The sequence below is a fragment of the Kitasatospora sp. NPDC023176 genome, from assembly GCF_055560495.1.
In genome coordinates, this window is sequence record NZ_JBVHIP010000004.1 from 197358 (window position 1) to 385631 (window position 188274).

Genomic DNA, 188274 nt, shown 5'->3' on the forward strand with positions numbered 1-188274 from the left:
GCGGCGCCCGGCTCGCCATTCCACAAACTTCCCGCACACCACCGGCGCGTCGGGCGGGGCGGGACGGTCGGGCTTTGTCCGTCCCCCCCCGGCCGTGTCACGTACGCCGGTTCTCCTGCGCCGAGCTCCGGTGTACGCCCTCCCGACGGGAGGGTGAGCGGTCAGTCGTACCCGCGCGTGAGTAGGGGATGCCTACCCTCTCAGCGCGAGTCGCTGCCCGCCGTCTCGATGGCGGCGCGGCCTGCCTCCAGGCGCGCCACCGGGATCCGGAAGGGGGAGCAGGAGACGTAGTCCAGCCCCACCTCGTGGAAGAAGTGGACCGACTCCGGGTCGCCGCCGTGCTCGCCGCAGACGCCGAGCTTGAGGTCGGGGCGGGTGGCCCGGCCGGCCTCGACGGCGTGCTTGACGAGCGAGCCGACGCCGTCGCGGTCGATGGTCTCGAACGGGGAGACCCCGAAGATGCCCTTCTCCAGGTAGGCGGTGAAGAACGAGGCCTCCACGTCGTCCCGGGAGAAGCCCCAGACCGTCTGGGTCAGGTCGTTGGTGCCGAAGGAGAAGAACTCGGCGGCCTCGGCGATCTGACCGGCGGTCACGGCGGCGCGCGGCAGCTCGATCATGGTGCCGAGCTTGATGTCCAGCGTGACACCGGTGGACTGGGCGACCTCGGCGAGCACCCGCTCGCACTCGTCGCGGACCAGCTCCAGCTCCTGGACGGTACCGACCAGCGGGATCATCACCTCGGGGCGCGGGTCCCCGCCGGCCAGCCTGCGCTCGGCGGCGGCCTCGGCGATCGCCCGGACCTGCATGCCGAACAGGCCGGGGATGACCAGGCCGAGGCGTACGCCGCGCAGGCCGAGCATCGGGTTCTGCTCGTGCAGCTTGTGCACCGCCTGGAGCAGGCGCAGGTCGTTCTCGTTCGGGTCCTTGCGGGCCTCGGCGAGGGCGACGCGCACCGACAGCTCGGTGATGTCGGGCAGGAACTCGTGCAGCGGCGGGTCGAGCAGGCGGACGGTGACGGGCAGCCCGTCCATCGCCTGGAAGAGCTCCAGGAAGTCGCCCTTCTGCAGCGGCAGCAGGGTGGAGAGGGCGAGCTCGCGGTCCTTGTCGTTGTCCGCGAGGATCAGGTGCTCGACCTCCTTGCGGCGCTCCTCACCGAGGAACATGTGCTCGGTGCGGCACAGACCGATGCCCTGGGCGCCGTAGCGGCGGGCGCGCGAGCCGTCCTCGGCGTTGTCGGCGTTGGCGCGCACGGCGAGCCGGCGGCGGCCGTCGGCGTGCGACATCAGCCGGTGGACGGCCTGGACCAGCCCGCCCTGGACGTCGGCGCCGGCGTGCAGGGTGCCCTCGAAGTACTCGACCACGGGGGACGGCAGGACGGGCACCTCGCCGAGGTACACCTTGCCGGAGGCACCGTCGATGGAGACCAGGTCGCCCTCGTGGAGCACCAGGCCGTCGGCGGTGGTGAACTTGCGGGCCTTGGTGTCGACCTCCAGCTCCTCGGCGCCGCAGACACAGGTCTTGCCCATGCCGCGGGCGACGACGGCGGCGTGCGAGGTCTTGCCGCCGCGCGAGGTGAGGATGCCCTCGGCGGCGATCATGCCGTCCAGGTCGTCCGGGTTGGTCTCGCGGCGGACCAGGATGACCTTCTCGCCGGAGCGGGACCACTTGACGGCGGTGTAGGAGTCGAAGACGACCTTGCCGATCGCGGCGCCGGGCGAGGCGGCCAGGCCCCAGGCGATCTGCTTGGACTCGGCGGTCGGGGCGAAGCGCGGGAACATCAGCTGCGCCAGCTGGCCGCCGGTGACGCGCATCAGGGCCTCGTCCAGGTCGATCAGGCCCTGGTCGACCAGCTGGACGGCGATCCGGAAGGCGGCAGCGGCGGTGCGCTTGCCGACCCGGGTCTGCAGCATCCAGAGCTTGCCGCGCTCGATGGTGAACTCGATGTCGCAGAGGTCGCGGTAGTGGTTCTCGAGCTTCTGCATGATCGCCATCAGCTCGTCGTACGACTTCTTGTCGAGCTTCTCCAGCTCGGACAGCTGCAGCGTGTTGCGGATGCCGGCGACGACGTCCTCGCCCTGGGCGTTGGACAGGTAGTCGCCGTAGACGCCCTGGGCGCCGGTGGAGGGGTCGCGGGTGAAGGCGACGCCGGTGCCGGAGTCCTCGCCGAGGTTGCCGAAGACCATGGTGCAGACGTTGACCGCGGTGCCCAGGTCGTTCGGGATGCGCTCCTGGCGGCGGTACAGCCGGGCGCGGTCGCCGTTCCAGGAGTGGAAGACGGCGTGGACGGCGAGGTCCATCTGCTCGCGCGGGTCCTGCGGGAAGGCCCGGCCGGTCTCGCGCTCGACGATGCCCTTGAACACCTCGACGAGGTCCCGGAGGTCGGAGGCGTCCAGGTCCAGGTCGTTGGCGGTGCCCTTGGCGTGCTTGGCCTCGTCCAGGGCCTCCTCGAACAGCTCGCCGTCGACGCCCAGCACGGTCTTGCCGAACATCTGGACCAGGCGGCGGTAGGAGTCCCAGGCGAAGCGCTCGTTGCCGGACTGGGCGACGAGGCCGACCACCGAGGCGTCGGAGAGGCCGATGTTCAGGACGGTGTCCATCATGCCGGGCATGGAGAACTTGGCGCCGGAACGGACGGAGACCAGGAGCGGGTTGTCGGCCTGGCCGAGCTTCTTGCCCATCTCCTGCTCGAGCGCGTCCAGGTGGGCGCTGATCTCCTCGTGCAGCGAGGAGGGCTCGCTACCGGTCTCCAGAAAGACCTTGCAGGCCTCGGTGGTGATGGTGAACCCCGGAGGGACGGGAAGGCCCAGGTTGGTCATCTCGGCCAGGTTCGCGCCCTTGCCGCCGAGAAGGTCCTTGAGGTCCTTGTTTCCTTCGGTGAAGGAGTAAACAAACTTCTGCTGGGACGGCACGGGTCGGTCTCCTCGTACGCGGTTGCCCTGACGCCGGAGAACATACCCATTTCGAAGGCACTTCTCTGCCCTGAATAGGCCACACGAGGCCGGTACCGAGGGGTAACCCGCTAGATCGAATGCGCATAAAGGCGTTCACCTCTGTTGGCGAAATCGTCCCCCTGACGCGAGCTTGCATTCAACTCTTGAACACAGCGAAACCGGAAGATCGCTCGATTCGGACGCTGGGTAGCGGCCGTGCGTCGGTCGCGTTGCCCCGGCTTGATTTCCTGCACCCGGATCGGCCGATCGGCGTCGAACCGGCTTCGGGAAGCGATCCACGGTCGACCTGTCCATTTCGTCCACTGACCGGGCGTCAGTCGCCACCGCGTGTGGCAAGCGTCACCAGCCCGTCTCGCGGCTCGAACGTAGGACGCCTGCGCCAATCGTCGCACTCCGTCCAGGAACGCGCTCGTTCCGTGATGTTCGGACGCCGAAAAGGAGCCCTCCTGTCCAGAATGGACAAGAGGGCTGGGACCGGGCGGCCAGCGGGCCGGAGGGGCCGACTTCGACGGATCGGCTAGATCATCCGCCGGAGGTGTCCGATTCGGCGTCCTCGCCCGGTCGGGCGCAGTCATACGGATCGTCCAACCAGCCCTCCGGCAGGACCACCCGGCCGTTGCCGCTGGTGCGCCCGCGCGGGCCGTCCGCGCCGATCGGCCAGGTCTGGGTCTGCTCCACCTGGGCGAGGGTTTCGGCCAGCCCGGCCAGCGAGGAGGAGTTCGCGAGCCTCACCCGCAGCTCGGAGCCGACCGAGAAGCCCTTGGTGTACCAGGCGACGTGCTTGCGGAAGTCGACCACGCCGCGCGCCTCGTCCCCCAGCCACTCTCCGAGCAGCTGGGCGTGGCGCACCATCGCCCGGGCCACGTAGCCGAAGTCCGGGCGGGCGTAGTCGACCTCGCCCTCGAAGATCGAGACCAGGTCCCGGAACAGCCACGGCCGGCCCAGGCAGCCGCGGCCCACCACGACGCCGTCGCAGCCGGTCTCGCGCATCATCCGCAGCGCGTCGTCGGCCGACCAGATGTCCCCGTTGCCCAGCACCGGCACGTGCGCCGGGACGGACTCGCGCAGCCGGGCGATCGCCGACCAGTCGGCCGTCCCGCCGTAGTGCTGGGCGGCGGTGCGCCCGTGCAGGGCGATCGCGGCCACGCCCTCCTCGGCGCCGATCCGGCCGGCGTCCAGGAAGGTGAGGTGGTCGTCGTCGATGCCCTTGCGCATCTTCATGGTCACCGGCAGGTCCCCGGCGTTGGCCACGGCCTCGCGCAGGATCTCCCGCAGCAGGTTGCGCTTGTACGGCAGCGCCGAGCCGCCGCCCTTGCGGGTCACCTTGGGGACGGGGCAGCCGAAGTTGAGGTCGATGTGGTCGGCCAGGCCCTCGTCCGCGATCATCCGGGCCGCCTTGCCGACGGTCACCGGGTCCACCCCGTACAGCTGGATCGAGCGCGGCTTCTCGCTCGGGTCGAACTTGATCAGCTGCATGGTCTTGGCGTTGCGCTCGACCAGCGCCCGGGTGGTGATCATCTCCGAGACGTACAGGCCCTTGCCGCCGCTCTGCTCGCGGCACAGGGTGCGGAACGGGGCGTTGGTGATCCCGGCCATCGGCGCCAGCACGACGGGCGGCCAGACCCGGATCGGGCCGATGTCCAGCGCCGCGAACTCGGTCTCGGACGCGGTGGGTGCGGGCGTGGCTGTCATGCGCGGCTGACCTCGGATAGGGGGACGGGACTCTCCATTGTCCCCCACCCGGATCACCCGCCCGGCCTACCGCCCGTCGGAGCGGTAGCCGATGTCCAACGAACCGGAGCCGACGTCCGCCTCCAGGGTGCTGGAGCTGGCCGCGTCGCCCAGGGCCGGGTCGATGCTGCTGCTGCCCGAGCCCGTCCCGCCGTTGATCCGGTAGCGGCTCCCCTTCGGCATCGACATCGTCACCGAGCCGGACCCGGTGCTCACCCTGACGTCCTGCGGCGCCGACCGGAAGGTCAGGTCCACCGCCCCGGAGGTGCTGGCCACGTCCGCCCGGGCCGAGGAGAGGTCCGTCCCCTGCGTCATCCCGGACGTGGTGCGCGCGCGGACCGGGCCGGACAGCCGGCGCAGGGTGATCGCGCCGGAGGTGCCGTCCAGCTGGACCTCACCGCTGAGGTCCGTCACCTCGACCGAGCCCGAGGTCACCGAACCGGACACCGCGGTGCCGGGCGGCACCTCCAGCTCGATCGAGGCACCGCAGTTGTAGAAGGGCAGCGAGCGCCGGCACGCCACGCCGACGGTCATCGTGTCGCCGACCACGTCGGCGCTCACCCGCGGCTCGGAGACCGTCCAGTCGAGGCTCTTGCGCACCACGACCCGGTCCGCCACCCCCGGCTTGATCCGCACCGACGCGCTGCTCGTGGCGAGCTGCAGCCGGTGGACGGAGGCGACGTAGGTCTGCTGCTCGCTGCGCGACTGCCGGGCCGCCAGGGCCAGGGTCTGCGCCGCTCCCATGACCACCACGAACACCACGGTGAGGACCCCGGTGAGCCGCCACGCCCTGGTGGCCCGCGCGCTCACGTGATCTCCAGGAAGCGCAGCACCGCCATCACCCGGCGGTGGCTGTCGTCGGCCGGCGGGAGGTCCAGCTTGGTGAAGATCGAGTTGATGTGCTTGGCCACCGCGCTGTCGCTGACCACCAGCGAGGCCGCGATCGCCGCGTTGGACCGGCCCTCCGCCATCAGCGAGAGCACGTCCCGCTCGCGCGGGGTCAGCTTCTCCAGCGGATCCCGGTGACGGCGCACCAGCAGCTGGGCCACCACCTCCGGGTCCAGCGCGGTGCCGCCCTCGGCCACCCGCTGCAGCGCGTCCACGAAGTCGTCCACATTGGCCACCCGCTGCTTCAGCAGGTAGCCGACCCCGCTGGTGTTGGTCGACAGCAGGTCCGCGGCGTAGCGCTCCTCCACGAACTGGGAGAGCAGCAGCACCGCGGTGTCCGGCCACTGCTGCCGGATCACCATCGCGGCCTTCACCCCCTCGTCGTGGAAGCCCGGGGGCATCCGGACGTCGGCGACGACCACCCCCGGGCGGTGCTCCTCGACGGCGGCCAGCAGCTCGACGGCGTCCCCGACGGCCGCCGCCACCTCGAAGCCCACCGCCTCCAGGACCTTGACCAGGCCGACCCTCAGCAGGACCGAGTCCTCGGCGATCACAGCACGCACGGCAACTCCACGGTGATGGTGGTGGGCCCCCCGAGGGGGCTGAGAACGGACAGCGTGCCGTCGACCGAGGCCGCGCGCTTGCGCAGACCGGTGAGCCCGGTGCCGCGCGAAGGGTCCGCGCCGCCCACGCCGTCGTCGCTGATGACCAGGCGCAGCAGGCCGCCGGCCGTCCGCACCGAGACGTCGACCTGCTGGGCCCGGGCGTGCTTGGCCACGTTGGTGAGCGCCTCGGAGACGGTGAAGTAGGCGACCGCCTCGACGGTCGGGGCGATCCGGTCGGACAGGTCGACGTCCAGGCGCACCGGCAGCGGGGCCCGGGCCGCGATGCCGGACAGCGCCGCGTCCAGACCGCGGTCCTCCAGGACCGCCGGATGCAGCCCGCGGACCAGGTCGCGCAGCTCGTCGATGGCCGCCTGGGCCTCCTCGTGCGCGGCGACGATCACCTGCATGGCGTCGGGCGGGCAGTCCTTGAGGGTGCGCCGGGCCAGACCCAGGTTCATCGCCAGGGAGGTGAGCCGCTGCTGGGCGCCGTCGTGCAGGTCCCGCTCGATCCGACGGCGCTCGGCGTCCACCGCGTCCACCAGGCCGGCCCGGGACTCGGCGATCTCCTCGACCCGCTGCTCCAGCTGCTCCGCCCGGTTCGGACCGAGCAGCAGCCGCGCCGCCCGCACCTCCAGCCAGGCGGTCAGCGTCGTCAGCCAGGGCGTCACCGCCAGCACCAGCACGCCGATCACCGTCAGCAGCACGTCCAGGCCGGCCAGCTCGGTGCGCAGCCCCACCTCGCGCGGCAGCAGCCAGACCCAGGCGTACAGGGTGGTCAGCACCAGGGCGACGCCCCAGAGGTAGACGGCGGCCAGCGCGCCGACCGCCAGGACCGGGCCGACCAGCAGGTGGTAGGCGATCTGACGCCAGGCCAGACCGAACCGCAGCCGGCCCAGCCGCAGGGTCGCGGACCCGCCGGGAGGCGGCACCTCCACCCCGCACAGGGCGCGCAGCCGTCCGCGCTGGACGCCGGTGAGCCAGCGCGTGCAGAGCAGCAGGACCGCGAGGACCGGGAAGAGCAGGGTGGAATCGGTCACGGCCAGCCAGACCGGCGCGGCCAGGGGAATTCCGGCGGCTATGAAGCGGGTGTCCCGCCAGGCCCCGGCCGACCACGGTGGCCGCCGGAGGCTCCTGACGAGCGCTCGGCGCAACGTGGTGGAGGACATGCCGGACAGCGTAGGGCCCGGTGATCAACGACCACCATGAAGGGGGGTGCCCACTGGGGGTGTAGCTAGATACACCCCCGATTCGGTGTGCGGCACCACCGACAACAGCCCCCGGCGACGGAAGGCTAGGGGTCATGACGAGCACCGCATCGCACTCCGCCACCCCGCCGCACGGGCGGCCCGTCCCCGGGGACCACGGGGGTGCTCCCGGGGACGCGCTCCACCCGGCGCCGGGGCCGGAGGGGACGCTGCCCGCCGGGGCCGGGCCCTGGTCGGTCCGCAGCGTCGGCACCGGCCGCGGCCGGGCCGCGCTGGAGCTGTACCAGCACGGCGAGCTGGCCGACGTCCTGGTCGCCGCCCGGCTCGCGCCGCAGCTGGTGCGCGGCGCCCGGCGCAGCCCCGCCGCCGGGCGGGGCTCGCACGTGCTCGCCTGGGGGCGGCTGCCGGCCGACGGTAGGGCACCCTCGGTGGTGTTCACCGGCGGACGGCGGCTGTTCCGCACCGTCCGGGCGGCGGCCGTCGCCGAGGTGGTCACGGTCGCCGGGTCGTTCTGGCTCGCCCTCGCCCAGGGGCCGTACGACACCGTGCTGGTCGAGCACCCGGCGGGCGGGCCGGCCGAGCGGCTGACCCTGCAGCGGGTGCGGGAGGGGGTCGGCGCATGAGCATCGCCGTCGTCGCGGGCGCTCCCGGGTACGCCCTGCCGGAGCGGTTCCGGAAGCTGCCCCGGCTGGCCGCCCTCGGGCTGCTGCCCTGGCTGATGGTGCTGGCCGTCAACCACGAGACCCCGTGGGTGGTGCTGGACCTCGTGGAGTTCGCCACCCTGCTCTCGCTGGACACCCTGCTGCGCCGGCACAGTGCCGCCGCCCCCTGGCTGGGCGGGGCGGCGGCCCTGCTGCTGGCCGGCGACGCGCTGGCCGACATCGCCTGCGCCGGACCGGGGCACGCGGTGACGGCGGCGCTGATGATGGCGTGCTGCGTCGAACTGCCGCTGGCGGGCGTGTGCCTGCTGCTCGGGCGGGAGTCGATACGCGGCTGAGGCTGAGCGGGTCACTGCCGAGCCGCCACTGCCGGGCAGTCACCGCTGGGCGGTCACTGCCGGGCCGTCACTGAGTGGTCACTGCCGAGCCGTCACTGCCGGGCGGGTCACTGCCGGGCGGGTCACTGCCGGGCGGGCAGTTTGCCCATCAGGACGCGGGTCTCCTCGTCCAGCGGGGTGTAGCTGATCATCCGCGTCCCGAGCCTGGGGCTCAGCCAGAAGTTGGTGTACTCGCAGCGCAGCAGGCCCACGCCCGGCACCTGGAAGCGCTTGATCCCGTTGCCCGGCCGCATCACCTCGTGCCGCTGCCACTCCTCCTCGAAGTCCGGCGAGGCCTTGAGCAGCCGCGCCAGCAGCGCCTTCCAGGCCGGCTCGGCGGAGTGCTCGGCCATCGCGGCGCGGAACCGGGCCACCATGCCGAGGCGTTCCGTCCGGTAGTCGATCAGCACCTCGCGGAAGCGCGAGGGGGTGAACGCCAGCCACATCAGGTTCCGCTCCTCCAGCGGCAGTTCACCCAGGTCGCCGACGATGGCGGTGTACGGCACGTTGTGCGCCAGGATGTCGTAGCGGGAGTTGACCAGCGCAGCCGGGTACGGCGCCATCTGCTCCAGCACCAGGCGCACGCTCGGGGTCACCGAGGGGCACTCCGTCACCGGCGCCGGATCGTCCGCGCCGGCCAGGGTGAACAGGTGCGCCCGCTCGCTCGGGTCCAGCAGCAGCGCCCGGGCCACCGCGTCCAGCACCTGCACGGACACCTGGATGTCCCGCCCCTGCTCCAGCCACGTGTACCAGGTCACCCCGACGGCGGCCAGCTGCGCCACCTCCTCCCGGCGCAGCCCCGGGGTGCGGCGGCGCCCGGTCATCGGCAGGCCCATCTGCTCGGGCGCGATGCGCTCGCGACGGCTGCGCAGGAACGCCGCCAGGTCGTGCCGGCGGGCCTCGTCAGGAGTGCCGCGGTGCGGCCCGGCGGAACCGGGACGGGCTTGCGCGGCCGGGGTCATCAGGCTCATGCTCCCCAGCATGCGGCACGCCGGAGCCTGTTGCCAGGTACTTCTTATACCTGGATAACCACACTCTGGTACCAGGGTACGAGGCGGCGGATCGTATGACCCGTGACTCAACGACTCGCCGTCGCCCCGGCCCCGGTACGGACCGCCCCCGCTCCGCACTCCCCCTCCGCCTCCCCGTCCTCCTCCCCCTCGCTCGGCACCGCCGGGCTGGTCACCGTCCTGCTCGGGGCCTTCCTGCCGATGCTGGACTTCTTCATCGTCAACGTCGCCCTGCCCAGCATCGACGAGGACCTGGCCGCCGGACCGGCCGTCCTGGAACTCGTCGCGGCCGGCTACGGCATCGCCTTCGCCGTCCTGCTCGTCCTCGGCGGACGGCTCGGCGACATCTTTGGCCGCCGCCGGCTCTTCGTCGCCGGCGCCGCCGCCTTCGCCCTCACCTCGCTGGCCTGCGGACTCGCGCCCGACGCGTGGTCCCTGGTCGCCGCCCGGGCCGCCCAGGGCGCCTCGTCCGCCCTGCTCATCCCCCAGGTGCTCGGCACCATCACCGCCGCCACCGACGGCGCCCGGCGCGGCCGCGCCCTCAGCGTCTACGGCGCGGTCGGCGGCATCTCCGTGGTGATCGGTCAGGTGCTCGGCGGGATGCTGGTCGCCGCCGACCTGTTCGGCACCGGCTGGCGCTCGGTCTTCCTGCTGAACGTCCCGTTCGCGCTGCTCGCCGTGGTCCTCGCCGTCCGGTACGTGCCGGAGAGCCGGGCCACCCGGGCCGCCGCGGTCGACGTGCCCGGCACCGCCCTGCTCACCGCCACCCTGCTCTCGCTGCTCATCCCGCTGATGGAGGGCCGCGCGGCCGGCTGGCCGCTCTGGTCCTGGGTGCTGCTCGCCCTCTTCCCGGTGTTCGCCGTCACCTTCGCCCTGGTCGAGCGGCGCGCCGAGCAGCGCGGAGCCACCCCGCTGGTGCCGCCGTCCCTGCTGCGGATCCCCGAGATGCGGCGCGGCCTCGGCATCGCACTGCCCTACTTCGCCGGCTTCGGCGGGTTCATGTTCGTCATCGCCGTCGCCCTCCAGCAGGGCCTGCGGCTCGGCGTGGTCGCGGCCGGCTGGGCACTCGTCCCGATGGCCGTCGGCTTCTTCACCGCCTCGCTCTCCGGCCCGCGGCTGATCGGCCGCTGGGGCAGCCGGGTGCTCAGCGCCGGCGCCGTCATCCAGGCCCTCGGCCTCGCCACCATCGCGCTCACCGTCCTCGCCGACGCCGACCACTTCTCCCCGCTGCGGATGGCCCCCGGCGTCGCCCTCGCGGGCATCGGACAGGGCCTGATCGGCACCCCACTGTTCCGGGTCGTCCTCGCCAAGGTGCCCGCCGACCGGGCCGGCGTCGGCAGCGGCGTCCTCGCCACCGGCCAGCAGTCCAGCCTCGCCCTCGGCGTCGCCACCCTCGGCACCCTCTACCTGTCCCTCTCCCCCAGCCTCGGCATGGGCCGCGCGCTCGCCATCTGCCTCGGCATCCAGCTGCTGGGCTCCTTCACCGTGCTGTACCTGACCACCCGCCTGCCCCGCTCCATCGGCTGAGCCACCCGGGCCTGTGGGCCCAGGGCGACGACGCGACGGCCCCGCGACCGGTCCCTCCGGTCGCGGGGCCGTCGTCGTCCCCTCTTTTCGACTCTTCTCGACCCGACCGGCGAGTCAGGTCTTCTCGGCCCGACCGGTGCGTCAGGTCTTTCGGCCCGACCGCCGCGTCAGGCGAGCTGCTTGACCACGGCCAGGTACTCGACGATGGCGTCCCGGTTGCGGGTCAGGCACTGGATCCGGCGGGTCATCCGCTCCGTCTCGCCCTCCAGGGTGTCGAGCATCTCCGGGGTGGCGTCGGCGAAGTGGATCGTCCGCGGGGCGTCCAGGCAGGGCAGGATCTGCTTGATGATCCGGGTCGGCAGCCCCGCGTCCAGCAGCCCGCGGATCTGGAGCACCCGGTCCACCAGACGGTCGTCGTAGTCGCGGTAGCCGTTCGCCTCGCGGCGCGGGGAGATCAGGCCCTGCTGCTCGTAGTAGCGCAGCAGTCGCGGAGCCGTCTCCGTCCGCCGGGCCAGTTCGCCGATCCGCATGTGACCACCCTCACGTCCGGGCCGGGCCGCCCCGGCTGGACCTTGACATGGATGTCAACGATAGACGATCGGCCCATGCCGACGAATCAACTCCCGTCCCCCGCGTCCCCGATGACGGCCCCGACCGCCGCCCGGGGCGCGCCCCCGGCCCGGCTGCCCTGGTCCGCGCTGCTGGCCCTGAGCACCGGCGGGTTCGTCACCCTGATGACCGAGGCCCTGCCCGCCGGCGTCCTGCCCGCCATGAGCGCCGACCTCGGCGTCAGCCAGTCCGGCGCCGGGCAGTCCGTCACCCTCTACGCGGTCGGCTCCATCGTGGCCGCCATCCCGCTGACCGCCGCCACCGCCCGCCGGCCGCGCAAACAGCTGCTGCTCCTCGCCGTCGGCGGCTTCACCCTCGCCAACGCGGTGACCGCCGTCTCCGGGAACTACCCGCTCACCATGGCCGCGCGGTTCGCGGCCGGCCTGGTCGCCGGAATGCTCTGGGCGCTGCTGGCCGGGTACGCCCGCGGCATCGTCGCACCCGAACAGCGCGGACGGGCCATGGCGGTGGCGATGAGCGGCGCCACGGTCGCCCTGTCGGTGGGGGTGCCGGCCGGCACCCTGCTCGCCGGGGCCGCCGGGTGGCGGGTCGCCTTCGGGCTGATGAGCGTCATCGCGCTCGCCCTGGTCGGATGGATCGCCGCGGTTGTCCCGCCGGCCCCCGGCCAGGCCGGACAGGACCGGCTACCGCTCCGGCAGGTGCTGCGGATCCCGGGCGTCGGCGCCGTCCTGGCCGTCACCGCGGCCGTCGTCCTCGCCCACAACATCCTCTACACCTACGTCGCGGCGCTGCTCGAACCACTGCACCTGGGCGGACGGGCCGACACCGTCCTGCTCGTCCTCGGCCTGGCCTCACTGGTGAGCATCGCCGCCACCGGGGCCCTGATCGACCGGCACCTGCGCACCCTCACGCTCACCGCCTGCGTCCTCGTCGCCGCCGCGGCGCTGACCCTCGCCGCCGCCCTGCTCGGCACGGCGTCCTGGCCGGTCTACGCCGCGGCCACGATCTGGGGCCTCGGCTTCGGCGGCGTCGCCACCCTGCTGCAGACCGCCGTCGCCGACGCCGCCGACACCGCGGCCGACCTCGCCCAGTCCCTGCTGGTCACCTGCTGGAACCTCGGCATCGCCGCCGCCGCATCCGCCGGCGGGCTCCTCCTCGACCACGCCGGGCCGCAGGCCCTGCCCTGGTCGGCACTGGCTCTGCTGGGCATCGCCCTGGCGGTCACGGTGGCGGCCCGCCGGCACGGCTTCCCGGGGCGGCGGTGACGCTCGTCAGAGTGAAGTCGACGCACGCTGCTCACCACCACCGCCGCACGACCGGCCCTACCGTGAGTCGTATGACAGCCGGAGTTCCCATCCGGCAGCTCCAGCAGCACGCCAGCGAACTTATCGACCGGGTCGCGGTCGGCGAGCGCGTCGAGATCACCCGCAATGGGCGCCTGATCGCCGTACTGCCGCCACCCGACCCCGAGCAGCGGGTACTGGAGGACCTCGTACGCGACGGCACCATCGACCCGGAGAACGCCGCCACCGCGCGCGGGCTGGCCGACTGGGTCCCGCCCGTGGTCGATGTCCAGCTCCCGTCGGCCAGCGAGGCCCTGCACAGGATGCGCGAGGAAGAAGACCGTTGATCTACCTCGACTCCTGCGCGATCCTCAAGCTCCTGCTCCCGGAGACCGAATCCGCCGCGCTCCGTACGTATCTCTCCTCGCACGGCTCCGAGGGCCATGCGACAAGCGCGCTGGTGACCTGCCGATCACCTCGCCGGGCTCGGCCCTGGAGGCCGAGCCCGGCACCACCTCCGGGTAGCCACCGGTGGTGGCCGGGCCGGCGGCGTTCGACGCTCAGTCGTCCAGCGCGCCGAGGAAGGTGTCCAGGCGGGCGATGACCGTCCGCAGGAGGTCGACCGATCCGAGGGTGTCGTCCGGCAGTTCGAGGCTGTGGTCGGCGGCGGGCAGCTCCAGGACGTGGTGGCCGGTGGAGTCGGCGACGGCGCGGTCCCAGAGCTTGTCGGCGCCGCCGCCGACCAGGAGGGTCGGTGCCGAGGCCCGGTGGAGGGCGTGGGCCACGTGGTCGAGGGTCAGTACGGGGGTGAGCCAGGCGGCCGCGAGTCCGCGGTCGGCGGCGAGGCCCGCGGCGAAGGAGGCCAGTGACTTGCCGACCAGCAGTCGGCAGGCGCCGCCCTCGGCGTCGACGGCTTCGCCGACCTGCCGCTCCACCCAGGCGACCTGCTGCTCCTTCGTGAACTCAAGGAAGCAGTCCGGGAGTTGCCACCACAGCTCGCGAACCGTCCAGCCGTGCCGCAGCAGCACCGAGCAGGCGAAGTGCAGCAGCGGCCGGGCGGGCGAGTAGCCGCCGCCGGGGACGATCAGTGCGACCCGGTCCGGGTCGCCGTCGAAGCGGGTGGGGAGGGTCAGCGCGGAGGGAGTGGGCACGACCCGCAGGCTACCTCCCGAACCGCTCTACCCGGCGGGGCTGCTGTCGCGTCACGCCGGGCTCTCCCCGGACAGCGCCGGTCGGGGCCGGGCGGTGACCACGGCCAGGGTGCCCGCCAGGGCGATCGCGGCGAACACGGCCAGCGCCCCGGTGGTGCCGATCGCGCCGGCCAGCGTGCCGCCCAACAACGCGCCGACCGGCATGACGAGTTGGCCGATCGAGCGGGACAGGCCGAGCACCCGGCCCAACTGCTCGGGCGGGGAGAGCTGTTGCTGCAAGGTCACCCAACTGACGCTCCAGACCGTCGCACAGAAGCCGAACACCGCCTGGTAGGCGATCAGCACCGGGAGCGCGGCCCCCAGTGAGGCCAGCGGGATCAGGAACAGCGCGGTGGCGGCGAGCGGGCCGAAGACCGGGATCACCCTGGTCAGGCCGATCCGCCGGATCACCCGCCGGGCGGTGAGCACGGCGGTCACCGCGGCGATGCTGTAGACGGCCTGGGTCAGACCGAGTTCGCCGGGCCCCAAGTCCACGACCTGGTAGGCGAAGTAGGCGAACAGGCCGGCCAGCCCGGCCCCGCCCAGGTTGAGCGCGGCCGCGGCGACGGCGAGCCGGGCCAGCAGCGGCTGGTCGCGCAGCACGCCGATGCCCTCCCGCAGCGACTCGGCGATGCCGGGGCGTGCGGCGGGCCGCTCCGGCCCCTCGCCGCGCCGGAGCCGGAGCCGGCCCCGGGGCCGGAGCAGGCCCATGGCCAGTGCGGACAGTCCGTAGCTGATCGCGTCCGCGACCATCGCGGTCGCCGCCCCCACCGCCTGCACCAGGGCGGACGCCAGCCCGGGGCCGGCGATCTGGCCGACCGAACGGGCCCCGGCCAGCTTCGCGTTGACCGCCACCAGGCCGTCCTTGGGCACGAAGTCCGCCACCACGGTCGGCACCGCGATGGCGGACACCCCGCCCAACGCCCCGGAGACCGCCGCGACCGCGTAGAGGTGGACCAGGGTCAGCGCGCCGGCGGCGTGCGCCAGCGGGACGGTGGCGATGAGCAGCAGTTGCAGGACGTCCACCGCGACCAGCAGCCGCCGGCGAGAGGCGACCCGGTCCACCAGCACCCCCGCGAACGGCCCGGTCAGCCCCTGCGCCCCGTACTCCAGCGCGAAGAGCAGCGAGGCCGCCAACGGTCCGGCGCCCAGGAGCAGGATCGCCAGCGCGGGCAGGGCCAGCGCCGTGACCTGGGTGCCCGCCACGCTGACGCCCTGCGCGAACATCAGCGCGGGGACCGCGCTCCGCGCGGGTGGCGTAGCGGCCACCGCGGTGCGCCCTGCACCATCATCTGCCATGTGCTCCAAGCTACTTCACGTCACCGCCGGAGCGACCGGGCGGCCCGCCCCTGGGAGCCGTCACGGCTGCGCCGGGAGTTCCAGGAGCAGTGGACCGCGATCCGCGAACAGGCGCCGGACTCTCCCTCCTCCGCACCTTCGGCTCCCCCGAAGCACTCCCGGCCTGAGCCCCGGACGGCCTGGGGAGAAAACCGGTTGGCCCCGCGCCCTCGCCGCTCGACAATCGCCGGATGACCAATGACCAGCTCGACTGGGGACGTCTGCGCGCGGCCCGCCGGGCCTGCACCCGCTTCCTCTCCGGCAGCCGCCCCCTCACCATGCACGCGCGACTGACCGCCCTCGCCGAGGCGGTCGAGCCGGATGCCTACCCCGATCTCTACGGCAACGGCGGCCCGGTCGGGGAGCTGGAGGAGCGCACGGCCGCACTCCTCGGCACCGAGGACGCGGTCTTCTTCCCCAGCGGAACGATGGCCCAGCAGGTCGCCCTGCGCCACCACGCCGAGCGAACCGGCAACCGGGCCGTCGCCCTCCATCCGCAGAGCCATCTGGAACGGCACGAGCGCCACGCCTACACCCAGCTCACCGGCCTGCGCGGCCTCTGGCCCACCACCGAACTGCGCCACCCCACCGCCGACGAACTCCGCTCCCTCGGCGAGCCCTTCGGCACACTGGCGGTCGAACTCCCCCTGCGGGACCCGGGGTTCCTGCTCCCCAGCTGGGACGAACTCACCGAGCTCACCGCCGCCGCCCGCGAGGCCGGCGCCCGGGTGCACTTCGACGGCGCCCGGCTCTGGAACACCACGACCCACTTCGGCAGGCCGCTCGACGAGATCGCCGCCCTCGCCGACAGCGTCTACGTCTCCTTCTACAAGGACCTCGGCGGCATCAGCGGCGCCGCCCTCGCCGGCGACAAGGCGCTCACCGCCTACGCCCGCACCTGGCGCCACCGCTACGGCGGGCAGCTGTACCAGCAGTGGCCGGCCGCCCTCGCCGCGCTCACCGGCCTGGACACCGCGCTCCCCCGGATCCCCGACTACACCCGCCACGCCGCGACCCTGGCCCCCGCGCTGGCCGCCCTGCCCGGCGCCCGGCTCTTCCCGGCCGTCCCGCCGACCCACGAGTTCCAGCTCTGGCTCCCCCACTCGGCGAGCGCCCTGAACGCCGCCGTGCTCGCCCTCGCCGAGCGGGAGAAGATCTGGTTCGTCCCGGAGTGGACCGACGCGGCCCCCGGCCTCGCCATGGCCGAGGTGGGCCTCGACGGCCCGGCGCAGCACTGGACGGCCCAGGAGGTGACCGAACTCGGGCTGCACTTCCTGGAGCTGGTCGCGGACGCCGAGCAGCGAACCGGCGCGGGCGACCGCAGCTGACCAGGCGGCGCCCGGCTCTTCGACCGGAGGTCGGGAACCGGGCGCCGCCGCACCCGTCAGGCGAGCGCCTCGGCCGGCCGAAGTGCCGGGCGAAGAAGCGCACCGCGCTGTCCGCCTCGAACCTCGGCAGTTCCTTGTGCCGGCCCGCGTTGGCGTGCAGCGTCTTCTCCGTCGAGGCGAAGACGTCGGACAGCGCGAGGCCGTCCTGGCGGGAGATGTGCTCGTCGTCCCACTGCAGGTCGTACTCGATCGGGACGGTGATCCGCTTCGCCGGCTCGGCCAGGACGTGGGGCCAGTGCCGGCCGAAGACCGCGGCCTTGATCCTGGGTTCGACCGCGACCAGCGGGATGCCGATCGCGGTGCCCATAGCCGGTCTCCAGGCGCTGGGCCCATGAGCACGCCGTCGGCAAACAGTTGGCCGGCACCGAACCCTTCGTGTCAGAATGACGATTATGAGCGAGCAGCACGTACGGACCTTCGCCGACGTCCGCGACCGCGAGGAGCTGGCGGCCCTGATGGCCGCCGGGGGGCGGCCGAAGTGGGTGATGTTCTGGGGGCACACCGCGCGCAAGGGCGGTGTGACGCGACAGGAGTGCCTGAGCCAGTGGTGGCCCGGGCGGTTCACCGTCGACGGGGTGGCGTACGCCTCCGCCGAGCACTGGATGATGGCCGGGAAGGCCCGGATGTTCGGGGACGAGGCGATCGAGCGGCGGGTGCTGGAGGCCCGGACGCCCGCCGAGGCGAAGAAGCTGGGCCGACTGGTCGAGGGCTTCGACCAGGAGGTCTGGGCGGCGGGCCGGTTCGAGCTGGTGGTCGAGGGGAACGTCGCCAAGTTCGGTCAGGACGAGGCGCTGCGGGAGTACCTGCTGGGCACCGGCAGCCGCGTCCTGGTGGAGGCCAGCCCGGTGGACCGGATCTGGGGCATCGGGCTCGCCGCCGACGACATCCGGGCCGAACGCCCGCTGGAGTGGCGGGGGTTGAACCTGCTCGGGTTCGCACTGATGGAGGCGCGGGCCCGGCTGAGCGGATGAGGCCGGCCGCTCCACCTCCGGCGCCCCCGCGGCGGCGCGCGACCGGCGCACTCCTCGCAACGGCCGCCCTCTGTGCGCTCCTTGACACCACTCGGGCACGACTGGTCGCGCTCTCGTAACTCCATCGCCACATTCCGACGCCAGGATGTCCCGCAGTCAGGGTGCAGATGGACAGGTTGGGGCGATCATGCGCATGCGGTCGACGGAAGAATCCGCAGGCCAGCAGCCGGAGGGCGAGCAACGGGCCGCCGAACTCCGGGCAGAACTGGACGAGTTGCTCCGCGCGAGCCGCTACGCGGGCCAACGCGAACGACGACTGAACGAGGCGATACGGGCGAGCCCGGGCCGTCAGCGCCCGGACGGCGACCTGCTGCGGCAGCTCGCCCAGGCCCGCACCCTGCGCGCGGGCCTGGGCGCACGCTGCCTCCAACTGAGCGATCAGTTACAGGAGTTGGAGCTCAACCTCAGACAGCGGCCGCACCCCCAGCCGCACCTCCCGGAGCCACCACACCCCGAGCCGCCACACCTCCGGCCACGCCCCCAGTCACACCCCGAGCCACACCCCCACCAGGCTCCATTGCCACCATCGCCGCCGCCCACCCGGCCCGACCTCGGCGCCCTCACCGAGCGGATCACCGGACTCCACCGAAGCGGCGCCCTCCCCGAGTCCCAGGAGCTGCTGGACCAGGCCGCCGCCCGCCTCGCCCCCGCCGACGCCGCCCTGCTGGTCGGGATGCTCTCCCAGCGCGGCCCGACCGGCGCCTCGCTGCACCTCGCCCGGACCGCCGCCCGGGGCGCCCCGGACCACGCCGTCGCCGTACTGGCGGAGCTGCGCGAACTGGGCCTGGCCGAGGAGGCCGCCGAACTGTTCCACGCCTTCTGGGCCTACCCGGCGCCCGCCGTCCCCGCCCTGCTCGGCGCCCTGGAGCGGGCCGGGCAGCACGCCGACGGCGCCACCCTGCTCTGGGAGTGGGGCTCGGCCCCGACGACCGAGCTGACCTCCCTGGCCGCCTGCCTCCAGCAGCACGGCCGCCCCGCCGACGTACGGACCCTGCTGCGCCAGGCGGCCGGCCGCCCGACCGCCGACCTCGCCGACCTCGCGACCGAACTGCCGCCCGTACTCGCCACCCTGCTGCTGCACGAGCTGGTCGCACTGCGCCCGCCCGTCGAACTGGTGCGCCTGGCCGCCGTACTGGACGGCCACCCCGGCCTCTACGCGCAGCTGCTGGGCGCACTGCTCGCCGACGCCACCCGCCACCGCACCACCCTCGCCGCCCTCCGCACGGCGGGCCTGCCGACCACCCCGCCGGCCGCCCCGCGCCCCCGCTGGGGCAGGCGGTAGCGGGCCGGCGAAAACGGGAAGCCCCCGCCCGCCCCCACCAAGGAGGACGGTCGGGGGCTTCCCGAAGGACCGGACTCAGCAGCCGATCAGACGCGCCGCCAGGTAGCCCTTCACCTGGTCCAGCGAGACGCGCTCCTGCGACATGGTGTCGCGGTCGCGCACGGTCACGGCGTTGTCCTCGAGGGTGTCGAAGTCGACCGTCACGCAGAACGGCGTGCCGATCTCGTCCTGACGGCGGTAGCGCTTGCCGATCGCGCCGGCGTCGTCGAACTCGACGTTCCACGCGGTGCGCAGGTCGGCGGCCAGGCCGCGGGCCTTCGGCGAGAGGTCGGCGTTGCGCGACAGCGGCAGCACGGCGACCTTGACCGGGGCCAGGCGCGGGTCGAGCCGCATGCCGACGCGCTTCTCCATGACGCCCTTGGCGTTGGGCGCCTCGTCCTCGAAGTAGGCGTCGATCAGGAAGGCCAGCATGGCGCGGTTGAGGCCGGCCGCCGGCTCGATGACGTACGGGAAGTACCGCTCGCCGCTCTCCTGGTCGAAGTACCGGAGGTCCTTGCCGGAGGCCTCGCTGTGCACCCGCAGGTCGTAGTCGGTGCGGTTGGCCACGCCCTCCAGCTCGGAGAACTCGGAGCCGCCGAAGTTGAAGCGGTACTCGATGTCCACGGTGCGCTTGGCGTAGTGGGAGAGCTTCTCCTTCGGGTGCTCGAAGAAGCGCATGTTCTCGGTGCGCATGCCGAGGTCGACGTACCAGTCCCAGCGCTGCTGGAGCCAGTACTCGTGCCACTGCTCGTCCTCGCCCGGCTTGACGAAGAACTCCATCTCCATCTGCTCGAACTCGCGGGTGCGGAAGATGAAGTTGCCGGGGGTGATCTCGTTGCGGAAGCTCTTGCCGGTCTGGGCGATGCCGAACGGCGGCTTCTTGCGCGAAGTGGTCTGGACGGCGCTGAAGTTGGTGAAGATGCCCTGGGCGGTCTCGGGGCGCAGGAAGGCCAGGCCGCTGGCCTCCTCGGTGACGCCGAGGTGGGTCTTCAGCATGCCCGAGAAGTCCTTGGGCTCGGTGAACTGGCCCTTGGTGCCACAGTCGGGGCAGTTGACGTCCTTGAGGCCGTTCGGCGGCGGGAAGCCGTGCTTGGCCTCGTACTTCTCCTCCAGGTGGTCGGCCCGGTGGCGCTTGTGGCAGGAGAGGCACTCGGTCAGCGGGTCGTTGAAGGTGGCGACGTGGCCGGAGGCCTCCCAGACCTCACGGGCCAGGATGACCGACGAGTCGAGGCCGACGACGTCCTCGCGGGCCTGGACCATCGTGCGCCACCACTGGCGCTTGATGTTCTCCTTGAGTTCGACGCCCAGCGGCCCGTAGTCCCAGGCGGCACGCGTGCCGCCGTAGATCTCGCTGCAGGGGTAGACGAAGCCACGGCGCTTGCTCAGGCTGACGATCGTGTCGATCTTGTCGGCGGCCACAGTGCTCTCTTCAGTACGTACGGCACGGTCAGGGCACGGCTGGTTGCTCGTACCCGAATACCCAAGGTTACCGGCCAGACGGGTACGGGGTTCAAATCGATATGGTCCGGCTCCCCCCACCCATCGCCACCTGCCGTTCACCCGTCCGAGTGAGTTGACAATCATTTCCAGTTCAGATGAGAATGATTGTCATGATGATCGGACTGTTCAGCCGCCGGACCCGCAAGACCGCCGCCCTGGCCGTCACCGCCCTCGCCGCCTCCCTGGCCCTCACGGCCTGCGGCGGCAGCAGCAGCGCCAAGGGCTCGGACGGCAGGCTGAACGTCGTCGCCTCCTTCTACCCGATGGAGTTCCTGGCCCAGCAGATCGGCAAGGACCACGTCTCGGTCACCGACCTCACCGCGCCCGGCGTCGAACCGCACGACCTGGAGCTCACCGCCAAGCAGGTCGCCGGCGTCCAGAAGGCCGACGCGATCCTCTACCTCAAGGGCCTGCAGCCCACCGTCGACCAGGCCGTCGACCAGTCGTCCAGCAAGCACAAGATCGACGCCACCGCCGCCAGCCCGCTGGTCGACCACCACCTCGACGAGGGCACCTCCGAGACCGGCGGCCACCAGCACGAGGGCCCGGCCGGCGACCCGCACATCTGGCTCGACCCGGCCCGCTACGCGGCGATCGCCAAGAGCGTCGGCGCCGAGTTCGCCAAGGCCGACCCGACGCACGCCGACGACTACCGGAAGAACACCGACGAACTGGTCACCAGGCTCACCGCCCTGGACCAGGAGTTCCAGGCCGGGCTGAAGGACGTCAAGACCAAGACCTTCGTCACCAGCCACGCCGCCTTCGGCTACCTCGCCGACCACTACGGCCTCACCCAGGTCGCCATCAACGGCGTCGACCCGGAGTCCGAGCCCACCCCGGCCCGCCTCGCCGAGGTGCAGAAGGCCGCCAAGGACAACGGCGTCACCACGATCTTCTTCGAGACCCTGGTCAGCCCCAAGCTCGCCGACACCGTCGCCAAGGACCTCGGCCTCAAGACCGCCGTCCTGGACCCGCTGGAGGGCGTCAAGGACCCGTCGAAGGACGACTACCTGAGCGTCATGAAGCAGAACCTGGCCAACCTCCAGGCCGCCCTCGGCGCCCCCACGGCGTCGGCCACCCCCGCGAGCTGACGGGACGCACCGCCATGACCCACCCGATACCCCCGGCCGTCCGCCTCCGTGACGCCGTCGCCGCGCGCGGCGGCCGGCCGGTGCTGCGCGGCGTCGACCTCACCGTCCGGCCGGGCGAGGTCGTCGCCCTGCTCGGCGCCAACGGCTCCGGCAAGTCGACCACCGTCAAGGCCGTGATCGGCTCCGTGCCGCTGGAGCGGGGCGACCTGGAGCTGTTCGGCACCCCGTACGGCTCCTTCCGCGCCTGGCACCGGATCGGGTACGTCCCGCAGCGCACCACCGCCGCCTCCGGCGTCCCGGCCACCGTGCGCGAGGTGGTCTCCACCGGACGGCTGGCGCAGCACCGGCTGCTGCCCTTCCGCCGCAAGGACCGCGCCGCGGTGGACCGCGCGCTGGCCGCCGTCGGCATGCTGGACCGGGCCGGGGACGGCGTCGCCGACCTGTCCGGCGGCCAGCAGCAGCGGGTGCTGATCGCCCGCGCCCTGGTCGGCACCCCCGACCTGCTGATCATGGACGAGCCGATGGCCGGCGTGGACGCCGCCAGCCAGCAGGTGCTCGCCGACACCCTGCGCGCCGAGGTCGGCCGCGGCGCCTCCGTCCTCCTCGTGCTGCACGAACTCGGTCCGCTGGAGCCGCTGATCGACCGCGCCGTGGTGCTGCGGGACGGCTGCGTCGCGCACGACGGCCCGCCCGTGCCCAACACCGGCCTGCACGCGCTGCCCGGCCACGACCACGTCCACCCGCACGCCGACCTCACCCCGCCGAGGCTGCTCGCATGACCGAGATGCTCTCCTACGACTTCATGCAGCGCGCCCTGCTGGCCGCCGTGCTGGTCGGGATCACCGCCCCCGCCGTCGGCATCTACCTGGTGCAGCGCCGCCAGGCCCTGATGGGCGACGGCATGGGCCACGTCGCGATGACCGGCGTCGGCCTCGGCTTCATCTTCCAGACCAGCCCGGTCTGGATGGCCGTGCTGGTCTGCGTGCTCGGCGCGGTCACCATGGAGCTGGTCCGCTCGCGCGGCAACCAGCGCGGTGACATCGCCCTCGCGATGCTCTTCTACGGCGGCATGGCCTGCGGCAAGCTGCTGGTCTCGATGTCCGCCCAGGCCGGGGCCGGCTCGCTGGAGAGCTACCTGTGGGGCTCGATCCTCACCGTCGCCCCCGCCGACCTGGCCACCATCGCGGTGCTCGGCGCGGTGGTCATCGCGGTCACCGTCGGCCTGCGCCGCCAGCTGTTCGCGATCTGCCAGGACGAGGACTTCGCCCGGGTCACCGGGGTGCCGGTGCGCACCCTCAACCTGCTGCTCGCGGTGATGGCCGCGGTCACCGTCACGGTCGCCATGCGGGTGGTCGGGCTGCTGCTGGTGAGCGCCCTGATGGTGGTCCCGGTGGTCGCCGCCCAGCAGCTCACCCGCTCCTTCGCCGCCACCCAGGCCGCCTCGATCGCGCTCGGCGTGGTGGTCGCGCTGGCCGGTGTCACCGGCTCCTACGAGCTGAACGTGCCCTCCGGCCCGGCCATCGTGCTGCTCGCCATCGCGGTCTTCGCGGTGTTCAGCGTGATCGCCGCGCCGCTCGCCCGCCGCCGGCACCGGCGCCGCGGGGACGCCGAGCGGGGGCCGCAGGTCTGCGACGTCCGGATCCCGGGTCGGATCCCCGGCCAAAACCCCGGCCAAGACCCGGGAAAGACTTCCTCCGCCGCGACCACTCCGGAGGAGCGGGCCGGGCTGGCACAATGAGGTGCGTGACGCCCACGACCCCAGGAGGACCCACGGTGACCACCGCAGGCCCGTCGCCGCGCGCCCGCTCGACCCGACAGCGTGCCGCCGTCTCGTCGGCCCTGGACGAGATCGCGGACTTCCGCAGTGCGCAGGAGCTCCACGACCTGCTCAAGCACCGCGGGGACTCCGTCGGTCTGACCACGGTCTACCGCACCCTGCAGTCGCTCGCCGACGCCGGTGAGGTGGACGTGCTGCGCACCGCCGACGGCGAGGCCGTCTACCGCCGGTGCAGCAGCGGGCACCACCACCACCTGGTCTGCCGGCACTGCGGCGCCACCGTCGAGGTCGAGGGCCCCGCGGTCGAACGCTGGGCCAACTCGGTCGCCGCCGAGCACGGGTTCAGCGACATCGCGCACACCCTGGAGATCTTCGGCACCTGCGCGGACTGCGCGAAGAAGGGCTGACGCCCGTACCTGGGCAGCCCGTACGGACGACCACGAAGGGCCCGCGGGAATCCTCCCCGCGGGCCCTCGTCGTGCGCGTCAGCGCTGGGCCGGCAGCTCCAGCGGTGCGGGCAGCTCGTTCGGGATCGCCCCGCCGAAGCGGCGGTCGCGCATCGCGAACTGCTCGCAGGCGCGCCACAGGTCGCGGCGGTCGAAGTCCGGCCAGAGCACGTCCTGGAACACGAACTCGGCGTAAGCGGACTGCCAGAGCAGGAAGTTGGAGGTGCGCTGCTCGCCGCTGGGGCGCAGGAAGAGGTCCACGTCCGGCATGTCCGGGTGGTACATGTACTTGGCGAGGGTCTTCTCGTTGACCTTCTTCGGGTCCAGCCGGCCGGCCGCCACGTCGAGGGCGAGCGCCTGTGCCGCGTCGGCGAGTTCGGCCCGGCCGCCGTAGTTGACGCACATGTAGAGCGTCACCGCGTCGTTGCCCTTGGTCTGCTCCTCGGCGACCTGCAGCTCCTGGACGACGCTCTTCCACAGCTTGGGCATCCGGCCGGCCCAGCGGATCCGCACGCCCATCGCGTCCATCTCGTCGCGGCGGCGGCGGATGACGTCCCGGTTGAAGTTCATCAGGAACTTCACCTCGTCGGGGGAGCGCTTCCAGTTCTCGGTGGAGAACGCGTACAGCGAGATGTTCTTGACGCCGAGCTCGATCGCGCCCTTGAGGACGTCCAGTACGACGGACTCGCCGACCTTGTGGCCCTCGGTGCGGGGCAGCCCGCGCTCCTTGGCCCAGCGGCCGTTGCCGTCCATCACGATGGCGACGTGGTCGGGGACCAGCTCGCCGGGGATCTTCGGGGGCTTGACGCCGCTGGGGTGCGGGGTCGGAGGGACGTAGTCCCGCTGCTTGCCGCCGCCGAAGAGCCGTCGCGCTGCCATGTGCTCACTTCTCCACGTATCTCATCGAGCGGATGCCCCGCTCCAGGTGCCACTGCAGATAGGCCGCGACCAGGCCGCTGCCCTCCCGCCAGTACCGCGGCTCGCAGGCGTCGGCCGTCCGCCAGTCCCCTGACAGCAGCGCCCCGAGCAGTACCAGTGTCTCAGGGGAGGGTACGGCACATCCGGGCACGCGGCAGTCCGCGCAGAGCACCCCTCCCGCCTGCAACGAGAAGAAACGGTTCGGCCCGTCCAGGCCACACTTGGCGCAGTCGGTGAAGCTCGCGCCGTACCCGTTCACCGCGAGCGAGCGCAGCAGGAAGGCATCCAGCACCAGGTGCGACTCGTGCGTCCCGGCCGCCAGTGTGCGCAGTCCGCCCACCAGCAGCAGGTACTGCTGGACGGCCGGCTCGCCCTCGTTCTCGGCGAAGCGCTCGGCCGTCTCCAGCATCGCCGTGCCGGCGGTGTAGCGGCCGTAGTCGGTGACGATCGAACCGCCGAACGGGGCGATGGTCTCCACCTGGGTGCACAGCGGCAGCCCGCGCCCGATCAGCTCGCTCCCCCGGCTGAAGAACTGGACGTCCACGTGCGAGAACGGCTCCAGACGGGCGCCGAACTTGGACTTGGTCTTGCGCACCCCGCGCGCCACCGCCCGCACCTTGCCGTGCTGGCGGGTCAGCAGGGTGATGATCCGATCGGCCTCGCCGAGCTTCTGCGCCCGCAACACGACGCCGTCGTCCCGGAAAAGACTCATGCCGACCATTGTCCCCCACCGCCGGGCCCGGCCGCGGACAGCCGTGTTGCCCGCACCGGGGGCCGTGGGGGAGGACCACTGCGGTGCGGGTCACGGCGGGCCCGGAGGGGGGCGGGCCCGTTTTTGTGGGGGATACAGGAAGTCCGTCGCGGACGGTCCGTCGCGGCGAGCAGGCCCGGAGGCCTACAGGTTCTCGTACGGCGCCCGGGTCGCCGCCTCCAGCAGCGCCGGCACCTGGCCCTGCGGCAGGTCCAGGCAACTCCCCACCGCGGCCAGCGCCTCGCGCTCCTGCGGCAGGTAGCGCCCGTCGGCCAGGGCGATCGCGGCGCCCTGCAGCAGCAGCCGCTCCCGGCCCTGCTGGGCCAGGTGCGGGGCGAGCGGTTCGAGCACCGCGTGCAGTTCCACGGCCAGGCCGCCGGCCATCCCGTGGGCGTCGTGGAGTTCGCCGCCGAGCCCGGAGAGCGCGGCGAGCGCGGCCAGCACCTGGGCCTCGCCGCAGTCCTCGAACCCGGCCTCGCGCACCGCCGTGCAGGCCGCCTCGCGGGCCGCCCGGTGGGCGGTGCCGCCGGCCGCGAGCAGGGCCAGCGCGATCGTGTACTGGGCGTCCCGCAGCATCGCGCCGAGGCGCACGCTGGTGGGCTGCTCCAGGGCCTCGACGCCGTAGCGCCCGTGGCAGCTGGTGCACTGGACGCTGCCGATCACCGGCCCGAGCGGGACGACCGGGGTGCCCAGCAGCCGCAGCCACCGCCGGCCGTGCTGCCGACGGTAGTTGCGGTCCCCGCCGCAGCCCGGGCAGAAGAAGTCGCCGAGAACATCGGTCCGCCACCTCGGGCGAACACCCCACAACCTGGTCACGGCGCCACTCCCCAGACATGGCAGGCGGCCTGCACAACTATGGGCAGGTCACGCGACCGGACACCGAGGCCGTCCCACCGGCCCGGCTTTCCGGTGGATCGATGTTGCCACGGTTACCGGCACGTGTCAGTACCTCGAACGGCTTCCGATCCGAAAAGATGTGGCGCAGACCACAACGCCCCACCCGCACGGCGAAGGGCCGTCCCGCGGGACGGCCCTTCGCGTACCACCCGTACGAATTAGCCGCGCTGCGAGCGGTTGACGGCACTGATCATCGCCTTCAGCGAGGCCAGCACGGTGTTGCCGTCGATGCCCACGCCCCACAGCACCTTGCCGTCCACCGCGCACTCCACGTACGCGGCGGCCTGGGCGTCGCCGCCCTCGCTCAGCGCGTGCTCGGCGTAGTCCAGCACCCGTACGTCCACGCCGATCCGGGCCAGCGCGTCCGCGAAGGCCGAGACCGGGCCGTTGCCGGTGCCGGACAGGGTCATCGGGACACCGTCCACCACGGCCTCCGCGGTCAGCGCGTCCCGGCCGTCCTCGGTGGTCAGGGTGCGCGAACCGGCCAGCGACAGCCGGCCCCACGGGTTGCCGGTGGTCGGCAGGTACTCGTCCTCGAAGACCCGCCAGATCTCCGCCGGGCTGACCTCGCCGCCCTCGGCGTCGGTCTTGGCCTGGATGATCCGGGAGAACTCGATCTGCATCCGGCGCGGCAGGTCCAGCTTGTGGTCGTTCTTCAGGACGTACGCCACCCCGCCCTTGCCGGACTGGCTGTTGACCCGGATGACCGCCTCGTAGGTGCGGCCGACGTCCTTCGGGTCGATCGGCAGGTACGGCACGCCCCAGGTGTGCCGCTCCACCGGGATCCCGGCCGCCTCGGCGTCCGCCTCCAGGACCTCGAAGCCCTTCTTGATGGCGTCCTGGTGCGAGCCGGAGAAGGAGGTGTACACCAGGTCGCCGGCGTACGGGTGGCGCGGGTGCACCTCCATCTGGTTGCAGTACTCGGCGGTGCGGCGCACCTCGTCGATGTCGGAGAAGTCGATCTGCGGGTCGATGCCCTGGGAGAACAGGTTCATCCCCAGCGTCACCAGGTCGACGTTGCCGGTCCGCTCGCCCTGCCCGAACAGGCAGCCCTCGATGCGGTCCGCGCCCGCCATGTAGGCCAGTTCGGCGGAGGCCACCGCGGTGCCGCGGTCGTTGTGGGGGTGCACCGACAGGCAGACGAACTCCCGGCGGGACAGGTGGCGCGACATCCACTCGAACTGGTCGGCCTGGACGTTGGGGGTGGCCCGCTCGACGGTGGCCGGCAGGTTCAGGATGATCTCGCGGCCCTCGCCCGGCTGCCAGACGTCCATCACCGCCTCGCAGACCTCCAGCGCGAAGTCCAGCTCGGTGTCCACGAAGATCTCCGGCGAGTACTGGTAGCCGAAGGCGGTGTCGTCGCCCAGCAGCTTCTCCGCGTACTCCATCACCAGCCGGGTGCCGTCGACGGCGATCGCCTTGGTGGCGGCCCTGTCGTTGCGGAACACCACCCGGCGGAACAGCGGCGCGGTCGCGTTGTACAGGTGGACGGTCGCCCGCGGGGCGCCGACCAGCGACTCCACGGTCTTCTCGATCAGCTCCTCGCGGGCCTGGGTCAGCACCGAGATGGTGACGTCCTCCGGGATCGCCCCCTCCTCGATCAGCGACCGCACGAAGGCGTGGTCGGTGGCGCCGGAGGACGGGAAGCCGACCTCGATCTCCTTGTAGCCCATGGCCACCAGCAGGTCGAACATCTTCCGCTTGCGGGCCGGGGACATCGGGTCGATCAGCGCCTGGTTGCCGTCCCGCAGGTCGGTGGAGAGCCAGCGCGGCGCCTTGGTGATCACCTGGTCCGGCCAGGTGCGGTCCGGCAGGTCGACGGTGCCGAACGGCAGGTAGCGCCCGTAGCGCATGCCCGAGGGCCGCTGGCGCACGGAGGCGGCGGTGATCGGGGTCGGCCGGTCGACGAAGGCGCGAGCGGCGGGGATGGACGCGGCGGAGGTCTGCTCGGTCATGGAGGTGACTCTCGGCTTCCTGTGGATGCGTGGTGCGGGCGGGTCGGGAGGGATCAACACCGACTGGCCGGCCTCTGCTGCGCCTCGCGATACGCCGTTGGATCGCCGATTCCGCGCGCAGCTCGTTCCCCGCGGCGAGGGAGCCGGCCCCAGTGGACTACAGGCCCTCGACGCGGCAGCTAAGAAGAAGCAGCCCGTTGCGCATGATGTGGCCCAGCGTAACCCAGGCCCGCGCGCCCCCGAAGTGATCCGGGCTCCCGTTCCACTCCTTGAGACGTCGACCGGTACCGCCGAAGGTGGTGACAACCGGTCACCAAGGCCTCACTCTGGGCCACATGACTGCAGCAGTACCGATCTGCGCGATCGTCCCGCCGTACGTCCTGGACCGCCTCGCCGAGGCCGGTCACGAGCCCGCCGTCCACTCCCTCGCCCTCGACGCCGCCCACCGCGCGGCCCGCCTCACCGCTCCCCCGCCGGCCGCCGCCGACCCCGGCCTCAGCCGGGTGATCGCCGACGCCGGGCACGGCCGACACCTGCCCGGGCGCACCGTCCGCACCGAGGGCCGGGCCCCGGTCGCCGACCCCTCCGTCAACCACGCCTACGACGGCCTCGGCGCCACCTTCGCGCTCTACTCCGAGATCTTCGGACGCGACTCGATCGACGGCCGGGGGCTGCGGCTGGACGCCAGCGTCCACTACGGCCGCAACTACGACAACGCCTTCTGGAACGGCTCGCAGATGGTCTTCGGGGACGGCGACGGCCGGATCTTCGGCGACTTCACCACCTGCATCGACGTCATCGGCCACGAACTCACCCACGGCGTCACCCAGTTCACCGCCGGCCTGGACTACCAGGACCAGCCCGGCGCACTCAACGAGTCGGTCTCGGACGTCTTCGGCTCGCTGGTCAAGCAGTACGCGCTGCACCAGGACGCCGCCGGCGCCGACTGGCTGATCGGCGCCGGGCTGCTCGCCTCCGGCGTCCAGGGCGTGGCGCTGCGCTCGATGAAGGCCCCCGGCACCGCCTACGACGACCCCCAGCTCGGCAAGGACCCGCAGCCCGCGCACATGCGGGACTACGTGGACACCACCGAGGACAACGGCGGGGTGCACATCAACTCCGGCATCCCCAACCACGCGTTCTACCTGCTGGCCACCGCCCTCGGCGGCCGGTCCTGGGAGCGCGCCGGGCGGATCTGGTACGACACCCTGACCGGCGGCGGGCTGCCCGCCGACGCCGACTTCACCGCCTTCGCCCGCGCCACCGTGGCCGCCGCCAAGGCCCGCTACCCCGGCCAGTCCTCGGTCGCGGACACCGTGACGGCCTCCTGGGCGCAGGTCGGCGTCAGCCCCGGCTGACGGGGCGGACGGGCCGGCGGGCCGACCGGAGACGACCGGTTCGCCGCCGGTTGAGAGCGGGTTGAGACCGACTTAAGGTCACGGTCGGGGAAAAGCGCCGCAAAAGCCCTCCCTGGGTAGCACCATGGACACCATGCGTATCCAGGTGACCCGGACCGGCGGCCTCGCCGGAATCGTCCGCCACGCGGAACTCGACACCGTCGACCGCACGGACGCCCCGCACGTCCACGCGCTCGCCCGCGAAGCCGTCGCGGGCGGGCTGCGCGCCCCCTCGTACGGGGTGCCGGACGGCTTCCACTACGAGATCACCGTCGACGGGCGGACGGTGTACTGCGCCGACCCCAAGCTCACCGACTCCCAGCGGGAGCTGCTGTCCCTGGTGCTGCGCGAAGGCGCGTAGCCCACCCGAAACCGGCCGGCACGGAACCGGCCCACCCGCAACCGGCCCGCACGACGAGGGCCCGCCCGGACGCGAACGTCCGGACGGGCCCGGGGCTTTCCGTACTCCCCGTCAGAAGCCGAGCTTGCGCAGCTGCTTGGGGTCGCGCTGCCAGTCCTTGGCCACCTTGACGTGCAGGTCCAGGTAGACCGGCGTGCCGAGCAGCGCCTCGATGTGCTTGCGGGCGGTGGTGCCGACGTGCTTGAGCCGCGAGCCCTTGGCGCCGATCACGATCGCCTTCTGGCTCTGCCGCTCGATGTAGACGTTGGCGTGGATGTCCAGCAGCGGGCGGTCGGCCGGCCGGCCCTCGCGCGGCAGCATCTCCTCGACCACGACGGCCAGCGAGTGCGGCAGTTCGTCCCGCACGCCCTCCAGGGCGGCCTCGCGGATCAGCTCGGCGACCATGATCTGCTCGGGCTCGTCGGTGAGGTCGCCCTCCGGGTAGAGCTGGTCGCCCTCCGGCAGCAGCTTGGTGAGCAGGTCGGCGACCAGCTCGACCTGCTGGTCGCCGACCGCGGAGACCGGGATGATCTCGGCCCACTCGAAGCCCAGCTCGAGGCCGAGCTGGTGGACGGCGATGAGCTGTTCGGCCAGCCGCTTGGAGTCGACCAGGTCGGTCTTGGTGACGATGGCGACCTTGGGGGTCTTCTTGATCGCGGCGATCTCCTTGGCGATGAACTTGTCGCCAGGGCCGAGCTTCTGGTCGGCGGGCAGGCAGAAGCCGATCACGTCGACCTCGGCCCAGGTGGTGCGGACCAGGTCGTTGAGGCGCTCGCCGAGCAGGGTGCGGGGCTTGTGCAGGCCGGGGGTGTCGACCAGCACGAGCTGGGCGTCCGGGCGGTGCACGATGCCGCGCACGGTGTGCCGGGTGGTCTGCGGGCGGTCGGAGGTGATCGCGACCTTCGTCCCCACCAGGGCGTTGGTCAGGGTCGACTTGCCCGCGTTGGGACGGCCGACGAAGCACGCGAACCCGGAGCGGTACGAGGAGGAAGGGGCATTCATGGGCTCCATTCTCCCTGATCACCGGAGCCCCGCCGTCCGGGGTGGCCGGCCCGGCGCGATCAGCCCTTGTTACCGCCCCGGCCGACCAGGGAGAACACCACCAACAGCAGCAGAAAGGCGAGCGAACCCCAGAGCCAGTAGACCGTGCCGGTCTCCTGCCACTTGCCCATCCCCATCACGAACAGCACCAGCCCGGCGACGAACGCCAACGCCCCCATGCCCCAGCCCCTCACCGAGTCCACTCCCCCGGTGAGATTATCTGCTGAATGCAGGGGGGCGAGGCCCGCCGGGGGCTTGCTTGTCAGCGGGCCTGGGCGGTCACCCGCAGCGTCCCGTCCGGGCTGGCCAGCAGCACGGGCGTCCCGGCCCCGCCCAGGTCCCGTACGGCCGCCAGATCGGCCTCGGCCGGCTGCTCCGCCTCGCTCACCACGGCCGCCGCCTCCAGCGACTTCGCACCGCTGGCCACCGCCATCGCCACCGCCGTCCGCAGCGCGCTCAGCCGCAGCGACTCCAGCGCGACCGTCCCGGCCACGTAGGTGCGGCCGGTCTCGTCACGCACCGCGGCCCCCTCGGCCACGCCGTTGCGGGCGCGGGCCGAGCGGGCCAGGGTGATGATCTTCTTGTCTTCGGGGTCGAGCTCGACGATGTCACTCATGCCGCCGAGCATAGGCCGCCGCCTGAGCGGGCGAGTAGCAGCGGATCAGTGGCCGACCGGGCGGGTCGGGCCCGGGTTCGGGCGGAGGACCTTGACGAAGGTCTTCGGCCCGGACGGCATCGGCTCCTCGTGCTCGGCGCGATGGCGCCAGTACGGGTTGTCGTGCGGCAGGTGGCTGCTCACCCGGCCGTACATCCCGAATGTCGTCAGGACGACCCCGAAGAGGAACGCGAACAGCACGTTCGACATCCGGAAGTTGAGGATGTTGGCCTCCGGCCGTCCGAGCACCGTCAGGCCGTAGAAACCGGACAGGACGAACAGCACGCCCACCGCCATGTTCAGGTTGGCGGCGAAGTTCCCGCCGATCACCGCCCCGATCACCAGGATCGCGCCCGCCACGATGGACAGGACGGCCAGCGCGCCGTTGGTCGACAGCCCCACGACCTGATCGCCCTGGGTGTCGAGGAAGCCCGGGTGGTCGGCCAGCCCGAGGGCCCCGAACACGATCAGGAAGACTCCTCCGAGCCCCGCTCCGATCCGCCAGACCATGAGGAGCTTGTGGTCGACGGGCAGTTCGTCTTGCAGCTTCATGGCGACCTCCAGAGCACAGCCATGGCCTAGCTGTAGGGGTGGCTCCCCTGCAGGTGGGGCGTCTCGTGCAGGTAGAGCGAGCCGCACTGCTGGCAGCAACGCAGCCCGGTGCCCCAGTCCTGTTCGGGCCGCGTCTCGGCGTCGTCGGGCATGGTCCGGCCGCAGAGTGCGGTCGACGGGTCCTCGTCCCGCACCACGTGCCAGGACTTGACTCCGCCGACCGCCCCCTGCGGGCCGTACTCCGCGCGAAGTTTGTGCGTCATGCCCTCCATGGTCGCGCGGAGACCGCCCACCCGCTACTCGCCCACGGCCTGCGCCGTCCGCTCCGCCCCGCGCACCGGCGCGGCGACCATCGAGCCGATCCGGTTGCGGCGCCCCGCCGAGGACTCGGCGGTCAGCAGGATGCCGGTCAGACCGTCGGCGGCCGCGTCGGGCAGCGGGATCTCGCAGGCCGAACCGGGGATCGGCACCCGGCCGAGGTGCTTGGCCAGCAGCCCGCCGACGGTCTCCACGTCCTCGTCCTCCAGCTCGATGCCGAACAGGTCGCCCAGGTCCTCCACCAGGAGGCGGGCGGTGATCCGGTACGAGCCGTCGCCGAGGTCCTCGACCGGAGCGATCTCCCGGTCGTACTCGTCGGTGATCTCGCCGACGATCTCCTCCAGCACGTCCTCGATGGTGACCAGGCCGGCCGTGCCGCCGTACTCGTCGATCACGATCGCGACGTGCGAGCGGCGCTGCTGCATCTCGCGCAGCAGGTCGCCGGCCGGCTTGGAGTCCGGGACGAACACGGCCGGGCGCATCACCGCGCCGACCTCCTCGGCCTCCGCCTCGCGGTTGATGTGGGTGCGGCGCACCAGGTCCTTGAGGTAGACGATGCCGACCACGTCGTCCTCGTTGTCGCCGACCACCGGGATCCGCGAGAAGCCCGAGCGCAGCGCCAGGGTGAGCGCCTGCCGGACGGTCTTGTGCCGCTCGATCATCACCAGGTCGGTGCGCGGCACCATCACCTCGCGCACGATGGTGTCGCCCAGTTCGAAGACCGAGTGCACCATCCGGCGCTCCTCGTCCTCGATCAGGTCGTCCTTCTCGGCCAGGTCGACCAGCGCGCGCAGCTCCGCCTCGGAGGCGAACGGCCCCTCCCGGTAGCCCTTGCCCGGGGTCAGCGCGTTGCCGAGCAGGATCAGCAGCCGCGGGATCGGGCCGAGCACCGCGGCCAGCGGCAGCAGCACGAAGGAGGCCGCGGTCGCGGTGGAGATCGGGTGCTGGCGCCCGATCGTGCGCGGCGAGACGCCCACCGCCACGAAGGACACCAGCACCATCACGCCGAAGGCCAGCAGCACGGCCTGCCAGGTCGGGTGGATGTTGCGCACGCACACCGCGGTGACCAGCACCGCGGCCGCCATCTCACTGGCCACCCGGATCAGGGTGGCCAGGTTGAGGTAGCGGAACGGGTCGGAGGCGACGGCCAGCAGCCGCGCGGAGCCGCGCCGCCCGTTGCGCACGGCCTCCTCCGCCCGGAACCGGGAGACCCGGGAGACGCCCGCCTCGGCGCACGCGGCCAGCCAGCCGAGCACGACCAGGGCCACGGCGCCGAGGATGAAGCTCGTACTCTCACCACTCACAGGGGTTCGGGCTCCGCGCTCAGTGGGTGGTGGGGGCCGGGGAGATGCCGCCGAGGCCGCGGCCCGCCCGCCAGTCGTCCAGGATGCGCTTCTGGAGGGCGAACATCTCCTCCTCTTCCTCCGGCTCCTCGTGGTCGTAGCCGAGGACGTGCAGCACCCCGTGGACGGTGAGCAGCTGCAGCTCCTCGTCCATCGAGTGCTTGGAGGGGGCCGCCTTGCCCTGCTGCTCGGCGACCTCGGGGCAGAGCACGATGTCGCCGAGCAGGCCCTGCGGCAGCTCCTCGCCCTCCTTGCCGGGACGCAGCTCGTCCATCGGGAACGACATCACGTCGGTCGGTCCGGGCAGGTCCATCCACTGGATGTGCAGCTCCTCCATCGCCGCTCCGTCCACCAGGATCACGGACAGTTCGGACTGCGGGTGGATCCGCATCTTGTCCAGGGCGAAGCGGGCGACGTCGAGGATGGCTTCCTCATCGGCGTCCCAACCGGACTCGTTGGCGATGTCGATCGACATGACGGGCTGTGTGCTCAGCTTTCGGTGCGATGGGACTGTCGGGGTGCGCGCGCCGCGGCGGTCTTGCCGGGGCGCCGCTGGGCGGGCTTGCGGGGGGCCGGGGTGTTCTCCTCGGCCTCCTGCCGCGCGTCCCAGCGCTCGTAGGCGTCCACGATCCGGCCGACCAGCTTGTGGCGGACCACGTCGGTGCTGGTGAGGACGGAGAAGTGGATGTCCGGCACGCCGGCCAGGATCTCCTGGACGACCTTGAGGCCGCTGCGGGTACCGCCCGGGAGGTCGATCTGGCTGGTGTCGCCGGTGACCACCACCCGGGAGTTGAACCCGAGGCGGGTGAGGAACATCTTCATCTGCTCGGGCGAGGTGTTCTGGGCCTCGTCCAGGATGATGAAGGCGTCGTTGAGGGTGCGGCCGCGCATGTACGCGAGCGGGGCGACCTCGATGGTGCCGGCCGCCATCAGGCGCGGGATGGAGTCCGGGTCCATCATGTCGTGCAGCGCGTCGTACAGCGGGCGCAGGTACGGGTCGATCTTCTCGTAGAGGGTGCCGGGCAGGAAGCCCAGCCGCTCCCCCGCCTCGACCGCCGGGCGGGTCAGGATGATCCGGTTGACCTCCTTGGCCTGGAGGGCCTGGACGGCCTTGGCCATCGCCAGGTAGGTCTTGCCGGTGCCGGCCGGGCCGAGGCCGAAGACGATCGTGTGCTTGTCGATCGCGTCGACGTAGCGCTGCTGGTTGAGCGTCTTGGGGCGGATCGTGCGGCCCCGGTTGGACAGGATGTTCGCGGTGAACACCTGGGACGGCGCCGGGCTGTCCGGGCCCTCCTCGCGGAGCATGGCGATGGAGCGCTCCACGGAGTCCTCCGTCAGGGGCTGGCCGGTGCGCAGCACCAGCATCATCTCGTTGAAGAGCCGCTGCACGAGGGCGACCTCGGCGCGCTCCCCGGTGGCGGTCACCTCGTTGCCGCGGACGTGGATGTCGGCGGTGGGGAAGCCCTGCTCGATCACGCGCAGCAGCGAGTCCGCCGTGCCGAGCAGGGTGACCATCGGGTGCTTCTCGGGGATGACGATCCGGGCGCTCACACGGGCGTCGTCCGCCGGCTCGGGGCGCGACTGTCCGTCGGTACGGGTCTGCGATGTGTCACTCATGGGTCGGCGCTGGGGCCTGCCTCATCCCATCCGTGGTGTCGTGTGCCGCTCGGTCTCTCCGGGGCACCAGGGTACGCCGCGAGCGTGATCGCCGCGGCGGGCGGCGGGGCCGCACCCGACGATGCTGCGGCAGATCGCGGGACGGCGCGAGCCCTTTTCGGGGAGCGCCACCCGGCCTCCCCGCAGCGCTCCCCGTCCGCTCACGGGTGGCGGCGGGTGGGGACGGGCACCCTGACGAGGTCCTCGGCGAGCACCAGCTCCCCGTCGAAGTGCTTGCGGGCGTCGGCCAGGTGCTGGCCGAGGTCCGGGTAGCGCTGGGAGAAGTGGGTCAGCACCAGGGTGCGCGCCCCGGCCTCGGCGGCGACCTTGGCGGCCTGTCCGGCGGTGAGGTGGCCGTGGTCCTCGGCGAGCTGGGCGTCGGCGTCGGTGAAGGTCGCCTCGACCACCAACAGGTCGGCGCCCTCGGCGAGTTGGTGCACGCCCTCACAGAGCCGGGTGTCCATCACGAAGGCGAACCGCTGGCCCGGCCGCGGCTCGCTGACCTCGTCCAGGGTGACGGTGCGGCCGTCCACCTCGACCGCGCCCTCGTGCTGGAGCCGGCCCACGGCCGGTCCGTGCACGCCGGCCGCGGCGAGCCGCTCGGGCACCAGGCGGCGGCCGTCCGGCTCGGACAGCCGGTAGCCGAAGGACTCCACCGGGTGGTCCAGCCGGACGGCGTCCAGTGCGAACCGGGCGCCGGGCGCGGGCAGCGGGCCGGGCTCGTCGATCGGCCTGGGCCGCAGCACCGCGGTCTCGTGGTAGGCGGTGGCGTAGCGCAGCCGCTCGAAGTAGACCTCGCCGGACGCCGGGAAGTAGACGTCCACCGGGTGCGGGACCCGGTCAAGGTTGATCCGCTGGATCACCCCGGCGAGGCCCAGGCTGTGGTCGCCGTGGAAGTGGGTCACGGCGATCCGGTTGATCTGGGTGGCCGAGACCCCGGCCCGCAGCATCTGCCGCTGAGTGCCTTCGCCGGGGTCGAACAGCAGGCCCTCGCCGTCCCAGCGGAGCAGGTAGCCATTGTGGTTGCGGTGCCGGGTGGGCACCTGGCTGGCGGTGCCGAGGACGACGAGTTCGCGCTGGGACACCTGGGATCAGACCATGCTCTCGGTCATCCGCGTCCCGCCGAGCACGTGCACGTGGGCGTGGAAGACGGTCTGCCCGGCGCCCGCACCGGTGTTGAAGATCAGCCGGTAGTCCTCGATGCCCTCGTCCTTCGCCACCGCGCCCGCCTCGACGAGCAGTTCGGCGGCGATCTCCGGCTCGGCGGCGGCCAGCGCCGCGGCGTTCGGGTAGTGGACGTGCGGGATGACCAGGACGTGCACGGGGGCCTTGGGCGCGATGTCACGGAAGGCGAGGACGCGGTCGGTCTTGCGCACCACGGTCGCCGGGATCTCGCCCGCGACGATCTTGCAGAACACACAGTCGGGCTGCGGCTCGCCGGCCATCGGATTCTCCTCGGGTCACTGGGTCTTCGTTGACGTGGGGCCGTACGGGCGCAGCCTAGCCGAGCCGCGCGACCGCCTGCCGGTACTCCCGCAGGTGCTTCCAGCGGACCGAGCGCATGCCGACGACGTCCCCCTCGGAGATGTCGAAGTCATCGGAGATGACCACCACCGCCAGGAAGACGAAGCCCAGCAGCCAGCGCCGGGTCAGCCGCCACATGTTGGGGCGCATCACCCGCTTGCGGCGCACCACGCGCAGGGCCAGGATCCCCTTGCCCACGCTGAAACCGGTCAGCCGGGCGAGCACCACCTGGTTGAGGAACGAGGCGAGCAGGCCGACGCCCAGGAACGCCACCCAGAACGGCACCACCGGACCGCTGGCGTGCTGGACGGCGTGGCCGGCCGCGGCCGCGACGGGCTTGGTGCGGCCCGCGGCGGCGTCGGAGGCGAGGGCGGCGGCGAAACCGGCGACGAAGGCGAAGCCGAAGTCCAGCACGATCGCCAGGAACCGCCGCCCGCCGCCCGCCTCCCTGGGACACGGCGGCAGCCCGGGCCCCGCGTACGGCTGCTGCTGATAGGGCTGTTGCTGGTACGGCTGCTGCTGGGGCGGGTACGGCTGCGGCTGCCCCTGCGGCGGGTACGGCTGCTGCTGGGGCGGGTACGGCTGCGGCTGCCCCTGCGGCGGGTACGGGCTCTGGCCGTACGGCTGCGGCGGCTGCGCGTAGGGCTGGGGCTGAGGCTGGGCGTACGGCCCCTGGCCGTACGGGTTCGGCCCGTAGCCCTGCTGCGGGTACTGCGGTGGCGGATAGCCCTGTGCCATGTGATCCCCCGTGAGCTGTCGATCAAGAACAGCCCCGCATCCTACCCACGCCCGCGGAGCGGGAGGTCGGTCGGCACCGGCCGACCTCCCGCTCCGGACACCCCCGGCTACGCCCAGGGCAGCGGCGGCCCGGTGCGGGCCGGGGTGGCGGCCAGGGTCGCGAGGGCGATCCGCACGCCCTCGGCCAGCTGGGGGTCCTCGCCGGCCGCCCAGTGGTGCGGGGCGAACGGCACCTCGACGTCCGGGTCGACGCCGTGGTTCTCCAGGCCCCAGCCGTAGTTCTCCAGCCACATCGCGTACTTGGGCTGGGTGACCAGGGTGCCGTCGACCAGCTGGTACCTGCTGTCGATGCCGATCACCCCGCCCCAGGTGCGGGTACCGACCACCGGGCCGATCCCGAGCGCCTGGATGGCGGCGTTGACCACGTCGCCGTCCGAACCGGACAGCTCGTTGGCGAGCGCGACCACCGGCCCGCGCGGGGCGTCCATCGGGTAGGGCACCCGGTTGTCGGTGTCCCGGATGGCGTACCAGCCGATGATCCGCCGGGCCAGCTTCTCTATCACCAGCTGCGAGGTGTGGCCGCCGCGGTTCTCCCGGACGTCCACGATCAGGCCCTCCTTGGCCATCTCGGTGGTCAGGTCGCGGTGCAGCTGGGCCCAGCCGGCCGTCTGCATGTCGGGGATGTGCAGGTAGCCGAGCCGGCCGCCGGACAGCTCCCGCACCTCGGCCCGCCGGCCGGCCACCCAGTCGTGGTAGCGCAGCGCCGCCTCGTCGGCGAGCGGGACGACCACGGGGTGGCGCCGGTCGCCGTCCTTGCCGGCCACGGTCAGCTCGACCGGCTGCCCGGCGGTGCCGGCCAGCAGCGGGGCCGGGCCGGTGACCGGGTCCACCGGGCGGCCGTTGACGGCGAGCACGGCGTCGCCCGGGCGGATCGCGGCGCCGGGCGCGGCCAGCGGCGAGCGGGCCCTGGGGTCGGAGGACTCGCCGGGCAGGATCCGGCCGATCCGCCACTGCCCGCCGTCCCGGACCAGGTCGGCGCCGAGCAGGCCCTGGCGCCGGGCGGGCTCGGTGTAGCGGCCGTACGGGACGACGTAGGCGTGCGAGGTGCCGAGTTCGCCGTGCACCTCCCAGAGCAGGTCGACCAGTTCGTCGTGCGAGCCGACCCGCTCGACCAGCGGCCGGTAGCGGTCCAGGATCCCCGCCCAGTCGAGGCCGCCGAGGTCGGGGCGCCAGAAGTTGTCCCGCATCAGGCGGCCGTTCTCGGCGTACATCTGCCGCCACTCGGCGGCCGGGTCGACGGTCACCCGCAGCCGGGCGAGGTCGACGGCGATCTCGTCGTCCTCGCCGACGGCCTTGTGGCCGGCCGGGACGATCCGCAGCTCGCCCTCGTCCAGCACCGCCACCCGGGCGCCGTCCCCGCTGACCGCGAACCCGTCGAGCCCGTGCACCAGTTGCTCCACCCGGCGCTTCCTGAGGTCGAAGCGCTCCAGCACCGGCCGGGGCCGCTCGTCGTCCAGGGAGGCCGCCTCGTCGCCGAGTTCGCCGAGCAGCGGCGCCCTGGTCCACAGCACCCCGTCCTTGGCGGCGCGCAGCGCGTGGAACCGGCCGCCCTCGACCGGGAAGGGGATGATCCGGTCGGCGATGCCGTCCAGGTCCACCCTGGTGGCCGGCGCGGCCCCGTCCGCTGCCTCCTCGACGTCCGCCTTCCGGGCCCTGGGCTCGTCCTCCTCCCCGCCGAGCGGGCGCCCGGCCCGCTGCGGGCCGAACGGGGACGGCGTGTCGGCGGCGAGCGTGACCAGGTACGGGCGGCAGCCGTTCGGGAAGGACAGGTCGAAGGCGTGCGCGTCGTAGACCGGGTCGAAGTTGCGCACCGACAGGAAGGCCAGGTAGCGGCCGTCCGCGGTGAAGGCCGGCGAGGTGTCCAGGAAGCGCTGCGGGGTGAGCGCGCCGACGGTGCGGGTCGCCGTGTTCGCCAGCACGATCTGGCGCAGCGAGTACGGGCCCATCCGGTGCACCGGACGGGACCACGCCAGCCAGGCCGAGTCCGGGCTGAACGCCAGCCCGCTGACCTCGCCGTCGGTGCTGCGGTCCAGCTCGTGCACGGCGCCGTCGGCCAGCCCGACCAGCAGCACCCGGCCGTCGTGCACGCCCAGCGCGGCCTGCTTGCCGTCCGGGGAGACCACCAGCGAGTTGACCCGGCCCAGCCGCCCGCCGGCCAGCCGGCGCCGCTCCGGGTCGTGGACGGCGGGGGCGTACTCCAGGGCGTCCTCGCCCTCGGCGTCGGACACCCAGAGCACGCCCTGGGCGCCGTCCTCGCCCGGCACCACCCGGACCAGCCGGGCCCGCACGCCCGGGGTCTCGTCCAGCACCCGGGCCGGGCCCTCCCGGTGGGTCAGCCAGTGCACGCCGCCGCGCACCACCACGGCGCTGGCCCGGCCGGTGCGGTCCGGGGCTACGGACTCCAGCCAGTACGCGGCGGGCACCGGGTGGGGGCGCCGGCCGGTGCGCGGCCCGGCCAGCCGGACGTCCAGCCGGCGCGGGGCGGCGGTGTCCAGGTCGTCCAGCAGCCAGAGGTCGCCGGCCCGGTGGAAGACCACCCGGCTGCCGTCGGTGGTGGCGTTGCGGGCGTAGAAGCCGTCCGGGTCGGTGCTGTGGCGGCGCAGGTCCGAGCCGTCCGGGCGGCTGGACCACAGCTCGCCGACGCCCTCGTGGTCGGACAGGAAGGCGATCCGCCCGCCGACCCACAGCGGGGAGTCGAGCTGCCCGTCCAGCTCCTCGTGGATCCGGGTGAAGCGGTCCCGCCCGATCCACAACTTGCCCGCCCGGCCGCCCCGGTAGCGCTTCCACCAGGCCGGTTCACGGTTGTTGACGTTCACCAGCAGCACCTGGTCGCCGTCCGGCTCGAAGGCCAGCCCGCCGACCGGCCCGTACGGCAGCCGCACCGGCTCGCCGCCGTCCAGCGGCACCGCGTGCGCCCAGCAGCGCCGCACACCGGCCTCGCCCGCGCCGGTGGTGGCGATCGGCCGCCCGTCGGCGGTCCAGCCCTGCACCCGGGTCTCGGCGTTGCCCCAGTACGTCAGCCGCCGGGACGGCCCGCCGTCCACCGGCACCACGTGCACCTCGGGGGCGCCGTCCCGGGTCGAGGTGAAGGCGAGGTGCCGCCCGTCCGGCGAGAACCGGGGGTGGTGCACCGGCAGGTGATCGGCCGTCAGCCGCCAGGCCCGCCCGCCGTCCAGCGGGGCGAGCCACAGGTCGTCCTCGGCGACGAAGGCGGCCAGCTCACCGTGCAGATGGGGGTGGCGCAGATAGGCGCCCGCAGAGGTGCTCAGGGAGTCCGTCACGCGGTCAGCCTAGGCAGGTGCGGGTACGAGCCGCTCCGTTTTCCCCAGACTCCCGGCGGGCGCACGGGAGTTGCGGGTGGGGTTACGCCCAGCGGCCGGTGCGCCCCAGCAGCAGCGCCCCGGCGGCCACCCCGGCGGTCGAGGTGCGCAGCACCGACGGGCCCAGCCGGTACGGCTTCGCGCCCGCCTCGGCGAAGGCGGCCAGCTCCTCCGGGGAGACCCCGCCCTCCGGGCCGACCACCAGCACGATGTCCCCGCCGGCCGGCAGCGCGGTCTGCGCCAGCGGCTCGGCGCCCTCCTCGTGCAGCACGGCGGCCAGGGCGGCGCCGGCCAGCAGCGGCGCCAGCTGCCGGGTGGTCATCGGCTCGCGCACCTCGGGGAAGCGCAGCCGGCGGGACTGCTTGCCCGCCTCCCGGGCGGTGGCCCGCCACTTGGCGAGCGCCTTGGCGCCGCGCTCGCCCTTCCACTGGGTGATGCAGCGCGAGGCGGCCCAGGGGACCACCACGTCCACGCCGACCTCGGTCATGGTCTCCACGGCGAGTTCGCCGCGGTCGCCCTTGGGCAGCGCCTGGACGACGACGATCCGCGGCGCCGGCTCCGGCTCCCGCCGCACCGCGGCCACCGTGACCTCGATCGCGTCCTTGCCGAGCACCTGGGCGACCGTGCCGTCCACGCCGAGCCCCAGCCCGTCCGCCAGGGTCACCGCCTCGCCGGGCGCCAGCCGCTTCACCGCCGCCGCGTGCCGCCCCTCCGCGCCGTCGAGCCGCACCACGGCCCCGGGCGCGGCGGCGGCGATCCGCTCGGTCTCGACGACGAAGACGGGCGCGGTCATGACGGGGAACCTCCGGAGGGGTGGGGCTTGGGGGAACGCGAAGGGGGTGCCGGGCGAGCCCCGGCACCCCCTCCCGGACGGCTACCGGCCGTTGAAGGCGTCCTTCAGACGCGAGAACAGGCCCTGCTGGCCCGGCGCGAACTGGCCGGACGGCCGCTCCTCGCCGCGCAGCACCGCGAGCCGGCGAAGCAGCTCCTCCTGCTCGGGGTCGAGCTTGGTGGGCGTCTGCACCTCGACGTGCACTATCAGGTCGCCCCGGCCGCCGCCGCGCAGGTGGGTGATGCCCCGGCCGTGCAGCGGGATCGACTGGCCGGACTGGGTGCCGGGCCGGATGTCGACCTCCTCCAGCCCGTCCAGGGTCTGCAGCGGCACCTGGGTGCCGAGCGAGGCGGCCGTCATCGGGATGGTGACGGTGCAGTGCAGGTCGTCCCCGCGCCGCTGGAAGACCGTGTGGGTGGTCTCGGCGATCTCGACGTAGAGGTCGCCGGCCGGGCCGCCGCCGGGGCCGACCTCGCCCTCGCCGGCCAGCTGGATCCGGGTGCCGTTGTCCACACCGGCCGGGATCTTGACCGTCAGGGTGCGGCGGGCCCGCACCCGGCCGTCGCCGGCGCACTCGGGGCACGGGGTCGGCACGACGGTGCCGAAGCCCTGGCACTGCGGGCACGGGCGGGAGGTCATGACCTGGCCCAGGAAGGACCGGGTCACCTGGGAGACCTCGCCCTTGCCGCGGCACATGTCGCAGGTCTGCGCGGAGGTGCCGGGGGCCGCGCCCTCGCCGCTGCAGGTGGTGCAGGTGACGGCGGTGTCGACCTGGAGTTCCTTGGTGGTGCCGAAGGCGGCCTCCTCCAGGGTGATCTCCAGCCGGATCATGGCGTCCTGGCCGCGGCGGGTGCGCGAGCGCGGGCCGCGCTGGCCGGCCGCGGCGCCGAAGAAGGCGTCCATGATGTCGGAGAAGCCGAAGCCCGCCGCGCCGGCGCCGAAGCCGCCCGCGCCACCGCCGCCGGGCGACAGCGGGTCGCCGCCGAGGTCGTAGACCTGGCGCTTCTGCGGATCGGAGAGCACCTCGTAGGCGGCGTTGATCTCCTTGAACCGCTCCTGCGTCTTCGGGTCCGGGTTGACGTCCGGGTGCAGTTCGCGTGCGAGGCGCCGGAACGCCTTCTTGATCTCGTCCTGCCCCGCATCCCGTCGGACGCCGAGTACCGCGTAGTAGTCCGTGGCCACCAAATGCTCCGCTTGTTCCGCCTGTTAGTAGTGCGACTGGACACCGCCGCCGGGTTTGTCCGACGACGGTTGTGAGCTACGACTCGGCCAGGATCTGGCCCACGTACCGTGCCACCGCTCGCACCGCCCCCATTGTGCCCGGGTAGTCCATCCGGGTCGGACCGATCACACCCAGTTTGGCCACGCTCTCGTCGCCCGAACCGTAGCCGACCGAAACGACCGAGGTGGAATTCAGCCCTTCGTACGCGTTCTCCCGCCCGATCCGGACGGTCATCGCGGCGTCCGCGGTCTCACCCAGGAGGCGGAGCAGGACGACCTGCTCCTCCAGGGCCTCCAGCACCGGCTGGATGCTGAGTGGGAAGTCGTGCCCGAAGCGGGTCAGGTTGGCCGTGCCGGCCAGCATGATCCGCTCCTCGTTCTGTTCGGCGAGCGCCTCGAACAGCGTCGCCAGGACCGTACTGACGGTCGGCCGGTCGGCCTGTTCGAAGGCCCCCGGGAGTTCCTCCAGCAGCCCGGGCACGTCCGGCAGCCGCTGCCCGGCCGCCCGCGCGTTGATCCGCGAGCGCAGGTCCGCCAGGACCGTCTCGCCGACCGTGCCCGGGCAGTCGACCATCCGCTGCTCGACCCGGCCGGTGTTGGTGATCAGCACCAGCATCACCTTGGCCGGGGCCAGCGCCACCAGCTCGATGTGCCGGACGGTGGAGCGGGTGAGCGAGGGGTACTGCACCACCGCGACCTGCCGGGTCAGCTGGGCGAGCAGCCGCACCGTGCGCATGACCACGTCGTCCAGGTCGACGGCGCCGTCCAGGAAGTGCCGGATCGCCCGGCGCTCCGGGGAGCTCATCGGCTTGATCTCGGCGAGCTTGTCGACGAACAGCCGGTACCCCTTGTCGGTGGGGATCCGCCCGGCGCTGGTGTGCGGCTGGTGGATGTAGCCCTCCTCCTCCAGCGCCGCCATGTCGTTGCGCACCGTCGCCGGGGACACCCCGAGGTTGTGCCGCTCCACCAGGGCCTTGGAGCCGACCGGCTCCTCCGTCCCCACATAGTCCTGGACGATCGCGCGCAGCACGGCGAGCTTGCGGTCGTCCAGTTGGCGGACCTCACCGGCCATGGGGCACGCACCTCCGTCTTCGCACGTTGTCCGTCTGTGATGCTGCGAGCCGCTCCGACGAGGGCCCCGACCTTGGCACTCTGCACACACGAGTGCCAAAACCGTACCTGCCAGTGTACGGCCCGGGTCCTATCGCAGGAACGGCCCGGCCGGGGTGATCCTGCCCGCAGTTCCGGACGGCCGCCACGACACTCCGCACGCGCGGGTGGTGCCCCGGGGCCGTCCGGGTGGCAGCATCGAAAGCGACGGCGAACGGAGGAGCAAGCAATGTCGAGCTCGGGCCAGCACACCCGTTTCGCGCCCGACCGCGGCCTGACCGGCCGCATGGTCGCGACGATGTTCGTGATCGGGCTGCTGTACGTCGGTTTCACGGGCCTGCTGATCGCGCTGCTGCGCGGGGCCTGGCCGCTGATCGTGCTGATCTCCGGCGGGCTGTTCGTGGCCCAGTTCTGGTTCAGCGACAAGATCACCGAGCGGGCCATGGGCGCCCACCAGGTGACCGAGGAGCAGTACCCCCAGCTGCACGGCACCATCGACCGGCTCTGCGCGCTGGCCGACATGCCCAAGCCCCGCGTGGCGGTCGCCGACAACGACATGCCGAACGCCTTCGCCACCGGCCGCAACCCGCAGAACGCCGTGGTGTGCGTCACCACCGGCCTGCTGCGCCGGCTCGAACCCGAGGAGCTGGAGGGCGTCCTCGCCCACGAGCTCTCGCACGTCGCCCACCGGGACGTCGCGGTGATGACCATCGCCGGCTTCCTCGGCGTGCTCGCCGGCGCGATGACCCGGATCGCCATGTACGGCGGGTTCATGGGCGGCGGACGCAACAACAACGACCAGAACGCCGCCATCGCGGCGCTGATCATCCCGCTGGTGTCGATCGTCGTCTACGCGATCAGCTTCCTGCTCACCCGGCTGCTGTCCCGCTACCGCGAACTGGCCGCCGACCGGGCCGCCGCCCAGCTCACCGGCCGCCCCAGCGCCCTCGCCTCGGCCCTCACCAAGGTCACCGGGCAGATCGCCGCCATCCCCACCGAGGACCTGCGCAAGTCGCAGCCCTACAACGCCTTCTACTTCGCCCCCGCGCTGAGCGCCAGGGAGACCGCCTCCCAGCTGTTCTCCACCCACCCGACGCTGGAGAAGCGGCTGGCCCAGCTGGCGAAGATCTCCGAGCAGCTCGGCCGCTGACCCTCCTTCCCGTTCGCGAAAGGACCGCCGTGGGATTCCTGGACGCCCTGTTCGGCCGCACCAAGCCCGTCAAGCCCGACCTCGACCAGCTGTTCGGCGTGCCGTCCGCCGCGCTCACCCTGGAGGCCGCGGCCGGGTTCCTCCCCACCGGGCTCGGCTCGGTCTGCTTCGCGGCCGTCGAGGGCGCGGCCTTCGTCCAGGTCGAACAGCAGGTCCGGGCCCTGCTGGACGCCGACACCGAACGCGGCGGCGTCCCGGTGGAGGCCTCCAAGGACGGCTACGGCTACTCCTGGCTGCTCACCCGGCACACCCCCGAGGAACTCCCGGAACTGGTCAACGACCTGCACGCGGTCAACAGCGAGCTGGAGGCGAACGGCTTCGGCCCGCAGCTGCTCTGCTCCCTGGTCGGCTTCCGCAACGCGCAGGGCCAGTCGCTGGCCCTGGTCTACCTCTACAAGCGCGGAACCTTCTATCCCTTCGCCCCGATGCCCGGCGGCGGCGAACGGCGCAACAGCCCGCTGGAGCTCCAGGTCAACGCGACGCTGGGCAACGACCTGCGGTTGGAGAAGGACCTCAGCCGCTGGTTCCCGGTCTGGGGCGCGCCGGGCCTCTGACGCCCCGTCCGTAAAATCGCCCCCATGCGCAGCCACCAGTACGGACCCGACCTCACCCCGCCGTGGAAGAAGCAGGAGCCGGCACCCGAGGTGCCGGCCGAGCGGGACCTGGTGGTCGAGGAGGCCGCCACCGGCTACTGCGGGGCGGTGGTGCGGTGCGAGAAGACCGCGGAGGGGTTCACCGTCACCCTGGAGGACCGGTTCGGCAAGCAGCGGGTCTTCCCGCTGGTGCCGCGCGGCTTCCTGCTGGAGGGCAAGGCCGTCACCCTGGTGCGCCCGAGCGCCCCCGCCGCGCCCCGCACCCCCGCCCGCACCGCCTCGGGCTCCCTCGCCGTCCCCGGCGCCCGCGCCCGGGTCGCCCGCGAGTCCCGCATCTACGTCGAGGGCCGGCACGACGCCGAGCTGGTCGAGCGGGTCTGGGGCGACGACCTGCGCATCGAGGGCGTCGTCGTCGAGTACCTCCAGGGCATCGACGACCTCCCCGCGATCGTCGCCGACTTCGCCCCCGGCCCAGGCCGCCGCCTCGGCGTCCTGGTCGACCACCTGCTCCCGGGGACGAAGGAGCACCGCATCGCCGCGCAGGTCACCGGCGAGTCCGTGCTGGTCGTCGGCCACCCCTACATCGACATCTGGCAGGCCGTGAAGCCCTCCTCCGTCGGCATCCCCGGCTGGCCCGCCGTCCCCCGGGGCGAGGACTGGAAGGAGGGCACCTGCCGCCGCCTCGGCTGGCCGGTGGACACCCCGGCGGCTTGGAAGCGGATCCTGTCGAAGGTGAACAGCTACCGGGACCTGGAGCCCGAACTCCTGGCGAAGGTAGAGGAGTTGATCGACTTCACGGCCCTTCCGGGTCAGGAGTAGGTCTGGAACTCCGAGGTGTCGAGCGTGACGCCCAGCAGGATGTTGTGGACCATGTCCGGCCCGGCCGTCATCACGAGTTCCCCCCTGATGAGCTCAGCCTTGAAGCCTTCAGGAACCTCCAGGTTCTCGAAGATCCCAGTCATCCGGTCATCGATGGCGGTCATCGCGCGCTCCCTCCGACGGCTGACACCACGTCAACGACAATCAGTCCACCAGGTCACGAACGACGGCGTCGGCCAGCAGGCGGCCCTGGAGGGTCAGGGTGGCGCGACCCTGCTGGTAGGGCTCCTCGGCGAGCAGGCCGTCCGCGAGGGCCTTGGCGGCGGCCCTGCGGCCCGCCTCGGCGAGGAGGTCGAGGGAGATGCCGTCGGCCAGGCGCAGTTCCAGCAGGATGCGCTCGACCCGGCGGTCCTCGTCGGTGAGGACCTCGCGGCCCAGGGCCGGGGTGCGGCCCTCGGCGAGGGCCTGGGCGTAGGCGGCGGGGTGCTTGGCGTTCCACCAGCGGACGCCGCCGACGTGGCTGTGGGCGCCGGGGCCGGCGCCCCACCAGTCGGCGCCGGTCCAGTAGAGCTCGTTGTGGCGGCAGCGGCCCTCGGGGGTGGTGGCCCAGTTGGAGACCTCGTACCAGGCGTAGCCGGCCGCGCTGAGCGCCTGCTCGGCGATGAGGTAGCGGTCGGCGTGCACGTCGTCGTCGATCATCGGCAGTTCGCCGCGCTTGACCCGGGCGGCCAGCTTGGTGCCGTCCTCGACGATCAGCGAGTACGCGGAGACGTGGTCGGGCCCGGCGCCGATCGCGGCGTCCAGCGAGGCCCGCCAGTCGTCGTCGGACTCGCCGGGGGTGCCGTAGATCAGGTCGAGGTTGACGTGCTCGAAGCCGGCCTCGCGGGCCTCGGCCACGCAGGCCTCGGGGCGGCCGGGGGTGTGGTGGCGGTCGAGCAGCCGCAGGACGTGCGGGCGGGCGCTCTGCATGCCGAAGGAGATCCGGTTGTAGCCGCCCTCGCGCAGTTCGGCGAGGTACGCGGGGTCGACGGACTCCGGGTTGGCCTCGGTGGTGACCTCGGCGTCCGGGGCGAGCCCGAACTCCTCGCGCAGGGCGGCGAGCATCTTCACCAGGTCGCGGGCGGGCAGCAGGGTGGGGGTGCCGCCGCCGAGGAAGACGGTCCGCACGGGCAGGTCGGCCTCCCCGAGCACCTTCCGGGCGTGCCGGATCTCGGCGACCACGTTGTCCGCGTAGGTCTCCTGCGAGGCCACGGCCCCGGAGGAGCGCAGTTCGGTGGCGGTGTAGGTGTTGAAGTCGCAGTAGCCGCAGCGGCTGGCGCAGTAGGGCACGTGCAGGTAGAAGCCGAACGGGCGCCGGCCCAGCCCGGCGAGGGCGTGCGCGGGCAGGGAACCGTCGGACGGCACCGGTTCGCCGTCGGGGAGTGCGGAGGGCATGCCCCCATTGTCCCGTACGGCCCGCGCGACCGGGCGCGGGCCGTACGGGAGCCGGGCTCAGGCCTCGTTGGCGCCCGTGTACATGGCGGCCACCGCGTCCGCGTAGGTCCGCTCGACCACCGGGCGCTTGATCTTCAGGCTCGGGGTGAGCTCGCCGTGCTCGATGTCGAGGTCGCGCGGCAGCAGGTGGAACTTCTTGATCGTCTGCCAGCGCTGGAGGTCGGCATTGACCCGCTTGACGAAGCCCTCGATCAGCTGGTGCACGGCCGGGTCGGCGGCCAGCTCGGCGTAGCTCCTGCCGGCCAGGCCGCGCTCGGCGGCCCACGGCATCAGCACCGCCTCGTCCAGGCCGATCAGCGCGGTGCAGTAGTTGCGGCCGTTGCCGATCACCAGGATGTTGCTGACGAACGGGCAGACCGCCTTGAACTTGCCCTCGACCTCGCTGGGCGCCACGTACTTTCCGCCGGAGGTCTTGAACAGGTCCTTCTTGCGGTCGGTGATCCGCAGGAAGCCGTCGGGGCTGAGCTCGCCGATGTCCTCGGTGTGGAACCAGCCGTCCGGCTCCAGCACCTCGGCGGTCTTCTCCGGCAGGTTGTGGTAGCCGCGCATGACGCCGGGGCCGCGCAGCAGGATCTCGCCGTCCTCGGCGATCCGCACCTCGGTGCCGGGCAGCGGGCGGCCGACCGTGCCGATCCGCACGTCCTCCTTGCGGTTGACGCAGGAACCGGCGCTGGTCTCGCTCAGCCCGTAGCCCTCCAGGATCGGTACCCCGGCGCCGAGGAAGAAGTAGCCGATCTCGGGGGCGAGCGCGGCACTGCCGGAGACCGCGCCGCGCAGCCGGCCGCCGAAGGCCTCCCGGATCTTCGCGTACACCAGCTTGTCGGCCACCGCGTGCTGCAGCCGCAGGCCCAGCGGGGCGCTGTCGACGCCGGTGGCGATCCGGCTCTCCTGGACGGCCCGGGCGTACTCGCGGGCGACCTTGGCGGCCCACATGAAGATCTTGTACTTGGCGCCGCCCTCGGCCCGGGCCCGGCCGGCGATGCCGTTGTAGACCTTCTCGAAGATGCGCGGCGCCGAGGCCATGGTGGTCGGCCGGATGGCCGGCAGGTTGTGGATGATCCGGTCGACCCGGCCGTCCACCGCCATCACGTGGCCGGTGGCGATCTGGCCGGAGATCAGCGTCTTGCCGAAGACGTGCGACAGCGGCAGCCACATGAACTGGACGTCGTCGGGGCCGAGCAGGCCGCTGGCCTCCTGGGCCCGGCCCTCGTACGCCCAGCAGTCGTGCACCAGGCGCACGCCCTTGGGGCGGCCGGTGGTGCCGGAGGTGTAGATGAGGGTGGCCAGCTGCTCCTTGTCGAGCGCGGCCACGGCCTTCTCGACGGCGTCCGGGTGCTGCTCCAGGTACTCGGTGCCGCGCCGTTCCAGCTCGGCGAGGGTGATCAGGTCCAGCCCGGCCGTCTGGAGTGTCTCGGGCCGGGCGGCCTCGGCGGGGGCGTCGAAGAGGATCACGGTGCGCAGCTCGGGCAGCTGGTCGATGTGCTCGACGGCCTTGGCCAGCTGGGCGGCGTTCTCGGCGAACAGGGCCCGGGAACCGGAGTCGGAGAGGATGAAGGCCGTCTCGTCCCCGTTGGTGCTCGGGTAGACGGTGGTGATCGCGGCTCCGGCGCACATCGCGCCGAGGTCGGTGAGGATCCACTCGACCCGGGTGGAGGAGGCCAGCGCGACCCGGTCCTCCGGCTGGATGCCGAGCGCCATCAGGCCGGCGGCCACCGCCTTGACCCGGACGGCGGTCTGCGCCCAGGTCAGCGAGCGCCACTGCTCGGCGCCCGGGGCACCGTCCGCGGCGTGCTCGTCGACCGAGGCCGGGTAGCGGTAGGCCTCGACGTTCGGGGTCGCGGCGACGCGCTCCAGGAACAGGTGGGCGACGGAGGCGGGACGCCCGGCGACGATGTCGGCACTGCCGGAGTCGATCAGGGACTGCGCGGAACTCAACGAGGACCTCCGGGGGCGGGTGGCCGTCTGAGGGATGGTCGCGGCGTCCGTGGGGGCGGCCGCCGGGCCCCGGCCGCCTGAGCGGTGGGTGGTACCGGTCAGTAACAAGGGCGCTGTCAGCAGCCTAGGGGGAAACCGGTCATTCCGTAAGGGGGCGGATCCAGCTGGCACGCCCCCGCAGCCACGGACCCGGCCCAGGGCCCGGCCATGGCAAAGGCCCGGCAAACCTCCGCCGGACGGCCCCCGAATCGTCTGTACGACGCCGCGGAACGACGAGAATTGGGGTGCGAACCCGACCGGCGACGACAAGAGTGTGCCAGTGCTGATCAGACTGCTCCGGGCGTACCTGCGCCCATATTCCCGACCGATCACCCTGCTGGTGCTCCTCCAGCTGGTGTCCACCCTCGCGGCGCTGTACCTGCCCACGCTCAACGCCGACATCATCGACAAGGGCGTGGTCACGGGCGACACCGGCTACATCCTGCGCCTGGGCGCCGTGATGATCGGCGTCACCCTCGTGCAGGCGCTGTGCTCGATCGGCGCCGTCTATTACGGCGCCCGCACCGCGATGGCCTTCGGCCGCGACGTCCGCGCCGCCGTCTTCGACCGGGTGCAGGGCTTCTCCTCCCGGGAGGTCGGCCAGTTCGGCGCGCCCTCCCTGATCACCCGCACCACCAACGACGTCCAGCAGGTCCAGATGCTGGCCCTGATGAGCTTCACCCTGATGGTCGCCGCACCGATCATGTGCGTCGGCGGCATCATCATGGCGCTCAACCAGGACGTCCCGCTGTCCGGACTGCTGCTCGCCGTCATCCCCGCCCTCGGCGTGGTCGTCGTCCTGCTGGTCCGCGCCCTGCGGCCGAAGTTCCGCAGCATGCAGGTGAAGATCGACACCGTGAACCGGGTGCTGCGCGAGCAGATCACCGGCATCCGGGTCATCCGCGCCTTCGTCAAGGACGGCCACGAGCAGCACCGCTTCGCCGAGGCCAACGAGGACCTCACCCAGGTCGCCCGGCAGGTCGGCCGGCTGATGTCCGTGATGTTCCCCGCCGTGATGCTGGTCGTGAACATCTCCAGCGTCGCGGTGCTCTGGTTCGGCGCCCACCGCATCGACAGCGGCGACATGGAGATCGGCGGACTCACCGCCTTCCTCTCCTACCTGATGCAGATCCTGATGAGCGTCATGATGGCCACCTTCATGTTCATGATGGTGCCGCGCGCCGAGGTCTGCGCCGAGCGCGTCCAGGAGGTCCTCGGCACCTCCTCCAGCGTCGTCCCGCCCGCCGCCCCGGTCACCGAACTGCTGCGCCGCGGCCACCTGGAACTGCGCGACGTCGACTTCCGCTACCCCGGCGCCGAAGCCTCCGTGCTGCACGGCATCGACCTCACCGCCCGCCCCGGCGAGACCACCGCCATCATCGGCTCCACCGGCAGCGGCAAGTCCACCCTGCTCGGCCTCGTCCCCCGGCTCTTCGACGCCACCTCCGGCCAGGTCCTGCTCGACGGCGTGGACGTGCGCGAGCTCGCCGCCGACGCGATCGCCGACAGCGTCGGCATCGTCCCGCAGAAGCCCTACCTGTTCTCCGGCACCGTCGCCAGCAACCTCCGCTACGGCCGCCCCGACGCCACCGACGAGGAACTCTGGCACGCCCTGGAGATCGCCCAGGCCAAGGAGTTCGTCGAGAAGCTGGCCGAAGGCCTGGACGCCCCCATCGCCCAGGGCGGCGGCAACGTCTCCGGCGGCCAGCGCCAGCGCCTGGCCATCGCCCGCGCCCTCGTCCGCCGCCCCGACGTCTACCTCTTCGACGACTCCTTCTCCGCGCTCGACTACGCCACCGACGCCAAACTGCGCAAGGCCCTCGCCCGCGAGACCTCCGACGCCACCGTGCTGATCGTCGCCCAGCGGGTGTCCACCATCCGCGACGCCGACCGGATCATCGTCCTCGACGAGGGCGCCGTCGTCGGCAGCGGGACCCACCACGAACTGATGGCCGACAACCCGACGTACCGGGAGATCGTGCTCTCCCAGCTCACCGAGCAGGAGGCGGCGTGACCACCCCAGGAAAGCGTGCCGGAACACCGGCCGGAAGGCCCGCCGGGCCGGACGGCGGAAAGCCGGAGGACACGCTCCCCAGCGACTCCCAGGCCGCCGCCGCCCGCCGCGGCCCGGCCGGACCGGGCCGCTTCATGGGCGGCCAGGGCACCGAGAAGTCCATGGACTTCAAGGGCTCCGGCAAGCGCGTCCTCGGCCTGCTGCGCCCCGAACGCAAGCTGCTGCTCGGCGTGCTGGCGCTCGGCGTGCTCGGCATCGGCTGCGCCGTCACCGGCCCCAAGATCCTCGGCGACGCCACCGACCTGATCTTCGCCGGCGTCATCGGCGCCCGCTTCCAGCCCGGCACCTCCAAGGCCGAGGTCATCGCCGGCCTGCGCGCCCACGGCGAGGGCGGCATCGCCGACCTGCTCGGCGCCGTCGACTTCACCCCCGGCCACGGCATGGACTTCGATGCCATCGGCTCCATCCTGCTCTGGGTGCTCGGCATCTACGTCGCCTCCGCCGTCTTCGGCATCTTCCAGGGCCGCCTGGCCACCAAGGCGATCCAGTCGGCCAGCTACCGGCTGCGCCAGGACGTCGAGGCCAAACTCGCCCGGCTGCCGCTCAGTTACTTCGACAAGCAGCCGCGCGGCGAGGTGCTCAGCAGGGTCACCAACGACATCGACAACATCGGCCAGTCCATGCAGCAGACCATGGGCCAGGTCGTCAACTCGCTGCTCACCGTGGTCGGTGTGCTGGCGATGATGTTCTGGATCTCCCCGATCCTCGCCGTGATCGCCCTGGTCTCGGTGCCGCTGTCGGTGGTCGTCGCCGCCAGGGTCGGCAAGAAGGCCCAGCCGCAGTTCGTCCAGCAGTGGAAGTCCACCGGCCAACTCAACGCCCACATCGAGGAGATGTACACCGGCCACACCCTGGTCAAGGTGTTCGGCCGGCAGCGCGAGTCCGCCGAGACCTTCCGCGAGCACAACGACGCGCTGTACCACGCCAGCTTCCGCGCCCAGTTCATCTCCGGGATCATCCAGCCCGCGATGATGCTGATCGGCAACCTGCAGTACGTGCTGGTCGCGGTGGTCGGCGGACTGCGGGTGGCCAGCGGCTCGCTGTCCATCGGCGACGTCCAGGCCTTCATCCAGTACTCCCGGCAGTTCAGCCAGCCGCTCACCCAGGTCGCCAGCATGGCCAACCTGGTGCAGTCCGGGGTCGCCTCCGCCGAGCGCGTCTTCGAACTCCTCGACGCCGCCGAGCAGAGCCCCGAGCCGGCCATGCCCGAGAAGCCCGACACCGTCCACGGCCGGGTCGCCTTCCAGGACGTGTCGTTCCGCTACGACCCCGACAAGCCGCTCATCGAGGACCTCTCGCTCAAGGTCGAACCCGGCCAGACCGTCGCCATCGTCGGCCCCACCGGCGCCGGCAAGACCACCCTGGTCAACCTGCTGATGCGGTTCTACGAGGTCAGCTCCGGACGCATCACCCTCGACGGCACCGACATCTCCGCGATGTCCCGCGAGGACCTGCGCTCCGGCATCGGCATGGTCCTCCAGGACACCTGGCTCTTCGGCGGCACCATCGCCGACAACATCGCCTACGGAGCCGGCTCCGCCACCCGCGAGCAGGTCATCGAAGCCGCCAGGGCCGCCCACGTCGACCGCTTCGTGCGCACCCTCCCCGACGGCTACGACACCGTCATCGACGACGAGGGCACCGGCGTCAGCACCGGCGAGAAGCAGCTGATCACCATCGCCCGGGCCTTCCTCGCCCAGCCGTCGATCCTCGTCCTGGACGAGGCCACCAGCTCCGTCGACACCCGCACCGAGGTGCTCATCCAGCGGGCCATGGCCCGGCTGCGCACCGGCCGCACCAGCTTCGTCATCGCCCACCGCCTCTCCACCATCCGGGACGCCGACGTCATCCTGGTGATGGAGAACGGCTCCATCGTGGAGCAGGGCACCCACGACGAGCTGATCGCCGCCGACGGCGCCTACGCCCGGCTCTACCAGGCGCAGTTCGCGGAGGCCGTGGCCGAGGTGGACTGATCCGTCGTCACACGAAGAGCCGGGACGGGACCCTCCGTCCCGGCTCTTCGCGCGCCGGGGCCTCGCCGGAGCCGACGGGCTTCGCTACCGTGGCCCCCGCGGGCTGCGCACCACCGCCGGCCCGATCGACGCCGAACTCACCGTGTGGGCCGCCTCGGTGGAACCGCACCCGTCGGCCGCCCAGGCCGGACTGGCCGTCGACGAACGCGGCCGGGCCCTGGTGGACGACCACCTGCGCTCGCTCTCGCACCCGGACGTCCACGTGGTCGGCGACGCCGCCGCCGTCACCGTGCCCGGCATCGGCACCCTGCGGATGGGCTGCGCCACCGCGCTGCCGCAGGGCCGGTACGTCGGGCGGCTGCTCGACGGGCGCACCTCGGAGCCGTTCTCGTTCCGGTACACCGTGCAGTGCCGCAGCCTCGGCCGGCGGGACGGGCTGCTCCAGCTGGTCCACCCGGACGACGCCATGAAGCCCACCGTGTCCACCGGCGCCGCGGGGCGGCTGGCCAAGGCCGGGATCGTCACCGCCGTGCTGGCCGCGCTGAAGTAGCCCCCGTCCACGCGGAAGGGCCCGGGCGGATGCCCGGGCCCTTCCTGGTGCCGCTCGCGGCTACGCGCGTGCCGCGCCCGCGGTCACTTCTTGTCCTTCGGCGTCTCCGCGTCGGTGGACAGCGCGGCGATGAAGGCCTCCTGCGGGACCTCCACGCTGCCGACCATCTTCATCCGCTTCTTGCCTTCCTTCTGCTTCTCCAGCAGCTTCCGCTTACGGGAGATGTCACCGCCGTAGCACTTGGCGAGGACGTCCTTGCGGATCGCGCGGACCGTCTCACGGGCGATCACCCGGGAGCCGATGGCGGCCTGGATCGGCACCTCGAACTGCTGGCGCGGGATCAGCTTCTGCAGCTTGCCGGCCATCATCACGCCGTAGCCGTAGGCCTTGTCCTTGTGCACGATCGCGGAGAACGCGTCCACCGGGTCACCGTGCAGCAGGATGTCGACCTTGACCAGCTGGGCGGTCTGCTCGCCGATGGGCTCGTAGTCGAGCGAGGCGTAGCCGCGGGTCTTGGACTTCAGCTGGTCGAAGAAGTCGAAGACGATCTCGGCGAGCGGCAGGGTGTAGCGCAGCTCGACCCGGTCCTCGGACAGGTAGTCCATGCCCTGGAGGTTGCCGCGACGCGACTGGCAGAGCTCCATGATCGCGCCGACGAACTCGTTCGGCGCCAGGATGGTGCCGCGCACGACCGGCTCGTAGACCTCGGAGATCTTGCCGGTCGGGAACTCGCTCGGGTTGGTGACGGTGTGCTCGCTGCCGTCCTCCATCACCACCCGGTAGACCACGTTCGGGGCGGTGGAGATCAGGTCGAGGTTGAACTCGCGCTCCAGGCGCTCCCGGATGATCTCCAGGTGCAGCAGGCCGAGGAAGCCGCAGCGGTAGCCGAAGCCGAGCGCGACCGAGGTCTCCGGCTCGTACACCAGGGCGGCGTCGTTGAGGCGCAGCTTGTCCAGGGCGTCGCGCAGCAGCGGGTAGTCCGAGCCGTCCAGCGGGTACAGGCCGGAGAACACCATCGGACGCGGTTCCTTGTAGCCGCCCAGCGGCTCGGTGGCGCCCTTGTGCATCGAGGTGATCGTGTCACCGACCTTGGACTGCCGGACGTCCTTCACACCGGTGATGATGTAGCCCACCTCGCCGACGCCGAGGCCGTCGGCGACCTTCGGCTCGGGCGAGATGACGCCGATCTCCAGCAGCTCGTGGGTGGCGCCGGTGGACATCATCTGGATGCGCTCGCGCTTGGTGAGCTGGCCGTCCACGACACGGACGTAGGTGACCACGCCGCGGTAGGAGTCGTACACCGAGTCGAAGATCATCGCGCGGGCCGGGGCGTCCTTGACGCCGACCGGGGCCGGGATGGTGTTGACGATGTGGTCCAGCAGGTCCTCGACGCCCAGACCGGTCTTGGCGCTGACCTGGAGCACGTCGGAGGGGTCGCAGCCGATGATGTGGGCGATCTCGGCCGCGTACTTCTCCGGCTGGGCGGCCGGCAGGTCGATCTTGTTGAGGACCGGGACGATCGTGAGGTCGTTCTCCAGCGCCAGGTACAGGTTGGCGAGGGTCTGCGCCTCGATGCCCTGGGCCGCGTCGACCACCAGGATGGTGCCCTCGCAGGCCGCGAGGGAGCGGGACACCTCGTACGTGAAGTCCACGTGGCCGGGGGTGTCGATCATGTTGAGGATGTGCGTCGTCCCGGCGTCCGGCCCGGTCTTCGGGGCCCACGGGAGGCGGACCGCCTGCGACTTGATGGTGATGCCGCGCTCACGCTCGATGTCCATGCGGTCGAGGTACTGGGCGCGCATCTGCCGGGGGTCGACCACGCCGGTGATCTGCAGCATCCGGTCTGCGAGCGTCGACTTGCCGTGGTCGATGTGGGCGATGATGCAGAAGTTGCGGATCAGCGCCGGGTCGGTACGGCTGGGCTCTGGCACATTGCTGGGGGTCGCGGGCACCTTGGTCCGATTCTCCGTTGGTCCGGGGCCGGGGGTGTCCGGATCATCGCTGACCGGCTATCCCGGGGACCGGACAGTCTCGTCCGATCGAAATAGTTCCTCCCATCCTCCCACGACCACGACCCGGGGCGCCGTTCGGGCACCTCACAGCCTTCCGTCACCCCGCCGCACGGCTTCCGTCCCCCACTGCACAGCCTTCCGCCACCCCACCGCTCGGCGGCAGGATGGCCCGCCATGATCCTCGAAAGCGCCCTGCTCGACGTCCTGCCAGACCGGGAGGACGAGTTCCTCGCCGCCTTCGCCGAGGCCCGCCCGCTGATCGCCGTCCAGCACGGCTTCCGCTCCCTGGAACTGCGCCGCTGCCTGGACGAGGGGCGCGGCTCCCGGTTCCTGCTGCAGGTGGAGTGGGAGACCCTCGCCGACCACACCGAGGGCTTCCGCGGCTCCGCCGAGTACCTCCGGTGGCGCGAGCTGCTGCACCGGTTCTACCGGCCGTTCCCGGAGGTCGAGCACTACGGGGAGCCGGTACTGAGCGCCTAGCCCCGCGGGCGGGCCCGGCGGTCGGTTTGGGGCGGGCGGCGGGCCCCTGGTAGCGTGGGCTGCTGCACCTGGCCCCGGCATGCCCTCTCAGCTGACCCGACGGCCTGCGCGTGCAACGCTCCCCAGCCTCCGGCCGGGGGGACCCCAGAACCCGTTCAGACAAGACTGAGGCTCCTTCGTGGCGAACATCAAGTCCCAGATCAAGCGCAACAAGACCAACGAGAAGGCGCGCCTGCGCAACAAGGCCGTCAAGTCCTCGCTGAAGACCGCCCTGCGCAAGGCCCGCGAGGCCGCTGCCGCCGGTGAGACCGAGAAGGCCGCTGTGCTGGCCCGCGCCGCCTCCAAGGCGCTGGACAAGGCCGTGAGCAAGGGCGTCATCCACGCCAACCAGGCCGCCAACAAGAAGTCGGCCATCACCAAGCGCGTCAACACCGCCGTCCAGGCCTGACGCCCTCGGGGGCGCCTCGCCCCCACCGCCGCGGAGTGACCCGGCCCTCTACCCGGAACTCCGAGGCGCGCGAGACTCGCACCGTACGCGGCCTGCGTTCGCCACGCGGGTGCGGTGCACAGCAGTTGTACGACAGGCGCCGTGGTCGGCCTCCTCAGGGAGGCGGACCACGGCGCCTGTCGCGTTCCGCGCCCCGGCCGCTATGGTCGATCACGCGCGACCGGGGGTGCGGGGAGCACCCGCGGCGCCAGCCCAGAGGGGGAACTTCCATGACGACGCCACCACCGCCACTGCCGTCCTCGGCACCGAACGGGCCGGGGTACGGGTTCCCGCAGCAGTCGGGCACGCCAGGGGTACCGGCGGCTGGGGTACCGGGGGCTGGGGCGCCGGGGGTGGCGGCACCGGGGGTGGGGGCGCCCGCGCCGGGGATGGCGGCGCCGGCCGCCGGCGGGTTCGGGCCGCCGCCCGGGCTGCCGACCTCGCCGGGAGCGCCTGGCACACCCGGCGGCGGCACGACGCCGCGCAAGGGCGGGAACCTGCGCCGCAACGCCGTCTGGGCCTTCGTCGGGGCACTCCTCGCCTCGGCCGGCTGGACCACCGCCGTGCTGGTCGTCCCGGACCTGGTCAGCAGCGACTCCTCGCCGCGCAGCCTCGGCAGCTACCACCTCTCGGACGACTTCTGCGCCACCGCGAAGCCCTCCCGGCTGCTGGCGACGTACTCCGTCACCACCGATGCCAACTCGCCGTCCCACAACACCGACCGGACCGCCGCCCTGGACAGCATGAACTGCTCCATGTCGCTCAAGCGGACCGGCGGCGGCAGCGACAGCGAGTACGCCAGCGTGTACATCCGCGCCGACCTGCACAAGGCCGTCAACCCGGCGCCCGAGCAGGACGCCGGCAAGGAGTTCTACCGGACCCGGGGCTACCAGATCACCGACATCCCGGGGCTCGGCGAGGCGGCGTTCTTCATCTACAAGGACGACAGCGGGTCGGGCTCGTACCACAGCCTGTTCGCCGAAGTGCAGATCCGCGACGGCGCAATGACCTACTCCATCAGCTACAACGCCAGTTACACCCAGGGGAAGTCCACCCCGCCGTCCATGACCGAGCTCCGCAACGACCTGCAGACCGACGCGGACAACGCCGTACGGGCCATGCGCAAGTAGCGGCCCCGGGCCCGGGGCCGCGCGCGGGAGCCGGCCAGCAGGACGGGCGGGAGCGGGTCAGTAGGACGGGCGGGAGCCGGCCCGGGCGGCCTTGGCGACGGCGACCACCGCGCGCTCCAGGGCGAAGGCCGGGTCGGCCGAACCGCCCTTGACGTCGGCGTCGGCCCGGGCGATGGCGGTCAGCGCGGTGGCCACCGCGTCGCCCGTCCAGCCGCGCATCTGCTGGCGGACCCGGTCCACCTTCCACGGCGGCATGCCCAACTCGCGGGCCAGATCGGCCGGACGCATGTTCCGCCCGGTCGTCGCCAGCCGTCCGATGCTGCGCACCCCGGAGGCCAGCGCGTAGGTGATGCCGGTCGGCGGCTGGCCGACGGCCAGCGCCCAGCGCAGCCGCTCCAGCGCCTCCGCCGCCCGGCCGGTGACGGCCAGGTCGGCCACCTCGAACCCGGTCGCCTCGGCCCGGCCGCTGTAGTAGCGGGCCACCACCGTGTCATCGATCGCGCCCTCGACGTCCGAGGTCAACTGACTGCAGGCGGCCGCCAGTTCACGCAGGTCGCTACCGAGCGCGTCCAGCAGCGCCTGGCAGGCCTCCGGGGTCGCGGAGCGGCCCAGGGTGCGGAACTCACCCTTGACGAAGGCCAGTCGCTCGCTCGCCTTGGCCAGCTTGGCGCAGGCCACCTCGCGCCCGCCCGCCTTGCGACCGGCGTCCAGCAGGCCCTTGCCCTTGGCCCCGCCGGCGTGCACCAGCACCATGATCACTTCTTCGGCCGGGTCCTCGAGGTACGCCTTGACCTCCTTCACCGAGTCGGCGGAGAGGTCCTGCGCGGCCCGGACCACGATCACCTTGCGCTCGGCGAACAGCGAGGGCGTGGTCAGCTCGGCCAGACTGCCGGGCTGCAGCCCGCCGGGCGGCACGTCCCGCACGTCGGTGTCCGGATCCGCCGCCTTCGCCGCGGCCACCACCTGGGCGACCGCACGGTCCAGCAGCAGCTCCTCCTGGCCGACCGCGAGGGTCAGCGGGGCGAGCAGGTCGTCGGGTGCACTCTTCCTGGCCATCGCCTACCAGCATCCCACGCGCTGCGGACACTCCCGCCCGACGGCCGGAGCCGGACCGTCCGGGCCCCGACCGGCCGAACCCCGAACCCGAACCCCGAACCCCGGCTACCCGGGCCACCGCACCCGACCTGGAGAATGGCCCGGTGACCGAGAACCACACCACCGACCTCCCGGACGTCGTCGACCCCTTCGTCCGCCAGCTGCTCGTCCTGCCCGACCGCGACACCGCCGACGAGGCCGCCGAGGAACTCTCCGCCGCCCACCCCGACCTCGGCGAACTGGAGATCGTCCGCGACGCCCTGGCCGGCGAGGACGACGCCGAGGACGCCCAGTGGCTGGTCGTCCTCGACCCGCCGTCCGACGGCTGGACCCCGGCCCTGCTGCACGCCCTCGACACCGTGGCCACCTCGTACGAGGGCTGGCGCGAGGAGGCCTGACCGACACCGCGACGCCGCGACGCCGCCCGCGCGCGGCGTCGCGGCGTTGGGTGTCCGTTGCAACGTTGCGGCGTCCGTCGCGGCGTTCAGCGCGGGAGCACCCAGTCCGGCCGCCACGTCCCGGCGGCGTCGTGGGCGGGCGCGGCCGCGGCCAGGTAGGCGCGGAGGGTGGCCAGGGCCGGGTGGGGGTTGTCCCGGTGCCACAGGAGCGAGTGCGGGTAGACCAGCGTCGGGTCCGTCACCGGGATGCGGCGCAGGCCGTGGCCGGCCGGCCAGACCAGGCGGGTTCGCTCGCTCATGAAGGTCGCCAGGGCCGGGGTGTCGGCGACGGTGTCCAGGAGCGCGTCGGAGCCGAAGTTGGGACCGGTCGCCTCGATGGTGAGCCCGAACTCGGCGACGAGGTCGTCGTAGTAGGCGGCCCACTCGGTGCCCGGGGCGATGCCGGGCATCCAGATCCGGTGGCCGACGAGCTGGGCGACGGTCACCGAGCGGGCACCCGCCAGCGCGTGGGCGGGCCCGGTGAGGAGTTGCAGCGGCTCGTCGAGCACCCGGACGGACTCGACGTCCTCCGGGAAGGACCGGCCGGGCGCGGCCACCGCGCGGAAGGACGCGTCGATCGTCCCCGAGCGGATCGCGGTGACGGCCGCCCCGACGTCGAACAGCATCACCACGTCGAGCTCGACCTCGGGGTGCGCGCGGTGGAAGTCCCGCATCAGCCCCGAGCCCGCGCCGCGCGAGGCGATGATGTCGACCCGCAGCGGCCGACGGCCGGTGCGCACCGAGGCGACCGCCCGCTCGGCGGCGCGCAGCAGTTCACGGGCGTGCGGCAGGAACGCCTGCCCGTCGATGGTGAGTTCGGCGCCGCGCGGGGTGCGGGTGAACAGCCGCACCCCGAGATCGCGCTCCAGCGCGGCGATGCGCTTGGAGACGGCCTGCTGGGTGATCGACAGGTCGGCGGCGGCCTTCTGGAACTGGCCGGCTTCCGCGGCGGCGGCGAAGGTGCGTACGGCTTCGAGGTCCACGTCGGCCCACCTTAGTGAACAACGGACGGTTGTACCCAGGCCGTAGGATGGTTGTTTGACCTGCGGACACGCCGCTCGGTTAGCTCTCACCGGTCAACGTCGGATTGTGCGGATGAGATGCCGAGGGAGCGCGCCGGACATGCTGGGTTGGGTGGGCAGGAGACGGCTCGGGCCGGGGTTCGGCCGGCTGTGGGCGGCGTACGCCGTCAGCGCGTACGGTTCCGGGCTGGGCTTCGGGGCACTTCCGCTGCTGGCCGTCCTGGTGCTGCACGCCGGACCGGCCGAGGTGTCCGCGCTCTCCGCGGTGGGGCCCGCGGTGGGCGCGCTGATCGCGGTACCGCTCGCGCCCTGGGTGGAGTTCCGGCGCAAACGCCCGGTGATGATCGCCATGGACCTGGCCCGGTTCGCGGCCATGGCCACGATCCCCCTCGCCTACGCCCTCGGACGGCTCGGCTTCGTCCAACTGCTCGCCGTCTCGGCCGTGGTCGCCGCGGCCAAGATCGCCTTCAACGCCGCCAGCGGCGCCCACCTCAAGGCCCTCGTCCGGCCCGAGGACCTCCTGGTCGCCAACGCCCGCTTCGAATCCACCAACTGGAGCTCCATCGCGATCGGCCCCCCGCTGGGCGGCGCCGCGATCGGCCTCTTCGGGCCCGTCACCACCGTGATCGCCGACGCGCTCAGCTACCTGCTCTCCGCCGCTGGCATCACCGCCATCCGCGGCCGGGAGGAACCGCCCCAGCCCGCCGCCGGAAGCCCGGCAGGGGCGGGCAGCGGAAGCTCCGTACGGGCCGGCGGCCTGCGGGCGGGTGCACTGCTCGACGGCTGGCGGCACATCCTCGGCGACCCCGCACTGCGGGCGCTCTACCTCAATAACCTGCTCGTCGGCGGGCTGATCATGGCCACCGAGCCGCTGCTGGCCGTCCTCATGCTGCGCCAACTCCACTTCCCGCCCTGGCAGTACGGCCTCGCCTTCGCCGCCCCCTGCCTCGGCGGACTGATCGGCTCCCGGCTGGCCCGGCGCGTTGTGGCCCGCCACGGCCGGCACCGGGTCTTCCGGACCGTCGGCACCCTGCGCGCCGTCTGGCTGATCGGCCTGGTCCTCGTCCGCCCCGGCGTCGTCGGCCTACTCATCGTGATGGCCGTCGAGCTGGCGATCATCGTCAACATGAGCCTGTACAACCCGGTGCTCGCCACCTACCGGCTCGAACGCACCCCCAAGCACCTCCTCGCCCGCACCCTGTCCGCCTGGTCCATCGGCCAGCAGGCGTCCATCGCCATCTGCACCGCCCTCGGCGGTCTCCTCGCCGACACCACCGGCCCGCGCACCGCCCTCGCGGTCGCCGGACTGCTCATCCTGGCCACCCCGCTCCTCCTCCCCCGCCACGACCGGACGGCGGCGCCGCACCAGCCGGAACCGTCCCTCAGCCGCTCCTGACCCACCGGCGGCCGCCACCCTGCGACCGGCCGCCACCTCCTGTCCGACGGCGTCGCCGACCCGGCCCCCGGCCGCCACGACGTCCTGCTCCGCCAGGCCCTCCCCGGCCGGGCCCGCATCGTCGGCACCACCGAACGAGACGCCCTCCTCCAGGCCTGTGCCCCGGCACCGGGGCGGTGGCCTGTGCCCCGGCACCGGGGCGGTGGCCTGTGCCCCGGCGCCGGGCCGCCGGACCGGCGGCTCCCGCACGGTCTCACCAATTCGGGTGAAGGTTCGCCCACCGACCGACGGGCCGGCGGCCAGCCGCCGTAGCCTCGGTGGCGCCCCGTCGCCACCGAGGTGCGCGCCCCGGGCGAAGCCGTGGAATCCGTCGATTCGGAAGGCCCTCGACACCATGACCCGCTCATCGGACGAAAGCGACGAGACGACCGGCAGGCCCTCCCGCCGCCGGCTCCTCACGATCGGCATCGGCGCCGCCGTGGGGGTGGGGGTCATCGGCTCCGGCGCTCCCGCGGCGATCGCCAACGGCCCGTACGACCCGACCAGTCCGACGATCGCCACCAAGCTGAAGAACCTCAGCGGCCCCGTCGAGACCGGGCCGTTCGCCGCGCCGTGGACCGACCTCGGCATCCCCGTGCTGTGCCCGAACGGCACCATGCTCTTCGTCTGCGGCGACACCTTCGACGGCGGCCAGGTCGGCGCCACCGACTGGCGCGCCCCCGTCGGCCTGCGCTCCGGCAGCACGGACCTGAACAACCTCCGCATCGACGGCAGCGTCGGCGGCGGCCACGCCAACAGCCTCGTGGACGAGCCGCACAACCCGGTCGGCGACAAGTTCACCACCGCCATCCCGTCCGACGCGTTCGTCGTCGACGGCGTGATGTACATGCACCTCATGCGCGGCGTCATCTACGACACCCACCACACCGACTTCTGGCGCTCCACCGACAACGGAGAGACCTGGCAGTACCTGTGCCAGTGGCCCGGCGACCTGTACGGCGGCCAGTTCCAGCAGAAGACGTACGCCGTGGCCGACGACGGCTACTGCTACGTGCTCTCCACGGTCTTCAACCGCGAGGTGGAATCAGGGATGCTGCTCCACCGGGTGCGGAAGGAGAGCCTCGGCAACCCGGACGCCTACGAGCCCTGGGGCTACGCCGACGGCGGCTGGCGCTGGAACGCCCCCGCCCCGACGACCGTCTTCGGCACTCGCAAGTGGGGTGAGATGTGCTTCCGCGCCATGGACGGCAAGTACGTCCTCACCTGGCTGAACATGGACCCGCTGTCGATCAGGGCGATGGTCTTCCCGCTCCCCACCTCGGACCTCACCAGGACCCTGGAACAGACCATGATCCTCCCCGGCACCCCCGGCCAGGAGGCCGCGAACCTCGTCGCCAGCCCGTACGGCGGCTTCGTCATCCCCGGCTCGACGTTCGGCGACTTCCACATCGTCGTCAGCCAGTGGTACGACCCGACGAACTACCGGATCATGCAGTACCGGATCAACATGCTCTCCTGAGCGTCGGTGCCTGGTCCCTCGACGGCTCGGTCCGGGCGGGGGCCGTGCGCCTGCCCTCATGTTCCTGCCGGGGGCGTGGGGTTGGGCAACATGGGCTGGGGTCTGGGGCTGTTCTCTGCGGCGTGCTCCGGGCTGGCCCGGAGCACGCCGCAATCGCCTTTCCCCGGGCCCCCGCCCCCGCCCCCTCCCCTCCCTCCACCTCCCCCACCCCTACCCCCTGCCCACCCCACCTCGTGGAGGGAAGAGGAGAGCGGGGGTCATCGGGGCGGGGCGCGGGGCTTGCGGGTGGAGCGCCCGGAGGAGGAGTGCCCCGAGCGGGTCGCGTGGGCGGGCTGGGGGTGGACGGCGACGGCGAGGGTGGACGGGGAGTCGCCGGTCACGGCGATGTCCCCCGCGCGGTCGGTTCGCAGGACGGTGGCACCCAGTGCCCGCAGGCGGTCGACCGTACGGGGTGACGGATGTCCGTACGCATTGCCCTCGCCGCAGGAGATCAGGGCGAGCCGGGGCCGCAGGGCACCGGTTAGGTCCCAGTCCTGATGGGCCGAGCCGTGGTGGGCCACCTTCAGGACGTCGACCCGGCCCAGGCGGCCCACCAGGGCGGACTGGGCGGGCGGTTCCAGGTCGCCGAGCAGCGCCATCCGCAAGCCGCCGGCCAGCGACAGCACCATGGCCACGCTGGCGTTGTTCGCACCTGGCGCGTCGACGACCGCCCCGGGATCGGGCCACACCACGTCCCAGGCCAACTCCGCACCGACCGAACGCCGTTCACCACGGCCCGCACGCAGCAGCGGCACAGCGGCCCCCGCCACCCAGGCCGTCACCCTGGCCACCTCGCCCGGCGGGTCGTCCAGCACCGTGCCCTCGACCGCGCCCACCTGGCGCCCCCGCAACACCCCTGGTACGCCCTCGACGTGGTCCGCGTGGAAGTGGGTCAGCACCAGGAGCGGCACCCTGGTGACGCCGAGTTCGCGCAGGCACCGGTCGGCGGCCTCCGGATCCGGCCCCGTGTCGACCACCACCGCACTGTCCGGAACACCGGTCGAAAGGGCCAACATGTCTCCCTGTCCGACGTCGCACATCGCCAGCCGCCACCCCGGCGGCGGCCAGCCCGTGGCGATCCGGGCGAGCTGCGGCGGGCGCAGCAGGACCGCCAGCAGCACCACCAGCAGGGTGCCCGTCACCAAAGCCCGGGCCCAGCGCCGCCGACCGCGCACCCGCCGGCCGGATTCCGTCCGCCGGGGCAACAGCAGAGGAGCTGCCCAGCAGGCGGCCAGGGCCACCAAGGCGACCGTGATCACCCCGAACCAGCCGCCGGGCCAGGACAGTTGGCCGCCGGGCAGCTCGGCCCCGCGCCGTCCGACGAAGGCGAGCCAGCTGGCCGGCACCCCGGCCGGCTCGGCCAGCAGCCGGGCCAGGGACGGGAAGAACGGCTGCAGGGCGAGCACCCCGAAGCCGAGCAGTGTCGCCGGGGCCACCGCCAGCTCGGCCAGCAGGTTGCACGGGACGGCGACCAGGCTGATGTGTCCGGACAGCACCACCGTCACCGGCGCGCACAGCGCCTGCGCCGCCGCCGTGGCCGCCAGCGCACCCGCCAGGTGGTGCGGCCAGCGCCGGGCCCGCAGGGACTCGGCCCAGTGCGGACCGAGGACGAGCAGCCCGGCGGTGGCGAGCACCGAGAGCAGGAAGCCGTAGGAGCGGGCCAGAAACGGGTCCCACAGGACGAGGACCAGGACGGCCCCGGCGAGCGCGGGGACGGCCCTACGGGGGCGGCCGGTGGCCAGGGCCAGCATGCCGATGAGTCCTGTTCCCGCTGCCCGCAGCACGCTGGGCTCGGGCCGGCAGACGGTCACGAAGGCCAGCACCAACCCCGTGCCGAGCAGGGCGCTGGTGCGCAGCGACAGCCCCAGCAGCGCGGCCACCCCGCGCCGCTCCGGAGTACCGGCCTGGCCGGGGGCGCCCAGCAGTACGCCGAGGACGATCGCCAGGTTGGCCCCGCTGACCGCCACCAGGTGCACCAGGTCGGTGGCCCGGAAGGCGTCCACCAGGTCGTCGGGCAGCCGCGAGGTGTCGCCGACGACCAGCCCGGGGAGCAGTCCGCGCGCGTCCGGCGGGAGCCCGTCGCTGGCCGTGCGCAGCCCCTCGCGCAGCCGCCCGGCGATCCGCTGCGGCAGGTTGGGCGGTGCGAGCCGCCGGGGCGGGCCGTGGACGACCAGCAGCGCTGCGGACTCGGTGTCGTAGCCCTCCCCCGCCGGCCGCACCTCGGCCTCGACGGACAGCCGCTCGGACGGCAGCAGCCGCAGCCAGGGCTTGCTCTCCGGCCCGCGGACCATGACGGTCACCGGGGTGTGTGTCCGGGTCGCCCGCCCGTCCGGGAGGACGGTGGCACGGTCGGCCACGGCCTCGACGGTGAGCAGGGTCTGTCCCCCGGTGGTGCCGCCCCGGGAGGTGTGGACCTTCGGGTCGCCCTCGACGGTCAGCTCCACCTCCACCGCCGGGGCGGGCTCGCCCGGGGACCGCGGGGTCGCCTGCTCGGCCGCGCGGGCGAGTTCCGGCAGGGGCCCCCGGTGCAGGTCGGCGGTGTGCAGCGGGGTCGCGATCGCGGCCGCCGCGCCGGAGAGCAGGACGGCCGCCAGCGCCACCGCGGCCCCGCGCCGACGCAGCAGGCCCGGTCGGGCGAGCAGCAGGACGGCCACGAGCACGGCGCCGCCGGCCAGCGAGAAGAGCGGCAGCTCGGATCCCGGCCCGAGGGGCAGGAGCACCGCCGTGACCAGCCAGGCCGACACGGCGGGCAGCAGCAGCCGGAAGTCGGCACCCGAGGACCGGGCACGCGGGAGCGAAGCGGTGGTGGTGGCGGTGGTGGACAAGGCGGCTACCTCCCTTCGGGAGCCGGCGAGGCGGGAACGGAGCGACGCGGAAACGGAGCAACGCGGGAACAGGACGAGGCGGGAACGGCAGGGGCGGGAACGGCAGGGGCGTCAGAGGGTGAGGAGCGGACGGAGTTCCGCGAACGTTCGGGTGCCGATCCCGCTGACCTGCCGGAGCTGGTCGATCGAACGGAACGAGCCGTGCGAGGTGCGGTAGGCGAGGATGCGCTGGGCGAGGGTCGGGCCGACGCCGGGGAGGGAGTCGAGCTGTTCGAGGGTGGCGCGGTTGAGGCTGACGGGTGGTCGGGGCGCACCGGCGCCGGACAGTGCGCCCGCGCCGGCCGGGACCGGGACGGGAACCGGGGCCGGCACCTGCTCGCCGACCAGGATCTGCTCACCGTCCGTCAGGACGCGGGCCAGGTTGAGCCCCCGGGTGTCCGTCTCCGGCAGCGGGCCGCCGGCCGCCCGCAGGGCGTCGGCCACCCGTGATCCGCCGGGCAGGGTGTGCAGGCCCGGCAGGTGGACCCGACCGCCGATGTCGATGACCACGGCGGCCTCGGCCCCCGGGCCTGCGGCAGCCACCGGCGGACCGGCCCCGCTGCCGGGCGGGCCGTCGGTTGCCACCGGGCTCGATTCCGGCAGTGCCGAGGCCGCGGCCAGCGTCGGTACGGCCACCGCCTCCGGCCTGGCCAGCCAGAAGTGCTGCACCGCGTAGCCCACCGCGAAGAGCAGCAGGATCGTCAGCCCGGCCACCGCCCGCCGGTCGAGCGCCAGCACCGAGGCGAACCGCAGTCGCGCCCCGGCCGGTGACGGGTCGGGAAGCACCGCCGCGCCCGGAGGCGAAGCCGCCGTTGCGGGAGGCGCCGGAGCGGCACGGGAGGACGGCACGGCAGCGGCCTGAGCGGCACCCACCAGCTCGTCGCCCGTCGGCAGCAGCGCCGCCATCCGCAGCCGCACCGTCTCGTTGATCGCTTGGCGCTTCGCCGCGCCCAGGCCCAAGGTCGTCATGGCGAGGACGCTAGGAGCCCTCCGGCGGGCGCGCAGGAATTACCGAAACCCTGTGGATAACCCGGGGGTTGTGGATAAGAACGGTCACTCACACGAGTGACCACCCCATGCCGAAGTTGACCCACCTCACCCCCAGGACGCCCCACCCCAGGACGCCCCGGCCCCCGACGGCCACCCGTACCACCCCACCGCCCGCCTCAGCGCGGCGCGACCACCACCGCGAGCAGCCCCGGCCCGACGTGCGCGCCGATCACCGCCCCCACCTCGCCCACGTACAGCTCCCGCAGCCCCGGCACCCGCGCCCGCAGCCGCTCCGCGAGCGGCTCGGCCCGCTCCTCGGCCGCCAGGTGGTGCACGGTGATGTCCACCTCGCCCTCCCCCGATCGCTCGACCGCGATCTCCTCCAGCCGGGCGATCGCCCGCGACGCCGTCCGCACCTTCTCCAGCGGCTCGATCCGCCCGCCGTCCAGGTGCAGCAGCGGCTTGACCGCCAGCGCCGAGCCGAGCAGCGCCCGCGCCGCCCCGATCCGCCCGCCCCGGCGCAGGTGCTCCAGGGTGTCCACGTAGAAGAAGCCGCTGGTCCCGGCCGCCCGCCGGGTCGCCGCCTCGGCCGCCTCCACCAGTCCCCGGCCGTCCGCGATCGCCTCGGCGGCCGCCAGCACCCCGTACCCGAGGGCCATGCCGACCAGCCGGCTGTCCACCACCCGTACCGGTACGGGCGCCTCGGCGGCCGCCAGCCGGGCGGCCTCGACCGTGCCGGAGAGCTCGCCGGAGATGTGTACCGACACGATGCCCTTCGCCCCTGCCTCGGCGGCCGCCCGGTAGGTGGCGGCGAAGGACTCCGGGTTGGGCCGGGAGGTGGTCACCCGCTGTTTGGCGCGCAGCGCCTCGGCGACCTCCTTCGGGGAGATCTCGACGCCCTCGCAGCGGACCGAGTCACCGACCGCGACGCTCAGCGGAACCACCGTGATCCCGTGCCGGTCGAGGGCGTCCTGCGGCAGATAGGCCGTGGAATCGGTGACAACTGCGAGGTCGGAGGGCATGAGGCGGAGGTTACTCCCCGTTCGTCCGGGAGGACAGCGCCCGCACGCGCTCCCCCGTGGACCCGCACGCACACCGCCCGCTAGGCCCGCACGCGCTCCCCCAAAGGCCCGAAAGCGCACCGCCCGGCAGGCCCGAACGCGCGCGCCCCGGGAGGCCCGGACATGGGCCGACCCCGGCCCCGGCCCGGACTCAGCCCGCCGAGGTACCCGTCGACGGCTTCCGCAACCGCTGCGCCAGCTTCGCCAGCGGGTCGGCCAGCCCGAGCAGGTCCTCGGCGCTCGGCCGCCCCTTCCCGTCCGTAAGCCCGGCCGGAGCCGCCCCGGGAGCACCCGCTTCCCTGGAAGCACCGGAACCACCAGCAGCCCCGGCCCCACCCGAAGCCCCGGCACCGGAAGCACCAGTACCAGAGGCCCCGGACCCCGCCCCCGTGTCCCAGTGCCGCAGCGCCCCCGCCTCGCTCTCGCACTCCTGGCTCAGCCGGCTCAGCTCGTCGTCCGCGAACCGTTGCATCCGGTCCTGCGCCGCCCACCGCATGGTCTCCGCCGCGTGGGTGATCCGCTCCGCCCGTTCCCGCAGCTCAGGGAGCTTGGCGGCGATCCGGGCGGTGTCCGGCTCGCGTTCCAGCACCCGCAGCTCGCCGTCCAGTTCCGCCGCGTGCGCGTCGAGCCGGGTCAGCAGCGCGAGGGACTCGCCGAGCTGGCTGTCCCCGGCCAGACCGCCCTCCAGCACCTGCCGGGTGCCGTCCAGCGCGGTGCGCAGCTTGAGGCGGACGGTAGCGATCTGCGCGGGCGGGCCGATCTTGGTGTACGTCTTCGCCTTGAGGGTGGCGGTCTCGACGGCGCGCCGGGCGTTGGCCTCGTGTTTCCCGACCTTCGCGGCGACGGCCTTGGCCGCTTTGACCGTACCGACCACGGCCAGGACGAGCGTCGCGATCCCGAAGAGCAGGACCAAGCCGATCATCACGCCGAACACGTCCATCGCGCGCCACCTTCCGCCACCGATCCGGCCCCCATCGAGCCCAACGCGGGCCGCAATGCCGTGGGTTCCACGGTAGCCGCGATACCGGTCCGGAGGGCAGTGCGGAGGGGTCCGACGGACGGAGATCAGGGACAGATCCGGGATCTCCCCGAGGGCCTCACCCCCGCCCCTGCTCCCCACCTCACCCCACCCCACCCACGCACCAACTCAGCACTCAGCAACGCGGCAATGAGGCAATGAGGCCACACAAACCACCGGGCGGGCGCCCCGAAGGACACCCGCCCGGTCAGTCACCGCCCGAGGACCGGCCTCAGCCGGTCACGATGTTCACCAGCTTCGGCGCCCGGGCGATCACCTTCCGCACCGCCGCGTCGCCGATCGCCGCGACGACCGCCGGGTCCGCCAGCGCCAGCGCCTCCAGCTCGGCGTCCGTGATGCTCGGCGCGACCTCCAGCCGGGCCTTGACCTTGCCCTTGATCTGGACGACGCAGGTCACCGACTCGTCGACGACGTACGCCGGGTCCGCGACGGGGTAGTCCGTGTGCGCCAGCGACTCGCTGTGGCCCAGCCGACGCCACAGCTCCTCGGCGATGTGGGGGGCCAGCGGCGCGACCATCAGCACCAGCTGCTCGGCCACGGCCCGGGGCGTGGAGCCGCGCTTGACCAGGAAGTTGTTCAGCTCGATGGCCTTGGCGACGGCCGTGTTGAAGCGCAGCCCGGCCATGTCGCCGCGGATGCCGTCGATCGACTTGTGCAGGGCGCGCAGCGTCGCGTCGTCCGGCGCCTCGTCGGTGACGACCAGCTCGCCGGTGGTCTCGGAGACGACGTTGCGCCACAGCCGCTGCAGGAAGCGGTACGAGCCGACGACGGCCCGGGTGTCCCAGGGGCGGGAGACGTCCAGCGGGCCCATCGACATCTCGTACAGGCGCAGGGTGTCGGCGCCGTACTCGTCGGCGATGTCGTCCGGGGCGACGGCGTTCTTCAGGGACTTGCCCATCTTGCCGGCCTCGCGCTTGACCGCCTCGCCCTGCCAGAAGTACGTGCCGTCGCGCTCCTCGACCTCGGCGGCGGGCACCGGGAAGCCGCGCTCGTCGCGGTAGACGTCCGCGGTGATCATGCCCTGGTTGAACAGCTTGTGGAACGGCTCGACGGAGGAGACGTGGCCCAGGTCGTGCAGCACCTTGTGCCAGAAGCGCGCGTACAGCAGGTGCAGCACGGCGTGCTCGGCGCCGCCGACGTACAGGTCGGCGCCGCCGGCCGGCTTGGCCTCGGTGGGGCCCAGCCAGTAGCGCTCGTTGGCCGGGTCGACCACGGCGTCGGCGTTCGTCGGGTCGACGTAGCGCAGGTCGTACCAGCAGGAACCTGCCCAGTTGGGCATGGTGTTGGTCTCGCGGCGGTACGTCTTGACGCCGTCGCCCAGGTCCAGTTCGACGTTGACCCAGTCCTCGTTGCGGGACAGCGGGGTCTCCGGCGAGGAGGCGGCGTCGTAGGCGTCGTAGGTGCGCGGCGAGTAGTCGTCGACCTCGGGGACCTCGACCGGCAGCATCGACTCGGGCAGCGCGTGCATCACGCCGTCCTCGTCGTAGACGATCGGGAAGGGCTCGCCCCAGTACCGCTGACGGCTGAACAGCCAGTCGCGCAGACGGTAGTTGACGGTGCCCTCGCCGATGCCGCGCTCGGCCAGCCACGCGGTGACCCGCGCCTTGGCGTCCACGACGCTCAGCCCGTCCAGGGACAGGTCCCCTTCGGAGCGCGCCGAGTTGACGATGACCGAGTCGTAGGTGTCGAAGGCGTCGGCCCACTCCGCCGGGTCGGAACCCCGCCCGTCGGTGGGCTCGACGACGCAGCGCATCGGCAGCGCGAAGGCGCGGGCGAAGGCGAAGTCGCGGTGGTCGTGGGCGGGGACGGCCATGATGGCGCCGGTGCCGTAGCCCATCAGCACGTAGTCGGCGATGAACACCGGGACGGACTCGCCGCTGACCGGGTTGACGGCGTAGGCGCCGGTGAAGACACCGGTCTTGACCTTGGCCTCGACCTGGCGCTCGACGTCCGACTTGGCGGCGGCCGTGGCGCGGTAGGCGGCGACGGCCTCGGCGGGGGTGGCGGCGCCGCCGGTCCACTCGGCGGGGACGTCCTCGGGCCAGGCGGCGGGGACGATCGAGTCGACCAGGCCGTGCTCGGGCGCCAGCACCATGTAGGTGGCGCCGAACAGGGTGTCGGGCCGGGTGGTGAAGACGGTGATCTTCCCGCCGTCGACGGCGAAGTCGACCCGGGCGCCCTCGGAGCGCCCGATCCAGTTGCGCTGCTGCAGCTTGATGGCCTCGGGCCAGTCCAGCAGGTCCAGGTCGGCGATCAGGCGGTCGGAGTACGCGGTGATGCGCATCATCCACTGGCGCAGGTTGGACTTGAACACCGGGAAGTTGCCGCGCTCGGAGCGGCCGTCCGCGGTGACCTCCTCGTTGGCCAGCACGGTGCCCAGGCCGGGGCACCAGTTGACCGGCACCTCCTTGGCGTACGCCAGGCGGTACTCGCCCAGCAGCTCGTCGCGCTCGCCGGCGGACAGCGCGGCCCAGGCGCGGCCGCCCGGCACCTCACGGGCGCCGGACTCGAACGCGGCGACCAGCTCGGCGATCGGACGCGCCTTGCCCGCCTCCTGGTCGTACCAGGAGTTGAAGATCTGCAGGAAGATCCACTGCGTCCAGCGGTAGTAGTCCGGGTCGATCGTGGAGATCGAGCGGCGCGGGTCGTGGCCCAGGCCCAGCCGGCGCAGCTGGTGGCGCATGTTGGCGATGTTGGCCTCGGTGGAGACCCGCGGGTGGGTGCCGGTCTGCACGGCGTACTGCTCGGCGGGCAGGCCGAAGGCGTCGTAGCCCAGCGTGTGCAGCACGTTGTGGCCGGTCATCCGCTGGTAGCGGGCGAAGACGTCGGTGGCGATGTAGCCCAGCGGGTGGCCGACGTGCAGGCCCGCGCCCGAGGGGTACGGGAACATGTCCATGATGAAGCTGTGCGGCTTCGCGGCGACGTCACCGGCGGACGGGTCGGCCAGCTCACCGGCGGGGTTGGGGGCGTGGAAGGTGCCCTCCTTCTCCCAGATGTCCTGCCAGCGGGACTCGATCTCCGCCGCCAGCGCGGCGCTGTACCGGAACGGCTCGGTCGCGGTCTCGGCCGCGCCGGACGCAGGGGTCGTCTCGCTCATCGTCCTTCAAGCTCCATCGGTGTCAGTTGGCGAACCGCGCGACGCGGCCGACCGTGGACCCGTCCCACGACGCGGGCGGGGGGCGGAAAACAAAAAATCCCCTCGCAGGAGGGGACGCCACGCCGACTCCGGCACCGCCCTGGGGCGCAGCCGGTCCTGGTCAGCGCGGCCGGCTAAGGAGCAGGCGCACGGTTCGCATGGGCTCAGGGTACCGCAAGCAGGTCAGGGCACTCCTGGCCGTCCCACCCACGGAGCCCCGGGACGCCGCGGGCTCCCGAGGACGCCCCGCCCCCGCCACGGACCCCTCACCCCGGTCCCGCCGCGGACCCGTCACCGCACCCCCGCCACGGACTCCTCACCCCGGTCCTGCCACGGACCCGTCACCACACCCCCGCAACAGACCCCACACCCCGCCCCACCCCTAGCTAGACCCTTACCGCGCCGCGGCCCGCCCCGCCGCCTCGAAGTCCCGCAGCGCCCTGGCCAGCCGCTCCGACTGCATCCCCGCCGCCAGCGAGCGCGCGAGCCCCGCCGTCCGGGCGGCCTCCCGCTGGTCGCCGAGCCGCCGGTGGGTCTCGGCGAGACGGACCATCAGCAGCGCCTTGGAACGGGCCCGTCCCGGCCCGAGCCCGGCGACGGCCTCGGCCAGCAGCGCCTTGGCCATCCGGTACTGGCCGAGCGCCAGCCGCCCCTCCCCGACCATTCCGGCGAGGTCGGCCCGGGCCTCCTCGGCGCCGGGTACGCCGTCGAGTTCGGCGAAGGCCCGGGCGGCCACCGCCTCGGCCTGTTCGGCCTCGCCGCGGCGGCCGTGGGCGCGGGCGATCCGGCCGAGCTGGCGGGCCCGGGTGGTGGGGCTGAGCACGGGGCCGTGGGCCTCCAGGGCGGTGCGCAGCGCGGTGACGGCGTCCAGGCCTCGGCCGCCGCTGCCCTGGGTGGCGAGTACCACCAGCGCGCCGAGCCCGGCGACCCCGAGCCGGGGGTCGCCGCTGACGTGGGCGGCGCGCAGCGCGGCGACGAAGGCCCGTTGGGCGGCCGCGTCGTGGCCGAGGTCGTACGCGGCCCAGCCGGCCAGCCGGGCGAGCCGGCTGGCGGTGCCGTACAGCTCGCGGCCGAGTCGTTCGTCGTACGCGCCGAGTTCCAACAGCTTGGCCAGCATGGCGAGTTCGGCCCGGGTGGGGCCGAGGACGAGGCCGCCGCCACAGGAGCGTTCGAGGCGCAGCTTGCTGCGGTAGGACAGGCCGAGTTCGCCGGCCAGGGTGGGGTCGACGCGCAGCGCGCCCTCGCCGCCGCCGACGGGTGGCGGCGGGGAGGAGAGCCGTTCGGCGGCGTGGTCGAGGTCGGCGCCGCGGAACAGGTCGGTGAGGCGGACCGGCCCGGCGTCGGTGGCGGCCTCGCGCAGCGCGGTCTGGGCGGTGTCGGCGGTCCACGGGTCGGTGAGCAGCCGGGGCGAGAGGATCTTGGCGCCGCGGTGGCCGCCCATCCGGCCCCAGAGCTGCTCGTAGGTGACGGCCATGCCGAGGGTGCGGCTGAGCACCTCGCAGACGGTCTGGTCGTGCGGGCTGCGCGGGACCATGCCGCGGTCGCGCCACTTGTACGGGGCGGTGGAGCTGATCGCCAGTCCGGGCGGCAGGGCGAGGCTCACCTCACGGGCGAGCCGTTCCGGACTCCAGCCGAGCTGGTGCAGTATCCGGGCCAGCTCCTCGTTCCGCCTTCGCTGCAGATCGGCCATGGCACGACGGTAGCGGTCTTTCCGGTCCGCCCGCCGGTGGCATGCACACAACGGCGAAGAGCCGCCCCCCGTGACCGGGTGGCGGCTCTCGACGACTGTGGAGCTATGGGGAATTGAACCCCAGACCTCTTGCATGCCATGCAAGCGCTCTACCAACTGAGCTATAGCCCCTTGACCTGCGATGTCACCGGGTTTCCCGTCGTTTCCGTCCGGTTTCCCTCGGCGACATCGACTACTTTACACGGTCCGGGGGGTGCTCCTGAAATCCGTTTCCCGAGGCAGCCGCGGGTAGCGCGCCCGACGCTCACCCAGCAGCCGAAGCACCCGGCGAAGCGAAGCGACCAGCGAAGCGAGGCCCCCGGCAAGGTGAAGAGGTCAGCGAGGCGAAGAGGTCAGCGCACCACCCGCCGGCCGCGCTCCGCGAAGCCCACGCCGACGAGCACCACCACCGCGTTGGCCGCCAGCGTGACCAGCAGCGCGTGCCCCGAGTCGGCGGCGGGCGCCGGCAGGTCCACCTGCCCGAGGAACACCGAGCCGAGCACCGCGACCCCGACCACCTGTCCGAGCTGCAGGACGGTCACCGTCACCCCGCTGGCGTCGGCCGCGTCCTCGGGCGCCACCCCCGCGAGCGCCCGGGCGAACAGCGGCGCGTACGCGCAGCCGGCGGCCAGGCCGAGCGCGGCCGTCTCCGCCAGCACCACCGCCCCGATCCCGGCGCCGCCGCCGAGCAGCACCCCCAGCAGCAGGTACCCGCCACCGAGCAGCACCCCGGCGAGCACCGGCAGCACCGCGTGCAGCCGGCCGGGCAGCCGGTGCCAGCGCAGGCTGGCCAGGCCGAAGCCGACCGCGACGGGTGCCGAGCAGAGCCCGGCCCGCAGCGCGCTGTGGCCGAGGGCCGCCTGCTGGTGCAGGGCGAAGGCGAACATGAAGCCCGCGTAGGCCGCCATGATCGTGAACAGTCCGGCCGCCGCCGGGCGCAGCCCGGGGGCGCGCAGCACCCGCCCGGGGATCAGCGGGTGTCCGCCGCGCCGGGCGACCCCGCGCTCGACGACCACGAACAGGCCGAACATCAGCACGCCGCCCGCGAGCATCGCCCAGCCCCAGGCCGGCCAGCCGAGTTCGTTGCCGAGCACCAGCGGCACCACCAGCAGGCCGAGCGCCGTGCCCAGCACCACCAGTCCGGGGAGGTCGAAGCCGCGCGAGGGGTCGCCGGGCAGTCGCGGCAGCAGCCGGGCGCCGGCCGCCAGCAGCGCCAGCCCGATCGGCACGTTGACCAGGAACACCGGCCGCCAGCCGGTGCCGAACAGGTCGGCGCTGACCAGCACCCCGCCGAGCACCTGCCCGAGCGCGACGCCGACGGCCAGCACCGCCGAGTAGAGGCCGATCGCCCGGGTGCGGGCGGTGCCGGTGAAGGTGCGCTGCAGCAGGCTCATCACCTGCGGCACCATCAGCGCCGCGCCCGCGCCCTGGAGCAGCCGGAAGGCGATCAGCCAGCCGGTGGTCGGGGCGAGGCCGCAGGCCAGCGAGGTGGCGGTGAAGGCGGCCAGGCCCAGTTGGAACAGCCGGCTGAAGCCGTACCGGGCGCCGAGCCGGGCGCCGGTGATGAGCAGGACCGCGTAGGCGATGGAGTAGCCGGCGATCACGAGTTGCAGGGCGGCGCCGGAGGCGCCCAGGTCGGTGCGGATGGTGGGCACCGCGACGTTGACGATGGAGGCGTCGAGCACGGCCATGAACTGCCCGCACAGGATGAGCGCGAGGAGCAGCCCGGGCCGTACGGCCGGGCCCCCGGTGGTGCGTCCGGCCGCGCGGGGCCGGGTCTGAAGATCCGTCATGGCCACCAGCCTGGGGCGGGCCCGGTACTGGTGGTTAGAGCCTGCTGATCCTGGTACTGGCAGCACCTGTACCGCCCGCGCGCCCTGCGGCACGATGGACGCCATGACCGTGCTGGAGGAACCCCCCGTCGTGACGGGCGGCCGCGAGCGCCGCCGGACCGAGCTGGCCCGCTTCCTGAAGGCCTGCCGGGCACGGGTCGCCCCCGAGGACGTCGGCCTGCCGCCGGGGCTGCGCCGCCGCACGCCGGGGCTGCGGCGCGAGGAGGTCGCGCAGCTCGCCGGGGTCGGGGTCACCTGGTACACGTGGCTGGAGCAGGGGCGGCCGATCAACGCGAGCGAGCAGGTGCTGCTGGCGGTGGCCCGGGCGCTGCGGCTGGACGGCACCGAGCGCCAACACCTGTTCCGGCTGGCGGGGATGGCGTCGTCGGCGCTCGCCGCTCCGGCCCCGCCGGAGCTGAGCCCGGCGATCCAGGTGATCCTGGACTCCCTCGCCCCGCTGCCGGCGGCGGTCTCCAACACCCGTTTCGACGTGCTGAGTTTCAACCAGCCGTACCGCTCGCTGTTCGGCACCGAGCGGATGCGCCCGTCGCACGGGGTGTTCTTCAACACCCTCTGGTGCATGCTGACCGCGCCGGAGTGCTGCAACCCGTGCGAGAACCCGGAGGAGACCCTGTCGCGGATGGTGGCGGTGCTGCGCTCGGCGTACGGCCGGCACGTCGGTGAGCCGGCCTGGGAGGAGCACGTGCAGCGGCTGTCGGCCCGCAGCGAGCTGTTCCGGGAGCTGTGGGCCCGCCAGGAGGTGGCGCCGCCGAAGACGCTGCTGCGGATCTTCCGTCACCCGGAGCTGGGCGTGCTGCGGTTGAACGCCACCTACCTGACGATGCCGGGCGTGCCGGAGTGCTACATCGTCGTGTACGTCCCGGAGGATCCGGCCGACCGGGAGCTGGTCGAGCGGCTCGGCTCGCTGCCCCCGGGCAGTTGGCCGCACACCTGCGCGCGGTGAGCACCCCGGGCCCCGATGCCCGAGAAGGCCGAGAGGACCGAGAAGGCCGAGAAGGCCGAGAGGACCGGAAACGCCGAGAGGCCGCCACCCGGTGGGTGACGGCCTCTCGAACCACTGTGGAGCTATGGGGAATTGAACCCCAGACCTCTTGCATGCCATGCAAGCGCTCTACCAACTGAGCTATAGCCCCGCGACACTGGCGACCTGGCTCCGGAACTCCGATATCCACGACCGCCGATGCGGAGTGGAGCTATGGGGAATTGAACCCCAGACCTCTTGCATGCCATGCAAGCGCTCTACCAACTGAGCTATAGCCCCGCACTCACCGGATCTCCCGCTTCCCTTCCGGGCTGCGTTCCTTCCCTGCGAACGAGGAAGACTCTAGCTGGTCAGGCCCGGAACTGCGAAATCCGCCCCCTCCGGGCCCCCGCGAAGCCCCCGCCGCCTAGTGCCGACGCGTGGGGATCAGGTGTCGTCGCCGATGACCGGCTGCGGGAGCGTGCCCGCGTTGTGCTCCAGCAGCCGCCAGCCGCGCGCCCCCTTGCCGAGGACCGACCAGCAGCAGTTGGACAGCCCGCCGAAGCACTCCCACAGGGGCGGCTCCAGGCCGAGCAGCTGCCCGAGCATGGTCCGGATGGTGCCGCCGTGGCTGACCACCACCAGCGTGCCGTTCTCCGGCAGCTTGGCGACGGCCTCCAGCACCACGGGCACCGAGCGCTCGGCGACCTCCACGGACAGCTCGCCGCCGCCACGGCGCACCGGCTCCCCGGCCGCCCAGGCCGCGTACTCCTCCGGGTGGCGCTCACGGATCTCGGCGTTGGTCAGCCCCTGCCAGGAGCCCGCGTACGTCTCCCGCAGGCCCTCGTGGTGCTGCACGTCCAGCCCGGTGACCTTGGCCAGCTCCTCGGCGGTGCGCCGGGCGCGCTTGAGGTCCGAGGAGATCAGCAGGTCGGGGTGCAGGCCCGAGAGCAGCCGGGCCGCCCGCTGGGCCTGCAGGACGCCCTGGCCGGTCAGTTCGATGTCCGTGGTGCCCTGGAAGCGCGATTCGAGGTTCCAGGAGGTCTGGCCGTGCCGCCAGAAGACGATGCGCGGGCCCCGCCCCTCGCGGCTCAGTGCAGGTCCTCGGGCTTGCCGAAGTCGTCGGCCGGGGCGACGGCGTTGCCGGCGTCGTCGGTGACGGCGTCGGGGCGGTTGCGGGACTCCATTGCGTCCGCGGGCAGCGGCAGCTCGGGGCAGTCCTTCCAGAGGCGGTCGAGCGAGTAGAAGGAGCGCTCCTCGGAGTGCTGGACGTGCACGACGATGTCCAGGTAGTCGAGCAGGATCCAGCGGCCGTCGCGCTCGCCCTCGCGGCGCACCGGCTTGATGTCCAGCTGCTCGCGCAGCTGGTCCTCGATCTCCTCGGCGATCGAGCGGACCTGGCGGTCGTTGTTCGCGGAGGCGATCAGGAAGGCGTCGGTGATCGACAGCACCTCGCTGACGTCGAAGGCGATGATGTTGTGCGCGAGCTTGTCGGCCGCCGCCTGGGCGGCGACGGTGATGAGCTGCTGGCTGTGGTCGGTGACGGTCACGGTGTACTTCCGGCTCGGCGGTTTGGGAGGCCCCGGCGCGGTGGCCGGGGTCGCCTTCCAGGATCTCACGCCGCCCCCGCGGCCTCGGAACGCATTTCCGGGGCCGCGGGGACCGCACGAGCGGGGGCGCCGCCGCCTACTGGCTCTTCGGCGGCTGGTAGTCCTTGCCCAGCACGACCACCAGGTCCGCGTTCTGGGCGTCGCCGACCTTCTTCACCGCCGTGTCCGGCAGCCCCAGGCTGGTCGCCAGGGACTTCGCCGCGGCCTGCCGGGCGTCGTCGGTGTAGCGGATCTCACTGGTGGCCTGCGGCGCGGACTTGGCGCCGCCCGGGATGAACGTCAGGCCCGAGTTGACGATCTGGACCTGCGCGGCGGCGCCCGCCGCGTCGTTGCCGGAGGCGTCCTGCAGCGCGACCCGGGCGGGGGCGTCGCCGGCCGCCGCGGACTTCACGGTGCCGCCGAGCACGTCCTTGACCTGCTTGCCCGCGGTCGCCTCGTCCAGGGTGCCGTCCGGCTTGACGGTCAGCGCGGTGGTGCCGAAGTGGCCGTCCTTCGCCTGCTGGGCGAGCTGGGCGAGCACCCCGGCCAGGGCGTCCTCGGGCAGCGAGGGGTCGAGCACCGCGTTCATCCGGTGCACGTCGTCCTTGGCGTCCTTGAACGCGGTCGGCATGGTGCGCACCACCGCGTCCATCACCTGCCCGAACCGGGCCAGCTGGGCGTCCCGGTTCTCGCCGGGCGCCTGCAGGGTGGCGTACGCGACCGCGGCCTTGCCGCTGAGCAGGGTGTTCTTGCCTGCCGGGGAGAGCAGTTTGCCGTCCGGCTTGCCGCCCTCGTAGGTCTCGGCGTTGGTGTCGACCCGGACGCCGCCGAGCTGGGAGACCAGCAGTTCCAGGTACGGGGTGTCCAGCCGCCAGGTGCCGGCCACCGGCGCGCCGAGCACGGTGGACAGGCCGTCGCGGGTGGCCGAGGCGCCGATCGCGTCCATGGCCTGGCCGACCGTGGTCACCGGCGGGTCGGCGGGGCCGGGCAGCCGCAGCACGTCGGGCAGCAGCAGCACCGTGCCCTTGTGCCCGGAGACGTCGTCGACCAGCAGCGCGCTGGACACCTTGCCCTGCAGGTCGCGCAGGTGGACGACGTTGACCTGCCGCCCGCCGGCCGCGGTGGCCGCGGTCGGCTTGTCCCCGGTGAACCACAGGTAGCCGCCGACGCCGCCGGCCGCGAGCGCCAGCACCACGCCCAGGCCGACCAGCCGGTTCTTCAGCTTGCGGCGCCGCTCGGCGCGCACCTCGCTGCGGGACTCGGCGAACTTCAGCCAGTCGATGACGTCCTCGGTCTCCTCCGCCTCCTCGTCGACGAAGGTGAACTCGCCCGTGGTGTAGCTGTCCTTGGGCGCCCGGGCCTTGCCCGGCCGGGCCCCGGCGACCTGCTCGGAGGGCGCCGCCGACTCGGCCTGGGCCGCCGTCTCGGCCGGCCGGGGCGTGCGCCGGCGCGGCGGCGGCACGGTGGCGGGAGCGGGCGCCTCGGGCGCGGCCGGCGGCTCGGGCTGCGACTGCGGCTGCGGTTGCGGTTGCGGCTCGGCGACCAGCGGGGCGACCGGCGCCGCCTGGTACTGCTGCTGGTACCCCTGGTACCCCTGCTGCTGGTAGCCGTACGGATCCTGGGCGTACACCGGCTGCCCGTACTGGTCGTACGTCTGCTGCTCGTACTGCTGCTGGTACCCCTGCTGCTGCGGGACCTGCCCGGCCGGCCCGTACCCCTGCTGGTACCCCTGGGCCTGCTGCCCGCCGCCGTACGCGCCCTGCCCGTACACCGGCTGCCCGTACTGGTCGTACGCCTGCTGCTCGTACCCCTGCTGCTCGTACGGCTGCTCGTAGCCCTGCGGCTGCGCCTGCTGCTGGGCCTGGTACCCGTGCCCCTGGCCCTGGCCCTGCTCCTGGTACGGCTGCTGGTACTGCCCGGTGGACCACTCCTCCGGCTGCTGCCCGCCGTTGCCGCTGCCGTTACCGCTGCGATCGGTCACGCCCGCTCCTGGCTCAGGTCCCGTGCGGCGTCGCGTACAGCGCCCGCTTGTCGATGTAGCGGACCACGCCGTCCGGGACGAGGTACCAGACCGGCTCGCCCTTGGCGACCCGGTTGCGGCAGTCCGTGGAGGAGATGGCCAGCGCCGGGACCTCCACCAGGGAGACCCCGCCCACCGGAAGCCCGGCGTCCGACAGAGTGTGCCCCGGCCGGGTGCATCCGATGAAGTGGGCCAGCGAGAAGAGTTCGTCCGAGTCGTGCCAGGACAGGATCTGGGCCAGCGCGTCGGCACCGGTGATGAAGAAGAGGTCGGCGTCCGGGTGGAGGGCGTGCAGGTCGCGCAGGGTGTCGACGGTGTACGTCGGGCCCTCGCGGTCGATGTCGATCCGGCTCACCGAGAACTGCGGGTTCTCGGCGGTCGCGATGACCGTCATCAGGTAGCGGTCCTCCGCCGGCGTGACGTGCCGGTCGCTCTTCTGCCAGGGCTCCCCGGTCGGGACGAAGATCACCTCGTCCAGGTGGAACGCGCTCGCCACCTCACTGGCGGCGACCAGGTGGCCGTGGTGGATCGGGTCGAAGGTGCCGCCCATCACGCCGAGGCGCTTCTTCACCGGTTCCGGTCCGCCGGGATTCCCGGCCTGCTCTCCCATGCCGCCACACCTTACGCGACACCCGTTACGGTGCGGGAACAGCCGTGTGGGGGTTGTCCGCAGATGCGTGAGGGAGCGGCCGGCCCACTGGCCGGACGCTCCCCGAGCGGCCCCGGAGCCCGGCTCAGCGGTCCCGGTTGAAGCGGGTGGTGATGAAGAGCAGGAGCACCAGGATGAACAGCGCGGCGCCGCCCGTCAGCAGCGGGTTCAGGCTGTCGTGGTTGCCCCCCTCGCCCTCGGCGAGGAGGTTCAGAACGGGGAGTGCGGCAGCAGTGCTCATGGTCGGCGGGACCTTCTCGGCTCGGGGAACGGACCAGGGGGTGGTTCCGGGCCGGTGAGGGCCCACCCGTCATCGTACGGGGGGTTACACGGCAACCGCTCGGCGGCCCACCGCCGCTGACCGGGCGTGAGCGAGCGGAGCGGGCACCGGGGCCTACTGCCCCCGGAAGGCGCGGGCCATGATCCAGACCAGCAGACCGATCCCGACGAAGGACGCGATCACGATGATCCGCAGGAACAGGCCCGGGCCGGCCTCGTCGGAGATGGGTGCGGCCAGGCTGACCAGCGCTTCGGTGGACATCTGAGGGGCTCCTCGAACTGCTCGTACCGCGGCCGGGTCCGGTCCCGGTTCTCCAGGGAACTCAGGGTAAACCCGCCTCACACCGGCGCCGCCCACCGGCCCCCGTGACCCGCCGCCCCGCCCGCGGCCCTGGTCCCGGGGACGAGTACGCAACCACGGACGTTGCACAGGCAGTCGTTGCAGGCGAAGACCAGCGGGGGGCCGGGCGCTGCGCCGGGGCCGCCGTCGACCAGGAGGTACGCAGACCATGACCGACACGACCGCGAACACCCCGAGCCGCCGTCGCCGGCGCTTCCCCGAGATCTCCACCCGGGCCTGGGAACACCCGGCGGACCGCTCGGCGCTGGTCGCCCTGCGCAAGCTGTCCGGCTTCGACGACATCCTGAAGAAGCTCGCCGGGCTGGTCTCCGAGCGCGCGATCCGGCTGATGTTCCTGGCCACCGCCGTGAAGACCTCCGAGCGCCAGTTCCCCGAGCTGTACGACATGGTCCGCGACGCCGCCTACGTGCTCGACCTGGAGCAGGTCCCGGACCTGTACGTCACCCAGGACCCGACGGTCAACGCCTTCACCATCGGCATCGACACCCCGATCATCGTGATCACCAGCGGCCTGGTCGAGCTGCTGGACGAGGAGGAGCTGCGCTCCGTCATCGGCCACGAGGTCGGCCACGCGATGTCCGGCCACGCCGTCTACCGGACGATGCTGATGATCCTCACCAACATCGCCGCCCGGATCGCCTGGGTGCCGCTCGGCAACCTGGCGATCACGGCGGTCATCACCGCGCTCAAGGAGTGGTTCCGCAAGGCCGAGCTGTCCAGCGACCGGGCCGGCCTGCTCGCCGGGCAGGACCTCCAGGCCTCCATGCGGGCCCTGATGAAGCTGGCCGGCGGGCACAACCTGGCCGAGATGAACGTCGACGCCTTCCTGGAGCAGGCCGAGGAGTACGAGAAGGCCGGGGACCTGCGCGACGGCGTGCTCAAGCTGCTCCAGCTGCTGCCGCAGACGCACCCGTTCGCGGTGGTGCGGGTCGCCCAGCTGAAGAAGTGGGCGGAGAGCGACGAGTACCGCTCGATCCAGGCCGGCGCCTACCCGCGCCGCACGGACGACCGGGACACCTCGGTCGGCGAGCAGTGGAAGGCCGCCGCCGAGCACTACTCGACCTCGGTGAAGGAGAGCAAGGACCCGCTGATGGGCCTGCTGCGGGACGTGGCCGGCGGCGCCGCGACGGTCGGCGGCAAGCTGCGCGACACCTTCACCGGCGGCACCCGCGGCTCCTCCCCGGGCGCTCCCGCCGGCGGCCCCTCGGACCGCGCCTCGGAGCGCACCGACGGCTGAACGGCCACCCGCGTACGGCGGCCGGTGACCCGCCCGGGTCACCGGCCGCCCACCGTCCCCGACCGACGGCCCCGGCCGCCCACCGTCCCGACCGACCGACGGCCACCGACCCGGGCCCGCTCAGCTCCCCGCCAGCACCCCGCACACCTGCCAGGCCGGCCGCGCGTGATCGCCCGGGTCGACCGGCGCCGCCGGCGCCACCGCGGTGCCCTGCGCGGTGGCCAGCACCGGCTGCAGGAAGCCCGCCATCGAGGCGGTGCACGGCGCCGGCCCGGCCTGCAGCACGGCGTCGACCAACCGCAGCTGCGCCTGCCCCAGATCGACCCGGTCGAACTGGAAGGTCAGCTCGCGCCGCACGGTCTCCAGGGTGACCGGCGCCCCGGCCGGCGCCCCGGCCGGCTTCAGCGCGTAGACGAAGGTGTGGTCGGTGGTGATCTGCAGGGTGCTGCCGTCCGCCTCGTCGACCCGCATCGCGCCGACCGTCTTCACGGTGTCGGAGGCGAGCGCGACCTGCGCCGGGTCGAAGCGGACGATCCAGCCGGTCACCGCGTGGTGCCGGTCGTCCACCGGCTGGGCGGTGCTGGCGTCGAACTGGGCCTGCTCACCGGGCGTGACGTAGGCCCGCACATCGGTGGTGACAGCCTGGACCAGCGCCGCCGGGGACAGCGAGGAGGCGACCAGGTAGCGCTGCACGGTGTCGAGCGCCTTCGTCACCTCGACCTTGCTGAAGTGCTCGGTGGCGGCCCCGGCGGGGGTGTTCAGTCCGGCCGTCCCATCGCCGTAACCGGGCGGCAGCGCGGCGAACGGACGCGCCGGGTCGGCGACCGGGCGGACGGTCGAAGCCGGGCTCAACGCGACCAGGCTGACGGTGAGTTGACTGCCCTCCGGTCGCAGCGGGACGCCCTTGGGCGAGTTCACCCCGAAGTACACCGCGGCCCCGAAGGCCAGCAGGATGAGCAGCAGCAGGGCCAGCGCCTGGCGCGGCACGGTGCCCAGCGGGCCGAGCCGCACCCGGGCCCGGGTGGCCTTGCCGAAGGAGCCCGCGAGCCGCTCCCGGGCGGAGAGTTCCTGGATCCGGGCAGCCCGGACGAACGACTCGTCGAAGACGACGGACCGGAACTCGTCCTCATTGCCGGAACCGCCCTCGGGCGTACCCTCAGGAGGCTCGCGCGGGTCACCCATAGCACCAGGGTAGGCGCACACCGGGCCCACCACGAGGGCCCCGGCGCAGTTTGCCGGGAACGCTCCGTGACCGGCCGCCGGGGGCGCACCCCCCCGGTCAGCCGGCCGGTGCGGTGACCACCGGGAGCGGCTCGGCAGGCGCGGACCGCGGGTCCGTCCCCCGGCTGCTGCTGCCGGACCCCGGCCTCGGGGGCGCGCCCGAGGAGCCGCCCACGCCCTGGTAGATCGCCGCGACCGCCACCGCCACCAGGCTCACGCCCATGATCACCGCGAGCACCCAGGCCACCGGCCGGTGCCAGCGCTGCTGGGCCACGTACCGGCCACGGGCCCGCACCGGGTCGTAGCGCCGGCCCCAGCGCCGGCCCCGTCGGCCGCCCGCCCGGCCCGGGCCCGACCAGGGGTCGGGGTACAGGTGGTCGTCGTCGAGTCCGCTCGGGTGCGGGCGCAGCTCCAGCGGCAGCCCGTCCCCGGCCGGAACGTCATAGCTCCAGCCCGGTCCCACGGCGTCCGGCTCGAACCGGGCCTCGGCGGCGGCGAGCTGCCGCTCCTTGGCCGTCGGCTCGTGCACGGCGGCGGACCGGACGAAGGCCTCATCGAAGACCACGGTGGCGAACTCGTCGTCCGCACCACCGTGGTCGGCGCCGTCGGGGTACGGCAAGCCCCCCACATCCTCAGCCACGGATTCAGCGTATTACCGGCCGGGCGATTTGTCTGTGGCTCCCGGCAGTTGGTCCGTCACACGTGTGACGGACCACCGCTCAGCGGCCGTCCCCGCCGCCGCCCACGGTCTGCGTCGGCTCGCCTCGGACATGCCCGTCACCGGTGACGATGTACTTGGTGCTGGTCAGCTCCGGCAGGCCCATCGGGCCGCGGGCGTGCAGCTTCTGGGTGGAGATGCCGATCTCCGCGCCGAAGCCGAACTCACCGCCGTCGGTGAACCGGGTGGAGGCGTTGACGGCCACCGTGGTCGAGTCCACCAGCTGGGTGAAGCGGCGGGCGGCGGCCTGCGAGGTGGTGACGATCGCCTCGGTGTGGCCGGAGGACCAGCGGCGGATGTGCGCGACGGCGGCGTCCAGCGAGGGCACCACGGCCGCGGCCAGGTCGTACGAGAGGTACTCGGCGCCCCAGTCCTCGTCGGTGGCCGGCACCACGGTGGCGCCGGTGCCCCCGGCCGCCTTCTGCACCGCCTCGTCGCCGTGCACCGTCACCCCGGCCTCCGCCAGGGCGGCCAGGGCCAGCGGCAGGAAGTCGTCCGCGACGTCCTGGTGCACCAGCAGCGTCTCGGCGGAGTTGCAGACGCTGACCCGCTGCGCCTTGGAGTTCAGCAGGATGCCGACGGCCATCGCCAGGTCGGTCCGCGCGTCCACGTACACGTGGCAGTTGCCGGTGCCGGTCTCGATCACCGGGACGGTCGAGCCCTCGACCACGGTGCGGATCAGCGAGGCCCCGCCGCGCGGGATCAGCACGTCGACCAGGCCGCGGGCGCGCATCAGCTCCTGCACCGAGTCCCGGCTCTCCCCCGGCACCAGCTGGATCACGTCGGCCGGCAGCCCGGCCGCGACGACGGCGTCCCGCAGGACGGCGACCAGCGCGGTGTTGGAGCGGTAGGCGGAGGCGGAGCCGCGCAGCAGCACCGCGTTGCCGGACTTCAGGCAGAGCGCGGCGGCGTCGACGGTGACGTTCGGCCGGGCCTCGTAGATGATGCCGACCACGCCCAGCGGCACCCGCACCTGGCGCACGTCCAGGCCGTTCGGCAGGGTGTAGCCGCGCACCACCTCGCCGACCGGGTCGGCCAGGCCGGCCACGTCGCGCACGTCGGAGGCGATCGCGGCGATCCGCTCGTCGGTCAGGCTCAGCCGGTCGATCACCGACTCGGCCGTCCCCGCCGCGCGGGCCCGCTCCACGTCCTCGGCGTTGGCCGCGACGATCTCGGCGCTGCGGGCGACCAGCGCGTCCGCGATCGCCAGCAGCGCGGCGTCCTTGGCCCGGCGCGGCAGCGGGGCGAGCACGGCGGCGGCCTCCCGGGCTCGGCGCGCTACGGCGAGGACGGGACTGTCGGCGGTGGCGAGGTCGCTGGTCATGCCGCCAAGGGTAGCGACTGGCCCGTGCCCCCCAGCCGTCGTTTCGCCCGGTGAGACACCCGCCGGACAGCCGGTCAGTACGGGTGCACCCCGCCCAGGTGCGGCGACGGCGTGCCGAAGCCCTCCGCGACCCGCTTGTGGTACGTCGCCCGGTCCACCACCTCCAGCCCGACGATCTCCCACGGCGGCAGACCGGCGGTCACCTTGTGCTCGCCCCACAGCCGTAGCGCGATCGCCGCCGCGTCGTGCAGGTCCCGGGCCTGCTCCCAGTACCGGATCTCGGCGTGGTCGGCCGCGTAGCGGGCGGTCAGGAAGAACGAGTGGTCGTGCGCCAGCTGCTCCAGTGAGGCGCGCAGCGAGGACAACGGGGTGGTCTGCCCGGCCACGCTCAGCACCACGTGCCACAGCCGTGCCTGCTCCGGCACGGTGGGCGGGTCCGCGGCCTGCGCGCGCTGCGGCCGCACTCTGCGCACCCCGCCGGGCCTCTGCGGCGGCGGACCGGCCGGCTCGGCGGGGCCGTCCCCGCGTCCGCCGTCGATGCTGGTCAGCCGCCGGCCCGCCGTCCCTCCGGTCAGCGCTGCCTCGCGCCTGTGTTCCACCGGCGGCCTCCTGTTTCGGCGATCTCGTGTCGTCCCCACCGGCCCCGTCGGCCCTCGGCCGACCGGTACGGCTGCGCCCCTCCTCGCCCGCGGCCGGGCCGCTCCCGTACGGAGCGGCCCGGCGACCGCACTGCGCCGCTCGGCCGGTGCCGGCCGGTCAGCCGTGCAGAACGACCAGGTCGTCGCGGTGGACGACCTCGCGCTCGTACCCGGCGCCGAACTCCTGGGCCAGGTCGCGGGTGGACCGGCCGAGCAGGCGGGGCAACTCCCTCGCATCAAAGTTGACCAGTCCGCGAGCCACGATGTGGCCGTTTTCGCCAAGAAGGTCCACCGGATCACCTGCGGCGAACTCCCCGTCGACCTTGGTCACCCCGGCCGGCAGCAGCGAGGCGCCGCCGGAGACGACCGCCTCGACCGCGCCCGCGTCCAGGTGCAGGGCGCCGCGCGGGCTGCTCGCGTGGGCCAGCCAGAGCATCCGGTCGGAGGTACGGCTGCCGGTGCGCCGGAAGAGCGTGCCGGTGGACCGCCCGGCCAGCGCGTCGGCGGCGTGGCTGGCCGCGGTGAGCACCACCGGGATGCCCGCGCCGGTGGCGATCCGGGCCGCCTCCACCTTGGTGACCATGCCGCCGGTGCCGACGCCCGCCTTGCCGGCGCTGCCGATCCGGATGCCGTCGAGGTCGTGCGGGCCGCTCACCTCGGCGATCCGGCTGGTGCCGGGCTGGGACGGGTCGCCGTCGTAGAGGCCGTCCACGTCGGAGAGCAGCACCAGCAGGTCGGCCCGGACCAGGTGGGCGACCAGCGCGGCCAGCCGGTCGTTGTCCCCGAACTTGATTTCGGCGGTGGCGACGGTGTCGTTCTCGTTGACGACCGGCATCGCGCCCATCGCCAGCAGCTGGTCCAGCGTCCGGTAGGCGTTGCGGTAGTGGGCGCGGCGGCTGGCGTCCTCGGCGGTGAGCAGCACCTGGCCGACCCGGATGCCGTACCGGGCGAAGGAGGCGGTGTACCGCGCGACCAGCAGTCCCTGGCCGACGCTGGCGGCGGCCTGCTGGCGGGCCAGGTCCTTGGGCCGCCTGTCCAGGCCGAGCGGGGCGAGCCCGGCGGCGATGGCGCCGGAGGAGACGAGGACGACCTCGGGCGCGTCCGGGCGGCTGCGCACCTTGGCGAGCGCGTCCACCAGGGCGTCGACCCGGTCGGCGTCCAGGCCGCCGGCCGCCGTGGTGAGTGAGGAGGAGCCGACCTTGACCACGATCCGGCGTGCGGTCAGCACCTCCTCCCGCAGTGAGTCCTCGCTCATCTCGCTGTACGCCCTTCCGGTGTGGTGCGGGTGCGGCGGGGCCCGGCCCGGCCGTCATGCCCGAAATCTACGCGATCCGCGCAGGTCGCCCCCACGGTGTTTCACCGGCTGGACCCGCCCCGCTCACCAGCCCGCCACAGCCCGGCCGAGCATCCGGATGGCTGGTATGGTCCCTGACCGAAAGCCAGATCGGGGGACGGCTTCTTGCCCGCTGTGCCCACTCGTCTTCGACCTTCCTGTGACACGGGGGCGGCGCCGCACTGGGCAGGCCGGCAACGGTTCGCGGTCGCGCGCCAGGAGAAAAGCACACCATGCGTTCGCACACCACGAAGCTGACCGTCGCCGCCCTGGCGGCGGCTACCGCCCTCTCGCTCGCCGCCTGCGGTCCGGACAACCCGGACTCCCCGGCCGGCACGGGCGGCTCCACCGGAGCGGCTCCGGCCCAGAGCGGCGCGGCCACCAGCAGTGCGACCGGCGGTGCGGCCGGCGGTTCGACCGCCGCCCCGTCGGGCGCGGCCACCGGCGGTGCCACCTCGGGCGGCGCCGCCACCGGCGGTGCCGGTACGGCCGGCGCGGCCGGCGGGGGCGCGGGCAGCGGCAAGGTCCCGCAGGCCGCCACCGCCGTGAAGGTCGGCCAGCCGGCCACCGTCGACTTCGCCGACAAGAGCTCCAACGTCTCCACCAAGCTGCAGATCACCGTCACCGGCATCGAGGTCGGTTCGCTGCAGGACCTCACCGCCGCCAAGGTCCCGACCACCGGGCTGGACGGCCGCACCCCGGTCTACGTCAGCTACACCGTCAAGAACCTCGGCGACGCCAGCCTGTCCTTCACCGCCCCGGACTCGAAGTTCGTCCTCTTCGACGGCGCCGGCAACAAGGGCCTCCCCGTGCTGAACGCCACCAACCCGCTGCCCAAGTGCACCGGGGCGAAGTTCCAGGGCGTCACCAAGGGCGCCGAGGCCAAGGGCTGCGACATCATCTCGATCGCCGGCACCACCCCGGTCGCGGTCGGCTACACCGACCTGAACGACCTGCTCAAGCTCCAGGCGTCCTGGGCGAAGTGACACCGCGTCACCGCTGAGCACGCGAAACGGCCCCCCCACCTCGACAGGTGGCGGGGGCCGTTTCGGTTCGACCCGGACTCAGTGGTCCTCGTCCTCGTCGTCCTCGATGGCGGCCTGCCGGCCGCTGGAGAGCGCCTCGAAGGCGAGGAACTCGGCCTCGGCCGCGTCCCGGCCCTTCTGCTTCTCGCGACGGCGGTCGACCGCCGGGCGCTGGGTCTCCATCCGGTGGTCCTCGCCGCGGCGGCCGAGCATCTCGGCGCCGGCGGCCATGGTCGGCTCCCAGTCGAAGACGACGGCGTTCTCGTCGGGGCCGATGATGACGGTGTCACCCGCGTGCGCCCCGACCTTCCAGAGCCGGTCCTCGACCCCGAGGCGGGCCAGCCGGTCGGCGAGGTAGCCGACGGCCTCGTCGTTGCTGAAGTCGGTCTGGCGGACCCAGCGCTCCGGCTTGACGCCGCGGATGCGGTAGGCGCCGTCCTCCTCGGTGATGGTGAAGCCCTCGTCGTCGACGGCGGTGGGCCGCAGCACGATCCGGGTGGACTCCTCGGCCGGCTTGGCGGCGCGCGCCTCGGCGACGATCTTCGCCACCGCGAAGCTCAGCTCGCGCAGGCCCTTGCGGGAGGCGGCGGAGACCTCGAACACCTGGAGACCGCGCTCCTCCAGCGAGGCGCGGGTCAGGTCGGCGATGTCCTGGCCGTCCGGGACGTCGATCTTGTTGAGCGCGACGAGCCGCGGCCGGTCCTCCAGGCCGCCGTACTCGGCGAGTTCGGCCTCGATGGTCTCCAGGTCGCTCAGCGGGTCGCGGCCGGGCTCCAGGGTGGCGCAGTCCAGCACGTGCACCAGCACCGAGCAGCGCTCGACGTGCCGCAGGAACTCCAGGCCCAGGCCGCGGCCCTGGCTGGCGCCCGGAATCAGGCCGGGCACGTCGGCGATGGTGTAGACGGTGTCGCCCGCGGTGACCACGCCGAGGTTGGGGATCAGGGTGGTGAACGGGTAGTCCGCGATCTTCGGCTTGGCGGCGGAGAGCACCGAGATCAGCGAGGACTTGCCCGCGCTCGGGTAGCCGACCAGGGCCACGTCGGCGACGGACTTGAGCTCCATCACGATGTCGCGGGCTTCGCCCGGCTCGCCGAGCAGCGCGAAGCCCGGGGCCTTGCGGCGGGCCGAGGCGAGCGCGGCGTTGCCGAGGCCGCCGCGGCCGCCCTGGGCGGCGACGAAGCTGGTGCCGTGGCCGACCAGGTCGGCGAGCACGTTGCCCTGGCGGTCCAGCACCACGGTGCCGTCCGGCACCAGCAGGACGAGGTCCTCGCCGGTCGCGCCGGTGCGGTGGCCGCCCGCGCCGGGCTTGCCGTTGGTGGCCTTGCGCTTGGGCGAGTGGTGGTACTCGAGCAGGGTGGTGACCTGCGAGTCCACGGTGAGGATGACGCTGCCGCCCTCACCGCCGTTCCCGCCGTCCGGCCCGCCGAGCGGCTTGAACTTCTCCCGGTGCACGGAGGCGCAGCCGTGGCCCCCGTTACCCGCGGCGACGTGAAGTTCGACGCGGTCCACGAAGGTGGTCATGGGTGTGCCTCCAGTGCGGATGAGAAAATGCTTGCTGTCTGCGTGAAGCGCGAAGGGTGGACCGGATCATTCCGGCCCACCCTTCAGTGTGAGTCTGGAGAGACTCGCGAGTCCGCTGGGACTCAGGCCTCGACGGCCACGATGTTGACGACCTTGCGACCGCGACGGTTGCCGAACTGCACCGCACCGGCGGTCAGCGCGAACAGGGTGTCGTCGCCGCCACGGCCGACGTTGGCACCCGGGTGGAAGTGGGTGCCACGCTGGCGGACGATGATCTCGCCGGCGGAGACGACCTGGCCACCGAAGCGCTTCACGCCGAGGCGCTGGGCGTTCGAGTCACGGCCGTTACGAGTAGAGCTTGCGCCCTTCTTGTGTGCCATTTTCCGCTATCCCCTTACTTGCTGACCGAGTCGATGCTGGTGATACGCACCGCGGTGTGCTTCTGACGGTGACCCTGACGACGGCGGTAGCCGGTCTTGTTCTTGTAACGCAGGATGACGATCTTGTCACCCTTGGTCTGGTCGACCACCTCGGCGTGAGCCTTCACGCCGGCCAGGACCCACGGGTCGGAGGTGACGGCCTCACCGTCGACGACCAGGATGGTCGAGAGCTCCACCGAGTCACCCGGCTTGGCCTCGATACGGTCGATCTCCAGCACGTCGCCAACGGCGACCTTGTGCTGGCGGCCGCCTGCGCGAACGATCGCGTACATGCGGTACCTACTTTCCCAACTCGGTCGGAACTCCCGACGCCAGCCACCTGGGTACGGACACAGGAGCCTCTCCCCGATCGCCACGCGCGGAACGCGGGACTCTCGGGAAGGTGATGTGCTCGGGAGCGCGGCGTAGACACGCCGAAGGTCAAGAATACGGACCGGCCGCCCCAGGGGCAAACCGGCCCGTACGGCCCGGGGCGGAAAGGACTCCCGCCCCGGGCGTGGGCACTACTCGGCCGCCGTATCACCCTCGGCGGCCGCGGCCTTCTTGGCCGCCGCGCTCGTCCGCTTGGTCGCGGTCTTGCGGGCGGTGGTCTTCTTGGCCGCCGTGGTCGTCTTCTTGGCGGCGGTCTTCTTCGCGGCGGTCTTGCGGGCGGCCCGCTTCTTGGGGGCCGGGGCCTCCTCGGCGGGCGCCTCCTCCGCGGCGGGGGCCTCCTCCGCGGGGGCCTCCACGGCCTCCACGACGACGGCCTCCACGGCTTCGGCGGCGGCCTCGGGAACCGCCTCCGCGACGACCTCGACGGCTGCCTCGGCCTCGGCGGCCGGCGCGGCGGCCGCCAGGGCCGCCTCCAGGGCCGCGTCGGCCTTCGCCTGCAGCACCACGATCTCGGCGGCCTGCGGCGCACCCGCCGGGGCCGTCGCCTTGCGCACCGCGCGGCGGCGCGGACGGCCGGCCGGAGCAGCGGCGGGGGCGGGGGCCTCGGCCACCGGTGCCTCCACGGCCTGCGCCGGAGCGGCCTCGACGTCCGCCACCTCGACGTCCGTCACCTCGACGCCCGGGACCTCCAGGGCCAACTGACCCTCGATCTCCTCGCGCACCGGCTCGGCGGGCTCCAGGTCCGCCTCGGCGACGGCCTCGGCCACCGACGACCCGGCCTCGACGGCCTGCGGCTCCTCGTGGCCCACCCCGCCCTTGCCCCGGCGACGGCGCTTGCCGCTGCCCGAGCCGGCCTCGACGGCGGCCGCCGCCGGAGCGTGGACGTGGACGCTCGGCTGCTCCATGTGGACGATCACACCGCGGCCGTTGCAGTGCACGCAGGGCTCGGAGAAGGACTCCAGCAGGCCCTGGCCGACCCGCTTGCGGGTCATCTGGACCAGACCCAGCGAGGTGACCTCGGCCACCTGGTGCTTGGTCCGGTCCCGGCCCAGGCACTCCAGCAGGCGGCGCAGCACCAGGTCGCGGTTGGACTCCAGGACCATGTCGATGAAGTCGATCACGATGATGCCGCCGAGGTCGCGCAGCCGCAGCTGGCGCACGATCTCCTCGGCCGCCTCGATGTTGTTCCGGGTGACCGTCTCCTCCAGGTTGCCGCCCTGGCCGACGAACTTCCCGGTGTTGACGTCGATGACGACCATCGCCTCGGTGCGGTCGATCACCAGCGAACCGCCGCTGGGCAGCCAGACCTTGCGGTCCAGCGCCTTCATCAGCTGCTCGTCGATCCGGTAGGTGGCGAACACGTCCACCTCGGAGGTCCACCGCTGGAGCCGCTCGGCGAGGTCCGGGGCCACGTTGGAGACGTACTCGTGGATGGTCTTCCACGCCTCGTCGCCGGAGACGATGACCTTGGTGAAGTCCTCGTTGAAGATGTCGCGGACGACCCGGACGGTCATGTCCGGCTCGCCGTACAGCAGCGCCGGGGCGTTGCCGGTGGCGGCCTTCTTCTGGATGTCCTCCCACTGCTGCTGGAGGCGCTGGACGTCGCGGGTCAGCTCCTCCTCGGAGGCGCCCTCGGCGGCGGTGCGCACGATGACGCCCGCGTCGTCCGGGACGATCTTCTTCAGGATCTGCTTCAGCCGGGCGCGCTCGTTCTCGGGCAGCTTGCGCGAGATGCCGGTCATCGAGCCCTCGGGCACGTACACCAGGTAGCGGCCGGGCAGCGAGATCTGGCTGGTCAGGCGGGCGCCCTTGTGGCCGATCGGGTCCTTGGAGACCTGCACCAGCACGGACTGGCCGGACTTCAGCACCGACTCGATCCGGCGCGGGCCGCCGTGGCCCAGCGCGCCGAAGTTGACCTCACCGGCGTACAGCACCGCGTTGCGGCCCTTGCCGATGTCGACGAAGGCGGCCTCCATCGACGGCAGCACGTTCTGGACCTTGCCCAGGTAGACGTTGCCGACGTACGAGGTGGCCTGCTCCTTGTTGACGTAGTGCTCGACCAGCACGCCGTCCTCGAGGACGCCGATCTGGGTGCGCTGGCCGTTCTGGCGCACCACCATGACGCGCTCGACCGACTCCCGGCGGGCCAGGAACTCGGCCTCGGTGATGATCGGCACCCGGCGGCGGCCCAGCTCGCGGCCCTCGCGGCGACGCTGCTTCTTCGCCTCCAGACGGGTCGAGCCCTTGATGGACTGCACCTCGTCCGGGTCGAAGGACGGCTCGGTGGAGCGGCGGCGCGGCTCGCGCACCTTCACCACCGTGCGGACGCCGTCCTCGGTGGTCTCGGCGGTCTCGACGGCGTCGGCCTCACCGGTGCGGCGGCGACGGCGGCGACGGCGACGGGACGAGGACAGGCCGGCGGCCAGGTCGTCGTCCTCGTCGTCTTCCTCCTCGACGGCGTGGGCCGGCTCCTCGACGACGGGCTGCTCGGTCTCGGCGGCCTCGAACTCCTCGGCCTCGCCCCGGCGACGGCGGCGGCCGCCCCGACGGCGACGGCGCGACGGACGGCCGTCCTCCTCCCACTCGGCCTCGGTCTCCGGACCGGTGGCGGGGGCCTCCACGACGGGCGCCTCGACGACCGGGGCCGCCACGACGGGGGCCTTGGCCGCGGCGGCCTTCGCGGGCGCGGCCTTGGCGGGCGCGGCCTTCGCGGGGGCCTTGGCGGGCGCCTCGGCGGCCGACTTGCGGCGGTTCGGCTCGACCCGGGTGCGGACCCGGCGGCGGCGGCCGACACCGCTGTACTCGAACTCGTCCTCCTCCGTGCGCTCGGCGGCGGCCGGAGCCTGGACCGGAGCCGGGGCCGGAGCCGGAGCGGCGGCGGGCTGCGGCGCGGCCGGCGCAACGAAGGGGGCGGGCTCCTGGAAGACCGGGGCCTGGAAGACCGCGGTGGCCGGGCGGACCGCGCGGCGGCGCACCCGGTGGTGCGGCTCGGCCTCGGCGACCGGAGCGGGGGCGGCGACCGGAGCCTCGGCGGCCTCCTCCGCGGCGGGCTCCTCCTCGACGGCGGGCTCCTCGGCCACCGGCTCCTCGACCGGGGCCTCGACCACCGGCGCGGCCTCGACCACGCGACGGCGGCGGGGGCGGCGGGCCGGAGCGGCCGGGGCCTCCTCGGCCACCGGCTCGGCGACGGGGGCCGCGACCGGGGCAGCGGCCTCGACCGCGGGCTCCTCGGCGACGGGGGCCTCCACGGGCGCCTCGGCCCGCTTGCGGGTGCGGCGGGCCCGGGCGGGCTTCTCCGCCTTCTCCTCCGCCTTCTTCTCGGCCGTGGTCTCGGCGGCCTTGGTCTCCTCGGCCTTGGTCTCCTCGGCCTCCGGCGCGGTGACCACGATCGCGGTCTCCTCCGGAGCACCGGCGGGAGCCTCGGCGCGCTTGCGGGTCCGGCGGGCCCGGACCGGCTTCTCGGCGGCCGGGGCCGGCTCGGCGGACGCCTCGACCGGGGTGGTCACCTCGACCGGGACGACCGTCTCGGCCGCCTCGGTGGCCGCCCCCTGCGGGGTGCCCGCCGGGCGGGACACCGCCCGGCGACGACGACGCGGCGGCGCGGCGGACGCGCCCTCGCCACCGGTCGCGGCGGTTTCGTTCTGTTCCGTGGCCGCAGCCTGCTGCGGATCGGTGTTATCGAGCATGCGGGTGGATCTCCCGTCAGGCCCCCGGGCTCCGCATCCGGGCACGGCTCGGCACCAGTGGGTGGCCGGCATCGCGAGGATGCTCGGGCCGGACCCTTTGACGGTGCCGCCGTGCGGACGCGAGGCCGCACAGGGGCTCGTAGTCTCGCTCGGCGCCCCGCGTGGCGCGGGGTGTCGAAAGTCTTCTGGTCTGACCAGTCTTCTGTGGTTTTCCCAAGCTGAGCCGTCCCCCAACCCCGGGTGGCTCCCGGAAGGGGTCCCGGGCCCACCGACCGTCCTGGTCGACGGGCCCCGAGAGGCCGGCCTGTGCTGCGACGACGCTCGCTCCCCTGGGGAGCCGCGGGAACCTTGGAGGACCATCGGGTCCAGTGAGGCACTGGACCCGGCCTCCGCCCACTAGGCGGACGCGGTAGCGCGCGGCCCGGCAGCCGTTTCTCAGCCGGCCGGGGCCGCGGCGCGGTCGAGCGCCAGCGGGTCGGTCACCGTGCCCGTCTCCTCGTCGAGCGGCCCCTGCGCCAGCCTGGTCACCTCTGCGGGGACCGGCGGCGCCAGGTCGGCCGTCGCACGGAGACCGGACAATACGTCGTCGGGTCGTACGGCGGGTGTGGCGTGTCGTACTACCAGGCGCAGTATCGCACAGGGACGGCCGGTCCGAACATCGCGGGCGGTTCCGGCCGCCGTGTCCGCACCGTCGTCGACCTGCGGCTCGACGACCTCGAGCGCCGCCACCGCACCGCGCGCGTCGAAGACCCGCACGCCGTTCTTGGTCCGGCGCTCGACCTCGACCGTCTCCTCGGCGAGGAACTTCCGGACCGCCTGCACCGCCTCGTCCGGCTCGACGCCGTCCAGGCGCATCAGCCACTCGGAGGCCTCCAGGCGCTCCACGAAGTTCGGCGTCCGGACCTCGACGGCGTCGATGACGTCCAGGCCCGGCGGCAGCGACTCGTCCAGCTGCGCCCGCAACTGCTCGGGGTCGCGCGCAGCGGCCAAGCCGATCTCCAGGTACTCCGCCTCGCTCGCCACCCCGGTCGGGGCCGCGTTCGCGTAGGAGACCTTCGGGTGCGGGGTGAAGCCGGCCGAGTAGGCCATCGGAACGGCGGACCGGCGCAGGGCGCGCTCGAAGGCGCGCTGGAAGTCACGGTGGCTGGTGAAGCGGAGCCGGCCGCGCTTGGTGTAGCGGAGACGAATCCGCTGCACGGTCGGCGCGGGCGGCGGACCGTCGGGCGTACGACGTGCCAGGGTCGCTCAGTCCTTAGTCAGTTCTCCCGGTCCGGCGCGGCGCAAACCCGCCACTGTCCGGACTCTGTCACCTCAAAGGGTACGCGCCCCGCCACCCCCCTCGCTCCGCCCCTGGTCAGCAGCACGCCTCGGCCCCCGCCCGGAAACCTCCCGGACGGGGGCCGAGGACCACCCACCGCCTACTTGTTGACGACCGTCAACGGCAGCATCTTCTTACCCGTGGGCCCGATCTGGATGGCCGTATCCATCTGGGGACACACCCCACAGTCGAAGCACGGCGTCCAGCGGCAGTCGTCGACCTCGACCTCCTCCAGGGCGTCCTGCCAGTCCTCCCACAGCCAGTCCTTGTCGAGGCCGCTGTCCAGGTGGTCCCAGGGCAGCACCTCCTCGTAGGAGCGCTCGCGGGTGGTGTACCAGTCGACGTCGACGCCGGTGCCGGCCAGGCCCTTCTCGGCGGAGGCCATCCAGCGGTCGTACGAGAAGTACTCGCGCCAGCCGTCGAAGCGGCCGCCGTCCTCGTAGACGGCGCGGATGATGGCGCCGACCCGGCGGTCGCCGCGGGAGAGCAGGCCCTCGACGATGCCGGGCTTGCCGTCGTGGTAGCGGTAGCCGATGTTCTTGCCGTACTTGCGGTCGCCGCGGATGGAGTCCCGCAGCTTGGCGAGGCGGGCGTCGGTGGCCTCGGCGGACAGCTGCGGGGCCCACTGGAACGGGGTGTGCGGCTTGGGCACGAACCCGCCGATGGAGACGGTGCAGCGGATGTCGTTCTGGCCGGTGACCTCGCGGCCCTTCTGGATGACGTTCTTCGCCATCTCGCCGATCTGGAGCACGTCCTCGTCGGTCTCGGTGGGCAGGCCGCACATGAAGTACAGCTTCACCTGGCGCCAGCCGTTGCCGTAGGCGGTGGCGACGGTGCGGATCAGGTCCTCCTCCGACACCATCTTGTTGATCACCTTGCGCATGCGCTCGCTGCCGCCCTCGGGGGCGAAGGTGAGGCCCGAGCGGCGTCCGTTGCGGGACAGCTCGTTGGCGAGGTCGATGTTGAAGGCGTCGACGCGGGTGGACGGCAGCGACAGGCCGATCTTGTCCTCGGTGTAGCGGTCGGCCAGGCCCTTGGCGATGTCGCCGATCTCGGTGTGGTCGGCGCTGGACAGCGACAGCAGGCCGACCTCCTCGAAGCCGGTCGCCTTGAGCCCGCGCTCGACCATCTCGCCGATGCCGGTGATGCTTCGCTCCCGCACGGGGCGCGTGATCATGCCGGCCTGGCAGAAGCGGCAGCCGCGGGTGCAGCCGCGGAAGATCTCGACGGACATCCGCTCGTGGACGGTCTCCGCGAGCGGGACGAGCGGCTGCTTGGGGTAGGGCCACTCGTCGAGGTCCATGACGGTGTGCTTGGACACCCGCCACGGCACGCCCGGGGCGTTCGGCACGACGCGGCCGATCCGGCCGTCGGGCAGGTACTCCACGTCGTAGAACTTCGGCACGTACACCCCGCCGGTGCGCGCCAGGCGCAGCAGCAGTTCGTCGCGCCCGCCCGGGCGGCCCTCGGCCTTCCAGGCGCGGATGATCTCGGTGATGTCGAGGACGGCCTGCTCGCCGTCGCCGATCACGGCGCAGTCCAGGAAGTCCGCGATCGGCTCCGGGTTGAACGCCGCGTGGCCGCCGGCCAGGACGATCGGGTCCTCGTCGGTGCGGTCCCTGGCCTCCAGCGGGATGCCGGCCAGGTCGAGCGCGGTCAGCATGTTGGTGTAGCCGAGCTCGGTGGAGAACGACAGCCCGAACACGTCGAAGGCCTTGACCGGGCGGTGGGCGTCCACCGTGAACTGCGGGACGCGGTGCTCGCGCATCAGCGCCTCGAGGTCCGGCCAGACGCTGTAGGTGCGCTCGGCGAGCACGCCCTCGCGCTCGTTCAGCACCTCGTAGAGGATCATGACGCCCTGGTTGGGGAGCCCGACCTCGTAGGCGTCGGGGTACATCAGCGCCCACCGGACGTCGCAGGCGTCCCAGTCCTTGACGGTCGAGTTGAGCTCGCCGCCGACGTACTGGATCGGCTTCTGGACGTGCGGGAGGAGGGCCTCCAGGCGTGGGAAGACCGATTCGACAGTCATGTACTAGGAACCCTTACGACGTGATTCGGTGCCGCGATTCGGCATGGGAGGGGTGACCCTCAAGGGTAGCCCAATCCGGGGAACGACCCGTCCGGGCCGGTGCCCGCCCGTGCGCCCCGGCGCGATCCGTGCCCGCCGGTGACCGCCCCGGCACGCGCGGTGCGCGCCCGCCGCCAGGCGCCGTCCGCCGTTGACACGCCCGGACGGCCCGTGCGGTACTGACAGGGCCCTGCCCAAGGCCCTGCACCCCTTCCGGAGACGGGAGTTGGGTCGTACGCTCGGCCGACGCCGACTCCCCCGGCGGCCCGTTCGCCCCAGCACGACCTCCCCCGTCCCCGCGCGGCCCCCTCCCCCGGCCCCGCAGAGCCCGTCCCCGGCCCGCAGGCCGTGTCCGGCGGCGCAGCACGCCCGCGCCCCGGTGGCCGTACGACCGGGCGCAAGGAGAACCATGACCGACACCGGTCGGCGGGTCCGGCCCCTGGCCCTGCGGACCCCCGACGCCCGGCCGGCCCGCTACCCCACGCCGGCCCAGGCCGAGTGCGCGGCCCGGCGGCTCGCGCTGCGCCATCCGGACCGCTGCCGGCTGCGCGAGGTGGGCCGTTCCCGGGCCGGACGCCCGCTGCTGCTGCTCTCGGTGGACCGCGGGCCGCGCGCCGCCCTGGTGGTCGGCGGCCCGCACCCGAACGAGCCGATCGGCACCGCCGCCGCGGTCCGGCTGGCCGAGGTGCTGCTGGAGCGCCCCGCCCGGCCGGGCCTGTCCTGGCACCTGCTGCTGTGCCTGGACCCGGACGGCGCCGCGCTCAACGCCGGCTGGCTGGACGGCCCGCTCACCATGCGCCGCCACTACGAGCACTTCTTCCGCCCCGCCTTCGAGGAGCAGCCCGAGCTGCTGCCCGCCCCGGGGTCCGGGCGCCCGCCGATGCCGGAGAGCGTGGCGCTGACCGGGCTGATCGACGAGTTGCGCCCCTTCCTGCAGTGCTCGCTGCACGGGGTGGACTTCGGCGGCGCCTTCGTCCAGCTGACCGGCCCGGTGCCCGGGCTGGCCGAGCGCTTCGCCCGTTCCGCCGACCGGGCCGGCATCCCGCTGGACGTGGACTCCTACGACGCCATCGGCTGGTCCAGCCCCGCCCCCGGCACCTATCTGATGCCCGCGCCCGGCGGCTCCGGCGCCTCCCGGGCGCTGCCGGACGAGCCGGAGCTGTCCACCTGGTCGTACGCGGCCCGGTACGGCGGGGTGACCGCGGTCCTGGAGGTCCCGATGTGGGCCGTGGACGCGGTCGGCGACGGCCGCACCCTCCCGGCGGGGCCGCGGGCCGTCGGCGAGGCCGCCCGTGACCTGACCGTCCGCACCGAACAGCTCACCGCGCTACTGGCCCGCGTCCCGGCGCAGGCCCGGGAGGTGTACGGCCCGCTGGTGCGCACCGCCGAGTTCAGTCTGGCGGTGGCGCCGCGGGTCGCCGCCGAGTGGCTGGAGCTGTGGTGCCCCGGCCCGGTGAGCGTCTCCCGGGCAACCACCGCGGGGCTGGTCGCGGCCCGGCTGCCGCTGCGGGTCGCTTCGATCCTGCTGCGGCTGCTCGCCGATGTCCGCGGTCCGGCGGCGGAGGCCGCCCGGGAGCGCGCCCGCGCCGGCGTCGCGGACAGCCTGGAGCGGCTGCACCACCGCTTCGGCGCCCGCTGGGTGCCGGTGCAGGAGCAGCTGGCCCACCAGACCCGGGCGGTCCTCACGGCCGCCGACTGTCTGCTCCACGCCACCTGACGAACAGTCAACTTCCGATCGGGGCAACGCGAAGGGGCCGGCCCGGGAGTTCCCGGACCGGCCCCTGCCACTCGCCCGCTCAGGCCGCTATCGGCCGCTGGCTGCGTACTGCCTGGAGCAGCCCGATCCCGATCCAGACCGCGAACATCGAGGAGCCGCCGTACGAGACGAACGGTAGCGGGATGCCCGCGACGGGCATGATCCCCAGGCACATCCCGATGTTCTCGAAGGCCTGGAAGGAGAACCAGGCGATGATCCCGGCCGCCACGATCGTCCCGTAGAGGTCGGTCGCCTGACGGGCGATCCGGCAGGCCCGCCAGAGGATCACGCCGACCAGCGCGATGATCGCCAGCGCCCCGACGAAGCCCAGTTCCTCACCGGCGACGGTGAACACGAAGTCGGTCTGCTGCTCCGGCACGAACTGCCCGATGGTCTGCGTCCCGTGGAACAGCCCCTTGCCGGTCAGCCCGCCCGAGCCGATGGCGATCCGGGCCTGGGCGGTGTTGTAGCCGACGCCGTTGGGGTCGAGCTGCGGGTTGGCGAAGGCGGCGAAGCGGTCGATCTGGTACTGGCTCAGCAGTCCGAGCTTCCAGATCGCGATGCTCCCGCCGACACCGGCCGCGAGGATGCCGAGCACCCAGCGGTTGGCGGCGCCGGAGCCGAGCAGGATGCCCAGCACGATCGCGGACATCACCATGACCGACCCGGCGTCCGGCATCAGCAGGACCAGGCCCATCGGCAGGCAGGCCCAGATCAGGCCCCGGAACACCGCCCGGTGCGAGGGGAACTCGCGCTCCCCCGCGTCGACCTGGTCCGACAGCACGACGGCCATCGCCAGCAGGATGCCGATCTTCGCGAACTCGGCCGGCTGGACGGAGAAGCCGCCGCCGAGCTGGATCCAGGAGTGGGCGCCGTTGACGGTCGAGCCGAGCGGGCTGAGCGTCGCCAGCAGCAGCAGGATCACGCCGACGTAGACGAAGGGCACCAGGGTGCGGACCCGCCGTGCTCCTATCGCTATCACCACGGCGCACAGCACCAGGCCGATCACGAAGTTCGTCAGGTGCCGGTAGAAGAAGTACTGCGGGTCCCCGTGGGTGAGGTTGTCGCGCCCGCGGGTGGCCGACCACACCAGCAGCGAGCTGCCGAGCGAGAGGGCCAGGCCGGCCAGCAGCAGTATCCAGTCCAGGCGCCAGAGCGGGGAGTCCTTGGCCAGGGCCTTGGAGACCCCGCTGCGCTGCGGGCTCAGCCGCAGCTGCCGGTACGAGCCGTAGGAGGTCATGCCCGTCCCCTTCCCGGGCGGTTCGGTTCGAGCGCGGCGTCGGCCGCGGTGTACGACGCCGGACTGTCGGCGGGCGGCGCCTGGTCGAGGAAGGTCGTCGCCGGGTCGTCGTCCACCAGCGCGTACGCGGGCACCGCGGCCGCCTGCGCCGGGGCGGCGTCCAGCAGCGCCGGTGCCGCGACCGAGGCGCCCTGCGCCGGGGCGACCGGCCCCTGCACCGCGCCGGTGCCGTACGAGGCCGGCTTGATGATCGCGGTGCCGTCCGGGTTGAACTTCGGCAGCTCGCCCTGCGGCGCGGGCAGCAGCGCCTTGCTGTTGTCGATGTTGCCCTTGTCGTCCACGCCGTACAGCGCCTGGTAGATCCGGCGGACGGCGTCGCCGGAACCGCCGGAGCCGGTGCCGCCCTGGCTTATCGTCATGACGACCGCGTAGTCCTTGCTGTACGTGGTCAGCCAGGAGGTGGTCTGCTTGCCCTCGACCTCGGCGGTGCCGGTCTTGGCGTGCAGCTCGATCTTGTTCTGCGGCCAGCCGGCCCCGGCGAACTTCCAGGCGGCGGTGCCGCTGGTGATGACGCCGGCGGTGGCCTGGTCGATGTAGCTGAGCAGCTTCTGGTCGCCGGGGAACTTGGCGTCCTCGTGCGGGGCGATCTCGCGGACGAGGTCTCCGCTCGGGCTTATCACGGCCTTGGCGATGGTCGGCCGGTAGAAGGTGCCGCCGTTGGCCAGCGCCGAGTAGATCCGGGCCATCTGGACCGGGGTGACGAGGGTGTCGCCCTGGCCGATCGCGAAGTTGACGGCGTCACCGGCGCGCATCTGGTAGCCGTCGACGCAGTTCTCCCGGGCGATCTGGTCCGAGAAGCTGTTGCCGCCCTTCTGCGCCTGCGCACACCAGGCGTCCTTGTTGTTGTCGTAGAAGGACTGCTTCCACTGCCGGTCCGGCACCCGGCCGGGGACCTCGGCCGGCAGGTCGATGCCGGTCTTGGCGCCGAGGCCGAACTCGTGGGCGGTCTTGAAGAACCAGTCGCCCGGGTCCTTCTTCGGCTTGATGCCGCCGTCCTTCGTCCACTGGTCGTACGCCAGGCCGTAGAAGACGGTGTCGCAGGAGACCTCCAGCGCCTTCTCCAGGGAGATGGAGCCGAAGTTCTCGCTCTCGAAGTTCTTGAACTCGCGGCCGCCGATGGTCAGGCTCTTGGGGCAGGGGTAGTTGCCGTCCAGCGAGTAGCCGGCCTGCACAGCGGCGGTGGTGGAGACGACCTTGAAGGTCGAGCCGGGCGCGGACTGACCCTGTATGGCCCGGTTCAGCAGCGGGAAGTTGGAGTCCTTGCTGGTCAGCGACTGGTAGTCCTTGCCGCTGATGCCGCCCACCCACAGGTTGGGGTCGTAGGTCGGGGCGCTGGCCATGGCGACGATCCGCCCGGTGTGCACGTCCATCACGACGGCGGCGCCGGAGTCGGCCTCGTAGTTGCGGTTGGTGACCTTGTCGAAGGTGTTCCGGGCGTCGGCCATGGCCTGCGCGAGGTTGTCCTCGACGACCTTCTGCACCCGGGCGTCGATGCTGGTGACCAGGTTGTCGCCGGTCTGCGGGGCGACGGTGCCGGCGGTGCCGATCACCCGGCCGAGGTTGTCCACGTTCAGCTTGGTGATGCCGGCGGTGCCGCGCAGGTCGCGGTCGTACACCGACTCCAGGCCGGCCCGGCCGATCTGGTCAGCCGGCAGGTAGCGGTCCAGGCCGGTCTTGTCGGCGGTCTTGCTGACCTCGTCGTCGGTGACCGGCGAGAGGTAGCCGAGCACCTGGGCCATGTTGGCGCCCTCGGCGCCGGTGTAGCGGCGTACGGCGGTGGGCTGGGCGGTGATCCCGGGGAAGTCCTCGCGGCGCTCCATTATCTGCATCGCCTGCTGGGTGGTCGCCTCCTTGGTGACCGGGATCGGCTGGTAGGGGGAGCCGTTCCAGCAGGGCTGCGGGGTCTTGGCGTCGCAGAGCCGGACCTTCTCCTGGACGTCCTTGGCCGGCATGCCCAGCACCCCGGCGAGGCGGGCCAGCACCGCCTTGCCGCCGTCCTTCTGCTGCAGCATCGAGGTGCGGCTGACGGAGACGACCAGCCGGGTCTCGTTGCCGGCCAGGATCCGCCCGGAGGCGTCCAGGATCTCGCCGCGGACGGCCGGTTCGACCACCTCGCGGATGTGGTTGCCGGTCGCCTTGGCGGTGTACTCCTTGGCGTTGCGGATCTGCAGGTACCACAGCCGTCCACCGAGGGTGGCGAGCAGCGACAGCACCAGGATCTGCAGCACCACCAGACGGATCGTCACCCGCCGGGTGCGGCCGGTCTCGGGGATGTTGCTCACGTCTCGTGCGCTCCAGGGATGCGGGAGGGTCAGGAAGTCCGGGAACCCGGACGGGCCGACGGGCTACGGGCGCCGGGCGAAGCCGGGGATGCGCCGCTTCTTGTAGGACGGCCCGGTCGAGACCGAACGCGTGGTCCGGTAGCGGGCCAGCGAGCCCAGGCCGGGGCCGCCCTCGTCGTCGTCGCTGGCGGCGGCCACCGGGTCGCGGCCGAAGCGGCGGCCGAGCAGCATCACCAGCGGCACCACGAAGGGGGCCAGCAGCAGGTCGTACAGCAGCGCGCTGATCACCAGGCCGCCGAGGCCGACGTGCCGGGCCGCGGTGTCGCCGACCAGGGCGCCGACCAGCGCGTACAGCAGGGTGGAGGCGATCGCCGCGGCGCCGACCACCAGCAGCGCGCTGGAGACGGAGCGCTGGCGGCCGTGCTCGGGGCGCAGCAGCCCGGCGGCGTAGCCCATCAGGCAGAGCACCAGCGCGTAGCGGCCGATCGCGTGGTCGGAGGGCGGCGCGAGGTCGGCCAGCAGGCCGGCCGAGAAGCCGACCAGGCAGCCGCCGGTCGGGCCGTAGACCATGGCCAGGCCGACCACGACGAGCAGCAGTATGTCCGGGGTGGCTCCCGGCAGCTGGAGCCGTCCGAACACGCTGACCTGGAGGATCAGGCCGAGCAGGATCAGCACGGCGGAGACGGGGATGCGGGCGAGGCGCATGGCTCAGTTCCCCCCAGTGGGCTTGGCGGGCGGGGCGGAGGTCTGCGGCTGGGCGGCCGGGGCCTGGCCCTGCCCCGGAGTGGGGGCGGGCGGCAGTACGGCGTCGCGCGGGTCGGCGCGCGGCGGCACGACCACCACCCCGACCAGGTCCAGCCGGGTGAACTGGACGAAGGGCTCGACCAGGACGGTCTTGGTCAGCTGGCCGGCGTTGGCCTGCACCTCGGTGACCTTGCCGACCGGGACGCCGGGCACGAAGGGGCGGCCGCTCTGCGAGCCGAAGGTGACCAGCCGGTCGCCGGCCTTGACCTGGGCCTTGCCGTTGAGCAGGGAGACCTTCATCGGGCTGTCGCCGCCGCCGGCGGCGAAGCCGATCTCGCCGCTGCCCTCCAGCCGGGTGCCGGCCGAGAAGCCGGGGTCGGAGGCGAGCAGCACGGTGGCGGTGGTCGGGGCGACGGTGGTGATCCGGCCGACCAGGCCCTGGCCGTTGATGACCGTCATGTCGCGGGTGAGGCCGTCGTCGCTGCCGGCGTCGATGGTGATGGTCCAGGAGAAGCCCTGGGCCGGGCCGATCGCGATGACCTGGGCGGCCTTGACGGTGTAGCCGCCGGCGCCGGCGGTGCGCAGCAGGTCGTCCAGCTGTTTGGTGCGCCCGGTGGCCATGTCGGAGGAGGCGAGTTTCTGCCGCAGTTCGGTGTTCTCGCGGGCGAGTTGGTCGCTGCGGCCGCTGTCGGTGGCGGCGTCGCGGAAGGCGCGGACGGTGTTGGCGACCGGGTCCACCAGGGTGGCGGCGCCGCGCTCGACCGGGCCGAGGGCGCTGGCGGCCGCGTGCCGGGCCGGTCCGAGCGGGGAGTCCTCACCGCCCTTGATGTCCACGGTGATCAGCGCGAAGGCGACGGCCACCAGCAGGATGAGCAGCAGCCGACTCTCTCGTGTGTCCCTCACGGTGCTGGTACTGCCCCTTCGTACCTGGCGGCCGCCCGGGGCTGTGGGGCCCGGGCGGCGGCCCGTTCAGTTGAGTGTCGGAATGTGTCGTCGTGGTGCTAACGGCGCGGTGAGGCGTCCAGTACCTGCTGGAGCGCCTCGAACTCCTCGACGCACTTGCCGGAGCCGAGCGCGACGGAGTCGAGCGGGTTCTCGGCGATGTGGATCGGCATGCCGGTCTCGCGGCGCAGCCGCTCGTCCAGGCCGCGCAGCAGGGCGCCGCCGCCGGTGAGCACGATGCCGCGGTCCATGACGTCGCCGGCCAGCTCGGGCGGGCACTGGTCGAGGGTGGTCTTGACCGCGTCGATGATCGAGTTGACCGGCTCGTCGATGGCGGCGCGGACCTCGGCGGCGGAGATGACCACGGTCTTGGGCAGACCGCTGACCAGGTCGCGGCCGCGGATCTCGGCGTGCTCGTCCTTCTCGCCCTCCATGCCGAAGGCGCTGCCGATGCTCATCTTGATCTGCTCGGCGCTGCGTTCGCCGAGGAGGAGGGAGTACTCCTTCTTGATGTGCTGGACGATCGCGTTGTCCAGTTCGTCGCCGGCGACCCGGATGGACTGGGCGGTGACGATGCCGCCGAGGGAGATGACGGCGACTTCGGTGGTGCCGCCGCCGATGTCGACGACCATGTTGCCGGTGGCCTCGTGGACGGGCAGGCCGGCGCCGATCGCGGCGGCCATCGGCTCCTCGATGATGTGCACCTGGCGGGCCCCGGCCTGCGAGGAGGCCTCGATCACGGCACGGCGCTCGACGCCGGTGATGCCGGAGGGCACGCAGACCACGACGCGCGGGCGGGCGAGGTAGCGGCGGCGGTGGATCTTCAGGATGAAGTAGCGCAGCATCCGCTCGGTGATCTCGAAGTCGGCGATCACGCCGTCCTTGAGCGGGCGGATGGCGACGATGTTGCCCGGCGTGCGGCCGATCATCTTCTTGGCCTCGGCGCCGACCGCGAGGATGCCGCCGGTGTTGGTGTTGACCGCGACGACGGACGGCTCGTTGAGGACGATCCCCTTGCCCCTGACGTACACCAGCGTGTTGGCTGTTCCGAGGTCGATCGCCAAGTCGCGGCCGATGAACGACAGGTTGCTCGCCATGGGGTGTGGGTGCCTTCCCGGGCTCGGAGTCTTTTGGGGTGGACGGATGCGCGCCCACTCGTGGGCGGAGACCAGCTGAGCTGCCGTACCGGGCCCGTGAGTCGCGTCCATCGTAGTCACGCCGCTCGGTACGGACATCGACGCGGGGCATACCGTCCATTGTCCGGAGCGCGATCGCTTCTCCGAGCATTGGGACGCCGTGTCGGCGTCCCCAGTTCCCTATTTCACGATAAGAATGCCCCGGCCGGGCCAATGGTCCCGACCGGGGCGGTACGAACGTCCTGCCGGGCGTGTCGCCCGCCGGGTCAGGCGTTCGCGGGGAAGAAGATCTTGATCTCGCGCTCGGCGGACTCCGGGGAGTCGGAGGCGTGGATCAGGTTCTCGCGGGTGATGGTCGCGTAGTCGCCGCGGATGGTGCCGGAGCCGGCCTCCAGCGGGTTGGTGGCACCGGCCAGCATCCGGATGCCCTTCACGACCTCCTCGCCCTCGACGATCATCGCGATCGACGGGCCGGAGGTCATGAACTCCAGCAGCGGCTCGTAGAACGGGCGGCCGACGTGCTCGGCGTAGTGGTGCTCCAGGGTCTCCCGGTCGAAGGTGCGCAGCTCGACGGCGGACAGCTGCCAGCCGGCCTTGCGCTCGATGCGGCTGATGATCTCGCCCGCCAGGCCGCGGCGGACGGCGTCGGGCTTGAGCAGGACGAGAGTGCGCTGGGACACGGTGCGTCTCCTGGGGATTTGGTACGACATGCGGTATGGGGCAGAGGTTACCTTGCGTGAACGACCGGTCGGTGACCCCGCCCGAGCGGTCAGGCGGCCTGCGCCTCGGCGGCCGCGCGGGCGGCCTTGAACTCGTCGACCTTGCGGCCGTAGTGCACCGAGCACCACCACAGGCCGGCGAAGACCACGCCGAGGCCGAACATGGTCGGCAGCACGAAACCGCTGGCGATCAGGCCGATCTGCAGCGCCCAGCCGATCTGCACCGCGCCGGGGCGGTTGATCATGCCGCAGAGCGCGATGCACAGCGCCATGGCGATGCCGCTGACGATCCACACCGTGGCCGTCGAGACGCTGGAGAGCTGCATCGCGACCAGCGCCGCGAAGAGCACCAGCAGCGCCTCGCCGATCAGCGTCGAGGAGCAGAGCGTCCTCATGTCACTTCCTCCCGAGCAGCAGGCGGGCCTCGCCCACCGTGATGACCGAACCGGTGACCAGCACCCCGGCGCCGCCGAGGTCGCCCTCCTCCTCGGCCAGGGCGACGGCCGCGGCGATGGCGTCGTCGAGCCGGGGCTCGACCTGGACCCGGTCCTCGCCGAAGATCTCGACGGCCAGGGCCGCGAGCGCGTCCACGTCCATCGCGCGGTGGGTGGAGTTCTGGGTGATGACGACGTCGGCCAGGATCGGCTCGAAGGCCTCCAGCACGCCGGCCACGTCCTTGTCGCCCGAGGTGCCGATCACGCCGACCAGGCGGCTGAAGCCGAAGGACTCGGAGATCGCGGCGACGGTGGCCCGGGCGCCGTGCGGGTTGTGCGCGGCGTCCAGGAGGATCGTGGGGCTGCGGCGGACGATCTCCAGGCGGCCCGGCGAGGAGACGCCGGAGAAGCCCTGGCGGATCTTGTCGACGTCCAGCTGGCCGCCGCGGACGCCGCCGACGCCGAAGAAGGCCTCGACCGCGGCCAGTGCCAGCGCCGCGTTGTGTGCCTGGTACTCGCCGTGCAGCGGGATGAAGACGTCCTCGTACTCCTCGCCGCCGAGCCCGCGCAGCGTCACCAGCTGGCCGCCGATGGCGAGCTCACGGCGGATCACGCCGAACTCCATGCCCTCGCGGGCGACGGTGGCGTCCACCTCGACGGCCCGGCGCAGGATGACCTGGGCGGCGTCCAGCTGCTGCTGGGCGACCACGGCGACGGCGCCGGACTTGATGATCCCGGACTTCTCGCCCGCGATCTCGCCGGTGGTGTTGCCGAGCTTGTCGGTGTGGTCCAGTCCGATCGGGGTGATCACGGCCACGGCGGAGTCGATGACGTTGGTGGCGTCCCAGGAGCCGCCCATGCCGACCTCGACCACCGCGACGTCCACCGGGGCGTCGGCGAAGGCCGCGTAGGCCATGCCGGTCAGCACCTCGAAGAAGGACATCGGGACGGGCTGGGCGGCGTCGACCATCTGCACGTAGGGCTCGATGTCGCGGTAGACCTCGACGAAGCGCTCCGGGCTGATCGGGGCGCCGTCCAGGCTGATCCGCTCGGTGACGGACTCCACGTGCGGGCTGGTGTAGCGGCCGGTGCGCAGCTCGAAGGTGTTGAGCAGCTGCTCGATCATCCGGGCGGTGGAGGTCTTGCCGTTGGTGCCGGTGATGTGGATGGACGGGAAGGACCGCTGGGGCTGGCCCAGGATGTCCATCAGCGCCTCGATCCGGTCGAGCGAGGGCTCCAGCTTGTTCTCCGGCCAGCGCTTGGAGAGCTCCAGTTCGACGTCGCGCAGGGCGTCGCCGGTGCTGTCGTCGGCGGGGCGGAGGGTGTACGGATTCGGGTCGGCCTTGTCGCTCACGACCACAGTCTACGGAGCGTCGGCGGTCCGTCCTCACGGGGTGATGGCGGGGGTGTCGGCGGGGGTGAGAACGACCACTTTGCCCCTGCTTTGCCATGATCATCTAGTTTTATCCCTTTACTATTGTTTTGGCGAGTTTGAACCGCAATGAAGCATCGATTCGCAACCACAAGGAGCCGCACACCTTTGATCACGAGGAGCACCGCGCCATGCCCGACGCCCTGCACGACTGGATCGTGCTCCGCCAGGACGCCGTCGTCTGGTTCGCCGGACTGATCTCCCTGGCGCTCGTCGGCTACATGGCCTTCGTCTTCGGACGCTTCCTCGTGTACTGGGCCGGCTCCCGCCACGCCTTCCGGCACAACCGGCCGGCCGCCCCCGGCGACCCCACCGCCTTCCAGTGGCACCTGGTCATCCCCTGCCGCGACGAGGAGGCCGTGGTCACCCAGACCCTGGACGGCCTGCGGGCCGTCGCGCCCGAGGCCCACCTGTGGGTGATCGACGACGACAGCGAGGACGCCACCCGCGACCTCGTCCTCACCGCCGCCGCCCGCGACCCGCGGATCCACCTCGTCCAGCGCCGCCGCCCGCACGCCCGGATCGGCAAGGGCGCCGCGCTCAACGCCGCCTACCGCGAGATCTCCGCCTGGCTGCCCGCCTCCACCGACCGCTCCCGGGTGGTGATCGGCGTGGTCGACGCCGACGGACAGCTCGACCCCGGCACCCTCGGCCAGGTCTCCAACCCCAAGGCCCTCGGCCGCCCCGACACCGGCGCCGTGCAGATCGGCGTACGGATGCGCAACGCCGACGACGAGCGCCCGCTGCCCGGCCGCGGACGCGCCGCCAACGCCTTCGCCCGCGCCCTGGTCCGGATGCAGGACGTCGAGTTCCAGGCCAACAACGCCGGCATGCAGCTGCTGCGCCGCCGCACCGGCAGCGTCGGCCTCGGCGGCAACGGCCAGTTCGTCCGGCTGGCCGCCCTCGACACCCTCACCGCCGAGGAGGGCCGGGCCGGCCGTCCCTGGCCCGAGCGCGCCCTGCTGGAGGACTACGAGTCCGGCCTCGACCTGCGCCTGGCCGGCTGGCGGCTCACCCACGTCACCGAGGCCCAGGTCTCCCAGGAGGGCCTGATCTCGCTGCGCCGCTTCCTCACCCAGCGCACCCGCTGGGCCCAGGGCAACATGCAGTGCCTGCGCTACACCGGCCGGGTGCTGCGCTCACCGCACTACACGGCGTCCGGCAAGGCCGAGGTGCTCTACACCTTCCTGCAACCGGTGGTCTGCGTGCTGCTGGTGCTGCTCTTCCCGCTCTCGCTCGCCATCACCACCGCCGGGCTGGTGCTCTTCCCGGCCGAGACCGCCGAGTTCCAGCTCCGGTTCGGCCCGTGGATGCTGCTCGCCTTCGTGCTCGCCACCGTGCCGATGGTGTTCTGGGGCTTCGCCTACCGCAGGCTCGTCCATCCGGACCGCAGTCGGCTCACCGGACTGCTCTGGGGCATCCTGGTCTGGCTCTACGCCTACCACCTCTTCGTGGTCGCCTCCCGGGCCGCCGTACGGCTGGTGCTCGGCCGCAACGGCTGGGCCAAGACCCGGCGCAACGCCGAGAAGGTCGCCGTCGGCGACCCGACCGCGCTCGAGTCCTGAGCCGCCCGGCCGTCTCGCCCCCGGCCTCCGAGCCGCCGCCCCCGCGCCTCCTCCCCCACGTCACCCGGAGCCCCCATGAGCATGTGCCTGCCCCCGAACAGCGTCGCCGTCGTCCTCGGCACCCGCCCCGAGCTGGTCAAGCTCGCCCCGCTGATCCACGAACTCGGCGACGCCACCCGCCTGGTGCACACCGGCCAGCACTGGGACGAGGCGATGTCCGGCCGCTTCCTGCGCGACCTCGACCTGCCGGAGCCGGAGCTGCTCACCGGCGTCGGCGGCCGCCCCCGGGCCGGCCAGATCGCCCAGTCGCTCGGCCAGCTGGACGCCGCCTTCGCCGAGGACCGCCCCGCCGCCGTCGTGGTCCAGGGCGACACCAACGCCACCCTGGCCGGGGCGCTGGCCGCCAACGCCCGGGAGATCCCGCTGGTGCACGTCGAGGCCGGGCTGCGCAGCTACGACCGGGCGATGCCGGAGGAGCACAACCGGGTGATGGTCGACCACGTCTCCGACCTGCTCTGCGCCGCCACCGAGGACAACGTCGCCAACCTGCGCGCCGAGTCGCTCGACCGGGGGCGGATCGAGCTCACCGGCAACACCGTCGTCGAGGTGGTCCGCCGGCAGCTGCCGGACGGGGCCGCCCGCGCCGCACTGCTCGCCGCCCACGGGCTGCGCCCGGACGCCTACGTGCTGGCCACCGTGCACCGCCCGGAGAACACCGACACCGCCGAGGCGCTCGGCGCCGTGCTCGCCGAGCTGGACCGGATCGCCCGGGCCGGCACCCCGGTGCTGTTCCCGATGCACCCGCGCACCCGGGCCGCCGTCGAGCGCTTCGGGCTGGTCACTCTGCTGGAGCGCCTGGCCGTCACCGAGCCGGTCGGCTACGGCGACTTCCTGGGTCTGGCGAGCCGCGCCGCGCTGCTGGTCTCCGACTCCGGCGGCGTGCAGGAGGAGTGCACCGTACTCGGCCGTCCGCTGCTGGTGGTGCGCCGCTCCACCGAGCGACCGGAGGCGGTGGAGGCCGGCTTCGCCGCGCTGGTGCGGCCCGGGGAGGAGCTGGGCGAGCTGGCCCGCGCCTGGCTGTCCGACACCCCCGAGCGGCTGGTCCGCCTCGCCGCCACGCCGAGCCCGTACGGCGACGGCCGCGCCTCGGCCCGGATCGCCGCGCTGACCGCCGCACTGGCCGGCGCGGCGGCCGGGCAGGGCGCGGCCGAGGCGGTGCCGCTGGCCGCGTAGGGCCTCTTGACAGCCGGATTGGTCTACTCCACCTTGTGAGGCAAGTCTCCTTTCCCGACAGGGACTTGAGTTGTCGGTAGCTCCCGCACGCGCACCATCGACACCCCGGACGGCACTGCCCCCACCCAGGGCCGCCGGGCCTCCCCCACTGGAGATGGAGTCATGCCACCTGCCCGACACCGGCGCCCGCGCGCCGTCCACTCCCTGCTCGCCGGAGCGAGCGCCGTCGTCCTCGGCCTCGGCGGGCTCATCCTGGCCGACGGCACCGGCGCGCACGCCGCCGGCACCGACCTGATCACCAACGGCGGCTTCGAGACCGGCAGCCTCACCGGCTGGACCTGCGGCGAGGCCGGCGTCCAGAGCGCCACCGCGCACTCCGGCCGGTACGCCCTGCAGTCCACCCCGGGCGCGGGCGACACCGGCGAGTGCACCCAGACCGTCGCCGTGCTGCCCTCCTCCACGTACACGCTGAGCGCCTGGGTGCAGGGCTCGTACGTCTACCTGGGCGCGCGCGGCACCGGCGGCACCGACCCGAGCACCTGGACCAGCTCGGCGGGCTGGGCCCAGCTCGGCACCGGCTTCACCACCGGCCCGAACACCACCAGCGTCACGGTCTACCTGCACGGCTGGTACGGGCAGCCGCCCTTCCTCGCCGACGACGTCGCACTGCTCGGGCCCGGCGGGCCGCAGCCCTCGCCGAGCCCGACCGGCCCGGCCTCCCCGAGCCCCGGCCCGACGGCCACCGGCAGCCCCTCTCCCACCGGCAGCGGCAGCACCGGCCCGACCGGCACGCCCACCAGCACGCCCACCGGCCGGCCGCCCGGCCTGCCCAAGCACGTCCTCACCGGCTACTGGCAGGACTTCGACAACGGCGCCACCGTGCAGCGGATCAGCGACGTCCCGGACGCCTACGACATCATCGCGGTCTCCTTCGCCGACGCCACCGCCACCCGCGGCGGCCTGGGCTTCACCCTCGACCCCGCGCTGTCCGCCAAGCTCGGCGGCTACACCGACGCCCAGTTCAAGGCCGACATCGCGGCCAAGCGGGCGGCCGGGAAGCGGGTGGTGCTCTCCATCGGCGGCCAGAACGGCACGGTCTGGGTGGGCGACTCGGCCTCCGCCGCCACCTTCGCCGACACCGCCTGGGCGCTGATGCGGAGCTACGGCTTCGACGGGATCGACATCGACCTGGAGAACGGCGTCAGCTCCACGTACCTGGGCCAGGCACTGCATTCCCTGGCGGCGAGGGCCGGCAGCGGATTCACCCTCACCATGGCGCCCCAGACCATCGACATGCAGTCCACCGGCACGGAGTACTTCAAGCTGGCGCTGGCTGTGAAGGACATCCTCACCATCGTCAACATGCAGTACTACAACTCCGGCACGATGAACGGCTGCGACGGCAACGTCTACTCGCAGGGCACCGAGAACTTCCTCACCGGGCTGGCCTGCATCCAACTCAAGGGCGGGCTGCGGCCCGACCAGGTGGGCCTCGGGGTGCCGGCCTCCACCAGCGCGGCGGGCGGCGGCTACGTCGACCCGGCCACGGTGAACAACGCGCTGGACTGCCTGGCCTCCGGCACCCACTGCGGCAGCTACCAGCCGGACGCCAGGTGGCCCGGCATCGGCGGGGCGATGACCTGGTCGACCAACTGGGACGCCCGGGCGGGCAACCCCGTCGCCGGCACCATCGGCGGCCACCTGCACGCCATGCCGTGACCGGACGGGCTCCGGGCCGGGTCGTCAGACCCCGGCCCGGGCCTCCGGGAGGTGCACGGCCCCGCCGTGCCGGCGGCGCAACTCGGCGGTGATCTCGGCCAGTTCGCCCTCGGGCAGCAGCGGCAGCATCATCGCCACGCCCTGCAGCAGACCACCGAGCAGGTAGGTGGTGTCCGCCGTCGCCGCGACCAGGCCGCGGACCTCGGCCACCCGGCCGTCCGCGACCGCCTCGATCAGCTGGGCGGCGTTCGCGGTCTCCTCGTCCACCTCGACGGCGGCGGTGTCCTCCGGGGCCCGCCGGGCCATCGCCCGCAGCACCCGGTCGCCGACCTCGGCGGCGTACGCCTTGCGGACGGCCTCGGCGGCGATCCAGGTGAGCAGGGTGGTCACCTCCCGCTCGGCGTTCTCCGCGAGCAGCAGATCCAGCTCGTGGTCGAACGCGAGCTGGTTTCCGTGCCGGAAGGCGAGCAGCAGCGTCGCCGCCCTGGCCTTGGCCTCCTCGACCGCCTCGGCAGGCAGTTCCTGGGCCAACTCCTCGGTCACCACCACGCCGTGCCCTCCCGTCCGTCGCTCAGCAGGAACGCTCAGCAGAAACAGCTTCGGAAACTCCGTGCACACCGTACACATCCGACCTGGAAACTTCCGCGAACGCGCGCGGGCAAGACCGGAATCAATTCGCTCGGAATAGGACCTCACCCGGTCCGGGATGAATATTCGCCGGAAGGGAGCAATGTTGCTGCTCTATTAGGCGTAGCGGCTTCCCTATTGGCCGAAGGGGCCGGCGGGGCCGAAGGGGCCGGCGGGCCGGGAAACGCCGAGGGGCCGCACTCCGCGCGTCGCGGGGTGCGGCCCCTCCTGGGGCGATCCGGGCTCAGCCCTGCGGCAGCGCCGCGAGCTGGGCGGTGATCCGGGCGATGTCGGCCTCGGCGGCCTCCTGGCGACCGCGGATCTTGGCGACCACCTCGTCCGGCGCCTTGGCCAGGAAGGCCTCGTTGCCGAGCTTGGCGGTGGTCTGGGCCTTCTCCTTCTCGGCGGCCGCGAGGTCCTTGGCGAGGCGCTTGCGCTCCGCCGCGACGTCGATGGTGCCGGAGAGGTCCAGTGCGACGGTGGCGCCGGCCACCGGCAGCGAGGCGGTGGCCGCGAAGCCCTCGTCCGGCACGGTCAGCCGCAGCAGCGAACGGATGGCGTCCTCGTGGACGGCCAGCACGGTGCCGGCCAGCTCCAGCTGGGCCGGGACGCGCTGGGCGGGCTGCAGGCCCTGGTCCGAGCGGAACCGGCGGACCTCGGTGACCACCTGCTGCAGCGTGGCGATCTCCGACTCGGCGGCCGCGTCGCGGTAGCCGCTGTCCTTCGGCCACTCGGTGACGACCAGCGACTCGGCGCCGGTGAGCGCCGTCCAGAGCGCCTCGGTGACGAACGGGACGACCGGGTGGAGCAGCCGCAGGGTGACGTCCAGGACCTCGCCGAGCACCCGGCGCGAGGCGTCGGCCTGGGCGCCGCCCTTGGCCAGGGTGGTCTTGGAGAGCTCGACGTACCAGTCGAAGACCTCGTCCCAGGCGAAGTGGTACAGCGCGTCCGAGACCTTGGCGAACTCGTAGTCGTCGTACAGCGCGTCCACCTCGGCGACGGTGGCGTTCAGCCGCGCCAGGATCCAGCGGTCGACCGCGGTCAGCTCCTCCGGCGCGGGCAGCGGGCCCTCGACGGTGGCGCCGTTCATCAGCGCGAAGCGGGTGGCGTTCCAGATCTTGTTGCAGAAGTTGCGCGAGCCCTTGACCCAGTCCTCGCCGATCGGCACGTCGGCGCCCGGGTTGGCGCCGCGGGCCAGGGTGAAGCGGACGGCGTCGGCGCCGTAGGCGTCCATCCAGTCCAGCGGGTCCACGGCGGTGCCGGAGGACTTCGACATCTTCTTGCCGAACTCGTCGCGCACCAGACCGGTCAGCGCGACGGTCTTGAACGGCGCCTCGCCGTCCATCGCGTACAGGCCGAACATCATCATCCGGGCGACCCAGAAGAAGATGATGTCGTGGCCCGTCACCAGGACGTCGGTCGGGTAGAACTTCTCCAGGTCGGCGGTCTTCTCCGGCCAGCCGAGCGTGGAGAACGGCCACAGGCCGGAGGAGAACCAGGTGTCCAGGACGTCCGGGTCCTGGACCCAGCCCTCGCCGGTCGGCGGCTGCTCGTCCGGTCCGACGCAGACGACCTCGCCGTCGGGGCCGTACCAGACCGGGATCCGGTGGCCCCACCAGAGCTGGCGCGAGATGCACCAGTCGTACATGTTGTCGACCCAGTCGAAGTAGCGGCGCTCCAGCTCCTTCGGGTGGATCTCCACCTTGCCGTCGCGGACGGCGTCGCCGGCGGCCTTGGCCAGCGGCTCGACCTTGACCCACCACTGCAGCGACAGCCGCGGCTCGACCACCGTGTGGCAGCGCGAGCAGTGGCCGACGGCGTGCATGTACGGGCGCTTCTCGGCGACGATCCGGCCCTGCTCGCGCAGTGCGCCGACGACGGCCGAGCGGGCCTCCATCCGGTCCAGGCCGAGGAAGGGGCCGTGCACGGTGATCGCGCCGCGCTCGTCCATCACGGTCAGGTTCGGCAGGCCGTGGCGCTGGCCGATGGCGAAGTCGTTGGGGTCGTGCGCGGGCGTCACCTTGACGGCGCCGGTGCCGAACTCCGGGTCGACGTGCTCGTCCGCGACGACCGGGATCTCCCGGTCGGTCAGCGGCAGCTTGATGGTCCGGCCGACCAGGTGCCGGTACCGCTCGTCGTCCGGGTGGACGGCCACGGCGGTGTCGCCCAGCATCGTCTCGGCCCGGGTGGTGGCGACGACGATCGAGTCCGCGCCCTCGCCGTAGCGGATCGAGACCAGCTCGCCCGGCGTCTCCTCGTGCTCCACCTCGATGTCGGACAGCGCGGTGAGGCAGCGCGGGCACCAGTTGATGATGCGCTCGGCGCGGTAGATCAGGCCGTCGTCGAACAGCCGCTTGAAGATGGTCTGGACGGCCTGGGACAGGCCCTCGTCCATGGTGAAGCGCTCGCGGGACCAGTCCACGCCGTCGCCGAGGCGGCGCATCTGGCCGAGGATGCGGCCGCCGTAGCTCTTCTTCCAGTCCCAGACCTTCTCGACGAAGGCCTCGCGGCCCAGGTCGTGGCGGGAGAGGCCGGACTCGGCGAGCTGCTGCTCGACCTTGTTCTGGGTCGCGATGCCGGCGTGGTCCATGCCGGGCAGCCAGAGCGTCTCGAAGCCCTGCATGCGCTTGCGGCGGGTCAGGGCGTCCATCAGCGTGTGCTGGAAGGCGTGCCCCAGGTGCAGGGCACCGGTGACGTTCGGCGGGGGGATGACGATCGTGTACGCGGGCTTGTCGCTCGTCGCGTCCGCGGTGAAGTACCCGCGGTCCACCCAGCGCTCGTACAGCTCGCCCTCTACGTCCGCGGGGGTGTAGGTCGTCGGGAGGGTTGCCGCATCGTCCCCGGCAAAGGTGCTCACGGGGTGCTGGTTCGTCGTGTCGGTCACGACGCACAGTTTACGTAACCGGGGGCGCTGGTCACGAACCGCTTTCGGTCCGCGGGCTCGGCCCGTCCGGACGCTCCCACGACGTGCGGCGTGCGGTAGCGTGCCCGGGCACTCGTCCGGGTGACCGGACGTGTACGGAGCCAGCCAAACCAAGATCGGCCGCGGGTGCGGCGGGGGAGCACGAGGACAGATGTACGGCCAGGGACAGCAGTATCCGCAGGGTCAGCCGTATCCGCAGGGACAGCCCTACGGGGGCCAGCCGCCCTACGGCGGGCAGCCGCCGCAGCAGCCCTACGGCGCGCCGCAGCCGCAGTACGGGTACCCGCCCCAGCAGCAGCCCTACGGAGCCCCGCAGCCCCAGTACGGCGCGCCGCCGCAGGGCCCGTACGGCCAGCCCGGCTACCCGGCCCCGCCGCGGAAGGGCAAGGGCGGACTGGTGATCGGCCTGGTCATCGGCGCCCTGGTGCTCGGCGGCGGCGGTTTCGCCGCCTGGAAGTTCCTCGGCGGCGGCAGCGACGCCGGCGGCCAGTACAAGCTCACCGCCCCGCAGACGCTGCTGGACGGCTACGTCCAGAAGTCGGCGAAGGACGAGGCCGCCGACATGAGCAAGCCCGACGTCGCGAAGCTCGGCAAGGACCTGCACGCGCTGGTGGCCAGCTACGGCAAGGGCACCGACGTCAAGAACATGGACTCGCTGTCGGTCATCGGCGTCTACGGGGACATCAACGACCCGGACCAGATCGTCTCGGACAGCAAGAAGGACAGCGGCGGGCTCACCTGGACCACGCCGATGACCGACTACCCGGCGAAGGACAGCCACGCCTCCGCGGGCAAGCTCAGCTGCGGCGTGGCCAGCGTCATCGCCGGCAAGCCCGGCCCGACGGTCTGCGTGTGGGCCGACAAGTCCACCTTCGGCCGGGTCACCTTCACCCACCTCAGCCTGAGCACCACCGGCGGCGACACCGGCCAGGGCGTCACCCCGGACCAGGCGGCGGAGAAGACCCGCGCCATCCGCGACGCCATGAAGGTCGCCAAGTAGTCCGGGCGCACGCCCGGGGCCTCCTGCCGCACCACCCCACCGCCGGAGCATCCGGCGGCATCCACGCGTGACGTCCCAGAAAGGGCCTCGCATGTCCGATCAGAACCCGTACGGGCAACCGCCGCAGCCCGGGTACCCGGCGACGCCGCCGCCGGCCGCCCCCGGCTACGACGGTGTCCCCCCGCAGACCCCGCCGCCCGGCTACCCCGCGCCCGGCGGACCGGAGGCCGCGGGCTACCCGGGCTACGGCGGGTACGCGCCCGTGCCGCCGCCGCGCAAGTCGCGCCGGACGCTGTGGATCGTGCTCGGGACCGTCGCCGCCGTCATCCTGCTGGGCGGCGGCACGCTGGCGTACTTCGTCTGGAACGCGACCAGCAACGCGGGCACCCAGAAGATCGTCCTGCCGGCCACCTTCAAGGACCTCAGCCGCAACGACGACAGCGAGGTCACCTCCGCCATGGAGAAGGCGATGACCGACAGCCTCGGTCAGGGTGACGGCAACTGGAAGCCGACCGGCGTGGCCGGGATGTACCAGAACGCCCAGTCGGACCCGCAGATACTCGTCGCCGGGGCCTACGGCAAGGTCCTGCTGCCCAAGCAGGAGCTGGACCAGGCCTTCAACGGGGTCGGCGGCAAGGGCGGCGCCACGGTCACCGACCGGCACACGGTGGACGCGGGCCCCAAGGGCGGCACCATGGAGTGCGGCGTGATGACCGAGAGCGACAGCAAGGTCGGCATGTGCGCCTGGGCCGACAGCAGCAGCCTGGTCATCGTGATGCAGATGCCGGGCGACGGCGGCGGCCAGCCCGACCTGGACAAGCTCGCCTCCGACACCCGCGACCTGCGCGCGGTGGCCGAGGTCGCCAAGTAGGTCGCGCGGCAGGGCCGTCCGGTCCGCCGACACGAAGGGGCCCCGCACCGATCCGGTGCGGGGCCCCTTTCGTACGTCCTCGGTACCGCCGTCGGGTCAGGCGCTCTTCTCGCGACGCTCGCGCTTGATCATGTCGCGCGGGACGAGGGTCGGGATGGCGTGCTTGGAGACGACGTCCCCGGTGACCACCACACGGGCGACGTCCTGACGCGAGGGCACCTCGTACATCACGGACATCAGCACCTCCTCCATGATGGCCCGCAGACCGCGCGCGCCGGTGCCGCGCAGGATCGCCTGGTCGGCGATCGCCTCCAGCGCGTCCCGGGAGAACTCCAGCTCCACGCCGTCCAGTTCGAAGAGCTTGCGGTACTGCTTCACCAGCGCGTTCTTCGGCTCGGTGAGGATCTGCAGCAGCGCCTCGCGGTCGAGGTTGTGCACGCTGGTGATCACCGGCAGGCGGCCGATGAACTCGGGGATCATGCCGAACTTCACCAGGTCCTCGGGCATCACCTGGCGGAAGTGGTCGCTGGCGTCCGACTCGCGCTTGGAGCGGATGTTGGCGCCGAAGCCGATGCCCTTGGCACCCGCGCGGCCCTCGATGATCCGCTCCAGGCCGGCGAACGCGCCGCCGACGATGAACAGCACGTTGGTGGTGTCGATCTGGATGAACTCCTGGTGCGGGTGCTTGCGCCCGCCCTGCGGCGGCACCGAGGCGGTGGTGCCCTCCAGGATCTTCAGCAGCGCCTGCTGCACGCCCTCGCCGGAGACGTCACGGGTGATCGACGGGTTCTCGCTCTTGCGCGCGACCTTGTCGATCTCGTCGATGTAGATGATCCCGGTCTCGGCCTTCTTGACGTCGTAGTCGGCCGCCTGGATCAGCTTGAGCAGGATGTTCTCGACGTCCTCGCCGACGTAGCCGGCCTCGGTCAGCGCGGTGGCGTCCGCGATCGCGAAGGGCACGTTCAGCATCCGGGCCAGGGTCTGCGCCAGCAGGGTCTTGCCGGAGCCGGTGGGGCCCAGCAGCAGGATGTTCGACTTGGCCAGCTCGATCGCGTCCTCGCGGCCGTTGCCGCCGCTACGACCGGCCTCGCCCGCCTGGACGCGCTTGTAGTGGTTGTAGACGGCCACCGACAGCGCCTTCTTGGCGAGGTCCTGGCCGACCACGTACTGGTCCAGGAACTCGTAGATCTCGCGCGGCTTCGGGAGCTCCTCGAAGCGGACCTCGGAGGTCTCGGCGAGTTCCTCCTCGATGATCTCGTTGCACAGGTCGATGCACTCGTCGCAGATGTACACGCCTGGGCCGGCGATCAGCTTCTTCACCTGCTTCTGCGACTTGCCGCAGAACGAGCACTTGAGCAGGTCGCCACCGTCTCCGATGCGTGCCACGAGGTGCTTCCCCTTCGCCAGGGGCCCCGCAGGGGTTCCGGGGCCTGGTGCTGTGGACCGTCCGCGCCGACGGCGCTCGGTCTCGCTATCCGACGGTACTCTGCCGGGCCCGTGATTCCGTCCTCTTCGCCGGGTCTGCCCTACGCCCTGGGCGAATTGATACCGAACAGATGCCGTGACAGCGCCCGCCGACGAGTCGGGGCGGGGCGCGCGACCGGGCGCGCGCCCCGCCCCGACAGTGCCGTCCTCAGGAGGTCAGCGAGGTCTTGCGGGTGGAGATGATCTGGTCGACCAGGCCGTACTCGGCGGCCTCCTCGGCGGTCAGGATCTTGTCGCGCTCGATGTCCTCGCGCACCTGCTCCACCGACTTGTTGGAGTGCTTGGAGAGCATCTGCTCCAGCTGCTCACGCATCCGGAAGATCTCCTTGGCCTGGATCTCCAGGTCGGACACCTGGCCGCGGCCGGTCTCGGTGTACGGCTGGTGGATCAGGATGCGGGCGTTCGGCAGCGCCATCCGCTTGCCGGGGGTGCCGGCGGCGAGCAGCACGGCCGCGGCGGAGGCCGCCTGGCCCATGCAGACCGTGGTGATGTCCGGCTTGACGTACTGCATGGTGTCGTAGATGGCCGTCAGGGCCGTGAACGAGCCGCCGGGCGAGTTGATGTACATCTGGATCTCGCGGTCCGGGTCCATCGACTCCAGGCACAGCAGCTGCGCCATGATGTCGTTCGCCGAGACGTCGTCGACCTGCGAGCCGAGGAAGATGATGCGCTCCTCGAACAGCTTGGCGTACGGGTCGTACTCACGGATGCCCTGCGTGGTGCGCTCGACGAAGCGCGGGACGATGTAGCGGCCCTCGGCGCGCATGTCCTCGACGCGGGCCTCGGCGGCCGACAGGCTGGGGATGTTCATGGGGGTTCTTGTCCTCCGGGGCGTTGTGGCTGTGGTCTCGTGGGCCGGGCCGAGGCTCAGGCGCCCGTGCCGCCGCCGCCGGGGACGTCCGCGGCGCTGTGCATGATCGCGTCGATGAGGCCGTACTCCAGGGCCTCCTCCGGGGTGAACCAGCGGTCGCGGTCGGAGTCCCGGGTGATCTGCTCGAAGGACTGGCCGCTGTGGAAGGCGATCAGCTCGGACATCCGCTTCTTGGTGCGGAGCAGCTGCTCGGCCTGGATGCGGATGTCGGTGGCGGAGCCGCCGAGGCCCGCGGAGGGCTGGTGCATCAGGATGTTGGCGTTCGGCAGCGAGAAGCGCTTGCCCTTGGCGCCGGCGGTCAGCAGGAACTGGCCCATCGAGGCGGCCATGCCCATCGCGATGGTGACGACGTCGTTCTTGATGTACTGCATGGTGTCGTAGATCGCCATGCCCGCCGAGATCGAGCCGCCCGGGGAGTTGATGTAGAGGAAGATGTCCTTGTCCGGGTCCGCGGCCAGCAGCAGCAGCTGCGCGGTGATCTTGTTGGCGATGTCATCGTCGACCTGCTGGCCGAGGAAGATGATCCGCTCGCCCAGCAGCCGGTTGTAGACCTGGTCGCCAAGGCCGCCGAGCACGTCACCAGCGGCGGCGTGCGGCGCCATCGGGCCAGGCATCTGCATCTGCGGGAACGTCACTTAGCCACCTGCTCAGTCGATTTGGAGGGCCGCTCGACGGCCTTCACGGTGTCGCACAGCTTCCGGGTATCACGTTGTGATTGTTGCTGTCCAAGGACCCTAACGCGCAGGCCCGGCCACAGAATCCCTCACGCAGAACTGTTCGCTGTGAGCGCAGGGTCGCGGGGCGCGTGCGGGGGGACGACAGCGGGCCCGGACACCGTACGGCGTCCGGGCCCGCTGCTGCGCCTCAGGGGGCTACCGGGGCACTCAGGCCTCGGTGCTCTCCTCGGCCTTGTCCTCGGCGGCGGCCTCGACGGTCTCGGCCGTCTCGTCCTCGTCGTCGAAGTTGATCTCGTTGCCCTCGGTGTCGACGACCTTGGCGGCCTCGACCACGGTGGCCAGCGCCTTGCCGCGGGCGACCTCGCCGACCAGCAGCGGAACCTGGCCGCCCTGGACGACCTGCTGGGCGAACTGGTCCGGGGTCAGGCCCGAACCGGCGGCGCGGCGGATGAGGTGCTCGGTGAGCTCCTCCTGGTTAACACCCAGCTCCTCGTTGGCGACGATCTGGTCCAGGACGAACTGGGTCTTGATGCCCTTCTTCGCCTGCTCCTCGATCTCCGCGTCCCACTCCTCGCGGGTCTTGCCCTGGGTCTCCAGGTAGGCGTCGAGGTCCAGGCCCATCGGCTCGAGCTGGTGGTGCTCGACGTTGTGCTTGCGGGTCTCGATCTCGTCCTTCAGGAGCTTCTCGGGGTACTCGATCTCAACCAGCGCGAGCAGGGCGTCGAGGACCTTCTCCTGGGCCTGGGTGGCCTGGTCGTACTCCTTCATGCGCTCCAGGCGCTTGCGGGAGTCGGCACGCAGGTCCTCCAGGGTGTCGAACTCGCTGGCCAGCTGGGCGAACTCGTCGTCCAGCTCCGGCAGCTCCTTCTCCTGGACGGCCGTGACGGTGACGGTGACCTCGGAGGTCTTGCCGGCCTGGGTGCCACCCTTGAGCTCGGTCTCGAAGGTCTTCTCGTCGCCGGCGGACAGGCCGGTCACGGCCTCGTCGATGCCGTCGATGAGGCGGCCCGAGCCGATCTCGTAGCTGACGCCGCTGGCGGTGCCGTCGTCCGGCACCTCACCGTCGACCTTGGCGATCAGGTCGACGACCACGATGTCGCCGGCGGCCGCGGCGCGCTCGACGTCCTTGACCGAGGAGAAGCGCTCGCGCAGCTGCTCCAGCGACTTCTCGATGTCCTCGTCGGAGACGGCGATCGGGTCGACGGTCACCTCGATGGAGCTGAACTCCGGCAGGGTGACCTCGGGACGGATGTCCACCTCGGCGGTGAACTTCAGGTCGCCACCATCGGCGATCGTCTCGACACCCTCGATGTTGGTGATGTCGGGCTGCCCGAGAACCTCGATCTTGCCCTCGTCGACGGCCTGCGTGTAGAAGCGCGGCAGGGCGTCGTTGACGGCCTCTTCCAGCACGGCACCACGGCCGAAACGCTGGTCGATGACGCGAGCCGGGATCTTGCCCTTACGGAAGCCCGGAACCGTGACCTGCTGGTTGATCTTCTTGTACGCCGCGTCGAGGCTGGGCTTGAGCTCCTCGAAGGGCACCTCGACGGTGAGTCGAACCCGGGTCGGGTTCAGAGTCTCGACGGCGCTCTTCACGGTTTGGTCTCCTATGGCTTGCGGTCAGGTTGTCTCCGCCCGCCCCGCACGCCCGGCCGGAGCCGGAACGAGTGGGTCGGACGAGACGGGCGATGGGCGGTTGGAGCTGCATCTCCCGTGTGGGTGGACGGTGAGCTTGACTCCTCGCCCTCGTGCGGTTGACCTGGGTTGACGCCACAGGGACTACCGCCAGCGCCCCATCCTACCGGTACCACGAAAGGCGGACGCCAGGCGCCACCGTACCGCCCGAACAGAACAGGGCCCCGCCCCGGTGGGCGAGACCCTGCCGCACTGTCGGGGTGGCCGGATTCGAACCGACGGCCTTCCGCTCCCAAAGCGGACGCGCTACCAAACTGCGCCACACCCCGTGGTGCCGAGAGGAAGCGTACACGCCGGGCCTGTACGGCTCGTCGACTTATTCGGGGCGCGACCGGAGCACGGCGGAAGGGGGTGCGCGGGGAACGCGGTGTGCACGGAAGGGGCCGGACCAGGTACGCTGTCTCCCGAACTTCCGGCCGGCAACGGCTGGCGGCTTCGCGCGGGTGTAGCTCAATGGTAGAGCCCTAGTCTTCCAAACTAGTCACGCGAGTTCGATTCTCGTCACCCGCTCTTCCGGCCCGGCCCCGGTGCGCCCAGCGCACCGGGGCCGTCGGCGTTCCCGGGCCCCGCGCGGCCGTTCAGAGGCCCAGCCGGGCGGCCCGGGCGGCGGCCCGGTCGAGCAGCTGGTGGACGTCGCCCTCCCGGGTGGCGGGGCGGTCGTTGAACTCGTCCGGGGAGCGCGCCGGGCGGCCGGTGGCGTGCAGCACCTCCATCAGCTGGACCCGGCCGGTGCGCACGGTCGCCGGGGTGCCGTAGCCGTACGCCAGGACGGCGGCCTGGGCGCCGAGCAGGCAGACCCGGCCGGCCCCGTCCCACATCGCGCCCTGCAGCCAGCCGTGGGCGCCGATGTAGCGGGAGGCCAGCCGCAGGTGGTCCGCGGCGGTGACCGGGACGGGCCGGGCGGGGCGGCGCAGGGCCCGGTCGAGCAGCGTGGCCCGGGGCTCCGGGTGACCGGCGTGCCAGGGGCGCAGGGTGCTGCCGTACCGGCAGACGTACGGCCCGAGGGTGCGCGCGGGGGCGGGCAGCGAGGCGAGGTAGGCCTCGATCTCGGCGACCAGGCCGGAGCCGTCCGGGCCGGCCGGCAGCCCGGGGAGCAGGAGCGGGTACGGCGGCGGGGGCGTGTCGGTGCGGGACATGCGGCTTCTCCGGGCGGTCGGCCTTCGGGTTCCGCTCCCCAAAGTGGGGCATTCCAGACATTTCCGCGACCGCAGGACCGGGGCGTCCGCGCGGTTTCCCGCACGGCGGTCGGGCCGATAGCCTCGGCGGCGTTCGAGCGCAGTTCGAGCGCGACCTCAGGCGCCGCGCTCCCGAGGTGGAGGAGTCCCGGTGCGTCCGCAGGAGCGACTGGCCGTCATACAGCGCTGTGTGGTCCTGGAGATGGCGCGGCTGGGCCAGGACTTCCATCCGGACGGCGAGGTGGTGCGCGGTCCGGGCAGCACGGCGGTGGCGGTGCGCGAGCACCCCGGGGACGACGGCGCCGGGCACGTGGACCTCGGCTTCGTGCTGCACCTGGGCCGGGCGGACGCACCGGTGGTGTGGGACTGCGCGGCCGGCCTCGGCAAGACCGAGGAGGAGAAGCTCGCGAACGCGGTGAAGATGTGGGCGACCACCACCGCCTCGGTGCTGGTCGAACTGGCGGACGGGCGCGGGATCCACGCCGACCGCCCGGACCTGCCCGAGCTCCCGGGCTGGCGGGCGGTGCAGGGGCCGGCGGCGGTGTTCGGCTTCGGCAACGAGCACCTGGCGGCCTGGCTCGCCGAGCACCGGGTGCTGTCGGCGCTGGCACCGGCGCTGCGCCGGGAGTTGACCGGAGCGGGACCGGTCGGGGTGAAGCTCTTCCTGGGCGGGAAGGCGGGCGACGACGTCGCCGAGGTCCGGGTGGGCGGCGAGGTGTCGGAGGCGGCCTCCGCGGCGCTGCGCGCGCTGGACTGGCCGCGCGGCGAACGGCTGTGCTGGGCGCGGCTGTTCGTGCTGCTGACGGCGGAGCGGGCAGCACCGGTCACGGCCGCGCCGACGGGTGCCGCGGCACCCGCACCGGTGCGTGCCCCGGCCCCGGCGGCGGCCCGCCCCCGGGGTCTGTTCGCTCGCTGGCGGGAAGCCAGACGGGCCGGCCGGTAGCCCCTGGCGGAGGGCACCCGTCGACCCGGCCGGTCAGCCGCCGGTGATGCTGGAGATGCTGTGCGCCAGGTTGGCCAGCAGGGAGTTGATCGAGGTCGCCATAGTGGTCTCGTGGAGCATGAAGCCGAACAGGGCGGCGACGATCGCGTGCGGGATCTTCAGCTGCTTGTTCCGGATGAAGATGATGCACAGGATCGCGAACAGGACCAGCGCGGAGACGGAGAGTGCCACCCGGACTCACTTCCTCGTTTCATAGCGTGGCGCCGCCGCCCGGCGGCACCTGCGAAGCCGGACCCCGGCCTGTCCGACGGTCCCGAGGCGGAATCGCGGACCGTCCGGCGCAGCGCCGGTGAGGGGGCCCGCGTCCAACCGCTGCCTGCCGTGCCGCACGTGTCGCCCCCAATCCCCCGAATCCTGAACAGTCCCGCCCGGACTCAGTGTGGTCGACCGTGCCGATTGCGTAAAGGTCTGACAGTCAGCCCAACGTCGACATCCTGCGATGCGAGACGAGTTTCCGCCGACCGGGACGATAGCGGAGCCGTTCTGACGAATCGTCGGCGGGGCGGTGCTGAGCGGCCGGGAAACGCCCGGGAGCGGGGAGCGGAAGCCGCTGATCCGGTCAGTCGACGGGGCGTCCGATATGGCTGAAGATCAGCTGCCAGGCTTGACAGAGGTGCCAGGGCATGTGCTGACGAGCGCGGGGCGCGGGCGAGCCGCTGCGAGCAGCGGGCGACCACCCGCGAGCGGGCGAATAGCCGCCCCGAGCCGAAGGGCCGCGCCGGTGCCGAAAGGGAGAAGGGCCCAGCCGCCGACGAAGGAGGTGGCGCAGCGCCCGCCGACCGTCGGCACCGGGTCAAAGCGCCCCGGAGGCGAGCGGGCGAATAGCCGCCCCGAGCCGAAGGGCCGCGCCGGTGCCGAAAGCGAGAAGGGCCCAGCCGCCGACGAAGGAGGTGGCGCAGCGCCCGCCGACCGTCGGCACCGGGTCGGAGCGGCCCGGAGGCGAGCGGGCGAATAACAGTCAGTCCCGCCAGAGCAGCAGGACGGCGCGGTCGTCGTTGATGTCCCGGGCCACCGTCTCGATCAGCGCGCCCGCCGCGCCCGCGCCGCTGCCCGGGGCGCCGCCGGGGACCAGCCGGTCGGCCTCCCCCATCAGCCGGTCCATGCCCTCGGTGAGGTCCCGGCCGGGCGCCTCGACCATGCCGTCGGTGCACAGCATCAGCACGTCGCCCCGGTTGAGCCGGCCGCGCACGCCGTCGAACTTGGCGCCGTCGTAGATCCCGAGCAGCGGGCCCTCGGCCTCCTTGATCTCCCAGCGCCCCTCGCCGGCCAGCCGCTGCATGCCGGGCAGGTGCCCGGCCGAGAGCAGTTCGTACTCGCCGCTGTCCAGGTCCAGCACCAGGTGGACGGCGGTGGCGAAGCCCTCCTCCCAGGACTGGCGCAGCAGGTAGCCGTTGGCGGCGGGCAGGAAGTCGTGCGCGGGCAGCGAGCCGACCAGGCCGCCGAAGGCGCCGGACAGCAGCAGCGCCCGGGAGCCCGCGTCCATGCCCTTGCCGGAGACGTCCGCGAGGACCACCTCCAGCAGCCGCTGGCCGGGGCCGGTGCGGGCGGCCACCACGAAGTCGCCGGAGAAGGACTGGCCGCCGGCCGGGCGCAGCGCCATGTCCGCGTGCCAGCCGGCCGGCAGCTCGGGCACCCGGCTCTGCACCCGCAGCCGCTCACGCAGGTCGAACAGCATGGTGGAGCCGCCCCACCAGGGGACGCCGACCCGGGCCCGGAACTGGGCCAGCAGCAGGCCGCCCACCCCGGCGGCGCCGACCACCAGGGCCGCGCCCGGGGTCACGCCGTAGACGTAGGCCGCCGGGTTCTCGCTGGCGACCCGCTGGCCGGTGTGGATCACGGACTCGGCGGACAGCCCGAGGGCGGCCAGCGCGTACAGCACGACCAGGCTGCCGGGGCGCAGCAGCAGGGCGCCGGCCAGGATCGGCAGGACCAGGGCGGTGGGCGGGGCCCAGTCGGGGATCCAGATGTTGAGCAGGATCATCAGCGGGACGAGCAGGGCCAGCGCGCAGAGCACCGGCCAGTCGGCGGCGCCGCCGCGGAAGTAGTCGACACCGGCCGTGCGCAGCCTTCGGCGGACCCGGCGGAGCCTCTTGCGCAGCCGGGCCGTCACGGGCTCGGACGCCTGGGCGGCGCCGGGCCTCGTCGCAGTCGTCTGGGGCGGTGCGCCCGGCGGTCTGCCAGCCATGGGGACCGACCCTATCCACGGGTGCGGCCCGGCGTCGACGGCCCGGGGGCGGGTGGCGCCGACGGCGCGCGGGCCGCTCAGCCGGTTTCGGCCGATCGAGCCGGTGGTGGGCGCGGCGTCAGGAGGCGTGCGCCGGTTGGGCGTACGGAACCCGCGGGCGGTGCGTGCGCCCCGCGTGCGGGGGCGCGGCCGCGCCGGGGCCTGTGGCCGATCCCACAGGCGCGCGACCCGGTGACGGGGGCGTACGGACCGGGGCGCGGACGTCGACGGCCGGCCGCACGGGGGGGTGCGGCCGGCCGTCGGTGGCAGGTGAGCGAGGTGGGTGGGTGGATCAGCCCTGCGGGTGGTGGGCCGGGATCGGCGGGAGCTCGCCGGTGGTCTCGTACTCGTTCAGCATCTCGATCCGGCGGGTGTGCCGGGCCTCGCCGCTGTACGGGGTCTTGAGGAAGACCTCGACGAACTCGGTGGCCTCCTCGACGGTGTGCATCCGGCCGCCGATGGAGATCACGTTGGCGTTGTTGTGCTGACGGCCGAGCTCGGCGGTCTGCACGCTCCAGGCCAGCGCCGCGCGGACGCCCTTGACCTTGTTGGCGGCGATCGCCTCACCGTTGCCCGAGCCGCCGATCACGATGCCCAGGGCGTCCGCGTCGGCCGCGGTGCGCTCGGCGGCGCGCAGGCAGAACGGCGGGTAGTCGTCCTCGGCGTCGTAGATGTGCGGCCCGCAGTCGACCGGCTCGTGGCCGGCCCCCTTCAGCCACTCCACCAGGTGGTTCTTCAGTTCGAATCCGGCATGGTCGGAGCCCAGGTACACGCGCATGCCCAAGAGTGTGGCACGCGGGTGCGCCCGGGCCCGACAACGGGGGCCCGGGTCCAGGGCCCGTCTTGTCGATCATTCCCGAGCTGATCGACAAGACGGGTCCTAGCGGCGGCCGAGCAGCTTCCAGGCGAGCGGCAGGGCGCCGGCCGCAAAGGCGGCCTTGAGGGCGTCGCCGACCAGGTACGGGTAGAGGCCCAGTTCGGCGGCGCGGGCCAGCGACACGTGCAGGCTCAGGGCCAGGTACGGCACGCCGACGGCGTAGATGGCGAGGCTGCCCAGGACCATGGTGGCGGCCGTGTTCAGCGGGGTGCGGTCGGCGCCGCGCCGGGCCAGCGCGCCGGTCAGGGCGGCGGCGAGGACGAAGCCGAGCACGTAGCCGAAGGAGGGCATGGCCCAGCCCGAGGTGCCCTCGGCGAACCAGGGCAGGCCCGCCATGCCGGCCAGCAGGTAGAGCGCGAGCGAGGCGACGCCGCGGCGGGCGCCGAGCGCGGTGCCGACCAGCAGGGCGGCGAAGGTCTGGCCGGTGACCGGCACCGGCGAGCCGGGGACGTTCACCGACAGCTGGGCGGCGACGCCGGTCAGCGCGGCGCCGCCGGCCACCAGGGCCAGGTCGCGGGCCTGGGCGCCGAGGCGGGTGGAGGCGGCGGGCAGCAGGTCGGCGAGGACGGCGCGGCGCGCTATCGGGGTGGTGGCAGTGGCCATCGGGGGGCTCCTCGGTGAAGGTCCAGGTGAGTGAACACCTGTGAACCTACGCGGTGATCCACTGCGCCACCGTCACGGTTTCGGACAAAGCCCCGCCCTCGCGCGTTGTCGGAACCGGCTCGAAACAACGATCCGTCAATCTACCGCCACGTACGGTCACCACCCGGTCCGCATGGTGGGCCCACGGCGGACTTCCTTGGCACGAACAGCGGGCGCCCCGGATATTGGACAGCTCATGCCGCATTCCGCACAGTCTGGATCCACCCCTATGGCCCCCACCTCCGCGCCCTCGGCGCCCGGGACCACCGACGGTGCTCCCCCGCCGCCGTCCGGTGGCCAGCAGCTCAGCCACGGACTCAAGCAGCGCCACCTGTCGATGATCGCCCTCGGCGGCGTCATCGGCGCGGGCCTGTTCGTGGGCTCCGGCGCCGGCATCGCGGCCGCCGGACCGGCGATCATCCTCGCCTTCACCCTCTCCGGCGTGCTGGTCATGCTGATCATGCGGATGCTGGGCGAGATGTCCGCCGCCCGTCCGGCTTCCGGTTCCTTCTCGGTGCACGCCGAGAAGGAGGTCGGCCCCTGGGCCGGGATCACGGCCGGCTGGATGTACTGGGTGATGCTCTGCTGCGGCGTCGCCGCCGAGGCCACCGCCGCCGGGAAGATCGTCAACGGCTGGATCCCCGGGGTCTCCTCCTGGATCTGGGTCGCCCTGTTCATGGTCTTCTTCTGCGTCAGCAACCTGACCGCGGTGAAGAACTTCGGCGAGTTCGAGTTCTGGTTCGCCACCATCAAGGTCGCCGCGATCATCGCCTTCCTGGTCCTCGGCGGGCTCGGCATCGCCGGGGTGATCGGCCCCGGCGCCCCCGGTACGACCAACCTCACCGGCCAGGGCGGCTTCCTGCCCACCGGCGTCAGCGGACTGATCGTCGGCCTGCTCGCCTCGGTCTTCGCCTACGGCGGCCTGGAGACGGTGACCATCGCGGCGGCCGAGTCCGACGACCCCAAGAAGAACGTCGCCAACGCGGTGCGCACCGCGGTGTGGCGGATCGCGATCTTCTACATCGGCTCGATGGCCCTGGTCGTCACCCTGGTCTCCTGGAAGGACCCGGCGGTCGTCGCCGACGGCCCGTACGTCACGGTGCTGCGCCACCTCGGGGTGCCCGCGGCCGGGACGATCATGGAGGCGGTGGTGCTGATCGCGCTGCTGTCCGCGATGAACGCCAACATCTACGGCGCCTCCCGGATGGCCTACTCGCTGGTCGGCCGCGGTCAGGGCCCCAAGGCGCTGGCCAAGGTCTCCGGCGGGGTGCCGCGCCGGGCCGTGCTGGCGTCCTGCCTGTTCGGCTTCGGCGCCGTGCTGGCCGCCAAGTTCTGGCCGGAGACCGTGTTCACCTGGCTGATGAACACCACCGGCGTCGCGATCCTGGTGGTCTGGCTGTTCATCTGCATCGTCCAGCTGCGGATGCGCCGCCGGCTGGAGCGCGAGACGCCCGAGCTGCTCACCGTGAAGATGTGGGGCTACCCGTACCTGACCTGGGTCGCGATGGCCGCCGTGGCCGGCATCCTCGCCCTGATGACCACCACCGAGGGCAACCGCCAGCAGCTGTACGCGGCCGGGGTGCTGGTCGCGCTGCTGATCGCGGCCGGACTGCTCAAGCAGCGCCGGGACGCGGCTGCCGCCCGCTAGCGCATGCGTCGAAGGACGTCGAAGGGCCCGGTACCGAGGTACCGGGCCCTTCCGTGCGTCCGGGGGCCCTACTCGAAGGACGGGCCCGCCGTACGGGTGCGCTTGATCTCGTAGAAGCCCGGGGTGGAGGCCACCAGCAGGGTGCCGTCCCACAGCCGGGCCGCGGCCTCGCCCTTCGGGGCCGGGGTGACCACCGGGCCGAAGAAGGCGACCCGCTCGCCGTCCGCGCCCTCGACCGCGATCACCGGGGTGCCGACGTCCTCGCCGACCAGGGTGATGCCCTCCTTGTGGGAGGCGCGCAGGGCCTCGTCGTACGCGTCGGTGTCCGCCGCGTCCGCCAGCCCGGCGGGCAGGCCCGCGGCCACCAGGGCGGCCTCGATGGTCTCCCGGTTCTGCGGCAGGCCCTGGTTGTGGAAGCGCAGGCCCAGCTCGGTGTACAGCCGGCCCAGCACCTCCTCGCCGTGCTGCTGGGCGGCCGCGACGCACACCCGCACCGCGCCCCAGGCGTTGTCCAGCAGCTCGCGGTAGTTCTGCGGCAGGTCACGGTGCTCGTTGAGCACCGACAGGCTCATCACGTGCCAGTTCACGTCGACCGGGCGCAGCCGCTGGACCTCGATCAGCCAGCGGGACGTCATCCACGCCCACGGGCAGGCCGGGTCGAACCAGAAGTCGGCGGTCTTGCGCTCAGCGGCAGTCGTCACTGGGTCTCGTCCTTCGTGAGGTGTTCCGAGGCGGCGGGGCATCGCCCCACCCGCACCTCAACACCCGCCGGGCGCCGCTGATTCCGGCCCGGACGCGACGGCCTGTGCAATGGTACCGGCCGGGACCGGCGTGAAAGGATGCCCTCTGCGTGCGCGGGGCACACCGCCCGCGGAACCACACCACCCACACACGCACCACCGTGCGAGCCGGACAAAGGAGTACCGCCGTGCCGGGCAAGAACCTGAGCCGCGAGGAAGCACAACAGCGAGCCGGCGTCCTGGCCGTCGACGACTACCGGGTCCGGCTCGACCTGACCTCGGCCCCCGACCCGACGGCCGCGACCTTCCGCTCCACCACCACCGTCGCCTTCCGCTGCTCCCGGCCCGGCGCCGCCACCTTCCTCGACCTGCTCGCCCCGTCCGTCCGCTCGGTCACCCTCAACGGCCGCGCCCTGGACCCGGCCACCGCCTACGACGGCGCCCGGGTGCACATCGACGGCCTGGCCGCCGAGAACGTCGTCACCGTCGAGGCGGACTGCGCCTACAGCCGCACCGGCGAGGGCCTGCACCGCTTCGTCGACCCGGCCGACGGCGAGACCTACCTCTACACCCACTTCGAGCCGGCCGACGCCCGCCGAGTGTTCGCGAACTTCGAACAGCCCGACCTGAAGGCCCCGTTCACCTTCACGGTGACCGCCCCGGCGGCCTGGGACGTCCGCTCCAACGCCGTCCACGAGAGCGTGACCGAGGAGGGCGGCGCCCGCACCTGGGAGTTCGCGCCGACCAAGCCGATCTCCACCTACCTCACCGCCGTGGTGGCCGGCCCGTACCACGTCGAGACCGACCACTACAGCCGCGAACTCGCCGACGGCACCACCCTGGAGATCCCGCTCTCCGCGCTGTGCCGCCGCTCGCTCGCCCCGCACTTCGACGCGGAGGAGATCCTCGGCGTCACCAAGCTCGGACTCGACTTCTTCCACGAGGAGTTCGACTTCCCGTACCCCTTCGGCAAGTACGACCAGGCCTTCGTCCCCGAGTACAACATCGGCGCGATGGAGAACCCCGGCTGCGTGACCTTCAAGGAGGAGTTCGTCTTCCGCTCGAAGGTCACCGACGCCGCCTACGAGGCCCGCGCCAACGTCGTGCTGCACGAGATGGCGCACATGTGGTTCGGCGACCTGGTCACCCCGCGCTGGTGGGACGACCTGTGGCTGAAGGAGTCCTTCGCCGACTTCATGGGCTCCTACGGCCTGATCGGCGCCCGCACCCGGTACTCCGCCGCCTGGGTCACCTTCGCCAACCAGCGCAAGGCCTGGGCCTACCGGCAGGACCAGTTCCCCACCACCCACCCGATCACCGCCGACATCCGCGACCTCGAGGACGCCAAGCTCAACTTCGACGGGATCACCTACGCCAAGGGCGCCTCCGTCCTCAAGCAGCTGGTCGCGTACGTCGGTTCGGAGGCCTTCTTCGAGGGCGCCCGCCGCTACTTCAAGCGGCACGCCTTCGGCAACACCGAACTGGGCGACCTGCTGGGCGTGCTGGAGGAGACCAGCGGACGCGACCTGAAGAGCTGGGCCGCCTCCTGGCTGCAGACCGCCGGGGTCGACGCGCTCACCCCGCAGATCACCACCGACGCCGAGGGCCGGATCACCGAACTGGCCGTCCTCCAGGACGGCGACGCCCTGCGCCCGCACCGGATCGCGGTCGGCCTGTACGACCGGGACGCCGACGGCGCCCTGGTGCGCACCGAGCGGATCGAGCTGGACGTCACCGGTGCCCGCACCGTCGTCGCCGAGGCCGTCGGCCGCCCGCGCCCGGCCCTGGTCCTGCTCAACGACGAGGACCTGACCTACTGCAAGATCCGCTTCGACGACAGCTCGCTGGAGACCCTGCGCACCGGCCTCGGCGGGATCCGCGACGAGCTGGCCCGGGCACTCGCCTGGTCCGCGGTCTGGAACCTCACCCGGGACGGCCTGATGCCGGCCCGCGACTACGTCGCCCTGGTGCTGCGCTTCGCCGGCCAGGAGGGCAACATCGGCGTGCTGCAGTCGCTGCACGCCCAGGCCAAGACCGCCGTCGACCTGTACGCCGCCCCCGAGTGGCGCGCCGAGGGCGCCCGGCAGCTCGCCGACGGCGCCCTGCGCGAGCTGCGCGACGCCGTCCCCGGCAGCGACCACCAGCTCGCCTGGGCCCGCTTCCTGGCCCAGACCGCGGGCGGCGCCGAGCACCTCGGGCTGGTCCGCGGCCTGCTGGCCGGCAGCGCCCGGATCGACGGCCTGGAGGTCGACCAGGAGCTGCGCTGGTCGCTGTGGCTGGCGCTGGCCGCCGCCGGACAGGCCGGCGACGAGGAGCTGGCCGGGGAACTGGCCGTCGACAACACCGCGGGCGGCAAGCACCAGTACACCCAGTGCCTGGCCGCCCGGCCCACCCCGGAGGCCAAGGCCGCCGCCTGGTCGGCCGTGATCGACTCGGACGAGCTGCCGAGCGCCCTGGTCGAGGCCAACAGCGCGGGCTTCTCGATCCCCGCCCAGCGCGACCTGACCGCCCTCTACGCGGCGCCGTACTTCAAGCTGCTGGAGAAGGTCTGGGCCGAGCGGACCATCGAGATCGCGATCCGGATCGTCGGCGGCTTCTTCCCGATCGCCCAGACCGACGGGCACACCCTGGCCGAGGCGGACGCCTGGCTGGACGGCCACCCGCAGGCCGCGCCGGCGCTGCGCCGGCTGGTGCTGGAGCGCCGGGACGACCTGGCCCGCGCGCTGCGGGCGCAGGCCTGCGACCGGGTCTGACCGCCCTGACCGGCCCGACCGGCTGACGGAGGGGCCCGCCGACCGGGTGTCGGCGGGCCGCTCCGGCGTGCGGGCCCTGCTCGTACGGGCCCCTGCGTGTACGGGCCCCCTCACGTGTGCGGGCCCCTCGCGTGTGCGGGCCCCTCCGGCAGGCGGTCTCAGTCGCGGCGCAGGCCGCGGTCCAGGGCGGCGATCGCGCTGCCCCGGGCGTCGTCGCCGTCCAGCGACCAGACCATCACCCCGGCCAGGTCGTTCCAGCGCGCGTAGCGGGCCTTCTGAGTGAGCACCTCGGCGGTGTCGTAGCTGTAGAAGGTGGTGCCGTCGTACTTCCAGGACGCGCCGTGGTCGCGGTCCAGGTGGACCGTGCCGGGCAGCGCGTCGAGCTCCTGGTAGGAGTGGTCGGGCGCGGCGGCGGTGGCGCTCTGGTAGAGGCCGCCGCGGGGCCCGGGGGCGACGCCGGTCCAGCCGTGGCCGTAGAGCGGGGCGCCGAGGACGAGCTGTTCGGAGGGCAGGCCGCGTTCCTGGTAGTGGGTGACGGCGCTGTCCGCGCTGCGGCGGCGGGGGTCCGGGTCAGCCGGGTCGGAGTAGAGGTTGGCCTGGTGGTCGGTCGGGCCCTTGCCCTCCCAGGGGCCGTGCAGGTCGTAGGCCATCAGGTTGAGCCAGTCCACCGACCGGCTCAGCCGGGGCAGTTCGAGCCGGTCGGCGACCGTCTCGTTGGCGGCGACGGCGGCGGTGAGCAGGTAGTGCCGGCCCTTCTTGCCCTCGGCCGCGCCCAGCCGGTCCAGCTGGGTGCGGAACTCCCGCATCAGCAGGGTGTAGTTGTGCCCGTCCTCGGGGCGGACCACGTTGCCGGCGTCCCCGCCGCCGCCCGGGTACTCCCAGTCGATGTCGATCCCGTCGAAGACTCCGGCGGCCGCGCCCGCGCCGCCCTCCGGGGAGTCGGCGAGGACCGGCAGGTCGCCCTTGAGGTAGAGGTCGATGCAGGAGGAGACGAACTTCTTGCGGGAGGCGTCGGTGGCGGCCGCGTCCGAGAAGTACTTGGACCAGCTCCAGCCGCCGAGCGAGATGACCGTGCGCAGCTGCGGGTTCTTCGCCTTGAGCTTGCGCAGCTGGTTGAAGTGGCCCTTGAGCCGCTGGTCCGGGGCGTCGGCCACGCCGTCGACGGACTCGGCGGCGGAGAACGGGCGCTGGTAGTCGTCGCGGGCGTCGCCCTGGCCGGCGTCATCGGTCGCGAAGCAGGTGCCGTCGGCGGAGACGTTGCCGAAGGCGTAGTTGACGACGGTGAGCTTGGCCGCCTGGCCGGAGTCCTGGACCCGCTTGGCGGAGCTGTCGGCGCCCCACTGGGTGAAGTAGCCGACCCGCTGGCCCTTCAGCCCGGGGCCGTGCCCGGGCCGGCCGTCGGCGGCGTGGGCGGTGGCGGGGGCCGCGAGCAGCGCGGCGGCGGTGGCGGCGGCGAGCAGGGCTGAGGTGCGAGTGGGCATGCCGGACCTGTTCTCTGAAGCGGCGTCAAATGGTCTGGACCAGATGGCACAGAGGTTTAGTCCATGGGCCGGGGGCCGCACAAGAGGACGTCCGGTTCCGGCGCAGCATGCAAAAAAAGGGGGCCGGACCGCGCGGTGCGGTTCGGCCCCCTTTCAGGGCGCTGGGCGCTTCGACTCAGCCGCGGTGGCCGATCAGCCGATCAGCGAGCGCAGCACGTACTGCAGGATGCCGCCGTTGCGGTAGTAGTCCGCCTCACCGGGGGTGTCGATGCGGACGACCGCGTCGAACTCCTTGCTGCTCCCGTCCTGGCCGACGGCCTTGACCTTGACGGTCTTGGGGGTGCGGCCCTCGTTGAGCTCGGTCACGCCGGTGAAGGAGAAGGTCTCCTCGCCGGTCAGGCCGAGGGAGTCGGCGTTCTCGCCCTCCGGGAACTGCAGCGGCAGGACGCCCATGCCGATCAGGTTCGAGCGGTGGATGCGCTCGTAGGACTCGGCGATGACGGCCTTGACGCCGAGCAGCGCGGTGCCCTTGGCGGCCCAGTCGCGGGACGAGCCGGAGCCGTACTCCTTGCCCGCCAGGACGACCAGCGGGACGCCGGCGGCCTGGTAGTTCTGCGAGGCGTCGTAGATGAACGACACCGGCGCGTCGGCCTGGGTGAAGTCGCGGGTGTAGCCGCCCTCGGTGCCCGGCGCGATCTGGTTGCGCAGACGGATGTTGGCGAAGGTGCCGCGGATCATGACCTCGTGGTTGCCACGGCGCGAGCCGTAGGAGTTGAAGTCACGCTTCTCGACGCCGTTGGCGGTCAGGTACTGCGCCGCCGGGGTGCCCGGCTTGATGTTGCCGGCCGGGGAGATGTGGTCGGTGGTGACCGAGTCGCCCAGCTTGGCCAGGACGCGGGCGCCGGCGATGTCGGTCACCGGGCTCGGGGTCTTGGCCATGCCCTCGAAGTACGGGGGCTTGCGGACGTAGGTGGACTCGGCGTCCCACTCGAAGGTGTTGCCGGTCGGGACCGGGAGCGACTGCCAGCGGTGGTCACCGGCGAAGACGTCCTGGTAGCCCTTGTCGAACATCGCCTCGTCGATGGAGGCGGCGACAGTGTCGGCGACCTCCTGCTCGGACGGCCAGATGTCGGCGAGGAAGACGTCGTTGCCGTCGGCGTCCTGGCCCAGGGCGTCCTTGGTGATGTCGATGTTCATGTTGCCGGCGAGGGCGTAGGCGACCACCAGCGGCGGGGAGGCCAGGTAGTTCATCTTGACGTCCGGGTTGATCCGGCCCTCGAAGTTGCGGTTGCCGGAGAGCACCGAGACGACCGCGAGGTCGGCCTCGTTGACGGCGGCCGAGACCTCCTCGGGCAGCGGGCCCGAGTTGCCGATGCAGGTGACGCAGCCGTAGCCGACCAGGTTGAAGCCCAGCTTCTCCATGTACGGGAGCAGGCCGGCCTTCTCGTAGTAGTCCATGACGACCTTGGAGCCGGGCGCCAGGGTGGTCTTGACCCAGGGCTTGACGTGCAGGCCCTTCTCCACGGCCTTCTTCGCCAGCAGGGCGGCGCCCAGCATGACGGAGGGGTTGGAGGTGTTGGTGCAGGAGGTGATCGAGGCGATCACGACCGCGCCGTTGTCGATCTCGTAGGTCGAGCCGTCGGGGGCGGTGACGGCGGTCGGCTTCGAGGCCTCGGCGGAGTAGGTCGGCAGCGCCTCGGCGAACTTCTGGGCGGCCTCGGCCAGGACGACGCGGTCCTGCGGGCGCTTCGGGCCGGAGATCGACGGGACGACGGTGGAGACGTCCAGCTCCAGGTACTCGGAGTAGGCCGGCTCGACCGACGGGTCGTGCCAGAGGCCCTGCTCCTTGGCGTAGGCCTCGACCAGGGCGAGCTGCTGCTCGTCACGGCCGGTCAGACGCAGGTAGTTGATGGTCTCGGCGTCGATCGGGAAGATCGCGCAGGTCGAACCGAACTCCGGCGACATGTTGCCGATGGTGGCGCGGTTGGCCAGCGGGATGGAGCCGATGCCGTCGCCGTAGAACTCGACGAACTTGCCGACCACACCGTGCTTGCGCAGCATCTCGGTGATGGTGAGCACCAGGTCGGTGGCGGTGGTGCCGGCCGGCAGCTCGCCGGTCAGCTTGAAGCCGACGACGCGCGGGATCAGCATGGAGACCGGCTGGCCGAGCATGGCGGCCTCGGCCTCGATGCCGCCGACGCCCCAGCCCAGCACGCCCAGGCCGTTGACCATGGTGGTGTGCGAGTCGGTGCCGACGCAGGTGTCCGGGTAGGCCTGGCCGCCCCGGACCATGACCGTGCGGGCCAGGTGCTCGATGTTCACCTGGTGGACGATGCCGGTGCCCGGCGGGACGACCTTGAACTCGTCGAAGGCGGTCTGGCCCCAGCGCAGGAACTGGTAGCGCTCCTTGTTGCGGCCGTACTCGATCTCGACGTTCTGGGTGAACGCGTCCTTGGTGCCGAACTTGTCGGCGATGACCGAGTGGTCGATGACCAGCTCGGCCGGGGCCAGCGGGTTGATCTTCGCCGGGTCGCCGCCCAGCTCCTTGACGGCCTCGCGCATGGTGGCCAGGTCGACCACACAGGGCACGCCGGTGAAGTCCTGCATGATCACGCGGGCGGGCGTGAACTGGATCTCCTGGCTCGGCTGGGCGTTCTCGTCCCAGTCGCCGAGGGCGCGGATGTGGTCGGCGGTGATGTTGGCGCCGTCCTCCGTGCGGAGCAGGTTCTCCAGCAGCACCTTGAGGCTGTAGGGCAGCCGCTCGGAACCCTCGACGGCGGAGAGCTTGAAGATCTCGTACGACTCGTCGCCCACCTGCAGCGAGCTGCGGGCGTCGAAGCTGTTCGCGGACACGACTGACTCCTTCTGGGTGCTTCGTGCTATATCCGGCCGCCGCACGGTGGTAAGGTCAGCCTTACTTAGGCTTGCCTTGCCCGCATCGCCGGCGAGCGCCTCTCGGCAAGTATCTTGATGTCGAGATATATCGTAAAGGGCAGTTATCTCGATGTCGAGATAAACCATAGTGCATGCCGCCACCATCACCACCGCAGGCATGCCCCGGTGGGCGACGACGCAGGTCAGCGGCCGTCCGGACCGCGACGCTTGCGCTCCAGCCGGATCAGCCAGACCGCTCCCGCCACGATCGCCGCGGCCAGCAACAGCACCACCACGAGCTCACCGCCCGAGCCGCCGGTCGGCGCGGGGGCGATGTCGGCCAGCAGGGTCGTCGTCCTCATACCTTCACCTCCTTTCGTCCCGTCCGCACCCGGTCGGCGCTCCCTCGCTCCGCGCCCGGGTGGGCACCCGGGTGGGCACCCCTCGGTCCGCCTGGCCCGCCTGGCCCGCTCGGTCCGCTCGGTCCGCGCCCGGGCCCTCGCGCAGGCCGAGCACCAGCATCAGCAGCACCGGGAACTCCAGATACGCGTGGTAACTGGCCAGCGCCGCGTACACCGAGCGGCCCTGGGCGTAATCCACGGCGAACAACAGCGCCAGCAGCGCCCCCGCACCCATCCCCAGCGCCCAGGCCCGCCCGCCCCGCAGGCCCGGCACCCGGGCGTCGAAGCGCTCCGCCGCCTCCGGCGCGTACCGCGGCAGGAACCACACCCAGACCACGTAGTGCATCGTCTGCAGGAAGGCGAACACCGCCAGGAAACGCAGCCCCACCTGCGGCGTCAGCCAGCCCGGCGGGGTGTAGACCGCCGCCAGCCGGTCCGTCCAGCCCCCGGGACGCTGGGACAGCCACCCGTCCAGCAGCCCGCTCGACAACAACCCCGGCACCAGCAGCACCCAACCGAACTGCAGCACCAGGAACGCCGCGCGCCCCCGCGCCAGCCGGCGCGACCACTCCGCCAGGAACAGCAGCGGCACCACGTTGTGCAGGTGCGCCAGCGCCACGAAGTGGTAGGCCGGGAACGCCAGCGACGCCGCCCCCGCACCCGTCAGCCCCACCCCGGCCGCCACCAGCAGCCGCGGCCGGCCGCGCAGCCCGTACCAGCAGGCCGCCGCCAGCAGACCGTAGGCCAGCAGGATCTCCGCCGACTGGGACAGCCGCGACGGCGGCAGCAGCCGGCACAGCACGATCCCGGTCACCAGCGCCAGCAGCAGCCGCAGCAGCGGACCGGCCAGCACCGCGGCGAACCGCCCCGCCACGTACCGCAGCTCCAACACGTTGTGCAGCAGCCCGAAGGCCGCCAGGCCCAGCACCGCCAGAGCGGTCGGCGCGCGCAGCGCCAGCACCAGCGCCAGGGCCGCCGACAGCGCGAAACCCGCGAACGGCGCCCCGCCCAGCCGCACCACCGGACCGGGCGCGGGCCAGGGCCCCGCCCCGGCACCCGCCCGGATCCCCGTGCTCGCCATGCTCCCCCTTCCCGTGGCACGATCCCCGCCGTGCGCTACCCGGTGGCCCTCGCCCTCACCCTGCTGACCGAGACGCCGGTCTACACCGCCGCCCTCGTCCGGATCGGACGCGTGCGCCCCGGACGGGCGGCCGCGGCCGGCGTACTCGTCAACCTGGCGACGCACCCACTGCTCTGGTGGACCCTCCGGCACTGGACCGACGGGCCCGCCGCAGCGTACTGGAGCTGCTTCGCGCTCAGCGAGGCCGCGGTCTGCGCGGTCGAGGCACTGCTGCTGTGCCCGCTCACCGGACTGCGCCCGCGCGACCCGCTGCCGTGGATCGCCTCCGGTACCGCCAACGCCACCTCGCTGCTGGCCGGGCTACTGCTCGGCGGCTGAACCCCGGCTTCACCCGGGGCGGAGCGCGGCCTGTCGGTGTCCGGCGACGGACGGCGGACAGCGGACAGCGGACAGCGGACGGCGGACGGCCGGCCGCGCCGCGGATCCCGCGCCGCCGAGTGTCCTGCGGCGGCCGACGGCGTTGAGCAGGGTGACCGTCGCCCCGCCCGTGGAAGGCCCGCCCCGATGCCCGCTCCGCTCGCCACCGCCCTGCTGCCGCTGGCCCTGCTCGTCCCCGCCGCCTCCCCGGTCTCCGTCCTGGAGACAGCCTTCGACCCGGCGACGGCCTTCGTCCCGCCGACCGCGATCAGCTACGCCGACGACCTGGTGCCGTACGGCTCGCACGCCCGGATCGTCATCGACCGCTCGGAACCCGGGCGGACGGTCCTCACCCTGACGGTGGCCGGGCTCGCCCCCGACCACGAGTTCCCCACGCACCTGCACACCGGCGTCTGCGGGGCCGACCCGGCCTCCTCCGGACCGCACTACCAGGACGTGGTCGACCCGGTGCAGCCGTCCACCGACCCGGCCTACGCCAACGACCGCAACGAACTGCGGCTGGTGCTGCACACCGACGGCCGGGGCCGGGGCACCGCCACGACCGCCGTCGACTGGCAGCCACGGCCCGGCGAGGCGCGCTCGCTGGTGCTGCACGCGGGCACCCCGGCCGGCCGGCACGCGGCGGGCGACCGGGTGGCCTGCGTCAAGCTGGCGCGCTGAGCCCGGCGGATCCCTGCCGGGCCCGGGAGATCCCCGCCGGGCCCGTCCGAGGACCGCTCAGGAACCGAGGGTGGCGACCAGGACCGCCTTGATGGTGTGCAGCCGGTTCTCCGCCTGGTCGAACACGACGGAGTGCGCCGACTCGAACAGCTCGTCGGTGCACTCCAGCTCGGTCATGCCGGTCGCCTCGTACATCTGCCGCCCGACCGCCGTGCCGAGGTCGTGGAAGGCCGGCAGGCAGTGCAGGAACTTCACGTCCGGGTTGCCGGTGGCCCGGACGGTGTCCATGGACACCTGGTACGGCTTGAGCAGCGCGATCCGCTCGGCCCACACGTCCTTGGGCTCGCCCATCGACACCCAGACGTCGGTGTAGAGGAAGTCGGCGCCGGCCACGCCCTCGGCCACGTCCTCGGTCAGCGTGATCCTGGCACCCGTCCGCCCGGCCAGCTCCTGCGCCGCCTGCCGCACCTCCTCGGCCGGCCAGAGGGCGCGCGGGGCGACGATCCGGATGTCCATGCCGAGCAGGGCGCCGGTGACCAGCAGCGAGTTGCCCATGTTGGAGCGGGCGTCGCCGAGGTAGGCGAGGGCGACACCGGTGAGCGGCTTGGCGGTGTGCTCGGTGATGGTGAGCACGTCCGCCAGCATCTGGGTGGGGTGCCACTCGTCGGTCAGGCCGTTCCAGACCGGGACGCCGGCGTGCTCGGCCAGCTCCTCGACGATCTCCTGGCCATGGCCGCGGTACTCGATGCCGTCGAACATCCGGCCGAGCACCCGGGCGGTGTCCTTGACCGACTCCTTGTGGCCGATCTGCGAGCCGGACGGGTCCAGGTAGGTGGTGAGGGCGCCCTGGTCGTGCGCGGCGACCTCGAAGGCGCAGCGGGTGCGGGTGGAGGTCTTCTCGAAGATCAGCGCGATGTTCTTGCCGCGCAGCCGGGGCTGCTCGGTGCCCGCGTACTTGGCCGCCTTGAGCCCGGCCGCGAGGTCCACCAGGAAGCGGAACTCCTGGGGCGTGAAGTCGAGCTCCTTGAGGAAGTGCCTGTTCCGGAGGTTGAAGGCCATGCCGGGCTCCTGGGGTGACGGTACTGGCGGTACGTGAGGTACTGACTGGAAAGCGGCAAGTGTATACGACCTTCGGAATTTCTATACAGCGCGGCGATGACGAAGGGGAAGCCCCGGGCGGGACTTCCCCTTCGTCACCCGTTCCCGCGGACGCGGGCCGGGCGGGTCACAGCCGCGGGTCGACCGGCTCCGACTCCAGCGCGAGCACCGCGAACACCGGCTCGTGCACCCGCCACAGCGGCTCCCCCGCCGCCAGCCGGTCCAGCGCCTCCAGGCCCAGCGCGTACTCGCGCAGCGCCAGCGAACGCTTGTGGCCCAGCGAACGCATCCGCAGCCGCTCCAGATGCTCGGTGTAGTCCGGGCCGTAGACGATCCGCAGGTACTCCCGGCCGCGCACCTTCACCCCCGGCTGCACCAGGCCGCCCGGACGGCCCTCACCCCGCACCGTCCGCACCACCGAGGCCAGCGGCTTGACCACCATGCCCTCGCCGCCCGCCGCCGTCAGGTCCTCCCACCAGGCGGTGGCGGCGGCCACCGAGGCCTCGTCCTCGGTGTCCACCAGGACCCGGCCGGTGCGGTGCAGCACCGGGGCCGCCACGTCGTCGGCCTCCACCAGGCGGTCGATCCAGGCCAGGTGCTCGTCGTGCGGACGCACCGCGAGATTCGCCCCCTCGGCGGCCAGCAGCTGGAACGGCGCCAGCCGGATGCCCGTCAGCCCCTCCGTCGGCCAGCAGTACCGCCGGTACGCCTCGGTGAACGCCCGCGCGTCGGCGGCGCGACGGCGCTGGCGGGCGGTCAGCTCCCCGAGCTCCAGCCCGCGCGCGGCCGCCTGCTCCAAGGCGGACAGCACCTCCGGCAGGGCGGCGCCGGCCGCCGCGCCGACCGCGGCGTACTGGCGGCGCAGCAGCTCCACCGCCTTCAGCGACCACGGCATCAGCTCCGCGTCCAGCAGCAGCCAGTCGGTGCCCAACTCCTCGAACAGACCCGCCCGTTCGGCCGCCGCCCGGACCCTGCCGAGCACCGCGCCGGTCAGCTCCTCGTCGTCCAGGAAGGCCCGTCCGGTCCGGGTCCAGATCGCGCCCGGACCGGCCACCCCGAAGCGCCGCTCCAACGCGGCGCCGTCCCGGGCGACCAGCACCACCGCGCGCGAGCCCATGTGCTTCTCCTCGCACACCAGGTGCCGGACGCCGTCCGCGCGGTAGGCGAAGAAGGCCTCCTCCGGGTGCTCCAGGTACCCCTCCCGGCGGGACGTCGGGCTCGGCGCCATCGTCGGCGGCAGGTAGGCGAGCAGCCGCGGGTCCAGCGCGAAGCGGCTCATCACCTCCAGCGCGGCCGTCGCGTTCTCCTCCCGCACGGCGACCCGGCCGTGCAGACCGGTCTCCACGGTCCGGCGCCCGGCCACGTCCGCGAGATCCAGCGGACGGCCCTCGCGGGCACCCGGCGCATCCGTCAGCAGCGGACGCACCGGGGCGTACCACTCCCGCTCGGCCGCCACGCTCACCAGCTCGCGCTCCGGATAGCGCAGCGCCGTCAGGCTGCCGCCGAAGACGCAGCCGGTGTCCAGGCAGATGGTGTTGTTGACGAAGCTCGCGCTCGGCACCGGGGTGTGGCCGTAGACCACCAGCGCCCGGCCGCGGTACTCCTCCGCCCACGGGTAGCGCACCGGCAGGCCGTACTCGTCGGTCTCGCCGGTGGTCTCCCCGTACAGCGCGTGCGAGCGCACCCGGCCGGAGGCGCGGCCGTGGTACCGCTCCGGCAGACCGGCGTGGCAGACCACCAGGGCGCCGCCGTCCAGCAGGTAGTGGCTCACCAGGCCGCGCATGAAGGCCCGCACCTCGGCCTTGAACTCCTCGCTCTCCCCGGCCAGTTGGTCCAGCGACTCCTTGAGGCCGTACGCGACGGTGACCTTCTTGCCGTCCATGGCCCGGCCGAGCTTGTGCTCGTGGTTGCCCGGCACGCAGATCGCGTGGCCGGCCCCGGCCATGCCCATCACCAGGCGCAGCACACCCGGGGTGTCCGGGCCGCGGTCGACCAGGTCGCCGACGAACACGGCGGTGCGGCCCGCGGGGTGGACGGCGTCCACCGGGCGGCCCTCGGCGTCCCGGGCGAGGGAGTAGCCGAGACGGGTCAGCAGGGTCTCCAGCTCGGAACGGCAGCCGTGGATGTCGCCGACGATGTCGAACGGGCCGGTGAGGTGGCGCAGGTCGTTGTAGCGCTTCTCCAGCTCGATCCCGGCCGCCGCCACCTCGGCCTCGCCGCGCAGCACGTGCACCGTGCGGAAGCCCTCGCGCTCCAGGCCGCGCAGCGAACGGCGCAGCTCGCGGTGCTGGCGCGGTACGACGTGCGCGGGCAGCCGGCGGTCCGGGCGGGAGCGGTTGCGCTCGGCGCACACGCCCGGCGGGACGTCCAGCACGATCGCGATCGGCAGCACGTCGTGGGCGCGGGCGATCGCGACCAGCCGGCGGCGGGCCTCCGGCTGGACGTTGGTGGCGTCCACCACGGTGAGGCGGCCGGCCGCGAGGCGCTTGCCGACGATGTAGTGCAGGACGTCGAAGGCCTCGGCGGACGCCGACTGGTCGTTCTCGTCGTCGGCCACCAGGCCTCGGCAGAAGTCGGAGGAGACCACCTGGGTGGGCAGGAAGTGACGGCGGGCGAAGGTGGACTTGCCCGCACCGCTGGTGCCGATCAGGACGACGAGGGAGACGTCGGTGACCGGGAGGCGGCGGGGGGCGGGGGTGCTCCCGGGCTGGGCCTGCTCGGGGTCGCGGGTCGCGTCGTCGGTCATCGGGTCACGCCCTCCTCGGGCGTCGTGGTGATGTTCTCGGCACCAGTGGCGGTGGCGGCACAGGTGGCGGTGGTGGTGATGGCGGTGGTGGTGATGGCGGTGGTGATGCGGAACAGGGCGAGCTGGGTCGGCGGGCCGACCTCCGGGTCCTCCGGCCCGACCGGGCGCAGCTCCACCGTGTAGCCGTACGCCGCCGCGACCTTCCCCGCCCACGCGCCGAACTCGGCGCGGGACCACTCGAACCGGTGGTCGGCGTGCCGCGTACGGCCCGCCGGCAGGCTCTCCCAACGCACGTTGTACTCGACGTTGGGCGTGGTGACGACCACGGCCTTCGGACGGGCCGCGCCGAACACCGTGTACTCCAGCGCGGGCAGCCGCTCCAGGTCCAGGTGCTCGATCACCTCGCACAGCACCGCCGCGTCGTAACCCTTCAACCGGGCGTCGGTGTACGTCAGCGCGCCCTGCGCCAGCGTCACCCGGGCCGCCTGCCGCTCGGGCAGCCGCTCCAGCCGCAGCTTGCGGTTCGCCGCCTGCAGCGCCCGCGCCGACACGTCCACGCCGAGGATGCCGGTGAACCGGGCGTCCTTCAGCAGCTCGCCGATCAACTCGCCCTGGCCGCAGCCGAGGTCGGCGACCCGGGCCGCGCCGGTGTCGCGCAGGGCGGTGAGGATCGCGGCGCGGCGCCGCTCGGCGAGGGAGGGCTGCCGGGGCTCCGCGCGCTCGCCGGCCCCGGTGGGCGCGGTGGCCGCGGTGGGCGCGGTGGGCGCGGTGGGCGCGGTGGGCTTGCTGACCTCGCGGGTCTCGGTGGGCTCGGGGGCTTCGGTGGTCTCGGGGCCCTCCTCGTCCGGCCGGTCGTCGACCGCGTTGTCGATCTCCTCCACCTCGCGGTCGTCCGCCTCCGCCAGCCGGGCCAGCTCCAGCCGCTCCATCGCGGCCCGGGTCAGCGACCAGCGGCGGGACAGATAGCGCCGGGCGATCAGGGCGCGCTCGGGGTGGGCCGCCAGCCAGCCCTCACCGGCGGCGAGCAGCTTGTCCACCTCGTCCGGGGCGACCCAGTAGTGCTTCGCACCGTCCAGCACCGGCAGCAGCACGTACAGCTGCTGGAGCGCGTCGGCCAGCCGCACCGCCTCCGAGGCGAGCACCACCCGCACGTAACGGGACTCTCCCCACTCCGGGAACGCCGCGTCCAGCGGAACCGCCGCCGCCTCCACCCGCCAGCCCAGCGGCTCGAACAGCCGGGCCACCATGGCCGGGCCACCGCCCTCGCCCGCGCCGTTCGCGGGCACCGCCGGCAGCTCGATCCGCAACGGGCGGACCAGCCCCGGCAGTTCCGGACGCGCCGGGCAGTCGCCCTTCATCGCGGACCGGAACACCGTCCGCAGCGCCACCGCGAGCAGCGAGGACGCGGCGTACGGGCGGTCGTTGACGTACTGCGAGAGCGCGAAGTCGGGCGAACCGCCGCGCCCCCTGCCCCGGCCCTTGCGGACCAGCGCGATCGGGTCGATGTCCAGCAGCAGCGCCGCCGTGCAGAGCTCGTCCCGTGCCTCGGGGTAGAAGACGTGGGCCTCGCCGTGCGAGGTCGCGAACCGCTGGACCCTGCCGGGATGCTTGTGCAGCAGGAACCCGAGATCCGTGGCCGGGCTCTCGGCGCTGCCGGTAGTGGAAATCGACATGAACACCCGGCCGAGTATTGCCCAGCCAGGAGCGTCCGGGCACCGCAATTTCCGGCCCGGCGGCCTGCCGGCCTGCGGATCCGACCGGCGTGTCCGGACGCTGGGCGTGTTCGGCAGCGGAGCCCCGCATTGGTTAACGTGCACGGTGTGACTGCTGAATCCACCTCGCTCGAATCCACCTCCCCGGCGAACGGCGCCGTGGCCACCGGCCTGGCCACCATCGCCGCCGACGGCACCGTCCTCGACACCTGGTACCCCGCCCCCGCGCTGGTCGCCGAGCCCGGCCCGGCCGGCACCGTACGCCTGACCGCCGAGCAGGCCGAGGCCGAACTCGGCGCCGGCGCCGCCGACGCCCTGCGCGCCGACGCCCGCCGCGGCGTCGAGGTGGTCGCCGTGCGCACCACCATCGGCTCGCTGGACGACAAGCCGCTCGACACCCACGACATGTACCTGCGCCTGCACCTGCTCAGCCACCGCCTGGTCCAGCCGCACGGCCAGAACCTGGACGGCATGTTCGGACTGCTCGCCAACGTCGCGTGGACCAGCATCGGCCCCGTCCCGGTCGACAAGGTCGAGCAGGCCCGCCTCGCCGTCCGCGCCGAGGGCGGCCAGCTGGCCGTCTACGGGATCGACAAGTTCCCGCGGATGACCGACTACGTCGCCCCGACCGGCGTGCGCATCGCCCACGCCGACCGCGTCCGGCTCGGCGCGCACCTCGCCGCCGGCACCACCGTGATGCACGAGGGCTTCGTCAACTTCAACGCCGGCACCCTCGGCACCTCGATGGTCGAGGGCCGGATCAGCGCGGGCGTCGTCGTCGGCGACCACAGCGACATCGGCGGCGGCTCCTCGATCATGGGCACCCTGTCCGGCGGCGGCAAGCAGGTCGTCTCGGTCGGCGAGCGCTGCCTGCTCGGCGCCAACGCCGGCATCGGCATCTCGCTCGGCAACGACTGCGTCGTCGAGGCCGGCCTCTACGTCACCGCCGGCACCCGGGTCACCACCCCGGCCGGCACCGTGGCCAAGGCCGTCGAGCTGTCCGGCCAGGACAACCTGCTGTTCCGCCGCAACTCGCAGACCGGCGCCGTCGAGGTCATCGCCCGCTCCGGCTCCTGGGGCGGCCTGAACGCGGACCTGCACGCCCACAACTGACGTACGGGTCACGGCCCTTGGGGCCTCTTCCGGTCCGTTCCCGGTCTTCTCCCGGCCCTCTCCCGGCCCTTGGGGACCGCAGGGGCCACGAGGGGGCCGTGGGGACCACGGGGGTCCGGCGCCGGGTGCGCCGGACCCCTTCCGCCCGCGGCCGGGCCCCTTCCCGCCCGCGGGTGACGCCTCAGCGGCCGCGCAGGACGACGAGCTGCCGGGTCGCCCTGGTCATCGCGACATAGCGGTCGACCGCCCCCTCCACGCCCTCGCCGAACGCCTCCGGATCGACCAGCACGACCAGGTCGAACTCCAGACCCTTGGCCAGCTCCGGCGTGAGCGAGCGGACCCGCGGCCGCTCCCGGAAGCCCGGATCGCCGATGACACAGGCGACACCCTCGTCGTGCTCGGCGAGCCACCCGTCCACGACCGCCGCCAGCTCCGCCGCCGACCCGTGCCGGACCGGAACGCCGCTGCTGCGCACCGAGGCCGGCACGTTGGCGTCCGGCAGCGCCGCCCGGATGGCCGGCTCGGCCTCCGCCATCACCTCCTCCGGCGTGCGGTAGTTGATGCTCAGCGAAGCCATGGTGGTGCGGTCGAAGCCGGCCCGCTCCAGCCGCTCCTGCCACGACTCGGCGAAACCGTGCCTGGCCTGGGCGCGGTCCCCGACGATGGTGAAGCTCCGGGACGGGCAGCGCAGCAGCAGCATCCGCCACTGCGCGTCGGTCAGCTCCTGGGCCTCGTCCACCACGATGTGGGCGAACGGGCCGGCCAGCGGCTCCGCGTCGGCGCCGTCCAGCGCGTCCTCGTCGACCAGGGTGTCCTGGAGGTCCCGGCCGCGCAGCATCGTCACCACGCCCTCGCCGTCGTCGTCGGCCTCGATCAGGTCGCCGATCACCGCCGCCATCCGCTCGCGCTCGGCGGCCACCGAGGCCCGGTGGCGCTGGCGGCGCAGCGTGGCCCCGCGGTCCCCGAGCCGCTGCCGGGCCGCGTCCAGCAGCGGCAGGTCGGAGACCGTCCAGGCCTGCGGGGCGTGCTTGCGCTGGAGCGCGCGGACCTCCTCCGGGGCCAGGTGCGGCGCGCACATCCGCAGGTAGGCGGGCACCGACCAGAGGTCACCCACCAGGTCGGTCGGCTCGAGCAGCGGCCAGGCCCGGTTGAGCGTCTCGACCAGCTCACGGTCCTGCCGCAGCGAACGCCGGAACAGCTCGAGCGGGACCTCCTCCTCGCCCGGCTCCAGCTTGTCCAGCAGGATCGCGGCCAGCTCGTCCCAGATCTGCTCGCGCGCCTCGTTGTGCGGGGTGCCCGGGTCCGGGGCGTCGAAGGCCTCGGCCCAGTCCCCGGCGCTCAGCCAGAGGTCCGCCCCATGGGTGCTGACCAGCAGCCCCTCGGTCGGCGGCTCCTCGTAGAACCGGACGGCCTTCTCGATCGCCCCCACCAGCTCCACCGAGGACTTCAGCCGCGCCACCTCCGGGTCGGCCTCCTCCACCGCGCCCGCCCCCTCGGGCACCAGGTCCCGCAGGGTGCAGGTGCGCACCCCCTCCTCACCGAGGCTCGGCAGGACGTCGGCGACGTAGTTCAGGTACGGCTGGTGCGGGCCGACGAACAGCACGCCGCCGCGCCGGTGGCCCAGCCGGGGGTCGGAGTACAGCAGGTAGGCGGAGCGGTGCAGGGCGACCACCGTCTTGCCCGTACCGGGACCGCCGTCGACCACCAGAGCGCCCCGCGAGCCGGCCCGGATGATCGCGTCCTGGTCGGCCTGGATGGTGGCGAGCACATCCCGCATCCGGGCCGACCGGTTGCCGCCCAGGCTGGCGATGAACGCCGACTGGTCGTCCAGGGCGGCGTGCCCCGCCAGTCCCTCCGCGGTGAACACCTCGTCCCAGTAGTCGGTGATCCGGCCACGGCTCCAGCGGTACCGCCGGCGGCTCGCCAGGCCCATCGGGTCGCCGTGGGTCGCCGCGAAGAACGGCTCGGCCGCGGGCGAACGCCAGTCGACCAGCAGCCGGCGGCCCGCACTGTCGGTGAGCCCGAGCCGGCCGACGTACAGGGGCTCACCGTCCTCCGCGGTCACGATGCGGCCCAGGCACAGGTCCAGGCCGTAACGGCGCAGCGCGCGCAGCCGCCCGCTCAACCGGTGGACCTCGATGTCCCGGTCCATCGCCGCCCGCCCGCCGCCCCCCGGGGCACGGCGCACGGTGTCGAGCTGCTCGGAGAGTTCGGCGATCGCCCGCTCCAGGCTCTCCGCGATCGCCGCGAAGTGCCGCTCATCGGCCGCGACGAGCGTCGGGTCGGCCTTGCCGGACAGCCGCTCGGGGAGGTCGAAAGCACTGGTGGTCAGGGGGTTCATGGCATCAGCTCCGATCTGAGGCCTGCGATTGTGCGCCACCACGGGGGCCTTGCCGCAAGGCCCCCGGTGCGTTATACGTTGAGAGTGGCAAGGGGTGGGTTCTCCCTCTTCCCTGTTCTCCCCTCCCCGCTCCCCCTCCCCTCGGAGGAGCCCGGCCGACCTGCTCAGCGGGGTCGCAGTCCGTCGAGGGCGAGGTCGATGAGCCGACGCCAGTCGCCGCTCTCGGTGCGGATGACTGCGGACAGGCAGCCGACGACCATGTAGACGTCCGCGACGGTGCCGTCCGCCCGGATACTGCCGGCGGCCCGCCCCTGTTCGATCAACGCGCCTACGGTGCTTTCGAGTTGCCCGCCGGCCCTGCCGGAGAGCACGGTGCGCGAGGCGCTCGACGCACTCGCCGACCTCACGATCGTGCGGGACTCCCCCTTCCACCCGACCGGGCTGTGCGTCGTCGAGCCCCCGGTCGTCAGCACCCACTGCCCGTCCACCAACCGAGTGTTCCACCCGACGTGGTCGGCGTGCAGGTGGGTGTCGACCACCACGTCGACGTCCCGCGGGGCCACGCCGGCCGCCGCCGGCCGGTCCAGGAAGTCGGTGCTCCGGCGAGCGAACAGGGGCAGGAGCGGGCGGGGCTCGTGGTTGCCGACCCCGGTGACCACCAGGATCGTCACGCCTTCGCTGCGCAGCACGAAGGTCTGCACCCGGGTGATCAGCAGTCCCGCGTCCCGGTCCCAGAAGTCCGGAGAGAGCCAGGAGCGGTGTTTTCTCCACGGATTCGGGGCGGGTGGCCGCTCACCGGCATCGCGCGATTCCGCGATGCCGGTGAGCAACCCGAGCCCGCTGCGGGCTGATGTCGGCCGACCGTCCCGGCGTCCGATCGAGTGCGCGTCAGTTCTCCTCGATCAGCACCAGTTCGACCGGGACGTTGCCCCGCGTCGCGTTCGAGTACGGGCACACCTGATGGGTCGCCTCGAGCAGTTCCCGTGCCGCCTCGGCGTCCACGCCGGGCAGCTGGGCCTCGATCCTGGCCGCCAGACCCAGCCGGCCCTCGGCGAGCGATCCGACCATGGAGACGGTCACCGAGATCGCCGATTCCCTGACGTCCAGCTTCTTCGCCCCCGCGACCAGTCGCAGGCCGCTGTGGAAGCAGGCCGCGTAGCCGGCGGCGAACAGCTGCTCCGGATTGGTGCCGGGGCCGCTGTCGCCGCCCAGCTCCTTGGGCATGGACAGCGACGCCGTCAGACGACCGTCATCGGTGGCGACCTTGCCGTCGCGGCCGCCCCAGGAGGTGGCGGTGGTGGTGTAGATGGTGTCGCTCATGTCCAGTTCCTTCGATGAGGACGCGCCGGATGAGGGCACGTCTGATGGGCGCTCCCGCGCAGGTGTGATGTCGACCAGCTCCCGCTGGAACGGCCGGTCAGTTGGTGCCGGTGCCGACGCCGGCGGACCCGGATGCGGCGGCCATCGCGTCATGCCTGGCCTGCCTGCTCTGCCTGCTCTGCCTCGACCGCCTGGTGGCCGGATCGGTGCCAAGTATGTGCATCCGGGCTCCCGCACAGCCTGCCCCTGCCAGGGGCAGGTCCGGGAAAGGGCTTGTGGATCCAGCGGGTTGGCCGGACACCGGGCGCTGCGCCCACGAGCTCTGCGTAGTACTCGCAGGGGCAGGCTGCGCGGCACCGGGGCGGACATACTCGGCCGCATGAACAAGACGGTGCGGTTGGGGGAGTTCCTGCAGATTCGCCGGTCGCTGCTGCAGCCGGCGGATGTGGGACTGCCGGACTTCGGAGAGCGACGACGCGTGCCCGGGCTGCGCCGCGACGAGCTGGCCCAGCTGGCGGGGGTGAGCCTGTCCTACTACACGCGGCTGGAGCAGGGCGTGTCGCTCAACGCTTCGCCGGAAGTGCTGGACGCTCTTGCCCGGGCCCTCGGTCTGGACGAGGTGGAGCAGGCCCACCTGCACGACCTGGCGCACGCCACGCGACGCGGCCGCAAGCGCCGCAGGCTGGCGCCCGAGTCCGCGGATGACACGGCCAGGCAGCTGCTCGAAGCGTTCGGTGACGCACCGGCGGTGGTGCTGGGGCGCCGCAGCGACGTGCTGGCCTGGAACCGTACGGGGCACGCCTTGTTCGCCGGACACCTGGACTCGTACATCCCCGACCAGCCGGACCAGCGCCCGAACATGGCGCGGCTGGTCTTCCTGGACGCTCACACCCGGGATCTGTTCGTGGACTGGCCGAGGAAGGCCAGGGCGGTGGTGGGGAAGCTGCGGCTTGCCGCCGGCCAGTATCCGGACGATCCGATGCTGGCCGTACTGATCGGCGAACTGACCATGAAGAGTGCGGAGTTCGCCACCATATGGTCCGAGAACCGGGTCAGGAACTGGGACATCGCCGCCTACCGCATGCGCCATCCGCTGGTCGGCCGGATGCACCTCAACCTGCAGACCCTGACGACCCCGCAGCAGAGCGGGCAGCGCATCGTCGTCGCAACCGCTGAGGCCGGTTCAGGCTCACAGGCCGCACTGCGCCTTCTCGCCCAGGCCGGTGCCACGGCCGACCGGCAGCCAGGCCGGCACAGCTCCGAGGCCGCCGGAAGCGGGCACCTTCAGAGCAGCGCGAGCTGACCCCGGATGCCACTGCGTCTCTCCTGGCCTCAGGCGCTACTTGCCGTAGTGGTAACGGCACGCGATGACGCACAGGGTGTCGGCCTGCTCGTCAAGGATGTAGACCAGGCGGTGTTCCTGGTCGATCCGGCGGGACCAGGCCCCGGCGAGCTCGTACCGCAAGGGTTCGGGTTTGCCGATGCCCTCGTTGCCGTTTCGGCGGATGTCGTCGATCAGCAGATTGACGCGCTTGAGGAGACGGCGATCGTCCGCCTGCCAGGACAGGTAGTCGCTCCAGCCGCGCTCGGTGAACTGGACCTTCACGCGCTCTACTCGGCGAGGTCTTCGGCGTCGATCAGTTCTCGGGCCACCGCACGGCCCTCCCGGTATTCCTGCAGGGAGAGGCGAAGGTGGTCGGCGTTGGCCGGGGAGCGCAGCAGGTAGTCGGTCTCGCGGAGCGAGGCGTATTCGGCCAGGGAGACGACAACTAGCGGCTCGTGGCCGGCGCGTGTGATGACGAGCTCTTCGGCGTCGCTCTCAACGGCATCGAGCGCGGCGGCGAGATTGCCGCGGAGCTCGGTGGCACTCATCGTCTTCATGTCGTACAGAATAACGTACAGCTGTCGAGCGAGCCGGGGAGTGACGACAAAGGCCCGGACCACTGAGCGGTCCGGGCCTTCGATCAAGGCGGAGGGTACGAGACTCGAACTCGCGAGGGGTTGCCCCCAACACGCTTTCCCATTCTCATGAAGGGTGTCCGCCGGGGTTTCGCACTCGTTCCGGCCTGCGGCGGAGTGGAGCGGTGGGGAGCGGCCGGACCTGACCGGACGAGGGTGAACGAGACCATGGCGCACGGGGCCCGCCCACAGGAGTCCTCAGCCGGCCAGACGCCGCAGCCAATCGCGCAGCAGTGCCGTCTCCGTACCGCTCAGGGGTACCCCCGCAGCACCCTCGGCGTCGAGTGCGGCATCGAGTGCGAGGGCACGTGAGGCGAGGTCCGATCCGAACGAGGCGGGCGGACCGGTGGTCACGGAGGCGATCACGGCATCCCGCAGTCGCGCCGAAGCCGCCAGGCCTCGCTCCGGCGCCGCCTCGCTGATCAGCGCCAGAGCAGCACCCGTCGTCGCCGCGTGGATCACGCGGGTCGCCTCGTCCACCGGCACCCGGAGGCGCCCGGCATCGGCCGCCCGGCCCAGCACCCTCACCAGCAGGGCGTGGGCCTCGTCAGCGGCCGGGGGCCGCTGCCCGGGCCGCGCCGTGCCGTACATGAGCACGTAGAACGCCGGGTGCCGCAGGCCGAAGTCGACGTGCAGATCCCAACCCCGGTGGAGATCGGCCACCGGATCGTCGGACAGGCGCAGCGTCTCCTGCTTCTCGGCCAGGTACATCTCGAATCCGTAGGCGGCCAGCTCGGCGAGGAGCCCGTCCTTGTCCCCGAACATCCGGTACAGCGTCGGGGCAGTGACTCCGGCTGCACCGGCGACGGCGCGCGTCGACACCGCCTCACTGCCGCCCTCCTCCAGCAGCGTGGCCGCGACCTGCAGTACCTGGCGCCGTGCGGCATGCCTTCCCTCATCCATGGAACAACGATACGGCATCTTGCGTATCAGCGCCCTATCGGTGATACGGTTTTAGCCGTAACACCGTCTCGGGCTGTGGGCAGCGCCGTACGTGCATACGTACCGCGCGGCGTTCGCGCCCACTGCCGCGCCGCGGCCGCCACACCGCATTCCGCCGCGCGACCCACCCGACAACCCGGCGTCCCGGCGGGTGGACGTCCTGTTCGCGCTCTCCGTCCTCCGGACAACCGCGCCGTCATCGGCGGCGCCAAGAAGGGAAGAACCATGTCCGACATCACCATCGTCATTGCCTCGTACTCGGGCTACGGGCACACTGCGCAGATCGCCACGGCCGTGGCCGATGGCGCTCGCTCGGTCCCCGGGACGCAGGTCCTTCGCGTGGACGTCGCGTCCCTCGGCGACGCCGACTGGGAACTGCTGGACGCGGCGGACGCCATCATCTTCGGCTCCCCCACCTACATGGGCACCGCCTCCGGGGCGTTCCACACCTTCGCCGAGGCCACCAGCAAGCAGTGGAGCACCCGCGCCTGGAGGGACAAGCTCGCCGCCGGATTCACCAACTCCGGCTCCATGAGCGGCGACAAGCTGCACACCCTGCAGTACTTCGCACTCCTGGCGGCCCAGCACGGGATGCTCTGGGTGAGCCTGGACATCCTGCCGGGCTGGAACACCACCACGTCCAGCCCCGAAGACGACAACCGGCTCGGCTTCTACCTCGGCGCCGGCGCCCAGAGCTTCAACGACACCGCCGCCGTGCACGACGCCGACCTGAACACCGCCCGCCACCTCGGCCGCCGCGTCGCCGAGCAGACCCGCATCCACCACGCCGGCAAGGCCGCCGCAGCGCGGTGACGCCTCCGACCCCACACCACCACCTCCGGCGGCGGCCGACGCACGAGGCAGCGGCCGCCGCCGGGACAGGAGAGCGAACATGACCCCCACGGGTGAAGACACCGTCCAGCGGCTGCTGATCGGCGGCACCTGGCAGCGGGCGGCGGACGACCGGACCTACGAGGTGCACGATCCGTTCACCGGCGAGGTCACCTCCCGCGCGGCCGCAGCCTGCCCGGCGGACGCCATCGGCGCGGCCGAAGCCGCCGAGCGCGCCTTTCCCGCCTGGTCGGCGCTGCCGCCGGGCGAACGCCGCCGCATCCTGTGGACCGCGGCCGACATGGTGGAGGCGCGGGCGCAGGAACTCACCGAGGCGATCACCGCCGAGATGGGTGGCCCCGCCGCCTGGGGCGCGTACAACGTCAAGGCCCTCGCCGAGAAGATCCGCTACGCCGCGAGTGCGGCACACGAGGGCCTGACCGGTGAGGTCATCCCCTCCGAGACGCCGGGCCGCACCTCGATCGCGGTGCGCCGGCCGGTCGGCGTGGTTGCGTGCGTCATCCCGTGGAACGCTCCGGCGCTGCTGGCGGGCAGCTCGGTCCCGGCGGCGCTGGTCCTCGGCAACACCGTGGTCATGAAGGCTTCGGAGCAGACGCCGCGCACACACGGTCTGGTCGCCAAGTGCTTGACCGAGGCCGGCCTGCCCGACGGCGTGCTCAACCTCGTCACCAACGCCCCCGAGGACGCCCCCGAAGTAGTGGACGCCCTGATCGCCCACCCGGCCGTCCGCCGCGTCCACTTCACCGGCTCCACCAGGGTGGGCCGCATCATCGGTGAGAAGGCCGCCGCGCACCTGAAGCAGGCGATCCTCGAACTCGGCGGAAAGGCACCGGTCCTGGTCCTCGCCGACGCCGACCTCGACCAAGCGGTCAGCGCGGCGGCCTTCGGCGCGTTCGCCAACTCAGGACAAGGCTGCCTGTCCACCGAACGCGTCGTTGTCGACCGCAGCATCGCCGACGAGTTCTGCCGCCGCCTGGCCGCCCTCGCCGACACCTTCTCCTACGGCGACCCCCGCGACCCGCAGTCCGTGCTCGGCCCCGTGGTCGGCCGGGGCACCGTCTCGCGTCTGTCCGACCTGGTCCAGGACGCCGTCGCGGCCGGCGCACGGCTCCTGGCCGGTGGAGCGGCCGACGGTCCGTGCTTCGCCCCGACCGTGCTGGCCGACGTCACACCCGGCATGCGCGCCTACCGCGAGGAGTCCTTCGGCCCCATGGTCACCGTCATAGCCGTCGATGGCCCCGAGCAAGCCCTGCGCGTGGCCAACGACAACGACTACGGCCTCACCTCGGCGATCTTCACCCGAAACGTTCCCCTCGCCCTCGACCTGGCCAAGCGGATCAACGCCGGCATGTGCCACATCAACGGAACCACCCTCGACGACGAACCGCAGATCCCTTTCGGCGGCCTGAAGAACAGCGGTTACGGAAAATCCGGGGGACGGGCCGGCCTGGAGGAGTTCACCGAACTCCAGTGGATCACCATCGAAGGTCCCCGGTCGCGCTGAGGGGAGGCCGAGGCGGCAGCTGAGCTCTGACCTCGACTCAGACCAGAGACGACGAAGGCGGAGGATACGAGATTCGGACTCGCGAGGAGTTGCCCCCAACACGCTTTCCCATTCTCACGAACGGTGTCCGCCGAGGTTCGCACCCGTCCTGACCTGCGGCGCAGCGAGCCGTTGGACAGGCGCTGAACCCGGCCGGACGGGGGTGAACGAGACCAGGACTGAGACCACCCCTGGGATCGCCGAAGTGGTCGCAGAGTCAGCCGGGTGTCGGCGCGGTGCGTCGGGCCACGATGGCGAGGCGGGTGGCGGCTTCGGCGAGGTCGGCGGGTTCGGCTGCGGCGGCGAAGCCGAGGCGGAGGTGGGCGGCGGGCGGCTCGGCCGGGAAGTACTGGTGGCCGAGGTTGACGGTGACCCGATGTGCCCGGGCCGTGTCCGTGACGGCCGCCTCCGTGAGACCGGGGGGAAGCCGCAGCCAGAGATGCAGGCCGCCCTGCGGGACGTGAGCGATCGTCCAATCGGGGAGTTCGCGGACCAGGGCGTCGGCCAGGACGGTGCAGCGGTGGCGCAGGGCGGTGGCCAGGTTGCGCAGGTGGCGGTCCCAGGCGGGGGTGCTGAGCAGTTCGACCGCGGCTTCCTGGAGGGGGCGGGCGATGAAGAAGTCGTCGACCCGTCGCATGCCGAGCAGGCGCTGCATGACCAGGCCCCGGGCGATGACGGCGCCGATCCGCAGGCTGGGCGAAGCGGGTTTGGTCAGCGAGGTGAGGTGGATGACCGTGCCGTCGCGGTCGTCGGCGACCAGCGGGCGCGGTACCGGGCGGCCGTGGCCGAGATGGCGGGCGAAGTCGTCCTCGATCACGAAGGCTCCGGCAGCATGCGCGACATCGACGATCTGTCGGCGTCGTTCGGGGGAGAGGACGGTGCCGGTGGGGTTGTGGAAGGTGGGCTGACAGTAGAGCAGCCGGGCGCCGGTCGTGGCGAAGGCGTCGGCGAGCAGGTCGGGGCGCAGGCCCTGGTCGTCGATCGGTACGGGCACCGGTCGGAGTCCGGCGGAGCGCGCGGCGGCGAGCGCGCCGGGGTAGGTGGGCGATTCGACCAGGACCGGGTTGCCGGGCGCCGCGATGGCGCGGAACAGCATGGACAGCGCCCCCTGTCCGCCGCCGGTCACCAGGACGTCCTCGGGGCTCACGTCGCCGCCCACTTGTCGGGCGAAGATCGCGCGCAGTGTCGACAGGCCGGCCGCCGGGGCGCGGTGCCAGGCGTCCGGGCGGCGGGCGGCCCGGGCGAGGGCACCGCTGAGCAGCCGGGTGGGCTGGAGGTTCTCGTGCAGGTAGCCGCCGGACAGCGCGATGGTGCCGACCGCCGGTGTGCCGGACTGCTCGGCGGGGGGTTCCGGGAGGGGCTGGCGGCCGGCCAGGGCGACCGCCTGCCAGGAGGTGTCCGGCTCGGCACCGGCGCCCGCCGGCGGCCGCCGGGCGGCGACGTAGGTCCCGCTCCCCGGTCGAGTGACGACCGCCCCCTCGGCGGCGAGGAGTGCGATGGCCCGGGAGACGGTGACCGGCCCGACTCCGTGACGTGCGATCAGATCGCGGCTGCTGGGCAGGCGATCGGCCGGAGCGAGCCGGGCGATCTCGCTCCGGAGGATCGCCACCAGAGCCTCGGTACTGCTACCGTCATACATGAAGAATGAGAATAGCGCTTTCAGCCGCAGTGCGGAACCGCTCCTGGACCTCACCGCCCTCCGGGCCGACACCCCCGGCTGTGAGGCGGTGATCCACTTCAACAACGCCGGCGCCGGACTGATGCCGCGTCCGGTGCTCCAGGTGATGCTCGACCACCTCCAACTGGAGGCGGCCATCGGCGGGTACGAGGCATCCTCCGCCCGCGCCGCCGAGATCGACGACTTCCACGCCTCGCTCGCCGAACTCCTCGGCACCCGCCCGGACAACATCGCCTTCGCCGCGAGCGCAACCCACGCCTACACCAAGGCCCTCTCCGCGATCGACTTCCGCGCCGGAGACGTCATCCTCACCACCCGCAACGACTTCATCTCCAACCAGATCGCCTTCCTCTCCCTGCGCAAACGCCACGGCGTCCGGATCGTGCATGCCCCGGACCACCCGGACGGCAGCGGCGTCGACGTCGACGCCATGGCCGCGCTGATGCGCGCCCACCGCCCGCGCCTGGTCGCCGTCACGCACGTGCCCACCAACTCCGGCCTGGTGCAGCCGGTCGCCGAGATCGGCAGACACTGCCGCGAGCTCGATCTGCTGTACCTGGTCGACGCCTGCCAGTCGGTCGGCCAGTACCCCGTCGACGTCCAGGAGATCGGCTGCGACCTGCTCACCGCCACCTGCCGCAAGTTCCTGCGCGGGCCGCGCGGTTCGGGCTTCCTCTACGTCTCCGACCGGGCGCTCGCCGCCGGGTACGAGCCGCTGCACATCGACATGCACGGCGCGCGCTGGGTCGCCCCCGGCTACTACCGTCCGGTCGCCACCGCGGCCCGGTTCGAGGAGTGGGAGTTCCCGTACGCCACCGTGCTCGGCTGCGCCGCCGCCGTCCGCTACGCGCTGCGGGTGGGCCTCGAACCGATCGCCCGGCGCACCCCGGCCCTGGCCGGACAGCTGCGCGAGCAACTCGCCGCCATACCCGGCCTCCGGACGCTGGACCGGGGGCCGGCCCCGGCCGCGCTGGTCACGTTCGCGATCGAGGGGTGGGAGGCCGAGCCGTTCAAGGCGGCGATGGACGCGCGCGGCATCAACTCAGCGCTCAGCTACCGGGAGTTCGCCCAGTACGACTTCGCCGACAAGGACGTGGAGTGGTGCCTGCGCCTGTCGCCGCACTACTACAACACCGAGGACGAGGTCGATGCGGTGGCCGGTGCGGTCGCCGAACTGGCGAGGAGCACCCGGTGACGCAAACCTCGACCGCACCTGACGCCACGGTCGCACCGCACCAAAGCCTCTGGCACAACGGCGACTTCCTCCGGTTCTGGTTGGGCGAGACGCTCTCCCTGCTCGGCACCCAGGTGACCAACCTCGCGCTCCCGCTGACCGCCATCGGCGCGTTCGGCGCGAGCGACGAACAGGTCGGGGTGCTGCGCTTCCTGCAACTCGTCCCGTACCTCGGACTCGCCCTGGTGATCGGTGTCTGGGCGGACCGGCATCGGCGGCGGCCGGTCATGCTCGGTGCGAACCTGGTCCGGCTGCTCCTGCTCGGCCTGATACCGGTGCTGTACTGGTGCCACGCGCTCAACCTGCCCGTGCTGATGGTGATTGCCTGCGCGGCCGGCATCGCATCGGTGGTGTTCGACGTGAGCTGGATGTCGTACGTGCCGGTGCTGGTGAAGAGCCCCGAGCACTACGTCGAGGCCAGCGCCAAGATGGGCGCCAGCTCCTCCGCAGCCGACGTGGCCGGACCGGGACTGGCCGGGGTCCTGGTGTCCGCGCTCAGCGCCCCGGTGGCCCTGGTCGTCGACGCCTGCTCCTACGCGGTGTCCGTCGTCTCACTCCTGCTCATCAGCACACCTGAGCCGCGCCCCGAACCGGGCGTCGAGCGACACCTGTGGCGCGAACTCAAGGACGGCCTCGGCTGGGTCCTGCACGACGGAGTGCTGCGGGCCCTCGCGCTGATCGGATGCTGCTGCAACTTCTCGATGGTCACGGTGTGGACGATGTTCCTTCTCTACGGCACCCACGACCTCCACCTCGGCTCGACGACCCTCGGCGCCGTCTTCGCGACCGCCTCCGTCGGCGGCCTGATCGGCGCGCTGATCTCGCGGAAGGTCATCGCTCGGTTCCCGCTCGGCCGGGTCTACCTGGTCGCCCAGTCCGCCCTCCTGCTCGGCCCGTCCCTGATCCCCGCCGCCGCAGGGCCACGACCGGTGATGATCGGGATGTTCGTCCTCTCCTTCTTCACCACCTACCTGGGCCTCGGAGTGGCCGGGGTCGTCATCGTCAGCCTCCGCCAGGCCGCGACGCCGCAATCGATGATGGGCAGGATGACCGCAGCGTTCCGCACACTGTTGTTCGGCGGCGGCGCCCTGGGCGGTCTCTCCGCCGGCCTGCTCACCGGCCAACTCGGCGCCCGAGCGGCCCTGACCGTGGCCGCCGCCGGCTCCGCCACTGTCGTCATCGGCTTGGTGCTCTCCCCGGTCAGCCGCCTCAAGGCCTTGCCGTCCGCACCGAAACAGATGGCAGCGGCCCGCTGACCGAACGACGAAGGCCCGGACCGTTGAACGGTCCGGGCCTTCTGCCGGCGGAGGATACGAGATTCGAACTCGTGAGGGTCTTATCCCAACACGCTTTCCAATTCTCCCGAACGGTGTTCGCCGGAGTTCACACTCGTCCTGACCTGCAGCGAAGTGTCTGGTTGAGCGCCAGTTGAACGCGGCCGTACGGGGGTGAATGAGACCAGAACTGAGACCAGGGCCGTGCGGTCTCCGCAGCGCATCGGGGTCGGGCCCACAGTCTGCAGGGCTGATTTCTCGGCGGCGTCGCCCCACGGGGAGGGGTGTGACCGGGGGCGGAACGCGTCGCCGTCGGGCGTAATGGAAGGACCGGCCCGGTGAACCGCACCGGGGTGCCGGGGTTGATCACGCCCGTGCCGACTCGTACGGGACAGGAAGGATCCGGCGGTGGGCAGGGACGGCGAGCGGCAGCTGGACCGGTCGGAGGGGTTCGGCGAACACCTGCTGGGCGCGCTGCTCGACCAGTCCCACGAGCTTCCGCCCCAGCTGATCGCTCCGTTGGTCGCCGACGCGGTGCGTGGGTTCGGCGGCCGTGACCTGGTGCTCCTGCTGCAGGACTACGGGCAGTTGGTGCTGGTGCCGCTGTCCGGCCAGGGGCCGGCTGCCGGGGAGCCGGTGCCGATCGACGGCTCGTCCGCAGGTGCCGCTTTTCTGCGTGGTGTCTCCGTCGAGGTGCCGCAGGGCGACGGGGTGCGGGTGTACCTGCCGTTGCTGGACGGCGGGGACGAGGTGGGAGTGCTGGCACTCACCCTGGACGACGTCGATGGCGACGACCGGCGGATCCTGCGGCGCTTCGCCTCCCTGGTCGCGGATCTGCTGGTCACCAAGAGCGGATACACCGACCGGATCTTCCAGGCTCGGCGCCTCCAGCCGATGAGCGTCGCCGCGGAGATCCAGTGGTCACTCCTGCCGCCGCTGTCGATGACCGTCCCCCGGGTCGCGGTGGCGGGCATTCTCGAACCCGCCTACCAGGTGGCCGGCGACAGCTTCGACTACGCGCTGAACGACGATCTTCTGCACGTGGCCACGATCGACGCCATGGGCCACGGGCTGGACGCCGCTGCCATGGCGACCGTGGCCATCGGCGCGTACCGGCACGCCAGGCGAGCCGACATCGGACTGGCCGAGATCTACGCGTTCATGGACCGGGCCATCGCGGAGCAGTTCGGGCCGGACCACTTCGTCACCGCGCAGATGATGCGCCTGAACACCGTCAGCGGCCACCTGCAGTGGGTCAACGCCGGCCATCCCCAGCCGCTGCTGATCCGCGACCACGTCGTCGTCGAGCGGCTGGAGAGCGTCACCACTCTGCCGGTCGGGTTCGGTGGCGAGGAGCCGGTGATCAGCGAGCGGGTGCTGCGGCACGGTGACCGGGTCCTGTGCTTCACCGACGGCCTGGTCGAGGAGCGCGAGGCCGGCGGGGAACAGTTCGGGGAGGAACAGCTCATCGACTGGGTCAACCGTGTCGAGCGTTCGCAGGAGGGGGTGCGGGCCGTGGTACGGGCGCTCTCCCACGTGCTGAAGGAGAAGCGGGGCGGGCACACGAGCGACGATGCCACCCTGTTCCTGATCGAGTGGCGCTGAGAGCGGCACCCCGCCGCGGCTCTCCCGGCCGGGTCGGCCAGGAGCGGGCGGAGTACCGTGGGATATCGGAGCGGCCCGAGGTGTCGCTCCCCGCGAGGCCCGGCCCGCACCCGGCGTGCCCGGTCTCCCAGGGCGGACGGGTGGCGAGCTATGTCGGACGAAGCCAGTGCTTCCCGCTACGGGTTTCTGCCGGAGCGGTTCCGGCAGGCCGCGAAACCGGGGACTGTAGCGTTGCGCCTGGAGACCACCCGGTCACGCGAAGGCGTGCTCGACGGTGCGTGGTGGCCGCGTTCACGGGACATCAGCACCGAACTTCCCGACCTGGTCCACGCGTTGACCGGGCATCTCGGCCCCATCGTGAGCGTCGGTCTGGACGCGGGCGCCTGGGACGACGTCCCGGCCAGCCTGATGGTCGACGGCCGGTCGGTGCACATCGACCGCTACCCGGTCGGTGACGACACGGTGATCATCACACGGGGCGACCGTGACCACTTCAGCCTGCTCGTCGTCCCCCCGCACGCGAGCCAGGAGGCGGCCCTGGCCTCCATGGCACGTGCGGTCAGGGCCGGTGGCAGCGACTCGGCACGGCAGATCCTCATCGACACCGGCGTCAGCTCAGGCCCCCCGGCCGAAACGTCCTGACGGGCAGGCTCGTGAAGCGGTCACGCCGGTCAGGCAGGAAAGGCGGGACGTGCAGATGTCCGTCTACGTGAAACTCTCGGCCGAGGCCCGGTCGCCGGCGGAGCCGTCGAGTGGGCCGCTGGACCTGCAGTACGAGGATGGCGCGGACGGCGTCACCTTCGAGTACGACCTGCACCCAACCGGGGCGCTTCGTGTCCTGCGGGTCTTCGAGGACACCCCGCACCGGATCGAGGCGTGCTTCAGCCCCGGAGCTTGGCTCCAGGTCGCAGGCACCTACCTGCGAAGCGGCTCCGAGTACTGACGGCGATCGCCGGGGGCGCGGGAGCGCGGGGAAGCGAAAGATCGGGAGGCGGCGTCACCGGTGATCGGCGTCACCAGTGGTCGGTCGGAGGCCTGTCGGAGCGCCTGGGCGAGGACGATGGCCCGCCCCACCGGGCGGAGCCCCAGGCCGAGACCGAGGGGTCGCGTACCGGCCAGACGATCCCCCGCCGGTCGGGCACCTTCGCGGACGGCTCGTCGGCGAGCAGTTCGCTCGCGGTCCTGGTGTTCGCGGGATCGGCGGCCTCGGCCATCAGCCGGGCGGCTGCGGCGGCTCCCGTCCGCGGCGGGACGACCAGTAGGGTCAGCCAGTGGGGAAGGTGCGAGCGGACCGAGATCGTGTGCCGGTCCTGCACGGCGGTGAACCAGCCCACGTGGACGGTGTGGCCCGCGACCGGGATCCGTCGGGGGACGGTCAACCACTGGGCGGGGTTCACGGTGATTCTGGCGACCCGACCCCACCGCGTGTCCAGTTCGGCGGCCAGGGCGGGGAGTTCGAGAGGAAGGTCGTTCGATCGGGGCCACCAGGCCCCGTCCAGCCGTCCGGCTCGCGTGCCGTCCGGTGCCAGGGAGAACCGCAGGGCGGGCTCGGGAGTCGCAAGCGTCGCGCCGTCGATCACAGTCATGACCAAGGACCCATCTCCGAACCTGGCCGGTGCCAAGTCCGGGATTGCCGTTCGCCGGAGACGACGCCAGTGTCCGGTGCCGGCATGCGGGGTGCCTTCGGTGATGTCCAGGCTACTCCCGGTCCGGCCCGGACCCGGTACGGTACTCAGCGGTTCACGGACCGGCCCCCGCGCCGGAACCGGACGGCGGAGATTATCAGCGCGACGATCAGTACGGCGATGCCGATGAACAGCAGGTACTTCAGGCCCTCGGCGACGACACCGACCAGTCCGAGCACGATCGCCACGATGACGAGCAACAGCACCAGTGCCATTGTCGGCCTCCTTCATGGTCCAGAGGGCTCCTAGCGGCGGGCCAGGCGGCGCTCCCCGCCCGTGCCTGGGGCTTTGTCCAGTCCGTAGTGGGCGAAGACCGCTGCCTCGTCCTCGGCGGGGAGTTCGCCGTCGGTGTCGATGGCCGGAGCGTGTTTCACCTGGTTCTTGGGCAGGGGGACCTTCAGGTACCCGGGACCTACCGTCGCGTCGGACAGCGGGACGAACACCAGATGGCGGCGGGTGGGCAGGCCGACCGTGGCCATCGCGAATGACGGCTGATCGGTCGCGGTGTCCACGTAGACGGCCTCCAGCGTGCCGATCTTGTGCCCGTCGGCGTCGACCACGTCGTGGCCGCGCCACTCCCGGATGTCCCCTGCCTCGAACATCGGCCACCTCCTCCGCTCCTGGTTCCATCGTGGCACCGGAGCCGCCGGCCGACCTCCCCGGTCGCCCTCCGCCCGCCCGCCTCGTACGGTCGTGTCAGGGCAGGAGCGTGGTCACAGGAGGGCACGATGCGGCGTTACCGGTGGATTCTGGAGATCCAGGGCGACGACGGCCGCTGGTCCCGGCAGGACGACACGACGATGCCGAATCCGCTGGAGTACGACGGTCCGCCGCAGCGGGCGGCCAACCACCTCCGGGACGTGTTCGTCCGCACCCTGTCCCGGCCCGCGCCGGGCCCCAGGGCGGTCAGGGTCCGACTCTGGGAAGGGACCGGTGCCGACGGCGAACCCCAGGCCGAGACCGAGTGGTCACGCGAGTGAGACAGTCCGGCCCCGGCCCGGGCGGCTCCCGCCGACCCCCTACGCGGATGCCGGCCAGGAGGCGGCCCGGCTCCGGGCGAGATCGGCTCGCCGGTCGGCCTCGCCAAGCCCGGTGGAGGGTGTGACGGCCGACGGCAGGAAATCGGAACCGACGTCCGGCCCGGTCGCACCGGTGCTCGGCTCCGCGGCGAGCAGCTCGCTCGCGGTCCTGGTGTTCGCGGGATCGGCGGCCTCGGCCATCAGCCGGGCGGCCTCGACGGCATCCGTCTGGGGCGGGACCAACAGCAGGCTCAGCCGGCGGGGGGCATAGGAACAGACCATGATCATGTGCTGGTCCTGTTCGATGGTGAACCAGCCCGCGTGGACGGTGTGACCCGCGACCGGGATCCGCCGGGGGATGACGGGCCACTGCGCGGGGTTCACGGTGATCCGGGTGATCCGGCCCCACCGCTCGTCGATCTCGGCGGCCAGGGCGGGGAGTTCGAGAAGAAGATCGCGCGAGCGCGGCCACCAGGCTCCGTCCAGACGGCCCGGCCGCACGCCACTGGGGGTAAGGGAGAGCCGTGCCGGGGAATCCGTGGCGGCGGGCGTCGTCGCACGATCGAGGGTCGTCGTCATGATCAAAGACCTGTCCCCGGGCCCGGCCGAGAGGCCGGGTCCGGCATTGTCGTTCGCCGCAGACGACGCCAATATCCGGTACCGGCATGCGAAGTGCCTTCGGTGATCTCCAGGCTACTCCCGGTTCGACCGAGACCCGCACGGTCGCGGTGGCCGATCTGGCGCCCGGCACATCGGGCGGACACCCCGAAGCGGCGAATTTGTCGATCCGACGTACCCGTGGCTCAGGACCTCGCGTCGGCCCTCGTTGTCGACGCCGACGACGAGGCAGTGGACGTTGACGACCCGGCCGCCCTCGCGGATCTTCTGGCCTTGGCGCCGGTACTGTCGCGTTCTCCTGCGGACCTCCCACCGGTCCGGTGGGCCGCCGCAATCGCAACCACGGAACGGCGAAGGCCCCGACCGCTGAGCGATCGGGGCCTTCGTGAAAGCGGAGGATACGAGATTCGAACTCGTGAGGGGTTGCCCCCAACACGCTTTCCAAGCGTGCGGGCATCGGCCGGGGCATCCCATACGGAGCCTTGGAACAGTGCGGGTTGCCACTACTCACCCGGCGCACCACTATGCCCGCGGTCGTGGGCTGATGGTGCCTTCCCGGGCCCGGCGCCGCGACCGCACGGCGCCGGGGCCCATCCTTGTTTCTCTTCGATTCTCTGGGGGCCGCCCCTCCCCCCTCCCCCTCCCGCCCCCTCCCCCGCCCTCGTCAATCCGCGCTCTAGCCGAGACCGTGTTGCAGCGGCAACCCCGGCTCACCCGAGAGGCTTACGGCGTACCGGAGTTGGACCGCATCGGGTGGTGCGCGGTGACCGGCCGCAGGAACGGTTCGTTGGTCGGTGCGGCACATCGCACCACCGATCCGAAGAGGTCCCTGTCATGTCCGAACCCTCTGCCACGCCGCCGTTCCCGAGCAGCCCGACCGGCTCGGCCACCGGCGACTCGGCCGGACCCGCGACCCCCAAGACCCTGCTTGAGCAGATGCAGGAACTGCTCGCCTCGGTGACCGCGGACCTCGCCGCGCTCCAGTCCAACACCCAGGACGTCGGCCCGGCCGCCGCCTACCCGGCCGACACCGACACCTCCGACGCTCCGGCCGCGCCGGGCACCCGGTAGTCCGGCGCCCACTCCTTCCCCCTCGACCCGCCCGCGCCCGGCGGGTCGAGCCGGACCACCAGCAACGGCGCTCCGTGACCGGCCCGTTCGGACTCCGCCCCGCCACCCCGGTCGGCCTCCTCGCGCAGCCGCGCGGTCACGTCCCGGCATTCCGACACCGCGTCGACGCCGTCGATGCACGTCCAGTAGAGGCTCTCGGTATCGGCTCCGCAGGCCAACACCACGAGCGTCTCCCCGACCTCCCCCAACAGTTCCTCCAATGCCTCCAACACCGGCGCCAGCTCGCCGAGTTCGGCGAACGGACCGGCCCGCCCCGCGCGCACCGGGGCATCGGTGGCGACGGACCTGCCCAGGCAGACCGTCGCGTGCGCCCCCGCCTCGGAGAGCTGCCGGCCGAGCCCCGTCAGGTCGTCGTCCTCGGACTCCGCCAGCCGCGCGCCCACCGCCTCGGTGAGCAGCGCGGCCTGCCGCGCCTCGGCCAGCACATCCGGTACGTGCCTGGCCTCGGCCAGGGCATGCCGGGCCGTCTTGATCAGTCGCAGCGCCTCCATGGCCCCCGCTCCTTCCGCTCCTCGTCGCCGTCGACCGGACTCGCCGCCGGGGCGGTCGAGTGGTCACGGGGAGAGCGTGCGGGGAGGGTGGGGTGGGCTGCATCCGCCATGTCGAAAGCTGTGGAAAACCCGGGGGTGTGGATAACTTCCGTCCCTCACAAGGGTGATCAGTCCACGTCCGGGTTGACGTCGGCCGCTGTACCCGGCACCGGGAAGCGGTGCTCGTTGCGCTCGATCTTGGCGGCAAGCGCCTCCAGCGGGTCCACCCCGACCGCCGTGCAGAACTGCAGCAGGTACGCCAGCACGTCCGCGACCTCGTCGCGCACCCGGTGGGCCCGCTCCGGATCCGACATCACCGCGGCCGCCTGCTCGGGTGTGAGCCACTGGAAGATCTCCAGCAGCTCCCCGGCCTCCACGCTCAGCGCCGCCGCCAGGTTCTTCGGCGTGTGGTACGGCTCCCACCGCCGGGCAGCCGCGAACTCCACCAGCCGCTGCCGCAGCTCCTCCAGGGTCGGCTTCCCCGCCCCCGTCACTCGCTCGCTCGTCACTCGCTCGTTCACGCCCCCAGGTCTACCGCATCCGCTCCCCCGGCCACCGCCCAGGCTCCCCCACCGTCGGCAACCGACGAGCCCCCGGCGGCCGGCGGGTCCCCGGCAACCGCCGGGCCCTCCTCCCCGCGCCCGCACTGGACCGGCACCCGGGCCGCCTCCGGCCGCAGCACCGTCAGCCCCGTCGCCGGATCCCGCCGACACTCCACCAGCGCCACCTCCCCCGACCGCCCGTCGCCCGACCGCGCGTCCCCCGCCCCGAACGCCTCCCGCGCCGCCCCCGGCTCCTGCAGCGCGGCCACCACCCGCAGCTGGTTGCGCCCCGCCATGTCCCGCGCGAGCCGCAGCAGCGAGGCGGTCTGTTCGGTGGCGAGCCCGGCCCCGAGGTCCTCGGCGAGCACGGTGAGCTGCCGGTGCGCCCACGGCACCTCGGCGGCCACGTCGAGGTCGAGCACCCCCGCCCCGGTCAGCAGCACCGCCGCGAAGGCGAGGTGGCGCAGCATGCCGTCGGAGGCCTGGTCGGCCCCGGTGCGCCCCAGCACGCCCTCGTCGAAGACGGCGAGCACCCGCCGCCCCGTCCCGCTCTCCCGCTCGGCGAGGGTGAGTCCGAGCAGCGGGTGCGGCGCGGCCGCCTGGACGGCTCGCAGCAGTTGTCCGTACCGGCGCGGGCATTCGTGGGCGAGCCGGTTGATCACGGCGGAGATGTTGGCGGCGTTGCTGCGCAGCCGGGCCCGTGGGTCGGCCTTGGCCCAGCCGCGCATCAGCGCCGGGACGGGGTGCAGCGGGAAGACCTCGCGCAGCGCGGTGAGCAGGTCCTCGGTGGCGGCCAGGACGAGCCGCTCGCCGGTGGAGGAGCCGGCGACCCGCAGCGGCAGCTGGGCGGTGATCATGGTGCCGCTGGGGAAGGGCGCCCGGATGTCCCCCTGTCGGGTGTCGTTGTGCCAGCACACGTTGACGCGCCCGTTCCGTACGTCCTGTTCGCCGGTGTCCACCAGGGTGCGGCCGTCGAGGCTGAGCGACTCCCGGGCGATGCGGACCGTCCCGTCGGTGCGGATCACCAGGTCGAGCCGGATCCGGCCGCGAGGCGAGCGGACGGTGCAGCCGAGGATGACGGTGTCCCGTCCATGCGGCACGCAGCCGGCCAGGCCGCCGCGCACGGGGGTGGCGAGCGGGCCGGTGCGGTCGGGCAATCCGTCCAGGGAGCCGGCGATCTCCTCGCCGAGGGCGAGCCGGGACAGTACGGCCAGCGCGTCGAGGGCGTTGGACTTGCCCACCCCGGCCGGCCCGTGCAGCACGGTGAGCGGCGCGAGCGGCAGGGCGGCCCGCCGGTAGGACTTGAAGGCGGTGAGCCGCAGCTCCTCGACGGTGGGGCGTGGCACGGGCGCCCGGTCGGGCTCCGGGGCGCCCGGGCGCAGTTGGGCCGGCCCGGTGGGGGCGGCGGCGTCGCGGTTCACCCGTCGGACGTTAGCCGCAGCCCGGCCGGGCGAAACGTGCCTGCACGGCAGATTCATCCCAACGTGGTGGACCTGCCGCACACCGCTGACCTACGCACTCCGCCGCCCTACGGCCTCCGGTACGCGGCCACCGTCACCGAGGCGGTCACCTCGACCGGCTCCGGCAGGTCCGCGAGGGCGGACGCGAGCCGGTCGGGGTCGGTGTGCCAGGCGCTCGGCCCCATGCCGACGACGGTCCGGACGTCCTGCGCGGAGAGCCGCAGGGTGAACTCGACGGAGCGCCGGTCGACCGGCGTCAGGTACGGGCCGAGCTTCTCGTCGATCCGGCGCTGCTTCTCCTCGTCCACCGACAGCAGGCCGAGGGCGGCGACGAGTTCGCGCAGGTGGCGGGCGGTGGGCGAGACCAGCAGCAGGGTGCCGCCGGGGCGCAGCACCCGGCGGATCTCGGGGCCGTTGCGCGGGGCGAAGACGTTGAGCATCAGGTCGGCGGAGGCCTCGCGCAGCGGCAGCGGGCGCCAGGCGTCGCAGACCACGGCGCCGATCCGGGGGTGGGCCTTGGCGGCGCGGCGCAGCGCGTACTTGGAGATGTCGAGGGCGGCGCCGACCCGGCCGGGCAGGGCGTCCAGGACGTGCGCCAGGTAGTGGCCGGTGCCGGCGCCGAGGTCCGCGACCAGGCCGTCCGGCCCGTCCGACCCGCCCGGGCCGTCCGTTCCGCCGACGGTCTCGGCCGCCTCGGCGAGGGCGTCGGCGATCGGCCGGTAGTGGCCGGCGGTGAGGAAGTCGGAGCGGGCGGCGACCATCTCGGCGGTGTCGCCGGTGCCGGTGTGGGCGTCGCCGGCGAGGAGGCTGACGTAGCCCTGCTTGGCGAGGTCGAAGCTGTGCCCGGCGGGGCAGCGCAGGCTGCGCTCGTGCCGGGTGAGGTCCTGCGCGCAGTGGGGGCAGGCCAGGTAGGGCTCGATGTCCTGCAGCAACGTTCCGTCTTCTCTCGCCGTTCGGCCCCGACCGGCCGGGGCGCCAGCCAGCCTAACCACCCGCGCCCGCCGACGGCCTCCCCAGCCGCCCCGGCGCCGAGCCGCACCCACACCCGCGCCCGCACCGCACCCCGCCCGGCCCCGTCCCACCCCGCACCGCCCTACGCCGACCCCGCAGAGCGCCCCCGCTCCCCCGCCACCCGCAGCGCGAGTCCGGCGAGCGCCTCGGGCGCACCGGGCCGCCCGCGCACCCCGGGGAAGGCGTTGACGTCCACGATCACCGGTTCGGCAGCCCCGTCCAACAGGTCGACCCCGTAGACCTCCAGCCCGAACACCTCCCCCACCCGCAGCGCGAGCGCGGCCCGCCGCTCGGACGGCTCCCACTCCCCCGCTGCCCCCGACTCGACGTCCGCAGTGGAGAGTTCGGAACGCCGCCGGGCCGCGAACACCCGCCCGTCGACCACCCACAGCTTCTGGTCCCAGCCGTTGCCCGGGAGGTACGGCTGGGTGATGACCTCCTCCCGCGGCCAGCGTTCGGCGAGTTCCCGCAGCCGGGCCGGACGGTCGACCAGCGCGACCAGGTCGTGCCGCCGACTGTGCCGACTCTTCACCACGAACGGGTAGGCCGGAGAGCCGAGTTCGGCCAGCGGCCCGGCCGCGACCGTGGCCGCGAAGGGCAGTCCGGCGCCCCGGGCGAGCTCCGCCATCCGCACCCGGTCCTGGCAAAGCTCCGTCGCCGCGGCCGAGTTGACCACGACCGCCCCGCGCCGCTCCAACTCCCGTGCCAGCGCGAGATTCTGCGGAGTACGCGCCTTGAGCAGGTAGACATCGGCCGGCTCACCGGCGACGGCACCCCCGGGAGGGACGGCCTCCACCCGGCATCCCCGCCGCACCAGCAGCTCGGCCGCGGCCGCGAGCACCGGGTGCCCGGGGTCTCCCGTGATCAGCCCGACCCTCACCGCAACCCACCATCCACCAGGCCGAGCCGGTCGTACTCGTCGTCGCCGCCGTCCACCAGGCCGAGCCGGTCGTACTCGTCGTCGCCGCCGGCCGCCACCAGTGCGGGCACCGACACCGCCGTGCCGCTGCGGGCGAGCCGCAGCACCGCCCGGGCGACCTTCGCCACCGCGTCCGGCACCTGCCGGAAGCTCGGGAAGTCGTTGACGTCCACCACCACCGGCCCGTCCGGCCCGAGCAGCACGTCGACCCCGTACAGGTCCAGCCCGAACACCTCTCCCACCTGCGCCGCGATCCGCGCGACGCTCCCCGGCAGCGGCACCGGCCGCTCGCGCACGCCCTGCCCGGGGTGCAGCGGGGACTCCCGTTCGGTCGCGAAGAGCTCCCCGTCGACGCAGTACACCTTGAGGTCCGTCCCGCCGTTGGGCACGTACGGCTGCGCGATCAGCAGTCCCTCGCCGGCGAGTTCGGGTCCGAGTCCGATCAGGTCGTCGGGCCCGGCCACCAGCCGCACGCCGCGTCCGGAGCTGCCGTCCGCCGGTTTGACGACCAGTGGGTACTCGGCGGCCGGGATCTCGGCGAGGCGTTCCCAGCGGGCGGCGGCGTAGGTGACCGGGACGGGCAGGCCGCGGGTGCGGGCGATCACCGAGGCCAGCGCCTTGTCCCGGACACCGCGGATGGAGCGGACGTCGTTGACGGTGGTGAGGCCCACGGCGGCGGCGGCCTCCAGCAGGGTGAGTCCGGGGCCGCCGGAGACGGTCTTGAGCACCCAGGCGTCGTGGCTGCCGGCCCGCACCGCCTCGGAGATCGCCATCAGCGAGTCGCCGGGGCGCAGCACGTCCACCCGGTGCCCCCACGCGGTGAGTTGACGCGCCACGTCCAGCGGCATGCCGTCCCGCCGGTAGTGCTCCTCCACCAGAAAGCAGAGCCTCATGGGCCTGACTTCCCCCTTGCCTCGCCGAGTGCGGACGTCCGCCGTCCCCCTCGGCAGAGCTGTGAAGGCCTCAGCATGCCCGGCGTATACGCACAAGATCGCCGCGAGCCGGTAAGCGTTCGGCAACAATCGAACGCCGACGGCCGGGCGGACGTCATGACACCGGCGACCGGACCGCCCTCGCGACACGGGCAGCCGGGCGCCCGCTCGGTGCCCGGACGGGCGCCCGCGCAAAAGCGGTGGCGCCCCACCGGCTCCGCTGCTTGGATGCACGCCGTGACTTCAGCTGATCATGCTCCGGACCGATCCGTGCTCACCGGGATCGAGCGCTACTACGACGCCGTGCCGCGCAGCGCCGCCACCGCCGAGGACTTCGGCCCGCTGACCCTGTTCGTCCGCAGCGGCAGCACCGGCTGGCACTACTACGCCCGCCCCACCCCCGGCCATGACGGACCGGCCGCCACCGCCGAGGATGTCCGCCGGGTGCTGGAGCGGCAGCGGGAGCTGGGCGTGCCGGAGGCCTTCGAGTGGGTGGCGGAGCAGAACCCGGAGCTGCGCGCGGCGGTGGAGGCGGCCGGCCTGACGGTGCACGAGCACCCGCTGCTGGTGCTCGGCCCGCAGGACGAGGCGGCCCCGGCGCCGGCCCTCCCGGAGCGGGTGGAGGTCCGGGTGCTGACCGCGGACGCCCCCGAGCTGGCCGACGCGGTCGCCGTCCCGCACGTGGCCTTCGGCAACCCGGGAACCGCCACCGGCAGCGCCGGAGCAGCCGAACTGGCCGCCAGCAAAGCCGAGTTGACGGCAGGTGGCGGGGTGGCCCGGATCGCCCGGCGGATCACCGACGGCGTCTCCGCGCTGGCCGCCGCGCTGGACGGCGACGAGGTGCTGTGCGCGGGCCAGCACAACCCGGTGGGCGCGGTCACCGAGGTGGTCGGCGTCGGGACGCTGCCCTGCGCCCGGCGGCGCGGGCTGGGCCTGGCGGTCACCGCGGCCCTGGTGGCGCACGCCCGCGCCAACGGCGTACGGACGGTGTTCCTGTCCGCCGCCGACGAGGACGTCGCCCGGATCTACCGCCGGGCCGGCTTCCGCCCGTTCGCGACGGCCCTCATCGCGGAGCCCCCCACCCCGGGCGCCACTCCGGACACCGCCCCGGACGCCGCCCCGAACGCCGCCGCAAGCGCCGACGCGAGCCCCGAGGACCCGAACGCCGAAGCGTAGGACCGGGGCCCCCGAAGCGTAGGACCGGCTCCGGAGCGCAGAACCGGCTCCCGGACGAGGACGGCGCTCAGTCGTCGTCCTCGTCCTCGTCCTCCGCCCCGGTGACACCCTCCCCCTCGGCCTCGTCGACCACCCAGGCCGCCAGCCGCTCGGCGACCCCGGACACCCCCAGCCTCCCCTCCCGGATGGCCCGGGAGAGGCTGCGCACCTCGCGGGCGGTGGTGGCGACGGTGCAGCCGCTGGCGACGAGGTAGGCGTAGGCGACGGCGGTCGCGAAGAGTTCGTTGGTCTTCTCCAGGGCGGGCACCCGGATGAGCTGGTGCATCAGCGCGGCCGCGCGGTCCTGGGGTTCGGGGTAGACGGAGATGTCGAAGATCTCGGCCTGGTGCCGGGTGACGGCCGCGAGCAGCGAACCGTAGTCGGTGACCTGCGGGTCACCGGGCGTGTACTGCTCGGCGGTCATGAGCAGCCACGAGAGGTCGACCTCCAGCTTCAACGGCGCACGTCCTGGAGCTCGCCCGACTCCCCGAACTCGGCGAGGAACGCGCTCTCGTACTCCTTCATGAACTGCGCGGCGGCGTCGATGAAGGCCCGTCCCGATTCACCCATGTCCTGCTGGACCAGGCGTTCGATGTACTGGTTCATGCTGATCCCCTGTTGTTCCGCCCGTTCCCGGGCCATCTCCGCGGTCGTGGCGTCCACTCGGACGTTCAGCTGCTTCTTGCCCATACCGTTCAAGCTAGCGCCGAAGCGCTAGCACAACAAGGGCGCACGCACATCGCCCGCACACCTGCCGCACGCCCCCACGCAACCTCTCCGTCACCGACCACGTCCCCGACCGCGTCACCGACCCCGTCCCCGGCCACGTCCCCGAGCCCGTCACCGACCCCGTCCCACCATCGCCCCACCTCCGCGCAGCCCCTGACCCGACCTACCCTGAACCCATCCGGACCTACCCTGAACTCGACCGGACCTGACTTGAAGAGTCCCTAACCATCCGGGAATCTGAACTCTCCTGAGCGTTCCCCGAGCGGCACCGACCGGTTTTTGTGGAGGCCGGCAATGACAGCCATGTTCGACCAGGAGCTGCGAGAGCAGCTCGCCCAGGCCCGACGGGACCTCGCGGCGGCCCGGGCCGAAGGAGACGCCGACGGCGTCCAGGCGTACGAGGGCCGGGTCGCCTCGCTGCTGAGGCTCGCCGCCCAGCACGGCATCGACCTTCCGCACAGCGCCGACGAGGAGGAGCACAACGGGTAGCCACCGCACCCCGCGAGAAACGCCGAGGAGGCGGCACCCCGTCGTGAACGGGGGCCGCCTCCTCGGCGTCGTCGCGGGTCAGTTCCCGGCGGGCTCCAGGATCGCCACGCACTCGAAGTGGTGGGTCATCGGGAACAGGTCGAAGGCCCGCAGCGAGACCGGCCGGTAGCCGCCCTCGGCGAAGAACTTCAGGTCTCGGGCGAGCGCCGCCGGGTCGCAGGCCACGTACGCGATCCGGCGCGCCTCCAGGCCGACCAGGTGGGCGACGGTCTCGCGCCCGGCGCCCGAGCGGGGCGGGTCCAGGACGATCAGGTCGGTGGCGGTGATTCCGGTGCGCGGCAGCAGCGTCTCGACCCGGTCGCACTCGATCCGCACGTTGTCCAGCGCGGCCAGGTTGTGCCGGGCGTCGACCACGGCCTGCTTGGCGGACTCGATGCCGAGCACCGCGCCGTCCTCGCCGACCCGGTCGGCGAGCGCGCCGGCGAACAGGCCGACCCCGCAGTACAGGTCGAGCGCGTTCTCGCCCCACTGCGGGTCGAGGCCGTCCAGCACCGCGTCGACCAGGGTGTCCGGCGCCTCCGGGTGGATCTGCCAGAAGCCGCCGTTGCTGACCCGCCAGGTCCGCCCGGCCGCCCGCTCGCGCACGAAGCCGCGCCCGTGCACCTTGTGCACGTCGCCCTGGTCGTCCACCCGCGCGATCGACACCGGCTTGTCCAGCTCGACCAGCGGCAGCTGGGCGCCGTCGCGCGGGGTCAGGACGACCTGGCGGTCCGAGGAGCCGCTCGCGGCGACCGCCTCGACGCTCGCCACGCCCGGCCAGTCGCGGGACTCGATGCCCAGCTCGGTGACGCCCTCGGCGGCGATCAGGCAGCGGTCGATCACCTGCACGTCGTGCGAGCGGTGCTTGCGCAGCCCGACCTTCCCGCTCTCCGCGTCCACCGTGTACTGCACCCGGGTGCGCCAGGCCGGCACCTGCCCGGCCGGCAGCTTGCCGCCGACCGGCTCGACGCTGCCGTCCCAGCCCGCCTCGGCCGGGGTCAGCCCGGCCAGCTTCGCCAGCTGCTCGGTCAGCACCGCCCCCTTGAGCTTGCGCTGCCCGCCCGGGGTGACGTGCTGCCAGTCGCAGCCACCGCACTTGCCCGGCCCGGCGAACGGGCAGGGCGCCTCGATCCGGTCCTTGGCGGGCTCCAGCACCTCCACCGCGTCCGCGCGCAGGAAGCGCGAGGTGGTGGTGCCCTCGGTCACCAGCGCGACCACCTTCTCGCCGGGCAGCGCGTGCCGGACGAACAGCACCCGGCCCTCGTGCCGGGCCACGCAGTGCCCGCCGCCGTGCGCGACCGGGCCGATCTCGACCTCGTAGCGCTCCCCGACCAGCGGGTCCCCGGACGGCGTCTCCGGCCGCGACGCCCGCACGGCCTGGCCGCGCAGCGCCTTCGGCGGCCGCACCGCCTGCTTGCGCGGCGTCTTCCGGCCAGCCGAGTCGGCCCCCTTGCCGTCCCGGGCGGGCTTCCCGTCCCGGGCGGGCTTCTCACTGCGAACGGCCTTCTCGCCCCGGGCCGGCTTCCCGTCCCGAACGGCCTTGCCGTCCCGAACGGCCTTGCCGTCCCGAGCGGGCTTCTCCACCGGAGCCTCCGGACGGACCTCCGCCGGCACGACCGGCGCCGTGCGCGCGGTCAGTCCTTCACGGTCGGTGGCCTCCGGCCGGTGCGGCTTGCCCCAGCGCGGCCGGGACACCTGCCCGGGCTGGGAACCGCCCCGACGGGCGCCCTTGCCCTTGCCGGAGGCGCCGGAGGAGCCCGAGGAGCGGGGCGGAGTGTTGCGCGTCACTGGGAGGATCCCTTGCTGCGGTCGGAGGTGGCACCGGTGGTCGAACCGGCACGGTCGGAATCCTTCGACTTTACGGCCTTCGGCGCCCGCGGCTCGCCACGGCGGACGGATCCCGGCGCCGACCAGGCCTTCTGTGGCCTGCGCCGTTCCGAGGACTCCAGCTGCCAGGGCACCGAGGTGACCATCACACCGGGCTTGAACAGCAGCCGCCCCTTGAGCCGCAGCGCGCTCTGGTTGTGCAGCAGGTGCTCGTACCAGTGGCCGACCACGTACTCGGGGATGTAGACGGCGACCGCGTCACGCGGGCTGCTGCGCCGCAGGTTCTTCACGTAGTCCAGGACCGGCCCGGTGATCTCGCGGTACGGCGAGTCCAGCACCTTGAGCGGCACCTCGATGCCGCGCTCGTCCCACTCCCGCCGCAGCGCCGCGGTGTCGGCCGGGTCGACGTTGACGGTGATCGCCTCCAGGGTCTGGGCGTGGGCCAGCCTGGCGTAGGCGAGGGCGCGCAGCGCCGGCTTGTGCAGCTTGGAGACCAGCACGATGGCGTGCACCCGGGTCGGCAGCACCACGTCGTCCGGTTCCTCGGCGGCGGTGAGCTCCGCGGAGACCCGGTCGTAGTGACGGCGGATGCCCTTCATCATCACGAACAGCACGACCATCGCGGCTATCGCGATCCAGGCGTGGCCGATCTTGGTGACCAGGACGACGATCAGCACGGCCATGGTCATCACCAGGCCGAAGCCGTTGATCGCCCGGCTGCGCTGCATGTGGCGCCGCTTCGCCGGGTCGGTCTCGGTGCGCAGCAGCCGGGTCCAGTGCCGGATCATGCCGGACTGGCTCATGTTGAAGGAGACGAAGACGCCGACGATGTAGAGCTGGATCAGCCGGTTGGGGTCCGCGTCGAAGGCGATGACCAGCAGGATGGCGGCGATCGCCAGCAGGATGATGCCGTTGGAGAAGGCCAGCCGGTCGCCGCGGGTGTGCAGCTGGCGGGGCAGGTAGCGGTCCTGGGCGAGGATCGAGCCGAGCACCGGGAAGCCGTTGAAGGCGGTGTTGGCGGCGAGCACCAGGATCAGGCCGGTGACGGCGGCGACGAAGTAGAAGCCGGGCGTGAAGTTGCTGAAGACGGCCTCGCTGATCTGGGCCAGCGCGGTCTTCTGGTGGTAGCCGGAGCCGGAGCCGACGAGCTGCTCGGCCGGGTTCTCGGCCATCTGCACGCCGGTCAGCCGGGCCAGCCAGATGATGCCCATGAACATCACCACGGCGACGCTCGCCATCATCAGCAGCGTGGTGGCCGCGTTCTTGCTCTTCGGCTTGCGGAAGGCGGGCACGCCGTTGGAGATCGCCTCCACGCCGGTGAGCGCGGCGCAGCCGGAGGAGAAGGACTTCAGCAGCAGGAACACCATCGCGAAACCGGACAGCGATTCGTTGCCGGGGGTGGCGGCGAGGTGGAAGCCGGAGCTCTCGGCGGGCATGGACTGCCCGAGCACGAAGTGCCGGAGGACTCCGTAGCCGACCATCCCGATCACGCCGATCATGAAGGCGTAGGTGGGGACGGCGAAGGCGCTGCCGGATTCGCGCACTCCGCGCAGGTTCATGCCCATCAGCACCACGACCACGACCACCGAGACGATCGTCTCGTGGCCGCGCAGCGCCGGGACGGCGGAGACCACGTTGGCCACGCCCGAGGTGGTGGAGACGGCGACGGTCAGCACGTAGTCGACCATCAGGGCCGCGGCGACCACCAGCCCGGCGGCCGGACCGTGGTTGACGGTCGCCACCTCGTAGTCACCGCCGCCGCTGGGGTAGGCGTGCACGTTCTGCCGGTAGGAGGCGACGACGGCGAGCATCACGATCGCCACCACGACGCCGATCTGCCAGGAGAAGTGGATCGCCGAGACTCCCGCGACGGAGAGCGTGAGCAGGATCTCCTCGGGGGCGTACGCGACCGAGGAGAGCGCGTCCGAGGCGAAGACCGGCAGCGCGATCCGCTTGGGAAGAAGGGTCTCTCCGAGCTTGTCGCTGCGCAGGGCGCGGCCGATCAGGAGGCGTTTCGGAAGGTCAGTCGGCATAGGCACGTTAAGGAATCGTAGGGGTTTCCCGGCTGGGCTTGCGCCGTTTATCCCCCCCTTCGTCGCGACTGTGTTCGGTGGACCGGCTAGCGTGTCGGATACGAGTCGGTGGGCAACACTCTGGTTGTCGAGCGGAGTCCGGCCGATGCCCCACGAGAACCCTCGTCCCGGCAGACCCGGGCGGGAAAGGGAGATGAACGGTGTTTGCGCAGGTCAAGGCCCCTTCGGGACGGGTGAGGTAGCGCCGGTGCACATCGTCATCATGGGCTGCGGCCGCGTGGGCTCGGCCCTCGCGAGAGCCCTGGAGAAACAGGGCCACTCGGTGGCCGTGGTCGACCAGGACCCGACCGCGTTCCGTCGCCTGGGCGCCGGGTTCAACGGGCGCCGGGTGACCGGGGTCGGCTTCGACCAGGACACCCTGCGCGAGGCGGGCATCGAGGAGGCCGGGGCGTTCGCCGCCGTCTCCAGCGGTGACAACTCCAACATCATCGCGGCCCGGGTCGCCCGGGAGACCTTCGGCGTCGAGAACGTCGCGGCCCGGATCTACGACCCGCGCCGCGCCGAGGTGTACCAGCGCCTGGGCATCCCGACCGTGGCGACGGTCCGCTGGACCGCCGACCAGATGCTGCGCCGGCTGCTGCCGAGCGGCGCCGAGCCGCTGTGGCAGGACCCGAGCGGCAGCGTGCAGCTGGCCGAGGTCGCGTACCACCCGAACTGGGTCGGTCAGCGGATCAGCCGCCTGGAGGAGGCCTCCGGCGCCCGGGTGTCGTTCGTGACCCGGCTTGGCGAGGGGGTCCTCCCCTCGCCGCAGATGGTGGTGCAGGAGGGCGACCTGGTGCACGTGATGCTGCGCCGGACCGACCTGACGGCGGTCGAGGCCGCGTTCGCGCAGGGGCCGAAGGAGGAGGGTCACTGATGCGGGTCGCCATTGCCGGGGCCGGTGCCGTGGGCCGCTCGATCGCGGGCGAGCTGCTGGAGAACGGTCACGAGGTCCTGCTGATCGACAAGAACCCCAACTCCATCTCGGTGGAGCGGGTGCCCATGGCGGAGTGGCTGCTGGCCGACGCCTGTGAGATCACCTCGCTGGACGAGGCGGCGCTGCAGCGCTGCCACGTGGTGATCGCCGCGACCGGCGACGACAAGGTCAACCTGGTCGTCTCGCTGCTCGCCAAGACCGAGTACGCGGTGCCCCGGGTGGTCGCCCGGGTGAACAACCCGAAGAACGAGTGGCTCTTCAACGAGTCCTGGGGCGTGGACGTGGCCGTGTCCACCCCGCGTCTGATGTCCGCCCTGGTCGAGGAGGCGGTCAGCGTCGGCGACCTGGTCCGCCTGATGCGCTTCAGCCAGGGCAACGCCAACCTGGTCGAGCTGACCCTGGCCGGCGAGGCCGAGCTGGTCGGCACCCGGGTCGGCGACGTCACCTGGCCGCCGGACACCGCCCTGGTGAGCATCATCCGCGAGGGCCGGGTGCTGGTGCCGAGCAAGGACGACACCCTGGAGGGCGGCGACGAGCTGCTCTTCGTCGCGGCGCAGGAGCGCGAGGAGGAGCTGGAGCAGCTGCTGTCGGCCACCTCCGGCGCCCAGTAGGACCAGCACGCGCGTACGGCCGAGGGCCCGCACCCCCACAGAAAGGGGGGTGCGGGCCCTCGGCCGTACCGGGCGCATACCGGGCGCGTATCGGGCGCGTATCGGGGGGAGCGGCTACTTGGCCGGCTCGTCCTCCTCGTCGTCCAGCGGTGCCTTGATCGGCGGCGGCGCCTTCAGCAGGATCTGCCAGGTGACGTACATCGCCAGCAGCAGCGGCGGGATGCCGAGGGCCACCTTCAGCCAGCCGAGCAGGTTGACGTTGTGGGTGAAGTACAGCGGGAAGAGGATCACCGGCTTGAGGCCCATGATCACCACCCAGGCCCAGGTCGCCTTGGTGTAGGCGGCGAGGCGGCCCGGGTTCTCCTTGCGCCAGGTGAACATCTCGCCGGTGATCGGGCCGAGCATCACCCCGATCATCGGCCAGCGCACCAGGGCGGAGACCGCCATGGCGACGCAGTAGCCGACGCTCCAGAGCAGGCCGGGCAGGTAGAAGTCCTCGGCCTTGCCGCTCTTCATCGCGATCCAGGCGCCGAGGGCGACGCCGAACACCCCGCTGAAGGCGTGCTGGATGGTCTCCCGCCGAACCAGCCGGGCCACCACGAACAGGGCGCTCAGGCCGAGCGCGGCCCAGGCGGCGGCGCTGACCTGGTGGGTGACGTTGTAGGTGACGATGAAGACCAGGCCGGGCAGCGTCATGTCGATCATGCCGCGCACGCCGCCGAAGGCCTGCAGGACGGTGTCGGCGGCCTCCTTGGAGGCGGCCTGCCGGGCGGCTTCGGCGGCCGCCGGGTCGAGGGGCCGCTCGGCGGCCGGCCCGGTGCCCTCGACCGACCGGGCCAGTCCGTCCACCGCCTCCGCGGCGGCGGCGTCCTGCCAGGCCGCCACCTCGGTGGCGTCCAGGTCGATCCGGGCGGCGGCGTCGCCGCCGGGGTGATTGCTCACGCTCATTCGCTCCCGTGTCCGACCGGACGCAGTTCGTAGCGGGGGTTGAACAGCACGCGGCGCCCGCGTGCGTGACTGATCCGGCCGCTGGCGACGAGCCGGCGGCCCGGCTCTATGCCCGCGATCGAGCGGCGGCCCAGCCAGACGACCTCCAGTGCCTCGGTGCCGTCGAAGAGCTCGGCCTCCAGGGCCGGCACCCCGGCCCGTGGGCGGAGCGTCACCGTGCGCAGCGTGCCCGCGACGGTGACCAGCTGCCGGTCGGCGCAGCCGGCGATCGGCGTGCAGCCCGACTCGGCGGCGCTCTCCTGGCGCAGGTCCTCGGCGTCCAGTTCCTCGGCCGAGGTGGTCAGCCGGCTGAGCATGCGGCGCAACCGCCCCTGCGGCCGGCCGCTGCTGTTGTCACCACTCATGTCGGCAGGGTACCGGGTTCCGGGGCCCCGGCGGCAGGCGTCGCGGTCGCCGGGGCCCGTGCGAGCGGGTCTTCGGACCCCTGCTCAGCTCTCGAAGCGGTAGCCCATCCCCGGTTCGGTGATGAAGTGGCGCGGGTGCGAAGGGTCGCGCTCCAGCTTGCGACGCAGCTGGGCGAGGTAGACCCGCAGGTAGTTGGTCTCGGTGCGGTAGGCCGGGCCCCACACCTCCTGGAGCAGCTGGGTCTGGCTGACCAGCCGGCCGGCGTTGCGGACCAGGACCTCCAGCAGGTGCCATTCGGTGGGCGTGAGGCGTACGTCGGTGCCGTCCCGGTTGACCTTCTTGGCGGCGAGGTCGACGGTGAAGCTCTCGGTGACGACCAGCGAGTCGTCCTCCCCGGCGACCGGCTCGGCCCGGCGCACGGCGGCGCGCATCCGGGCGAGCAGCTCGTCCATGCCGAAGGGCTTGGTCACGTAGTCGTCGGCGCCTGCGTCCAGGGCCTCGACCTTCTCGTCGGAGGCGTGCCGGGCCGACAGCACGATGATCGGCACCCTGGTCCAGCCGCGCAGGCCGCGGATCACCTCGACGCCGTCCATGTCGGGCAGGCCCAGGTCGAGGACGACCACGTCCGGATGGCGTGCGGCGGCCAGTTCCAGCGCGCTCGCCCCGTCATGGGCCGCGTCCACCTCGTACTTGCGGGCCTTGAGGTTGATCACCAGTGCGCGGACGATCTGCGGCTCGTCGTCCACGACGAGGACCCGGGTCATTTACGGGCTCCGCCTTTCAGGCTGTCGGATCTTACGGACTGTGTCTTGGCTGTTCGTACGACGTGGGCCGCCGGGCGACGGCGGCCCGGGCCGGCGGGCCTCCCGCGATCAGCCGGAACTCACGTGATCAGTTCCGAGAGCGGATCGTGGCCCTCGCCGCCCGGCCCGTCCGGTTCGGGCGGCCGTTCGGCGGCGGGCAGGGTGACGACCATGGTGAGGCCTCCGCCGGGGGTGTCCTCGGCGGTGACGGTACCGTCCATCGCCTCGACGAACCCTCGCGCCACCGCGAGCCCGAGGCCGACCCCGGCGCCGCGCGGCGCGTCCCCGTAGCGCTGGAACGGCGCGAAGATCCGCTCCTTGGCGTCCTCGGGCACGCCCGGGCCGCGGTCCACGATCCGCAGCTCGACCCGGCCGGGCCCGCCCGGCGGCTGCAGGGCGTCGGCCTTGACCAGCACCTTGACGCCGTCCGGGCTGTACTTGACGGCGTTCTCGACGAGGTTGGCCAGCGAGCGCTCCAGCAGCCCGCCGTCGGCCCGGATCATCGGCAGCGTCTCCGGCACCTCCAGCCGGACGGCCTCCGGCGGCACCCCGCCGAGCGCGTACGGCACCACCTCGTCCAGGTCGGTCTCCTGGATCAGCGGGGTGACGGTGCCGGTCTGCAGCCGGCTCATGTCGAGGAGGTTGTTGATCAGGTGGTCGAGCCGGTCGGCGCCGGCCTCGATCCCGGCCAGCAGCTCGGCCTCGTCCTCCGGGTCCCACTCGACGTCGGCCGAGCGCAGCGAGGTCACCGAGGCCTTGATGCCCGCCAGCGGGGTGCGCAGGTCGTGCGAGACGGCGGCCAGCAGGGCGGTGCGGATCCGGTTGCCCTCGGCCTCCCGGCGGGCCGCGGCGGCCTCCCGGGCCAGCCGGCGGCGCTCCAGCACCACGGCGGCCTGGGCGGCGAACGCCCCCAGCAGCCGCCGGTCGGTGCCGGGTAGCACCCGGCCGCGCAGCACCAGGGCCAGGCTCTCGCCGACCGGGACGTCCACGTCGGCTTCCTCGGGCCGCTGCGGCGGGTGCGGCCCGGCGGTGGCGACCGGTACCCAGCCGCCGGTCGGCTCCGGGCGTTCCAGCAGCGCGGCGCTCTCCTGGCCGAAGGTCTCCCGGACCTGTTCCATCAGCGCGGTCAGCACCCCGTCCCCGTTCGGGGCGCCGCGCAGCACCGTGCCGGCCAGCGCGCTGAGCGTCTGCGCCTCGGCCTGGGCGCGGGCCGCCTGGTGGGTGCGCCGGGCCGCCAGGTCCACCACGGAGGCGACCGAGCAGCCGACGACGGTGAATATCGCCACCGCCATGATGTTCTGCGGCTCGTTGATGGAGAACGTGTGCAGCGGCGGTGTGAAGTAGAAGTTCAGCACCGAGGAGCCGACCAGCGCCGATCCGATCGACGGCAGCAGCCCGCCGACCAGCGCCGCGCACACCGTCAGCGACAGGAACAGCAGCATGTCGGTGGACAGGCCCAGCCCGCCGATGGTGGTCAGCACCAGCGCCAGCACCGGTGGCCCGGCCAGCCCGATCAGCCAGCCGGCGATGGTCCTGGTCCGGCCCAGGTCGGTGATCCGCCGCACGGGTATCTTGCTGCGGCGCCCGTGCCCGGCGTGCTCGTGGGTGACCATGTGGACGTCGATGTCCCCGGCCTTCTGGGTGACCAGGGTGCCGACGCCCGGCCCGTACAGGTACTGCCAGCCGGGCCGGCGGCTGGTGCCCAGCACGATCTGGGTGGCGTTCACCCCGCGGGCGAACTCCAGCAGCCCCTCGGCCGGGTCGTCGCCCAGGACGTTGTGGAAGGAGCCGCCGAGGCTCTCCACCAGGGCGCGCTGCTCGATCAGCGTCTGCGGCGAGCCGGAGCCGGCGAGCCCGTCCGAGCGGGAGATGTGGACGGCCAGCAGCTCGCCGCCGGAGACGCGGGCCGCGATGCGGGCCGCCCGGCGGATCAGCGTCGCCCCCTCCGGGCCGCCGGTCAGGCCGACCACGATCCGCTCCCGGGCCTGCCAGGTGCCGACGATGCCCTGTTCGGCGCGGTACTTCTGCAGGTACTCGTCCACCCGATCCGCGGTCCACAGCAGCGCCAGTTCGCGCAGCGCGGTCAGGTTGCCCGGGCGGAAGTAGTTGGCGAGCGCGGCGTCGATCTTCTCCGGCATGTAGACGTTGCCGTGCGCCAGCCGGCGCCGCAGCGCCTGCGGGGACATGTCCACCAGCTCGATCTGGTCCGCCCGGCGGACCACCTCGTCCGGGACGGTCTCGCGCTGGCGCACCCCGGTGATGCCCTCGACCGCGTCCCCGAGCGACTCCAGGTGCTGGACGTTCACGGTGGAGATCACGTCGATCCCCGCCGCGAGCAGTTCCTCGACGTCCTGCCAGCGCTTCTCGTTGCGGCAGCCGGGCACATTGGTGTGGGCCAGCTCGTCCACCAGCGCCACCTGCGGGCGGCGCGCCAGGACGGCGTCCAGGTCCATCTCGGAGAACCGGGCACCCCGGTGCACCACCTGCTGCCGCAGCACGACCTCCAGCCCGGCGACGAGGTCCGCGGTCCGTCGCCGGCCGTGGTCCTCCACGAACGCCACCACGACGTCCGTGCCACGCTCCTGCCGCCGGTGTGCCTCGGCGAGCATGGCGTACGTCTTGCCGACCCCGGGGGCCGCCCCGAGGTAGATGCGCAGCCTGCCTCGTCCCATGAGCACCATTCTTGATCCGGCTCCGTCCGGGAGCCACCCCCGGACACCTGTTCCCCCCGCCTTCGAGACTACGGCGTGAACGGCGGTATTCCACTGATCAGTGCACTGAACAGGCGGTTTTAGCGGCATATTGACGGAGGACCAGCCACTCGGCGGGGGTCGCCCGGCAGCCGCCCACCGAATTCCGCCGGCTTCCGTCCGGTTTCCGGTACAACGCGAAAAGGCCCACCCGGGAACCCGGGTGGGCCTTTTCTGAAGAATTGTTCGGCGGCGTCCTACTCTCCCACAGGGTCCCCCCTGCAGTACCATCGGCGCTGTGAGGCTTAGCTTCCGGGTTCGGAATGTAACCGGGCGTTTCCCTCACGCTATGACCACCGAAACACTATGAAACTGTCGACCCGCCGGCAGGGCGGTCGTTGTTTCAGAACAACACAGTGGACGCGAGCAACTGAGGACAAGCCCTCGGCCTATTAGTACCGGTCAACTCCACCCCTCACAGGGCTTCCATATCCGGCCTATCAACCCAGTCGTCTACTGGGAGCC

At 72.6% G+C, this 188274-nt stretch carries 166 protein-coding genes, 6 tRNA genes, 2 rRNA genes and 1 pseudogene; 56 read left to right on the top strand and 119 right to left on the bottom strand.

Annotated features, from left to right (window positions below; translation table 11 throughout):
- Positions 1–200 precede the first annotated feature (200 nt).
- From ppdK to ACZ3YL_RS08785, 5 genes are all read right to left on the bottom strand, one after another.
- A complete protein-coding gene (ppdK, locus tag ACZ3YL_RS08765) occupies positions 201–2909 on the bottom strand; it encodes a pyruvate, phosphate dikinase (RefSeq protein ID WP_188305251.1) in 2709 nt (902 codons plus the stop codon).
- Between the two features lie 564 nt (positions 2910–3473).
- The gene (dusB, locus tag ACZ3YL_RS08770; protein ID WP_188305250.1) at positions 3474–4643 is read right to left on the bottom strand and encodes a tRNA dihydrouridine synthase DusB; all 1170 of its coding nucleotides are present in this window, start codon (positions 4641–4643) and stop codon (positions 3474–3476) included.
- Positions 4644–4709: 66 nt separating this feature from the next.
- Positions 4710–5492: a DUF4097 family beta strand repeat-containing protein gene (locus tag ACZ3YL_RS08775; protein WP_188305249.1), complete on the bottom strand. Its 783-nt coding sequence runs from the start codon at positions 5490–5492 to the stop codon at positions 4710–4712.
- Positions 5489–6133, bottom strand: a complete 645-nt coding sequence (locus ACZ3YL_RS08780; RefSeq protein ID WP_317621101.1) for a response regulator transcription factor — start codon at positions 6131–6133, stop codon at positions 5489–5491. The genes ACZ3YL_RS08775 and ACZ3YL_RS08780 overlap by 4 nt, the downstream gene beginning before the upstream one ends.
- The gene (locus ACZ3YL_RS08785; RefSeq protein WP_188305248.1) at positions 6121–7341 is read right to left on the bottom strand and encodes a sensor histidine kinase; all 1221 of its coding nucleotides are present in this window, start codon (positions 7339–7341) and stop codon (positions 6121–6123) included. The genes ACZ3YL_RS08780 and ACZ3YL_RS08785 overlap by 13 nt, the downstream gene beginning before the upstream one ends.
- A 134-nt stretch (positions 7342–7475) precedes the next feature.
- Between ACZ3YL_RS08785 and ACZ3YL_RS08790 the strand changes: the two genes are divergently transcribed.
- Positions 7476–8003 carry a hypothetical protein gene (locus ACZ3YL_RS08790; RefSeq protein WP_465656309.1) on the top strand — a complete coding sequence of 176 codons (528 nt, stop codon included), beginning with the start codon at positions 7476–7478 and terminating at the stop codon, positions 8001–8003.
- The gene (locus ACZ3YL_RS08795) at positions 8000–8377 is read left to right on the top strand and encodes a hypothetical protein (RefSeq protein ID WP_188304421.1); all 378 of its coding nucleotides are present in this window, start codon (positions 8000–8002) and stop codon (positions 8375–8377) included. Before ACZ3YL_RS08790 ends, ACZ3YL_RS08795 begins: the two co-directional genes overlap by 4 nt.
- Before the next feature lie 122 nt (positions 8378–8499).
- Here the strand turns inward: ACZ3YL_RS08795 and ACZ3YL_RS08800 are convergent, their stop codons facing one another.
- Positions 8500–9378 carry a helix-turn-helix transcriptional regulator gene (locus ACZ3YL_RS08800; RefSeq protein WP_188304472.1) on the bottom strand — a complete coding sequence of 293 codons (879 nt, stop codon included), beginning with the start codon at positions 9376–9378 and terminating at the stop codon, positions 8500–8502.
- A gap of 111 nt (positions 9379–9489) precedes the next feature.
- Here ACZ3YL_RS08800 and ACZ3YL_RS08805 point away from each other — a divergent pair, with 111 nt between their 5' ends.
- Entirely contained in the window at positions 9490–10953 is a 1464-nt protein-coding gene (locus ACZ3YL_RS08805; protein WP_465656311.1) for an MFS transporter, read from the top strand.
- Positions 10954–11120: 167 nt separating this feature from the next.
- Here the strand turns inward: ACZ3YL_RS08805 and ACZ3YL_RS08810 are convergent, their stop codons facing one another.
- Complete coding sequence (locus ACZ3YL_RS08810) at positions 11121–11483, bottom strand: MerR family transcriptional regulator (protein ID WP_465656313.1); 363 nt, start codon at positions 11481–11483, stop codon at positions 11121–11123.
- A gap of 75 nt (positions 11484–11558) precedes the next feature.
- Between ACZ3YL_RS08810 and ACZ3YL_RS08815 the strand changes: the two genes are divergently transcribed.
- Together ACZ3YL_RS08815 and ACZ3YL_RS08820 are read left to right on the top strand one after the other, a co-directional pair.
- Complete coding sequence (locus ACZ3YL_RS08815; protein ID WP_465656315.1) at positions 11559–12788, top strand: MFS transporter; 1230 nt, start codon at positions 11559–11561, stop codon at positions 12786–12788.
- Positions 12789–12859: 71 nt separating this feature from the next.
- Positions 12860–13153 (top strand): type II toxin-antitoxin system Phd/YefM family antitoxin, encoded by a 294-nt coding sequence (locus ACZ3YL_RS08820; RefSeq protein ID WP_465656317.1) that lies wholly within the window; start codon positions 12860–12862, stop codon positions 13151–13153.
- A 213-nt stretch (positions 13154–13366) separates the two neighbouring features.
- Here the strand turns inward: ACZ3YL_RS08820 and ACZ3YL_RS08825 are convergent, their stop codons facing one another.
- Complete coding sequence (locus tag ACZ3YL_RS08825; protein WP_465656318.1) at positions 13367–13957, bottom strand: alpha/beta hydrolase; 591 nt, start codon at positions 13955–13957, stop codon at positions 13367–13369.
- A 51-nt stretch (positions 13958–14008) separates the two neighbouring features.
- The gene (locus ACZ3YL_RS08830) at positions 14009–15295 is read right to left on the bottom strand and encodes an MFS transporter (RefSeq protein ID WP_465656320.1); all 1287 of its coding nucleotides are present in this window, start codon (positions 15293–15295) and stop codon (positions 14009–14011) included.
- Positions 15296–15525: 230 nt separating this feature from the next.
- On the opposite strand from ACZ3YL_RS08830, the gene ACZ3YL_RS08835 reads away from it, so the two are divergent.
- Entirely contained in the window at positions 15526–16662 is a 1137-nt protein-coding gene (locus ACZ3YL_RS08835; RefSeq protein WP_188304427.1) for a threonine aldolase family protein, read from the top strand.
- Positions 16663–16738: 76 nt separating this feature from the next.
- On the opposite strand, the pseudogene ACZ3YL_RS08840 reads toward ACZ3YL_RS08835, so the two are convergent.
- Positions 16739–17041, bottom strand: a pseudogene (locus ACZ3YL_RS08840) (alpha/beta hydrolase); the annotation flags it as partial.
- Positions 17042–17114: 73 nt separating this feature from the next.
- On the opposite strand from ACZ3YL_RS08840, the gene ACZ3YL_RS08845 reads away from it, so the two are divergent.
- Together ACZ3YL_RS08845 and ACZ3YL_RS08850 are read left to right on the top strand one after the other, a co-directional pair.
- Positions 17115–17693 (top strand): NADAR family protein, encoded by a 579-nt coding sequence (locus ACZ3YL_RS08845; RefSeq protein ID WP_465656322.1) that lies wholly within the window; start codon positions 17115–17117, stop codon positions 17691–17693.
- 193 nt (positions 17694–17886) lie between these two features.
- Entirely contained in the window at positions 17887–19035 is a 1149-nt protein-coding gene (locus ACZ3YL_RS08850) for a hypothetical protein (protein ID WP_465656324.1), read from the top strand.
- A 75-nt stretch (positions 19036–19110) separates the two neighbouring features.
- On the opposite strand, the gene ACZ3YL_RS08855 is transcribed toward ACZ3YL_RS08850, so the two are convergent.
- Complete coding sequence (locus tag ACZ3YL_RS08855) at positions 19111–20493, bottom strand: glycine--tRNA ligase (protein WP_188304430.1); 1383 nt, start codon at positions 20491–20493, stop codon at positions 19111–19113.
- Positions 20494–20684: 191 nt separating this feature from the next.
- Here ACZ3YL_RS08855 and ACZ3YL_RS08860 point away from each other — a divergent pair, with 191 nt between their 5' ends.
- From ACZ3YL_RS08860 to ACZ3YL_RS08875, 4 genes are read left to right on the top strand one after another with little or no spacing between them, the layout of a single operon-like run.
- On the top strand, positions 20685–21665 hold the full coding sequence (locus ACZ3YL_RS08860; RefSeq protein WP_223242151.1) for a metal ABC transporter substrate-binding protein: 981 nt from the start codon (positions 20685–20687) through the stop codon (positions 21663–21665).
- A gap of 14 nt (positions 21666–21679) precedes the next feature.
- On the top strand, positions 21680–22444 hold the full coding sequence (locus ACZ3YL_RS08865) for a metal ABC transporter ATP-binding protein (RefSeq protein ID WP_188304432.1): 765 nt from the start codon (positions 21680–21682) through the stop codon (positions 22442–22444).
- Positions 22441–23403 (top strand): metal ABC transporter permease, encoded by a 963-nt coding sequence (locus ACZ3YL_RS08870; RefSeq protein ID WP_223242152.1) that lies wholly within the window; start codon positions 22441–22443, stop codon positions 23401–23403. Before ACZ3YL_RS08865 ends, ACZ3YL_RS08870 begins: the two co-directional genes overlap by 4 nt.
- 35 nt (positions 23404–23438) lie before the next feature.
- Positions 23439–23849 carry a Fur family transcriptional regulator gene (locus ACZ3YL_RS08875; RefSeq protein WP_188304433.1) on the top strand — a complete coding sequence of 137 codons (411 nt, stop codon included), beginning with the start codon at positions 23439–23441 and terminating at the stop codon, positions 23847–23849.
- 78 nt (positions 23850–23927) lie between these two features.
- Here ACZ3YL_RS08875 and ACZ3YL_RS08880 read toward each other — a convergent pair whose 3' ends face one another.
- The 4 genes from ACZ3YL_RS08880 to leuA form a co-directional block, all read right to left on the bottom strand.
- Positions 23928–24767 carry an isoprenyl transferase gene (locus tag ACZ3YL_RS08880; RefSeq protein WP_188304434.1) on the bottom strand — a complete coding sequence of 280 codons (840 nt, stop codon included), beginning with the start codon at positions 24765–24767 and terminating at the stop codon, positions 23928–23930.
- Positions 24768–24771: 4 nt separating this feature from the next.
- Positions 24772–25518, bottom strand: a complete 747-nt coding sequence (gene recO / locus ACZ3YL_RS08885) for a DNA repair protein RecO (protein WP_188304435.1) — start codon at positions 25516–25518, stop codon at positions 24772–24774.
- Positions 25519–25701: 183 nt separating this feature from the next.
- Entirely contained in the window at positions 25702–26373 is a 672-nt protein-coding gene (locus ACZ3YL_RS08890) for a TerB family tellurite resistance protein (protein ID WP_188304436.1), read from the bottom strand.
- A 239-nt stretch (positions 26374–26612) separates the two neighbouring features.
- Positions 26613–28409: a 2-isopropylmalate synthase gene (gene leuA / locus ACZ3YL_RS08895; protein ID WP_188304437.1), complete on the bottom strand. Its 1797-nt coding sequence runs from the start codon at positions 28407–28409 to the stop codon at positions 26613–26615.
- 335 nt (positions 28410–28744) lie between these two features.
- Between leuA and ACZ3YL_RS08900 the strand changes: the two genes are divergently transcribed.
- The gene (locus tag ACZ3YL_RS08900; protein ID WP_465656328.1) at positions 28745–29767 is read left to right on the top strand and encodes a M4 family metallopeptidase; all 1023 of its coding nucleotides are present in this window, start codon (positions 28745–28747) and stop codon (positions 29765–29767) included.
- Positions 29768–29900: 133 nt separating this feature from the next.
- Positions 29901–30167: a protealysin inhibitor emfourin gene (locus ACZ3YL_RS08905; RefSeq protein ID WP_188304439.1), complete on the top strand. Its 267-nt coding sequence runs from the start codon at positions 29901–29903 to the stop codon at positions 30165–30167.
- 111 nt (positions 30168–30278) lie between these two features.
- On the opposite strand, the gene era is transcribed toward ACZ3YL_RS08905, so the two are convergent.
- From era to hrcA, 15 genes are all read right to left on the bottom strand, one after another.
- The gene (gene era, locus ACZ3YL_RS08910; RefSeq protein ID WP_188304440.1) at positions 30279–31208 is read right to left on the bottom strand and encodes a GTPase Era; all 930 of its coding nucleotides are present in this window, start codon (positions 31206–31208) and stop codon (positions 30279–30281) included.
- Positions 31209–31267: 59 nt separating this feature from the next.
- Positions 31268–31450 (bottom strand): hypothetical protein, encoded by a 183-nt coding sequence (locus ACZ3YL_RS08915; RefSeq protein ID WP_188304441.1) that lies wholly within the window; start codon positions 31448–31450, stop codon positions 31268–31270.
- A gap of 59 nt (positions 31451–31509) precedes the next feature.
- The gene (locus ACZ3YL_RS08920; RefSeq protein ID WP_465656335.1) at positions 31510–31875 is read right to left on the bottom strand and encodes a cytidine deaminase; all 366 of its coding nucleotides are present in this window, start codon (positions 31873–31875) and stop codon (positions 31510–31512) included.
- Between the two features lie 33 nt (positions 31876–31908).
- The gene (locus ACZ3YL_RS08925; RefSeq protein ID WP_188304443.1) at positions 31909–32454 is read right to left on the bottom strand and encodes a DUF4383 domain-containing protein; all 546 of its coding nucleotides are present in this window, start codon (positions 32452–32454) and stop codon (positions 31909–31911) included.
- A gap of 26 nt (positions 32455–32480) precedes the next feature.
- The gene (locus ACZ3YL_RS08930; RefSeq protein ID WP_465656337.1) at positions 32481–32717 is read right to left on the bottom strand and encodes a hypothetical protein; all 237 of its coding nucleotides are present in this window, start codon (positions 32715–32717) and stop codon (positions 32481–32483) included.
- 33 nt (positions 32718–32750) lie between these two features.
- Positions 32751–34076 (bottom strand): hemolysin family protein, encoded by a 1326-nt coding sequence (locus ACZ3YL_RS08935; RefSeq protein WP_188304445.1) that lies wholly within the window; start codon positions 34074–34076, stop codon positions 32751–32753.
- Positions 34077–34095: 19 nt separating this feature from the next.
- The gene (gene ybeY / locus ACZ3YL_RS08940; RefSeq protein WP_030061268.1) at positions 34096–34590 is read right to left on the bottom strand and encodes an rRNA maturation RNase YbeY; all 495 of its coding nucleotides are present in this window, start codon (positions 34588–34590) and stop codon (positions 34096–34098) included.
- A 14-nt stretch (positions 34591–34604) separates the two neighbouring features.
- Complete coding sequence (locus tag ACZ3YL_RS08945) at positions 34605–35630, bottom strand: PhoH family protein (protein ID WP_465656459.1); 1026 nt, start codon at positions 35628–35630, stop codon at positions 34605–34607.
- A gap of 302 nt (positions 35631–35932) precedes the next feature.
- The gene (locus ACZ3YL_RS08950) at positions 35933–36856 is read right to left on the bottom strand and encodes a ribonuclease Z (protein WP_188304447.1); all 924 of its coding nucleotides are present in this window, start codon (positions 36854–36856) and stop codon (positions 35933–35935) included.
- Between the two features lie 6 nt (positions 36857–36862).
- The gene (locus ACZ3YL_RS08955; protein WP_188304448.1) at positions 36863–37216 is read right to left on the bottom strand and encodes a histidine triad nucleotide-binding protein; all 354 of its coding nucleotides are present in this window, start codon (positions 37214–37216) and stop codon (positions 36863–36865) included.
- Between the two features lie 55 nt (positions 37217–37271).
- Positions 37272–38033, bottom strand: coding sequence for an RDD family protein (locus ACZ3YL_RS08960; protein ID WP_465656341.1), 762 nt, complete (start codon positions 38031–38033; stop codon positions 37272–37274).
- A gap of 107 nt (positions 38034–38140) precedes the next feature.
- On the bottom strand, positions 38141–41374 hold the full coding sequence (locus tag ACZ3YL_RS08965; protein ID WP_465656342.1) for a S41 family peptidase: 3234 nt from the start codon (positions 41372–41374) through the stop codon (positions 38141–38143).
- Positions 41375–41456: 82 nt separating this feature from the next.
- Positions 41457–42206: a 16S rRNA (uracil(1498)-N(3))-methyltransferase gene (locus ACZ3YL_RS08970; RefSeq protein WP_188304450.1), complete on the bottom strand. Its 750-nt coding sequence runs from the start codon at positions 42204–42206 to the stop codon at positions 41457–41459.
- An 81-nt stretch (positions 42207–42287) separates the two neighbouring features.
- Positions 42288–43427: a molecular chaperone DnaJ gene (dnaJ, locus tag ACZ3YL_RS08975; protein WP_188304451.1), complete on the bottom strand. Its 1140-nt coding sequence runs from the start codon at positions 43425–43427 to the stop codon at positions 42288–42290.
- A gap of 76 nt (positions 43428–43503) precedes the next feature.
- Positions 43504–44538 (bottom strand): heat-inducible transcriptional repressor HrcA, encoded by a 1035-nt coding sequence (gene hrcA, locus ACZ3YL_RS08980; RefSeq protein WP_188304452.1) that lies wholly within the window; start codon positions 44536–44538, stop codon positions 43504–43506.
- Between the two features lie 267 nt (positions 44539–44805).
- Here hrcA and htpX point away from each other — a divergent pair, with 267 nt between their 5' ends.
- From htpX to ACZ3YL_RS08995, 3 genes are read left to right on the top strand one after another with little or no spacing between them, the layout of a single operon-like run.
- On the top strand, positions 44806–45726 hold the full coding sequence (gene htpX / locus ACZ3YL_RS08985) for a zinc metalloprotease HtpX (protein ID WP_188304453.1): 921 nt from the start codon (positions 44806–44808) through the stop codon (positions 45724–45726).
- Between the two features lie 29 nt (positions 45727–45755).
- Positions 45756–46340 carry a PspA-associated protein PspAB gene (gene pspAB / locus ACZ3YL_RS08990; protein WP_188304454.1) on the top strand — a complete coding sequence of 195 codons (585 nt, stop codon included), beginning with the start codon at positions 45756–45758 and terminating at the stop codon, positions 46338–46340.
- A 24-nt stretch (positions 46341–46364) separates the two neighbouring features.
- Complete coding sequence (locus ACZ3YL_RS08995) at positions 46365–47198, top strand: DUF3097 domain-containing protein (RefSeq protein WP_188304455.1); 834 nt, start codon at positions 46365–46367, stop codon at positions 47196–47198.
- Here ACZ3YL_RS08995 and ACZ3YL_RS09000 read toward each other — a convergent pair.
- Genes ACZ3YL_RS09000 through ACZ3YL_RS09010 form a run of 3 tightly spaced genes read right to left on the bottom strand, consistent with a single transcriptional unit; the run spans position 47189 to position 50627 of the window.
- A complete protein-coding gene (locus ACZ3YL_RS09000; protein ID WP_465656345.1) occupies positions 47189–47362 on the bottom strand; it encodes a hypothetical protein in 174 nt (57 codons plus the stop codon). The genes ACZ3YL_RS08995 and ACZ3YL_RS09000 overlap by 10 nt on opposite strands.
- 40 nt (positions 47363–47402) lie before the next feature.
- Positions 47403–48632, bottom strand: a complete 1230-nt coding sequence (gene hemW, locus ACZ3YL_RS09005) for a radical SAM family heme chaperone HemW (RefSeq protein WP_465656347.1) — start codon at positions 48630–48632, stop codon at positions 47403–47405.
- A gap of 57 nt (positions 48633–48689) precedes the next feature.
- The gene (locus ACZ3YL_RS09010; RefSeq protein WP_188304457.1) at positions 48690–50627 is read right to left on the bottom strand and encodes an AMP-dependent synthetase/ligase; all 1938 of its coding nucleotides are present in this window, start codon (positions 50625–50627) and stop codon (positions 48690–48692) included.
- Between the two features lie 319 nt (positions 50628–50946).
- Here ACZ3YL_RS09010 and ACZ3YL_RS09015 point away from each other — a divergent pair, with 319 nt between their 5' ends.
- The 3 genes from ACZ3YL_RS09015 to ACZ3YL_RS09025 all read left to right on the top strand — a co-directional run bounded on the left by ACZ3YL_RS09015 (position 50947) and on the right by ACZ3YL_RS09025 (position 55263).
- Entirely contained in the window at positions 50947–52680 is a 1734-nt protein-coding gene (locus tag ACZ3YL_RS09015) for an ABC transporter ATP-binding protein (RefSeq protein ID WP_188304458.1), read from the top strand.
- Positions 52681–52814: 134 nt separating this feature from the next.
- Positions 52815–54713 carry an ABC transporter ATP-binding protein gene (locus tag ACZ3YL_RS09020; RefSeq protein ID WP_465656460.1) on the top strand — a complete coding sequence of 633 codons (1899 nt, stop codon included), beginning with the start codon at positions 52815–52817 and terminating at the stop codon, positions 54711–54713.
- A gap of 124 nt (positions 54714–54837) precedes the next feature.
- Positions 54838–55263, top strand: a complete 426-nt coding sequence (locus ACZ3YL_RS09025) for an FAD-dependent oxidoreductase (RefSeq protein WP_465656461.1) — start codon at positions 54838–54840, stop codon at positions 55261–55263.
- A gap of 83 nt (positions 55264–55346) precedes the next feature.
- Here ACZ3YL_RS09025 and lepA read toward each other — a convergent pair whose 3' ends face one another.
- The gene (lepA, locus tag ACZ3YL_RS09030) at positions 55347–57215 is read right to left on the bottom strand and encodes a translation elongation factor 4 (RefSeq protein WP_188304460.1); all 1869 of its coding nucleotides are present in this window, start codon (positions 57213–57215) and stop codon (positions 55347–55349) included.
- Between the two features lie 234 nt (positions 57216–57449).
- Between lepA and ACZ3YL_RS09035 the strand changes: the two genes are divergently transcribed.
- From ACZ3YL_RS09035 to ACZ3YL_RS09045, 3 genes are all read left to right on the top strand, one after another.
- The gene (locus ACZ3YL_RS09035) at positions 57450–57755 is read left to right on the top strand and encodes an antibiotic biosynthesis monooxygenase family protein (protein ID WP_465656350.1); all 306 of its coding nucleotides are present in this window, start codon (positions 57450–57452) and stop codon (positions 57753–57755) included.
- A gap of 178 nt (positions 57756–57933) precedes the next feature.
- Positions 57934–58203, top strand: coding sequence for a 30S ribosomal protein S20 (gene rpsT / locus ACZ3YL_RS09040; RefSeq protein WP_045938443.1), 270 nt, complete (start codon positions 57934–57936; stop codon positions 58201–58203).
- A gap of 428 nt (positions 58204–58631) precedes the next feature.
- Positions 58632–59372 (top strand): hypothetical protein, encoded by a 741-nt coding sequence (locus ACZ3YL_RS09045; RefSeq protein WP_188304462.1) that lies wholly within the window; start codon positions 58632–58634, stop codon positions 59370–59372.
- 57 nt (positions 59373–59429) lie between these two features.
- On the opposite strand, the gene holA is transcribed toward ACZ3YL_RS09045, so the two are convergent.
- Positions 59430–60428 (bottom strand): DNA polymerase III subunit delta, encoded by a 999-nt coding sequence (holA, locus tag ACZ3YL_RS09050; RefSeq protein WP_188304463.1) that lies wholly within the window; start codon positions 60426–60428, stop codon positions 59430–59432.
- Positions 60429–60571: 143 nt separating this feature from the next.
- On the opposite strand from holA, the gene ACZ3YL_RS09055 reads away from it, so the two are divergent.
- A complete protein-coding gene (locus ACZ3YL_RS09055; protein ID WP_317621019.1) occupies positions 60572–60865 on the top strand; it encodes a hypothetical protein in 294 nt (97 codons plus the stop codon).
- Between the two features lie 86 nt (positions 60866–60951).
- On the opposite strand, the gene ACZ3YL_RS09060 is transcribed toward ACZ3YL_RS09055, so the two are convergent.
- A complete protein-coding gene (locus ACZ3YL_RS09060) occupies positions 60952–61887 on the bottom strand; it encodes a LysR family transcriptional regulator (RefSeq protein WP_465656356.1) in 936 nt (311 codons plus the stop codon).
- Between the two features lie 139 nt (positions 61888–62026).
- Here ACZ3YL_RS09060 and ACZ3YL_RS09065 point away from each other — a divergent pair, with 139 nt between their 5' ends.
- Positions 62027–63322, top strand: a complete 1296-nt coding sequence (locus tag ACZ3YL_RS09065) for an MFS transporter (RefSeq protein WP_188304465.1) — start codon at positions 62027–62029, stop codon at positions 63320–63322.
- Positions 63323–63716: 394 nt separating this feature from the next.
- Entirely contained in the window at positions 63717–64841 is a 1125-nt protein-coding gene (locus ACZ3YL_RS09070) for a DUF4185 domain-containing protein (protein WP_465656359.1), read from the top strand.
- A 257-nt stretch (positions 64842–65098) separates the two neighbouring features.
- Here ACZ3YL_RS09070 and ACZ3YL_RS09075 read toward each other — a convergent pair whose 3' ends face one another.
- The 8 genes from ACZ3YL_RS09075 to ACZ3YL_RS09110 all read right to left on the bottom strand — a co-directional run bounded on the left by ACZ3YL_RS09075 (position 65099) and on the right by ACZ3YL_RS09110 (position 77492).
- A complete protein-coding gene (locus tag ACZ3YL_RS09075; protein ID WP_465656361.1) occupies positions 65099–67705 on the bottom strand; it encodes a ComEC/Rec2 family competence protein in 2607 nt (868 codons plus the stop codon).
- Positions 67706–67816: 111 nt separating this feature from the next.
- Positions 67817–68713: a ComEA family DNA-binding protein gene (locus ACZ3YL_RS09080; RefSeq protein ID WP_465656363.1), complete on the bottom strand. Its 897-nt coding sequence runs from the start codon at positions 68711–68713 to the stop codon at positions 67817–67819.
- 197 nt (positions 68714–68910) lie between these two features.
- Positions 68911–69756 (bottom strand): DegV family protein, encoded by an 846-nt coding sequence (locus ACZ3YL_RS09085; protein WP_188304469.1) that lies wholly within the window; start codon positions 69754–69756, stop codon positions 68911–68913.
- A gap of 190 nt (positions 69757–69946) precedes the next feature.
- Entirely contained in the window at positions 69947–70735 is a 789-nt protein-coding gene (locus ACZ3YL_RS09090; protein WP_465656365.1) for a hypothetical protein, read from the bottom strand.
- Between the two features lie 310 nt (positions 70736–71045).
- On the bottom strand, positions 71046–73931 hold the full coding sequence (gene leuS, locus ACZ3YL_RS09095) for a leucine--tRNA ligase (protein ID WP_465656367.1): 2886 nt from the start codon (positions 73929–73931) through the stop codon (positions 71046–71048).
- 433 nt (positions 73932–74364) lie between these two features.
- The gene (locus tag ACZ3YL_RS09100) at positions 74365–75660 is read right to left on the bottom strand and encodes a hypothetical protein (RefSeq protein ID WP_188306802.1); all 1296 of its coding nucleotides are present in this window, start codon (positions 75658–75660) and stop codon (positions 74365–74367) included.
- 98 nt (positions 75661–75758) lie between these two features.
- Positions 75759–75831: transfer RNA gene (locus ACZ3YL_RS09105), tRNA-Ala, on the bottom strand.
- Between the two features lie 221 nt (positions 75832–76052).
- Positions 76053–77492: an MFS transporter gene (locus ACZ3YL_RS09110; RefSeq protein ID WP_465656369.1), complete on the bottom strand. Its 1440-nt coding sequence runs from the start codon at positions 77490–77492 to the stop codon at positions 76053–76055.
- A 103-nt stretch (positions 77493–77595) separates the two neighbouring features.
- Between ACZ3YL_RS09110 and ACZ3YL_RS09115 the strand changes: the two genes are divergently transcribed.
- On the top strand, positions 77596–78495 hold the full coding sequence (locus ACZ3YL_RS09115; protein ID WP_465656371.1) for a helix-turn-helix transcriptional regulator: 900 nt from the start codon (positions 77596–77598) through the stop codon (positions 78493–78495).
- Between the two features lie 117 nt (positions 78496–78612).
- On the opposite strand, the gene ACZ3YL_RS09120 is transcribed toward ACZ3YL_RS09115, so the two are convergent.
- The 8 genes from ACZ3YL_RS09120 to ACZ3YL_RS09155 all read right to left on the bottom strand — a co-directional run bounded on the left by ACZ3YL_RS09120 (position 78613) and on the right by ACZ3YL_RS09155 (position 83312).
- Positions 78613–78685: transfer RNA gene (locus ACZ3YL_RS09120), tRNA-Ala, on the bottom strand.
- Positions 78686–78740: 55 nt separating this feature from the next.
- Positions 78741–78813 (bottom strand) — tRNA-Ala (locus tag ACZ3YL_RS09125).
- 147 nt (positions 78814–78960) lie between these two features.
- Entirely contained in the window at positions 78961–79608 is a 648-nt protein-coding gene (locus ACZ3YL_RS09130; protein WP_188306803.1) for a histidine phosphatase family protein, read from the bottom strand.
- A complete protein-coding gene (rsfS, locus tag ACZ3YL_RS09135; protein ID WP_188306799.1) occupies positions 79605–80063 on the bottom strand; it encodes a ribosome silencing factor in 459 nt (152 codons plus the stop codon). Before rsfS ends, ACZ3YL_RS09130 begins: the two co-directional genes overlap by 4 nt.
- Positions 80064–80199: 136 nt before the next feature.
- Positions 80200–82083 carry an LCP family protein gene (locus tag ACZ3YL_RS09140; RefSeq protein ID WP_465656373.1) on the bottom strand — a complete coding sequence of 628 codons (1884 nt, stop codon included), beginning with the start codon at positions 82081–82083 and terminating at the stop codon, positions 80200–80202.
- 13 nt (positions 82084–82096) lie between these two features.
- Positions 82097–82732: a nicotinate-nucleotide adenylyltransferase gene (gene nadD, locus ACZ3YL_RS09145; RefSeq protein WP_188306316.1), complete on the bottom strand. Its 636-nt coding sequence runs from the start codon at positions 82730–82732 to the stop codon at positions 82097–82099.
- Between the two features lie 124 nt (positions 82733–82856).
- Entirely contained in the window at positions 82857–83012 is a 156-nt protein-coding gene (locus tag ACZ3YL_RS09150; RefSeq protein WP_188306315.1) for a hypothetical protein, read from the bottom strand.
- A 153-nt stretch (positions 83013–83165) separates the two neighbouring features.
- Positions 83166–83312 (bottom strand): hypothetical protein, encoded by a 147-nt coding sequence (locus tag ACZ3YL_RS09155; RefSeq protein WP_188306314.1) that lies wholly within the window; start codon positions 83310–83312, stop codon positions 83166–83168.
- Positions 83313–83559: 247 nt separating this feature from the next.
- Here ACZ3YL_RS09155 and ACZ3YL_RS09160 point away from each other — a divergent pair, with 247 nt between their 5' ends.
- Positions 83560–84648, top strand: coding sequence for a M48 family metallopeptidase (locus tag ACZ3YL_RS09160; RefSeq protein WP_188306313.1), 1089 nt, complete (start codon positions 83560–83562; stop codon positions 84646–84648).
- A gap of 120 nt (positions 84649–84768) precedes the next feature.
- Here the strand turns inward: ACZ3YL_RS09160 and ACZ3YL_RS09165 are convergent, their stop codons facing one another.
- The 5 genes from ACZ3YL_RS09165 to proB form a co-directional block, all read right to left on the bottom strand.
- Positions 84769–85830, bottom strand: coding sequence for an SCO2583 family membrane protein (locus tag ACZ3YL_RS09165; protein WP_465656376.1), 1062 nt, complete (start codon positions 85828–85830; stop codon positions 84769–84771).
- Positions 85831–85927: 97 nt separating this feature from the next.
- Positions 85928–86509, bottom strand: a complete 582-nt coding sequence (locus ACZ3YL_RS09170; protein ID WP_188306311.1) for an SCO2584 family spore wall biosynthesis protein — start codon at positions 86507–86509, stop codon at positions 85928–85930.
- A 79-nt stretch (positions 86510–86588) separates the two neighbouring features.
- Positions 86589–87911 (bottom strand): glutamate-5-semialdehyde dehydrogenase, encoded by a 1323-nt coding sequence (locus ACZ3YL_RS09175; RefSeq protein ID WP_465656379.1) that lies wholly within the window; start codon positions 87909–87911, stop codon positions 86589–86591.
- A 74-nt stretch (positions 87912–87985) separates the two neighbouring features.
- The gene (locus ACZ3YL_RS09180) at positions 87986–88510 is read right to left on the bottom strand and encodes a hypothetical protein (RefSeq protein ID WP_188306309.1); all 525 of its coding nucleotides are present in this window, start codon (positions 88508–88510) and stop codon (positions 87986–87988) included.
- Between the two features lie 157 nt (positions 88511–88667).
- Positions 88668–89804 (bottom strand): glutamate 5-kinase, encoded by a 1137-nt coding sequence (gene proB / locus ACZ3YL_RS09185; protein ID WP_188306308.1) that lies wholly within the window; start codon positions 89802–89804, stop codon positions 88668–88670.
- Between the two features lie 311 nt (positions 89805–90115).
- On the opposite strand from proB, the gene ACZ3YL_RS09190 reads away from it, so the two are divergent.
- Positions 90116–90868, top strand: a complete 753-nt coding sequence (locus ACZ3YL_RS09190; protein ID WP_465656381.1) for a hypothetical protein — start codon at positions 90116–90118, stop codon at positions 90866–90868.
- Between the two features lie 78 nt (positions 90869–90946).
- Here the strand turns inward: ACZ3YL_RS09190 and obgE are convergent, their stop codons facing one another.
- The 6 genes from obgE to ACZ3YL_RS09220 form a co-directional block, all read right to left on the bottom strand.
- Positions 90947–92428, bottom strand: coding sequence for a GTPase ObgE (obgE, locus tag ACZ3YL_RS09195; RefSeq protein ID WP_188307841.1), 1482 nt, complete (start codon positions 92426–92428; stop codon positions 90947–90949).
- Positions 92429–92550: 122 nt separating this feature from the next.
- Complete coding sequence (gene rpmA, locus ACZ3YL_RS09200) at positions 92551–92808, bottom strand: 50S ribosomal protein L27 (protein ID WP_014135732.1); 258 nt, start codon at positions 92806–92808, stop codon at positions 92551–92553.
- A 14-nt stretch (positions 92809–92822) separates the two neighbouring features.
- A complete protein-coding gene (gene rplU, locus ACZ3YL_RS09205; protein ID WP_188307842.1) occupies positions 92823–93140 on the bottom strand; it encodes a 50S ribosomal protein L21 in 318 nt (105 codons plus the stop codon).
- A 231-nt stretch (positions 93141–93371) separates the two neighbouring features.
- Positions 93372–96926 carry an Rne/Rng family ribonuclease gene (locus ACZ3YL_RS09210; protein WP_465656385.1) on the bottom strand — a complete coding sequence of 1185 codons (3555 nt, stop codon included), beginning with the start codon at positions 96924–96926 and terminating at the stop codon, positions 93372–93374.
- A 435-nt stretch (positions 96927–97361) separates the two neighbouring features.
- Entirely contained in the window at positions 97362–98123 is a 762-nt protein-coding gene (locus ACZ3YL_RS09215; RefSeq protein ID WP_188304987.1) for a TIGR03936 family radical SAM-associated protein, read from the bottom strand.
- A gap of 221 nt (positions 98124–98344) precedes the next feature.
- On the bottom strand, positions 98345–100273 hold the full coding sequence (locus ACZ3YL_RS09220) for a TIGR03960 family B12-binding radical SAM protein (protein ID WP_465656387.1): 1929 nt from the start codon (positions 100271–100273) through the stop codon (positions 98345–98347).
- A gap of 448 nt (positions 100274–100721) precedes the next feature.
- Between ACZ3YL_RS09220 and ACZ3YL_RS09225 the strand changes: the two genes are divergently transcribed.
- A complete protein-coding gene (locus tag ACZ3YL_RS09225; protein ID WP_465656389.1) occupies positions 100722–102029 on the top strand; it encodes a M14 family zinc carboxypeptidase in 1308 nt (435 codons plus the stop codon).
- A gap of 79 nt (positions 102030–102108) precedes the next feature.
- Here ACZ3YL_RS09225 and rodA read toward each other — a convergent pair whose 3' ends face one another.
- From rodA to folC, 8 genes are all read right to left on the bottom strand, one after another.
- The gene (gene rodA, locus ACZ3YL_RS09230) at positions 102109–103308 is read right to left on the bottom strand and encodes a rod shape-determining protein RodA (protein WP_188305461.1); all 1200 of its coding nucleotides are present in this window, start codon (positions 103306–103308) and stop codon (positions 102109–102111) included.
- Positions 103305–105650, bottom strand: coding sequence for a penicillin-binding protein 2 (mrdA, locus tag ACZ3YL_RS09235; protein WP_188305460.1), 2346 nt, complete (start codon positions 105648–105650; stop codon positions 103305–103307). The genes rodA and mrdA overlap by 4 nt, the downstream gene beginning before the upstream one ends.
- A 63-nt stretch (positions 105651–105713) precedes the next feature.
- Positions 105714–106355, bottom strand: a complete 642-nt coding sequence (gene mreD, locus ACZ3YL_RS09240) for a rod shape-determining protein MreD (protein ID WP_188305459.1) — start codon at positions 106353–106355, stop codon at positions 105714–105716.
- 3 nt (positions 106356–106358) lie between these two features.
- On the bottom strand, positions 106359–107297 hold the full coding sequence (mreC, locus tag ACZ3YL_RS09245) for a rod shape-determining protein MreC (protein ID WP_188305458.1): 939 nt from the start codon (positions 107295–107297) through the stop codon (positions 106359–106361).
- A gap of 98 nt (positions 107298–107395) precedes the next feature.
- A complete protein-coding gene (locus ACZ3YL_RS09250; RefSeq protein ID WP_317621116.1) occupies positions 107396–108421 on the bottom strand; it encodes a rod shape-determining protein in 1026 nt (341 codons plus the stop codon).
- 317 nt (positions 108422–108738) lie between these two features.
- Positions 108739–109152 carry a nucleoside-diphosphate kinase gene (ndk, locus tag ACZ3YL_RS09255; RefSeq protein WP_188305456.1) on the bottom strand — a complete coding sequence of 138 codons (414 nt, stop codon included), beginning with the start codon at positions 109150–109152 and terminating at the stop codon, positions 108739–108741.
- Positions 109153–109241: 89 nt separating this feature from the next.
- Entirely contained in the window at positions 109242–109586 is a 345-nt protein-coding gene (locus tag ACZ3YL_RS09260; RefSeq protein WP_188305455.1) for a DUF4233 domain-containing protein, read from the bottom strand.
- 1 nt (position 109587) lies between these two features.
- Complete coding sequence (folC, locus tag ACZ3YL_RS09265; RefSeq protein ID WP_188305454.1) at positions 109588–110979, bottom strand: bifunctional tetrahydrofolate synthase/dihydrofolate synthase; 1392 nt, start codon at positions 110977–110979, stop codon at positions 109588–109590.
- A 209-nt stretch (positions 110980–111188) separates the two neighbouring features.
- Here folC and ACZ3YL_RS09270 point away from each other — a divergent pair, with 209 nt between their 5' ends.
- The 3 genes from ACZ3YL_RS09270 (at position 111189) to ACZ3YL_RS09280 (ending at position 115574) form a co-directional block, all read left to right on the top strand.
- Entirely contained in the window at positions 111189–112622 is a 1434-nt protein-coding gene (locus tag ACZ3YL_RS09270) for a glycosyltransferase (protein ID WP_223242395.1), read from the top strand.
- Positions 112623–112703: 81 nt separating this feature from the next.
- Positions 112704–113855 carry a non-hydrolyzing UDP-N-acetylglucosamine 2-epimerase gene (gene wecB, locus ACZ3YL_RS09275; RefSeq protein WP_465656464.1) on the top strand — a complete coding sequence of 384 codons (1152 nt, stop codon included), beginning with the start codon at positions 112704–112706 and terminating at the stop codon, positions 113853–113855.
- A 162-nt stretch (positions 113856–114017) separates the two neighbouring features.
- A complete protein-coding gene (locus ACZ3YL_RS09280) occupies positions 114018–115574 on the top strand; it encodes a chitinase (protein WP_188304789.1) in 1557 nt (518 codons plus the stop codon).
- 24 nt (positions 115575–115598) lie between these two features.
- Here the strand turns inward: ACZ3YL_RS09280 and ACZ3YL_RS09285 are convergent, their stop codons facing one another.
- Both ACZ3YL_RS09285 and ACZ3YL_RS09290 read right to left on the bottom strand, forming a co-directional pair.
- Entirely contained in the window at positions 115599–116123 is a 525-nt protein-coding gene (locus tag ACZ3YL_RS09285) for a hypothetical protein (protein WP_465656393.1), read from the bottom strand.
- 322 nt (positions 116124–116445) lie between these two features.
- Positions 116446–119085, bottom strand: coding sequence for a valine--tRNA ligase (locus tag ACZ3YL_RS09290; RefSeq protein ID WP_188304787.1), 2640 nt, complete (start codon positions 119083–119085; stop codon positions 116446–116448).
- 190 nt (positions 119086–119275) lie between these two features.
- Here ACZ3YL_RS09290 and ACZ3YL_RS09295 point away from each other — a divergent pair, with 190 nt between their 5' ends.
- Both ACZ3YL_RS09295 and ACZ3YL_RS09300 read left to right on the top strand, forming a co-directional pair.
- A complete protein-coding gene (locus tag ACZ3YL_RS09295; RefSeq protein WP_188304786.1) occupies positions 119276–120124 on the top strand; it encodes a flagellar basal body-associated FliL family protein in 849 nt (282 codons plus the stop codon).
- 91 nt (positions 120125–120215) lie between these two features.
- On the top strand, positions 120216–120995 hold the full coding sequence (locus tag ACZ3YL_RS09300; protein ID WP_465656396.1) for a hypothetical protein: 780 nt from the start codon (positions 120216–120218) through the stop codon (positions 120993–120995).
- A gap of 96 nt (positions 120996–121091) precedes the next feature.
- Here the strand turns inward: ACZ3YL_RS09300 and clpX are convergent, their stop codons facing one another.
- The 5 genes from clpX to ACZ3YL_RS09325 all read right to left on the bottom strand — a co-directional run bounded on the left by clpX (position 121092) and on the right by ACZ3YL_RS09325 (position 125992).
- Positions 121092–122381: an ATP-dependent Clp protease ATP-binding subunit ClpX gene (clpX, locus tag ACZ3YL_RS09305; RefSeq protein WP_063347569.1), complete on the bottom strand. Its 1290-nt coding sequence runs from the start codon at positions 122379–122381 to the stop codon at positions 121092–121094.
- A 247-nt stretch (positions 122382–122628) separates the two neighbouring features.
- Positions 122629–123291 carry an ATP-dependent Clp protease proteolytic subunit gene (locus ACZ3YL_RS09310; protein ID WP_188304784.1) on the bottom strand — a complete coding sequence of 221 codons (663 nt, stop codon included), beginning with the start codon at positions 123289–123291 and terminating at the stop codon, positions 122629–122631.
- Positions 123292–123347: 56 nt separating this feature from the next.
- The gene (locus ACZ3YL_RS09315) at positions 123348–123965 is read right to left on the bottom strand and encodes an ATP-dependent Clp protease proteolytic subunit (RefSeq protein WP_380613737.1); all 618 of its coding nucleotides are present in this window, start codon (positions 123963–123965) and stop codon (positions 123348–123350) included.
- Between the two features lie 270 nt (positions 123966–124235).
- Positions 124236–125624: a trigger factor gene (tig, locus tag ACZ3YL_RS09320; RefSeq protein WP_188304783.1), complete on the bottom strand. Its 1389-nt coding sequence runs from the start codon at positions 125622–125624 to the stop codon at positions 124236–124238.
- A gap of 294 nt (positions 125625–125918) precedes the next feature.
- Positions 125919–125992, bottom strand: a tRNA-Pro gene (locus tag ACZ3YL_RS09325).
- Between the two features lie 170 nt (positions 125993–126162).
- Between ACZ3YL_RS09325 and ACZ3YL_RS09330 the strand changes: the two genes are divergently transcribed.
- Positions 126163–126233 (top strand) — tRNA-Gly (locus tag ACZ3YL_RS09330).
- Positions 126234–126301: 68 nt separating this feature from the next.
- Here the strand turns inward: ACZ3YL_RS09330 and ACZ3YL_RS09335 are convergent.
- Positions 126302–126859: a DUF6197 family protein gene (locus ACZ3YL_RS09335; RefSeq protein ID WP_465656398.1), complete on the bottom strand. Its 558-nt coding sequence runs from the start codon at positions 126857–126859 to the stop codon at positions 126302–126304.
- A 190-nt stretch (positions 126860–127049) separates the two neighbouring features.
- Here ACZ3YL_RS09335 and ACZ3YL_RS09340 point away from each other — a divergent pair, with 190 nt between their 5' ends.
- Positions 127050–127841, top strand: a complete 792-nt coding sequence (locus tag ACZ3YL_RS09340; protein WP_188304781.1) for a DUF6348 family protein — start codon at positions 127050–127052, stop codon at positions 127839–127841.
- Positions 127842–127874: 33 nt separating this feature from the next.
- Here the strand turns inward: ACZ3YL_RS09340 and ACZ3YL_RS09345 are convergent, their stop codons facing one another.
- The 4 genes from ACZ3YL_RS09345 to ACZ3YL_RS09360 all read right to left on the bottom strand — a co-directional run bounded on the left by ACZ3YL_RS09345 (position 127875) and on the right by ACZ3YL_RS09360 (position 131605).
- Positions 127875–128072 carry a hypothetical protein gene (locus tag ACZ3YL_RS09345; protein ID WP_188304780.1) on the bottom strand — a complete coding sequence of 66 codons (198 nt, stop codon included), beginning with the start codon at positions 128070–128072 and terminating at the stop codon, positions 127875–127877.
- Positions 128073–128859: 787 nt separating this feature from the next.
- Positions 128860–130086 (bottom strand): SpoIIE family protein phosphatase, encoded by a 1227-nt coding sequence (locus ACZ3YL_RS09350; protein ID WP_465656400.1) that lies wholly within the window; start codon positions 130084–130086, stop codon positions 128860–128862.
- 331 nt (positions 130087–130417) lie between these two features.
- Entirely contained in the window at positions 130418–130903 is a 486-nt protein-coding gene (locus ACZ3YL_RS09355; protein WP_188305391.1) for a ribose-5-phosphate isomerase, read from the bottom strand.
- Positions 130904–131005: 102 nt separating this feature from the next.
- Positions 131006–131605 (bottom strand): biotin transporter BioY, encoded by a 600-nt coding sequence (locus tag ACZ3YL_RS09360; RefSeq protein WP_188305390.1) that lies wholly within the window; start codon positions 131603–131605, stop codon positions 131006–131008.
- A gap of 268 nt (positions 131606–131873) precedes the next feature.
- Between ACZ3YL_RS09360 and ACZ3YL_RS09365 the strand changes: the two genes are divergently transcribed.
- A complete protein-coding gene (locus ACZ3YL_RS09365; RefSeq protein WP_188305389.1) occupies positions 131874–133292 on the top strand; it encodes an amino acid permease in 1419 nt (472 codons plus the stop codon).
- Positions 133293–133360: 68 nt separating this feature from the next.
- On the opposite strand, the gene ACZ3YL_RS09370 is transcribed toward ACZ3YL_RS09365, so the two are convergent.
- Positions 133361–133993 (bottom strand): mycothiol-dependent nitroreductase Rv2466c family protein, encoded by a 633-nt coding sequence (locus ACZ3YL_RS09370; protein ID WP_465656404.1) that lies wholly within the window; start codon positions 133991–133993, stop codon positions 133361–133363.
- Positions 133994–134220: 227 nt separating this feature from the next.
- Here ACZ3YL_RS09370 and pepN point away from each other — a divergent pair, with 227 nt between their 5' ends.
- On the top strand, positions 134221–136785 hold the full coding sequence (pepN, locus tag ACZ3YL_RS09375) for an aminopeptidase N (RefSeq protein WP_465656405.1): 2565 nt from the start codon (positions 134221–134223) through the stop codon (positions 136783–136785).
- 158 nt (positions 136786–136943) lie between these two features.
- On the opposite strand, the gene ACZ3YL_RS09380 is transcribed toward pepN, so the two are convergent.
- The 4 genes from ACZ3YL_RS09380 to ACZ3YL_RS09395 form a co-directional block, all read right to left on the bottom strand.
- Complete coding sequence (locus ACZ3YL_RS09380; RefSeq protein ID WP_188305386.1) at positions 136944–138266, bottom strand: glycoside hydrolase family 18 protein; 1323 nt, start codon at positions 138264–138266, stop codon at positions 136944–136946.
- 192 nt (positions 138267–138458) lie between these two features.
- Entirely contained in the window at positions 138459–141119 is a 2661-nt protein-coding gene (gene acnA, locus ACZ3YL_RS09385) for an aconitate hydratase AcnA (RefSeq protein WP_188305385.1), read from the bottom strand.
- Between the two features lie 224 nt (positions 141120–141343).
- On the bottom strand, positions 141344–141502 hold the full coding sequence (locus ACZ3YL_RS09390) for a hypothetical protein (protein ID WP_188305384.1): 159 nt from the start codon (positions 141500–141502) through the stop codon (positions 141344–141346).
- A gap of 4 nt (positions 141503–141506) precedes the next feature.
- Complete coding sequence (locus tag ACZ3YL_RS09395) at positions 141507–142622, bottom strand: hypothetical protein (RefSeq protein WP_188305383.1); 1116 nt, start codon at positions 142620–142622, stop codon at positions 141507–141509.
- Between the two features lie 30 nt (positions 142623–142652).
- Here ACZ3YL_RS09395 and ACZ3YL_RS09400 point away from each other — a divergent pair, with 30 nt between their 5' ends.
- Together ACZ3YL_RS09400 and ACZ3YL_RS09405 are read left to right on the top strand one after the other, a co-directional pair.
- Entirely contained in the window at positions 142653–143000 is a 348-nt protein-coding gene (locus ACZ3YL_RS09400) for a hypothetical protein (RefSeq protein WP_188305382.1), read from the top strand.
- 186 nt (positions 143001–143186) lie between these two features.
- The gene (locus tag ACZ3YL_RS09405; RefSeq protein ID WP_188305381.1) at positions 143187–143720 is read left to right on the top strand and encodes a superoxide dismutase family protein; all 534 of its coding nucleotides are present in this window, start codon (positions 143187–143189) and stop codon (positions 143718–143720) included.
- A 57-nt stretch (positions 143721–143777) separates the two neighbouring features.
- On the opposite strand, the gene argF is transcribed toward ACZ3YL_RS09405, so the two are convergent.
- The 3 genes from argF to ACZ3YL_RS09420 all read right to left on the bottom strand — a co-directional run bounded on the left by argF (position 143778) and on the right by ACZ3YL_RS09420 (position 149243).
- Positions 143778–144779: an ornithine carbamoyltransferase gene (gene argF / locus ACZ3YL_RS09410; protein WP_188305380.1), complete on the bottom strand. Its 1002-nt coding sequence runs from the start codon at positions 144777–144779 to the stop codon at positions 143778–143780.
- Positions 144780–144945: 166 nt separating this feature from the next.
- Entirely contained in the window at positions 144946–147564 is a 2619-nt protein-coding gene (locus ACZ3YL_RS09415; RefSeq protein ID WP_465656409.1) for a polynucleotide kinase-phosphatase, read from the bottom strand.
- Positions 147561–149243 carry a 3' terminal RNA ribose 2'-O-methyltransferase Hen1 gene (locus tag ACZ3YL_RS09420; protein ID WP_465656411.1) on the bottom strand — a complete coding sequence of 561 codons (1683 nt, stop codon included), beginning with the start codon at positions 149241–149243 and terminating at the stop codon, positions 147561–147563. Before ACZ3YL_RS09420 ends, ACZ3YL_RS09415 begins: the two co-directional genes overlap by 4 nt.
- 141 nt (positions 149244–149384) lie before the next feature.
- On the opposite strand from ACZ3YL_RS09420, the gene dapD reads away from it, so the two are divergent.
- Complete coding sequence (gene dapD, locus ACZ3YL_RS09425; RefSeq protein WP_188305377.1) at positions 149385–150389, top strand: 2,3,4,5-tetrahydropyridine-2,6-dicarboxylate N-succinyltransferase; 1005 nt, start codon at positions 149385–149387, stop codon at positions 150387–150389.
- Between the two features lie 181 nt (positions 150390–150570).
- Here dapD and helR read toward each other — a convergent pair whose 3' ends face one another.
- From helR to ACZ3YL_RS09440, 3 genes are all read right to left on the bottom strand, one after another.
- On the bottom strand, positions 150571–152730 hold the full coding sequence (helR, locus tag ACZ3YL_RS09430; protein WP_465656413.1) for an RNA polymerase recycling motor ATPase HelR: 2160 nt from the start codon (positions 152728–152730) through the stop codon (positions 150571–150573).
- 164 nt (positions 152731–152894) lie between these two features.
- Positions 152895–153560 carry an MBL fold metallo-hydrolase gene (locus ACZ3YL_RS09435; protein ID WP_465656414.1) on the bottom strand — a complete coding sequence of 222 codons (666 nt, stop codon included), beginning with the start codon at positions 153558–153560 and terminating at the stop codon, positions 152895–152897.
- 58 nt (positions 153561–153618) lie between these two features.
- Complete coding sequence (locus ACZ3YL_RS09440) at positions 153619–154050, bottom strand: organic hydroperoxide resistance protein (RefSeq protein WP_465656416.1); 432 nt, start codon at positions 154048–154050, stop codon at positions 153619–153621.
- 379 nt (positions 154051–154429) lie between these two features.
- On the opposite strand from ACZ3YL_RS09440, the gene ACZ3YL_RS09445 reads away from it, so the two are divergent.
- Positions 154430–155353: a helix-turn-helix domain-containing protein gene (locus ACZ3YL_RS09445; protein ID WP_465656417.1), complete on the top strand. Its 924-nt coding sequence runs from the start codon at positions 154430–154432 to the stop codon at positions 155351–155353.
- A 36-nt stretch (positions 155354–155389) separates the two neighbouring features.
- Here the strand turns inward: ACZ3YL_RS09445 and ACZ3YL_RS09450 are convergent, their stop codons facing one another.
- From ACZ3YL_RS09450 to ACZ3YL_RS09460, 3 genes are all read right to left on the bottom strand, one after another.
- Positions 155390–155656, bottom strand: coding sequence for a Txe/YoeB family addiction module toxin (locus ACZ3YL_RS09450; protein ID WP_188305372.1), 267 nt, complete (start codon positions 155654–155656; stop codon positions 155390–155392).
- A gap of 5 nt (positions 155657–155661) precedes the next feature.
- Entirely contained in the window at positions 155662–155931 is a 270-nt protein-coding gene (locus tag ACZ3YL_RS09455; RefSeq protein ID WP_188305371.1) for a type II toxin-antitoxin system Phd/YefM family antitoxin, read from the bottom strand.
- 276 nt (positions 155932–156207) lie between these two features.
- Positions 156208–156930, bottom strand: coding sequence for a TetR/AcrR family transcriptional regulator (locus ACZ3YL_RS09460; protein ID WP_465656419.1), 723 nt, complete (start codon positions 156928–156930; stop codon positions 156208–156210).
- Between the two features lie 246 nt (positions 156931–157176).
- Between ACZ3YL_RS09460 and ACZ3YL_RS09465 the strand changes: the two genes are divergently transcribed.
- Both ACZ3YL_RS09465 and ACZ3YL_RS09470 read left to right on the top strand, forming a co-directional pair.
- Positions 157177–157764, top strand: a complete 588-nt coding sequence (locus ACZ3YL_RS09465) for a flavodoxin family protein (protein WP_188305369.1) — start codon at positions 157177–157179, stop codon at positions 157762–157764.
- A 79-nt stretch (positions 157765–157843) separates the two neighbouring features.
- Positions 157844–159307 (top strand): aldehyde dehydrogenase, encoded by a 1464-nt coding sequence (locus ACZ3YL_RS09470; RefSeq protein ID WP_188305368.1) that lies wholly within the window; start codon positions 157844–157846, stop codon positions 159305–159307.
- A gap of 256 nt (positions 159308–159563) precedes the next feature.
- Here ACZ3YL_RS09470 and ACZ3YL_RS09475 read toward each other — a convergent pair whose 3' ends face one another.
- Positions 159564–160985: an aminotransferase-like domain-containing protein gene (locus ACZ3YL_RS09475; RefSeq protein ID WP_465656421.1), complete on the bottom strand. Its 1422-nt coding sequence runs from the start codon at positions 160983–160985 to the stop codon at positions 159564–159566.
- Here ACZ3YL_RS09475 and ACZ3YL_RS09480 point away from each other — a divergent pair.
- The 5 genes from ACZ3YL_RS09480 (at position 160984) to ACZ3YL_RS09500 (ending at position 166080) form a co-directional block, all read left to right on the top strand.
- On the top strand, positions 160984–162219 hold the full coding sequence (locus ACZ3YL_RS09480; RefSeq protein ID WP_465656423.1) for an aminotransferase class V-fold PLP-dependent enzyme: 1236 nt from the start codon (positions 160984–160986) through the stop codon (positions 162217–162219). The genes ACZ3YL_RS09475 and ACZ3YL_RS09480 overlap by 2 nt on opposite strands.
- A complete protein-coding gene (locus tag ACZ3YL_RS09485) occupies positions 162216–163514 on the top strand; it encodes an MFS transporter (RefSeq protein WP_188305358.1) in 1299 nt (432 codons plus the stop codon). Before ACZ3YL_RS09480 ends, ACZ3YL_RS09485 begins: the two co-directional genes overlap by 4 nt.
- A 426-nt stretch (positions 163515–163940) precedes the next feature.
- Complete coding sequence (locus ACZ3YL_RS09490; protein WP_465656425.1) at positions 163941–165137, top strand: PP2C family protein-serine/threonine phosphatase; 1197 nt, start codon at positions 163941–163943, stop codon at positions 165135–165137.
- 150 nt (positions 165138–165287) lie between these two features.
- The gene (locus ACZ3YL_RS09495; RefSeq protein ID WP_465656427.1) at positions 165288–165779 is read left to right on the top strand and encodes a DUF5994 family protein; all 492 of its coding nucleotides are present in this window, start codon (positions 165288–165290) and stop codon (positions 165777–165779) included.
- Between the two features lie 55 nt (positions 165780–165834).
- Complete coding sequence (locus ACZ3YL_RS09500; RefSeq protein WP_465656428.1) at positions 165835–166080, top strand: hypothetical protein; 246 nt, start codon at positions 165835–165837, stop codon at positions 166078–166080.
- Positions 166081–166150: 70 nt separating this feature from the next.
- On the opposite strand, the gene ACZ3YL_RS09505 is transcribed toward ACZ3YL_RS09500, so the two are convergent.
- The 3 genes from ACZ3YL_RS09505 to ACZ3YL_RS09515 form a co-directional block, all read right to left on the bottom strand.
- Positions 166151–166723: a DUF5994 family protein gene (locus ACZ3YL_RS09505; protein WP_465656430.1), complete on the bottom strand. Its 573-nt coding sequence runs from the start codon at positions 166721–166723 to the stop codon at positions 166151–166153.
- Between the two features lie 146 nt (positions 166724–166869).
- Positions 166870–167037, bottom strand: coding sequence for a hypothetical protein (locus tag ACZ3YL_RS09510; protein ID WP_465656431.1), 168 nt, complete (start codon positions 167035–167037; stop codon positions 166870–166872).
- A gap of 30 nt (positions 167038–167067) precedes the next feature.
- On the bottom strand, positions 167068–167424 hold the full coding sequence (locus tag ACZ3YL_RS09515) for a PRC-barrel domain-containing protein (protein ID WP_465656432.1): 357 nt from the start codon (positions 167422–167424) through the stop codon (positions 167068–167070).
- Between the two features lie 126 nt (positions 167425–167550).
- Here ACZ3YL_RS09515 and ACZ3YL_RS09520 point away from each other — a divergent pair, with 126 nt between their 5' ends.
- Positions 167551–167802 (top strand): hypothetical protein, encoded by a 252-nt coding sequence (locus tag ACZ3YL_RS09520; RefSeq protein WP_465656433.1) that lies wholly within the window; start codon positions 167551–167553, stop codon positions 167800–167802.
- A 39-nt stretch (positions 167803–167841) separates the two neighbouring features.
- Here ACZ3YL_RS09520 and ACZ3YL_RS09525 read toward each other — a convergent pair whose 3' ends face one another.
- Together ACZ3YL_RS09525 and ACZ3YL_RS09530 are read right to left on the bottom strand one after the other, a co-directional pair.
- Positions 167842–168420, bottom strand: coding sequence for a DUF5994 family protein (locus ACZ3YL_RS09525; protein WP_465656435.1), 579 nt, complete (start codon positions 168418–168420; stop codon positions 167842–167844).
- Positions 168421–168851: 431 nt separating this feature from the next.
- Positions 168852–168972 (bottom strand) — tRNA-Ser (locus tag ACZ3YL_RS09530).
- A gap of 321 nt (positions 168973–169293) precedes the next feature.
- Here ACZ3YL_RS09530 and ACZ3YL_RS09535 point away from each other — a divergent pair.
- On the top strand, positions 169294–169530 hold the full coding sequence (locus ACZ3YL_RS09535; protein WP_465656437.1) for a hypothetical protein: 237 nt from the start codon (positions 169294–169296) through the stop codon (positions 169528–169530).
- Here ACZ3YL_RS09535 and ACZ3YL_RS09540 read toward each other — a convergent pair.
- The 6 genes from ACZ3YL_RS09540 to ACZ3YL_RS09565 form a co-directional block, all read right to left on the bottom strand.
- Complete coding sequence (locus tag ACZ3YL_RS09540; RefSeq protein ID WP_465656439.1) at positions 169476–170081, bottom strand: DUF6099 family protein; 606 nt, start codon at positions 170079–170081, stop codon at positions 169476–169478. The genes ACZ3YL_RS09535 and ACZ3YL_RS09540 overlap by 55 nt on opposite strands.
- A gap of 167 nt (positions 170082–170248) precedes the next feature.
- Positions 170249–170641 carry a nucleotide pyrophosphohydrolase gene (locus tag ACZ3YL_RS09545; protein ID WP_465656440.1) on the bottom strand — a complete coding sequence of 131 codons (393 nt, stop codon included), beginning with the start codon at positions 170639–170641 and terminating at the stop codon, positions 170249–170251.
- Positions 170638–172083 (bottom strand): AAA family ATPase, encoded by a 1446-nt coding sequence (locus tag ACZ3YL_RS09550; RefSeq protein ID WP_465656442.1) that lies wholly within the window; start codon positions 172081–172083, stop codon positions 170638–170640. Before ACZ3YL_RS09550 ends, ACZ3YL_RS09545 begins: the two co-directional genes overlap by 4 nt.
- A gap of 107 nt (positions 172084–172190) precedes the next feature.
- Positions 172191–173054 (bottom strand): putative RNA methyltransferase, encoded by an 864-nt coding sequence (locus ACZ3YL_RS09555; RefSeq protein WP_188305354.1) that lies wholly within the window; start codon positions 173052–173054, stop codon positions 172191–172193.
- 161 nt (positions 173055–173215) lie between these two features.
- Positions 173216–174013, bottom strand: coding sequence for an ATP-grasp domain-containing protein (locus ACZ3YL_RS09560; protein WP_465656444.1), 798 nt, complete (start codon positions 174011–174013; stop codon positions 173216–173218).
- On the bottom strand, positions 174010–174945 hold the full coding sequence (locus ACZ3YL_RS09565; RefSeq protein WP_465656446.1) for an ATP-grasp domain-containing protein: 936 nt from the start codon (positions 174943–174945) through the stop codon (positions 174010–174012). Before ACZ3YL_RS09565 ends, ACZ3YL_RS09560 begins: the two co-directional genes overlap by 4 nt.
- Positions 174946–175212: 267 nt before the next feature.
- On the opposite strand from ACZ3YL_RS09565, the gene ACZ3YL_RS09570 reads away from it, so the two are divergent.
- The gene (locus ACZ3YL_RS09570) at positions 175213–176160 is read left to right on the top strand and encodes a GNAT family N-acetyltransferase (protein WP_465656448.1); all 948 of its coding nucleotides are present in this window, start codon (positions 175213–175215) and stop codon (positions 176158–176160) included.
- 67 nt (positions 176161–176227) lie between these two features.
- Here the strand turns inward: ACZ3YL_RS09570 and ACZ3YL_RS09575 are convergent, their stop codons facing one another.
- Positions 176228–176656 carry a fic family toxin-antitoxin system, toxin component gene (locus ACZ3YL_RS09575; RefSeq protein ID WP_188305350.1) on the bottom strand — a complete coding sequence of 143 codons (429 nt, stop codon included), beginning with the start codon at positions 176654–176656 and terminating at the stop codon, positions 176228–176230.
- Positions 176653–176889, bottom strand: coding sequence for a toxin-antitoxin system HicB family antitoxin (locus ACZ3YL_RS09580; RefSeq protein ID WP_188305349.1), 237 nt, complete (start codon positions 176887–176889; stop codon positions 176653–176655). The genes ACZ3YL_RS09575 and ACZ3YL_RS09580 overlap by 4 nt, the downstream gene beginning before the upstream one ends.
- A 333-nt stretch (positions 176890–177222) precedes the next feature.
- Here ACZ3YL_RS09580 and ACZ3YL_RS09585 point away from each other — a divergent pair, with 333 nt between their 5' ends.
- The gene (locus ACZ3YL_RS09585) at positions 177223–177417 is read left to right on the top strand and encodes a hypothetical protein (protein WP_188305348.1); all 195 of its coding nucleotides are present in this window, start codon (positions 177223–177225) and stop codon (positions 177415–177417) included.
- Positions 177418–177495: 78 nt separating this feature from the next.
- Here the strand turns inward: ACZ3YL_RS09585 and ACZ3YL_RS09590 are convergent, their stop codons facing one another.
- Both ACZ3YL_RS09590 and ACZ3YL_RS09595 read right to left on the bottom strand, forming a co-directional pair.
- Positions 177496–178830 (bottom strand): class I SAM-dependent RNA methyltransferase, encoded by a 1335-nt coding sequence (locus ACZ3YL_RS09590; protein ID WP_188305392.1) that lies wholly within the window; start codon positions 178828–178830, stop codon positions 177496–177498.
- 410 nt (positions 178831–179240) lie between these two features.
- Positions 179241–181322, bottom strand: a complete 2082-nt coding sequence (locus ACZ3YL_RS09595) for an APC family permease (RefSeq protein ID WP_188305347.1) — start codon at positions 181320–181322, stop codon at positions 179241–179243.
- A gap of 241 nt (positions 181323–181563) precedes the next feature.
- Between ACZ3YL_RS09595 and ACZ3YL_RS09600 the strand changes: the two genes are divergently transcribed.
- Both ACZ3YL_RS09600 and ACZ3YL_RS09605 read left to right on the top strand, forming a co-directional pair.
- Entirely contained in the window at positions 181564–182232 is a 669-nt protein-coding gene (locus ACZ3YL_RS09600) for a potassium channel family protein (RefSeq protein ID WP_188305346.1), read from the top strand.
- Positions 182232–182903 (top strand): potassium channel family protein, encoded by a 672-nt coding sequence (locus ACZ3YL_RS09605; protein WP_188305345.1) that lies wholly within the window; start codon positions 182232–182234, stop codon positions 182901–182903. Before ACZ3YL_RS09600 ends, ACZ3YL_RS09605 begins: the two co-directional genes overlap by 1 nt.
- A 114-nt stretch (positions 182904–183017) precedes the next feature.
- On the opposite strand, the gene ACZ3YL_RS09610 is transcribed toward ACZ3YL_RS09605, so the two are convergent.
- The 6 genes from ACZ3YL_RS09610 to ACZ3YL_RS09635 form a co-directional block, all read right to left on the bottom strand.
- Positions 183018–183845: a DUF3159 domain-containing protein gene (locus ACZ3YL_RS09610; RefSeq protein ID WP_317621109.1), complete on the bottom strand. Its 828-nt coding sequence runs from the start codon at positions 183843–183845 to the stop codon at positions 183018–183020.
- 2 nt (positions 183846–183847) lie between these two features.
- Complete coding sequence (locus tag ACZ3YL_RS09615; RefSeq protein WP_188305343.1) at positions 183848–184255, bottom strand: OB-fold nucleic acid binding domain-containing protein; 408 nt, start codon at positions 184253–184255, stop codon at positions 183848–183850.
- A gap of 84 nt (positions 184256–184339) precedes the next feature.
- Positions 184340–185020 (bottom strand): response regulator, encoded by a 681-nt coding sequence (locus tag ACZ3YL_RS09620; RefSeq protein WP_033351413.1) that lies wholly within the window; start codon positions 185018–185020, stop codon positions 184340–184342.
- A gap of 119 nt (positions 185021–185139) precedes the next feature.
- Positions 185140–187731: an ATP-binding protein gene (locus tag ACZ3YL_RS09625; protein ID WP_465656451.1), complete on the bottom strand. Its 2592-nt coding sequence runs from the start codon at positions 187729–187731 to the stop codon at positions 185140–185142.
- 262 nt (positions 187732–187993) lie between these two features.
- A 5S ribosomal RNA gene (rrf, locus tag ACZ3YL_RS09630) occupies positions 187994–188110 on the bottom strand.
- Between the two features lie 71 nt (positions 188111–188181).
- Positions 188182–188274: ribosomal RNA gene (locus ACZ3YL_RS09635) — 23S ribosomal RNA — on the bottom strand; the annotation flags it as partial.

Bases quoted from the DNA above. Each gene is read 5' to 3' on its own strand.
- ACZ3YL_RS09455 (WP_188305371.1), bottom strand. From the start codon at position 155,931: ATGAAGACGATGAGTGCCACCGAGCTCCGCGGCAATCTCGCCGCCGCG.
- ACZ3YL_RS09605 (WP_188305345.1), top strand. From the start codon at position 182,232: ATGCGGGTCGCCATTGCCGGGGCCGGTGCCGTGGGCCGCTCGATCGCG.
- ybeY (WP_030061268.1), bottom strand. From the start codon at position 34,590: ATGTCGATCGACATCGCCAACGAGTCCGGTTGGGACGCCGATGAGGAA.
- ACZ3YL_RS08955 (WP_188304448.1), bottom strand. From the start codon at position 37,216: ATGGCCGGCGAGCCGCAGCCCGACTGTGTGTTCTGCAAGATCGTCGCG.
- ACZ3YL_RS08865 (WP_188304432.1), top strand. From the start codon at position 21,680: ATGACCCACCCGATACCCCCGGCCGTCCGCCTCCGTGACGCCGTCGCC.
- ACZ3YL_RS09150 (WP_188306315.1), bottom strand. From the start codon at position 83,012: ATGAGCACTGCTGCCGCACTCCCCGTTCTGAACCTCCTCGCCGAGGGC.
- ACZ3YL_RS09000 (WP_465656345.1), bottom strand. From the start codon at position 47,362: ATGACCGCCATCGATGACCGGATGACTGGGATCTTCGAGAACCTGGAG.
- ACZ3YL_RS09155 (WP_188306314.1), bottom strand. From the start codon at position 83,312: ATGTCCACCGAAGCGCTGGTCAGCCTGGCCGCACCCATCTCCGACGAG.
- ACZ3YL_RS09585 (WP_188305348.1), top strand. From the start codon at position 177,223: ATGACAGCCATGTTCGACCAGGAGCTGCGAGAGCAGCTCGCCCAGGCC.
- ACZ3YL_RS09405 (WP_188305381.1), top strand. From the start codon at position 143,187: ATGCCCGCTCCGCTCGCCACCGCCCTGCTGCCGCTGGCCCTGCTCGTC.
- ACZ3YL_RS09415 (WP_465656409.1), bottom strand. From the start codon at position 147,564: ATGACCGACGACGCGACCCGCGACCCCGAGCAGGCCCAGCCCGGGAGC.
- ACZ3YL_RS09520 (WP_465656433.1), top strand. From the start codon at position 167,551: ATGCGGCGTTACCGGTGGATTCTGGAGATCCAGGGCGACGACGGCCGC.
- ACZ3YL_RS09380 (WP_188305386.1), bottom strand. From the start codon at position 138,266: ATGCCCACTCGCACCTCAGCCCTGCTCGCCGCCGCCACCGCCGCCGCG.
- ACZ3YL_RS09460 (WP_465656419.1), bottom strand. From the start codon at position 156,930: ATGCCGTATCGTTGTTCCATGGATGAGGGAAGGCATGCCGCACGGCGC.
- ACZ3YL_RS09535 (WP_465656437.1), top strand. From the start codon at position 169,294: ATGTCCGAACCCTCTGCCACGCCGCCGTTCCCGAGCAGCCCGACCGGC.
- nadD (WP_188306316.1), bottom strand. From the start codon at position 82,732: ATGGGAGAGCAGGCCGGGAATCCCGGCGGACCGGAACCGGTGAAGAAG.
- rodA (WP_188305461.1), bottom strand. From the start codon at position 103,308: ATGACCTCCTACGGCTCGTACCGGCAGCTGCGGCTGAGCCCGCAGCGC.
- ACZ3YL_RS09395 (WP_188305383.1), bottom strand. From the start codon at position 142,622: ATGGCGAGCACGGGGATCCGGGCGGGTGCCGGGGCGGGGCCCTGGCCC.
- ACZ3YL_RS09500 (WP_465656428.1), top strand. From the start codon at position 165,835: ATGTCCGTCTACGTGAAACTCTCGGCCGAGGCCCGGTCGCCGGCGGAG.
- ACZ3YL_RS09440 (WP_465656416.1), bottom strand. From the start codon at position 154,050: ATGAGCGACACCATCTACACCACCACCGCCACCTCCTGGGGCGGCCGC.
- ACZ3YL_RS09335 (WP_465656398.1), bottom strand. From the start codon at position 126,859: ATGTCCCGCACCGACACGCCCCCGCCGCCGTACCCGCTCCTGCTCCCC.
- hemW (WP_465656347.1), bottom strand. From the start codon at position 48,632: ATGCCCTCCGCACTCCCCGACGGCGAACCGGTGCCGTCCGACGGTTCC.
- ACZ3YL_RS09525 (WP_465656435.1), bottom strand. From the start codon at position 168,420: ATGACGACGACCCTCGATCGTGCGACGACGCCCGCCGCCACGGATTCC.
- ACZ3YL_RS09315 (WP_380613737.1), bottom strand. From the start codon at position 123,965: ATGCCTGGCCCGATGGCGCCGCACGCCGCCGCTGGTGACGTGCTCGGC.
- rplU (WP_188307842.1), bottom strand. From the start codon at position 93,140: ATGTACGCGATCGTTCGCGCAGGCGGCCGCCAGCACAAGGTCGCCGTT.
- ACZ3YL_RS08830 (WP_465656320.1), bottom strand. From the start codon at position 15,295: ATGGCAGATGATGGTGCAGGGCGCACCGCGGTGGCCGCTACGCCACCC.
- ACZ3YL_RS09220 (WP_465656387.1), bottom strand. From the start codon at position 100,273: ATGACTGTCGAATCGGTCTTCCCACGCCTGGAGGCCCTCCTCCCGCAC.
- ACZ3YL_RS09540 (WP_465656439.1), bottom strand. From the start codon at position 170,081: ATGGAGGCGCTGCGACTGATCAAGACGGCCCGGCATGCCCTGGCCGAG.
- ACZ3YL_RS08785 (WP_188305248.1), bottom strand. From the start codon at position 7,341: ATGTCCTCCACCACGTTGCGCCGAGCGCTCGTCAGGAGCCTCCGGCGG.
- ACZ3YL_RS09465 (WP_188305369.1), top strand. From the start codon at position 157,177: ATGTCCGACATCACCATCGTCATTGCCTCGTACTCGGGCTACGGGCAC.
- ACZ3YL_RS09090 (WP_465656365.1), bottom strand. From the start codon at position 70,735: ATGGACGTGTTCGGCGTGATGATCGGCTTGGTCCTGCTCTTCGGGATC.
- ACZ3YL_RS08845 (WP_465656322.1), top strand. From the start codon at position 17,115: ATGAGCGAGCAGCACGTACGGACCTTCGCCGACGTCCGCGACCGCGAG.
- ACZ3YL_RS08790 (WP_465656309.1), top strand. From the start codon at position 7,476: ATGACGAGCACCGCATCGCACTCCGCCACCCCGCCGCACGGGCGGCCC.
- ACZ3YL_RS08900 (WP_465656328.1), top strand. From the start codon at position 28,745: ATGACTGCAGCAGTACCGATCTGCGCGATCGTCCCGCCGTACGTCCTG.
- recO (WP_188304435.1), bottom strand. From the start codon at position 25,518: ATGAGTCTTTTCCGGGACGACGGCGTCGTGTTGCGGGCGCAGAAGCTC.
- ACZ3YL_RS08920 (WP_465656335.1), bottom strand. From the start codon at position 31,875: ATGCTCGGCGGCATGAGTGACATCGTCGAGCTCGACCCCGAAGACAAG.
- ACZ3YL_RS09110 (WP_465656369.1), bottom strand. From the start codon at position 77,492: ATGACGGATCTTCAGACCCGGCCCCGCGCGGCCGGACGCACCACCGGG.
- ACZ3YL_RS09080 (WP_465656363.1), bottom strand. From the start codon at position 68,713: ATGACGACCTTGGGCCTGGGCGCGGCGAAGCGCCAAGCGATCAACGAG.
- ACZ3YL_RS08820 (WP_465656317.1), top strand. From the start codon at position 12,860: ATGACAGCCGGAGTTCCCATCCGGCAGCTCCAGCAGCACGCCAGCGAA.
- ACZ3YL_RS09175 (WP_465656379.1), bottom strand. From the start codon at position 87,911: ATGACCAGCGACCTCGCCACCGCCGACAGTCCCGTCCTCGCCGTAGCG.
- ACZ3YL_RS08860 (WP_223242151.1), top strand. From the start codon at position 20,685: ATGATGATCGGACTGTTCAGCCGCCGGACCCGCAAGACCGCCGCCCTG.
- ACZ3YL_RS09475 (WP_465656421.1), bottom strand. From the start codon at position 160,985: ATGTATGACGGTAGCAGTACCGAGGCTCTGGTGGCGATCCTCCGGAGC.
- ACZ3YL_RS08880 (WP_188304434.1), bottom strand. From the start codon at position 24,767: ATGGCAGCGCGACGGCTCTTCGGCGGCGGCAAGCAGCGGGACTACGTC.
- ACZ3YL_RS08815 (WP_465656315.1), top strand. From the start codon at position 11,559: ATGCCGACGAATCAACTCCCGTCCCCCGCGTCCCCGATGACGGCCCCG.
- ACZ3YL_RS09515 (WP_465656432.1), bottom strand. From the start codon at position 167,424: ATGTTCGAGGCAGGGGACATCCGGGAGTGGCGCGGCCACGACGTGGTC.
- proB (WP_188306308.1), bottom strand. From the start codon at position 89,804: ATGAGCGAGGACTCACTGCGGGAGGAGGTGCTGACCGCACGCCGGATC.
- ACZ3YL_RS09615 (WP_188305343.1), bottom strand. From the start codon at position 184,255: ATGAGTGGTGACAACAGCAGCGGCCGGCCGCAGGGGCGGTTGCGCCGC.
- helR (WP_465656413.1), bottom strand. From the start codon at position 152,730: ATGAACCCCCTGACCACCAGTGCTTTCGACCTCCCCGAGCGGCTGTCC.
- htpX (WP_188304453.1), top strand. From the start codon at position 44,806: ATGTCGAGCTCGGGCCAGCACACCCGTTTCGCGCCCGACCGCGGCCTG.
- ACZ3YL_RS09035 (WP_465656350.1), top strand. From the start codon at position 57,450: ATGATCCTCGAAAGCGCCCTGCTCGACGTCCTGCCAGACCGGGAGGAC.
- era (WP_188304440.1), bottom strand. From the start codon at position 31,208: ATGAATGCCCCTTCCTCCTCGTACCGCTCCGGGTTCGCGTGCTTCGTC.
- ACZ3YL_RS08800 (WP_188304472.1), bottom strand. From the start codon at position 9,378: ATGACCCCGGCCGCGCAAGCCCGTCCCGGTTCCGCCGGGCCGCACCGC.
- obgE (WP_188307841.1), bottom strand. From the start codon at position 92,428: ATGACCACCTTCGTGGACCGCGTCGAACTTCACGTCGCCGCGGGTAAC.
- ACZ3YL_RS09190 (WP_465656381.1), top strand. From the start codon at position 90,116: ATGCGTTCGCACACCACGAAGCTGACCGTCGCCGCCCTGGCGGCGGCT.
- ACZ3YL_RS09620 (WP_033351413.1), bottom strand. From the start codon at position 185,020: ATGACCCGGGTCCTCGTCGTGGACGACGAGCCGCAGATCGTCCGCGCA.
- ACZ3YL_RS09495 (WP_465656427.1), top strand. From the start codon at position 165,288: ATGTCGGACGAAGCCAGTGCTTCCCGCTACGGGTTTCTGCCGGAGCGG.
- ACZ3YL_RS09360 (WP_188305390.1), bottom strand. From the start codon at position 131,605: ATGGCCACTGCCACCACCCCGATAGCGCGCCGCGCCGTCCTCGCCGAC.
- ACZ3YL_RS09065 (WP_188304465.1), top strand. From the start codon at position 62,027: ATGCTGGGTTGGGTGGGCAGGAGACGGCTCGGGCCGGGGTTCGGCCGG.
- ACZ3YL_RS09300 (WP_465656396.1), top strand. From the start codon at position 120,216: ATGTCCGATCAGAACCCGTACGGGCAACCGCCGCAGCCCGGGTACCCG.
- ACZ3YL_RS09260 (WP_188305455.1), bottom strand. From the start codon at position 109,586: ATGAGGACGCTCTGCTCCTCGACGCTGATCGGCGAGGCGCTGCTGGTG.
- ACZ3YL_RS08925 (WP_188304443.1), bottom strand. From the start codon at position 32,454: ATGAAGCTGCAAGACGAACTGCCCGTCGACCACAAGCTCCTCATGGTC.
- ACZ3YL_RS09390 (WP_188305384.1), bottom strand. From the start codon at position 141,502: ATGAGGACGACGACCCTGCTGGCCGACATCGCCCCCGCGCCGACCGGC.
- ACZ3YL_RS09280 (WP_188304789.1), top strand. From the start codon at position 114,018: ATGCCACCTGCCCGACACCGGCGCCCGCGCGCCGTCCACTCCCTGCTC.
- ACZ3YL_RS09570 (WP_465656448.1), top strand. From the start codon at position 175,213: ATGCACGCCGTGACTTCAGCTGATCATGCTCCGGACCGATCCGTGCTC.
- ACZ3YL_RS09115 (WP_465656371.1), top strand. From the start codon at position 77,596: ATGACCGTGCTGGAGGAACCCCCCGTCGTGACGGGCGGCCGCGAGCGC.
- ACZ3YL_RS09480 (WP_465656423.1), top strand. From the start codon at position 160,984: ATGAAGAATGAGAATAGCGCTTTCAGCCGCAGTGCGGAACCGCTCCTG.
- ACZ3YL_RS09045 (WP_188304462.1), top strand. From the start codon at position 58,632: ATGGCGGCGCCGGCCGCCGGCGGGTTCGGGCCGCCGCCCGGGCTGCCG.
- ACZ3YL_RS08970 (WP_188304450.1), bottom strand. From the start codon at position 42,206: ATGACCGCGCCCGTCTTCGTCGTCGAGACCGAGCGGATCGCCGCCGCC.
- ACZ3YL_RS08835 (WP_188304427.1), top strand. From the start codon at position 15,526: ATGACCAATGACCAGCTCGACTGGGGACGTCTGCGCGCGGCCCGCCGG.
- ACZ3YL_RS09295 (WP_188304786.1), top strand. From the start codon at position 119,276: ATGTACGGCCAGGGACAGCAGTATCCGCAGGGTCAGCCGTATCCGCAG.
- ACZ3YL_RS09355 (WP_188305391.1), bottom strand. From the start codon at position 130,903: ATGCGCGTGTACCTGGGCTCCGACCATGCCGGATTCGAACTGAAGAAC.
- ACZ3YL_RS09225 (WP_465656389.1), top strand. From the start codon at position 100,722: ATGACCGACACCGGTCGGCGGGTCCGGCCCCTGGCCCTGCGGACCCCC.
- ACZ3YL_RS09160 (WP_188306313.1), top strand. From the start codon at position 83,560: ATGACCGACACGACCGCGAACACCCCGAGCCGCCGTCGCCGGCGCTTC.
- ACZ3YL_RS08995 (WP_188304455.1), top strand. From the start codon at position 46,365: ATGCGCAGCCACCAGTACGGACCCGACCTCACCCCGCCGTGGAAGAAG.
- ACZ3YL_RS09085 (WP_188304469.1), bottom strand. From the start codon at position 69,756: ATGCCCTCCGACCTCGCAGTTGTCACCGATTCCACGGCCTATCTGCCG.
- ACZ3YL_RS09510 (WP_465656431.1), bottom strand. From the start codon at position 167,037: ATGGCACTGGTGCTGTTGCTCGTCATCGTGGCGATCGTGCTCGGACTG.
- ACZ3YL_RS08905 (WP_188304439.1), top strand. From the start codon at position 29,901: ATGCGTATCCAGGTGACCCGGACCGGCGGCCTCGCCGGAATCGTCCGC.
- leuS (WP_465656367.1), bottom strand. From the start codon at position 73,931: ATGAGCGAGACGACCCCTGCGTCCGGCGCGGCCGAGACCGCGACCGAG.
- ACZ3YL_RS09210 (WP_465656385.1), bottom strand. From the start codon at position 96,926: ATGCTCGATAACACCGATCCGCAGCAGGCTGCGGCCACGGAACAGAAC.
- leuA (WP_188304437.1), bottom strand. From the start codon at position 28,409: ATGACCGAGCAGACCTCCGCCGCGTCCATCCCCGCCGCTCGCGCCTTC.
- ACZ3YL_RS09580 (WP_188305349.1), bottom strand. From the start codon at position 176,889: ATGGGCAAGAAGCAGCTGAACGTCCGAGTGGACGCCACGACCGCGGAG.
- ACZ3YL_RS08945 (WP_465656459.1), bottom strand. From the start codon at position 35,630: ATGGTCACCCTGCTCGGCACGGCGGACTCGCTGCTGCGCGTGATCGAG.
- holA (WP_188304463.1), bottom strand. From the start codon at position 60,428: ATGGCCAGGAAGAGTGCACCCGACGACCTGCTCGCCCCGCTGACCCTC.
- mreD (WP_188305459.1), bottom strand. From the start codon at position 106,355: ATGCGCCTCGCCCGCATCCCCGTCTCCGCCGTGCTGATCCTGCTCGGC.
- ACZ3YL_RS09270 (WP_223242395.1), top strand. From the start codon at position 111,189: ATGCCCGACGCCCTGCACGACTGGATCGTGCTCCGCCAGGACGCCGTC.
- rpmA (WP_014135732.1), bottom strand. From the start codon at position 92,808: ATGGCACACAAGAAGGGCGCAAGCTCTACTCGTAACGGCCGTGACTCG.
- argF (WP_188305380.1), bottom strand. From the start codon at position 144,779: ATGGCCTTCAACCTCCGGAACAGGCACTTCCTCAAGGAGCTCGACTTC.
- ACZ3YL_RS09100 (WP_188306802.1), bottom strand. From the start codon at position 75,660: ATGGCCGATCTGCAGCGAAGGCGGAACGAGGAGCTGGCCCGGATACTG.
- ACZ3YL_RS08795 (WP_188304421.1), top strand. From the start codon at position 8,000: ATGAGCATCGCCGTCGTCGCGGGCGCTCCCGGGTACGCCCTGCCGGAG.
- ACZ3YL_RS09565 (WP_465656446.1), bottom strand. From the start codon at position 174,945: ATGAGGCTCTGCTTTCTGGTGGAGGAGCACTACCGGCGGGACGGCATG.
- ACZ3YL_RS08960 (WP_465656341.1), bottom strand. From the start codon at position 38,033: ATGGCACAGGGCTATCCGCCACCGCAGTACCCGCAGCAGGGCTACGGG.
- ACZ3YL_RS09505 (WP_465656430.1), bottom strand. From the start codon at position 166,723: ATGACTGTGATCGACGGCGCGACGCTTGCGACTCCCGAGCCCGCCCTG.
- ACZ3YL_RS08870 (WP_223242152.1), top strand. From the start codon at position 22,441: ATGACCGAGATGCTCTCCTACGACTTCATGCAGCGCGCCCTGCTGGCC.
- ACZ3YL_RS08850 (WP_465656324.1), top strand. From the start codon at position 17,887: ATGCGGTCGACGGAAGAATCCGCAGGCCAGCAGCCGGAGGGCGAGCAA.
- ACZ3YL_RS09350 (WP_465656400.1), bottom strand. From the start codon at position 130,086: ATGGCTGGCAGACCGCCGGGCGCACCGCCCCAGACGACTGCGACGAGG.
- ACZ3YL_RS09365 (WP_188305389.1), top strand. From the start codon at position 131,874: ATGGCCCCCACCTCCGCGCCCTCGGCGCCCGGGACCACCGACGGTGCT.
- hrcA (WP_188304452.1), bottom strand. From the start codon at position 44,538: ATGGCCGGTGAGGTCCGCCAACTGGACGACCGCAAGCTCGCCGTGCTG.
- ACZ3YL_RS09165 (WP_465656376.1), bottom strand. From the start codon at position 85,830: ATGGGTGACCCGCGCGAGCCTCCTGAGGGTACGCCCGAGGGCGGTTCC.
- ACZ3YL_RS09070 (WP_465656359.1), top strand. From the start codon at position 63,717: ATGACCCGCTCATCGGACGAAAGCGACGAGACGACCGGCAGGCCCTCC.
- ACZ3YL_RS09625 (WP_465656451.1), bottom strand. From the start codon at position 187,731: ATGGGACGAGGCAGGCTGCGCATCTACCTCGGGGCGGCCCCCGGGGTC.
- ACZ3YL_RS09020 (WP_465656460.1), top strand. From the start codon at position 52,815: ATGGGCGGCCAGGGCACCGAGAAGTCCATGGACTTCAAGGGCTCCGGC.
- ACZ3YL_RS09470 (WP_188305368.1), top strand. From the start codon at position 157,844: ATGACCCCCACGGGTGAAGACACCGTCCAGCGGCTGCTGATCGGCGGC.
- ACZ3YL_RS08810 (WP_465656313.1), bottom strand. From the start codon at position 11,483: ATGCGGATCGGCGAACTGGCCCGGCGGACGGAGACGGCTCCGCGACTG.
- ACZ3YL_RS08930 (WP_465656337.1), bottom strand. From the start codon at position 32,717: ATGACGCACAAACTTCGCGCGGAGTACGGCCCGCAGGGGGCGGTCGGC.
- ACZ3YL_RS09445 (WP_465656417.1), top strand. From the start codon at position 154,430: ATGAACAAGACGGTGCGGTTGGGGGAGTTCCTGCAGATTCGCCGGTCG.
- wecB (WP_465656464.1), top strand. From the start codon at position 112,704: ATGTGCCTGCCCCCGAACAGCGTCGCCGTCGTCCTCGGCACCCGCCCC.
- dusB (WP_188305250.1), bottom strand. From the start codon at position 4,643: ATGACAGCCACGCCCGCACCCACCGCGTCCGAGACCGAGTTCGCGGCG.
- ACZ3YL_RS09310 (WP_188304784.1), bottom strand. From the start codon at position 123,291: ATGAACATCCCCAGCCTGTCGGCCGCCGAGGCCCGCGTCGAGGACATG.